The following is a 228,429-nucleotide window of genomic DNA, read 5'->3' on the forward strand; positions in this document are numbered from 1 at the left end:
GCGCGGCGCCGTGCGCGGTCCGGCGGCGATGTCCTCGGCCTCCTCCAGCTCGGTGAGCACGCGGCGGCAGATCGCGACATAGCGCTCGCCCTCCTCGCTCAGCTTGATCGAACGGGTGGTCCGGTGCAGCAGCTCGACGCCGACCCGCTCTTCCAGGAAGGCGATGGCACGGCTCACCGCCGCGGGCGAGCGGCCCAGCTTGCGTCCTGCCGCGGCGAGGCTGCCCTCGTCCACCGCAAGCACGAACACATTCATCGCATCCAGACGATCCATGCGAGCCCCGTCGCCCCCGAGATTTCAGCTGCAGGCTAGGCGCTCGCCGCCGCCGCGACAACCGCCGATCCGGCATTCGTTCGCGCCGCGAAAGAGTGTCTGCCGGACGGCGGATATTCGCAGCCGGGCCGCGGGGGCGTACCTCACACGGCAAGCCAGCCGCTGCTGGCGCAGGTTCTCAAGCCAACCACAGGAGCCCGTCATGGGTATCGAGCAGAAGGTCGCCATCATCACCGGTGCATCGCAGGGTATCGGCGCCACCCTGGTCCAGGGTTTTCGCGATCGCAACTATCGCGTCGTCGCTACGGCGCGCTCCATCAAGCCTTCGGGCGACGACGACGTCCTCGCCGTCCCCGGCGACATCGCCGACCGGTCCACCGCAGAGCGTGTGGTGTCGCAGGCGATCGCCCGCTTCGGCCGGGTCGACACGCTGGTCAACAATGCCGGCATCTTCGTCGCGAAGCCGTTCACGCAGTACACGGCCGAGGATTACGCCGCGGTGATGGGGACCAACGTCGCGGGCTTCTTCAACATCACCCAGCTCGCGATCGCCGAGATGGAGAAGCAGGGATCCGGTCACGTCGTGCAGATCACGACCACGCTGGTCGACCACGCCAATTCCAACGTGCCGTCAGTGCTGGCCTCGGTGAGCAAGGGCGGGCTGAACGCCGCGACGAGATCGCTCGCGATCGAATACGCCAGGCGCGGCATACGCGTGAATGCGGTGTCGCCCGGAATCATCAAGTCGCCGATGCACGCCGTGGCAACGCATGCCCAGTACGGCGCGATGCACCCGCTTGGCCGCATGGGCGAGATGTCCGACATCGTCGATGCCGTGCTCTATCTCGAGGGTGCTTCCTTCGTCACCGGCGAGATCCTGCATGTCGACGGCGGCCAGAGCGCCGGGCACTGATCCGAGGAGATCCACGATGCCCATCGTCACCATTCAAGTGACCCGCGAAGGAACGACGCCGGGAACGGCGTCGCTCACGGCGGATGAGAAGGCCGCACTGATCAAGGGCTCGAGCGAGCTGCTGCGCGACGTGCTCGGCAAGCCGCTGGATTCCACCTTCGTCGTGATCGAGGAAGTCGACACCGACAATTGGGGCTGGGGCGGTCTGCCCGTTCAGGAATTCCGGCGCCGCCGCGTCGCCCAAACGGGATGATCCGCGCGCTCCGGTGCGCGCAGGAGGATGACATGACCAACGCAGATACAAAGCGACAGATCGAGACCCGGCCGCATCAGCGGCCGGGCTCAAACGCGCGATCAACTTCGCAAGCCACTTCACAACAAACCTGGCGATACGCGGTGGCCGGCCTGTCCGCATCGCTGGTCGGGCTCGGCCTCGCCCGCTTTTCCTACACGCCGCTGATCCCAGCCCTGATCGCGGCAAAGTGGTTCAGCCCGTCCGACGTCGTCTATCTCGGCGCGGCGAACCTTGCCGGCTATCTCGCCGGCGCACTCGCGGCACGCGCCCTGGCAAGCCGCATCGGCGCAGTCCGCGCGCTGCGGGCGATGATGCTGCTCGCCACACTCTCCTTCTTCGCAAGCTCGACGCCGGTGTCGTTCACCTGGTTCTTCGCCTGGCGCTTTCTTTCCGGCCTCACCGGCGGCATCATCATGGTGCTGGCGGCCTCCGTCATTCTGCCGCACACCGCTGCGGCGAGGCGGGGCATCGTCGGCGGCGTGATCTTCGCCGGCGTCGGGCTCGGCGTCGCCGCATCGGGCACGCTGGTTCCGCTGCTGCTGCAGCAAGGCTTGCAGCAGAGCTGGTATGGCCTCGGCGTCCTCTCCGCCCTGCTGACGCTCGCCAGTTGGTGGAACTGGCCCGCGGACGCCAGCAATGATGCCGCACCTTCGCACCAGGCCAAACCGCATCGCGCATCTCCCGCGGAGCGCGCGCTGCTGCTCCAGTACGGCCTCAACGCCGTGGCGCTGGTGCCTCACATGGTCTTCATCGTCGATTTCGTGGCACGTGGCCTCGGCCAGGGCATTGCGGCGGGATCGCGCTACTGGGTGCTGTACGGCCTCGGCGCCATCGTCGGCCCGCTCCTCACCGGCCATCTCGGGGACCGCTCAGGTTTCGGCCCGGCCTTGCGCGCGGCGTTCCTGATCGAGGCGGCGGCCGTGCTGCTCCCGACCGTGAGCACCGCACCGCTCTCGCTGATCGTGTCGAGCGTCGTGGTCGGCGGCTTTACGCCCGGCATCGTGCCGCTGGTGCTCGGACGCATCCATGAGCTCGTGCCTCATTCGACCGAACGGCAGCGCTCGACCTGGAGCCACGCCACCACCAGCTTTGCACTGTTCCAGGCGGCGGCCGCTTACGGCTTCTCATGGATCTACGCGCAGACCGGCGGCGACTATCTGGTCCTGTTCGGTCTTGGCGGCGCCGCCGTGGTGCTGGCCCTGGCAATCGATCTGGCGCTCGCGCTCACCACGCGCGAGGCATAGGGGCAGGCGACGGCGCGATCAGGAATATCGCATCACGCCGTCGTCGATCCGGCCGAAGCGCAGCGAGACGATGTCGAACGCATAGTTCTGGTACAGCCGCCACGGCCGCTTCGAACCCTGCTTCGGCATCTTGGCGATCGAGCGCTGCACATAGCCCGAGGTGAAGTCGAGCGAGGGCTGCGCGGTGATTTCAGGATCGTCATTGTGCGGCATGCATTGCCGGAAATTGTGCCGGTCCATGTAGTTGATGAGGCGGCAGACATATTCGCAGGTGAGATCGCATTTCAGCGTCCAGGACGCATTGGTATAGCCGAAGGCCGAGGCCATATTCGGCACATCCGCATACATCATGCCCTTGTAGGTCAGCGTGCTGGCGAAATCGACGGGGCGGCCGTCGACGCTGACCTCGAGGCCGCCGACGACCTGCAGCACCAGGCCGGTTGCCGTCACGATGATGTCGGCGGCAAGCTCGCGTCCATCCTTGAGACGGATGCCGTCGCGGGTGAACGTGTCGATCTCATTGGTGACGACGGAGGCGCGCTGCTCGCGGATCGCCTGGAAGAGGTCGCCATCGGGCACGAGGCACAGCCGCTGGTCCCAGGGATTGTAGCGCGGCGTGAAATGGGTGGCGATGTCGTAGTCGGGCCCGAGCGCCATGCGGACGCCACCGAGGATCAGGTTCTTCACCTTGTCCGGCCGGCGCCGGCTGAGCTGGAAGAAGAACATCCCCCACATCACGTTGCGCCAGCGGATCAGATGATAGGCAAGCTGCGCCGGGAGATTGCGGCGCAATTTGTTGGCGAGCGGATCCTGCGCCGGGCGCGACACCACATAGGTCGGCGAACGCTGCAGCATGGTGACTTCAGCGGCCTTCTTGGCGAGCTCCGGCACCAGCGTCACGGCGGTCGCGCCCGAGCCGATCACGACGACGCGTTTTCCCGCGTAGTCGATATCCTCAGTCCATTTCTGTGGATGCACGATACGGCCCGCGAAATCCGCAACGCCCTTGAACTCGGGCGTGTAGCCGGCCTCGTATTTGTAGTAGCCCGAGCACATGAAGAGGAAATTGCAGGTGAAACGCACGATCTCGGTCGCGCCCTCGCCTGTCGTGCGCTCGGCCTCGACGGTCCAGCGCGCCTCCGGCGTCGACCATTCCGCACGCTTGACGCGGTGGTGGAAGCGGATGTGCCTGTCGATGCCGTTGTCGGCCGCCGTGTCGCGCACATAGTCGAGAATCTGCGGCCCGTCGGCGATCGCCTTCGGATCGGTCCACGGCTTGAAGGAATAGCCGAGCGTGAACATGTCGCTGTCGGACCGGATGCCGGGATAGCGAAACAGGTCCCAGGTGCCGCCGATGCAGTCGCGCCCCTCGAGGATGACGTAGCTCTTCCCCGGACACTTGGTCTGGAGATGATAGCCCGCGCCGATGCCTGATAGCCCGGCACCGACGATGAGGACGTCGAAATGTTCGTTGTCACGCGCTCCCATAGGTTGATTAGCGCGCGATTGCCGAAAAAATCAACCACCAAACGATGCGCGGGACCCGCAACACACGTGTCGGACCGCCCTCAGGCCACGGTTCGCAGGTGCGGCACGCTCGGCTGGATGCTCGGCTGCGTGCTCATATTGTCCGCCAGACGGGCACGGAACGTCGGGTAGCGCAGCGCCTCGAGCGGCGAGAGCTTCGCCAGGTCGTAAAGCGGGGTACGCAGCCAGGTCTCCCTTTCCTGCCGATCCTCCGGCACAAAGTCCGGCAGCTTCCTGGGTGACAACCCATCCCACAGCTCCCGCCGCCGATACAGCAGTGCAGAGACGGCAAAGACGCCGGCCATCACGGCCCACATCAGGCTTGCCAGCAACGCGTTCGGCCATTGCAGATCAACGGCGTTCGAAAGCTTCCGGTAGTTCTGCAGAGCCGCGAATGCGGGTTTCATGCTCGCTATCTGCATTTGCAGGACATACAGATTGGACATGACCTCGCCCTTCGATAAGGTCGACAAGAATCCGCCAAGCTCGCAACCAGGCTTGAAGAGCTGCCGCCCACCGCCCAGGTCGCCCATGGTATCGCATTCCGTCACGATCGCAGACAGGGCTTCGGGCTCATAAACACTCTTGTCGCCCTTGAGGATATTCGCTCTCACATTCTGCAGCGCGGTTTCCAGGTTTCGCACGGACGCCTGCGATACAGAGGTGCGGAACCAGCTGTCTTCGTCCCTCTTGTCCTGATTGACCTTGTCGATGTTGCCGAGGGTGATGAGCGCCGATTCCACGTATTGCAGCGGCGTGCTGCTGACGATCGTATAATCCGACGGCCAGTACAGCACGAATGCGAATACGAAGGCGATGATCGAATAGCTGCCGCCTGCATAGAATGTCATCTTGAGCAGCTCGACGCGATTTGTGCGATAGCCCACGGTGGCGGCGACCGCCTCCTCCGTCGGTGGCGAACTCGCAGCCCAGCGCATCAACATCTGAAAAAGCAGGGTGGACGGAAGTGCTATCCCGAACGCCATCAGGAGCATCGCATAGAACCGCCCGCTTCCGCCCTGGTGAACGGCAAATGTCACCAACGCCGAGATGATCGTGATGGCGATCGTGTTGAGGATCGCGCAGCGAATGATGACATCCGAGCTGTACTTCCAGTCGCCGCTCGCCAGCCGTTTCTCCCGCCAGCGCGTGACGAAGAATGCGGTGAGCAGAAACACGAGAAAGGCCAGCGTGAGGTGCCACTTCTGCTGGACCGATTCATCCTGAAACTGCATCGCCCTGACTTTCATCAGGATCAGGAAGACCGACGCCACGCCACCGAGATAAAACGCCAGGTGAAAAATGAATGTCGCGGGCGAACGTGGCGCGGGCGTGCTCACGTTGAGCCTGATCGACCTCAGCTTGGCGTTGACGGCGGTCTCGTTCTCGCAGGCGCGCCACAGGATCGACGCCAGGAACACCGCGAGCGCATTCTTGAATGCGTCGATCTTCCGCGAAACATCTTCGCCGAGGTCACCGCGATCGAGCTCCTTGGTCAGGGCCTCGCGCTGCTCGCGAACGAACCCGAACGCACGCTCGTTCTCCGGCTGTCGCATCACCGGCTTGAACTGATCGTCCCGATCCCGCAACAGCTCGAGCCGCGAATAGAGAAACTTGGCCCGAATCCAGTTTTGCCGGGAGCCTTCCTGACTTTCCTCGATCAGGGCCTGCGTCGGCGGGGAGAGCTCTCCTGCGGCGCGCAGCTCTTCGTCTGTCAGCGGAAAGCTGCCGTCGAGCGCGACCGCAAGGTTGGTCACCGCGTAGGGGATGTAGGCCGCTTCATGGGCGATGGATCGGAGCCACCCCTCCATTCGGCCGAGATACTTGTCGTCGTCGCGGCTTCCGATCAATGTGATGATCGATGTCGCCGCGAGCGGCCACACCGAATTGTCGATCTTGCCGTCCGAGCCGCCGGGAATGTAGGACAGAACGGGCGCAATCGCGGTCGGGCCGATCGCCAGCAGGATGAAATAGAAGCCCAACATCAAGCCGACGTAGATCGCCAGACCCTTCATGTATCGCGAATGCGACGTGAGCGATTCCGGAGCCAGCTCGATGAATTCGCCGACCGTCGTCTTGGCGTAGGTGGGAACCTTGTAGTGATCGGTCGCAAAGACAACGACCACAAGGACGCCGAACAGGAATGAGGCAATCTGCGAGCCCGTAATCTGCTGAATGACAGGAGGAAGATACTGCGTCCATGCGCAGAAGGTGGAGAAAACGGAATATGGGCACTCCATCATCGTGGCCTCCTACCGAAATAACTTCCGATTAAATCCGCGGCTCTGCAAAATGTCTTGGACTGGAAATGAAACGATCCCTGGGTGTTTGCCGCGCCCAATGGATCATGCTGCGGAATGCCTCTGCAGCGGGCTGCACGGAGAATCTGCAGAACTGCGTCTCGGCAGACTCCAGCGACCCGTTTTCCTGCATCTTGTTGGAGGGCGCGCCGCCGCCGCACACCGCGAAGTATCGGCACCGCGCGCGGCACAGGTCCACGCCCCGCCGGATCTCCGCCTCGGTCCGGGCAACGAGCGCACTGCTGAAGATCCGGTCGAAATCGTCGGTCAGGACGTTACCGAAATTGAAATTGCGATGCGCCTGTGAGCGCACCTCCATGAACTCCGGCGAGAACGTCGTCACGTCGCCGTTCGCAGCGACCACGAGGACGTCCCAGGCGCCGATCTGCTCGTTGTGCAATTCTCCGCCCGCCAGGATCGAGGCGATCCGCTCGACTTCCTTGATGTGCAGCGGGAAGCCCTCGCGATAGGCGCGCTTCATCAGGCCGAACAGGAATCCGGTGATGGCTTCGGTGTAGTCCCCGGCACCGAACGAGCTCGTAGCGTGGCGTCCCTCGGACTCGTCGATCGAAAACGAGACGTGGGAGATGTCGTTGTCGCGGTAGAACTGGAAATAGGCGTCGACCGCCCCAAGCGAGCGCGGATGCAGGACCGTGACGACGTTGGGATGGATCCGCGCCTGCTGCAGCTCGCGCAGCGTCTGCATGGCGAGAGACCAGGTCCCCTTGCCGTTCCGCGTCTTCCTGCGTGCGTCGTGAAACTCGCGCGGACCGTCAATCGAGAGGCCGATCTGCGTACCGGTCTGCTGGGCAAACTGGATCCACTCCCGCCCGAGCCCGATCCCGTTCGATTGCAGCGAGAAGTTGGTCGCCTCCGGCGCCGTGTTCCGCAGCTCGTTGTAGGCGTTTCGATACCAGGGAATGGGCACCGTCGTCGGCTCGCCGGCATGCCAAATGACCGTCGGCGTGGCGTCACGGGCGATCCTTGGGAAAATCCTGTCGCGGATCGCAGAGACGACCTCTTCACCCATCACGGTGCGGTCGTCGCGGTGGCGCAGATAGCAATAGTCGCAGGCGATGTTACAGAACGGCGTAGGCTGAAGGACTATGAGAGCCGGGCGCCACATCGTTCAACACCTTCGCCAGACCCCGCTGAAACAATTGGCGAAATTGAACCACTGCGACAACCGGATCCGCCGTGGTCCCGCGCCCGGTCCCGCCCCGCTCTCGTCCTGCTTGACGTCGGCAGACGCTGTTTCAAGCGCATCCGCAAGGCTGCCGGATTGGAAGAACGCCGCAGGATCGGTGTCGATCGGAGTTGCAGCATTGGTGGGGTTGGCCGCCGCGAGCACAAAAGCCAACGGCCATGCGTCCTTGAAATACGCCACAGCACCCTCCAGCAATAAACCAAATCGCAATTGCCAGTATTCACTCCCAGAGGTTGCAGTAACACCCACCTGTCGACCGGCATGTGAGCCAGTTCACTAGTCGTAAAAAAAGCCGCGCCGGACAGATCGTCCGACGCGGCCAAACCAGGACAAACGTCCTGACGTAATCAGTAGCGATAGTGATCCGACTTGTACGGGCCTTCCTGCTTCACGCCGATGTAGTCGGCCTGGTCCTTGCGCAGCTCGGTGAGCTTGACGCCGATCTTGGCGAGGTGCAGGCGCGCGACCTTCTCGTCGAGCGACTTCGGCAGCACGTAGACTTCCTTCTTGTACTTGCCGTCCTTGTTGTTGGCGAACAGCTCGATCTGCGCCAGCGTCTGGTTGGTGAACGACGCCGACATCACGAAGGACGGATGGCCCATCGCGTTGCCGAGGTTCACGAGGCGGCCCTCCGACAGCATGATGATGCGGTGCTTGTCGGGGAACTCGATCTCGTCGACCTGCGGCTTGATGTTGGTCCACTTCAGATTGCGCAGACCCGCGATCTGGATCTCGTTGTCGAAGTGGCCGATGTTGCAGACGATGGCGCGATCCTTCATCGCGCGCATGTGCTCGATGGTGATGATGTCCTTGTTGCCGGTGGCGGTGACGAAGATGTCGGCGCGGGGCGCGGCGTCTTCCATGGTCACGACCTCGTAGCCTTCCATCGCGGCCTGCAGCGCGCAGATCGGATCGACTTCCGACACCATCACGCGGCAGCCGGCCTGGCGCAGCGAGGCGGCCGAGCCCTTGCCGACGTCGCCGAAGCCGGCGACCATCGCGACCTTGCCCGACATCATCACGTCGGTGCCGCGGCGGATGCCGTCGACCAGCGATTCACGGCAACCATAGAGGTTGTCGAACTTCGACTTGGTGACGCTGTCGTTGACGTTGATCGCTGGCCACAGCAGCGTGCCGGCCTTCTGCATGTCATAGAGACGATGCACGCCCGTGGTGGTTTCTTCGGAAACGCCCCTGATGCTCTCGGCGATCGCGGCGAAGTAGCCCTTCGGCTTTTCCTTGAGCTGCTTCTTCAGGAGCGCGAAGAAGACTTCCTCTTCCTCGGAGCCGGGCTTGTCGAGGAACGCGGTGTCGCCTTTCTCGGCGCGCAGGCCGAGATGGACGTACATGGTGGCGTCGCCGCCGTCATCGAGGATCATGTTCGGGTGGCCGCCACCGTGCCAGTCGAACAGCTTTGCGGTGTAGTCCCAGTAATCCTTCAGCGTCTCGCCCTTGACGGCGAACACGGGAATGCCGGCCGCCGCGATCGCGGCGGCAGCGTGATCCTGCGTCGAATAGATGTTGCAGGAGACCCAGCGGATGTCGGCGCCGAGGGCTGCCAGCGTCTCGATCAGCACGCCGGTCTGGATCGTCATATGCAGGGAGCCGGCGATGCGCGCGCCCTTCAGCGGCTGCTTCGGGCCGTACTCCTCGCGGGTGGCCATCAGGCCGGGCATCTCGGTTTCGGCCAGCGAGAGTTCCTTGCGGCCGAAATCGGCGAGCGAAATGTCCTTGACGATGTAATCGGTGAAGCCGGGCTTCGCGTTCATAGGGGGTTCCTGTTTGTTTGGCTCGTCATTCCGGAGCGCTCGCGAGGCGAGCGAACCCGGAATTCGAAAGGTTCGAGATTCCGGGGAGCCGCTGTCGCGGCGCCCCGGAATGACGCAAGAGAATCAGAGCGCGCGCTTGAGCTGCTCGACGAGGTCGGTCTTCTCCCAGGAGAAGCCGCCCTCGTTGTCGGGCGTGCGGCCGAAATGGCCGTAGGCCGAGGTGCGCGCGTAGATCGGGCGGTTGAGATCGAGATGGGTGCGGATGCCGCGCGGGGTGAGGTCCATCGCCTTGGCGGCGGCCTTCTCGAGCTGGTCCTCCGACACCTTACCGGTGCCGTGGGTGTCGATGTAGATCGACAGCGGACGGGCAACGCCGATGGCGTAGGCGAGCTGCAGGGTGCAGCGATCGGCAAGACCGGCCGCGACGATGTTCTTGGCGACATAGCGCGCCGCGTAAGCCGCCGAACGGTCGACCTTGGTCGGATCCTTGCCGGAGAACGCGCCGCCGCCGTGCGGGGCCGCGCCGCCGTAGGTGTCGACGATGATCTTGCGGCCGGTCAGGCCGGAATCGCCGTCGGGACCACCGATGTAGAACTTGCCGGTCGGGTTGATGTGCCAGATGGTTTTCGGGGTGATCCAGTCCTTCGGCAGCGCCTCGCGCACATAGGGCTCGACGATGTCGCGGACCTGGTTCGAGGTGAGGTCCGGAACCAGGTGCTGGTGCGAGACCACGATCTCGCGCACGGCGACCGGCTTGCCGTTCTCGTACTGCACGGTGACCTGGCTCTTGGAGTCCGGTCCGAGCACCTTCTCCTTGCCGGAGTGGCGGGCTTCGGAGATCAGGCGCAGGATCTTGTGGGCGTAGAAGATCGGGGCCGGCATCAGATCCGGCGTCTCGTTGGTGGCGTAACCGAACATGATGCCCTGGTCGCCGGCGCCCTCTTCCTTGACTTCGCCCGGCTGCAGCGCATCGACGCCCTGGGCGATGTCGGCCGACTGCGGATGCAGCAGGATCTCGATGTCGGCGGTCTTCCAGTGGAAGCCTTCCTGCTCGTAGCCGATGTCCTTGATGGCGCCGCGCACGACGGCCTCGATCTGCTCGTTGGTCACCGACTTCGGACCACGGGTCTCGCCCGCGATCACGACCTTGTTGGTGGTCGCGAGCGTCTCGCAGGCGGCGCGGATCTGCCACGGGTCGATGCCGGCTTTCGGCCCCTCGCGGTAGAACAGGTCGACGATTTCATCGGAGATCCGGTCGCAGACCTTGTCGGGATGGCCCTCGGACACGGACTCGCTGGTGAAGAGATAGGACGCGCGCATCAAGTAACCCCTTGTTCCGCCACTCGATGGCGGTTCGTTTGCGATATTTACCGTTGGATGATGTCAATCACGCCGGCGCGAGATGACGTAGGATTCGTCGAGAAACCAGAGGCCGTTGTACTTTCTCAGCACGTCCCTGGCGGCATCCAGAGTGCGGCCGTTTTGAGTCATTTCTGTCAACCGGTCGTCCTCAATCTGAGCGACATACACCGCCGCATTCCAAGCTGCAAAGGCCGTCGAGGTGCCGATGGAGCCCGTTACCTCGTTGGGCAGCGCTTCCATATCATACCTGAAGATCGAGCGGTTATCAGCATATGCATTAAAATTTAAGTCGCGGCCCAACGACCCGAGCTCGTACTTCACGGCGCGCAATAGCTCATGACGGCTCACCGAGAAAGGATTTTCTCCGGGCCAGATCGCCTGGATCATTTCCATGCCCGGATCCTGGCCGTGGGAGTGGATTCCGATCAGCCTCCCCCCAGGCCTCAGGGCCCGCGCCAGGGGCGCAATGATCCGTTTTGCCCGGAAATTGACCGAGGACAGCGCGCGGTAGGGCTGGGAGGCAATGACGAGGTCGAAATTGGCCTCGGTCTGGCCCGGCCGCGGAATGGTCGAATCGAGCAGGAACCTGTGGTCCTCACGATAGAGCACGAGGACGACGGGCCGCTCGTAGAGCGGCATGGCCGTGCGGGGGCTGATCGCCGCGCGCCAGTTCTGCTCCAGGAATGGCCGGAGCTCCGCGATCTGCGCCTCGAACTCGCCCGATGACGCTCCGCGCAGCGGCACCTCGTGCCAGACCGTGGCGGCTGCGGCCGCGGGCGAGGCCGGCGTCAGCCAGGGCGCCTCCGAATAGAACATGTTGGTGAAGACGAACACCGATGCCGGATGCTCGAAAATGCGGTCCGGCACCTTTTCCAGCGTCAGGCGCAGATCCTCGAGGCTGAGCTCCTTGCCGGCGACATAGAACGGCATGTGCGGATAGCGCTGATGCGTGGCGCGCAGCACCCGTGCCAGCACCGTGCCGTCGCCGACGCCCGCGTCGAAAATGCGCAGCGCCGGCGGGCGGGGGTGGATGGCGGCGAGCTCCAGCGCGACCCTGTCGGCGACCACCCGCTTCTCGCTGCAGGTGTGGACGAACAGCAAATATTTCTGCCGGTTCTCGAAGAACCGGAAATTGCCGCGGGGATCGCGCTTCTCCGGGGGCACCTGGAGCCCGCGCGGCGGCGGCAGGCCGCCCGTCGTCGATGCCGCGATATAGGCCTGGATCCGCTCCAGCGTATCGATGGTGATGCGTTTGCCCTCGCGCAGGCGATGCACGAGCTTCCCATCGTTCACCGAGCGGCGGCCGAAGGTCGATTCCGCCATGCCCGCCGTGCGGCAGAACTCGGTGATCTCTCTCAGGATTTCGTCGTTTTTCATGAGTGGGAAGGCGGTGGGCAGAGGAGTGGGATAGAGGACTTCTAACATCATCTGCCCACCGGGGAAAGGTTAGCCCCCCAATTTGCACAGGTCACACTTCCCGATATAGAGAGCGCCGATTGCGATACTCTGGGGTGTATATGTTCCGGCGAAAATGCCTGACGGTCATTTGGCTGATTGCGTTCTCAAGCTTCGCCCGCGCCGGCGACCCCGCCACCGACAATCCCGACCAGGTCTTTGAATCCGTCTACGCCCGCATAGGGGCACTGCCGGCCGCGGTGGCACGCGAGCGTCTGGTCTGGCTGAAGCTGGAAGAGCTCAAGCGCGAACCGTGCGACCAGCGGAGCATCGACGATCTGGCAGGAATGCTCGACAGGCGAGGCTACCGGCGGCAGGCCGCGGACGGGCTCTACAAGTTCGTCGTGACCTGCGGCGCCCCGCTGACGGCGCTGAACAAGGCCGCCGTCATCTATATGAGCATCACCGACTATCAGAAGGCCGTCGAAGTCTCCGAGGAGTATGTCAAACGTGCGCCGTCCGACCAGAGCGCACGTTATGTCCGCGCCATGGCCCTCGACGGCGCCGGCGACTACCGCCGCGCGCTCGCCGACTACTCCGACACGATCGAGCTGTTCAACGGCGACAAGAAGATGATCTCGGGCGGGATCTTCGTCCGCATGGCGAATGCTTACGCGGCCCTGAAGCAGTTCTGCGAGGCAACAGTGCCGATCAACCGCTGGGTCGCATTCGATCCGGCGACACGCGACACCAGCAGGACCCAGAAGATGATTGCCGACTACGAGCGGCAGGGCAATTGCGTCTCGTCGACCGACGCACACAAGGAAAGCTTCCCGCTGCACGGACCGAAGGGCATCGTCACCGTGAAAGCCGAGATCAACGGCGTGCGCGGATTGTTCGTCCTCGATACCGGCGCGAGCTACGTGTCGGTGAAATCCGCCTTTGCGAGCAAGGCCAAGATACCGGACGACGGCGCCGGCGACATCACGCTGATCACCGCCAATGGGGAGGCCAAGGCGAAACTCTCCAAGGCCGACAAGGTCGCGCTCGGCAAGCTCGAGGCGGTCAACGTGCCGGTCGCGGTGCAGAGCGGTGACGGCAAGGGTTTCGGTGCCGGCGTCGACGGCCTGCTCGGCATGAGCTTCCTGTCCCGGTTCGAGATCCAGATGGCGGGCGGGTCCATCGAGGTCCGCACCCGCCAGCCCAGGAAGTAGCGCCGCCTCACGATCGCAGGGTGAACCCGAAAAGCGGCGCGCGCGACCAAGAGCAGACAATCCCATCGCAAAACGCCTGCAGCCGAGGTCTCCTTGCGCCGCCTGCTCCTGGTCCCCGCTTTTCTCGCTGCCCTCGCCTGGTGCGCGCCGGCTTACGCGCAGGCGCGCAACCAGCTCGGGCCGCTCTGCACGACCGAGACCACGCCGGCGGACAAGATGGTCGATGCGTGCAGCAAGATCATCGCGCTGAAGGTGTTCAAGGGCGAGCAGCTCGCGACCGTCTATTTCTGGCGCGCCGTTGGCTGGAACAAGAAGGGCGACTACGCCAAGGTCATCGCGGACGCCACGGAAGCGATCCGGCTGCAGCCGAGCCAGGCCGTCTACAATCTCAGGGGATCGGCCTATTACGACAAGGGCGACTACGACATCGCGATCGCCGATTTCGACGATGCGCTGAAGCTCGGCCCGCCCAGCGGCACCATCTTCCACAATCGCGGCAATGCCTGGCGCGGCAAGCGCGACTACGCCAAGGCGATTGCCGACTACGACATGGCGATCAAGTCGGATCCGAGATCGGCGTTCTCGTTCCAGAACCGCGGCATCTCGAAGGAAGCGCTCGGCGATCTCGACGGCGCGCTCGCCGACATCAACCAGGCGATCCGGCTCGATCCGACGCTGCCGCAGCCGCTGATCAACCGCACCGCGATCTGGCGCGCCAGGGGCGATTTCGACCGCGCCATCGCCGACGGCAGCGAAGCGATCCGGCTCGCCAAGGAGAAGCCGCCGGTCAACATCATGACGCCGCCGAACAGCGTGCTGATCTCGGGCTACACACATCGCGCGCTCGCCTATGAGGCCAAGGGCGACTATGCCCACGCGCGCGAGGACTACCAGGCTACGCTGGCGATCGTGGCCTCGGACGCCGGCAGCAAGGCCAACCAGGCTACCGCAAAGGTGCGGCTATCGCTGGTGACCGACGCCACCGCGCCGGTCCCGCGCGATGCGCCTTCCCCCGCGACGCAAGCAGCCGCATCCCCTGCCCCGCAACAGACCGGCACGGCACCGTCCCCCTCGCCCGCCCCCGCCATTCGCGGCACGCGCATGGCGCTGATCATCGGCAACGGCGCCTATGCGCATGTGAAGGCGCTGCCCAATCCGGCCAACGATGCGCGCGCGGTCGCGAAAAGCCTGCGCGACATCGGCTTCACCGTATCGGAGGGCATCGACCTCGATCGCGCCGCGATGCAGAAGATGACGCGCGACTTCCTGCGCGCGGCGGCGCGAGCACAGGTCGCGATGGTGTATTATGCCGGGCACGGCGTGCAGGTGGACGGACGCAACTATCTCATTCCCGTCGACGTCGAGCTCAAGCCGGGGACCGGCATGACGGAGGCGATGATCGACATGGACACGATCATGGCCGGGCTCGACGACCAGGTCCGCACCAACATCCTGATCTTCGATGCCTGCCGCAACAATCCGATGGCGCAGCAGGTGGCGAGCACCGGCACCAATCGCGCCATCGAGGGTGCCTCGGGCCTTGCAGCGCCAACCAGCCTCGGCGCCGGCGCGACGCTCGGCGCCGGCACGCTGATCGCTTTCGCAACCGCCCCCGGTCAGGTCGCGCTCGACGGCGAAGGAGCCAACTCGCCATTCTCGGCCGCGCTGTCCCGCCATATCGGCACGCCGGGCCTGGAAGTGCAGCAGATGCTCACGCGCGTCCGGGCCGAGGTGGTCTCCTCCACGAAGAACAAGCAGGTGCCGTGGTCGAACTCGTCGCTGCTGGGCGAGGTCTATCTGGCGGAGAAGTGACGGCGGGAGTGCGGCCACTGCCGTGAGACGCAAACAACTCGCCTCAACGATAGTGTCGTCCCCGGCCTAGTGTGCAATTGCGCACTAGGCCGGGACGACACCGAGGAAGCGGCGCCCTACTGGCCCCACGTTTCCTTGGCGATCTCCACCGCGAGGCCGAGCTTGTTCCACTGCTCGTCCTCGGAGAGGATGTTGCCTTCCTCGGTCGAGGCGAAGCCGCATTGCGGGGACAGCGCGAGCTGCTCCAGCGGCGCGAACTTGGCGGCTTCTTCGAGGCGGCGCTTGATGTCTTCCTTCTTCTCGAGCTCGCCGAACTTCGAGGTGATGACGCCGACCACGACGACCTTGTTGCCCTTGGGCAGGAAACGCAGCGGCTCGAAGCCGCCGGCGCGGTCGCTGTCGTATTCAAGGAAATAGCCGTCGTAATTGGTGCCGGCGAGCAGGGTCTCGGCCACCGGCTCGTAGCCGCCGGAGGAGATCCAGGTCGAGCGGAAATTGCCGCGGCACACGTGCGTCGTCACCACCATGTCGGCGGGCTTCTCGGCCAGCGCGTAGTTGATGATGCGGGCATAGATCTGCTGCAGGCCGTCCGGATTGTCGCCGCGCTCGCGCGCCTTCTGCAATTCGTCCGGCGAGCAGAGATAGGCCCAGACCGTGTCGTCGAATTGGAGATAGCGGCAGCCGGCGTCGTAGAACGCCTTCACCGCCTTGCGGTAGGTCTTGCCGAGGTCCTCGTAGAAGGGCTCGAGATCGGGATAGACATCCTTGGAGATCGCCTTGCGGCCGCCGCGGAAGTGCAGCACGGCCGGCGACGGGATCGTCATCTTGGCGGTGACGTGGGCCTGGTCGGCGACCTTCTTCAGAAAGCGGAAGTGGTCCAGCATCGGATGGTCGTCGGGGAAGTCGAGCTTGCCGATCACGCGCACCGCGTCGTGACGGGTCTGCACGCCCGTGAACTGGATGCCGGTGTCGGGGTGAAAGAGCTCGCAGCCGGTCAGCTTGGCCAGGAAGTCGAAATGCCACCAGGAGCGGCGGAATTCGCCATCGGTGGCAAGCTTGAGCCCGATCGCGGCCTGCTTGTGCACGACCTTCTCGATCTCCATGTCCTCGATCTTGCGCAGATCGTCGGCGGAAATCTCGCCCTTCTCCAGCTTTGCGCGGGCTTCCTTGATCTTGGCGGGGCGCAGGAGGCTGCCGACCTCGTCTGCGCGGAAGGGGGCTTTGGTTCGCTGCATTCTCAACTCCCGAAAGTTTTTTAGTGGCCGGCCGCCCCTGCGACCCCGAGGTGGCGCTCCAGGACCGACGGGTCGGCCTTCAGCGCGGCGCTCGGGGCGTCGTGGACGATCGTTCCGCGCTCCAATATCACAACGCGGTCGGCAAGCCCCAGAATCTTTTGGGCATTCTGCTCGACGATGATGGAGCAGATGCCGCCTGCCCGGGTAATCGTCCCGATCGCCTTGAGCAGCTCCTCGACGATGATGGGAGCCAGGCCCTCGGTCGGCTCGTCCAGCAGCAGGACCTTCGGATTGAGGGTCAGCGCGCGGCCGATTGCCAGCATCTGCTGCTCGCCGCCGGAGAGCTGGTTGCCGAAATTGGTCCGCCGCTCCTTCAGCCGCGGGAACATCTCGTAGACCTTCTCCACCGTCCAGGGGCCGGGCTGGGCCACCGCGGTCATGTTCTCCTCGACCGTGAGCGAGCGGAAGATGTTGCGCTCCTGCGGCACCCAGCCGATGCCGGCGCGTGCCCGCTGGTCGGGCCGAAGCGCCGTGACATCGGTGCCGGCGAGCGCGACGGTACCGGAAAAGCGGCGGGTCACGCCGACGATGGAGTTGATCAGCGTGGTCTTGCCGGTGCCGTTGCGGCCGAGCAGCGCCAATACCTGGCCCTCGGCGAGGCGCAGGCTCATCTTCGGCAGCACCACCGCCTCGCCATAGCCGGCACGAAGGGCATCGATCGCGAGCAGGTCAGACATTGACCGCCTCCTCGCCGAGATAGACCGCCTTCACTTGCGGATCGCGCGCGACCTGCTCGGGCGGGCCCTCGGTCAGCAGCGCGCCGGAGACCAGCACCGAGATGCGGTCGGCAAAGGAGAAGACGAGATCCATGTCGTGCTCGATCAAGAGCACCGTGACGTCGCGCGGCAGGCTGCCGACGACGGCGAGAATGTCATGGCGCTCGCTCTCCGGCACGCCGGCGGCGGGCTCATCGAGCAGCAGCACGCGCGGCTTGGCAGCGATCGCGACCGCGATCTCCAGCAGGCGCTGCTTGCCGTAAGGCAGCGTCACGGTCTCTTCGTTCATGACGTCGAGCAGGTGGAAGCGGGTGAGAAGATCGGCGATCTCGTCGTTGACGTCGCTGCGCGTGCCCATCCGCCGCCACCAGTCGCCACCGTGGCCGAGGCGCTCCGACACGGCAAGGCCGATGGTCTCGAGCGGCGTGAGATCAGGATAGAGCTGGTTGATCTGGAAGGTCCGCGACAGGCCGCGCAGCACGCGCTTGTGCACGGGCAGGTCGGTGATGTCCTGCCCCTCGAGCAGGATGCGGCCCGAGTTCGGCTTGAGCACGCCGGTGAGCTGGTTGATGACGGTGGTCTTGCCGGCGCCATTGGGGCCGATCAACGCATGGCGGGCGCCCTGCTCGATCTTCAGGGACAGGTCGCGGGTGACGCGCAGACCGCCAAAGGTCTTTTCGAGATTCTGGGTTTCGAGCGCGATGGTCATGAATCGCTCTCCGGCACGGCGACGACGGCCTTGCGTCCCATCACCTGCTTGATGACCAGGTTGGGCACATACAGCACCCAGCGATGCAGGCGCTGGCGGCCGACGAGCACGATCACGACCAGCACGAGGCCGATCCAGAACTGCCAGTATTGCGGGGTGATCGTGGAGAAGAATTCCTGCAGCATGCGGAAAATCACCGCGCCGATCAGCCCACCATAGAGATAACCGGTGCCACCGATCACGAGCACCAGCATCAGGTCGGCGGAGCGCTCGAAGGCGAAGACGTCGAGCGAGGCGATCGCCGTGGTCTGGGTGAACAGCGCACCGGCGATGCCGGCATAGAACGCCGCAAGCGTGTAGATCGCGATCAGGCGGCGATTGACGGGGATACCGATCGCGGCGGCGCGCAGCGGATTGTTCTTGATCGCGCGCAGCGACAGCCCGAACGGCGAGTGCACGACGCGGCGGGCGAACAGGAACAGGAGGAACAGCACGGCCAGCGAATAGAAGAAGCCGGTCTTGCCGAACATGTCGAACGGGATCTCGCCGAAGATCGGCTGCATCTCGATGCCCTGCAGGCCATCGGTGCCGCCGGTGATGTTGGAGAAGCGTTCGGCGAGCGCTTCCAGCAGCAGCGCGATGCCGAGCGTGACCATCAGGCGGGTGAGATCGACGCCGCGGATCACCAGGAAGCTGGTGGCAAAGCCCAGCACCATCGCGGCGAGGCCCGCCACGACCAGCGCCAGCACCGGCTCCGTGATGATGCCGTGCAGCGCAAGCAACCCCGCGGCATAGGCGCCGACGCCGAAGAAGGCGGCATGGCCGAGCGAGACGATACCGGCATAGCCGAGGATGAGATCGAGCGACATCGTGAACAGCGCCAGGCGCAGGATGTCGGTCATGATCAGATAGCGCGAGGGAAACAGGAAGCCGCAGCCCAGCACGATGAGCCAGAAGGCGACTTCGCCGTAGTGCCAGCGCGCCTGGCGCTGGGCGTGATACCCGACGTCGGAAGAAGCGGTCATCGGCGAACTCAACGCGCGGCCGTGCGGCCGAACAGGCCGTTCGGGCGCCAGATCAGGATCACGATCATCATGGTGTAGATCACGAAGGGTCCCATCTTCGGCACGTAATATTTGCCGGCGACGTCGCCGATGCCGAGCAGGAGCGAGGCCAGGAACGGGCCCGTTATCGAGGAGGAGCCGCCGACGGTCACCACGATCAGGAAGTAGATCATGAACTTCAGCGGGAAATACGGATCGAGGCCGAGGATCTCGGCGCTGAGCGCACCGCCGAGACCGGCGAGCCCGCAGCCGAATGCGAATGTGAAGGCGAACACCTGCGGCACGTTGATGCCGAGGCCGCTCGCGGCGCGGGGATCATCGACCGCGGCGCGCAGGCGGCTGCCGAAGCGGGTCTTGGCCAGCACCATCTGCAGGCCGATGGTGAGCAGGCCGCAGATTACGATGATCATCAGCCGGTAGCGGCCGATGCCGACGCCGAACACGTCGAACTGGCCCTGCAGCGCGGCCGGCAAATTGATGAAGACGCGCGAGGAGCCCTGGATGTAGTCGACGGCCGCGACCGACATGAAGGTCAGGCCGATGGTGAACAGCACCTGGTCAAGATGGCTGCGCGCGTAGAGGTGGCGGTAGAGCGTGCGCTCGAGCAGGATGCCGATCGCGGCCGAGGAGACGAAAGCGAGCGGCAGCGCGGCAAAGAACGGCCAGCCCATCCGGTTGACCAGCACCATGCAGACATAGCCGCCGGCCATGGCGAAGGCGCCGTGCGCGAGGTTGACGAAGTTCATCAGGCCGAGCGTGACCGCGAGCCCGCAGGCGAGCACGAACAGCAGCATGCCGTAGGCAACGCCATCGAACAGGTTGGTGAGGATTGCGGTCATCGATCCTGCTTAGAGTTGATCGTCATGGCCCGGGCTTGTCCCGGCCATCCACGTTCTTGTCTGGTCGTTCGTTTCTTGGCCTTGCGTGGATGCCCGGGACAAGCCCGGGCATGACGCAGAGAGTGGCTCACGAGCTCCCCGCGCGCCAAGCGCGCTCGGGGATGACGCGCTTTTCGCGCGTCACTTCTTGGTCTTGCCGAGATCCTTGACGGCCTCGAAGGTCGCGAACTCGACATTGTAGAGCTCGCCGTCGACCTTCTCGACCTTGCGGATGTAGATGTTCTGCACGATGTCGCGGGTCTCGGGGTCGATCGAGATCGGGCCGCGCGGGCTCTCCCACTTCTGGCCCTTCATCGCCTCGATCAGCTTGTCGCCGTTGGTGTCGCCGTTGGTCTTCTTCAGCGCCTCGTAGATCAGGTGGATGCCGTCATAGCCGCTCACGGCCATGAAGCCCGGACGGTTGCCGTAGGCCTTCTTGTAGGCCGCGACGAAGTCCTTGTTCATCTGCGAGGGGTGCGCCGCCGAGTAGAGGTGCGCGGTGACCGTGCCGAGCACGGCGTCACCCATGTTGTTGAGCAGGTCGTCGTCGGTGACGTCGCCGGGTCCAATGACCTTGATGCCGGCCTTGTCGAGGCCGCGCTCGGCATATTGCTTCATGAAATTGCCGCCCTGGCCGGCCGGCACGAACACGAAGATGGCGTCGGGCTTGGCGTCCTTCATGCGCTGCAGGAACGGCGCGAAGTCGGGGTTGGCAAGCGGGGTCTTGACCTCTTCGACCACCTCGCCGCCACCGGCGGTGAAGTTCTGCTTGAAGAAGTTGAGCGCGTCATTGCCCGGCGCGTAGTCCGAGGTCAGCGTCGCCACCTTCTTGATGCCGTTCTTCACGGCCCAGTCCGCGATGATGGTCGAGGACTGCGCCAGCGTGAAGCTGGTGCGCACGATGTAGGGCGAACGCTCGGTGATGATGGAGGTGCCGGCCGCCATCACGACTTCCGGGATCTTGGCCTGCGTCGCCAGCGGCGCGGCTGCGAGCGCGGCGGGCGTCACGCCGAAGCCGGCGATGAAGTTGACCTTGTCGTTGACGATCAGCTCCTGCGCGGCGGTCTTGGTCTTGTCGGGGATCGCAGCGTCATCCTTGAGAATGATCTCGACCTTCTTGCCGGCGACGGTGTCGCCCTTCTGCTGCATGTAGAGCTTGATCGCGTTCTCGATCTGCTTGCCGGTCGAGGCCTGGCCGCCGGTCATCGGCAGGATCAGACCGATCTTGACGCTATCCTCGGCCTTGGCGGGCGCGACGGCTGCAAGGCCCGCGATGGCGGCGGCCGCAGCGATCGTCGAAAATTGTTTGCGTTCGAACATCAGATGTCCCTCCCCTTTATTCCTGAACTCTTGTGCCTTGGACCGAGTGCCCGATCCTTGCCTCACCTATGCTCACGCGCGAGTGATATCGCGCGCCACATGGCGTCCTTCGCGCCCTCCTTGTCAATCGGACGTTTGGCGACCCTTCGGCGCAAGCCGAGCCGTTCCGATTGCCGACAGCGGAGAGCGATGCTGAGGTTACGCCAGGGTAACCAAAGTCCCCCGACAGCAACCGCATCTATTTGTACGATTGTACAAATAAAATGGACCTGTCAACGAAAAATGCCCCCGCCGGCGTTGGCCAGATTGTCGCGAGCGACTTCAGCACAGTCTAGGAAAGCGTCCGGTCGGGTGGATGGAGGATTTCGCCATTCATTTGCAGAATCTGAACATCGGCGGGTGAGGCGCTCCACCATTTTGGGTATTTTCATACCTATCTCGAATAAGCCAATTTTACCTTGTTGAAGGCTACCCTTCCGGCGCCGGTCATCCGGCGTCCGATCTCCTTCCGACACAGCGTGCCTATCCCATGATCATGCGATTCCGTTCCTTGCTCCTCCTGCTCGCGCTCGCCGCGGGTCTGCCGGGCTGCGGCACGGTCAACGAGAAGCTCTCGGCCGGCATGGGCGACTACGTTCCGCAATGGGCCGGCGGCCTTCCGGCAGACGCACCGCCGCGGCCGGGAACGCCGCAATACGACGCCTACATGAAGGAGCGCGAGCGCAAGCGGTTGATGCCGGCGGCCGATCGCGAGAAGGAAGAGCAGGCGCAGAAGGGCGCGACGGGGACGACCGGCGCGACGTCGGGCAGCGCGGTGCGCTGAGGCTTTGCGCCCTGCAAGCGGCAGGACAAACATTCACGAGAAGCCGTCATGCCCGGGCTTGTCCCGGCCATGACGCTGTGGAGGCTCTCCGCCCCCACTCTCAAAACATCAATCCACGAACACCACGGTCTTGCGGCCGTTGAGGATGACGCGATCGTCCAGATGGTAGCGGATCGCGCGGGCGAGCACGCGGCGTTCGATGTCGCGGCCCTTGCGCACGAGATCTTCCGGCGTGTCGCGGTGGCTGATGCGCTCGACGTCCTGGTCGATGATCGGACCTTCGTCGAGATCGCGCGTGACGTAATGCGCGGTGGCGCCGATCAGCTTGACCCCGCGCTCATGGGCCTGGTGATAGGGTTTTGCGCCCTTGAAGCCCGGCAGGAACGAGTGATGGATGTTGATACAGCGTCCCGAGAGCTTTGCCGAGAGATCGTCGGACAGGATCTGCATGTAGCGGGCGAGCACCACCAGATCGGTCTTCGTCTTGCCAACGAGGTCCATGATCTGCGCCTCTTGCTCGCGCTTGGTCTCCTTGGTCACGGGCAAATAGTGGAACGGGATCTCGCCGAAATCGAGCCCCGAATAGACCTCGCGCGGATGGTTGGAGACGATCGCGGCCAGCGTCATCGGCAATTCGCCGGTGCGCCAGCGGTAGAGAATGTCGACCAGGCAGTGGTCGGACTTCGAGACCAGCAGCATCACCTTGCGATGCGCGGCGCGGTCGCGCATCTGCCATTCCATGCCGAAACGCTCCGCGATCGCGGTAAACCCGGTCTGCAGCGCGGACAGTTCCACGGCAAGGTCGGCCGCGGTGAACACCACGCGCATGAAGAACTTCTTGGTCTCGACGTCGTCGAACTGCTGGGCGTCGAGAATGTTCTGTCCGGAATTCGCCAGAAAGGTCGACACCGCCGAGACGATGCCGGGACGATCCGGACAGGACAGGGTCAGGACATATTGATGGTCGGGCATGGCTGTTGAAGAAATGGCTCTTGATGAAGGTTTGGGCACGGGCGCGGAACACCCCGCGATTTGCGCCCTGCTCTAGCACCGACCCCGGCCTTGCGCCAATCCCGACCGCGGAGTCAGGATGAATGGTCCATTGCGATTTGACTGACCGGAGCTCGCCCATGGCCGACCGCTTGAACGGCACCCGCATCCTGATCCTGGAAACACGCGAGGAGGCGCAGTTTTCGAAGCTCCTGGCCGAGCAAGGTGCCGAGGTGGTGCAATGCCCGATGTTCACCATCGAAGATGCACCGGACCCCGCCCCGGTCGAGGCCTGGATCCGCCGCGCCATCGACAAGCCGTTCGACGATCTCGTGCTGATGACCGGCGAAGGCCTGCGGCGGATCATGAAGCTCGCGCGCGCCCGCGGGCTCGACCAAGCCCTCGTCGCCTCGCTCGCCCAATCGCGAAAATTCACCCGCGGGCCGAAACCCGGCAGGGCCCTGCGTGAGGTCTCTCTGGACGCGCAGCAGACCACGGAGAAGCCGACCACCGAGGGCGTGATCGAGATGCTGGGCAAGCTCGACCTGAAAGGGCGGCGGCTCGGTCTTCAGCTCTATCCGGACAAGGACCACGGCGCATTGACCGGCGCGCTTTCGGCGCAAGGCGCCGAAGTCGATACCGTGCTGCCCTATATCTACGATTCCAAGGCCGCGGATGCCAATATCGTCGCCGCTATCGACGACATGGCGGAGGGGCGGATCGATTCCATCGCACTAACCAATCTCGGTCAGGTCCGCCGCCTGGTCGAGACCGCGCGGGCGCATGGCCTCGAAGCGCGCCTGCGCGCCGGATTCGAGCGGACGCTGATCGCCTCAGTGGGACCCGCGGTCTCCGGCGAGCTCGCCGCGCACGGCTTGCGCACTGATATCGCGCCGGTGGAGGACCACTATTTCATGCGCCCGCTGATCTCGGCGATGGCGCTGGCCCTCGCGGAGAAACGGCCGCACGCGGCGGATTAGTCGCCGGACGGCGACATCTAGCTCGCCACCTGCGAGGCGGCCGACATCAGCTCCTGTGGGCTCGGCGCTCCGAACATGCGCTGGCCGCCGTCAGGGACCTCGGTAAACGTCCAGCGCACGATCCCTTCCCGATCGAGCAGGAACTGGCCGAACAGCTGGCCCGTGCCGGCCGCCGCCATGCGCTGATCGGCTTCGGTCATCTCGTAACCGTCCTTGTTGTTGAGGTACTCGGCGGCCGCCGGCCGGTTCATCGGGCGAGGCAGTTCGCCGGGCATGTCGACGTTCATGCTCATGACCACGTCCATACCCACCTTGCGCGGCCACTCGGTCTCGTTCTCCGTGAACTCGATATTGGGCAGGCCGAACGCGCGATGCGAGATCCGGTCGGGGTCGGACGCGGCAAGCAAATTGGGCAAAGGATGATAGCGGAAGTAGAGCCGCGCCCGGTCGATCGGCGTATTGACGACCGTGAGGCTTTCGATGCCCTTGCCGCGCAACGCCCCGTCGAGCTGTGCCTGCGCGGCGATATGGCGCCGGCAAAACGGACAGTGCAGTCCGCGAAACAGGCCGACCAGTAACGGACTATGCCCGCGATAATCCTCGAGCGCGACCTTTCCTTCGCGCGTGATGGCGTCCAGCACGATGTTCGGTGCGCGATCGCCTGGCTGAAGTGGTGCATCGACGTGATGGTCTGACATGGTTGAACTCCCTCACATTGGCTAGTCAAGAAATGGCAGTACGATCAGCCCTGCGGGATCGAGGTCGTGCCGGGCGCAGACATCATGGGCCAGCGCGAAATACCGCTCGGCCTCGGGCATGTCGCCTCGATCAAGGTTCAGTGTCGCAAGACCATCATAACACGGAAACAGCTGCTGCGGCTCACCGGTCTCGGTCGCGACCTCGATGGCCTCGTCGTAGCAGCGCGCTGCGAGGTCAGGACGGAAGTGGCATTGATGGATCTGCCCGAGCACGATCAGGGGCACCGGAAGATGCTCGCGCTGATCGAGCGCGCGATCGATCTCGATCGCCTTCTCGGCGGCCGGCACCCCCTCGTCGGTACATCTGTCCGTGAAGGTGCAGCAGGCGACGGCAAAATTGGCCAGCAGGCGAGCCTGGAAGCCGAGGTCGCCGATACGATGCGCGACATCGAGCCCGCGTCTGCAAACCTCCATCGCTTTCGCCGGGTCGACGATCGTGTAGAGCACGCCAAGATTCGTGTAGCCGCGACATGCCACGTTGAGGAGGCCGGCGGCTTCGGCTGCCGCGACACTTTGCTCCACCTCGCGCACCGCCTCCTGGTGTCGCCCAAGCCGCGCCAGCGCAACACCCTTGGTGTTGAGCGCCTCCGCAATGGCGCGCGCCGCTTCGCTCCCGGCCTGCTCGTCCGCGTTCGCCGGCGCGGACCGCGCGAAGCCGAGCGCCTCGTCTGCCCACCTCGCGGCGGCGACGTGATCCCCCACACGAAACGCGAGACGGCCGCGCTCCTGCAGGAGGTGCGCCCACTCGATCGGCGCGTCGGTCCCGCCAAGCCGCTCGGCCGCCTCGGCATGATACGTCTCCGCGCTGGTGCGCTTGCCGGCGTCCCACAACAAGTGGCCGAGCTTGCGAAGAATTCGTGCTTCGCCGATCCGATCCCCGTCCGTGCGATGCTCCTCGAGGGCGCGTCGGTAGTGCTCCTCGGCCGTGCTTCGGCGGCCGGCCACGCGACAGAGGTCCGCGATCCGCTCATAGAGGACCAGGCGTTCCCCGTCCCGTTCGCCGCCGGCGAGCAGCACGGCGAGAGACTGCTGATAGAAGCGGATGGCATCGTCGTTGGCATAGCTCGCGCGTGCGCGATCACCGGCCGCGCGCAGATAGCGCGCGCCTTTCGGCTTGCTTGCGCTGAGACTGAAATGGTGTCCAAGCAGGACGAGATCTTCGAGCCGCTCGGGCTCGTTGCCATAGAGCCGCTCCAGCGCGGCGCCGATCCGACCGTGGAGTTCGATCCGGCGCTGCAGAAGCAGGTTCTGATAGATCACGTCCTGCAGCATGGTCTGCGTGAAGCGGTAGGTCCGCAGCGAAATCGAGTTCGAGCCGGCGACCTCCTCGACGATCTCGGCGTCGCACAGAAGTTCGAGCCCCGGCTCGACCCTTGCCGGCTCAGTTGCCGCCGCGCCGAGAATGGCCGCATCGAAGCGCGGGCCAATCACCGCGGCTTCCTGGGCCAGGCGCCTCACCTGATGCGGCAACCGATCCAGACGCGCCAGCAACAACGCCTGAATGCTTGCCGGAATATCGGCGGCGGCTTCGTCCGACGTCATGCGCCACTGCGCGCCGTCGCGCACGAGGGCGCCGGCTTCGATGAGGCCGCGGATGATCTCCTCGAGGAAAAGCGGATTGCCGCCGGCGCGATCGAGGATACGGCTGAACAATTGTCCCGGCGGTTCACGCAGGCCGTGACTGAAATACGCCGCGAGCAGCCTTTGTCCGTCAGCGTCGCCAAGCGGAGGCAGCCGAAGAGTGGTGTGACTGATCCGGCTCGAACCAAACTGGTCCAGCTCCAGCATCGGCCGATGTGTGAACAGCAGCATCAGCCGCGACCGCTCCAGCCGGTCCGTCAGGAACCGCAAGGCTTCGAGCGACACCGCATCGGCCCAATGCAGATCCTCGACGATGATCAGCAGCGGCGACAACGCGAGCCGGCGTTCGAAGACGGTGCGGATCGCGAAGAAAATCTGCCGACGAAGCTGTTCGGGCTCGACGTGCCTGAGCACGGCGTCGCGGTCGCCGTGGCCAAGAACATGCAGATAGAGAGGCATCAGGCGATCGGCCTCGTCAGTCGCAAGGCCAAGTTCCGACAGCGCTTCGGCAACCTTCGCCTCCGCCTCTGCGGCGCCGGCCTTCTGTGCGATGCCATAGGCGCTGCGCAGCACCGCGGCGAGTGTGCCGTAGGATTGCTCGCCGAGCGGCGAGCAGACCGCCTGCCGGATCGCCACCCCCGCGAAGCGATCCTCCTCGCCGATGCGGGCAACGAATTCGCTCACCAGGCGCGTCTTCCCGATGCCGGCCTCGCCGACCAGCCGCACCAGTTGAGCCGCGCCGCCGCAAGCGCGATCAAGGCTGCCGACCACGCGCGCAAGCTCGGCGTCACGTCCGATCAGCGGCGCATCGAGGCCCAGCGTGTCGAGGCCTCGTGCCGCACGGGGCGTCTCGAGCGGTCCCGTCAGTCGGTGGACCAGAACGCTGCCCATCTTGCCCTTGAGCGAGACTTCGCCAAGCGAATCATAGGCGAACGCATGCCGCGTCAGACGGTAGGTCATCGGTCCGACCAGCACCTCGCCCGGAGACGCCATCGACTGCAGCCGCTGGGCGGTATTCACTGTGTCGCCGGTCACCGAATAGGATTTGGCAACGCCGACGCCCAGCCCGCCTGCAACGACGTGTCCGGTGTTGATGCCGACATGGAGCAGCAGCGGCGAACCGGCATAGGCCTTCGCGCGCTCGCTAAGTCGCGCCGTCCGCACCATCATGTCGAGGGCAGCGCGGACCGCCCGCTCCGGGTCGTCCTCGTGCGCGGCTGGCGCACCAAACAGTGCGAGCAGCGCATCGCCGATGAATTTGTCCACAAAGCCGCCAAAGCCCTGCACCGCGGCCGTCAGCTCCGCGAACAATTCGTTCTGAAGCGTCTGCATGACCTCGGGGTCGAGCCGCTCGCTCATCGCAGTGAAGCCGCTGAGGTCGGCAAACAGCACGGTGATGGTGCGGCGGTTCGCTTCGCTATCGATTTTGTCCGACGGCGGTCGAAATACGTGTTGAGCCTCGGGCGTGGGCACGAGCGGTGGCGAAGAGATGGCCGATGGGACTGTCGTCGCCGTCCGCACCGCTGCCTGCCCGCCGCCCTTGGGGGCCGCAGCGACGAGAGTGCCGCATTTCGGGCAATACGCGAAGTCAGGCGCGCATGGAAAGCCGCAGCCAGGGCACGCGCTCGGCTGCTTCGTGCCGCACTGCGGGCAGAAGGCAAAGCCGCTCTGAACCTCGAAACCGCAACCCGAGCAGTTCATGGCCCAAAACCTCGCGGAAGCCGCGATGGCGCTATCGGCTGGGCCCGACCTCGGGGGCCCACGATGCGGACCAGAATGGGCTCGACGCACCGGAAGAGCAAGCGGCCGCGACTGCTCTACCCCTTCGAGCGGATATGCTGCGGGTGCGCTGGCGGATCGAAAGCCGGCCGCAGCGCGAAGTGATTCGTCGGCAAGCATGGCGGCATGCCGTAGCGTCAATTGACTCGCGCGTCGCCGGTACTACGCTCGCGAACAGAAGAACGAAGAATAAGGGCAGGGAATCGCCGTGAAACCCGTCATCGCATCTTGAGCACAACCGTACGGCCATCCGCACTCGCGCCATTCCGCATCCGCAACTATCGCTTCCAGTGGCCCTCCGACCTGCTCACCTCCTGGGCCTTCGAGGTCGAGACGCTGGTGCTCGGCTGGTACATCCTGGTCGAGACCGGCTCGGTGCTGCTGCTGACCGTTCTCGCCTCGCTGCAATATCTGGGAACGCTGATTGCACCCGTGCTCGGGATGGTGGGCGACCGCATGGGTCACCGCGATCTCCTCGTCGTGCTGCGCCTCACCTATACGGTGCTGGCCGCGACCATCATGGTGCTGGCGCTGACGGGGCACCTGGCCCCGCTCAACGTCATGATCATCGTGACGATCATGGGCCTGATCCGCTCCTCCGATCTCGGCCTTCGCAGCGCGTTGCTCGCCGACATCATGCCGGCCGCGCAGCTCGTCGGCGCGATCAGCCTGTCACGCACGACTCAGGATAGCGCCCGCATTGCCGGAGCGCTGACGGGAGCCGGCCTCTTCGCCGTGCTCGGCATTGGATTCGTCTATGCGGCGGTCGCCAGCCTCTATTTGGTGGCAGCAATTCTCATGTCCTGCCTGACCCGGCCGGAAAGATCCGTTGTCACGACCGATCTGCCGGCGAACAGCCGCGCCGTTTCAAAACTGCTCGACGAGCTGAAGGAAGGCATCGTCTACGCCTGGAATGGCCCTGGAATGGGTGCTGCACTGTGCGTGGCTTTCCTCGCCAACCTGACCGCATTTCCCTTCACTGGCGGACTGTTGCCTTACATCGCGCGGGAGATCTTTCACACCGACCAGACCGGTCTCGGCTATCTCTCGGCGAGCTTCGCCGTCGGTTCGCTGATCGGCTCCATCACGCTCAGCCTAGTCGGCGGATTGCGGATTGCCCGGCTGCTGATCGGCGCGACGCTGGCCTGGTACACCATGCTGCTGGTGTTCGTGGAGATCAGGACCATGCCGGTGGCGATGGCCTGCCTCGTTCTCGCCGGCATCGCGCAGAGCATGTCGATGATCTCGGCGGCCGTGATCCTAATGCGCACGGCGAGCGCGCATCTGCGCGGCCGCGTGATGGGCGTGCGCATGATGGTGATCTACGGCCTGCCGCTCGGATTGCTCGCGGCCGGCAGCCTGATCGACATCATCGGCTATTCCGCGACCGGCTCGCTCTACGCTGCCGCCGGCTTCATCGCGATGCTGGCAATCGCGATCCGCTGGCGCGCCGACCTCTGGCCGCTGCACGCCCCCGCCAACGCGCGCTAGAGCTCTGTTCCGATCAATCGGAACAGAGCTCTGGGTTCTTGTTTGACGCGTTTTCTCGACGCGAACCGGTATCCACTTCGCGTGAAAACGCTCTAGTCACCGTAGCCGCGCAGCCGCTCGACATCGAGGATGGTGACGCCGCCATATTCGAGCCGCAGCAGCCCCTCCTTCTCCAGCCGGTTCAGCGCGCGGTTGGCATTCTGGCGCGACATGCCGGACAGCGCGCCGATCTCCTCCTGGGTGATCTCCAGATGCGCGGTCGATTCCGGATAGAGGATCGGGTTGAACAGCGAGGCGATGCTGCGGGCGAGGCGCGAGGTGGCATCGAGCGTGCGGTTGACCTCGAGCATGCCGATGAACTGGCCGAGCCGCTCGTTGAGCTGGCGCACCAGGAAGCGGTTGAAGCCGACGCTGTTCTCGAACAGCCACATGAAGGCGCTGCGCTCCATCAGCGCGACGCGGCTGTTGCGCAGGGCGACCACGTCGTAGCGGCGCGGCTCGTTCTTGAGCACGCTGCCCTCGCCGAACCAGGCGCCGGCCGTCAGGCCGGCCAGGCTCGTCTCCTTGCCGTCGCGCGACACCCCGCCCATCCGGGCAAGGCCGAAGACCATTCCCGCCCAATAGTCGAAGGTATCGCCGCGCATGAACACGGTCTCGCCGGTGCCGTAGGACCGCTCCGTGATCCCGGCGCGCGCGACCTCGATCTCCGCTTGCGTGAGCTCGCGTGACCAGGCGGCAATGCGCTTCAGTTGATCCTCTGAAATCATGATCCCGAAGTCAGCCGCACCGTATCGTCACTCCGCTCCATGCTGCATCGCAGCATCATTATTCCCGCCGCCATCCGACGAAAGATGAAGACCGCCTCGGTCCGAAAAACTTTGTCGCAGAATTGTCAGGCCGGAGACATTTCAAAATAGCGCTTTCCCTTATTGAGAGCCACCTCGGGTGATGCGGCTTTTGATCCCAAACGGGAACGAAAGTGGCGCGGGTCCGGTCGGGACCATCTGCTGCATGGTCTGTCCGGCACGGCCGTACTAGGATCGCCCGCGAGCAACGGACGAAGAGCGCCGCAGAATGCGCCATCACCGGGAGGGATTTGTTTGGTGGCTACCAGTCTCGAAGTGCGCGGCGTGTCCCTGCGATTCGGCGGCGTCCGTGCGCTGACCGATGTCAGCTTCGCCATCAAGGAGGGCGAGCTGTTCTCGATCATCGGCCCCAACGGTGCCGGCAAGACCTCGATCGTGAACTGTATTTCCGGTCGCTACAAACCGACCGAAGGCCAGCTGTTCTACGGCGACCGCGACATCACCGGCCTGACGCCGAACGCCCGCGCCTCGCTCGGCATCGGCCGCACCTTCCAGAATCTGGCGCTGTTCCACCACATGAGCGTGCTCGACAACATCATGGTCGGCCGCCATCACCTCCTGAAGAACAACTTCCTCACGGGATCGCTGTACTGGCTCACCGGCGCGCGCAAGGAAGAGCTCGCGCACCGCCGCAAGGTCGAGGAGATCATCGACTTCCTCGACCTGCAGTCGGTGCGCAAGGCGACCGCCGGCACCCTCTCCTACGGCCTGCGCAAGCGCGTCGAGCTCGCCCGCGCCATGGCGCTGGAGCCCCGCCTCATCCTCCTCGATGAGCCGATGGCCGGCATGAACTTCGAGGAGAAGGAGGACATGGCCCGCTACATCGTCGATCTCAACGAGGAGTTCGGGATGACCGTCGTGATGATCGAGCACGACATGGGCGTGGTGATGGACATCTCCCACCGCGTCATGGTGCTGGATTTCGGCCGCAAGATCGCCGAGGGCGATCCGGGCGCGGTGCTCGCCGATCCCCACGTCAGGCGCGCCTATCTTGGCGAGGAAGACGAGGTGCTGGTCGATCCCGACGATGCTCCGCCGGCGCAGGAGAGCGCGGCATGATGGATTATGCGGGCCGCGTCGCGCAGGCCGACACCTATCCCAAGATGCTCCGCCTGAACGCGAAAGAGCACGGCAACGAGATCGCGCTGCGCGAGAAGGATCTCGGCCTCTGGCGCATCTTCACCTGGAACGACTACCAGACCCGCGTGCGCGACTTCGCGCTCGGCCTGATCGAGCTCGGCCTCGGACGCAACGATGTCATCGGCATCATCGGCGACAACCGGCCGGACTGGGTTGCGGCGGAAGTGGCGACGCATGCGATCGGTGGCCTCAGCCTCGGGCTCTATCGCGACGTGCTCGATGAAGAAGCCGCCTACCTTCTTACCTATGGCGAGGCACAGCTCGTCTTTGCCGAGGACGAGGAGCAGGTCGACAAGCTGCTGGCGCTGGCCGAACGCGTGCCGAAGCTAAAGCACATCATCTATTCCGACCCGCGCGGCATGCGGAAATATGACGACCCGCGCCTGATGTCGGCGGAGAAATTTGCCGAACTCGGCCGCGCCCGCGCGACGCGCGAGCCGCAGCTTTACGACAAGCTGGTCGACGCGACCAAGGGCGAGGACGTCGCGATCCTCTGCACCACGTCGGGCACCACCTCGCACCCGAAACTGGCGATGCTTGCCGCCGGCCGCGTGCTGGGCCATTGCGCGACCTATCTCGCCTTCGATCCCAAGGGACCCGATGACGAATACGTCTCGGTGCTGCCGCTGCCGTGGATCATGGAACAGGTCTATGTGCTGGGCAAAGGTCTGCTCTGCCGGATGAAGATCAACTTCGTCGAAGAGCCCGACACGATGATGAACGATCTGCGCGAGATCGCGCCGACCTTCGTGCTCTTTGCCCCGCGGGTCTGGGAGTCGATCGCCGCCGACGTCCGCGCCAAGGTGATGGACGCAACGCCCTTCAAGCAGCGCCTGTTCGACATCGGCATGAAATCGGGCCTCGCCGCGCTCGACCAGGGCGAGCGCTCCGGCTTTGCCGACGCCATCCTGTTCCGCGCGCTGCGCGATCGCCTCGGCTTCACCCGCCTGCGCTCGGCCGCCACCGGCGGCGCCGCTCTCGGCCCCGACACCTTCAAGTTCTTCCAGGCCATGGGCGTGCCGCTGCGCACGCTCTACGGCCAGACCGAGTTGCTGGGGGCCTACACGCTGCATCCCGAAGGCAAGGTCGACCCTGACACGACCGGCGTGCCGATGGCCGACAGCGTCGAGATCCGCATCGACAACGCCGACGTCCACGGCGTCGGCGAGATCGTGGTCCGGCATCCCAACATGTTCCTGGGGTACTACAAGAACCCGGAGGCGAGCGTTGCCGACATCAAGGACGGCTGGATGCTCTCGGGCGATGCCGGCTATTTCAACGCCAACCAGCAGCTCGTCGTCATCGACCGCATCAAGGACCTCGCCGAGACCTCGCGCGGCGAACGCTTCTCGCCGCAATTCATCGAGAACAAGCTGAAATTCTCGCCCTATATCGCGGAGGCCGTGGTGCTCGGCGCCGGCCGCGATGCGCTCGCGGCGATGATCTGCATCCGCTACTCCATCATCTCGAAATGGGCGGAGAAGAACCGCCTCTCCTTCACCACCTACAGCGATCTCGCCTCACGGCCCGAGGTCTACAAGCTGCTGCAGAAGGAGGTCGAGACCGTCAACGCCACGCTGCCGCCGGCCCAGCGCATCTCGCGCTTCCTCCTGCTCTACAAGGAGCTCGATGCCGACGACGGCGAGCTCACCCGCACGCGAAAGGTGCGACGCGGCGTCATCAACGAGAAGTACGAAGGGATCATCGACGCCATCTACCGCGGCGATGCCGACATCCCCGTCGACACCGTGATCCGCTTCCAAGACGGCACCACGCAGCGCGTGCGAACGACGCTGCGCGTGGTCGATCTCGGCGGACATGGGCACATGGCGGAGGCCGCGGAGTGAGGCACTCCATCGCCGCGCGCGCTGCTGCCCTTCGCCTCTCCCCGCTTGCGGGGAGAGGCCGGAGCGCGTCAGCGATCCGGGTGAGGGGGAGTCTCCGCGAGGGCGGTGAAAATCGTTTCGAGAACGCCGACCAGATTGCTCGAAACGTCGTTGTTCCAGAACCGCAGGATCCGATAGTTCCGATCGGTCAACCATTTGTCGCGCACGACATCACGCAAACTGTTCGCATGTTGACCGCCGTCTACTTCAATGATCAGCCGAGCCTCGCGGCAGATAAAGTCGACGGTGTACGGGCCGATCGGCTCCTGCCGAACGAATTTGTAGCCACTCAGCCTGCGGGCACGCAGGCGATACCAGAGTTTTCCTTCAGCATCGGTCAACGCCGCTCGCAAATGCCTAGCGCGCTCGGTCTTGGATTCATCAGCACCTCGCATGCGGAGACTCCCCCTCACCCGCCGCGCGTTCCGCGCGTCGGCCTCTCCCCGCAAGCGGCGAGAGGCGAAGATAACACGGAACCGACATGAACACCGCCTTCCTCATCCAGCTCCTGGTCAACGGCCTCGTGGTCGGCACGCTCTATGGCGTGGTCGCGATGTCGTTCGTGCTGATCTACAAGGCGACGCAGGTCGTCAACTTCGCGCAAGGTGAGCTGCTGCTGGTCGGCGCCTGGGTGTGCTGGGCACTGCTCGCCAAATACCAGGTGCCATTCTGGATCGGCATGCCGATGACCCTGGTGTTCATGTTCGTGTTCGGCATCGCGGTGCAGGTGCTGATCCTGCGGCCGATGATCGGCGAGCCCATTATTTCGGTCATCATGGTGACGATCGGCCTGTCGACCGTGCTCCAGGCCACGCTGAAATGGATGTTCGGCGTCAATCCGCAGCCGTTCCCCCGCGTGTTCGAGAGCCAGTCGGTGGGCCTGTTCGGCCTTCAGATCCAGACTGTCTACGTGATGAGCCTCGTCGTCTCGGTCGCGATGATGGTCGGCATGGCCTGGTTCTTCCGCGCCTCCAAATACGGCCTTGCGATGCGCGCCACCGCGTTCAACCAGCAGGTGGCGCAGTCGCTCGGCATTTCCGTCAAGAGCGTGTTCGCGATGGCCTGGGCGATCTCGGCGACGGTGTCGGCGGTCGCGGGCGTCGTCGTCGCCGTCGTCAACGGCGTCTCCTCGGGCCTTGCCGCCTACGGCATCAAGGTGTTCCCGGCCGCGATCCTCGGCGGGCTCGATTCCGTCGGCGGCGCCGTGCTCGGCGGCATCATCATCGGGCTGCTCGAGAACGTCGCCCAATATGTCGACAGCGAATATCTGCACTGGGGCAATCTCTACGAGATCGCGCCGTTCTACGTCCTCATCATCGTGCTGATGATCAAGCCCTACGGCTTGTTCGGCACCCACGACATCGAGCGGATCTGACCCATGGCCGGCCCTGCCCTCATCCCTGCTGGTGATTTCCGCACCTCCTACGCGGCCGACACCACGATCTTCCCGACCACCACCAGCCGCAACTTCGCGATCGCAGGCGTGCTGCTCCTCTGCCTCGCGCCGCAATTCTTCAGTGGCTACTGGCTCAGCATCCTGATCCAGATCGGCATCTTCTCGATCGCCGCGCTCGGGCTGAACATCCTGGTCGGCTTCACCGGCCAGATCTCGATCGGGCACGCCGCCTTCTTCCTGCTCGGCGCCTTCACCTCGGCCTACATCTCCAACAACGCGCCGATCCCCGTGTTCTTCGCGATCCCGCTCGCAGGGCTCGTGACCGCGCTGGTCGGGCTGATCTTCGGCATCCCGGCCGCGCGGCTGAAGGGCCTCTATCTCGTCATCGCGACGCTGGCCGCGCAGTACATCCTGCTCGACTTCTTCTCCCGCGCCGAATGGTTCTCCGGCGGCTCGGTGCCGGCGAGCGCAAACCCGTTCTCGATCTTCGGCTACACGCTGCGCGGCGACAAACAATATTTCTACGTCGTGCTGGCCTATGTGCTGGCGAGCTTCATCCTGGTCACCAATCTGATGCGCACGCGCGACGGCCGTGCGCTGGTGGCGATCCGCGACCATTATCTCTCCGCGGAGATCATGGGCATCAACCTCACCAAATACCGCACGCTGTCGTTCGGCCTCGCCGCCTTCTTCGCCGGCATCGCCGGTGCGCTCTATGCGCACTACCAGCTCGTGGTCTCCCAGGAAGGTTTCGGGATCGAGCGATCGATCCTGTTCCTGGCCATGATCATCATCGGCGGCACCGGCTCGATCATGGGCACGCTGATGGGCACCGCCTTCGTGGTGCTGCTGCCCGAGGGCATGGAGTTCATCAGCCACTATCTCAAGGGCGGCGCGGTCGACAAGGCTTTGTCGCTCAACACCAACATCACCTTCCTGCGCGAGATCGCGATCGGGGTGATCATCATCGCGTTCCTGATGTTCGAGCCCGACGGGCTCGCGCATCGCTGGCGGCAGATCAAGGCATACTGGAAACTCTATCCGTTCTCGCACTGAGCGCGGCAATCTCACTTAAACAATAAACAGGAGGAACCGACCCATGACGATAAAGTCCCTTTTGAGCACCGCATCGCTCGCTTTCGTGATCGCCGCATTCTCGGCCGGCGCACAGGCGCAGATCGCGATCGGTCATCTCGCCGATTATTCCGGCGGCACCTCCGACGTCGGCACCCCCTACGGCCAGGCCGTCGCCGACACCTTTGCGTGGGTCAACAAGAACGGCGGCGTCGGCGGCAAGCAGCTCAACGTCGACACCAACGACTACGGCTACCAGGTGCCGCGCGCGATCGCGCTGTACAAGAAGTGGTCGGCGCCGGACGGCAAGGTCGCGGCGATCATGGGCTGGGGCACGGCCGATACGGAAGCACTGACCGGCTTCCTCGCCCAGGACAAGATCCCCGATCTCTCCGGCTCCTACGCCGCCGCGCTGACCGATCCCGAAGGCGTCAGCGGCAAGGCCAAGCCCGCGCCTTACAATTTCTTCTATGGCCCGAGCTATTCGGACTCGCTGCGCGCGATGCTGATCTGGGCGGCCGAGGACTGGAAGGCCAAGGGCAAGTCCGGCAAGCCGAAATTCGTCCACATGGGCGCGAACCACCCCTATCCGAACGCGCCGAAGGCCGCCGGCGAGGCCATGGCGCAGGAGCTCGGCTTCGAGGTGTTGCCGCCGCTGGTGTTCGCACTCACGCCGGGTGACTACAGCGCGCAGTGCCTCAGCCTGAAGTCCTCGGGCGCCAACTACGCCTATCTCGGCAACACCGCGGCCTCCAACATCTCGGTGATGAAGGCCTGCAAGACCGCCGGCGTCGAGATCCAGTTCCTCGGCAACGTCTGGGGCATGGACGAGAACGCCGCCAAGACCGCAGGCGATGCCGCCAACGGCGTGATCTTCCCGCTGCGCACCGCGGTGAGCTGGGGCGGCGATGCGCCCGGCATAAAGACCGTGATGGAGATCTCCAAGATCTCCGACCCGAGCGGCAAGGTCTATCGCCCCGTGCACTACATCGCGGCAGTCTGCTCGGCGCTGTACATGAAGGAGGCGCTCGACTGGGCCGCCAAGAACGGCGGCGCCACCGGCGAGAACGTCGCCAAGGGCTTCTACCAGAAGAAGGACTGGGTGCCGGCCGGCATGGAGGGCGTCTGCAATCCCTCGACCTGGACCGACAAGGACCACCGCGGCACGCTGAAGGTCGATCTCTACCGCACCAAGGTGTCGGGCGCGACCGACGGCGACCTCAACGACCTCATGGCCAAGGGCACGATCAAGCTCGAGAAGGTCAAGACCGTCGAGCTGCCGCGCAAGGCGGAACTGCTGGGCTGGTAACCGCAACTTCAGGCGTGATGGCCGGGCAAAAGAGTGAAGCGCGTCTTCGCACAGATGTCCCGGCCATCCACGCCTGACCGCTCGGCACGAAGAACGTGGATGCCCGGGACGAGCCCGGGCATGACGAAAGCAGTAGATTGGCGGCATACCCAATGACCGAAATCATCGAAGCATCCCGCTCCGCGCCAAGCGCCGTGCCCGCGCCGCCCCTGCTCGCCGTGCGCAACATCGAGGTCGTCTATGACGACGTCATCCTTGTGCTGCGCGGCCTCAGCCTCGACGTGCCCAAGGGTGCGATCGTGGCGCTGCTGGGCGCGAACGGCGCCGGCAAGTCGACGACGCTGAAGGCGATCTCGGGACTTCTGAAGACCGAGGACGGCGAGGTCACGCGCGGCGAGATCCTGTTCGAGGGCGAGCGCATCAACGGCATCGATCCCGACAAGATCGTCCGCCGCGGCATCTTCCAGGTCATGGAGGGCCGCCGCATCGTCGCCGACATGACGTCGCTGGAGAACCTCAAGCTCGGCGCCTTCACCCGCAGGGACCGCGAGGTCGATGCCGACCTCGACATGGTCTTCAATTATTTCCCGCGCCTGAAGGAGCGCACCGGGCTCGCCGGCTATCTCTCCGGCGGCGAGCAGCAGATGCTCGCGATCGGCCGCGCGCTGATGGCGCGCCCGAAGATGATCCTGATGGACGAGCCGTCGATGGGCCTGTCGCCGCTGCTGGTGAAGGAGGTGTTCTCCATCATCCAGAAGATCAACCGCGATCTCGGCGTCACCATCCTGCTGGTCGAGCAGAACGCCCGCGCCGCGTTGTCGGTGGCAAGCCACGGCTACATCATGGAGCAGGGCAAGGTCGTGCTCGACGGCACCGCCGACGACTTGCGCGACAATGAGGACGTCAAGGAGTTCTACCTCGGCGGCGCCGGCGACCAGCGCAAGAGTTTCAAGAACCTCAAGAGCTTCAAGCGGCGCAAGCGGTGGCTCTGACAAAGCGTTTTCGAGCGAAGTGGGAACCGGTTCGCGTGAAGAAAACGCGTCAAAACAAAAGAGCCTTACTCGAGCACCTGCTCCGCTTCCGTGACTGCGCAGAGAACATGATAGAACGACGACGCAGGAATGGTGTCGACCAGCGATTTGCCGTCGCGATCGAACTGGTCGTACCAGCCGCCCTTGACGGGATGGCTGAGATAATTCCGTTCGAGGCGCACCAGCGCCGCACGCGCCTTGTCCGCCGCGCCCGCCTCGCCGGATTCGGCCTGCGCGATCCACGCCTTTGCGATCTCCGTCTGCGGCCACAGCCGGCGCGTGCTGCGCCGAATGTTGCCGCTCGCATCGCCCTCGTCGATCAGGCAGCCGGTCGCCTCGTCGCAATAGCGCAGCGCGGTCGCCAGCAGTTCGCTGCGCCGCTGCCCGGTCGGGCAGCCCGTGATGCGCTCAAAACCCTTCAGCAGCCAGACCCATTCCGCCTGATGGCCCGGCTCGACGCTGACCGGCTCGATCTTCGACCAGTCCTCCTCGAAATACTCGGACAGGACGTGCTTCTGCTTGTCGTAGAGATTGGCCAGGAACAGCGCGAAGAACTCGCCGGCGCGGTTCTGGAACGACAGATCGTGGGTCGCGTCGAAGCACGCGATCATCGCCTCGAACAGATGCATGTGCGGGTTCTGCCGGCGCGGCAGCGAGACCGGCAGGCCCTCGTGGACGCCGCCATGCGGCGAGCGGAGATGGCCGTCGAGGAAGCCGAGCAGCGCGTCGATCTCGGCGCGCACCTGCGCGTCCTTGTCGAGCCCGTAGACGGTCGCGAGCGCAAACAGGATGAAGGCGTGGTCGTAGGCATCGCGCCTTCCGTCCAGCACCGCGCCCTCCGGCGTCAGGCGGTGCACATAGCCGGGCTTGCCGTCCGGCGATTTGGCCTTCGCCAAGAGATGCTCCAGCCCCTTCAGCGCGATGGCGCGGCCCTCGGGGTACCAGCCCATCTGCGCCGCCTTGGCGTAGCACCAGATCTGGCGCGCCTGCACGAACACGCGCCGCGGCGCGGCGGCATCCGCCGTGCCGTCGCGGTGCAGCCGGTCGATGAAGCCGCCCGCGGCATCGTCCCAGCCGACGGTCGACCACAGCGGCATCGCGTCGTCGATCATGCGGCGTTTCAGGCGCGCGACGACGTCGGCCGTCTCCTCCGCCGCCATGACCGGTTCCTCCGCCATCTCGCTCTCTCCACGTCCCGACAATGGCCGTCTGATACCCATGCCGGCGGCGGCGTGCAACGGATGCCAACCCGGAAAGATCAGCCATGACCGCCCATTACGATGCCCTCGAGACGCGCGAGCAAGCTGCGCGCGAGGCCGAGCTGTTTTCGCGCCTTCCGGGCGTGCTGCGCAGCGCGATGACGGCGCCGGCCTACGCCGAACGGCTCAAAGGCGTGGATCCGGCCGCCGTGACGACGCGCGCGGCGCTGGCGCAGCTCCCGGTGCTGCGCAAGTCGGAACTGCCGGCCCTGCACAAGGCTTCCGCGCCGTTCGGCGGCTTCGTGACGGCGGCCCCGGGCTCGTTCGCGCGCCTTTTCACCTCCCCCGGGCCGATCTTCGAGCCGGAGGGACGCCAGGCTGATCCGTGGCGTGGCGCGCGGGCGCTGTTCGCGGCCGGGTTCCGCGAGCGCGACATCGTGCTCAACACCTTCAGCTACCATCTCACGCCCGGCGGTTTCATCTTCGACTCCTCGGCGCGCGCGCTCGGCTGCGCGGTGATCCCCGCAGGTCCCGGGAATGCCGAGCAGCAATTCGAGCTGATCGAAGCCTACCGCCCGGTCGGCTACAGCGGCACGCCGGACTTTTTGAAGATCCTGCTCGATGGCGCCGCGACCACAGGCCGCGACGTCTCCTCGATCAAGCGCGCGCTGGTCTCGGGCGCAGCCTTCCCGCCCTCGCTCCAGGCCGAGATCAAGGCGCACGGAATCGACGCCTACCAGGCCTTCGGCACCGCCGATCTCGGCATCATCGCCTTCGAGACCGAGGCCCGTGACGGCATGGTCGTGAACGAGGACCTGATCATGGAGATCGTCAGGCCCGGCACCGGCGATCCCGTGGCGCCGGGCGATGTCGGCGAGATCGTCGTCACCTCGCTCGATCCGCATCATCCCTGGATCCGGCTCGCGCTCGGCGATCTCACCGCCGCCCTGCCCGGCACCAGCCCCTGCGGCCGCACCAACATGCGGATCAAGGGCTGGATGGGCCGCGCCGACCAGACCACCAAGGTCAAGGGCATGTTCGTCCGTCCCGAGCAGGTCGCCGAGATCGGCAAGCGCCATCCCGCGCTCGGGCGCCTGCGTCTGGTCGTCACGCGTCAGGGCGAGGCCGACACAATGACGCTGAGGGCGGAAACCGCCACTGCCAGCGAGACGCTGCGCGAGGAGATCGCGGGCACATTGCGGGCGGTGACGAAGCTCGGCGGCGCGGTCGAGCTGCTCTGCCCCGGCGCACTGCCGAACGACGGCAAGGTGATCGCGGACGAGCGCTAGAACTTCCGGACAAGGTCGATCACCTCGTCCAGCTGCGGACGCGTGATCTCGGCAAACATCGGCAGCGACAAGATCTGCGTCTGGTCGCGATATGCGTTCGGAAACTGCTCCATGCGGTAGCCGAGCCGCTGGTAGGCGGCCAGAAACGGCAGCGCAACGGGATAGTTGATCGCGGTCTGCACACCATTGGCCTTGAGATGGGCGGCCAACGCGTCACGGCGCGGATGGCGGATCGTATAGAGATGGTAGACGTGACTGCGCCGGGGCGCGACCGCGGGCACGATGACGTCCTCGATCTGGCCGAGCCCTGCGTCGTAGACCTTCGCGGCGGCCTGTCGTGCCTCTGTCCAGGCCGCCAGATGCGGCAGCTTCGCCGACAGGATGGCCGCCTGCAGGCCATCGAGCCGGCTGTTGATGCCTTCGATCTGGTGCTGGTGCTTCACGAGCCCGCCATGGCGTGCCAGCATCGTCATGTGCTCGGCGAGTGCGCCGTCATTGGTGACCACCGCGCCGGCATCGCCCATCGCACCGAGATTCTTGCCCGGATAGAACGAATAGGTCGCGGCCGCGCCGAACGTACCCACCATCTGCCCGTTGTAGCGCGCCAGATGCGCCTGGGCGCAATCCTCGATCACCCACAATCCATGCTTGGCCGCGATCGCCATGATCGCGTCCATGTCGGCCGGCTGGCCGTAGAGATGAACCGGAATGATGCCAACCGTGCGCGGGGTGATCGCGGCCTCGATCGCCGCCGGGTCGATCGTGAAGGTCGCGGCCTCGGTGTCGCAAAACACGACCGAAGCCCCGGCATGGGTGATCATCGCCGCCGTCGAAATCCACGAATGCGCCGTCGTGATCACCTCGTCGCCCGGCTTCACCTTCAGCGCCTTCATGGCCAGATAGAGCGCGTCCGTCCCGTTGGCACAGGACACGCAATGCTTCACCTCGGCAGCCTCGGCGAATTCCCGTTCGAAGGCATCGACATAGCTGCCGCGAATGAAGGCGCTGTCCGCGATCACGCCCGCGATTGCGGCATCGATCTCGCGCTTGATGGTCTGATGCTGCAGATGCAGGTCGGCAAAAGGCACGGCCATCGATCGAATTCCCTCAACTACCCGTCTACAGCCGGCGCGCCGGATTGCCGGCATAGGTGCCTGCCGTCGTGATGTCCTTGGTCACCACGGAGCCCGCGCCGATCACGACGTCGTCGGCGATCTTCACCGGCAGGATGGTGGCGTTCGAGCCGATCGACACCCGATTGCCGATCACCGTCTCGCGCCACAGTTCCTTGCGGCCCCGCGCCGGGCCGCCCGTCGAAAACGTATCGTTGATGAACATCACGCCGTGGCCGATGAAGCAGTCGTCACCGATCGTCACGAGTTCGCAGACGAACGCATGCGACTGCACGCGGGTGCGCGCGCCGATCACCACGCCCTTCTGGATCTCGGTGAACGGACCGACGAAACAATCGTCGCCGATCGTGCAGCCGTAGAGATTGCAGGGCTCGACGACCTTGACGCCGGCACCGAACACGACATCGCGAATGGCGGCCTGATGAATCTCCGGCTTGTTCACGTGGTGACACCCAGGCGGCTCAGCCGCGGTGTAAAGCGCAGCGGCACCTCCGCGCCGGTCTCGATCGATTCATAGAGGGCGGAGATCAGCTCCAGGCTCTTGCGGCCCTCGAGGCCGTCGACCAGCGCGGCGCGCTGGTTCTCCAGGCAGTCGACCACATGGTGATAATAGGCCTGGTGGCCGAAGCCATAGACGTTGGGCGGATTGACCGAGAATTTCTCGATCACGTCCTTGTCGGACGGCAACTCGTCGACGAAGCGCCAATGCCGGATCTGATTGACCGCGAAGCCGGAGATTTCCACTGTGCCCTTTTCGCCGAGCACCGAGAGCGATCCCTCGAGATCGGTCGGCCGCGCCGCCGTGGTGGCCTCGACGATTCCAAGCGCGCCGTTGCGAAACTTCAACGTCGCGACCGCAGTGTCCTCGGTCTCGATCTTCGCCAGCGCCGTCATCCCTCGCGCATGCACGCTGACGACATCGCCGAAGAACCATTCCAGCATGTCGATGTGATGGCTCGCCTGGTTGGTGAGCACGCCGCCGTCATAGGCCCAGGTGCCGCGCCAGGAATCCTGGTCGTAATAGGCCTGGTCGCGGCACCAGCGCACACGCACGGTGCCCAGGATCAGCTTGCCGAAACGGCCGGCGTCGAGCGCCTCGCGCGCCTTGACGACAGGAACATTGAAGCGGTTCTGCTTGACGATGAACATCTTCACGCCCGCCTCGTCGCAGGCACGGATCATCTCGTCGGCATCCTGCAGCCGGAGCGCCATCGGCTTCTCGACGACGACATGCTTGCCGGCCTTGGCGCAGGCAATGACGTGCGCCGGATGCAGGCCGCTCGGCGTCAGCACCGCGACCGCATCGATGTCCTTGCGGGCCAGGAAGTCGTCCATGTCGTAGTGCGCCGGCACGCCGAATTTTCCGGCAATGGCATCGGCGCGCGCGCGGATGGGATCGCAGACCGCAACGAGGCTCGCACCTTCGATGTGGTTGCCGCCCAACAGGTCGGAGTGGCGTTTGGCAATCCGCCCGCAGCCGAGCAGCCCAAATCTAATCATACAGAGCCTTCATCATACCGGTAAACGCCGGTGGTCGCAGACGGGACCGGCCGAGGCAAGGCCGACCGTCCGAAGTGGCAGGCTCGTCAAATACAGGCAAAGCCGACGGCAAGGCAAGGCGAGCGGCCAACCGGGTCGATCGGCCCCCGCAGCGCCCGTGGCGCAGCCATCCGGGGCAGGATTGCGCGAGCGGACTGCCATGTCCGAGCCGCCCTTGATGAGGCCGGTTCCGGCGCCGACGAGCCGGTTTGCGGCGCCGGGACGCTTGATGCGGGAAACTTGCATGATCCGCCCCCCTGCCGTATCTAACGACTCGAAAAGGCGGCTCGCGCGGGGTTAAGGGCCTGAAATTCCTTCCCCTTTTTGGATCCATAGCATTGGCAGAAACGAGCCATCTCACCATCGCCGAAACGGAGACGATTGAGGAAGCCTTCCGGCGCCTCAACGCCAACATGCTCGGCATCCTGTTCGCACAGGATGGGGATGGACGAATCGTCGGCGCGGTGACCGATGGCGACATCCGCCGGCGGATGCTGACGGGCCTCACCATCCACGATCAGGTGGCAGCCTGCATCAACCGCAACTTCGTCAGGGCGCAGGCCGGGGGACCGCGGGAGCAGATCCTCAAGCTGCTCGACCAGCGCGTGCATGTGGTGCCCATCCTCGATACCGACGGCCGGCTGGTCGACGTGTTCAGCCGCGAGCTGTTCAACCTGTCGGAGGAGAGTGAGGTCTTCGCGCGCGCCCGCTCGCCGGTCCGCATCTCCTTCTCCGGCGGCGGCACCGATCTGACGCACTATTTCGTGGCCAATGACGGCGGCGCGGTGATCAGCGCCACGATCAAGATGTACGCGCATGCGACGCTGCGGCGCCGGAGCGATCCCCGCATCCGGATCTATTCGCACGATTTTCGCCGCACGGTCGAAGCCGACAATCTCGCCGAGCTCGGCACCGGCGGCGATCTCGCTTTGATCAAGTCGGTGGTGCGCCTGATCAAGCCGGCCTACGGCTTCGAGCTCGAGGTCTCCGCCGACTTCCCGGTCGGCTCCGGCCTCGGCGGCTCGGCGGTGGTTTCCTCCGCCATCATCGGCTGCTTCAACGAATTCCGCAGCGACCAGTGGGATCGCCACGAGATCGCGGAAATGGCGTTCCAGGCGGAACGGTTGATGCTGAACATCCCGGGCGGATGGCAGGATCAGTACGCCACCGTGTTCGGCGGCTTCAACCATATGGAATTCTTCTCCGACCAGAACACCATCGTACCGCTGCGTCTCGACCCCAACATCATCGCCGAGCTCGAGGAGAGCCTGGTGCTCTGCTACACCGGCGCGGGCCGCGACTCCGGGGCGATCCATCGCGACCAGAAGGCGCAGCACGAGACGATCGACGCCGTGAGCGCCGCCGCCAAGCAGAAGGAGGTGACGCGCGAGATCCGCAAGCATCTCCTGCGCGGCCGGCTGCAGGATTGCGGCCGCCTCATCGACGAAGCCTGGCACGCCAAGCGCAAGCTCAGCTCCAAGATTTCCTCCAGCGAGCTCGACGCGCTCTACGATTTCGCCAAATCGCACGGCGCCGTCGGCGGCAAGCTGCTGGGCGCCGGCGGCGGCGGCTACTTCATGTTCTTCGTACGTCCGTTCGAGCGCTACCAGCTCATCGCGGCGCTGGAACAGCAGGGGCACAGCTGCTCCCGCATCATGTTCGAAGAGAACGGATTGCGGACGTGGAAATCGCGCCTTCCGGCGCGATCCACCTGACGCATGTGAGACGAGAATGTTGATGACACCGCCCAAACAGCCAGCTCCGGTCCGTATCGGCAACCGCCTCCTGGGCGAGGGCGAGCCCTGCTACGTCATCGCCGAGATCGGCAACAACCATAACGGCGATTTCGACCGCGCCATCGCGCTCGTCGACGCGGCGGTTGCGGCCGGCGCGGATTGCGCCAAATTCCAGATGCGCAAGCTGGACGAGGTCTATCGCGCCTCCTCGCTCTCCGGAAAGGACGACGACCTCGCCGTCGAATACACGCTCGACCTGCTCCGCCGCTTCGAGCTGACCACGGAGCAGCAGAAGAAGATCGCCGACTATTGCGCCTCGAAGGGCATTCAGTATCTCTGCACGCCCTGGGACGCGAAGAGCGTCGCGGTGCTCGAAGGTTTCGGCGTGCAGGCCTACAAGGTCGCTTCCGCCGACCTCACCAACCTTCCCCTGCTCGCGAAGCTGGCCGCGACCGGCAAGACGCTGATCGTCTCGACCGGCATGAGCACGACGGACGAGATCAAGACCGCGGCAAAATTCCTCGACGACCGCAAGGCCGGCTACGTGCTGCTGCATTGCCAGAGCACCTATCCCGCGGCGCTGCACAACATCCATCTGCGCTTCATGGAGACGCTGCACGAGATCCATCCGCTGGTCGGCTATTCCGGCCATGAGCGCGGCACCGCGGTGTCGACGGCGGCGGTCGCTCTCGGTGCCGTCGTGATCGAGCGCCACATCACGCTCGACCGCGAGATGGAAGGTCCGGACCATGCCGCAAGCCTGGAGCCGGGGGAATTCAAGACCCTCGTCGCCGGCATCCGCGAGGTGGAAGCAGCGCGCGGCGAAAAACTCGCCGAGCGCGCGCTCAGCCAGGGCGAGCTGATCAACCGCGAAAATCTCGCCAAAAGCCTGGTCGCAGCGCGCGACCTGGAGGCTGGCACCGTCATCTCCGACGACGACATCGCCGTGAAGAGCCCGGGCCAGGGCCTGTCGCCGCTGAAGATGCCGGCGCTGATCGGCAGGACGATCAAGCGCAGGATGGCGGCGGACGATTATTTCTTCCAGAGCGACCTCGACGAGGGCGCGGCGAAGGCGCGGCGCTACCGCTTCGACCGGCCGTGGGGCGTGCCGGTGCGCTATCACGACACCGAGCGCTTCCTCGAGATCTGCGAACCCGACATCATCGAATTCCATCTCAGCTACAGCGACATGGAGCGCGATCCGGCGGCCTATCTATCCGGCACCTACGATCTCGGCTTCGTCGTGCACGCGCCGGAACTGTTCGCCGGCTCGAAGCTGATGGATCTCGCAACGCCGGACGAGGCGCTGCGCCGCTATTCGCTCGAGCAGACGCAGGCGGTGATCGACATCACCCGCGGCCTGAAGAAGTTCTTCCCCAAGACCAAGCGTCCGCCGATCGTCGCCAATATCGGCGGCTTCACCATGGACGAGCCGCTGCCTCCGGAGGAGAAGGCCGAGCGCTACCGCATTTTCGCGCAGAGCCTGAAGGAGCTCGACATGGACGGCGTCGAGCTGACGCCGCAGACCATGGCGCCCTTCCCCTGGCATTTCGGCGGCCAGCGCCACCAGAACATCTTCATCTTCCCGGACGAGTCGGCCGCGTTCTGCGCCAAGCATGATCTGCGCATGTGCGTCGATATCTCCCACACCAAGCTCGCCGCCAATCATTTCGGCTTCGACTTCGCGCAAGGCCTGGCCCAGCTCGGACCGCACACCGCGCATTTGCATTTCGGTGACGCCAAGGGACTGGACGGCGAAGGTCTCCAGGTCGGCGAAGGCGAGATCGACTTCGACGAGATCGGGAAGGTGCTGCGCAAGCATGCGCCGACCGCATCCTTCATTCCCGAGATCTGGCAGGGCCACAAGAACATGGGCGAAGGCTTCTGGACCGCGCTCGAACGTCTCGAGGGACACATCTGATGGCGCGCAAGACGCTGGCCGTGATCGCCGCGCGCGGCGGCTCCAAGGGCATCCCGCACAAGAACCTGCTCGATCTCTGCGGTAAGCCGCTGATCGCCTGGACGGTCGAGCAGGCGCGCGCCGCACGCGGCGTCGACGTGGTGGCGGTCTCGTCCGACAGCGACAGGATTCTGGAAGCGGCGGAAGCCGCCGGCGCGGTCGGCGTGCAGCGTCCCGACGACATTTCGGGCGACCTCGCCTCCTCCGAATCCGCCTGGCTTCATGCGCTCGAGGCCATCGACGAACGGATGGGCCGCTTCGAGCGCATCGTCGCGCTGCAGGCCACCTCGCCGATCCGCGAGCCCGCCGACATCGAGGCGGCGCTGGCGACCTTCGATCGCGAGCATCTCGACAGCCTGCTGTCGGTTTGCGAGGTCGAGGATTATTTCAATTGGCGCATCGGGCAAAACGGACCCGAGCCGATCAATTACGACTATCACAACCGCCGCATGCGGCAGCAGATCGAGAAGCGTTACCTCGAGAACGGCTCGTTCTACGTGCTCATTCCTTCGCTTCTGCGCGAACAGAGCAACCGCCTCGGCGGCAAGATCGGCTTCCATGTGATGGAGCGCCACAAGATGTTCCAGATCGACCGCACCGAAGACGTCAAGCTCTGTGGGGCCATCATGCGCAGTTACGGCTATGCCTGATCTCAGCGCCTTCTCCCTTGCCGGCAAGATCGCCGTCGTCACCGGCGCCTCGCGCGGCATTGGTGCTGCGATTGCAGCCGGCCTCAAGGAGGCCGGCGCCACGGTGTTCGGTCTCAGCCGTTCCGGGACCGCGCCGCAAGGTGTCACCGCGATAGAATGCGATCTCTCCGATGATGCCGCGATCGGGCGTGCGTTCGACGCCATCGCGGCCCAGGGCGGACGTATCGACGCCCTGGTCAACGCGGCCGGCATCAGCCTTCCCCCGCAGGCTGCCGAAAGCGAGCTCGCGCGCTTCCGCGCCACGGTCGCGACCGACCTCACCGGCGTCTACGCCACGATCCTTGCCGCCTATCCGCTTCTGAAGACGACGCGCTCGGCCGCGATCATCAACGTCACCAGCATCAATTCGATCCGCGGCTTCCCCGGCAATCCCGGTTACGTCGCGGCGAAAGCGGGTCTCTCCGGCCTGACGCGCGCGCTCGCCGCCGACTACGCGAGCGACGGCATCCGCGTCAACGCGCTTGCGCCGGGTTACGTCGCGACCGAGATGACCGCGAAGAGTTTTGCCGATCCCGCCATGCACGAAGACAGGCGGCGTCACACCATGCTCGGCCGCTGGGGGCAGCCCGGCGACATGGTCGGCGCCGCCATCTTCCTGGCGTCGGATGCCTCTGCCTATGTGACGGGCCAGGAAATCTTCGTCGACGGCGGCTGGACCGCCAAGGGCCTTGCCATCAGCTCGGATAACAAGTCGTGACCGCAACATCGCAACGCATCGGCTTCATGCAAGGACGCCTGTCGGCACTGGTCGACGGCAAGATCCAGGCGTTCCCATGGGATGAATGGCGCGAGGAATTTCCGCGCGCCAAGGCGCTCGGCCTGACGCGGATGGAATGGACCATCGATCAGGAACGGCTGCGGGAAAACCCGCTCACGACCGAGGACGGACAGGCCGAGATCGCCGCGCTGGCGCGCGAGAACGGCCTGCGTATTCCGAGCCTGACCGGCGACTGCTTCATGCAGGCGCCGTTCTGGAAGGTCGACGCCGTGGTGCGCGACGCGCTCGTCGGCGATCTCGATCTCCTGATCGCCGCCTGCAGCCGGATCGGCATCGAATTCGTCGTGATCCCGCTGGTGGACAACGGCAAGATCGATCGCGAGAGCGAGGGCGACACGCTCAAGCGGGTGCTGATCGCCCGCCGCGAGCAGCTTGTCCGACAGAACGTCAAGATCGTCTTCGAATCCGACCTGCCGCCGCGCGATCTCGCCCGGTTCATGGAGGCGTTTCCGGCAGACGTCTTCGGCATCAACTACGACAGCGGCAACAGTGCCTCGCTCGGCTATGACAGCAGCGAGGAGATCGAGGCCTACGCGCCCCGCATTCTCAACGTGCATGTGAAGGACCGCATTCGCGGCGGCACCACCGTGCCGCTCGGCACCGGCAACGCCGATCTCGCCAAGACGATCCGGCTGATCGAGCGGTCCGGCTACAAGGGACAGTACATCCTGCAGACCGCGCGCGCGGCCGACGGCGACCATGCCGGCGCGCTCGCCCGGTATCGCGACATGACGATCGGCTGGATCGAGGACGCGGCGCGATGAAGCTCGAGCTGGAAGACCGCGTCGCGCTCGTCACCGGGGCCAGCCGCGGCATCGGTCTTGCCATTGCCGCAGCGCTTGTCGCGGAGGGCGCGAAGGTCGCGCTGGCGGCTCGCGGTACCGAGGCGCTGAACGCGGCGCGCGCGACTATCAGCGGACAGAGCTCGATCCATATCGCCGATGTCACCGATCCCGCGGCCGCTGCGGCCCTGGTGCAAGACGTCGAACGGCAATGGGGCCGCCTCGATGTCCTCGTCTGCAATGTCGGCAGCGGCGCCTCCGTCCCGCCCGGCAAGGAGACCGCGGCGGAATGGTCGCGGCTGATGGATCTCAACTTCTTCGCCAGCACCAACACGATCGAGGCCGCGCGCCCCCTGATGGCACGCGGCAGCGGCGACCGCTCCATCATCTGCATCTCCTCGATTGCCGGCATGGCGGCGCTCGGCGCCCCCGTGACCTACTATGCCGCGAAGGCGGCGCTGAACGCGACCGTGCGCGGGCTGGCGCGGCCGCTGGCGCTCGACGGCATCCGCATCAATGCGGTCGCCCCCGGCAACATTCTCGCCGCCGACGGGACCTGGGCGCGCAAGCTGGCCGAGAACAGGCCAGCGGTCGAGGACATGCTCGCGCGCGAGGTGGCGCTGCGCCGGCTCGGCAAGCCGGAAGAGATCGCCGACCTCGTCGCGTTCCTGGCCTCGCCCCGCGCGGCCTTCATCACCGGCAGTGTCATGGTCGCCGACGGCGGCCAGTTGCGCAGTTGAACAGGAGCCCTTCCATGGCAAGCCCGTCCTCCCGCTATGACCTCACTGGGCGCACCGCGCTCGTGACCGGTGCCGGTGGCCTGCTCGGGCGACAGCATGTCGCAGCGCTCTGCGAAGCGGGCGCGCGCGTCGTCATCACCGAGATCAACCTTGCGCAGGCCGAGGCGGCGATCGCCGCATTGAAGGAGGCCGCGCCCGCCGCCGATCTGATCGCGCTCGCGCTCGACGTCACCACGCAGAATTCGGTGCGCGCCGCGAGCGAGCAGCTCGCAGGCCGCGGTGTCACCGTCGATATCCTCGTCAACAACGCCGCCATCGATCCGAAGGTGACGTCGAGCCCGGGCGTCATGCACTCCTCGCGCTTCGAGGCGTTCCCGGTGCCGCAATGGCAGACCGAGATCGCCGTGGGCCTGACCGGGGCGATGCTGTGTGCGCAGGAATTCGGCGGCCAGATGGCGCGGCGCGGCCGCGGCGTGATCCTCAACATCGCCTCCGATCTCGGCGTGATCGCGCCGGACCAGCGGCTCTACCGCCAGCCGAATGTGGCGCGGGAGGAGGAGCAGCCGGTCAAGCCCGTGACCTACTCGGTGATCAAGCACGGGCTGATCGGCCTGACGAAATACCTGGCGACCTACTGGGCCGACCACGGCGTGCGCGTCAACGCGATCTCGCCGGGCGGCGTCTTCAACAACCAGGATCCCGCCTTCGTGGAACGCCTCACCCGCCTGATCCCGATGGGGCGCATGGCCGAGGTCGACGAATATCGCGCCGCGGTCCAGTTCCTCTGTTCCGATGCGTCGAGCTACATGACCGGGCAGAACCTCGTGATGGACGGTGGCCGGAGCGTATGGTAGCGGCGCCGGCGCTACGCACGGCGCTGACACCGCGAAACTGCGGAACCTGGCTTTAGGCGGGACTGCGACAATTCAGCCGTGTTTCGCCGGCAAATGAGCGAGATTGCCCCCGGATGGTCTCGCCCGTAAGCTGAAATCCCGCACAACGCGACGAGTGTTTGCGCGTCGCCGTGGAATCAACTTTCAATGGAACCGCGTTGCGCCACCGCAAGAACCGGCATGACGCGGCGTTCCCGAAATGACCGGCAGCACTTCGTCGCGCCGGGGCCAGCCTGCCTCTTGCAACCGCCTTTCTCAGCCGGACGAGTTCCAGAGATGCTGCGATGTGGATGAATACATTGCTTCTGACGTTCGTGTTCTTCCTGATCCAGCTCGGCACTGGCCTGTCCATTGTGGCGCTGGCGCCACGCGAACTGATCTCGGCGAGCCGGCTGACAAAGGTCCAGTTCGTCGTACTGGGATATGCGATCGGCGCATCCGCCGTTGGCATTCTTCTCGGGCTGTTCTCCGCCCTGGTCGGCGACCTCCGGCTTCACCTCGCCATCATGATTTCGCTGTCCGCCTTCGGACTGGTATGGACCTGGCCGGTCTGGCGCCCGCGCACCGGCGACACCAGGCAGATCATGCTTTGGCTTCTGCTGGCGCTACCGTTGGCGCTGATGACGTGGTGGTGGACGTTCGGCGCCTTCTCCAGCTTCCCCTACTCGGATATCGGCGCCGACGTTCACTGGATGAAGACGGCGCAGGAATATGCCGATAGCGGCGTCGTCAATCCCTACGCCTCGCAGTCCTATGTCGATCTCCGCTCTGCTCTGGCAGGCGCATTGGCCGGCACCTGCAACCTCGATCTCCTGCATTTCGGGTGGACCTACCGCTACGTCTCGATCCTGTTCTTCCTTCTCGCTTTCTACGCCTTCGCGCAGGGCATCTATTCGGACCCGTCGCGGAAATGGATCGCATTTTTCTTCGCCGGGGCCGGCAACGGCATCGGACTGCTGACCAATGGCAGCCTGGCGGTTGCCGGCAGCGTGGTCTTTCTCGGTGTCCTTCTCGGCAAGTCCAGACAAGACGAGAAGGAGGATCTCCGGGCGGGCTCGATCGCGCTATTGATCCTCAGCGCGGTGACCTCGCTTTTCCTCGCCTTCATGCTCAACAACAATGCCCTGCTGCTTGCGCTCCTTGCGGTCGGGCTGTTGCTGCTCAGGCTTCAAGGCAAGGCCCACCGCCGCGGAAGCCTCCTTTTCATCGGTTGCGTGTGGCCCGCGACGCTGCTGCTGGCGCACCGGGGGTCTTACCTGCACATCCCAGCCGTCCTTGGCGCCTGGCTTGGCTACCTGCTCATCCTGCACGAGATGTCGCGGCGGCCTGCACGAACCCTCAGCCTTCTCCGCGCCCTCTCCATCGTGCTGCCGTTGGCCCTCGGCGCAATCGTCGCCTCCGTCGTGGCGATGCGCCTCGGCTATCTGCCGACGGCCAACGCCAACGCGATATTTTCCCACATCACCGGGCTGGTGCTTGGGCGAACGATTCAAAGCGGCGACGAGCTGTTCCTGGGCGCCGGCCCGGAGGTCGCCGTGATCGAGCTCGGCCGGGCCGTGGGCCCGCTGTTCGCCATCTGCATCGCGCTGGCCATGGCCTGGTGGTGGATCAATCGCGCGACCGCTTCCCCGGGCACGGCTTCCGATCCCACTCAAACCGCCCGCGTGTCGAAGCTGCTGTGGTCATGGACCATCGGCTGCGGCCTCGCCCTCGCCGCGCTTTCCGGCTTCCCGTTCCTGTACCGCACCACCATGATCGTCCTGTCCCTGCTGGCGATCACGGCGACCGAAGCCGTCTCTCAACTGCTCATCGACCCCTCTCCCGCGTCCTTGCGCCGGCGCGCGTCTGCGGCATTTACATTCACCCTGCTCGCCGCCGGCCTCGTGCTGGCGGTCTATACTTTCACCTGGCGGCCTGACCTGCCCTCCTCGCGGTACCAGGATTTCCTCCGGCCGGCCGAACTCGCGGGACTGGTTCTCCTCGCGGCGCTGGTACCGCTGACGCTCATCCGGTCCAGGCGGGTTCATGTCTGCGCGCTTGCGGCCGTCTTCGGATTGGGCGTCATCCTCGACCGCGCCGGCCTCGCCAGCATGTCGAAGAGCTACAGCTATGGCGCTCTTCCCGCCGGGGCCACGGCCGTCACCCACTACAATGCCAGCGATCTCGACGCCGCGCGCTGGCTGCACGACCACCTGAAAAAGGGCATCCTGCTGTCCGATCCTTACACGCTCGGCATGATTCAAGCTCTGACCGGCGCGCCGGCGGCCTACATGTTCTCGAATCTGGATACGGTGAACGAAGCTCTTGCCAAGCGGATGCGCACCGTCGTCTCCACGATTGTCGAGCCGGGCGACGGTGCCCTGCGGCTCGCCGAAGCCTGCACGACGATCCGGCCGCTGCTGCAGGACATCAATCAGGAAACGTATTTCCAGATGGGGAGGAGCGACGCGCTGAGTGGAATATTGCGGCCCGTCCGCACCACGAAAGCGCCCGAGACGGCCGCACCGCAGGCGACAGCCCCCGAGGTTTCGGATGCGACGGAGGACGCGGATCGAGACGTGGTGCAGAACTTCCTGGGCGCCGGCCAGGACACATGGCAGCTGGTTGCCGTGATCAATCCCCGCACGATCGAATGGATCAATCTCGGCGCGGGCGAGCGGCTTCCCTATTTTCCACCGACAACGCAGCTGGAGTCCGAATTCATCAAGTCGCTTCGCGCAGGGCCGTTCCAGGCGCTATATGCCAACAAGCAAACTGCGATCGTTCGCATTCCGTGCGAGCGATGATTTTTGGCTTCGCCGCGACGGCGAATGCGCATCTGGCGCGGACACCGGCGGCGCGGTATGGACATTGAGAATGACGTCCAATTTTCACCCACAGCTCGATCGATGCCGCAAAACACCTCTTCCATGCTGAGACAGGCCGTCATCCTCGTCGGCGGGCTTGGCACAAGGCTCGGCGAGCGCACCAGGCTGGTTCCGAAGCCGATGCTCGAGGTCGGCGGGCGGCCGTTTCTCGACACGCTGATCGATGAGCTCGCGCGCTACGGCGTGTTCGACGAAATCGTCCTGCTTGCGGGCCACAAGGCGGAGATCGTCGAGACGCATTACGCCACGGCCGCCAGGGGACAGACGCGCATCATCGTGTCGCGCGAGACCGAGCCGCTCGGCACCGGCGGTGCGCTCGTGCATGCGCGCGAGCTGCTGCACGACCGCTTCCTGCTGCTCAACGGCGACTCGCTGTTCGATTTCAACCTGCTCGACCTGATCGCGCGCGCGCAGGGCGGGCGCGTCCACATGGCGCTGCGCGACGGTGTCGTCGGCGACCGCTACGGGCGTGTCGCGCTGGACGGCGAATTCGTGCGGGATTTCATCGCGCCGGGCGCGGGCGCCACGGGACCGGTCAATGCCGGCATCTATGTCGTCGAAAAATCCGTTCTCGGAGACATCGCGAAGCTTCCCGCCTCGCTCGAGCAGGACGTGTTTCCCGGCCTTGCCTCACGCGGCGAGCTGCGCGGCACGGCCTATCGTGGCTATTTCATCGACATCGGCATCCCCGACGACTTCGCGCGCGCCGATCGCGAGCTGCGCGAGCAGCTGCGGCGTCCCGCCGTGTTCTTCGACCGCGACGGCGTGCTCAACCACGATTCCGGCTACACGTTCGAGACCCACAAGCTGGAATGGATCGAGGGCGCGCGCGAGGCGGTGAAGGCGGTCAACGACGCCGGCTATTTCGCCTTCGTTATCACCAACCAATCCGGCGTCGCGCGCGGCTATTACGAGGAGCATCACGTCGTCACCCTGCACCGCTGGATGGCGGACCAGATGGCAGAGGTCGGCGCGCATATCGACGCCTTCGAATATTGCCCCGATCATCCCGACGGAACCGTCGCGCGCTACTCCCGCGTCAGCGACCGCCGCAAGCCGGCGCCGGGCATGATCACCGACCTCGCGCGGCGCTTTCCGGTCGACATGACGCGCAGCATGGTGATCGGCGACAAGGACAGCGATATCGCGGCCGCGCGGGCGGCCGGCCTGCCCGGCCATTTGTTCGAGGGCGGCAATCTCGAGGCATTCGTGCGAGGGCGCCTGAACCCGGCCGGCAAGGCTTAGGCGGCCTTGCAAAAAACTGCTGCATCCCCGGGCATTTGGCGGCTATCGGGCGCTGCTCTGTTGCGCGCAACCGCCAGTGTGCTATAGCGCCATCTTGTTGCGAATACTGGCTTAATCGCCTTCTGAGGTCCGGCATGGCAGATCTGAGGGACGCCCGCGTCCTCGTTACCGGCAGCGACGGCTTCATCGGTTCGCATGTCGTCGAGGAGCTGGTGAAAGCCGGGGCCCGCGTCAAGGCGGTCGTCTACTACAACTCCTTCAATTCCTGGGGCTGGCTGGACACGGTTCCCGCCGACATCATGAAGAGCGTCGAGGTGGTCGCCGGCGACATCCGCGATCCGCATTTCATGATCGCGGCCGCCAACGGTTGCACCGACGTGCTGCACCTGGCCGCGCTGATCGCGATCCCCTTCTCCTATGTCGCGCCCGATTCCTATGTCGAGACCAATGTGCGCGGCACCGTCAACGTGCTGCAGGCGGCGCGCATGGCCGGCGTGCGGCGCTTCGTGCAGACCTCGACCAGCGAGGTCTACGGCACGGCGCAGACCGTGCCGATCAAGGAGAACCATCCGCTGGTCGGCCAGTCGCCCTACTCGGCCTCGAAAATCGCCTCCGACCAGATGGCGCTGTCGTTCCAGGCCTCGTTCGACATGCCGGTCGTCGTCATCCGGCCGTTCAACACCTATGGTCCCAGGCAATCGGCGCGCGCAGTGATCCCGACCATCATCAGCCAGATCGCGACCGGCAAGCGCCGCATCCGTCTCGGCGCGATCAGCCCGACGCGCGACTTCTCCTTCGTCACCGACACCGCGCGCGGCCTGATCGCAGGCCTCACCGCGCCGGCCGAGCAGTGCGTCGGCCAGACCATCAATCTCGGCAGCGGCTTCGAGATCTCGGTCGGTGCGACCGTCGAGATGATCGCCGACGTGATGGGCGTGAAGATCGAGATCGAGACCGACGAAGCGCGCCTGCGTCCGGCCAACAGCGAGGTCGAGCGGCTCTGGGCCGACAATTCCAAGGCGCGCCAGCAACTCGGCTGGAGCCCGGAATTCGGCGGGATCGACGGCATGCGCCAGGGCATCGTGAAGACGGTGAACTGGTTCACCAATCCCGCCAATCTCAGCCGCTACAAGGCGGATGTCTACAATGTCTGAGGCAAGCGTGGGAACGGCCGCAACCAGATCCGACAGCTCCGCACGCCCGTTCGATCCGAAGGCCGTGGTCGATGCGGTCCGGCGCGCCGCGGGCACGCCCAACGGCATCCTCGGCCTGCACGAGCCGGTGTTTGCGGGCAACGAGGTCTCCTATCTCGAAGAGTGCATCAAGAGCACCTTTGTCTCCTCGGTCGGCCCGTTCGTCGACCGCTTCGAGCGCATGCTGGAAGAGGTGACGGGCGCGAGGCGCGCGGTCGCCGTGGTCAACGGCACCGCGGCGCTGCATGCCTGCTTCCGCCTCGCCGGCGTCGAGCCGGGCGACGAGGTGATGTCTCCGGCTCTGACCTTCATCGCGACCACCAACGCGATCGCCTATTGCGGGGCGGTGCCGCATTTCATCGACAGCTCGCTCACGACGCTCGGCATGGACCCGCGCGCGCTCGCCACGCGGCTCGAGGCGATTGCCGAGCGGACGCCCAGGGGCGCCATCAATCGCGAGACCGGACGCCGCATCGCCGCGATCTCGCCGATGCACACGTTCGGCCATCCCGTCGCGCTCGACGAGATCGCCGCGATCGCAAGCCACTGGAACATCGCGCTGGTGGAGGATGCCGCGGAATCGCTGGGCTCGACCTACAAGGGCCACGCCGTCGGATCGCAGGCGCGGCTCGCGGCGCTGAGCTTCAACGGCAACAAGATCGTCACCACCGGCGGCGGCGGCGCCATCCTCACCAACGACGAGGAGCTGGGACGGCGCGCCAAGCATCTCACCACCACCGCGAAGCTGCCGCACAAATGGGCCTTCGTCCATGACGAGATCGGCTTCAACTATCGCCTGCCCAACCTGAACGCCGCGCTCGGCTGCGCCCAGCTCGAACAGCTCGACGGCTTCCTGGCGAGCAAGCGCCGGCTCGCTGCGGCCTATGAGCGCGTCTTTGCGGATGTGCCCGGCGTGCGCTTCTCGCGCGAGCCCGAGGGCACCACGAGCAATTACTGGCTGAACGCGATCCTGATCGACGAGGCCTATGCCGACCGGCGCGACGACGTGCTCACGGTGCTGAACGAAGCCGGCTTCGGCGCGCGCCCGGCCTGGACCCTGATGCACCGCCTGCCGATGTTCGCGCAGAGCCCGCGCGGCGATCTCGCCGCCGCCGAATCCATCGAGCGCCGCCTGATCAACCTGCCGAGCAGCGCGAGCATCAGGGCCCGCGATGAATAGCGGCACGCGAAAGATCTGCTTCGTCACCGGCAGCCGGGCCGACTTCGGACTGCTGATCTGGCCGATGCGCGCGATCCGCGAGACCTCAGGCCTGACACTGCAGCTCATCGCCACCGGCATGCATCTCGCGCCGGAGTTCGGCTACACCTTCAATGCGATCCGCGACGAGGGCTTCGAGGTTGACGAGCGCGTCGAGACGCTGCTCGCCAGCGACACCGGCGCGGGCGTCGCGAAATCGGTCGGCCTCGGCGTGATCGGATTTGCCGACGCCTTCGCACGGCTGCAACCCGATCTCGTTGTGCTGCTCGGTGACCGCTTCGAGATGTTCGCGGCCGCGCAGGCCGCGATGTTCATGCGGCTGCCGATGGCACATCTGTTCGGCGGCGACGTCACCGAAGGCGCGGTCGACGAGTCCATCCGCCACGCCATTACCAAGATGTCGCACCTGCATTTTGCCAGCAACGCGGGATCGGCGCGGCGGCTGAGCCAGCTCGGCGAGGACCCATCCCGCATCCACACCATCGGTTCGGTCGGCATCGACGCGATCAAGCATCTCGACCTGCTGGACCGCGACAGTATCGGCCGCGCGGTCGGCCTGCCGCTGGGCGAGCACAATGCGCTCGTGACGTTCCATCCGGTGACGGTCGAGGCCGGCCGCTCGATCGCCGAGCTGGACGAGCTGTTCGCGGCGCTGTCGGCGCTCGATCCCGAATTCCGCCTCGTCTTCACGCTCGCCAATGCCGATGCCGAGGGGCGCGCGCTGAACGAGCGCACCAAGGCCTTCGCGGCGGGCCGGCCGAACACGATCGCGGTCGCCTCGCTCGGTCAGCTCCGTTATCTCAGCCTGATGAGCCAGGTGGACCTCGTGATCGGCAATTCGTCGAGCGGCATCCTTGAAGCGCCTTCATTCGGCGTTCCCACGGTCGACGTTGGCGACCGCCAGAAGGGGCGCGAGCGCGCGGCTTCGGTGTTTCACGCTGCCTCCGAGCGCGGCGCGATCGGCGCCGCGATCGCACAGGCGCTCCGGCGCGGCCGCCAGGCCACCGTCAATCCGTATGGCGACGGCGAATCCAGCCGGCGATTTGCCGACATCGTTGCCGGCATCCCGGATTTCAGGCAGCTCCTGACGAAGGGCTTCTACGAACCTCCCGCAAGCGGAGCGCGGCCATGACGCACACGCTGATCATCGCGGAGGCCGGCGTCAATCACGACGGCAGCCTGGAGAAGGCGCTGGCGCTGCTCGATGCGGCCGCCGATGCCGGCGCCGACATCGTCAAGTTCCAGACGTTTGACGCCAAGGCGGTCGCGGGTAGCGCGGCGAAGAAGGCCGCCTATCAGCAGCGGACGACGGACGTCGCCGAGACCCAGCTTGCCATGCTGCAACGGCTGGAACTGCCGCAGGCTGCGCATCACACGCTGATCGCGCGCGCGGCCGAACGCGGCATTGAATTCCTCTCGACGCCGTTCGACGACGCCTCGCTCGGCTTCCTGCTGTCGCTGAAGCTGCCGCGCATCAAGATCGGATCGGGCGATCTCACCAATGCACCATTGCTGCACGCGGCGGCAAAGGCCGGAGCGACACTGATCCTGTCGACGGGCATGGCGACCCTCAGCGAGGTCGAGGAATCGCTCGGCGTGTTGGCCCATGGCTATGCCCAGCGCAACGATCCTGCCGGTGTAGCCTCGTTCCGCGCGGCATGGCGCGAACCGGCGGCGCGCGCCGCACTGACGCGGCACGTCAGCCTGCTGCATTGCACGACCGAATATCCCTGCCCCATCGCGGACGTGAACCTCGCCGCGATGGCGACGATGCGATCGGCGTTCCAGCTTCCGGTCGGCTATTCCGATCATACCGACGGGTTCGAGGTTTCGGTCGCCGCGGTCGCGCTCGGCGCAACCATCATCGAGAAGCACCTGACGCTCGATCGCAAGGCGCAGGGTCCCGACCATGCCGCCTCGCTGGAGCCGGATGATTTCAAACGGATGGTGAGCGCCATTCGCAATGTCGAGTCCGCGCTCGGCGACGGCGTCAAGACGCCGCGAGGGTCCGAGGTCAGGAACGTGCCGGTGGCGCGCAAGAGCATCGTGGCGGCACGCGCGCTGAAGGCCGGCGAGATCATCGGCCCAGCCGACATCACCACAAAGCGGCCGGGTACGGGGCGGTCGCCGATCGACTATTGGTCCCTGATCGGAACCGCGGCACCGCGGGCGCTCGAGCCTGACGACCCGGTTTGACCGGCCCATCGCCATCGGGCAAACCGACGACGATTCTCCTGCGCACGCACTGATTTTGGCGACCGGGCCACGGCCCTTCAAAGCGCCGGACGGGGCGCGAAAACGCGAGAATTAACAAGGACAACGCGGGGCCCCCTGGCGGGGTTGACGCCGCCTCTCGCAGCCGCGATATAGCAGGCTCAGCGGTGGGCAGCTCCCCGATATCTGGCGTATACGAGGCAGATTGCCATGAAATCCTGGCGTAAGGCCGTCGTTGGAACGCAGGCGACCGTAGGCGAGGCCATTGCCGCGATCGAGAGCGGGAGCATCCAGATTGCGCTCGTGCTCGACGGCCAGAACCGCCTGCTTGGCGTGGTCACCGACGGCGACGTGAGGCGCGGCCTGCTGCGCGGCATCCCGCTCACCGGCCTTGCCACCGACATCATGAACCGCACGCCGGTATCGGCTCCGGCGACGCTCTCCCGCGACGACCGCCTGCATGTGATGCGGCACAAGTCGATCAAGCAGCTGCCGCTGGTCGACGAAGGCGGCCATCTGGTCGTGGTCGAGACGCTCGATGAGCTGCTCGAGCCGCGCCACTATGCCAATCCGGTTCTGATCATGGCGGGCGGGCTCGGCGAGCGCCTCGGCGCGCTGACGCGCGACGTCCCCAAGCCCATGCTCAATGTCGGCGGCAGGCCGCTGCTCGAGACGATCGTCCGCAACGTCGTGCAGCAGGGGTTCCACAACATCTACATCTCGGTCAATTACAAGGCCGAGACGATCAAGGGCCATTTCGGCGACGGCGCCGCCTACGGTGCCAATATCCAGTACGTTCACGAGACCGAACGCCTGGGCACCGCCGGTGCGCTCGGGATGTTTGCCACGCCGCCCGATCTGCCGATGATCGTCACCAACGGCGACATCCTCACCACGATCAATTACGGCGCGCTGCTCGACTTCCATAACGGAACGCCGGCGGAAGCGACGATGGCCGTCCGAGAGCACAAGGTGCACGTCCCCTACGGCGTGGTTTCCACGTCCGAAGGCTTTCTCCAGACCATTCGCGAGAAGCCGACCGAAAGCTGGTTCGTCAGCGCCGGCATCTATGTGATCGGGAGCTCGGTGTTCCGCCATGTCGCCCCCGGCGTCAGGATCGACATGCCGGCCGTGCTGGAGCGTGTGATCGCCGGCGAGGGACGCGTTGCGGTCTATCCGATCCGCGAATACTGGCTCGACATCGGCCGCCTGGAGGATTTCGAGCAGGCGCATGCAGAGTTTCATGAGGTCTTTCCGTGACCTCGAAAACCGCTGTCGTGATCGGTCTCGGCTCGATCGGCACAAGGCACGCGCGGATCCTGCGTGAGCTTGGCCTCGCCGTCGCGACCGTGAGCCGCCGGGAGGGCGGCGACTATGGCTCGATCGCGCAGGCCGTCGCAGCCGCGAATCCGGATTACGCGGTCATTGCCAGCGAAACCGCGCGCCATGCCGGCGACCTGCAGGAACTCGCGCAGACCGGCTTCCGCGGCGCCGTCCTTGTCGAGAAACCGCTGTTCGCGACGCCGGCGGCGCCAGCGAAGTATCCGTTCGCCCATGTCAGCGTCGGATACAATCTGCGCTTCCATCCGGTGATGAAGGCGCTGATCGATACGTTGGGCGGGCGCGAGGTGATCACAGTCGCCGCCTATGTCGGGCAGGACATCAGGGACTGGCGGCCCGGCCGCGACCATCGCACCACCGCATCCGCGACGACAAACGCCGGCGGCGGCGTGCTGAGGGATCTCAGCCACGAGCTCGATTATCTCCTGTGGCTGTTCGGGCCGTGGCACCGCGTCGCGGCGCTCGGCGGCGCGTCCGGCGCGCGCGACATCGACGTCGATGACCATCTCGACCTGCTGATCGACATGCAGCGGGCGCCGTCGGTCCACGTCCACATGGATTATCTCGACCGCCTGGGCATCCGCCGCATCCGCGTCAATGTCGACGAGGACACCATCGAGGCCGACCTCGTCGGCAGCCGCCTGATCGTCAACGGCAAGGCCACGGACTTTGCCAGCGAGCGCGACCAGAGCTATCGCGACATGCACCTCGCGGCGATGCGGGGCGCGAGCCCGGTCTGCTCCCTGCCCGAGGCGCTCGGCGTCATGCATCTGATCGACGCCAGCGAACGCGCGCTGCGCAGCAAGACCTGGGTGTCGCCATGAGCCTGGTCTGCACCATCTGCGCGCGGGGCGGCTCGAAGGGGGTCGTCGGCAAGAATGCGCGCGATCTCCTCGGCAAGCCGGTGCTCGCGTGGAGCATCGCGCAGGCGCGCGAGACCGGCCTGTTTGATGCGATCGCCTTCAGCAGCGATTCCGACGCGCTGCTCGAGGCGGCGCTGAAGGCCGGCGCCGATATCGCGGTCAAGCGTCCCGACGAGATGGCGACCGATACTGCGCCGAAGCTGCCGGCGATCCGCCATTGTCTCGAGCAGGCCATCGCACGGACCGGCAAGACGCCGGAGATCTTCGTCGACCTCGACGTCACCTCGCCGCTCAGGCTCGCCTCCGACATCACCGGCGCGGTGACCCTGCTGCGCGACAGCGGTGCCCGCAACGTCATCACCGGAGCGCCGGCGCGCCGCTCGCCCTATTTCAACCTGGTCGAGCAGCGCAGCGACGGCAGCGTCGGCCTGTCCAAATCCGCCAATCCTCCGATCACGCGCCGGCAGGATGCACCCCGCTGCTTCGACATGAACGCCTCGATCTATGTCTGGCGCGTCGCGCCGTTCCTCGAGCAGCCCGCGGTCTTCTATCCAGACACGCGCCTGTTCGAGATGCCGGAAGAGCGCTCGATCGACATCGATTCCGATCTCGATTTCGCATTGGTGGAACTGCTGCTGCGCCAGCGACTGGGCTGAGGGGGCTTAAGCCATGACCACGAGCTTCAAGGCTCTGTTCGATCTGACCGGCCGCACCGCCGTGGTAACCGGTGGATGCGGCATTCTCGGGCGTCACTTTGCCAATGGTCTTGCCGAGTTCGGCGCCAATGTCGCGATCGTCGATCTCGACCAGGCCGCGACCGATGAGGCGGCCGCCGACCTCGCCTCGCGCCACTCCGTCCGCGCCAAGGGCTATGGTTGCGACATCACGCAGCCCGACTCCGTGCGCGCCGCGGCCGATGCGATCGAAGCCGATCTCGGGCCGGTGTCGATCCTGCTCAACAACGCCGCCAGCAAGACCCGCGACCTCGACGCCTTCTTCGCCCCGGTCGAGCAATTCTCGCAGGACACCTGGCGGGAGATCATGGCGGTCAATCTCGACGGCATGTTCACCGTCGCGCAGGTGTTCGGCGGCAGGATGGCCGAGCGCAGCTATGGCGCCATCGTGCAGACCGCCTCGATCTACGGGTTGATGGCGCCCGACCAGCGCATCTACGAGGGCTCCGAATATATGGGACGCCCCATCAACACGCCCGCGGTCTACACGGCCTCGAAGGCCGGTGTCATCGGCCTCACCAAGCACCTCGCGACCTACTGGGCGGCGAAGGGCGTTCGCGTCAACACGCTGACCCCTGGCGGCGTCGAGAGCGGACAGAACGAAACCTTCAAGCAGCGTTACGGTGCCCGCATTCCGCTCGGCCGCATGGCCCGTGCCGATGAAATGGTGGGGACCATGCTGTTCCTGGTGTCGGACGCAGCCTCCTACGTCACCGGCCAGAACATCGCCGTCGATGGCGGCCTGAGCGCCTGGTAGCGACACGGCAATGATCAAGCGCCTGATCCAGAATACGGTGATTTCGGCGCTTGCCTTCGGCGTGGCCGCGTTGCTTGGCCTTCTGGTCATCCCGCTGATCATCCGGACCTGGGGCGTCACCGAGTTCGGCCTGATCGTCATCTCGCGATTGCTGCTGCCCAGCGGCATGATGGCGGTGCTGGACCTCGGTCTGTCCGAGGTCGCCACACAAGTCGTCGCGCGCGCGCGCGAACACCGCAATTGGACAATGGTCAGCCGCCAGATCGCCTTTCTCGGAGCGGTCTCCGTCGTGCTCACCCTGGGCCTGAGCGCGGCGATCTGGCTGACGACGCCCTTGCTCGTCATCGTCATGAAAGTCGATGCGGAGCATCTGGAGACCTTCACCCGGATCATGCACTACACGGCGTTGGCGAATTTGATCTTCGTTCCTGCTCTGGTCTGGGAAGGCATCGTCAAGGGCTTCGAGCGCTACAATCTGCTCCGCGCCGCGGAGGTCACGTCAACCGCGGGCTATGTCGGACTGACATTCGCCGCAGCCTCGGCGGCGGCGGGCTTTGAAGTGGTCGCCTACATCTATCTCGCCACGCTGGTGGCCCGCGCCGTCGTCATCGGAATCGCAGCGTTCGTTGCCTTGCGACACAAGCACGTGCGGTTGCTGCCGTGGACGCGGGATATCCGCCAGGACATCCTCCATCGCTGCGTGCTGCTTCTGCAAGGCAAGCTGATGGGCGGCATCTCCGGCCCCCTGCAGCCGTTCCTGATCGGCTTGCTGTTCGGTCCGAAAGCTGTCGGCACCTACGATGCGCTGGTGCGATTGTCGCGGGTCTCCAAGATCGTCGTCAGCCTCCTGACATCCGCCCTGCTTCCCGTTGCCAGCCGCCTCGATGAGCGCGGCAGCGAGACATCGTTCCAGCGTCTCGGCGACCTCGGCCTCGTCATGATGCCGATGTTCGTGGTGCCGCCGCTTGCTGCAACAGCAATCCTCTCACCCGACATCATGAGCCTCTGGATTGGCTCACTTCTGGCTCCTTACGCGTTCTGGATGGGCTTGAGCTTCCTGGTCCCGATCTGCGCGCAATACGTTGCGATGGGTAGCCTGATCTTCCTGACGCGCCCCGAGGTGCAGGCTCGGCTCAACAGGCTGATGGCTATTCAGCTCCTGATCTGGGCGGCCGTCTCCGTCGCGACGTTGCACCTGTTCGCCGAACGCGCCCTGATTCTCGGCCAGGTGGTCGGCAGCATCGCCGTCCTGCCCTGGCAGCTTGGGGAATTGCGCAGCGCACTCGCGCTTGACCGCAATCGCTTCGTCAGAGCGATTGGAACCCAGCTCGTGATCCTGGCGCTGGCCAGCATTTTACTGGGGACAATTGCAGGTTACATTCGCTTCGACAGCGTGCTAAAGCTCGCGCTCGGTTCCATGGTTTTCTGCCTGATCACCTGGGTGCTCCAGTACTTCCTGGTGCTCGAGAAGAGGCACCGGACTGTATTTCCGGCGGTCGGACAATTGATGGGACTGACATCCAAAAGCAGCTGAATGAACATCCACGCGACAGACACGAAAGCCGTCCCCACAGGTTTCGCTCCGGCCTCGTTGCCGGACAGGGCGGCGACTTATGCGGTCGACGCGGCAAGGAGCATCGGCCGCCTCGCAATGCGCCGCGTGAAGCGCACGGCCGACGTCGTCGATTCCGAATACAACCTGTTGCACTGGCAGCGAACCCTTTCGGAAAAGAGCTGGACCACCGCGGCGAGCATCGCCGACTTCCTCGCGACGAAGAATTCCGCGCAGGATCTGCGCAAGGTCGACAACCAGATCTGCAGGGTCGCCGCCGACGACTACTATCGCTATCGCGCGGGAGCGCTTGGCGACCTGCTCGCCCGGCACATGGGCGGCGCCACGGAGATCGTCGAGCTCGGCGCCGGCTGCGGCATCAACCTGTTGTCGCTTCACCTCAACCATCCCGATTGGCGGCTGCACGGCTTCGACATTGCGCCGAACGGCATCGCCGCCGGCCGCGAGATCGCCACGCATTATGGCGTGTCCGACCGGATGACGTTCGACAGGATCGACCTCACCGACGGCAGCGACCCGAACTACCCCGCGATCGCAGGCCAGGTCGTCTTCACCTATTTCTGCATCGAGCAGATTCCCTATGACGTCCGAAAGGTCGTGGACAACATCATCGCGGCGAGGCCGAAGCGCGTCATCAACATCGAGCCGACGACCGAGCTGCTGAACCTCGCAAGCCCCCGGGATATCATCAGCTACCTCTACATCCGCTCGGTCGACTACCAGACGCAGCTGTTCTCGATCCTCGACGACTACGAGCGGCAGGGTCGCGTCCGCATTCTGGCGCGGGAGCGGATGCCGTTCGCGCCGACGATCCACAATGATGGTTTTTTGTATTGCTGGGAGCCCACATGACAGCCATCAACACGACGGCCGATCGGCCCGCCCCGAAGAAGCAGAAGATCAACCAGTTTCGCCGCCTGTTGTGGCACATCAACCGGACCGATCTCGGCTGGGTCACCAAGGCAGCCCTGACGACCCTGCAACCGGGCGCGCGTGCGCGGCGGGTCGCGCTGCTCGATCAGCTTCCCGCGAAGGCGGAATGGAGCGAGGCAAGCCGCAAGCTCGACCGCGACGGCTACGTCGACGTCTCCACGCTGATGGACCGCGGCCTCGCGGAGGCCGTCGCGACGGTCGCGGACAACAAGATGAGCCGGCTGAACGAGGTCTCGGACAAGCAGCAGCTCGGCCACAAATCCTTCTGGGTCAGCCTCCTCGACGAGGATCTCGTCAACGGCGCATTCGCGACCGACCATCCCTTCGTCCGCTATGCGCTGCAGCCCGCCGCGCTGCGCATCATCGGCGACTACATGCATGATCTGCCGCAGCTCTCCGACGTGCTGCTGACCCTGTCGCAGCCGACGCCGAACCAGGCGCTGAGCTATTCCCAGCTCTGGCATCTCGATCACGACGACAAGCGCGTCTGCAAGCTCTTCATCTACCTGACCGACGTCCGTGACACCGCCGACGGTCCGTTCACGTTCATTCCGGCAGGCCCGTCGAGGCCGTTCCGCAACACGCTGAAGAGCCACATGAACGATGCGACGGTGTTCGCCAAGACCGGTCCCGATGCGGTCAAGGAGATGATCGCGCCCCGTCTGTCGTGCTTCATCGTCAACACCGCCCGTTGCCTGCATATGGGAAGCCGGATCCAGTCCGATCACAGCCGCCTGCTCTACACTGCGACCTACATCCAGCAGCCTCGCATCTATCCCGAACCGCGCCCGCGTTTCCGGGCCGCCGGCGCCCTGACGGACCTCGAGCGCGCCGTGATGCGGCTCTGACACGGACCTGCCGGGAGCTGAGATCTTGCGCATAGGCCTGGTGGTCGATCACCCCAAGCGTGACCTGCCGGGGGCCGTCATGCTGGGCTATCAGCTCGCGCGGCGCGGCGTCTCCGTCGTGCTGGTGCCGATGTACGAGCAGGCCGTCGACGTGCCGCGACTCGGGCTCGATGCGCTGGTCGTCAACTATGCGCGCCCCGTCAATCTCGATCTGATGCGCAGCTTCGCCAAGGCCGGCCTTGCGCTCTACGTGCTCGACACCGAAGGCGGCGTGCTCGCCGAGAAGGGCGGCAATTCGCCGCCCGCGATGGCCGCACACGTCAAGGGCAGCGGCTACGCCGAGATCCTCTCGGGCTATTTCTTCTGGGGCAGCCGGCTGCACGACGCCTTCGTCGCGGCGGGAACCATGAAGCCGGAGCAGCTTCACCTCACCGGATGCCCGCGCTTCGATTTCGCGGCGCCGCGCTGGCGCGCACTGCTCGACGGCGAGCCGCGCGGCTATGTGCTCGTCAACGCCAACTTCCCGCTGGTCAATTCACGCTTCACCGGCAAGCCGGGCGGCGAGCGCGAGGCGATGGTGCGGGCGGGGTGGGACGGCGCCTATGTCGATCGCTTCATCACGGACCTGAAGCAGGTCTTCGCGAACTATCTTGCCGAAATCGACCGGCTCGCCGCCGCAAGGCCCGACCGCACCATACTGGTGCGGCCGCATCCGTTCGAGAGCGAGGACGTCTATCGCAACGCACTCGCGCAACACGGCAACGTCCTGATCGACGGGACCGGCAGCGTGCTCGACCGCATCCGCAATGCGGCGGCGGTCGTGCATCTCAACTGCGGCACCGCCGTCGAATCCGTGCTGCTTGGAAAGCTGCCGCTGCAGCTCGAATATCTGAACACGCCGGTCACCGCCGGCCATGCCACGCTGCCTGCGCGTGTGAGCCGGCCCGTCAGTTCGTTCGACGAGCTGCTCGGCGCGCTCGACCATACCGAACGCGAGACCGAAGCCTTTGATTTCGCGCGTGTTCATGCCGCCGACATCGAGGCATTCTTCCATCTCAACGACGGACAGGCCGCCGAACGCGTCGCCGATGTCCTGACCCGCAGCGCACCTTCGCGCCGGCCCTATCTGTCGTTGTTGGCGACCGTGAAGGGCACGCGCGACAAGCCGAGCATCGGCCAGATCGTGAAGGGTGCCGCAAGCGCCGTGCTCGGATCGGCCGTCACCGAGCGGTTGCGCAGCCGGTTCAATCCGGCCCGGCGCGACAAGCGGATCGAGCCAGCCTTCGTCGAGTCCCTGCTGCAGCGGATCGCAACGCATGACGGCGCCAAACCGGCGCAATTCACCGCAACGCGCGCGCATTGCGCGACGACCGGCTTGCCGCTCGCGAGCATCGCCATCGAACCCGCCCGATAGACCATGGCCACATCCGCAAGAACCATCCTCATCACCACGCTCGCCGAATACCAGACCCGGTTCTGGATTCCGGTCGCGCAACGGCTGCGCGCCGCGGGCGACGACGTCGAGCTGCTCGCCTTCGACGACCGCAGCGCCGAGATGTCGGCCGCCGAAGGCGTGCCTGTCACGAACATGTACCGCGAGGGCCTCAAGACCGGCCCCTCGCCCGACGACCGCGGCGCCTTCGACGCGCGCGTCGCCGCCTACGGCCTCGACGGGACCAATTTCCTGTTCAGCCATGAGCGCTTCACCTTCGGCATCCGCGACACCGCGGCGCTGCGCCGGCGTTTCATGATCTATGCCAATGCGATGGAAGCGGTGCTCGACCGGCTGGAGCAGCAGGGCAAGCGTGTCGAGCTGGTGCAGGAGCTCGGCGGCTTTCTCTCCGTCCTCGCGAGCTTTTACGCGGCGAGGCGCCGCAACATCCGCAACTGGTTCATCGAGCCCTCGTTCTTCCGCGGCCGCATGTACTTCACGCCGGACACGCTCGGCGCGCCCGACGTGATGCCGGCGCCGGCCGACGCCGTGTCGCCTGAGGTGCGGGCCTATCTCGACGACACGCTGGCGCAGCAGGCCATCGTCATTCCCAAGAAGGACCAGCACCATTATTCGGCGGCCTTCAAGAAGGTCGTGAACCTGCGCAACGCCCGTCGTCTCACCGAAAAGCTGTGGGACCAGTTCGCGCTCGGCAAGCACCAGGAGTTCGGGCACAATCTGCGCCACGCCCGCGTGCACGCGGCGATGGCGCTCAATGCGACCCGGCTGCGCAGGCTGTACAAGCCGATCCCCGAGGCGCCCTTCGTCTATTATCCGTTCCACGTTCCCGCCGACATGGCGCTGACGCTGCGCTCGCCCGACTATCTCGACCAGGTCGCGACCGTCGACTTCCTGGCGCGGACGATCCCGGACTCGCATGTGCTGGTGGTGAAGGAGCATCCCGCGCAGATCGGCGCGATCTCGGCCGACCGCCTGTTCGAGCTGGCGCGCCGGTTCGACAATGTCGTGCTGCTGCCGCCGCAGACCAACAATTACACCGTGCTCAACCGCGCCGACGCGGTCATCTCCGTCAACAGCAAGTCGGGCGCCGAAGCCTTGCTGCTCGGCAAGCCGGTCGTGGTGATGGGCGATGCGTTCTACCGCTCTTGCCCGCTGGTCTACGCGGTCGACCGTCTCGCCGACGTGCCCGCGCGGCTGCGCGAGGCGCTGTCCGCCGGGGCGTTCGATCCGGCCAGCGGCGCGCCGTATTTCGAGGCAGCCTGGCGCAAATCGCTTCCGGGCGAGCTCTATATCGGCGATGCCAAGCTGCTCGACACGTTTGCGGCCTCCTTGCGCACCGCGATCGGCGCGCCGGCCAGTGCGAATTGAACGGAGCCGTCATGCCGCTCGTCTCCATCATCACCCCATCCTGGAACGTCGAAGGCCTGATCGAGGAAACCATCCGCTCGGTGCAGAGCCAGAGCTTTGCCGATTGGGAGCTCCTGATCGCCGACGACTGCTCGACCGACAGGACGCCTCAAATCATTGCTGCGATCGGCGAGCGCGATCCGCGCGTCAAGCTGATCCGCCAGGCGAAGAACGGCGGACCCGCGCTGGCACGCCAGGCCGCGATCGACCGGGCGCAGGGCCGCTACCTCGCCTTCCTCGACAGCGACGATCTGTGGCTGCCCGCAAAGCTGGAGCGGCAGCTCGCCTTCGCGCAGGAGAGAAAGGCCGCCCTCAGCTACACCGCGTTCCGCCGCATCAACGAGGACAACACCGTCACCGGACGGCTGATCGAGGTGCCGGCCTCGCTCAGCTATGGGCAGCTCCTGAAAAACACCGCGATCGCGACGCTGACCGCAATGGTCGATCGCGAGATATCAGGCCCCATCGCGATGCAGAACGAGGGCTATGATGATTTCTGCCTGTGGCTCTCGATCCTCAAGCGCGGCCATGTCGCGCATGGCCTCAACGAGGACCTCGCGCGCTACCGTGTCAGGGGTTCCTCGGTCTCCAGCCGCCCGATGCGCTCGGCCAAATGGGTCTGGCAGATCTACCGCAACGTCGAGCACCTCTCCCTGCCGCGATCGGCCTGGTGCTTCGGCCATTGGGGCGCGCGGGCCTGGCTGAAGCGGCGGGAGTTCTAGACGCATCGCCGGGCGCCGGGCCGAAAAGTGCGAAAACAACCCCATGCACAGTAGGGGTACTTAAATACCTTAGTTCAAAACCCACTTGGCTATTGGCGAGTCCGGCCGTTGCCGATACCACTCAGCCCGCTCCTGCCGCGGACAATCTGGAACCGATCATGCCGTTTGAAACCTACAAGAACAGTCGCATCCTCGTGACCGGAGGCGCCGGCTTCATCGGATCGCACATCTGCGAGCGGCTGCTCGACGCCGGCGCCGAGGTGGTCTCCGCGGACAATTATTTCACCGGCAGCCGGCGCAACATCGCCCACCTGATCGCGAACCCGCTGTTCGAGGCGGTCAGGCACGACGTCACCTTTCCGCTCTACATCGAGGTCGACGCGATCTTCAACCTGGCCTGCCCGGCCTCTCCGATCCACTACCAGCGCGACCCCGTGCAGACCACCAAGACCTCGGTACACGGCGCCATCAACATGCTGGGCCTTGCCAAGCGGCTGAAGGCGCGGATCTTCCAGGCCTCCACCAGCGAGGTCTATGGCGACCCGCTGATCCATCCCCAGACCGAGGACTATTGGGGCAACGTCAACCCGATCGGCATCCGCTCCTGCTACGACGAGGGCAAGCGCTGCGCCGAAACGCTGTTCTTCGACTATTGGCGCCAGCACGGCCTGCCGATCAAGGTCGCCCGCATCTTCAACACCTACGGCCCGCGCATGCAGCCCAATGACGGCCGCGTGGTATCGTCCTTCATCGTCCAGGCGCTGAAAGGCGAGCCGATCACCGTGTTCGGCGATGGCGGCCAGACCCGCTCATTTTGCTATGTCGACGATCTCGTCGAGGCCATCCTGCGCCTGATGGTGACGAACGAGGACATCACCGGCCCGATCAACATCGGCAATAATTCCGAGTTCACGATCCGCGAGCTCGCCGAGAAGGTCATCGCGCTCACGGGCTCGCGCTCCAAGCTGGAGTTCAAGCCGCTGCCGCAGGACGACCCGCGCCAGCGTCAGCCCGACCTCACCAAGGCCAAGGCCGCGCTGAACTGGGAGCCGAAGGTCGCGCTCGAGGACGGCTTGAAGGAGACCATCGCCTACTTCAAGCACTCGCTCGAGATCGCCTGAGCCCGCTCGCAACTCCCCTCGTCCGCAGCGAGCCTGTCCGCTATGAGCGCACCGTCCGGCATGATCAACGACCTCCGGTCACGGCTGGATTCGAAAACTGCGCTGACGGTTCTGGTGCTGCTGCACAGCGCCCTCACCTGCCTGTCGCTGATCAAGGTCGCGACGTTCCAGTACTATATCAGCTTCAGCGTGGACCGCCTCTGGGTCGCGGTCATCGTTGCGGCCGGCTTCTCCGTGGTTTCGTTGCTGTTCGTCGTCGCCCGCTTCAGCTTCGGCTACTTCGTCGGGTTCTATTTCTACACGATGATCCTGGGCTTCCTCTGGATCGAGGTGTTCTCGCACTACAGCTACGAGCAAGTGCCTGCAGGCATCTCGGCGGCGCTTGCGCTGGTGCTGTTCCTGCTGCCGTTGCTGTTCGTCAGGGGGCCGTTGCGACAGCGAATTGCGTTGTCGAACGCTCTTTTCCAGCATCTGCTGACATCGATCCTGGCCGTCTCGGCAATCACCATCGCCGTGGCGGCCACCTACAATTTCCGCCTGGTCTCGGTCGCCCACATCTACGACTATCGCGACTCCATCGAATTTCCGGCAGCGGTGCGATACCTCACGGGCTGGGTTTCGAGCACGTTGTTGCCGTTCGCCTTCGCCTGCTACTGGCTGCTCGGCCATCGCTGGCGCGCCGGCCTGGTCCTGATCCTGCTCCTGTTGTTCTACCCCATCACGCTGACGAAGTTCGCCTTCTTCACGCCCGCCTGGCTGATCGCCGTCGCCGTGCTTTCGCGCCTTCTGGAGGCGAGAACGGCAGTCATCGCTTCGATCTTCGTCCCGATGCTGGTTGGCCTCATCTTGATCGTCGTGACCGGCGCCCCCCTCAACAGCGTCCCCGGCAGGTACTTCGACATCGTCAACATCCGGATGATCGCGACCGCATCCAGCGCACTCGACATCTACAACAATTTCTTTTCCAGCCACCCGCTGACCTGGTTCTGCCAGATCTCCGTGCTCAAGCCGCTGATGCATTGCCCCTATGAGGCACAGCTGTCCATCGTGATGCAGGACGCTTACGACCTCGGCAAATTGAATGCGTCGCTGTTTGCGACCGAAGGGATCGCGTCCGTCGGAATTTATCTCGCGCCTCTGACCGCGCTCGCATCGGGCTTCGTGCTGGCGCTCGGCAACCGTGCGTCTGCGGGCCTGCCGCCCCGTTTCATCCTGATTTCGGCCGGCGTGCTGCCGCACGCCCTGCTCAACGTGCCGCTCTCGGTCGCCATGATCACTCACGGCGCCGCCCTGCTCTTTGTGCTCTGGTATGTGGTGCCTCGAAGTCTCTTCGCGGAGAAGCGCCCGTCGGACGGGGAGCGCTCCCGATCCGGTACGGCTGGCTAGCGGTCCGCCGACCCGATCGCATCCCGTGTCAGCCGGATGAAGTCCGCAACGAACGCCTCGACGCGCGGCTCGAGATTTGGCGACAAATGACGGACCGTCGCGGGTGCCGCCGTTTGCGCAACCTCCGACATCTGATCGGCCAGCGCCTCGGCGTCGTGGATGCCGAAATAGCGCGCGCGTCCCTCGGTCTGCTCGCGATGCACGTCGATATCGGACAGGATCATCGGAACGCCGAACGACTTGGCTTCCTCGACCGTCGTGCTCCATCCCTCGCATTCCGAAGGATTGATGAGGGCGACCGACGCGCGCAGCAGCGCATAGACGTGATCCAGCGGAATCATCCCGAGGTGCCTGAAATTCGCGTCGAGACCGCGCGACCCGACCTCCTTCATGGTCCTTTCGAACAGATCTGGCTCGCGTGCGTCCTGCGTGTTTCCGGACGCCGCGACGACGACATCCAGCCCGCGGCGTTTCAAGAGATCAAGCGCCGCGACGACGACCCGGTGATTCTTGTGGCGCCAGAACTGGTTCGGCAGATAGAAATAGCGCGACGGCAGCTTGTAGCTTGCGATCACGTCGGACGGATTCGTGGCTAACAGGCTGGCTGGCGGCTCGGTCGCGAACCGGACCACGGAGACGCCGTTCTTCAGGCCCGGATAGAACCGCTTGAGATCGGCGAGCGCGGTGGCGCTGCTCACCATGATGTGCCGGCCGGACGCGATCTGGACCCGAAAGCCGAGATCGCGTCGCCAATAGGCGCCCCTGGAGAAAAGGTGCGGAAGCAGGCGGTGCTGGAAATCCGGAAACCAGGCGATCGCAGGGAACGGCAGGCGCCAGCCGAAGAAGCGCGCGGATTCGAACACCATGTTGATCCCGCGAATCCTGAATTCGGCGACGGCGGGGCCATCCAGACCAAAGGTCATCGCACGGGCGAGACCGGTCGCACGGGCAAGACCGGCTCCGGCGTGATCGAACACCGGCGAGCGCACGATTTCGACCGCGGGAATGCTGGCGAGAGTAGCGATCTCATCGGCGTCATCAGCCGTTCCCGCGAACAGCACCGGCGTCACCGCTCCGGGCGCGTATCTGTTAAGCGCCTCGAACAGATTGCGTTGATAGTTGTAGCCTCCCGCCCATAGGCGGCGCGGAATGTTGGTGAACGCGATCCGCAGCGGCGCACGCTCAGGCACGAGCTTCGCCCTTGAACCATGCGACGTAGTCGGCGAGACCTCGCTCCAGCGGAATGCGCCAATCGAAACTCATGTCGCGCACGCGCCCGTTGTCGGCCAGCAGGCTGGTCGGATCGCCCGGCCGCGCGATGCCCGAAAACTGCAGGGCCGTCTTGCCGCCCCAATGCCCGATCAGGCCTTCGGCAATGCCGGCGACGCTGACACCGCGCCCCGAGCCGCCATTGATCACGCAAAAATCGTCTTGCCACGCCCCTTCCGCGACGCGCGCCAGCAGGCGAACGACGTCGCGAACGTCGGTCCAATCCCTGATCTCGGATCCAGTTCCTCCGAGAGTCAGCGTGCGCTGCTCGCTGCGCAGCCGCGAGCAGATGTCCCAGAGAAGCTGTTTGCGAAGGTTCGGACCGTAGACCGAGAACAAGCGCACGACGGCGCAGCGAATGCCGAAGCTCTGGACGTAGCTCTGGCACAGTTGCTCCATCATCAGCTTGTGATGGCCGTAGGGCGACATCGGCGCCAGCGTCGCGCTTTCGCGGATCGGCCCGGCGTGCTTGGCGCCGTAGACGGCGGCGCTCGACACGACGATCAAGCGGCTCTCTGGCGCAAAGCTGCGAAGCCACTCCAGCAGGCGCGCCGTGCTGGCCACGGTCCGCGAAAAGTCTTCGAACGGACGCTCCATCGACAGCCCGACCGACGATCCGCCCGCGAGGTGGAAGACATGCGACGGCACTCCGTGCGCGACGGTGAGCGCGTTCAGGTTGGCGGCGTCGACCTCGCCATTGATCCAGGTCTGCAGGCCGAGCGCGCGCGCATCGGCTGGATCGAGGGCACCATGGCCAACGCCATGCACTGCATGCCCGCTGCTCGCCAGCTCGCGGACGAGATGGCGCCCGATGAACCCGTTCGCGCCGGTGATCCAGATCGACATGGCTACCTGATGTGCAGACGGTTGGTTTGTGGACACATTGCAATCCCAATTGTCATGGGCGTCCCTTATCGCTCGTCCGGCGACAACTCCCTGATCACAGTGGCAGGATTACCGGCCACGATTGAATACGCCGGAACGTCCTTGGTGACCACGGCGCCGGCAGCGACGATCCCGCCCTCACCGATCGTCACGCCGCGCATGACCATCGCGCAAGCGCCGATCCACGCATCGTCGCAAATCTTGATCGGACGATCGTCGAGCGAGAGCTTGCGCGGGTGGCCCAAGGTGAAGATCTGCTTCGCCTGCTCGTGCCGCTCGGAAGCACGGATCGGATGAGAGAGATTGTCGAATATGTTCACCGAATGCGAGATCAGGACGCGATTTCCGATGTCGATCGAGGCACCCGACCATATGCGCGTGCCGACGCCGACATAGCACCACTCTCCGATCGTGATGCGGCCGCCGTGACCGAGGATCATCAATTCTCCCCGGACGTGAGAATGACTGCCGATGGCGATCTTCTCGCTATCGCCCAGCGCATTCCGGATCCGTGCGCTGTGAGCCAGGAACGCGTCAGGATGCAGTCGGCAGGTCGCCCGCCCGATCAGGCGCTGGACGATAAAGTGCCAATTGATGCCGTCGATAGCATGCGCGCAGCGGCGCACCAGCGTGGAAAGGCCGGTCATCAGCGCACCCTCTCACGTCGCAGGATCGAACGTGTCCGGATTCTCAAATGACACCTCCAACGGAGTCAGCCTCCGTCCTCCACCGAATGAGCAAGTTGGAAGTCATGCAGTCAATCGGGAGGACGCGCGACAAATGCTCTAGCATGGCTACAGGCGCCCTACGAGATCGACAAACGCTTTCCACTGCACGTCCTTGCCATAGATGTCGCGCATGCGCGCCCGCCCCAGCGCGGCGATCTCGGCCGATCTGGACCAAGCCTGGAGACTGCGCGAGATGACTTCGGCGGCCTGGTCGGGGGTACCATAGGTCTCGATCGTGACGCCGTCCTGCATGCCCTCCGGATATCGTCCGGCGTCGGACACAAGCAGCGCACCGCACCCCATGGCCTCGAAGCAGCGCATATTGCCGCGATCCTCGCCCGCCATGTCGATCGCGCCATTGAGCACGATCTTGGATGAGCCGATCAGTTCATAGAGATCCCTTCCGAATACCGGAGGTCTTGCGATGGCCGCGATGGCGTCGGGGCGCCTGTGACGGCCCAGCGGCAGCAATCGTCCGATCGGGCTCTCGGCGAGCCTCGTCAGGCGCGATGCGTCGAGACACAGCACGATATTGTGGCTGTCGGCGAGGTGCGCGACCCGCTCGAGCGTTCTGGCCCGTGCGCGATGATGCCGCGAATAGCCGCCGACGAAGACGACGTCGATCGGACGTTCGCCGTGACCATATTCGTCCATCACCGGATCATGCGCCGGACGGAACAATTCGCCCCGGCATCCCTTGCCGCGCCAGAAGTCGAGGATCGAAGGAAAGTTGCCAAGCACGGCGCCATAGGCCGTGAAATCGGCATTTCCCGACGGCGCCGCACGCCAGCACAACGTCGTCTTCACGCAGCCCGGCAGCTTGGCAACGAATGTACTGGGGTAGCGTACCGGATCGAGATTGTAGAACACCTCGGTGGCATGATGCTCGATCTGCGCGAGCAGAATGGCCTCGAGCGTCGGCTCGCCCGACATACCCTGCTCGCGCGCCCAGCGGCGCTGCAGGACCTCGTCGTCGCCATTGGTGAAGAAGGCTTCCGGCGATCCATCGAGTACGGGTTGCAGGAAATGCGCCGCACCGAAACGGTCGTTGAGAAACACCTCGCGCCGCGCGTCGAAGCTGAGCGCCTTTGCCGCAAGTTGGTTGAACCGCGGCAGATAGGACGGATAGAAGCAGCTATTCTGGAACAGACGCATCGCTTACGCGTACCTCGCCAACATCCATTTCATGTTCAGGTACGGCCAGATCCGCCCGACCTTCTCCCAATCCCACGACTTCGACGCCGTCAAGCGGCTGACCGCTCCGCGCAAGGCCGCTTCATCCACCAGTTCGGCAAACGCCGGCACCTTGCGGTCGAGCAGGTCGGCGGTCCAGCCTGCCAGCGGCCCGTTCAACCACTCCGGCATCGGCGAATTGAAACCGACCTTGCGGCGCGCGGTGCGGATCGACTCCGGCATAAGGCCCTCCATCGCCCGCCGGGCAACAGCCTTGGTATAGCCGTCCGCCGACTTGCTGCTTTCCGGAAGCGCCATGGTGTAGGTGACGAGACGCCAATCCATGAAGGGCATGCGGACCTCGACGCCGTGGGCCATCGAGAGACGATCGAAATTGCGCAGGATGGTGGGCAGCACGGTGCTGTGAAACATGCGGTAGAGCCGCCGGTTCAGGCCACCCCATTCACGCGGCAGCACATCGTCCTCGCCGACCAGCGGAAGCGGGCTCGGAAGATCGCGCAGGCCCGACCGCAGGAAATAGACGCCCTGGCGTTTCAAGGCCAGCACGCGCAGGAGGTCCACGCCGCGACGCGCCAGCGGCGAGCGCGAAGCCAGATCTTCCGCGGCGTTGCGAATTCGAAACGCCGCGGCCCGGCCTTCCTGCAGATAGGCGCCCATCAACTCGTCCGCGCCGTGGCCGTCGAGTGAGACCGTCACGTTGTTCTGCCGCAATTGCCGGTAGATCAGCCATGCCGCGCTGGGCAACCCGATATAGACGTCGTCGAGATCGTCGAGAATCCGGTCGAGATCCGTCAACGCATCGCCCTGTCCGATTGCGAGGAAAGTGGGTTCGACCTTGGCCCAGGCGGCGGCCTCCTCGGCCATCGGCCGCTCGTCGTTCGATGCGCCCGGGAAGGTCGCGACGAAGGCGTGGCGCCACGCGGCGCTGTCGCGCGGTCCCATCCCGGCCTGCTCGTGCGCCGCCATGGTGCAGATCACCGCCGAGGAGTCGAAGCCTCCGGACAGGCACGTCCCGATCGGCACGTCGCTGCGCATCCGCAGGGCTACGGCGTCCTGGAACAGTTCGCGGAAGCCGGCCACGCGCTCGGCTTCCGTGGCCGGCACCGCAGGCAGATGATCGATCGTTCGCCACCAGCGCCTGACGCCGACCTTGCCCTGGCGCAGCCACATGCAATGACCGGCCTGCAGGCGGCGAACCTGCCGAAACAAGGTTCGGTCGCTGCCCTCGATGCCGAAGGCGTCGAACATCAGGCGCCGTGCCACTTCCGTCTCGACGGACGGATCGATCAGTCCGCTCCGCACCAGCGCCCGCTGCTCGGAGGCAAAGACAAACCGCTCCGGCGACACGGCATAGAGCAGCGGCTTGATACCGAAGCGATCGCGCGCAAGAAACAATTCGCGCGTGCCGGTGTCAAAGATCGCAAGGGCCCACATGCCGTTGAAGCGCGGCAGCATGTCTTCCCGCCAGGCCTCCCAGGCGGCCAGGATCACTTCGGTATCGGATTGGCTGCGGAACACTGTGCCGCGCGCCTCAAGCTCGCGGCGCAGCTCGAGGAAATTGTAGATCTCGCCGTTGTAGACAATGACGTAACGGCCGTCCGCGGACAGCATCGGCTGATAGCCGCCCTCGCCGGGATCGATGATCGCAAGGCGGCGATGGCCGAATGCGAGAGCCCGGTCCGCGCTGAACCACGTTCCTTCGCCGAACGGACCGCGATGCGCGATCAGGCCGGTCAGTCGCGAGATTTCGGCCGGCTCGACCGCATTGCCGCGCAGATTGACGATTCCGGCGATTCCGCACATGTCCTAGATCGCCTTCAGGGGCACGAAGCGGCTGAAAATGGCGCGCAAGTCCTGCAAGCAGGCCCTTCGATACGGTCCCAGCTGCGATGCGGCAACTTCGACGACAAAGATGGTCGCAGCCGTCACCGCCGCGACGGCTCCCACCGACCACCAGGACGGCGCAAGGTGGAACGGCGCGCGGTCGAGACCGATGCGCAGCGCCAGCGCGGTCGCGATCCCGATGCCAAGCGGCATCAGGACGCAATGGATGACGCGCGGCCAAATGCCGGAAATGTCAAAACTGCGGCGCAGCAGCACGACGATGGTCGCCATCTGCGCGATCATGCCGGCACAGGCGCTCCAGCCGGCGGCCTGCCAGCCGAAGCTTGGCAGCACGATCGCACTGGTGCCGAGCGTGACGATCCCCGTGATCAGCGCGATGAGCGCGTTGGAGCGCGAGCGCGCCTGCGCCAGCAGATAAAAGCCGAACACATTCGCACTCGATCCAAGGATACCGGCAATCGACAAGACGACGAGCACCCGTGCCGCCTCGGCCGCGACCTCGGCACCGGTCCAGACATGAAGCAGCGGACCGGCGACGGGGATCAACGCACCCAAGGCACTCGCGGCAAGGACGTTCAAAATCCAGGAGGACCGGAACAGCAGATCGACCTTGCGATCCTCGCTCTCCTTTTGCAGCGTGCTGAAGAACGGAAACAGGATCTCGCCGACCTTGAGGATGCCGATATAGGTGGCCTCCTGGAGGCGCTGCGCCACGCCATAGAAGCCGACGAATTGGGGTTGCAGCAGCGCGCCGAGCAGATAGCGATCGGCCTGCCCGGCAAGCAGCGCACCACCCTGTGCGGCAACCTGCCAGCCGCCGAGCCGAACCAACTTTCCGAGCGACCCGCGATGCAGCGCCGGCGGCGCCAGCCATTGACCGATACCGCGGGACCAGACCAGAGCCATCAGCAGACCGCTTGCAAACCCAAGCGCCTGGCAGCCGAGGAAGGTCGAGGCACGAGGCGCGGCGGGGATCAGCAACAGCATCGAAAGGGTCGAGACCAACGTACTGACAATGCCGATCGAAGAGATCCGGCGATAGTCCTGGCGCGCGGTGAACAACGACACGAAGACAGCCGATACGCATTGGCACAACCAGCCCGCACTGGCCAATGTGAAGGCCAATCCAAGATCGTCGGCGGCCGAACCCGCCAGATGAAAGCCGAGACGCGCGAGCGGAGCTCCGGCAAGCCAGAAGAAGACGGTGATCGGGCCGCCCAATGCGATCGCAATCATGATCGCCGTCGCGAACAGGCGCCGCGCATCCTCGCGGTCGGACGGCTCCAGCCGCTGGGCAAGCTCGCGCGCCGTCGACAGTCCGAGCGCATTGCTGAACACCAGTGCAGGCGCAATGCATGCCGTCACCAGACCCGCAACACCGAATGCCGCCAGACCGAGGCGAGCGATCACGAACGGCAGGATGGCCAGGTTCAGCACCACGGCCACCAGGAAGGCCATCGCGTTCCAGGCGGAGTTTCCCAGCAGGTCGGGCGGTCTTTTTGTCGAAGTCATGCCAGCCACCCGGCCGTACCCTCACCAAGCCTGTGCCACCTCGTCAATCGGGGTTCCCCCAAGCAGCGCAAATTCGGGCTAGCAGTCAGGGCATGGATTGTCGATAGCCTGGGGAGGCGACTGCCGTTCACCTGGGCCCGGCCCATTCCGTACGGCATGCCGTCCGGCGCTCAGAGCCCATCCGACTCGCCGTTCTTCGGCGTCGAACGCGGCACGAAGGGAGCGAACGCCGTATCGTTCATCGCCGGCATCATCGGCCTGCCGCCGGCATCCATGGGGGGAGCCGCGGGGGCCGCCACCGGATCGGCCGGGCGCTGGAGCACCAGGACCTCGCTGCGATCGCCCTGCTTGAACGTCACCTCGCGCGGCTGAACCTCGGTCAGCGACCAGCCGCCGAGCGATTCGCCCTGCCGCATGCGCACCACCTTCTGGTCGAAGCGATTGACGAGGATCGCGATCGCATCGCCCTCGCCGATCACGGCCCCCACCAGCAGCAGCGGGGGCGGCGGGGCCTCGACCTGCTTGGGCGGCGGCGCCTGCACCTCCTCGACCGGGGACGCAGCGACCGCGCGTGGCGGCGGCCGGCGCGAGGCCGAGAAGATCGGACGCTCCTGGGTTGCCGTCAGCGCCGAGAGCGGCACGGACCACAGCGGATTGCCGCGGGGGACCGGTTTGCTCACGGCCTGGGCCGGCCGCGCGATCGGCCGCATCGCACCGACATCGACGCTGTCGGCGGGCGTGCCTGCGGCATCGTCCGGCAGGATATCGATGCGCGAGGAGGTGGCGGCCGGAGCCGCGGCGCTGCCCAGCACCACCCACAGCACAGCCCATCCCACCGCTTGGAGCCACCCGGACATCATCGCCTTGCAGGTTCCTTTCCCCAGCAAACTAGGCCCGATGGGCCCGCCCATCAACCGCCTCGTCCGCCCAATTCAGGCCGACCGGCAGCGCCTGTATTGCGACACGTAAAAATGTTGCCCAAGAGCCACGATTGCGGAAATTGCGCCCGGAATGGGCAGGAACCCTGCTCTATCCAACCCCCGTTCATTGCGAGCCCGTGCGAGGTCATGAGATCATCGCGGACGGGGCTGCGCTTGCGCGCCCGGGTTGCAATGCCTGCGATTGTTTTTTTGATTTGAGAGCACCAATGGCCGGACCGAAAATGGCGCCCGAGAGGATCGGAGACCGGCTGCGGTCGGTCAGGCGCCATGCTCTGGCGACCCTGCTCGCCACGACCGCGCTCGGCGTCGTCGCCGCGCATGCCGTGGACGGCACCTGGAGCGGCGCTAGCTCCGACTGGACCGATCCGGCCAACTGGTCATCGAACCCGAGCGTACCGGACGGAACCGCGACCTTCACCAACACCGGAAACACGAGCGTCGACAATTTCAACGGCGTCGTCGTCATCGGCACGGTCCAGTTCACGAACACCGCGCAGGCCTACACGGTCACGATCGGCGACGCGTTCATCCTCAACGGCACCGGCATCATCAACAATTCCGGCAACACCCAGAACTTCGTGTCGGCGTCCAACGGCATCAACATGGTGTTCCAGAACAGCAGCACCGCGAGCGGCGGAACTGGCGCCGTGACCATCACCAACAGTTCCGGCGGCACGGTCTCGTTCCTGCAGAACAGCACGGCCGGGACGGCCAGCATCATCAACAGCAGCTTCCTCACCTTCGAGGATTCCGCCAATGCCGGCAGCGCCCTGATCAGCAACAATGCCGGCGGCCAGATCGATTTCTACACCAGCGCCTCGGCCGGCAGCGCCACGATCAACAACGCGGCGAGCGCCACGCTGAGCTTCCACAACAACACCACTGCCGCCACATCGAGCATCATCAACGACGGCATCGTGAATTTCGACGGCTCCGCCACCGCCGGCAGCGCCACCATCACCACCAACAACGGCGCGACGACGAATTTCAGCGCGTCGGCGACCGGCGGCAGCGCACGCTTCATCACCAATGCCGGCGGCACGGTCGACATTTCCGGCCTCACCAGCGGCGGGATGACCAGCGGCTCGATCGAAGGCGCAGGCAATTACGTGCTCGGCGCCAACACCCTCACCACCGGCAGCCTCAACACTTCGACCCAGGTCGACGGCATCATCTCCGGCACCGGCGGCGGCCTCACCAAGGTCGGCACCGGCACGCTGACGCTGACCAACGTCAACACCTATACCGGCGCGACGACGGTCTCGGCCGGAACGCTCGCACTGTCGGGCTTCGGCAGCATTGCGGACTCCAGCGTCGTCACGGTGAACGGCACGCTCGACATTTCCGCGATCACCCCATCGGCAGCGGCCCTCACCACGCTGGCCGGAAGCGGGACGGTCCAGATGGGCACCAAGGGAGTGTTCATCACCAACGGTTCGACCGAATTCTCTGGCGTGATCAATGGAACGGGCGGGGTCGAGATTTTCAACGGCACCCAAACGTTCTCCGGCGTCAACACCTATACCAACGCAACCCAGATCGACGTCGGTGCGACGCTCGCGCTGAAGGGCAGCGGCTCGATCGCGAGTTCCGTCCTTGTGACCTTCTCGCCGGGTGCGACCGGGACATTGGATATTTCGCAGACCACCTCCGGCGCCTCGATACAGTCGCTTTTCTCGATGGCTGGTGCCGGCTTCATCGCGCTCGGCTCGAAGACGCTCACGATCACGAACGGAAGCGTGTTCTCGGGCGTCATCCTGGACGGCGGTATCGGCGGCGGCACGGGGGGTAATCTGGTGATTGCCAACGCCGCCACGCAGCAGCTCTCGGGCAACAACCTGTATACCGGCACGACCACGATAGCCGCGGGCGGCGAGCTGGACCTTGTTTTTTTCGGCGGCCTGAATGGCAGCATCGCTTCATCCCGGAGCGTCATCGCCGATGGTATCTTCGACATCTCGAACCTGACCAACGGCGGCACCTCGATCAGTTCGTTGTCGGGGTCGGGTAATGTCAATCTCGGCGCCAACACGCTGACGATCACCAACGCCAACGGCACGTTCTCGGGCGTCATTGACGATGCCGGCGCCGGCGGCGGCCTCACGCTGGCCGGCGGCACGCAGACGCTGACGGGCGTCAACACCTATACCGGCGCCACCGCCGTGAACGGCGGCACGCTGGTGGTGGACGGCACGATCCTCAACAGCCCGATCACCGTCAACACCGGCGGCACGCTCGCCGGCAGCGGCAACGTCGCCGGCGTCCAGGTCAGCGGCGGCACATTGGCGCCGGGCAGCGCAGCCACCCCGTTCGGCCCGCTGACGGTGACCGGCAGCCTGATCTTCACCGCCGCCTCGACCTATCTGGTGCAGGTCTCTTCCACCAATGCCAGCCTCACCCAGGTCACGGGCTCGACCGACCTCGGCGGTGCGACGGTGCGAGCCAATTTCAGCTCGGGCACGGTCAAGAAGCAGTACACGATCCTGACCGCGGCGGGCAGCCTCGTCGGCACCACCTTCAATCCGACCGTTCTCTCCAACATGCCGACGCTGAACGCGACGCTGAGCTACGACCCCAACAACGTGTTCCTCAATGTCAACGTCAACTTCACGCCGGCGAGCGGCCTGAACACCAACCAGCAGAACGTCGCGAACACGCTGACCAATTTCTTCAATGCGACCGGCGGCATTCCCGCGGCGTTCGCAGCGCTGGGCCCGTCGGGGCTGACCACCGCCTCGGGCGAGCTCGGCACCGGCATCATCCAGTCCGCGATCAACGCCGACGGCCAGTTCCTCAACCTGATGCTCGACCCGACCGTCATCGGCCGCTCGGGCGGCTTCGCCAAGGCGGGCAGCGTCGCGCAATTCGCCGACAGCGAGGATGCCAGGGCCTATGCCAGGATGCGTCCGGCCAATGCGCGTGAGCGCGAGGCCTATGCGATGGCGACCAAGGCGCCTTCGCTGCTGTCGTCGCAGCCGAGCAGCCGCTGGAGCGTCTGGGCCGCCGGCTATGGCGGCTCGGCCGAGGTCGGCGGCAATGCGACGGTCGGCTCGCAGGACTTGACCGCACGGGTCTGGGGCGCCGCGGCCGGCGCCGACTACAGGCTCTCGGTCGACACGCTGGTGGGCTTCGCGCTCGGCGGCGGCGGACTGAACTACTCGGTTGCGAACGCGATGGGCTCGGGCTCGGCCGACCTGTTCCAGGCCGGCGTCTATGGCCGGCACAATTTCGGCCCGGCCTATATCTCGGCCGCCCTCGCCTATGGCTGGCACGACGTCACCACCAACCGCACCGTGGCGCTGGCCGGGGCCGACCAGCTCCAGGCCCGCTACAAGGCCGACACGTTCTCGGCCCGCTTCGAGGGCGGCTACCGTTTTGCGATGCCGATGATCGGCATCACTCCCTATGCGGCGGCGCAGGTGACGAACGTCAACCTGCCGAACTATTCCGAGGCCAGCCTCAACGGCGGCGGCCTGTTCGCGCTGAACTACGCCGCGCAATCCGTCACCGACACCCGCTCCGAGCTCGGCCTGCGCACCGACAAGTCGTACGCCATGCAGAACGGCGTGCTGACGCTGCGCGGCCGCGCCGCCTGGGCGCACGACTACAATCCGAGCCGCGCCATCACCGCGCTGTTCCAGACCCTGCCGGGCACCAGCTTCGTCGTGAACGGCGCCAGGGTCGATGCCGACTCCGCGCTTGTCAGCGCCAGCGCCGAGATGAAATGGCTGAACGGCTTCTCGCTCGCCGGCACCTTCGACGGCGAGTTCTCCGGCAACGTCACCAGCTATTCCGGCAAGGGCGTCTTCAAATACAGCTGGTGAGCCGGCGGGCCCGCCTGACGACGCGCCCTACTTCCCCGCCTGCCACTGGCCGGACACGCCCAGGATCACCCTGACGCGGCCGGTGGGGGCATCGCCGAGCGAAGTGGCCTGCGGCACCTGGACGTCGAGCTGCTCGACGAACAGGAACGGCATTCCGGCCTCGAGATCGTAGAGCAGCTTTTGCAGCGCCGGCTGTTCCAGCTCGCAGCTCACGACGAGACCGACGAAGCCGTCCTTCGCCTGCGCCCCTGTCACGTCGACCTGCGAGGACTGCACCGAGCCGCCGACACTGCCGACGGCGGCGGCGACCCGCTGCAACAGATTGGCGCCCGCCACCGTCACCGTCGGCCCTTCCAGGAACGGCGTGCCGGGATGCTCGGCCATTGCTGCCGCGGCGTTCTTGGCGCCACCCTTGCGGCCGCGCAGCTGGTCGAGCAGGTCGGAGGTCTCCGCCAGGGCCTGACGATGGGCGATGACATCGGCGATCGAAAGGCCCGCCATCAGCAACAGCCCGCCGGCGATGGCGAGATAGAGCGAGACCGCAATCAGCGGCGAGCCGGCGAGCGCCCGCGCCACACTGTTTCCGCTCGCGACCTTGCTGCCCACCGCGCTGATCTTGGCATTGCTCTTGGCGCTGCTCATGGCGCGTTCCTCGGCTCGACCTGCGCCTCGATATGGAAGCGCTCGCCGGGATCGGTGGGGCTGCGCGTCGTCGGGGCATAGAAGGTCGCGCGGGTGAAATGCTGGGACTGCTCGATCAGCGGGATCAGCGAGGGCGCATCGCGGGTGATGCCGCCGATCTGGATCTTGTTGCCGGCAAGATGCAGCTCGGTGACATAGGTGTGGTCGGGCAGCACCCGGCTCAGCGATTCCAGCACGATCACGCTCGCGGCGGTCTCGTATTTGCGCCGCTCGAGCAGCGCGAGCGGCGAGCGCTCGCCGCCGTCGCTGCCGCGGAGCGCGGCACGGCGCTGGGTGATCTGCCGTTCGAGCTCGCTCTGCTGCGTGCTGAGGCTGTCGGCGAGGTAACCCGCCGCGACAGACGCGGTCACCGCGGTGACCGCAGCAAGGGCCAGCACCGCCTGCAGCGTCCGGCTCAACCGCACCGGGTCGATCGCGCCGCGCGATCTCTGCTCGAACACCCTGATGCGGCGGCCCTCGGCCGCCTCCGTCACGATCGCGATCGCCGAGGGATGGAAGGCGGACACCGCCTCGACATAACCGAGTGCCAGCTTGCGCGGTGCCGCGGCGATCTCCGTGGTGATGCTCTCGCTGCCATGCGCCACGGGCGGACTGCACCCGAACACCGCGTCCGCGGCGCTCCACGGCGTCAGCCGGTCGATCTGCGCCCGCACGATGCCCTCGAGGAAATCGGCCGCACGGGCCGGCAGCTCCAGGGGGCGGAACAGGAAGCGCGTCGGCTGCAGCACGATCTCGACGCGGCTGCCCCGGACGATCTGGGCGAGATTGGCGCCGACGAACTTGCCGTCCTCGAAGCCGAGCTCCTTCGGCAAATTGTCGGTCTTGGCGGCCTCCAGCGCGAACGCGCCGCTCGTGGTCTCGACCAGCCGCACCACGCGCGGCGCCACCACCCGTTCCAGGGCGGTAACGATCGTGCCGGCGACGGTGCCGGTCCAGGCGTCGAGAATGCCGCGAAGGGAATCGAGCGAACTCATCTCACAAAGGCTTTCCGGCGGAGCCGTCATAGGCGTTGTGCCACGACAATACACGATACGGCTCATCGCCGCTGTCGAGAAGCAGGATCACGATCTCGGCCGAGCTGCGCCGATGCGAGGGCGCCTCGACGGCGACCGTCATCCGGTACGCGCGCGAGCCCTCGACCGTCGCATTGGCGCCTCCGGCGAGCCCCACCAGCGAACGCGGGTCGATCCTGGGATCGGCGCGATCGCGCAGCACCTGCTGCAGCGTTTCCGGGGTCATGCCCGGCAGCGCCGCCACCACCTGCGGCGCGGCGTCGAGCACGTTCACCGTTCGCATATTGCTGAACACCGTGACGAAGGGCAGCACGCGCTCGACCACGGCGGCCGGGATGCCGCGCACCAGCCACAGCTCGTCGCTGTGCGGAAACGGCGCGTGACGCGGCAGATACGACGCCCCGAGCGTGCGGTAGAAAGCATCTTCGGGATTGTCCTGTCCGGCTTCCGTAGAGGTGCGCCAGGCGAGGATCCTGTCGGCATAGACGGGCGCATCCGTCGCGGAGACGCCGAGCGCCGTCATCAGCCCTGCGAGCAACGGCTTCGGCGCCATGTTCAGATCGATGCGCGCCGCCTCCGAGCGGAACGTCACGCTGACCCGGCCGGCCCCGACGCGGGCATTGAAGGTGCCGCTGGTCGGGCGCACGGCTTCGTTCTGTACCGTCAGCCGGTAGGCGGCGAGCTCGAGCCCGGCGTTCACCAGCGCATCGGCCTGCAACCGGTCCGCGTTGACGGCGACCGTGACCGCTGTGTTGGTGACATAGGTCAGGTAGATCAGCGCGAGCGCAGCCAGCGACGCCAGCATCCAGAGCACCGCGACGACGATGAAGCCGCGGCTGTCGCCAAGCCTTGCCCGCTCCTGCCCTGCGCCCTTCACAGCTGCTGCTCCTGCTTCTCGGGCTGCTGCGACCGCGTGCCTGCGGTCACGCAGGTCGCCGGGTTCTTGGCCCGCGCGCATTCGGCCGGAGCCGTGATGTGCGGGATCACCGCGCCCGAGACCGCCAGCACCTGGCCGGTGGTGCTGTTGCGCACGGTGACGCGGATGCGCTCCGGCAATTGCGTCTGGCCGCGCCAGGTCGGCTGCCACTGACCGTCAGGCCCGGCATAGGTGAAACTGACGCGGAACGGCGCGCGGACCAGCACGACCTGGTCGAGGAAGCGGACCTGCCCGTCCGCCGGCATCGGCTGGAAGGTGGCGCGCTCGCGCACCAGCGCCAGCCCCTGCGCATCGGCCTTCTCGATGAAGCGGATGATTTCGAGCCCGGGACGCGCGCTGGGACCGAGCGCGGTGCGCAGGAACGTCACCGACAATTCGGCACCGTCGAACAGCGGCCCCTTGGCGTCGCCGTTGACGGTGATCTGCTCGGCGACCGAGAGATCGGCGACGATACGGTCGAGCCCGGTTGCGAGCCGCTCGGCCCGCTGCACCCGCGCGATGCCGCGATTCCAGTTCGGCAGCCATTGCGCCGTCACCGTCGCCAGCGCCGCCAGGATGACCGTCATCAGCAGCGTCGCCAGCAACACTTCGAGCAGGGTGAAGCCCGCCTCGTCGGCCAGTGCGCGGCGCAGGCGTTTCATCGCGAGGTTCTTCACTGCGAAGCCCTCGGCACCAGCTTCACCGTCGTGATCTGGATCGCAGCGCCGTCGGCGCGCTGCAGCCGCAGATTGACGGCCATCGGCACGAAGCGATCGGTTGCGGGATCTCCGCCCGCCACGTTCATCGGCGCGACGTCGAGGCGCCAGCGGCTGCCGGCGAGTTCGCCGCTGCGCCGGCCGGGCTTCAGCAGACCCCGTGCCGGCAGGTCCGCGAGCAGGGTCTCGGCGGTGCCGGCGAGCGCCATATGCTGGTCGATCGCGCGCGTACCCCGGGTCGTGGTGGCGATGACAGAGCCGATCGTCCCGAGCACGACAGCGATGATCGCGAGCGCGACCAGCGCCTCGATCAGCGTGAAGCCGGCGGCATCAGAGCAGCTTCTGCGGGACAATCTCGACGCCTCCGGTCAGCCAGTTGACGCGCACTTCATAGCCCATGCCGGGCCGCGCCAGCGCGATGGTTCCACCGCACGACATGCCCGACGGAAAGAAGTCGATGGACCGTCCCGCCGCGCGATCGGCGCAGCGCGAGGCCAGCATCGCCTGCACCACCACGTCGCGCGGCAGGCGGATGGTCTGCCCCGTGACGCCGGAACGGATCGATCGCCCCTCCGCATCCACCTGCGTCGTCACCCGCACCTGGCGGCGCAGCGCCGCATTGCGGTCCGCCTTCAGCAGCGCGGCGGTCTCAACCGCGTAGCTTTCCAGCTTCGCCCGCGTCGTCGTGCGCGGGATCGCGGGCAGGATGATCGCCGCAAGCATGCCGATGATCGCGAGCACGCACAGGATCTCGATCAGCGCGAAGCCGCGCGTATCGCGGATGCCCTCAGCGCGCGCCGCTGACAATGTCGGCTGCCGTTCCACTGCCGCCTTCCTGACCGTCCGATCCGAGCGAAATGATCTCGTAGGGCGCGCTCGCGCCCGGCGAACGATAGACGTAGATGTGGCCCCACGGATCGTTCGGCACCACGCCGCCGCGCAGATAGGGCCCGTTCCAGCCGGATTGATTGGTGTTGCGGGTGAGCGCGTTGAGGCCTTCGTTCGAGGTCGGGTAGCGCCCGAGATCGAGATAATACAGATCGAGCGCGCTGGAGAAGCTCTCGATCTGGATCTTCGCCGCCTTGGCCTTGGACTCGCTGAGATAGTTCAGCACCCGCGGACCGACCAGCGCCATGATCATCCCGATGATGGTGATGACGACCAGCATCTCGACAAGGGTGAAGCCCGCCTCCCCGCGGCCGTCTCGCCGGCGGCTGCGCCGTGCGGATCGATGTTTGGTCACTTCAAGCTTCTCCCGTTCCCTGCCTATCCGACAATCTGGCTCACCGACATCAGCGCCGTCATCACCGACGTGATCAGGCCGCCGACGACCAGCGAGATCGCGATGATCGCCGCCGGTCCCGCAATGCCGACGGCGCGGTCCAGCATGCGCTGCAACTTGGCTTCGTAGAATTCGGCGACGCGCCCCGACAGCATCGGCAATTGCCCGGTCTCGTCGCCGAGGCGGAGCATGCGCACGGCCATGGCCGGCAGCGCTTCCGTCTCGGCCAGCGCGTCGGAAAGTTTCGAGCCGTGGCGGACGCGGTCGGCAGCTTCGCTCCAGACCGTGGACGGACCGGTCGTCGCCATCATGTCGGTCAGGATGCGCAGCGTGGTGGTGAGATTGACGCCGCTGCCGAGCAGCAGGCCGAGATTGCGGCAGAACAGCGCCGTCCGGTACGCGTTCATCAGGTTGCGGATCGCCGGCAGGCGCGTGATCGCATTGGTGAGGCCGTGACGGACACGCTCGCGCCGCAGCAGGAGCCAGGCGGCTGCGATGGTACCGGCGAGTCCGGCCAGCACCGCGTCCGAATTGCTGCGCAGGACGGTGGAGATATTGAGGAAGACTCCGACGACCGGATCGACCTTGGCGCCGAAATCCTGCAGCACGGATGCGAACTGCGGAAGCACGAAGGTGAGGAAGAACAGCAGCACGCAGCCGGCTGCGCCGAGCACGAAGATGGGGTAGCGGATCGCGTCCGACAGCCGGCGCCTCAGCGCCTCGCTGCGCGCGCGTTCGCCGGCCAGAACCTCCAGCACCTGATCGAGCGAGCCCGAGGCCTCGCCGACACGCACCAGCGCGATATACATCGGCGGAAACAGCCCCTCGTGCCGCGCCAACGCCTCGGCGAAGCTTTCGCCCGAGACGACGCGCGAACGGATGTCGGCAACGATCGGACGCAACCGGCCGAAATCGGGATCGGCCGCGAGCAGCTCCAATCCGTCGTTGATGCGGGCGCCGGCGCGGAGCAGCAGGGCGAGGTCGCGGGTGAAGATGGTGACGTCTTCCGGCTTCGGCCGGTTGAAGAGGCCGCTCACACGGCCGGCCGCGCCGCCCTCTTCCGGTGTGACGTTGTCGACGAGGACGAGGCCGAGCCGCTCGATCCGCTGCGCGACATCGCCGGGCGCAGGCGCGGCGATGGCGCCGGAGACCAGTTCACCGTTGGCGTTGAGCGCGCGGTAACGATAGTTCGGCATGGGCGTCAGCGCACCGTCGTGACGCGGAAGACCTCGGGCACGGTGGTGAGCCCGGCCCGGCATTTGGCGACCGCGTCCTCCAGCATCGTCGTCATGCCGCCGCGCATCGCGGCGGCGTCGATCGAATGGGAATCGGTTTGCGGTCCGACCAGCGAGCGCACCTCGTCGGACATTTCGAGGATCTCGAACACGCCGTTGCGGCCGCGATAACCGGTGCCGCCGCAGCGTTCGCAGCCGCCGGCTTCGTGGATGACCTCGCCGGCCTTGAAGCCGATGACGGCGAAGCGCGGGTCCTTGGCGATGTCGGCCTCGGTCAGCGCATGCGGCACCTTGCAGCGATCGCAGAGCACGCGCACCAGGCGCTGCGCCACTACGGCACGCAGCGTGGACTTAAGAAGGAAGCCCTCGATGCCGAGATCGATCAGGCGCGGCACGGCCGCCGCCGCCGTTTCGGTGTGCAGCGTCGTCAGCACGAGATGGCCGGTCAGCGCGGCGTGAATCGCAATATGGGCGGTCTCGGCGTCGCGGACTTCGCCGACCATGATCACGTCGGGGTCCTGACGCACGAAGGCGCGCATGGCCGTGGCGAAGGTCAACCCGATCGACGGCTTGACCTGGGACTGGTTGATGCCGGGAATTTCGTATTCGACGGGATCCTCGATGGTGAGGATCTTTCGCGTCGGCTCGTTCAGGATCGACAGCATGGTCGCGAGCGTCGTGGTCTTGCCGCTGCCGGTCGGACCCGTCACGACGATCATGCCGTGCGGCATGGCGAGCAGCCGCGTCATCACGCTCTCGTCACGCGCGGCGAGGCCCAGCCTGCTCATCTCCAGGAGGCCGCGGTCGCGCGGCAGAAGACGGATGACGGCGCTCTCGCCGTGCTGCGTCGGCATGGTGGCGACGCGGACGTCGATCTCGCTGCGGCCGACGCGCACGCGCGCGGCACCGTCCTGTGGCAGGCGGCGTTCGGCAATGTTGAGGCTGGCGAGAATCTTAATGCGCGAGATCAGCGCCTGCGGCGGGATGCCGTGCGGCGACGGCAACGCACGTAGCAGGCCGTCGACACGCATGCGCACCGCAAGTCCGGCGCGGAACGGTTCGACATGGATGTCACTCGCGCGCAAGTCCACCGCGCGCTCCAGGAGATCGTTGAGCGCACGCACCACCGGCGCACCGCTGGCGAGATCGCGCAGGCTTTCGATATCGTCGTCGGACTGCTGCGCGACGCTCCTGCCGCTTCGATCGGCATGTGCGTCGTCGGCCTCAGCCCGTTGATCGAGCACCGTCGTAATGTCCTCATATGACGCTACGACGACATCGACCGACGTTCCGAACACGATTTCGGCGGCGCGGATGGCAGCGGTGTCGGAGGGGTCGGCGACCGCCAACCGAAACACGTCATTGGTCGAACTGAAGGGAAAGATGGTGGATTCACGCAGAAAACGGCGCGAAAAGCCGTCCAGACGGGGCGTGGCCGCGAGCAGTTGCGGAAGGCTCAGCCGTGGCAGCGCAAAATAATCGGAGACTTCATCGGCGAATTCGGCCGCGGAGAGATCGGTCGCCTCCCACAATTCGCGCAAGGGACGCGTGAGCGCGGGATTGGCCGACTTGTCGACATGGGCGTGTGCCCGCGGCGGCAGTGAATATTTGTCCAGGAGGTGCTGCCGGAAGCTATCTGCGGAACGGTCGCGCATCGCATTCACAGCGTTGACCTTGTTACCTGAATGCAACAACTTCGGCGGGTCATGGGCGACCCTTTGCCCTTGACTTATTTCTTAGCAAAAACATAATCGTGGCGCAAACAATTGCGCGTCCGAACCGAGGGGGATCGGATGCAATTTCCCATCACTCCTAGCGTTGGCAGGCGTATTTTGTTCGAGGTGGTCCAGCCGCTTTTGCGACTCCGCTCAGCGTTGCCTGGAACGCTCGTCCTGTTGTCATCCGCCTTCCTGCTCGGTGCCTGCATCGTCACCGCCGACCAGTCGATCGAGGCCGATCCAAAGGATCCTCGCGCCCAGGACATCGCTGACAAGATCCGCTCGCTCGACCTGCAGCCGCGGCAACCTGCGGATGCGGGCGCTGGCGGCATAGCCCAGTCGAAGTCGTCCAAGCCCGCGATCTATCTCAGCGATGGTGCATCGCCGCAAGGCGGCGCACTGGCCGAGCGCGACGATGGCGGCGGCAGCGGCTACGACCTCAACTTCGAGAATGCGCCTGTCGCGTCCGTCGCAAAGGTCATCCTTGGTGACGTATTGAATGTCGGCTACACGATCGACCCGCGCGTGCAGGGCACCGTGACGCTGGCCTCGGTGCGGCCCGTGCCCAAGGCCGACGCGCTTTACGTGCTGGAGAACGCGCTGCGCATGTCCGGTGTCGCGCTGGTCCGTGACCGCAGCGGCTATCGCCTGCTGCCGGCGCCGGAAGCCGGCCCCGGCGGGGTCGATCGTTCTGTGAATGCGGCGGCCGGGCAGGGCATCACGGTGGTGCCGCTGCGCTATGTCTCGTCGCAGAACATCTTCAAGCTGCTCGACGCCTTCGGCGTGAAGGCCTCGACCATGCGTGTCGACAACGCCCGCAACACTCTGATCGTCAGCGGCAGTGGTAGCGACCGTGCGACCGCGGTCGACACCATCCTCTCCTTCGACGCGGACTGGATGCGCGGACAATCGGTCGGCATCTTCCCGGTGCGCAATTCCTCGCCGGAGCCCGTCATCACCGAGATCGAGAAGATCATGGATTCCGGTGAAGGCGGCATGAGCCAGAACGTGATCAAGTTCCAGCCGATCGCGCGGATGAACTCGATCCTGGTGGTGAGCCAGAAGCCGGAATATCTCAAGCGTGCGCAGACCTGGATCGCGCGGCTCGATCGCTCCGACACCGAAGGGGTGAACCTGAAGGCCTATCCGCTGCGCTACGGCAATTCCAAGCTGATCGTCGCGCTGCTGAACGACATGCTGCTCAACCAGGGCTCGGCGAGCAGCTCGACGCTCGACAGCGCGTCGACCCAGATCTCGCCCGGCGCCGGCATGTCGACGACGACCTCCACCAATCCCGTGGCATCGCTGAGCGCACTGCCGACCGCCGCCGCGGGCGCGGCAACGCCCATCACCGCACCTGCGGGATCATCGCTCAGCGCCCGTCCCGCTCCGGCCGCCTCGGCGACCCCGGCGCAGGACAATGCGCTCGGTGGTCCCTCGGGCGGCGCGAAGCCCGGTCTCAACAGCATTCTCCAGAACGTGCGGATCACCGCCGACGTCACCAACAACGCCGTGCTCGTCTACGCCAACCAGGAGGCGCAGCGCATCGTCGAGCAGACCATACGCCAGATCGACCGGCCGCAGCGCCAGATCGCGATCGAGGCGACGATCGCCGAGGTGACGCTGAACGACCAGCTGAATTACGGCGTGCAGTTCTTCCTCGCGAGCAAGAAGGGCTCGATCTCCAACACCGTTTCGGGCATCAGCAACAGCGCCACGATCGGCAGCAACACCGAGGCAGCCAGCAACGCGGTCAATGCCGCCGCCGGCGCCCTGCTCGGCCGCGCGCTGCCGGGCTTCAACTTCCTGATCGGCGCCGAGAACTCGCCGCGCGTCGTGCTCGACGCCCTGCACGGCATCACCAACGTCAAGGTGCTGTCGAACCCGTCGCTGGTGGTGCTGGATAACCAGCCCGCGACCTTGCAGGTCGGCGACCAGGTGCCGTTCTCGACGGGCACTGCGACCGTGCTGACCGCCAACAACACCGTGGTCAACACCATCGACTACAAGAACACCGGCATCATCCTGCGCGTGCTGCCGCGCGCCAACGCCAACGGCAACGTCGTGCTCGACATCGAGCAGGAGATCTCGAGCGTCGCCGCCGGCAGCGCCAACTCGCTGACGCCGACGATCTCGCAGCGCCGGGTCAAGAGCTCGATCGCCGTGACGAGCGGACAGACCGTGCTGCTCGCCGGCCTGATCAGCGAGACCGAGAACAGGCAGCGCCAGGGCCTGCCGATCCTGGATTCCATCCCCGGCGTGGGCGATGCCTTCTCGCATCAGACCAATGCGCGCAGCCGCACCGAGCTGATCCTGTTCATCCGTCCGACCGTGATCAAGGACGGCGTCGATGCGCACGTCATCGCCGAGGAGATGCGCAGCAAGATGAACGGCCGCCTGGTCGGGACCAGCAATCCCGTGGTCACCGTGTCCCCGCCCGGGGCGGTACGCTGACCGCGTGATCAGACAGGTGGCGAACGACGGCACGGGCCCCTCGCTCGCGCTCGGCATCGCCCTGCTGCTGAGCGTGTTCGCAAGCCTCGTCACCGCGCCGGGCGCCGAAGGCCTGTATGGCGCGTTCCTGGCGGCCCTGATGCTGGCGATCGCGGCCCACGATGCCCGCCACTACCTCATTCCGAACGAGCTGACGGGCGCGGCCTTCGCGCTCGCCCTGCTGCGCGCCGCGGCGTTCGTGCCCGATATCGGCCTGGAGGCGCTGCTCTGGCCGCTCGTCCGCACCGTCGTGGTGGCGGTGCCGCTGCTGCTGCTGATGGTGCTCTACCGGCACTGGCGCGGCCGCGACGGGCTCGGGCTCGGCGACATCAAGCTCGCCGGGGTCTGCGGCGCCTGGCTCGACCTTGCGACCGTGCTCGCGGTGATCGAGCTTGCCGCCCTGCTCGCGATCGCCGCCTACGCCGCCAATGCTGCGTTGCAAAAGAGGCCGCTGCGCGCGACAGCCTTCCTCCCGTTCGGACTGTTCCTCGCACCGGCGATCTGGATCGGCTGGCTGGGCGAGACCTGGTACGCCAACTGGCTCGGCGGCTGGCCCGGCTAAGGCGCGATGCTGTCGGGATAAATCGCGATCACGGCGCAGGCGCGCCCCGCTCGCCCCCTACTGTGCATGGGGTTGTTTTCGCACTTTTGTCTTGGAGGGACGCGAACGGCCGAGGGGAGTTAGGCGCCCGCGGTCAATGCTCGCGGCTCGGCGCCCATTCCAGCGCCCGCAGGCGGGCCTGGGCGATCTCTCCGCGCGTCATCTTGGTGGTGACGGCGTCGCGGATCCGGGCCCGCGCCTCGCGCGCCGGAGGCGGCGCTGCGGCCGTCGAGAGGTTCAGCCATTTGGAGGCCTCGACGATGTTCTGCGGCACGCCGAAGCCGCGGTCGTAGAGCAGGCCCAGGGAATATTGGGCACGGCTGTCGCCCTGCTCCGCCGCGCGGCGGTACCACATCGCGGCCTCCGTATAGTTCTGCGGCACGCCGCGCCCGGTCTCGAACAGGAAGCCGAGATAGGTCTGCGCCGCCGCATTGCCGCGCTCGGCCAGCGGAATGAAGATGCGGGAGGCCCTCGCATAGTCCTGGCGCTGGAACGCGGAGACACCCTGGCGGAGCGATTGGGCAGAGGCCGGCGCGGCGAGCGCGAGCATCGGTGCTGCGATCGCAAAAGCAAGGACCGCAAGCCGCAGCGACCGCACCAGGCGACCGTCATCCAGACCGGGACGTGACTCACTCATCATCCGACTTCCCATCGACTGCACTTGCGCGAGGTTAGTCCGGTCCCGTGACGGAATCCACATCAGGATTGCTGGCCTCCGGCATACGCTTTCGCGGCCGGCCCGCTGCGCCACTGCCGCGACGGCCGGCCGAGAGCCGACTTTATCCAGTCCGACACGCGATGATAGTGCCGCTCGAAAACAAGCGCGAAGACGAATGCGAGGGCGTTCGCCACGACGATGGCGAACAACATCCTCCAGATCGTCGCATCCGGCCAGAGTGCGAAGATCAGCCGCAATATCGTGAGATGGATCAGGAAGAGCGAGAAGGAATAGTCGGCAGCGACATTGATCAGCGCAGCCAGGCGCTTCGGTATGATGCGGACGCGCTGCGTGACAAGGACCAGGCTGAAGAACGCCATGACCAGCATGGGATACTGCCGCAGGGTGGCATCATCGCCCGGCGTCAGCTCGATCAGCCACGTGGTCAGCGTCACGACGAAGGCCAGGCACCAGAAGGCGACATTCACCCGGTATTCGACCACGGTTTTCGCGATGTAGTAGGAGGCGAAGGCCAGAAGCCACAGCACGAACAGCGCCCGATCGGTCCCCGGGATGTTGGAGAAGTAGGCGAGCGGCATGAACGAGAATGGCGCGGCAATGAGGCAGCACAGCAGAACGTTCTTGCCCCGCAGCAGGAAGTACAACGCGCCCACGAAGAAGTAGATGTGAAATTCGACCGCAACCGACGTCAGCTGCCCTGCCGTTCCGAACGTGCTCACGCTGAGGCAGCAAGGCACGTTCTGCTGCATCAGCAAGCTGCCGATGAATGTCTTCAAGTCGACCCGGTCGGCCTTGATGTCGAGGCCGTACCATTGGATGGCAAGGGCCACCAATCCGATAGCCAGGATTGCGGGCAGATAGGCCGTGTAGATTCGCGCGAACCGTTCGATGCCGAAATCGACAATGCCGTAGGACGGCGACTTCGACTTGGTGTCGAGGGTATAGGCGATAAGAAAGCCGGAGAGAACGAAGAACAACAACACCCCGTCGGTGGGCGCGCTCGTCGATCCCATTCCTCCGAAATTCCAGGCATGACCAATGCAAACCACTTGGGCCGCGGCGGCTCTCAGGAGATTCAGGGTGACGGAGGTGTCATTCTTCGCCGGGTCCAAGGTAAACATAAAGCCGAGAGTTCCCTACCGTAGCGGCGCCGCTTTCAAGTCCAGCCTTGCCTCGCAAGTTCCGGCCCCGGGCTGCGCGGCGGCAGGCCGTTGGCTTCAGCTCAATGCCTTAGCCCCGGACCAAGCTCCGAACAATCCGTTTGGGGCTCAGCCTTGGGCCTCGGATAAGACTTTGACATCCTGACGGAACTTAATCAACGCAGCGCCCTTCTGGACTGCTGCGGTCGAGCGTCCGTTCGCCACCAAACCGCCCGCCCCCTCCCGGCAAGAAAAAGGCCCCGGGCGATTGTCGCCCGGAGCCTCGTGGATCAGATCAGTCGATGATCAGGGGGTTACTTGTAGCCGCCCGCCGACGCCGGGGTGGTGTCGGTGCCGTTGCCGTTGATCTGATTGTCGCCATAGGACAGCACGCTGCCCACCGTCGCCGATCCGAAATTGTTGACGATCATGGACCGGCCGATGCGAATGGTCGCCGCACCGCCCTGACCAACGCCACTGCCGGCGCTCTCGGAGATGTCGCTGTTGTTGACCTGAACATTGGACGAACCCTGAGCGTTCAGGCCGAGGAAGTTCCTATTGATGGACGTGTTGTTGATCAAAACCTTGGCGCTGCCGGCGCCGCTGGGTTGGATCAGAACGCCGTTCCCGTCCGCAGCCGAACCATTGTGCGAGACGAGGCTGTCCCGGATCAGCAGCAGCGCATTCGCGTTCGAAGGCGTGAACGAGACGCCAGCCCCGCCGGCAGAATTGAAGTTCCTGATGAAGCTATGCTCGATGACTACGGAGGCCGCCTGCAGGATGTTGACGCCCTTGATCCCGGTGCCGGCGCCATCGATGTCGAGGCCGCGCAGCACGATATGGTCAGTCGCGGCTGCGTTGACGTTGATGCCGTTGACGCCAGATGCCAGGACGCCGCCGATGACGCCTTCGCAATAGACCGAGATCGCCTTGACGATTGTGAGGGTACCGAACCCGCCCGGGTCGAGACAGTTGATCTCGCCGCCCGCCGCCGTCTTCGAGATCGCGCCAGCGAAGGTCTTGCAAGGCGCGGTGCGGCTGCACGGATTGGCGTCGTCGCCAACGCCGGACACCCAGGTTCTGGTGGCCTGGGCGTGAGCCGGCTGCGACGCCAGGACCGGTAAGAGCATTCCCGCAAGTAAGGCAAAGAGTGCAATTCGACGCATTTCATCCTCCCGAAATAGAGCTGAGGCCCAGCTCATTGCCATGCACAATTCATCGTCTGCCGCAGCTTCGCTTCCGCGGACCTACGGCATCACATTCCAAATGTCAGTGGAACTTCCCCCGCCGTTGTCGGCGCTCGCAATCGGACCTTCGTGTTCAAAATTATTAGGTACGCAAGGCTACTGGGAAAAATGGAAACAGTCTTGTCTTTTCTCATCGCGCAACTGTTGCGTGATGGATCGCGAGGCTTCTAGTGGTCGGCGCTGGATCGGGCAAGGTTCAATTTGACGTAGTTTTTTTATCGTCCTTATCGTGATCCGACACAAGAGGTCCTCGGCGACAACGCGGGTCTCTCGACGACAACGAGGGCCTTTGCGTTGCTCACTTGTCGCGCACAACCCCCGGGCGCAAGGCTAGACGCTGGTTGTGACAGACAGACCGCGCCGGGCTGCGTCGATTCGACGCGACGAGCCGCTGGCCGGCAGAGCAGTTCGTGCAGAGAGTCGGAGAAGTCGTCGATAGCCGTAACGGTTATCGCCTGAAGCGATTCCGTTGCGAGAGCGCTCAGGTCAACAGATGCCAGGCGACGCCCGCGGGGGCAGTCCCGACGATGGCATCGACGTTGAGATCCTGATGAAAGCTCGTCTCAAGTGCCTGAAGTGCAGTGCTCGTGCCCGAAACGATCCCACCCACCGCATTGCCGGTGACGTTGCCGTTCGTGTCCGTGTTCCAGACCGTGTACTGGTCGGCACCCGACAGGTGCAGCGCGACTTCGAAGCCGGTGGCCGTCTGTTCCGCGCCGATGAAGGCCCAATTGCCGAACTGACCGATCGTGACCGGCGAGCCGGAATATTTGAGCACGGGACCAGTCCCGCCCGAGCTGGGGTTCAGATAGTAGTTCCCGCCCGATTGCACGAGACTGGTCGCACCGAACGATTCAATCACCGTGGCAGCGGCGCCAGGCAGGCCAATCGTTCCGTCGCCATTGAGATCCTGGTGGAAGCTCGTCTCGAGCGCTTCGAAAGCCTGGCTGGTTCCCGAGACGACGCCGCCCACCGCGTTGCCATTGACGTTGCCGTTCGTGTCCGTGTTCCAGACCGTGTACTGGTCGGCACCCGTCAGATGCAGCGCAACCTGGAAGCCGCTGGCGGTCTGTTCGGCGCCGATGAAGGTCCAATTGTCGAACTGACCGATCGTGACCGGCGAACCCGAATATTTCAGCACGGGACCGGTCCCGCCCGAACTGGGATTCAAATAGTAGTTGCCGCTCGATTGCACCAAGCTGGTCGAACCGAAGGATTCGATGACCGAGGCCGGGGCGCTCGGCAAGCCAATCGTGCTGTCACCGTTGAGATCCTGGTGGAAGCTCGGCTCGAGCGCTTGCAAGACCTGGCTGGTCCCCGAGACGACCCCTCCCGCCGCGTTGCCGGTGACGTTGCCGTTCGTATCGGTGTTCCAGACAATGTACTGATCGGCACCGGTCAGATGCAGTGCGACTTCGTACCCGCTGGCAGTCTGTTCGGCGCCGATGAACGCCCAACCGCCGAACTGACCGATCGTGATCGGCGAACCCGAATATTTCAGCACGGGACCGGTCCCGCCCGCACTGGGGTTCAGGTAGTAGTTTCCGCTCGATTGCACGAGGCTGGTCGCCCCGAAGGATTCGATCACAGTGGCGGCGGCGCTGGGCAATCCAATCGTGCCGTCGCCATTGAGATCCTGATGGAAGCTCGTCTCGAGCGCCTCCAAGCCCTGGCTGGTCCCGGAAACAATCCCACTCAGCGCGTTGCCAGTGACGTTGCCGTTCGTATCGGTGTTCCAGACGATGTATTGATCGGCACCGGTCAGATGCAGTGCGACTTCATAACCGCTGGCGGTCTGTTCTGCCGCGATGAACGCCCAGTTGCCGAACTGGCCGACCGTCACCGGCGAACCGGAATATTTCAGCACGGGACCCGTGCCGCCTGAGGTTGGATTGAAAGAGTAGTTGTTGTTCGTCTGCACCAGGCTGGTTGCACCGATCGCTTCGATCACAACATTGCTGAGAAGGCTTGCAAGCGTCGCACTCGAGACCGTCTGATCCGCAAACTGGAAACTCTCGACACCAGTGACGGTATCGATGCCGTCAGGCGCGCCGGAGCGGTGGTCGGTGATCGTGAAGGTCTGCGTGGTGGAATTGTAGGCCAGGCCATAATTCGCGTAATTGCCCGAATACACCGCCGTGTCGGTGCCCGCCCCGCCGATGATGCTGTCGTTGCCGCCGCCGCCGGTGATCGTGTCGTTGCCGGAACCGCCGTTCAGGGTGTTGGCGATGGCGTTGCCGAGGATGGTGTCGTTGCCGGTGCCGCCGATGGCGTTGTCGATGTAGGAGCGCGCATCGCCGTTGTAGAGATAGGCGTTGTAGACGTTGCCGGACGCGTAATGGCCGTTGCCGAGATTGGCCAGTTGCGTCGTGGAGAACAGTGACGAGGCGCCGGGATTGAGGTTGATGCTGAGATTGGTCGTGTAGTTCGACAGGTCGTAGGTATCGACACCGCCGCCGTCCCAGACCGTCTCATAGATGCGGTTGGCCGAACCGCCTGTGCCGCCGCCCGGCGCGAGCTGCCCGACGCCGTTGATGAACTCCTGGCCCGTCGTCGCATTCCAGCTGTAGACCGTGTTGCCGCTCTGGGTCGAATAGTTCGCGCCGTACATCGACTGCAGCGCGAGGATATCGTTGGCCATATAGGTCTGCGGATATCCGTACGACTCGTTGGTGTAGCCGCTGGTCGTCGATCCACCGACATAGCTGCGATAGCTCATGACGGTGTATTCGCTGTCGTCATGCGCGCTCGGCACCGCGACGTTGGCGGGGCCACCGGCCTCCTGGCCGTGCTTGAGACCGAGAGCGTGGCCGAGCTCATGCAGCGCGGTCGTGAAATAGTAGTTGCCGAGCTTGGCCAGCGAGTAATTGTACTGGGTGCCGAACCATACATCGCCCCCCGCCGAATAATTGCCGGGGTAGTAGGCGTAGGAGGTTGGATTGGCCGACGGGGACTGCGCGACCATAATGTCGGCGCTACCGGTCCCGTTGAACTGGATCGTGGCGTTGGTGTAGCCGAGGATCAGACCGATCGCGTAGGTAATCGCCGCCTGCATCTGGGTCGGCGCCGATGCGAAACCCGACGCGGTCGGTTCGCTGCTGCCGCCGGAATAGGGATTGGAATAGTCGCTCGGCGAATCCGGAAAGCTGTAGCTGATCGTGCCGGTCCATTTGTAGCCCGACAGCAGGCCGTCGATCTCGGCATTGTTGGTGGCACTGACGGAAACAGCGGTAGCCAAGGAACTCTCCGGAGCAACGTAGGACGGATTGATTCGCGACGCAGGCGCTTGATTCTAGTTTGAGAGTGCTACGTTTGGTTTAAATTGGGCGTCGGGCGGGCGGCGCTGCGGTAACCTCGCATTAGCCATTAATTTCCGTAGTGATACGGATCGGCGCCGGGCATCCCCGCTCCGCGTGTAGCCTGTTCCGTAAAGGAAACTATGAAACTGGGTCCACTTGCGGCCGGTCTGATCGGAGCCGTGGCGATGCTCGCCGGGCCGGACCATCTACCCATCGGAGAACTGCCTGCCATGGCCTCGAAAGCCAATGCGGACGACAGTGGCAAGCCAAGCGCCAAGGCGGGGCGCGCGCCCTCCATGCCAATGGCGCGCGATCCTTCCGCCGCGGTGGCGGAAGAATTCGAAGCCGCCCGCCGGGCGGGCACGCGGGAAGCGTTCGAGCTCTTCATCGCGCGCCACGGCGATGATCCGCTGGCCGAGCAGGCGCGCGCCGAGCTCAAGCGCCTGCCGCGCTGACCCCGTGCGCAAGCAGGGCAGGCAGCGTCGGGCCAGCTTCGATCAGGCCTGCATTTTGACAGGCGGCATCCGCGTCGAGGCCGTCTTGCCCCCTGACGTTTCGGCCTTATGGTGGCTTCACAATCTGTCCCGGAGCCGCTCAAGATGCCCTTTCCGCATGCCTCGGAAGCCCTGTCGCGCTTCACCGTGCTCGATCTGACCCGCGTCCGGTCCGGGCCCACCTGTGTGCGTCAGCTCGCGGACTGGGGCGCGAACGTGATCAAGATCGACGCGCTGACGGAGGATGCCGGCGGCGAGCAGCCGGGCGGGCCGCGGCGGGGCTCCGACTTCCAGAATCTGCATCGCAACAAGCGGGCGATGACGCTGAACCTGAAGGACGAGCGCGGGCTCGCGGTGTTCAAGCGCCTCGCCGCCAAGGCCGACGTCGTGGTCGAGAATTTCCGCCCCGACGTGAAGAAGAAGCTCGGCATCGACTATGAGAGCCTTGCCGCGATCAACCCGCGCATCGTCTATGGCAGCATCTCCGGCTTCGGCCAGGACGGGCCTTATCACAAGCGGCCGGGCTTCGATCAGATCGCCCAGGGCATGGGCGGGCTGATGTCGATCACGGGCGCCCCGGGCGAAGGTCCGATGCGGGTCGGCATTCCCGTCGCCGACCTCACCGCCGGCCTGTTCTGTGCCATGGGCATCCTCACCGCATTGCTCGAGCGCGAGGTCTCGGGCAAGGGCCAGTGGGTGCAGACCTCGCTGCTGCAGGCCCAGATCTTCATGCTCGACTTCCAGGCCGCGCGCTGGCTGATGGAGAAGGAGGTCGCCAAGCAGGCCGGCAACAACCACCCGACCAGCATCCCGACCGGCGTGTTCAAGACCTCGGACGGCTACATCAACATCGCCACGACCGGCGGGCGAATCTGGGAGCGCTGCGCGCAGGCGATCGGCGCGCCGGAGCTCTACAGCCATCCGGATTACGCGACGGCGCCTTCACGCTCCAAGAACCGCGACACGCTCAACGCCGAGATCGAGAAGCGCACGGTGACGAAGTCGACCGAGACCTGGGTGCGCGAGCTCAACGATGCCGGCGTGCCGTGCGGGCCAATCTACGCCATCGACCAGATGTTCGAGGACGCCCAGGTCAGGCATCTCGGCATCGCCCAGGACGTGCCGAACGACGAGGGCCGGCATATCCAGCTGGTCGGCCAGCCCGTGACGCTGTCGCGCACGCCGAGCAGGATGGTGGCACGGCCGCCGGAATTCGGCGAGCAGACCGACGAGGTGCTGAAGGAATTCGGCTTCGGTGCGGACGAGATCGGCAAGCTCAGGGACGCAAAGGTCGTGTGAGCGCCTCGCCCGGCGTCGCCAAGGAAAAGCCCGGCGTTCACGCCGGGCTTTTTGCATCGTGCCTCACTAAGGCGCTCAGGTGCCGCTGAAGCGGTAGTTCACGCCGAGGCGCAGGATGTTGTCGGTGACATGCGAGCGATAGCCCACGACCAGCGGCGCGCCGCTGAGCGCGATCACGGGCGTCGTAAGCGAACCCGACACCGTTCCGAGATCGACATAGAGATATTCGAGCCGCGCGCTCCAATTGTCGGCAAAGGCGCCTTCGACGCCGGCGCCCGCGGTCCAACCGACCTTCGTCGTGCTACTGCCAAAGCTTGCCGCAACCGGCGTGAACGTGCCGCCATCGGCGCCCGCAAAGCCGCCGACATTGATCGCGCTCACGCTGCCCGAGGTGGAGATGCGGCCATAGGCGAGACCGCCGGTGCCGTAGAGCAGCACGCGCGGCGTCACGGCAATACCAAGCCGGCCTCGGACGGTGCCGAACCAGTCGAGCTTCTGGGTGAGATTGAACGCAACAGGCAGCGCGGGGTCGAACGTGTTGTCGCCGCGATGGCCCGGGGTGCAGACGCCATCCTGCAAGCCGTCCGGCGCACCGGCGCACAATGCCGCAAGACTGCCTTTCTGGCCGCTGGCCTGGAAATCGGCTTCAACGCCGAACACGACCATCTCGCGCTGCCAGTTGTAGCCGATCTGTCCGCCGCCGGTGACGCCGTCGAGATCGAACCTGCCGGGGCTCGAGCTGAGCAGCGCACCGCTCCTGCTGTCGGCGAAGTCCGCCGTGGCCGCCGAGCGGCCCCAGCCATAGCCGACGTTGAGGCCGGCATAGAAGCCGCTCCAATTGTATCCGGGATCGACCGCCACCGGCGGCGCCTTGGTGTAAATGTGCGGCACCGCCAGATCGGCAGCGAAGGCCCGCGGCGCGAGCATCATGGCGATCGCCGCCGCAGCCAGCAAAGTTCGTGTCATCAATCTTCCCTCGAGAATTGGCATTGCCTGTTCGCCTGCTTGACAGATGCGCGGGCGATTCAGTGCCGCGACACTAGGGAAGCGCCGCCGCCGCCGCGTCGTGCGTTCGAAGGTCACTCGTTTGAAGGAGACAAGGCAGCCGAGGGCGGGTGCAAGGCATGCATGGGCGATCGAGGGGATCTCGAAAGCACCAGTATTTCAGAGCAGTTTGATAATCTCGATGAGCTTTGCGGGCCGGCGCGATGTCGCCGGAGCAAGCTCAATGCGATCGCTCCGACAATGCGATCAGTGCAAATCAGGCTGGGGATGTGGCACGGCTGCAACTCGCACGCGGCACGCTTGCGACCATCCGCGCGGCACCGCCGTCAGGACATCCGGACAGAAACGACAAAGCCCGGCGCGGGGCCGGGCTTTGCTTCTTGTTGACGCCTTTGTTGATCTCAGTACTTGGCGACCACCGGGCCGCCGAACTGGTAGTTGATGCCGGCGCGCAGGATGTGATCGGTGAAGCGCGACGAGGTATTGGCAGCGATCGCAGAAGCCGGCGCGAGCGTGAACGGACCGGCGGAGAAGCGGCCCAGATCCATGTAGAGATACTCGAGCTTCGCGCTCCAGTTCTGGGTGATCTTGCCTTCGACACCGGCGCCGACGGTCCAGCCGACGCGCGTATCCGAACTCGTGCCGACGGACGCGATCGCGACACCAGCGGGGGTGAAGCCGGTCATGGTGCCCGTGGTCTTGATTTCGCCGAACGCCACACCGCCGGTGCCGTAGAACAGCACCTTGGGAGTCGCGAGGATGCCGACGCGGCCGCGAACCGTGCCGAACCACTGGAGATGCTGATCGATCGTCAGTGTCGTGCCGGCCAGGCCGCCGGCGGGAAGGAAGGTCAACCCAGGAAGACAGGGACCACCGGCAGGCGCGACGCCGCCGCAGTTGAAGAACGCGCTGCCCTTCTCACCCGACCACTGCAGGTCACCCTCAATGCCGAACACCCAGTTGGCGCGCTGCCAGTTGTAGCCGGCCTGACCGCCCGCGACACCACCGTTCATGTCGAACGATGCGCTGGTGATGGAGCCAGCCGGAGGCACGATCACCGCACCAGTCGCTGTGTTGTTGTAGGTGACGTCGGTGCGCGAACGGCCCCAGCTGTAACCGCCGTTGGCGCCGATGTAGAAGCCGGTCCAGCTCCAGACCGGATCGACCATGATCGGAGCCTTGACGTAGGGCTTTGCCGCGAGATCAGCAGCCAGTGCGCCCGTCGCGAACAGCGACATCGCCGCTGCCATTCCAATCACAATCCGCTTCATGGCAATTCCTCTTCCCCGCACAATTTTGTGATCAAAATATACCCGGCTCCCTGCCCTGGGGCTGTGCCGCGCCAGCAACATCGGGAAATAATCGAGCCTAAAGTAGTACCGGTATCAGAACGCCACCACCTTCCCTAAGCCATTGATTTGGAACAACGTTGTCCTAGGGCGCTACGGCGATGTCGTCCTGGTCCGCTGCGTCAGTCCGACGCGGCCCAGTACACTGTCGATGACTGGCCAGAACAGCAGCACGATCGCCAGAGTCGTGATTGAGCCGACCAGGCCGTTCGACCAGAACACCCCAAGCTTTCCACCAGAGCCGATCATCGAGAGGCGGAAGGCATCCTCGGCACGGTTGCCGAGCACGAGCGCGAGGGTGAACGGCGCCAGGGGAATGCCGATCTTCTTGAACACATAGCCGACGACGCCGAAGCCGAGCATCAGCCAGATATCGAACATCGCGTTCTGGATGGCATAGGCGCCGATGGCGCAGGACACCACGATCATCGGCGCCACCGCCGCGAACGGCACGCGCAGGATCGAGGCAAAGATCGGCACCGTCGTCAGCACCAGCACGAGGCCAACGACATTGCCGAGATACATCGAGGCGATCAGGCCCCAGACGAAGTCCTTGTGCTCGACGAACAGCAGCGGACCCGGATTGAGCCCCCATACCATCAGGCCGCCGAGCAGGATCGCCGCGGTGCCCGAGCCGGGAATGCCGAGCGCCAGCATCGGCAGCAGCGCCGAGGTGCCGGAGGCATGCGCCGCCGTCTCCGGCGCGAACACGCCCTCGATGCGGCCCTTGCCGAAGCTCTCGGAGTCCTTGGAGAAGCGCTTGGCGAGGTTGTAGCCCATGAACGACGCCGCGATCGCGCCGCCCGGGGTGATGCCGAGCCAGCAGCCGATGAAGGAGGAGCGCAGCAGCGTCACCCAGTACTTCGGCAGGTCCTTCCAGACCCCGAGCACGACGCGCAGCGAGATGCTCGCCGCGTGTCCGCGCAGCGCCAGGCGCTCCTCCATCGTCAGCAGGATCTCGCTGATCCCGAACAGGCCGATGACGGCGACCAGGAAGTTGATGCCACGGAGCAGCTCGGCCGAGCCGAAGGTCATGCGCAGATTGCCCGACACGGTGTCCATGCCGACGCCGGCGAGCAGAAGGCCGAGCGACATCGAGATGACCGTCTTGTGCTTGGCTTCGCGCCCGAGGCCGACAAAGGAGCAGAAGGTCAGCAGATAGACCGCGAAGAACTCGGGCGGCCCGAACTTAAGCGCGAAGGACGAGATCATCGGCGCAAGGAAGGTGATCAGCAGCACCGCAACCAGCGAGCCGATGAAGGACGACGTGAACGCCGCGGTCAGCGCCTCCGCCGCCCGGCCTTGCTGCGCCATCGGATAGCCGTCGAACGTGGTCGCGACCGACCAGGCTTCGCCGGGGATGTTGAACAGGATCGAGGTGATCGCGCCGCCGAACAGCGCGCCCCAGTAGATGCAGGACAGCATCACGATGGCCGAGGTCGGATCCATCGTGAAGGTCAGCGGCAGCAGGATGGCGACGCCGTTGGGGCCGCCGAGACCCGGCAGCACGCCGACAAAGATGCCGAGCACCAGCCCGACCATCATCAGGACGAGCGTCTTCCACGTGAGCAGGACGGCGAAGCCGTGAAGCAGGAGACCGAGAGCTTCCATCGTTCGCCTGCCCTAGTGACCGAAGGCCGCTTCGAGCGGCCCCTTCGGCATGATGACGTCGAAGGCGATGTCGAAGGTAACGAACATGATCGCCGTGAACACGAGCGCGGTGAGCAGCGACTTCCACAGCGCGATCTTGCCGACGAGGCGCATGAAGCCGGCGATCAGCAGGAAACTCGCGACATAGAGGCCAAGGAACTGCGTCACCAGGCAGAACAGCAGGGTCGGCACGAACACCGCCATCACGCGGCGGGCCTGCGCACGCGTGACGAAGGTCCCTGATGCCGCGCGCCGGGCCAGCAGGGCCACGATCAGGCCGTAGAGGCTGCCGCCGCCGAGGATGATCGAGAGATAGAACGGAAAATAGCCGGGCTCGGGCCCGGTCGCGTCCCAGGACGCGCCGGTGCGCCAATTGTCGTAGCCGAGGGTGACGGCGAGCGCGAGCAACAGGAGGCAGACGACGATCTCGACCGAGCCGGAGGAGACGACGGCGGGAGAGTCGTCTTCAGGCGCGGTCGGATCGTCGACGACGATTTCAAGATCGGTTTGGGACATGCTCAGTTAGGGACGGAGTACGATCAATTCCCCTCTCCCCGCTTGCGGGGAAAGGGTCGGGTAACGGAGAGTTTCTCCATGGAGACGGTGAGGGCTGGACTCGCGGCGGGTCCCCCYCACCCGGATCGCGCTGGACGATGCTTCGCATCGCCAGGTGCGATCCGACCTCTCCCCGCAAGCGGGGCGAGGTGAAGAAGAAAGCTACTTCGCGACGAATCCGGCTTCGGTCATCAGCGATTTGTTGATGGCATCGTCCTCCTCGAGGAATTGCACCATGTCCTTGCCGGTGAGGAAGATCGGCTTCAGCGCCTGCTTTTCCATGTAGTCCTTGTACTCGGTGGTCTGGGTCACCTTGTGGAACAGCTCGACATAGAACGCCTGCTGCTCGGCCGTGACCTTGCCTGGCAGGAACATCGCGCGCAGCATCAGATACTGCACGTCGACGCCCTGCTCCTTGCAGGTCGGGATGTCCGCCCAGGACTGGGTATCCGTCACCTTGCTGGTGTAGGAAATGCGCTCCTTGTCGAACACGCACAGCGGACGCACCTGGCCGGCGCGCCAGACCTCGAGATTCTCACTGGGATTGTTGACGTTGGCTTCGGTGTGGTTGCCGACGAGCTGGGTCGCGGCCTCGCCGCCGGACTTGTAGGGCAGATAGGAGAACTTCGCGCCGGTCTTCTGCTCCAGGAAGACGGTGAGCACGTGATCCTCGCGCTTGGAACCGGTGCCGCCCATCTTGAACGGCGAACTCGCCGCCTTCGCCGCGTCGATGAATTCCTTCACCGTCTTGGGGCCGGCGCTGTTGTCCCACAGCACGAACTGGTCGAGCGCGATCACCGAGACCGGGGTCAGTTCGCGCCAATTGAACGGGATCTTTGCCGAGAGCGGCAGCATGTAGATCAGCGAATAGGCGATCAGCACCTTGTTCGGGTCGCCCTCGCTGGACTTCATGTACATCAGCGCTTCAGCACCCGAGGCGCCGCCCTTGAGCGAGACGACCATGGGCTGCTTCATCAAATTGTTCTTCTGGATCGCGGCCTGCATCATCCGGGCCATCTGATCCGAGGCACCGCCCGCCCCCGCCGCCACGACGATCTCGACGGGCTTGGTCGGCTCCCAGCCGGCAAAGGCAGGCGTGCCGCAAAGCGCGGCCGCCAGCGCAATCGCGGCCTTCATTCCATGTCCCACGTGCGTCTTCCCTATTTTCTTGTTCGGATTGGAAATTCAGAGGTGAATTCAGCGCCATTGTGCTGGCGAATCCGACCGAGTTCAAGCCGCCCGGCGGCATCCCCCTTATGACTTTGGAATGAGAGGCCGAGCCGCAAAACGGCATGGGCCCCTTTCGGAGCCCATGCCTCTGGCGTCGAATGCGGTGGCTGCGGCCTACACGACCAGTATGTCGTGCTGGTTGAGCAGCACGCCGCTCTGGACGGTGACTACTGCGACCGCTGCGCCCTGCGTGCCGTCGGCGCTGTAGTAGAGCGTCTGGTTACCGGTGTCGAAATGGAATTGGGAGAAGCCCGAGAACGCATCGTCGCCGGAGGTTTCGAAGGTGACGCCCATCCCCGCCGTCAACCCGCCGCCGAAACCGCTCGCGGAGACGGCGATGCGGTCGTGCTCGGTGGTGTTGTTGAAGTCGCCGATCGTGCCCGGCGCCGACGGCGGCTGCAGGAAGGCGAAGACGTCGTTGCCACTGCCACCGGTCATGGCATTGCCGCTGGCCGCCGCGATCAGGACATCGTTGCCGCCACCTCCGCTCATCGTCTCGGTCCCGTTGGTGGCGATCAGGATATCGTCGCCGCCGGTACCGGTCAGCGACGTCGCCGATGACGCGTTGTTGATGACGGTCGCGGTTGCGGCATTGGACGAGTTCGTCGTCCCGTCGGAGACCGTGTAGTCGAACGAGCCGCCGAGCGTGGAATCGTCGACGAACGCCGCGTCCCCGAAGAAGGTGAACCCGCTGCCGCCCGAGCTTGTCGTGACACTGCCGAGCGAGAGGTGGTCGGTGGTGTCGGGATCGGTGTCGTTCAGCGCCAGCGCCCAGCTGGGAACAACGACCCCTCCGCCGGCACCGACATCCGTGATCACGGTCTCGCCGACCGCCGTCGGCGCGTCGTTGGTGCCGATGATGGTGACGGTGACGTCCTGCGTGGTCGACCCGCCATTGTTGTCGGCAATCGTCACCAGATAGTCCTGGGACAGCGTCTGCCCCTGCGCCAGGAACTGGATGTCGGCGTTGTCGACCGTGAAGTGCCAGGCGACGGATCCGCTGCCGCCGGCCTCGCTGACCGGATCGAGCGAGAACGTGCCGACATAGCCGCTGCCGTTTGGCAGGAAGCTCGCGCTGTGCGTATCTCCGGTCTCGGCGTCGGAGAAGGACAACGAGCCCGCCGTGGATTCGGTGGCCGGCCCCGTCGCCGGACTGACGTTGACGGAGTCGAGGATCATGCCGGTGGCATCGTCCTCATAGGTGAACTGCAGCAGCGTCGACGCGAGCGAGGCATCGCCGACAAGGTCGAAGGCATAGTGGTTGACGCCGGCCGGCACGTTGGCGAGCGACAGGATCGTCGTGCCATCCCACGAGACCGAGAGCGGCGTGTTGACGCCCTCGGAATCGCCGATGACGTCGAAGCTGACGAAATAGTGCTGGCCGGGCGTGGTCGAGATGCTCTGCCACAGCGATTCCGGTCCGCTCGTCGGCAGAAGCTCGACCGAATAGTGGCCGAAGCTGCCGCCGAACTCGAGTTGCGCGACGTGGATATGGCCGCCGGCGCTCACCGACCAGCCGGCGAGGTTGCCGGTCTCGAAATCGCCGTTGACGATCGCCGGCGGACCGGCATCCTCGGTGACCGATCCGCTGACATTGAGGGCAGTAACCTGCGGATTATCGTTGACGCCGGCGATATTGAAGGTGAGCGTCGTCGAGGCCTGGTGGCCCTGGCCGTCATCGACGGTGAAGGTGAACTGGTCGGTGACGTTGTCGCCGGCCAGCAGCGCGTCGACCGCCGCATTGGCCGCGTAGCCGTAGGAGCCGTCCGCGTTCAGCACCAGCGTACCATAAGTGCCGGCCACCGAGTGGCCAACATTGGCGGCGCTGCCGTTGACCTCGGTGACCGTCCGAGGCGTGCTCAGGTCGACCGGCTGGATGACGTCGAAGATGGCGCCGCTCGCGATCGACGAGCCGGCGTCAGGGCTCGACGTATCGGACGCGGCAATCGTCAACGGTGTCACGACCAGCGGATCGGCCGCACCGTCGATGGTAACGGTGACGGTCTGCGTCGAATTGGTGAAACCGTCCCAGACATTGACGTCATACTGCACCGTCAGCGTCTCGCCGGAGCTGAGGAAGTCGAGATCGGCATCGGCAATGCTGAAGGTCCAGTCGACGCTGCCGGTGCCGCTTCCCGTGGAGTCATGCAAGACCGTGGCGAGCGCCGACTGGAGGTCTACCAGCGTCTGACCGGGGACCGGAAGGCTGCCGTTCGACCACACCGCCGAGCTCAACGCCACGCTGACCGAATGCGTGTCCGACAGATCGACATCGTCGAAGCTCAAGCTTCCCGTCGGCACAGGGCTCGTGGTGTCCGGCGATTGCGATCCGGTGACGCCCGGCTGCTCCGCGAGCGAAGCCGATCCCGGTCCGCTGGTGATCACCGGCGCGTCATTGGCGCCGGTGATCACGACGGAGACGGTCTGGGTCGAATTGGACGAGCCGTCGGCGACCTTGACGATATAGTTGACCGTCAGCGTCTCGTTGAACGCGAGATAGTCGAGATCCTTGTCGGCAATCGCGAAATTCCAGTCGATGCTTCCCGATCCCGTTCCCGTGGAATCGTGCAGCACCGTCGTCACCGCATTGGCGAGATCGGCCTGCGTCGCGGCGGGCGGCGTCGGCCCGGACGTCGAATCCAGCGTCACCGTCACGGTGTGGGTGTCGCTGGTGTCCTGATCGGTGAAGGCGAGCGTGCCCGCCGGGATTGTCGGCGTCGTATCAAGTGCGGATGAGCCCGTGGTGGCGTCCTGCTCGGCGACGGTGGAGGATTCCGCGCCGCTCGTGATCACGACCGGATGGTTGACGCCGAGGATGGTGATGGTGACGTCCTGGGTGGCGGTGCCGCCGTGACCGTCGTCCACCGCGACGTGATAGACGAGCTTGAGCGTCTCGCCGCCATTGAGGAAATTGGTCGAGGAATTGGCCAGCGCGAAATTCCAGTCGACCTCGCCGAGCAGGTGACCGGTCGAATCCTGCAGCGAGGTGCCGAACGCCGCCAGCAGCTGCGCATTCGTCAGGGGAATCGCACCGCCGCCCGAACGGGTCGCCGTGACCGTGGTCGCGACCGTATGCGCGTCGGCGAGATCGATGTCGGTGAAGAGCAGGCTGTCATGGGCGGTGAGATTGCCGCTCGGGTCGACATTCTGGTCCTCGACGAGCGCGGCCGATTCCGGACACGACAGGAACAGCGGCTTGTCGTTGGTGCCGACCACGGTCACCGTGACCGTCTGGGTCGAGATGCCGCCGGCATGGTCGTCGAGCTGCACCGTGTACATAATGTCGAGATGCTGGCCGGCCGAAAGGTAGTCGAAGGCGAGATCGGGCGCCGAGAAGGTGGTGTTGATGGTGCCGGTCGAGGAGCCCGATGCCTTGATGACGTTGTCGACGTGGAAGAACGCCATCAACTCGGCGTCGCCGAACGGACCCGGCAGCAGGCCTGCCGTGGCGCCGGAGGCGGACACGCCCGTCACGGCCGCGGTGTGACCGGTGTTGGCGAGATCGTCGTCGGTGAAATTGAGCGCGACGTGCACCGTATCCGGCGACAGCGACAGCGTCTGGTTCGCCTGTTCGGTGACGGTCGCCGCCGAGGTCATGTTGAAGACCGGCTTGTCGTCAGTGCCGGTGATGGTGACCTTGACGGTCTGGATGGCATAACTGCCGTGGTTGTCGGAGACCTTGATATCGTAGGTCAGCACCAGCGTCTGGTTCTTGGCGAGGAAGTCGAAGTCCTGGTCCTGGTCGCTGAAATTCCATTTGAGCTGGCCCGAGCCGTTTGCATCGCTCAGTATCTGCGATTGCATCGCGGTCTGGAAATGCGCAAGCGAGGCTGCAGGGATGACCGTTCCGCCCGAGACCGTCGCGGAATGCAACGTCGCGGTCGTCGCATGGGTGTCGGTCTTGTCGCTGTCCTTGAAGCTCATCGTACCCGACAACGTGTGCAGCGTGGTCGAATCGTTGAGGTTGGCGAATTCGGTGAAGCTGCCCGTCGCGGATGACGAGGTGAAAACCGGCGTGTGGTTGGTCATGGAAAAATCCCTGCCTGCGTTGCCATGAAGGCGCCGCCGCATGAGGACGCGGCGACGTGACTAATCGGTCTGAGAAATCAGACGTGACTCAACGTTCGGGAATCAAAGGCCTTGGCTAAAGGTCTTGGCTTAGAGGTCTCGGTTGAAGAGCTTGGCTTGTTCGCGAGGTCGTGCCTGGCGTCGGGATGGTCAGCAGCAATGAATTCTGGCGCGGCTCGCGTCGTCGAAAACTACGTCGCTACTTCTACAGTTCAATTTCAATTCAATGACGTCCGGTTGCACCACGGTCGGTCAGAACGCTTCACGTTACCCAATTCAATAGACTTGAAATCACCTGCTGGCCGGCCTGCCGGCTCGAAAAATGCGAGACGGCATCATGCAACCTCCGCGATCTTATGCCCGAGCTTGTCGTGCCGTCAACGTGAACGCGTGGATGTGCCCGCACGCAATCGCGGTTCCGGGAGGCGGAACCGTTTGAAACATTTGTGACAATTGCAGATGGAGCGAAGCGGCTGAAGATCGATGCCGGCTTCGCTTTGACCTCGTGCCGCGTATCGAAGCGCCGCTACTTGCCCTTCCAGACCGGCGTACGCTTGTTGAGGAAGGCGTCCATGCCCTCGCGGAAATCCTCGCTCATATAGGCCTTGAGGATCAGATCCTCGCCCTCCTCGCGCGACAGCGTGCGGCGGATGCGGCGCACCGCTTCCTTGGTCGCTTCCAGCGTGAGCGGGGCGTGGCTGGCGACGAGCTTCGCAGTCTCGTCAGCGCGGCGCTGCAACGTCTCGACGTCCGGCACGATCTCGTTGAGCAGGCCGAGGGCGAGCGCTTCCGGGGCCTCGACCAGGCGCGCCTTGAAGATCAGATCCTTGGTGCGCGCGGGACCGACCAGCGCGACCACGCGACTGATGTTCGACATCGACAGGCAGTTGCCGAGCGTGCGCGCGATCGGGAAGCCCATCCGCGTCGTCTCGGTGCCGATGCGGATGTCGCAGCAGGCAGCGATCCCGGCGCCGCCGCCGGTGCAGGCGCCGGCGATCGCCGCGATCACGGGCACGCGGCACTGCTCGAGCGTGCCGAGCACGCGGTCGATCCGGGCCTCGTAGTCGAGCGCGTCCTGCGCGGTCTTGAAGGCACGGAACTGGGAGATATCGGTGCCGGAGGCAAAGGCCTTGTCGCCGGCTCCGGTCATGATCAGCGCCTTGATCGAACGGTCGGCGTTGATCTCCTGGCAGATCTCCGCCATGCGGTCGTACATGGCGAAGGTCATGGCGTTGCGCGCCTGCGGGCGGTTGAAGGTGATCCGCGCGATGCCGTCCGTGACGGAGTAGAGCAGGTCTTCGTTGGCAGTCGTCGGTGCGTTCATCGCGCGCTCACTTTCTTCACTTCAGTCAGCTCAGGCCGCCTGAGCCTTCAAGCCACTTGGGCCTTGGTCATCGGCACCACGTCGCGTCCCTTGAGGACGTCCATGGCCGCCAACACGCCGCCGCTCCGGTGCGGGATCTTTGCAAGATCCAGGCCCATCTCGACGCCGGCGAGCGTGCCCATCAGCATCAGATCGTTGAAATGGCCGATATGGCCGATACGGAACACCTTGCCCTTGACCTTGTTCAGGCCGGTGCCGAGCGACATGTCGAAGTTTTCCAGCACCACCTTGCGGAAGGCGTCGGCGTCGTGGCCGTCAGGCACGCGTACGCCGGTCAGCGCCGGCGAATGCGCGGCGGGATCGATGCACTGCGTCTCCAGGCCCCAGACCTTGGCCGCGGCGCGCGTCGCCGCGCTGTGGCGCTTGTGGCGAGACCAGACATTCTCCAGCCCCTCCTCTTCCAGCATCTTCACTGCTTCGCGCAGGCCGTAGAGCAGGTTGGTCGCGGGCGTATAGGGGAAGGTGCCGAGCTTGTTGAAGGAGATGACTTCCTGCCAATCCCAATAGGAGCGCATACCGGGGTTGGCCTTCGCGACCGCGAGCGCCTTCTCCGAGACGGCGTTGAAGCTGAGGCCGGGCGGCAGCATCAGGCCCTTCTGAGAACCTGCGACCGAGACGTCGATGCCCCAGGCATCATGCTCATATTCCATCGAGCCGAGGCCGGAGATGGTGTCGACCATCAGCAGCGCCGGATGCTTGACGCGATCAAGCAGCTTGCGGACTTCAAGCGGCGGCGTGAGGCAGCCGGTCGAGGTCTCGTTGTGCACGACGCAGACCGCCTTGATGGCGTGCTGCTTGTCGGCGGTAAGGCGCTTCTCCATCTCGGCGAGGTCGGCACCATGGCGCCAGTCGCTCGGGATGAAATCGACGTCGATCTTGAACTTGTCGGCGATGCCGCGCCACAGCACGGCGAACTGGCCGGTCTCGCACATCAAGACCTTGTCGCCGGGGGCGAACACGTTGACCATCGCCGCTTCCCAGGCGCCGGTGCCGGACGAGGGGAAGATGATCACGGGCTGCTTGGTGCGGAACACCCGCTGCATCGCGGCAAGCACGGCGAAGCCGAGCTCGGCGAACTCCGGTCCGCGATGGTCCAGCGTCGGCATGTCCATCGCCCGCAGCACGCGGTCGGGCACGTTGGTCGGTCCTGGAATCTGTAGGAAATGCCTTCCAGTATGCACGGTCATCGGCGTCCTTCCCGGTCTAGCCTTGGTTTTGATGGCCGCCGAATAGCACCATTTGACCGGCTTGTCCCCTCTCCTAAAGACGCCTCCCATGCATAAGCGGCGGGCCTCCGCCGGCCCCGCGGCCGGGGTGTACGGCATCACGGATTTGGGGCGCCGAAGCTTCCCACTTCGTCATGGCCGGGCTTGTCCCGACCATGACCGTGAACGCCCCCTACTCCGCGGCCACCATCTTTCCGACCGCTCCCCTGTCCTCGGCCTCCGTGAACGGGCGTTCCGGGTGCATCAGGAAGGCCGAAAAGCCGCCCAGCAGCAGCAGGCCCATCGACATCAGGAACGGGAGGTACCAGTTGCCGGTCGCGTCGATCACGAAGCCCGCGACCAGCGGCGAGACGATGGCGGCGAAGGCCGAGCCGGTATTCATGAGTCCCGACGCGGTCCCGGAATATTTCGGGGCGATGTCCATTGGGATCGACCACATCGGGCCGATCACGAGTTCGGCACAGAAGAAGCCCGCCGACAGGCACAGCGCGACGATCGTGATGTCGTGCACGAACAGGATCGGCAGCAGCGAGAGAAGCGCGCCCGTAAACCCCGTAACGGTGACGCTCAGCCGCGCCAGGCGGACATTGCCGGTGCGATCGAGGATCTTGTCCGAGAGCACGCCGCCCACGCTGTCGCCGACCACGCCCGCGAAGAACACGCCGGAGGCGAACAGCGCCGAGTTCTTGATGTCGAGATTGTAGTTGTTCTTGAAGAACAGCGGCAGCCAGTTGAGGTACAACCACAGGCACCAGCCGTAGCAGAAATAGGTCAGCGTCACCGGCCACATCCGCCCGAGCAGCGGGCCCCACGGCACGCGCGGCCGCTCGCCGGTCGGGCGCGGCGGCAACGCTGCGAGCTCGGCCTCGGTGATGGAGGCGTGGTCCTTCGGTTCGTTGCGGAAGTACCAGACCCAGACGACGCCCCAGACGAGGCTGACGAAACCGAGCACGACGAACGCGCCGCGCCAGGTCAGCCACAGGATCAGCAGCGCGACCACCGGCGGCGTCACGGCATTGCCGAGCCGGGCGAAGGAATGGGTCAGGCCTTGCGCGAAGCCGCGGCGGTTGGCCGGCGTCCAGTACTGCATCGCGCGCGTCGCGGTCGGGAACGTCGCGCCTTCGCCGAAGCCAAGCGCGAAGCGGGCGATGAACAGCGCGGCAAGGCCGTTGACGAAGCCGGTCGAGATGGTCGCGACGGCCCAGACCATGCCGCACCAGAACAGCGTCTTGCGCGGCCCGAAGCGATCGCCGACCCAGCCGCCGATCACCTGAAACAAGAGATAGGGATAGGCGAAGGCGGAGAAGACGAGGCCGAGCTGGGTGTTGGAGAGACCCAGCTCCTTCTGGATCTCGCTCGCGGCAGTACCGATGTTCACCCGGTCGACATAGGTGACGAAATACATCGCGCAGAGCATCGCCAGCACGACATGCGTCGCCTTGAACCTCACTCCCATCTCCACCCTCCCTGAACGCTTTTTATGATTTCCGGCCGCGTGTCCCGCGCGGCTTACGTGCCGACGACTTTCAGATGCGGCGATGCATTGCCCTGCGGGCGTTGCTCCAGCAGCTTCATCGCGACATCGACGCCGCCTGAGCGATGCGGCACGCCGGCGACCGACAGGCCCATCTCGACGCCGGTGAGCGCGCCGAGCAGCGTCAGCGCATTGCATTCGCCGAGATGGCCGATGCGGAAGACTTTTCCGGCGACCTTCGACAGGCCCGAGCCGAGCGACATGTTGTAGTTCTCGAGCACGACCTTGCGGAACTGATCTGCATCATGGCCGGGCGGCATCAGCACCGCGGTCAGCACCGGCGAGAATTCCGAAGGCTCCTGGCAGAGCACTTCGAGCCCCCAATGATTGACGGCCGCGCGCGTCGCGGCGGCAAGCCGCTGATGCCTTGCGAAGACGTTGCCAAGCCCCTCCTCGAGCAGCATCGCGATCGCCTCGCGCAGGCCGTAGAGCAGGTTGGTCGCCGGCGTATACGGGAAGAAGCCCTTGGCATTGGGCTTGAGCATCTCCTCCCAGTCGAAATAGGAGCGCGGCATCTTGTTGGTCTTGGACGCGGCCAGCGCCTTCTCCGAGATCGCGTTGAAGCCGAGGCCGGGCGGCAGCATGAAACCCTTCTGCGAACAGCTGACGCTGACGTCGACCTTCCACTCGTCGTGGCGATAGTCGACCGAGCCGAGCGAGGAGATGGTGTCCACCATCAGCAGCGCCGGATGGCCCGTGCGGTCGATCGCGGCGCGGATCTCGGCGATACGGCTGGTCGCCCCCGTCGAGGTCTCGTTGTGCACGACCATCACAGCCTTGATTGCGCGCGCCTTGTCCTCGGCGAGCTTTGCTTCGATCACGGCAGGATCGGCGCCGCGGCGCCAGTCGCCGGGGACAAAGTCGACCTCGATGCCGAAGCGGCCCGCCATCTGCCGCCACAGCGTTGCGAAATGGCCGGTCTCGACCATCAGCACACGGTCGCCCGGCGACAGCGTGTTGACGATCGCAGCCTCCCAGGCCCCGGTCCCCGACGACGGGAAGATGATGACCGGGCCCTTGGTCTGGAAAATCTTCTGGCTGCCTTCGAGCACAATGCGGCCGAGCTCGCCGAACTCGACGCTCCGATGGTCGATGACCGGCATGTCCATGGCGCGCAGGACGCGCTCGGGGACCGGGCTCGGGCCCGGAATCTGAAGGAAATGGCGTCCCTGATGCATGAAAACCTCCCTGTCGGCGGATCTTGGCCGGCTCCGGAGATTATTTTGCATTCATTTTTTGTCCTTTCAATCAAAATTTGGTATTCGATTGTGAACATCGACGCGACCCAACGGGCAAACTATTGTGCTGCAAATGAAATCCACGATTCCCGATACTGGGGTTCCGATCACCCCGCCGGCCGCAAATGGCGGCGACCGCCAGGAGGCCTCACTCCACGGCGAGATCCTGCTGCGGCTGCGCGACTACGTGGTCGAAGGCAATATCCCGGAGGGAGCACGCGTTCCCGAGCGGCAGCTCTGCGAGATGCTCGGCATCTCCCGCACACCGCTGCGCGAAGCCCTCAAGGTGCTCGCCGCCGAGGGCCTGATCGAGCTACTGCCCAATCGCGGCGCCCGGGTGCGCCAGCTCAGCCAGCGCGACCTCGAAGAGCTATTTGACGTCATGGCGGGACTGGAGAGCCTCGCCGGGCGCCTGGCCTGCGAGGCCATAACGGATGCGGAAATCACCGCGATCGAGCAGCTGCATTACGAGATGTACGGCCACTATTTGCACCGCGACATGCACGGCTATTTCCAGACCAACCAGCGCATCCATGAGAGCATCGTCGCGGCCGCGCGGAACGAGACGCTGAAGACCGCCTACACCAACTTTGCAGGGAGAATCCGCCGGGTCCGCTACTCCGCCAATTTTGCCCGCAAGCGGCAGCGCTGGGCGGAGGCGATGCGCGAGCACGAGGCCATCCTCGATGCGCTGCGCCGCCGCGCCGCCAGCGAGCTCAGCGACATCCTGTTCCAGCACCTGCGCAACAAGCGGACGGCCGCAATTGAGCACCTGACCGAGCCCCAAGAGGACACGCCAGCCTCACCCTGAGGGCGGCCGGCTTGCTCATTTTGAATTCATAATATAATCGGTCGGGAACCAGAATGAATGACTCAGCAAGGCAAGCCCTCGCTGAGGCAGTCCGGGATCAGGGATGACAAACGCCTCCTCGCTCGAACGGCGCCTGCGCGCGGAAATGACCGGCGACGTCCTGTTCGACGGTTTCAGCCGCGGCCGCTACGCCACCGACGCCTCGTTCTACCAGATCGTGCCCTCGGGCGTGGTCGTTCCCAAGACCATGGACGAAGCGCTGCGGGCCCTGGCGATCGCCCGCGACGAGGGCGTGAAGGTTACCCCGCGCGGCGGCGGCACCTCGCAATGCGGCCAGACGGTCAATGACGGCCTCGTGGTCGACCTCTCGAAACACCTTAACCGCATCCTGTCGCTCGACGTCGAGGGCCGCACTTGCGCGGTCGAGCCCGGGATCGTGCTCGACGACCTCAACCGCCAGCTTAGAAGGCACGGCCTCTGGTTTCCGGTCGACGTCTCCACGGCTTCCCGCGCCACCATCGGCGGCATGGCCGGCAACAATTCCTGCGGCGGCCGCTCGCTCCGCTACGGCACCATGCGCGACAACACGCTGTCGATGGAGGCATCGCTCGCCGACGGCACGCTGAGCCGTTTCGGCGAGGTATCGCGCGATCTCTCCGGCGTCGATGCGCCCGACAGCACCCGCGCCCTGTTCCGCGACATGCTCGATCTCGGCACGCGCGAGGCCGACGAGATCGCCGCGTGCTTCCCGAAGGTGCAGCGCCGCGTCGGTGGCTACAATCTCGATGCTCTGGTACCGCGTAATGCGCCGAATAACATGGCGCATCTGCTGGTCGGCTCGGAAGGCACCCTCGCCTTCACCACCAAGGTCGAGCTGAAGCTCTGGCCCGTGATCCGCAACAAGGCGCTCGGCGTCTGCCATTTCGGCAGCTTCTACGAGGCGATGGATGCGGCCCAGCATCTGGTCAAGCTGAAGCCGATCGCGGTCGAGCTGGTCGACCGCACCATGATCGCGCTCGGCCGCGACATCGCGATGTTCAAGCCGATCATCAATGCGGCGATCAAGGGCGACCCGGACGCCGTGCTGGTGGTCGAATTTGCCGAAGAGGACCAGGCGGACAATCTGCTGCGCCTGAAGCAGCTCGGCGAGTTGATGGGCGATCTCGGCTTCGGCTGGAACAACGAGACGCGCAAATGGGGCGGCGTGGTGGAGATCACCGAGCCCGCGCTCCAGAGCGGTATCGCCGATTTTCGCGCCGCCGGCCTCAACGTCATGATGTCGATGAAGCAGGAGGGCAAGCCGGTCTCCTTCGTCGAGGACTGCGCCGTGCCGCTGCCGCATCTGGCCGACTACACAGCGCGGCTGGGCGAGGTGTTCGCCAAGCACGGCACCAGCGGCACGATGTACGCGCACGCCTCCGAGGGCTGCCTGCATGTGCGCCCGGTGCTGAATTTGAAGCTGGAGAAGGACGTCAAGGCGATGCGCGCCATCGCCGAAGAGGCCTTCGCGCTGGTGCGCGAGTACAAGGGCTCGCATTCCGGCGAGCACGGCGACGGCCTGGTGCGCTCCGAATTCCACGAGACCATGTTCGGCGAACGTCTCGTCGCCAACTTCCGGGAGGTGAAACACCGCTTCGATCCCGACGGCGTGCTCAATCCCGGCAAGATCGTCGATGCACCCAAAATGGACGACCGCTCGCTGTTCCGCTTCAAGCCGGATTATCGCGTCGGCGAGCTGAAGACGAAGCTCGACTGGTCCGCCTATCCCGGTGCCGGCGGCGGTTTCCAGGGCGCGGTCGAGATGTGCAACAACAACGGCGCCTGCCGCAAGCTCGAGGGCGGCGTGATGTGCCCGTCCTATCGCGCGACGCGCGACGAGAAGGACGTCACGCGGGGCCGCGCCAACACCTTGCGCCTCGCGATTTCCGGTCAGCTTGGTCCCGATGCGCTCGCCTCCGACGAGATGATGGAGACTCTCAAGCTCTGCGTCTCCTGCAAGGCCTGCCGCCACGAATGCCCGACCGGCGTCGACATGGCCAAGATGAAGATCGAGGTGCTCGCGGCGCGCGCCGCGAGCCACGGCCTGACGCTGCGCGACCGCCTCGTCGGCTATCTTCCGCGCTATGCCGGCCTTGCGTCGCGCCTCGCTCCGCTGGCGAACTTGCGCAACCGCAGCCCGCTGCTGCGAAAGCTGTTGGAGCGCTTTGCCGGCATCAGCGCGCGCCGGGAGCTCCCCGCCTTCCGTAGCGATGTGTTCGTACCGCCTGCAGAAGCAGTCGGACCCGAGGCCGGCCGCGAGGTCGTGCTGTTCGCCGACACGTTCAATCGCATCTATGAGCGCGAGAACCTCGAGGCCGCGCTACGCGTGCTCGCGGCCGGCGGCTATCGCGTGCATCTGCCGAAGCCTGTGAGCGGCAACCGGCCGCTGTGCTGCGGCCGCACGTTCCTCTCGGCCGGCCTCGTGGATGAAGCAAGGTCCGAGCTCGACCGTCTCGTGGCCGCCTTCGCGCCCTTTGCGGCGCGCGGCGTGCCGATCGTCGGCCTCGAGCCGAGCTGCCTCCTGACGCTGCGCGACGAGCTCGCCTCGCTGCGCAAGGACAACGACGCCAAGGCGGTGGGCGCCCACGCCCTCACCTTCGAGGAATTTCTGGTGCGCGAAGCAGAGGCCGGCCGTCTGCAATTGCCGCTCGGCACCGTCGCTGAGAAGGCCGTCGTCCACGGCCACTGCCACCAGAAATCCTTCGGCGCCTTCAAGCCGGTCGAGCAGGTGCTGCGCCTCGTCCCCGGCCTGAAGGTCGAGACCATCGAGTCGAGCTGCTGCGGCATGGCCGGCGCCTTTGGCTATGGCGCGGACACGTACGAAGCCTCGATCCAGATGGCCGAACTCTCGCTGCTGCCTGCCGTGCGGCACGCGGACCCGAACACGCTGGTCGTTGCTGACGGTACGTCCTGCCGGCACCAGATCCATGATGGCGCCCAGCGCGAGGCACTTCACGTCGCGCGCGTGCTGGCGATGAGCCTCGATCGCGCCGACACCAATTCCACTTCAACCGCTGCAAAGGAAACAAGCCATGGCTGACCTCACCCTCGACACCGCTCGAAAAATCCTCGACGCCGCCTTCGCAAAGTCCACCGAGCTGAAGCTGAAGCCACTGGTCGTCACCATCCTGGACGCGCGCGGCGTGCTGAAGATCGCCGCCGCCCAGGACGGCACCAGCCTGATGCGCGCCGAGATCGCGCACGGCAAAGCTTACGGCGCGCTGGCCATGGGCATGGGCTCGCGCGCGCTGTTCCAGCGGGCGCAGGAGCAGGCCTATTTCATCGACGCCGTGAACACGATCGCCAAGGGCGCGCTGGTGCCGGTTCCCGGCGGCGTGCTGATCATGGACGGCGCGACGCTGCTCGGCGCGGTCGGCGTGTCGGGTGACACATCGGACAATGACGAGGCCTGCGCGGTGGCGGGCATCCAGGCGGCTGGGCTGAAGGCCAACGCGGGCTGAGGTGCCTCACGCTCTCGTGCCCCGGACGCTGCGCAGCGCGCTTCTCGGTGCGCCGCAGAGCCGGGGCCCATGTCGCCGCATCTGTCATGCCGCCTTCCGGGTCCCGGCTCTGCGCAGCAACGCTAACGCATTGCAGCGCGTCCGGGACACGAGAGCGATGCTCCCCCCTACTTCCCCGTCCAGACCGGCTTTCGCTTCTCGCTAAACGCCTTCAGTCCTTCCTTGGCGTCCTCGGTCATCGCGAGCAGCGCGATCTGGCTTTCGGTGTAGGCGATGCTCTCGTCGAACGACATCGCGGCGATGGCGCGCATGGCGTATTTGCCGCGGCGGATCGCGGTCGGGGACTTATCGACGATGCGGCCGATCAGCCAGTCGACCTTGGGGTCCAGCTCGGCCGTGGGCACGACATAGTTGAGCAGGCCCGCGCCCAGAGCTGCTTTCGCGTCGAACGGTTCGCCCGTGAGCGCCCATTCGTTGACGAGCCGCGGCGGCGCGATGTTCTGCAGCAGGCTCAAGACCTGCATCGGGAATACGCCGACCTTCACCTCCGGCAGGCCGAAGATGACGTGATCGGCGGCTACCGCCATGTCGGTCATGCACAAGAGACCCATGCCGCCGGCCATGCAGACGCCGCCGACCCGCGCAATCGCGGGTTTCGTGGAGTTCTGTGACAAACGTAACAGATCGGCATAGTCGACATTTGGTTTGGAATGATCCATCGCGAAAGCGGCGCCGGAGTTCTGCAGGTCGGCGCCCGCGCAGAACGCCTTGTCGCCCGCGCCAGTCAGCACGATGACGCGGACGTCCTTGTCGTCATGCGCGTCGCGATAGCCCTTGGTGATGCCGGCGATCACGTCGCCGTTCAGCGCGTTGCGTTTCTCCGGCCGGTTGATGGTGATCCAGAACGCCTGCCCGCGCTTTTCGGTGATGACAGCTGTGGTGTCGGTCATGGCACACTTCCCTGCTTTCCGCTTGCAGCCATTTGCGGCAGGTCGGGCGGCGCGCGCAAGGGCAATCTGCAACGCTGTGTCCCCATAGCGTGTGGGCGCAACTTCGCTGGGCGATTGAATTATGAGTTACGGCCACTACCCGACTGGAGATCTTGATCACCGATGAGCCATTTCATGCGCGCCGCCACTGTGCTGATGCTCGCCGGCTTGATCGGGCTCGGCATCAGCCCCGCAAGCCATGCGGCCGACGCCGCGAAAATTGCGCTCGTGATCGGCAACGCAAAGTACCCCGACAATGAATTCGTGCTCAACGACGTCGCCAACGACGCGCAGGACGTCGCCGAGGAATTGAAGCGCGACGGCTTCGTCGTCGATCGGCAGAGCAACCTCACGGGCGACGCCATGCGGCAGGTGCTGGACCGCTTCTATACCCGCATCGATCGCGGCGCGGTCGCGCTGATCTTCTTCGACGGTTTCGGTATCCAGTCCAGCCGGCAGACCTACCTGCTTCCGGTCGACGCGCAGATCTGGACCGAGCCCGACGTCTCGCGCGACGGTTTCAGCCTCGACGCCATTCTGGCCGAGATGAACACGCGCGGCGCCGCGATCAAGATCGCGCTGATCGACGCCTCCCGCCGCAACCCGTTCGAGCGGCGTTTCCGCCGTTACTCGGCGGGTCTCGCGCCGGCCATCGCCCCGAGCAATACGCTGGTGCTTTATTCCGCAGCGCTCGGCGCGGTGACGGCGGGCGGCAGGACTGATCACGGCCTGTTCGTCACCGAGCTGCTGCGCGAGATGCGCGCGCCGAACATCGGCGCCGAGCAGGCGCTCGCCAGTACCAGGAATGGCGTGGTTGCCGCCACCAGGCAGGAGCAGGTGCCATGGCTGTCGTCGTCACTGACGACGGAGTTCTCGTTTGCGGGTCCCGTGGCGCGTCCCCCGGACAGCAACGGCGCAGGCCAGACGCCCACCAAGCCCGAACCGCAGAAGCCGGCCTGCGTAGTGCCGCAAGCGGAGGCTGGCCCGAGTGCGGACGAACTCGCAAGAGATCCCGTCATCGCCGATCTCGGCCGCAAGATCGCGGCCAACGGCAACGACATGGTTTCGCGCTACAAGCGCGGCCAGGTCTACGCCATCAAACGCGCCTACACGCTCGCCATGCAGGATTTCGACGCGGTGATCCGCCGCGCGCCCAGGGACGCCGAGGCGCTGAATAACCGCTGCTGGACGCGAGCCGCGACCGGCGACCTGCAAGGCGGCCTCGCCGACTGCAACCTCGCGCTCCAGATCAATCCCGGCTTGAGCGATGCGTTCGACAGCCGCGGGCTGGTCAACCTCAAGCTCGGCCGGACCGCGGACGCGATCAAGGATTACACCGACGCGATCCAGCGCAACCCGCGCTCCTCGTCCTCCCTGTTCGGCCGCGGCGTCGCCACCCGCAAGGGAGGCGGCGACGGCACCACGGACATCGAGCAGGCGAAGTCGATGAACCCGAATATCGCGAAGGAATTTGCCGGCTACGGCGTCACGGAGTGCGTGCCTTAGACCACAGCCTTCTTGATCCAGACCTTGTTGTCGTGGAACGCGGCTCCGCCGATCGGTGCGATCGTGTCGGCACCCGTCAACATGTTGATGCCGCGGCCGCCGACATGATTCTTGTTCGGGTGAACCGACTCCGCGATCAGCACGCCGCGTCGCACGCCCTCGAACCACACCGCGACCAGCGTGGTCTCGCCGCGGGTGTTGCCGAGCGTCACCGTATCGCCGTCGGCGATATCGAGTGCCGCCGCATCCAGCGGATGGATCATGACGCTCGCGCGGCCCTCGCGCGCCTGCGAGGACGGCGTCTCGTTGAACGTCGTGTTCAGGAAGCTGCGCGACGGGCTGGTGGCAAGCCGGAACGGATGGACCTGGTCGGCATGCTCGATCACCGCCCAGTGGTCCGGCAGAGCTGGCATCTTGTCGAAATCACCCATCGTCACGCCGAACGGCGGATGCGCCCAGTCAGCCCTGAAGTGGAACTTCCCGTCGGCATGCGCAAAACCGTCGAGAAAATGCGAGGTGCGGAAATCCGGCTGCAGATCGCGCCATAGGTCGGCTTCGAGGCCGGCGATGTCGCCATGGTTGCTGAGCTTCAAGGTCGCGTCGATCAATTCGCGCGGCGTCATCTCGAAGCCCCGGTGCCTGGCGCCGAGCCGCGGCGCCAGCGCCTGCAGGACCTGGTGATTGGAGCGGCATTCGCCGGGCGGGTCGATCAGCTTGGGACCGACGGAAATGTGCTGGTGGCCACCACCGTAATAGAGATCGTCGTGCTCCATGAACATGGTCGCCGGCAGCACGATGTCGGCCATTTGCGCCGTCTCGGTCATGAACTGCTCGTGCACCGCCACGAACAGATCCTCGCGCGCAAAGCCCTGGGCGACCAGCGCCTGCTCCGGCGCCACCGTCACCGGGTTGGTGTTCTGGATCAGCATCGCCTTGACCGGTCCCTTGCCGCGCAGGGCCTCGGCGTCGCCGGTGAGGATGCGGCCGATCTTGGACTGATCGAGCGCGCGGACGCTGTGGTCGATCGCGTCGTGGCCCTCGATCATGGATTCGTTGAAGTGCCACAGCGCGTAATTGTTGAAGAAGGCACCGCCGCCTTCATATTGCCAGGCACCGGTCACCGCGGGAATGCAGTTCGCGGCATGCATCTGCATCGCGCCGTTGCGCGAGCGGGTGAAGCCGTAGCCGAACCGGAAGAAGGTCCGCTTGGTCTCGCCGACGGCCTTGGCAAAGGCCTCGATCTCCGCCACCGGCACGCCTGTGATCGCCGATGCCCATTCGGGCGTGCGCGTCCTCAGATGCTCTTCGAGCTCGGCCGGGCAGTCCGTGTATTTGTCCATGTAGGCGCGGTCGGCATAGCCGTCGCGGAACAGGACGTGCATGACACCGCAGGCAAACGCGCCGTCGGTGCCCGGACGCAGGATGATCTTGATGTCAGCCTGCTTCATGGTGTCGTTGTCGTAGATGTCGACCGCCGCGATCTTCGCGCCGCGCTCCTTGCGGGCCCGCGAGGCGTGCGTCATCACGTTGACCTGGGTGTTGACGGGATTGGTGCCCCAGATCACCACGAGATCGGACAGCGCCATCTCGCGCGGATCGACGCCCGCGATCTTGCCGGTGCCGATGGCGTAGCCGATGCGGGCGACATTGGCGCAGATGGTCTGATAGAATCGCGAATACTTCTTCACGTGCGTCAGGCGGTTGAGCCCGTCGCGCATCACGAGGCCCATCGTGCCGGCGTAGTAATAGGGCCAGATCGATTCCGCGCCGAACTCGCGCTCCGCCTGATTGAACCGCTCCGCGATCTCGTCGAGCGCCTCGTCCCACGAGATGCGCGCGAACTGGCCCGAGCCCTTCGGCCCAATGCGCCGCATCGGAAACGTCACCCGCTCGGGGTGATGGATGCGCTCGGCATAACGGGCGACCTTGGCGCAGACGACGCCGGCCGTGTAAGTCTGCTTTTTCGAACCGCGGACGCGGCCGATGCTCCGGCCCTCGATCACCTCGACATCGAGGGCGCAGGCCGACGGGCAATCATGCGGACAGGTCGAATGGCGGATTTCAATCTTGGCGTGCTGGTTCATGGCCAAGTTCGTAACATCAAAATACCGGCCCGCCGAGGGCATTTATCCGGCAATGCCCATGCGATTTGCTCAAATCGCGCGCGCGGCAGGTTCCTGCCGCAACCGCGAAAGCGGCCCAAACCACACCGGAAGCCCTCCGATATTCCTAGCCCAACCGGGTTTGCGGGGCGTCGACAGTCCGCCTGCCGTACCGCTACAGTGCCGGCCAACAAAAACGATATCAGAGAGGTGGGCATGACAGCCCGAAGATTGATGCTGGTGCTGGCGGCCGGCCTGCTCGCCGGATTCTCGGCGCTCCCCTCCCTCGCGCAAGACTATCCCAACCACGCCGTGCGGATCGTCGTGCCCTTCGGCGCCGGCGGCCCGGCCGACGTCGCGGCCCGGCTGATCGGCAACGTGCTCCAGGAGAGCTTTGGTCAGCCCTTCGTGATCGAGAACCGCACCGGCGCAGGCGGCGTCATCGGAACGGTCGAGGCGGCGAAGTCGCCCGCCGACGGCTACACGCTGCTGATGATGTCCAACACCCAGACCGCGAACGAATCGCTGCTGACGGCGGACAAGCGCAAATACGAGCTGATGCGCGACCTCGCGCCGATCGCGCCGGTCAACTATTCCGATCTCGTCGTCGTGGTGAACCCCCAGGTTCCGGCAAAGACGCTTGCCGAGTTCATCGCGCTCGCGAAAGCGCAGCCGGGCAAGCTGAACTATGCCTCTTCCGGCCAGGGCACGCCGTATCACATGGCCGGCGAGCTGTTCAAAGCGATGGCCGGCATCGACGTCCTCCACGTGCCCTACCGCAACAGCGGCGAGGCGCGCAGCGGCGTGATCGGCGGACAGGTCCAGATGATGATCGACGCGGTGCCGGCGATGGCACCGAACATTGCCGAAAACCAGGTCCGCGCGCTCGCGACCACCGGCGCGAAGCGCTCGACTGTGCTGCCGAACGTGCCGACCGCCGGGGAAGCCGGCGTGGCCGGCTACGAGGCGACGATCTGGCTCGGGCTGATGGCGCCTGCCGGGACGCCGAAACCGGTCATTGACAAACTCAACGCCGCTGTCAACGCAATGGTGAAGCGGCCGGACATCATAAAACTATGGTCCGAGCAGGGCGCCGTACCCATGTCAATGACACCGCAGGAATTTGAAAAATTCCTGCGCGGCGACATCGAGAAATGGGCCGACGTCGTCAAGAAATTCGACAAGTCCTGAGGCGTACTGCTCATGTCCATTCTTCAATTCCGGCTCAACGGCGATGCGATCGCCGTGGACGCTGATCCGGACCAGATGCTGCTCGACGTGCTGCGCGGCCGGCTCAGCATCACCGGTGCACATTTCGGCTGCGGGGCCGGCGAGTGCGGCGCCTGTCACGTCATGGTCGGTGACCGCGCGATGACCTCCTGCGACATGCCGATGTGGTCGGTCGCGGGCAAGGACGTCGTCACGGTCGAAGGCCTCGGCACCGCCGAGCGGCCACATCCGCTGCAGCGCGCCTTCATCTCGGAGCAGGCGATGCAATGCGGCTATTGCGCCTCGGGAATCCTGATCACCGCGGCCGCCCTGCTGAGGCGCAATCCGTCGCCGACGGAGGCCGAGGTGAGAGAAGCGCTCGACCGCAATTTTTGCCGCTGCGGATCGCATAACCGCATGGTGCGCGCGGTGCTTCGCGCCGCCTCGGAGATGGCTGCGTCATGACCTCCCCTGCCCCGACACTGCCGGTAAGCCTTGCAGCCAATCCAAGGCTGTCATCCTGGGTAAAGCTCAGCGGCGACGGCCGCGTGGCGATCTCGCCCGGCAAGGTCGAAATCGGCCAGGGCATCGTCACGGCGCTGGCGCAGATCGCCGCGGACGAGCTCGACATCGATATCGGCAGAATCGAGATGATCCGCGCCTCGACGGCGGCAAGCCCGAACGAGGGCGTCACGTCGGGCAGCCTGTCGATCCAGCAATCCGGCCGGGCGCTGCGCCATGCCTGCGCCGAGGTACGCCAGCGCTTTCTGGTCGCGGCGTCGGAGCGTCTCGGCGTTGACGCCGCACTGCTCAATGTCGATGACGGCACGATCTCGGGCCCCGGCAATGTCAGGACCAGCTATTGGGAGCTCGCCGGCGATGTTTCGCTCGAGCACGACGCCACCCCGGGCGCGACAGCGAAGATCGCCGCCAGGCGCGCCATCGCCGGACATTCCGTCCAGCGCGTGGACATTCCCGACAAAGTGTTCGCGCAGCCGCGCTTCATCCATGACCTTGCATTGCCTGGATTGCTGCACGGACGCGTGCTGCGGCCGGACGTGTCGGGCGCCAGGCTGATCGGGCTCGATGAAACTGCAGCGCGGACCGTTCCCGGCCTCGTCGCGATCGCCCGCGACGGCGGTTTTGCCGGCGTGGTCGCCGATAGCGAGACAGCGGCGGACGCCGCGCTGAAGGCCCTGCGCAAGGGCGCGACATGGTCGGCCGGCGAGCCGCTGCCCGATGAAGATGATCTCGCAGGCTTCCTGAAAAGCCAGCCGGTCGAAACGACCATCATCGACGCCAGGCCGGCGTCGGCGCAGCGCAAGCCCGCGCAAACCCTCCGCCGGCAATACACCCGCCCCTACATCGCCCATGCCTCGATCGCGCCATCCTGCGCCATGGCACAGTGGGACGGCGATCGCGTCCGTGTCTGGACACACAGCCAGGGCGTCTATTTGCTGCGCGCCGATCTCGCGATTGTGCTCAAGCTGCCCGCTGAACACATCGTCGTCGAGCATATGGAGGGCGCCGGCTGCTACGGCCACAATGCCGCCGACGACGTCGCGCTCGACGCCGTGCTGCTGGCGAAAGCAGCCGGCGGCCATCCGGTCCGGGTGCAGTGGTCGCGCCATGACGAGATGAGCCACGCGCCGTTCGGTGCGGCGATGGCCATCGAGGTCGAGGCCGATCTCGATGCAGACAACGAGATCGTCGGCTGGCGCCATTCGATCTGGAGCAACGGCCACGCGGCGCGTCCGGGGCGCGCGGCCCAGCCGGCGTTGCTCGCCGCGTCCGAGATCGCCAAACCCTACCCGCGCATGGTCTCGACCAATCCGCCGGCGGCCAATGGCGGCGGCGGCGACCGCAACTCGATTCCGCTCTACGACTTCCCGGCCTGGACGATCACGAGCCACCGGCTACTGACGATGCCGGTGCGAACCTCGGCGCTGCGGACGCTGGGCGGGCAAGGCAATGTATTCGCCATCGAGTCCCTGCTCGACGAGATCGCCGCCTTGCGCGGCGAAGACCCCGTCGCGTTCCGCCTGCGCCATCTGCGTGACGAACGGGCGCGCGACGTCATCCGCGCGGCGGCCCGACGTGCGCAATGGAAGCCGCAGAAGAGGGCCGGAATCGGCCACGGCATCGGCTTTGGCCGCTACAAGAACACGGGTGCCTATTGCGCCGCGATTGCCGAGATCGAAGGTGCCGAGGACATTCGCGTCAAACGGCTGACGCTTGCAGTCGATGTCGGCGAGGCCATCAATCCGGACGGCGTCATCAACCAGATCGAGGGCGGCGCGATCCAGGCGACGAGCTGGGTTCTGAAAGAGCGCGTTCGCTTCGATCGGACCCGCATCACCTCGGCCTCGTGGACGGACTATCCGATCCTGACCTTCAGCGAGGTGCCGGCGGTCGATGTCGAGATCATCCAGCGGCCGGAGATCGAGCCCGTCGGTGCAGGCGAAGCCGCGCACGGTCCGGTGACGGCGGCGATCGCGAACGCCGTGTTCGACTGCCTCGGCGTGCGCGTACGCGACCTGCCGATCACCCGCGACAGGATCATTGCAGCCATGGAGCTCGCATCGTGACGACAGTGAACATTTTGAGCGGCGGTGCCGCGCAAGGCCTGGTGCGCGGCCTCGCCGATGCGTTCAAGGCGCAGACCGGCGCCGGCATCGACGGCGAATTCGGCGCGGTCGGCATCATGGCCGACAAGCTGCGCGCGGGAACACCCGCCGATCTCGTCATCCTGACCCAGGCGCTGCTCGCAAGGCTTGCCGAAGAGAAGCTCGTTGTCCCCTCCGCGATTGCGGATGTGGGCCGGGTCGAGACCTCACTGGCGGTTCGCAGCCGCGATCCCAGGGTGACGGCAACGACCGAATCCGATTTGCGCGAGGTGCTGCGTTCGGCGGACGCGATCTACGTCCCCGATATCAAGGCGTCCACGGCGGGACAGCACGTCGCGAAAGTGCTGAACCAGCTCGGCATCGCCTACGAGGTCGCCTCGCGTCTCAAGATATTTCCAAACGGTGCAACCGCGATGCGGGAGCTCGCGATGTCCACCGCAACGCGGCCGATCGGCTGCACGCAGGCGACCGAGATCATCGCGACCGACGGCATCGCACTTTCGGGGGCGCTGCCGCCGGGATGCGAGCTCGTGACGATGTACACGGCCGGCGTGACCGCCCGAGCCGCGCATCCGAAAGAGGCCGCTGCGCTGATTGCGTTGCTGACCGGCGCAGACAACAAGGAACTGCGCCAGCGCGTAGGCTTTGCCGGCTAGGAGCCGATAACGGCGTTATTTGTGCAGCTGGGTGAGACCCGTCGGCGGGCCGTCCACAGCGGTCCAGCCGCCGTCGACGAACAGCGTGCTGCCGCTGACATAGCTCGCGGCATCCGAGGCGAGATAGGCCACCGCGGTGGCGACCTCGTCGGCGCTGCTCCAGCGGTTGAACACCGTGTGGCCGGCGTAGAGATTGTAGATGTCGGGGCGCTGCTTGAACGGGCCGGTCAGCGCGGTCTCGGCGATGCTCGGCGCGATCGCGTTGACGCGCACGCCGGCATGGCCGACCTCGGAGGCGAAGCCCTTCACCAGCAGGCCGATGGCTGCCTTGGTGGAGCCGTAGACGCCGAGGCCCGGCTCGATGGTCACCGCGCGCACCGAAGAGCAGGCGATGATGCTGCCGCCCTTCTGCGCGACCATGATGCGGCCGAAGGCCTGGAAGAACCAGACCGTACCCTTGACATTGAGGTTGAGAACGCGATCGAGATCCTCCTCGGTGTAGTCGAGGATGGTCTTGCGGATGTTGAGACCGGGCGTCGTCACCGCGATGTCGAGTCGCGAGAACTTCTGCATGACCGTCTTGGCAAGCGCATTGACGTCCGCGGCGCTCGCGGCGTCGCAAGCCGCTGCTTCCGCCCAGCCGCCCTTGTCGCGAATGCCGGCGGCGGTCGCTTCCGCGGCATCAAGCGCGCGATCGGCGCAGACCACGCGAGCCCCCAATCCGGCCAGCGCCTCAGCGGACGATTTGCCGATGCCTGAGGCGGCGCCGAGCACCACGGCCGTCTTGCCGGTAAGATCGAAGAGCTTGCGATAGTCGGTCACGGACGAAATCTCCCTGTTGCTGCTATCCCTTGTAACCCATCAGCAGGCGGGGCAGCCACAGCGAGAATGCGGGGACGTAGGTCACGAACATCAGAGCTGCGATCAGCGCGGCATAAAACGGCAGGATGGTGCGCATCACCGCGCCCACCGAGATGCCGCCGATGGCGCAGCCGACGAATTGCGTCGTTCCGACCGGCGGCGTGTTCAGCCCCAGCGCGCAGTTGATCAGCATGAGCATGCCGAACTGCACCGGATCCATGCCCGCCTTCATCGCGATGGGCAGGAAGATGGGCGTGCAGATCAGGATGGTCGCGGCCATGTCCATGAACGTGCCGAGCACGAACAGGATGACGTTGATGAGCAGGAAGATCACCCAGGGCTGGCTGGACACCTTGCTCATCAGGTCGCCGGCGAAGTCAGCGACTTCATAGAGCCCCATCAGATACTGGAACATGGTGGAGACGCCGATCAGCAGCAGCACCACGCCCGTCGTCTTCACCGCCTTGGCCGCGGCCCGCAGGAAGTTCGACAAGGTCATGGTGCGGTAGATGAAGAAGGTCAGCAGGATGGTGTAGGTGACCGCGACGGCGGCGGACTCGGTGGCCGTGAAGACGCCAGAGAGGATGCCGGCCAGGATGATGCCGACGATCAACAGGCCGGGCAGCGCTGCGGCGAGCGAACGGAACACCTCGGCCCAGCCCGGGAACTTGCCGGCGGGATAGCCGCGCTTCACCGCGACCGCGTAGGCTGCGACCAGCATGCACACCATCAGCACCAGCGCCGGCAGGAGGCCGGCTGCGATCAGCGCGCCGATCGAGACCTTGCCGCCGGCGGCGAGCGCATAGATGATCATGTTGTGGCTGGTCGGCATCAAGGCTCCGACCAGCGAGGCATGGGTGGTGACGTTGACGGCGTAGTCGGTGTCGAACCCTTCCTTCTTCATCATCGGGATCATCACCGCACCCATCGCCGACACGTCGGCTACGGGCGAGCCCGAGACGCCGCCGAACAGCGTGCAGGCGACCACGTTCGACATGCCGAGCCCGCCTCGGATGTGCCCGACGAGATTCTTGGCAAGCTTCACGATCTTGTCGGCGACGCCGCCATGCAGCATCAACTCGCCGCTGAAGACGAAGAACGGGATGGCGAGGAAGGAGAAGATGTTCATCCCCGACATCATCTGCTGGAAGATGACGGCGACCGGCAGGCCTTCATAGAGGATGGTGCAGATCGCCGAGAGGCCGATCGCAAAGGCGACGGGGACACCGAGGATCAGGAAGCCGAAGAACGTGGCGCCGAGGATGATCAGTTCCATGAGGGGACGACCTCTTCGCCACGCAGGAGAGCAATGATGTGCTCGATTGAGAAGGAGACGATCATGATGCCGGAGGCGATCAGCGGCACGTAGCGGATGACCTCAGGCAGGCCGAGATTGGGGATATGCACGGTCCCGACCGATGCACCCAGGATCCAGCCGTTGTAGACCATCGCGACGCCGAAAATCGCCACCAGGATGTGGATCACGATCTCGATCTTCTCGCGCAGATGATCCGGAAGCATGACCAGCAGACTGTCCATGCCGATATGGCCGGCATCGCGCACGCCGACGGCGGCACCGATCAGCGTGACGTAGAGGATGAGGACCAACGCAAGGTTTTCGGTCCAGGTCGGGCTGGAATTGAGCACGTAGCGCCCGAACACCTGGTAGAACACGATGGTGACGATAACGAGCAGTCCTGTCACCGACAGATACATGCCCAGGCGCGCGATGGGCGCATTGATCCGCGAGAGCAAGCCGGTGGACGGCCGTCCGGTGACCGCCTCCTGCTCGTGATCTGCGACGTGTGGGTCCGTCATCCCGCGCCTCCCTCGCGCGGGTCCGGCGTCACCTCGCGGGCGACACCGGACCCGTTCCGCCGTGGTTTACTTCGTGTCCTGGATACGCTTGACGAGGCTCTGCAGCTTCTCGTCACCGGCGAACTTCTGGTACACCGGCTTCATCGCGTCGACGAACTCCTGCTTGTTGGCGACGGTCACGACCTGGACGCCGGCCGCTTCGACGGTCTTGCGGGAGGCCTGCTCGCGCTCGTCCCAGAGCTTGCGCATGACAGGCACCGATTCCTTGGCCGCCTTGCGGATCATCGCCTGATCTTCCTTGCTCAGCGTGTCCCAGACCGTCTTGGACATCACGAGGACTTCGGGCGCCAGGGAGTGCTCGGTGACGTTGTAGAACTTGGCGGCCTCGAAATGGCGCGAGGACTCATAGGAGGGCCAGTTGTTCTCGGCGGCGTCTACGAGGCCGGTCTTGAGCGCGGTGTAGACCTCGCCATACGGCATCGGGGTTGGGTTGGCGCCGAGGCTCTGGATCATGCCGACCCACAGGTCGGACTGCTGGACGCGGATCTTGAGGCCCTTGAGGTCGGCGAGCGACTTGACCGGTGCCTTGACGGTGTAGATCGAGCGGGCGCCGCTGTCGTAATAGGCAAGGCCGATCAGGCCTGCGGGCGCCATGGCCGCCAGGATCTCGTCGCCGATCGGACCGTCAAGGACGGTGCGCATGTGCTGCGTGTCGCGGAACACGAAGGGCAGGCACAGGGCGATGGTCTCGGGCACGAAGTTGTTGAGCGGCGATGCGTTGATCCGCATCATGTCGAGCGCGCCGATCTTGAGCTGCTCGATGGTGTCCTTCTCGGAGCCGAGGGCGCCGTTCGGAAACACCTTCACGCCGAGCTTGCCGCCGCTCGCGGCCGCGAGCTGCTTGCCCATGAACTTGACGGCCTCGACGGTCGGGTAGTCGGCCGGGTGGATGTCGGCAGAGCGGAAATCGCGTGCGGCCGCCAGCGGCGCTGAGACCGCCAGCACGGCGGCTGCGATGATACCGGTGAGTGTCTTCATCTGGGCTCCTCCTGAGGTGATTATGTCGTTGTCGGGCAGGCTGCAGGCCGTCTTGGGTCGCTCTACTTCCGGTGGGAAGTCAAGCGCCAATGTCGTCCCTAGGGCCGGCGGCATTCTCTGTCCAAGCCAAATCCGGCATCGATCAATGCAAGAGTTGCATTGATCAATTTCCCGGCGCAATTCTCACAATGGCGGGTATGGCCGGCGGGCTCGATGTCGCCCGCACGTGACTTGACGCCCCCAACGGCGAGCCTTCAGGATGACCTGAGCATCGGACCGTTTCGAGGAATGCCTATGCCGCGGAAGCTGATCGATATTTCCGTCCCCCTGCGAAACGACGTGACGTCCGATCCGCCCGGCAATCATCCGACCATCCACTATATCGACCACCAGCAGGGCCTGCCGCGCATGCTGCAGTTCTTCGACGGCCTTCGGGCGGAAGACCTGCCGGACGGCCAGGGCTGGGCCGTCGAACAGGTCTCGCTGTCGACGCACAACGGCACGCATCTCGACGCGCCCTGGCACTTTCATCCGACCATGAACCACGGCGAGCGGTCATGGACCATCGACGAGGTGCCGCTGGAGTGGTGCTTTCAGCCCGGCGTGAAGCTCGACTTCCGGCATCTGCCCGACGGCTATGTCGTGACTGCCGGCGACGTCGAAGCGGAACTCAAGCGCATCGGGCACAGGCTATCGCCGCTCGAGATCGTCGTCGTCAACACCAGCGCCGCCGCCAAATTCGGCGAGGCCGATTACGTCAACTCCGGCTGCGGCATGGGCTATGAGGCTACCATGTATCTGCTCGAGCGCGGCGTGCGGTTGACCGGCACCGATGGCTGGAGCTGGGACGCGCCGTTCGTCTACACCGCGAAGAAATATGCCGAAACAAAAGATGCCGGCCTGATCTGGGAAGGCCACAAGGCGGGCCGGCACATTGGCTATTGCCATCTCGAGAAGCTGCACAATCTCGATCAGCTACCCTCGACCGGATTCACTGTCTCGTGCTTCCCTGTGAAGATCGAACGCGCCTCCGCGGGCTGGACCCGCGCGGTCGCCATCATCGACGGTTAGGTCGAAGCCGTCACTCGCCGTCGAGGCCGCTCTCGGCGAGCTCGCGCAGGGCATCGGTATCGAGCACCACGATGGCGCCGTGCTCCAGGCGAACCCAGTTGCGACCGGCCCAGGCGCGCAATTGCTTGTTGATGCTCTCGCGCGTCATTCCCACCATCTCGCTGATCTCCTGCTGCGTGATGGCGAGCGTGCCGCTGCCGGAATCGAGCTTGCGCTCCTCGGTGAGACCGAGCAGCGCGCTTGCGAGCCGGCCCGGAAGATTTTGCAGGATCACCTGCTCGACCTGCTGGCTGGTCCAGCGCAGACGCGCGCAGAGCAGCTCGATGAACTTCATCGCGAGCGCCGGTTGACTCTTCACGAACGGCAGGAAGTCGCGCCGATCGATGATGTAGAGCTCGCAATTGGTGTTGGCGGTCGCATCCGCCGAACGCGGCGCACCGTCGAGAACCGCGATCTCGCCGAAGATCTCCCCAGGGCCGATGAGATTGAGAATGGCATTCCGCCCGTCGGGCGACGAGGAGGATATCTTCACCGTCCCCGTGATCACCGCGAACAGATTGTTTCCGGGATCGCCCTTGGCGGCAATCGTCGCCCCGCGCTTCACGGTCGTGTGCTTGGCGTAGCGGCAGAGCTGGTCGAGCGCCTCCGGCTCCAGATCCGCGAAGATCGGGTGCTTGCGCAGGACCGATAATTTGTTGCCCGCCGCTTGTCGGGGGTCGCCGGTCTTGTCCTGAGGCACGCCGCTGGGCTCCTAAGACTGCGAGGCACTGGAGTTCCTGCGTAGTCAGTGTTGCCCGGCTTTTCAACCGGAAAGCATGCGCGCGGTTTGAGGCAAATGCGGCGAAAATGCCTCCTCCCGGTTCGGGGGTCGGCACCCGAAGGATGCGCCAATGCGTCCCCGTCGATGCAGAGTTGCAGGCCCCGCAGGCCCCTGTTGCGTTGAGGCGCTGCGAAACGGCCAACAAACGGCTTCGCTCAAATCGGCGGCCGGGGCTCTGCGATCGAGCTTCAACGCTTGGAATCGAGGTCTATCCGGGCGGCGCTGGATTGCCGGTCGGCCCATGCCAGAGCTACGCCAAAGGCGACGAAGACCGCCACCACGACTATGGTCACCAGCAACGCATCAGCAGGCATCATGCTCCTCCCCAATGTTTGGGGGCATTATTTGCGACGGGTGCCGAGCGTCATTGATCCGGATCAAGAATCCGGGAGCTGCTGCGGAAAAGCCGCCTCAGGCCGCGGCGAGGGCCTCAACACGGGCCTGGTCGAGCAGGCTGACACCGCCCTGAATGATCTCGATCGCGCCGTGGCGTTCGAGCTTGGTGAAGGTGCGGCTGACGGTTTCGATGGTGAGGCCCAGATAGTCGGCGATGTCCTGGCGGCTCATCGGAAGGGAAACCGTGTCGGAAGGCGCGTTGAGCATGAACAGCCGCTCGCGCCAGCCAAGCAGAAAGCTTGCGACCTTCTCGTCCGCCGAGCGGCGGCCAAGCAGAACCATGTGGTCGCGGGCCTGGCTCAGCTCACGAATGGCCAGCTCGTTGATCCGCCTGAGCAGTTGCGGACGATCCTCGATGAATCGGCCGAAGGGCCCTTTCGCAAACTGGCACACGGTCACCGCGCCGATCGCATCGGCCGAGAAATTGTGACGACCGGAAAGATTCATGCCCAGGAAATCGCCGGGCAAGGCAAAGCCGACGATCTGCCGCCGGCCGTCGGGCAGCAGCTTGTACAGCCGCATGACACCTTCGAGGACATTGTAGAACGAGGTCGTGATGTCCTCCTCGGAGAACACGGTCTCGCCCGAGGCGAAATGGACCCGACGTCCGAGATGCTCGAACTGCCTCAGCTCCGCCGCATCCAGCGAGGCGCAAACGGCCGATCCACGTACGGCACAATCGCTGCAAAAATGCCCAGTCGACTCAATTGTAACCACGGAAGGCTTCATCCACCGCTCCAAGCACAGGTCCCGCTCCGCCCCCAGGGCTGAGTCCACCACGCGCGGATGCATTTTACTGCGCTGCCACAAATGCGATTGACCCAGATCAATTTTGGTCTCCCTGCCCGCTCTATTCTGCGCCGAGCGTTCGACGGGATCCCGCCCTCCATGTTTCAGCATGCCCTGCGCCAGACCCTGATTGGTCTCGTTCTCATCACGCCTGCGCTGGCGGCCACGACCGCGGAACAACGCGGCAAGGCGTTTGCACGGGCCAATTGCGCGCGCTGTCATGCCATCGATCGGGTCTCAAAGAGCCCGCTCAGGATCGCGCCGCCGCTGCGGACCCTGCACCAGCGTTATCCGATCGAGGCTCTCGAGGAGGCTCTGGCCGAAGGCATCTCGACGGGCCATCCCGACATGCCGGCCTTCGAGCTCAATCCGGACCAGATCCACGATCTCCTGTCCTACCTGAAGACGCTGGAATAGACGGCCCTAGACCGCCTGCACCGTCCAGCCGATCAGCTCCTTGGCGATTCGGGCAAAAGCCACATCAAACGCTGCGACCGCGGCCGCAGGCTCGACCTTGTCGAGCTTCTCGCTGGCCTCGATGATGCGGGATGCGATCACCTTGCCGTTCTTGTCGACGATCCGCGCCGACAGCGCGATCTCGACCCGCGTGTCGCCCTCCATGGCAATGCGGAAGCGCCTGATGTCGATCAGAAGCTGGTAGTCGGCCTGGCCAAGGTCGGAGGTGCGCAAGGGCGCGTGGGCAATGTCGTAATTTTCAAAGCTGTCGATCAGCCGCGCCTGCACCAGTTTTGGAATGCTGTCGGCCCAGAGGAATTCGGCAAAGCCCGGATTGTCGCCCGCGGGCGAGAACAGCATGCGCTGGGTCTGGAGCATCGCGACCGCGGTCGGCTCGGGAATGGCCAGCGACGCAGACAGGGTCTTGCCGGCCGGGCCAAGATTTTGCGGCGTGCGCAGGTCGTAGGTGACCTTCTGGGCGGGCGCCCCTCCACCGGTCATCTTCTCCAGGCCCGCCAGGATGCCGTCGATCTTGCCGGTGTTGCGGGCGAGCCCGTCGGAGAAGGTCTTGAGATTGGCGATGGTGTCCTTCAGCGGGCCGGAATTGTCCTCCAGCACGGTATCGACCCGCCGCAGCGCATCACGCGCGGCCTGCGTCATGCTCTGGCCTGCGCCGGCCTCGGCGATCAAGGTCAGGGGCTCACCGGATTTGGCAACGATCACGCCGCCCTCCAGTGTCACCACCGGCACGCCGGTCAGCCCCTGGAAATCGAGACCGACCTTGGTGTCGGCGCGCACGGGCGTTGCCGACGCAACCGAGATCGTGGCGTTGACGAAGCGTGGATTATCCGGAGCAAGCCCGAGCTGGGTCACCTCGCCGACGCGGATGCCGTTGAACAGCACGCCGGCGCCGACCAGCAGACCCGGCACCGGTCCCTGGAATTGCACCTGATAGTTCGTGCGCGGCCCGATGCCGCCGGTGTTGTTCAGCCAATAGACGAAGCCGAACACCGCGACGATCGCGGCCAGCACGAAGCTGCCGATCAGCACGTAGGGAGCGCGGGTTTCCATGTCTCATCTCATCTCGTGTTGCAGCATCTGCGAGCGCTTGCCGTGGAAATAGGCGCGCACCCAGGGATGCTCGGATTGCAGCAATTCGCGCATCGGGCCGATCGCCACGATCTTGCCGTCGGCGAGCGCGGCGACGCGGTCGCAGACCGTGGTGAGGCTCGCCAGATCGTGGGTGACCATGAACACGGTCAGCCCTAGGGTCTTCTGCAGGGTCTTGATCAGCGCGTCGAAATCACCGGCGGCGATCGGATCGAGGCCGGAGGTCGGCTCGTCCAGGAACAGGATCGGCGGGTCGAGCGCGAGCGCGCGCGCCAGCGCCACGCGCTTGGTCATGCCGCCGGACAGCTCCGCCGGATATTTGTCGGCATCCTGCGCGCGTAGCCCGACCATCTCAAGCTTGGCGATCGCGATCTCGTCCATCAGCTCCTGCGACAGCACGAGGTTCTCGCGCAATGGAAACTGGACGTTCTGACGCACCGTCAGCGAGGAGAACAGCGCGCCTTGCTGGAACAGGATGCCCCACGTCGTGGCCGCACCGTCCTTGCGACCTCCGGTCGGCTGTCCCATGACCTCGATGATCCCGCCCCGGCGCGGGATGAGGCCGATGATGGTCCGCATCAGCACCGACTTGCCGCCGCCAGACGCCCCCACCAGCCCGAGGATCTCGCCCCGTCGCACATCGAGCGACAGATGATCGAGCACGGTCTGGCGGCCGAATCCGACCACGAGGTCGCGGACCCTTATCGCGAACTCTTCCTGCTGTTCGCCCATCGTCACATTCCGATCGATGCGAAGAAGATCGCGAACAGGCCGTCGAGCACGATCACCAGGAAGATCGACTTCACCACCGACGTGGTCGTCTGCCGCCCGAGCGACTCGGCGCTGCCCTTGACGCGCAGGCCCTCGCTGCAGGCAACGATCCCAATCACCAGCGCCATGAACGGCGCTTTCAGGATGCCCACCTCGAAATGGGTGACGGAAATGGCCTCATGCAGACGCGCGATGTAGATCGCCGGTCCCATGTCGCCATAGAACTGCGCGACCAGGCCGCCGCCATAGAGTGCCGCAATCGATCCGATGAAGGCCAGGATCGGCAGCGCGATAACCAGAGCCGCAACGCGCGGCAGGATCAGGACGTCAACGGGATCGAGCCCCATGGTCGAGAGAGCATCGATCTCCTCGCGCATCTTCATCGAACCGAGCTCGGCGGTATAGGCGCTTCCCGAACGTCCCGCGACCATGATGGCGACGATCAGCACCCCGAGTTCGCGCAGCACCAGGATGCCGACCATGTCGACAGTATAGGACTCTGCGCCGAACCTGCGGAAATGGAAGAAGCCCTGCTGGGCGATGATGGCACCGATCAGGAAGGTGATCAGCACGACGATGGGAATGGCCTGCCAGCCGATGCGGTAGAGCTGGTAGACCAGCGACGTCAGCCGCAGCGTTCGCGGCCGGCGCAGCACGCCGATGACGGCCATGAACAAAGCACCGAGCATTTGAAGAAAGATCGTGACGTCTTCACGCGCATCGACCGTGGTCTTGCCGAGGTCACCGAGCCTGAGCAGCACCGGATTTGGCGCAGCCGCAGGCGGCGGCGTGTGGCGGTTGACTTGGCGGACCTCGTCCAGGAGACCGCTGAAATGGTCGGCGACACCGACGAATTCGGCCGATCTGCCCGACGATGCGGCCCGGCGCGACAACTTCTCCAGGACCCAGGCGCCCAGCGTGTCCAGCGCGCTGATGCCCGACATGTCCAGGGTCACAATTCTCGACCGCTCGACCTCGGCGCCGACCGAGCGGGACAGCGTTTCGAGCCTTGTCACATTCGCTGCAGTCCAGGGCCCTTCAGGGCGCAGTTTCAGCGCATCGCCAGACGGCGTTGCCAGCAACAGCGGTTCGGAGTTCACGCTTCACCTCATCGGGACGATTGGTCCCCATTCAGCCGCCACTTCTAGGCCAGCATGTGGCGGCCGGTTTGACCTGTCTCAACACCGGGGCCGCCTCCCCGCTTGACGCAAATCAAGCCCGCGCGCGTCAGCGGCCCTAGGTTCGTTTCATTCAATGGAGGCATCAGATCCATGTTCGACAGCGACAGGATGAGCGAAGAACTGCGGACGTTGAAGGTGGACGTCACGCGTCTCTTGAGCACGGCCGGCGAGGAGATGCTCGAGAGCTCGAAGGAGCGCACCGAGGCCCTGGCCGATCAGATCAAGGCCGCGCTGGCCGAACTCGGCGAGACCGTCGGCGAGGAGCAGGAACAGCTTCAGGGCCTCATTGCGGATCGCCCGATTACGTCGCTCGCTTCGGCCTTCGCGCTCGGCGTGGTCGTGGGCTTCATGCTGAGGAGACACTAGGTGAATAGCGAGAATGTCGTCAAACATCTGCGCGTGCTGTGGCGCACGGACAGGATCATCGCAGAGATCAGGATGCGCCATCTCCTGATGGGACTCGGCCTGCGCGCGTTTGCAGCATTGATTGCGGCATTCGGGCTCCTGATGCTGGAGCTGTCGGCCTATTTCGCGCTGGTCCAGATCTGGAGCGCCATTGCGGCGGCCGCCATTCTGGGTGCCCTCAATTTCGTCATCGCCGCTGTTCTGTTCATCGTCGCGGGCCGCGCTCCGTCCGGCCGCGACATCGAGCTCGCCAATGAGATTCACGGCGCATCCATCGAGGCGCTTCAGCTCGAGGCCCGCGCGCTGCAAGCGCAGGTCTCAGGCGCAGTGCATCATCCGCTCAGCACGATCGTGCCGGTGCTGGTGCCCCTGATCGCGATCATCGTCAAGTCGTTGCGAACCAGCGCCAGAACGTCTGCGAGGGCACCTGCAGCCGCAAATTCGGAAGCGCCCTCCTAGGGGCGTGCTCAGAGCTTGAGCCTGACGTCGCAGATGTCGGGCTCGGTCGGATCCGGTTTGACCTCGAACCCGAGCTGCCGGCACATCTCGAGCATCACGGTGTTCTCCTGGAGCACATCGCCCGAGATGGCCTTCAGGCCTTCCGACTTCGCATATTCGATGATCAGTTGCATCAGGGCCCATCCGAGCCCCCTGCCCTTGAGATCGGACCGCAGCAGGATTGCGTATTCGCCGCTCTCGTAGATCGAGTCCGAATGGAGCCGGACCACGCCGACCATCTCGCCGGTCGCCTCGTCGAACGCAATGAAGGCCATCGCGCGGGCATAATCGAGCTGGGTCAGGCGCGCGATGAATTCGTGGGTGAACTCCTTCATCGGCGCGAAGAAGCGCAGGCGAAGATCGTGAGGCGTCACGTGACGCAGGAACGCGTGGATGGTCGGCTCATCCTCGGGGCGCAGCGGCCGCACGAAGATCGGCCAATCGTCCTTGAGCTTGAGCCGGCGCTCCCATTGCGACGGATAGGCCCGGACCGCGAAATTGGCGGGGCCGGAACCCGCGAATTTCCGCTGCGGCGGCCCGACCGCGACGCGGGCGTCCACCGCGGTCACACCGGTCTCGTCGGCCAGCAAGGGATTGATGTCGAATTCGCGGATCTCGGGAATATCGGCGGCCATCTGCGCCAGCTTGACCAGCACCATCGCGACGGCGTCCGGCTTCACTGCCGGTACGTCCCGATAGGCGCGGAGCAGCCGTGACACCCGCGTGCGGTCGATCAGATCGCGGGCTAGCTGCAGATCGAGCGGCGGCAACGCAAGGGCCTTGTCATTGATGATCTCCACCGCCGTGCCGCCCCGGCCGAAGACGACAACGATGCCAAAGGTGGGATCGTCGGCAAGGCCGAGGATCAGCTCGCGCGCCTTCGCCTTGACGACCATCGCCTGGACGATGACCCCGCCGATGCGCGCCTCGGGCCGCAGCTTCCTGGCCCGGGCGAGAATGTCGGAGGCCGCCGCACGCACCGCCTCCGGCGTCGTCAGATTGAGCACCACACCGCCGACATCGGATTTGTGAACGATGTCGCGCGACAGGATCTTCAGCACGACGGTCCCGCCTTGCGCAAATATCTCGTCCGCGCAGGCCACAGCCTGCTCGACGTCATCGGCGGCGTAAGTCGGCACCATGGCGATGTCATAGGCTTCGAGCAGGTGCTTGATCTCGACAGGCTCGAGCCATTCGCGGCCATCCGCAATGGCCGCGGCGACGATCTGCCTGGCTGCCCGGGCGTCAGGCACGAACGTGTCGGGCATCGCGGGAGGAACCTGGCTGAGCTCCTCGACCACTTCGCGATGCCGGACCAGATGCATGAAACCACGCACCGCGTCGTCCTCGGTCGGGTAGTTCGGAATCCCCGCGCCGGAGAGCGCCTGAGCGATGTTCTGATCGGCCCCGACCCAGGCGGCCAATACGGGCTTTGCCCACCGCCCGTGCTGCTTGCGATATTTGCCGACGAGCTCCGTTACGGTCGCCGCGATATCGGCCGCCGAGGCGATCGCAGTCTGCACATTGAGGACGAGAACCGCGTCATTGTCGGGGTCGGCGAGCAGCACCTCGAGCGCAGCCGCGTAGCGCGATGCATCGGCATCGCCCACGATGTCGACGGGATTTGCACCGGACCAGGTCGGCGGCAGCACCTCATTGAGCTTCTTGCGGGCGTCCGCCGAGATCGACGCCGGAACCCCGCCGAGCTCGACCAATCGATCGACGGCAAGCACCCCGATGCCGCCGCCATTGGTGAGGATCGCCAATCGCTTTCCGGATGGCGATTCGACGCGGCCGAGCGTCTCGGCGCAGTCGAACAGTTCGCGCAGATCGGAAACCCGCAAGGCGCCCGCACGGCGGAACGCCGCGTCATAGACGGCATCGGCGCCGGCGAGCGCGCCCGTATGGGTCGCAGCCGCCTTCGCCCCCTGCGCCATGCGGCCGGATTTCACCACGACAACCGGCTTGACGCGTGACGCAGCGCGCGCCGCAGACATGAATTTACGCGCGTCCTTGATGGCCTCGATATAGAGCAGGATCGCGCGGGTCTTGTGATCCATCGCGAAATAGTCGAGCAGGTCGGCGATATCGACATCGATCTGGTCGCCGATCGAGACGATGCCGGAGAAGCCGACGCCGCGCTGCGCGGCCCAATCCACCATGCCGGCGGCGATCGCGCCGGATTGCGAAATCAGCGCGAGATTTCCTGCTCCCGGCATATGTGCGGCAAAGCTGGCATTGAGGCTCACGCCGGGCATCATGATGCCGAGACAGTTCGGCCCGATCAGCCGCATGCCGTATTTGCGGGCTGCGGCGATCGTGGCCTCGTGCAGCGACCCCGGTCCATGGCCCAATCCTGCCGAGACAATGAGCGCGCCCGCCGAGCCGCGCCGCCCGGCCTGGTCGATGATACCGGGAACCTCGCGCGCCGGCGCGGTGATGACCACCAGCTCGGGCACGAAGTCCAGCCGGTCCAGGCTCTTCACGGAGGGAACGCCGGCGATCTCCGCATGGCGCGGATTCACCAGGCCAAACCGTCCCGCGAATTCGGCCTTGCGAATGTTCTCCAGAACGGCTCGTCCGACGGAGACCGGACGGGCGCTCGCTCCGACGAGCGCAACCGAATGCGGCGACAGCAGATTCTTCAGGCGATAGGTTGACATGACAGCAAATGCGCCCGGTCGGTGGCGGTTCCGATGGTCGAAAGATCGGGCTGGAAAGCAGCGGCCAGCCTAGTGGGAGATCATAACCCAGCACGGCGGCTGGCCAATGACAGTCTTTGTCACACCGCCCCAAACGATCTCATTCAGGCGCGAATGATGGTAGGCCCCCATCACGATCGCATCCATCGCATTGGAATTCGCCCAGCCTCCAAGCACCTTGCCGATCGAGCTACCGCCCCCACCTACCGTTTCGAACGAGGCGTAGACGCCGTGTTCCCTCAGATGGTCGACGAGGGAGGCCCCGGACTGCACGAGGGCGTCAGTCCTGTCGTCCGTCACGGTCACCACACGGACCGAGGCCGCGGCCTGCAGGACCGGCAGCGCGTCGCCAATCGCCCGTGCGGCGCGCGCGGAGTGATCCCAGGCGATCATGACATTCTCGAATTCCGGTCGCAGCGCCTCTACGCGCTGCTCCGGACACAGCAGCAGCGGTCGCCCGGATTCGAACAGGAGCGTCTCGATGATGTGCTCCGTGCGGCTGTCATGCGGCTTCACGGGGACCAGCGTGAGATCGCTGAAACGCGCATGTTCGGCAAGGATCGACGCGATCTGGTCCGGCGGCACCTTGCCCGACCGGCTCTCGGCGCGAATGCCGGCGCGGGACGCCGCATCGGTGAAGGCATTCAGAAGACTCTGCAGATCAGCCGCCCCGGCAGGTCCGTCCGCCCCGGCGGCTCCGGGATCTTCGGGAAGCAGCACTTTCGGCCGCGCGAACACCTCTTCCTCGAGCGCAAGCGCGTTGATCCTGGCACCGAGGGCGGCGGCGACGGACACGCATTTCTCGATCGCGGCGAGAGTCGGTCCGGCCGGCTGGCCGATGAGCGGCAGAAAAACGTCCTTGATGGGCATCGGGATTCTCCTCGATCGCCAAACTAGTCCGGCTTTCGTCAGGACGCTTGATCCTCGTCAAGCTCATGGGGAACTCCGGCAGGTCTGATCGGGCCTTGACGGAAGTCAAGGACTGGCCGCGCGCTGCCATTCTATGGATAGTTCGCTTGGAGCGGCGCAGCCGCGCTCCGGCCCTGACCGTATCCCGGGATAACAGCTTCGATGACGTACGAAACGGCTGCCCAGCAACGGATCCTCACCGCACTCGGCAGCCGTCCCGGCGTGACGCGGATCGATACTCACGCGGCATCGGTCTTCCTCGACGGGCCGCGCGCGCTGAAGGTCAAGCGAGCCGTGCGGTTTCCCTTCCTCGACTATTCGACGCTCGAGAAACGCAAGGCGGCCTGCGAGGAAGAGATCAGGATCAACCGGCCTCTGGCGCCTCAGATCTATGATCGTGTCGTGGCGATCACCGAGGAGACGGACGGATCGCTGCAGGTCGACGGCCGCGGGCGGCCGGTCGAGTATGCGGTCGACATGTCCCGCTTCGACGAAAGCCGGACACTGGACCATCTGGCGAAGGCCGGGCCGCTGGACGCGAGCCTTGCGTCCGCAACCGCTGACGCCATCGCCGCGTCGCATGCGGCGGCGAAGCAAGCCGACGGCAAGGCATGGGTCGCTTCCATCCCCGGGCTCATCGAGGCAAACAGCAATGGCTTGCGGCAGGGCCATCACCTCGAAGCGGAGGCGATCGAGCGGCTCGGCAAGGCCTCGCACGCGATGTTCCGGCGTGTGCAGCCGCTGCTTGAAGCGCGCGGCCGTCAGGGCTTCGTGCGCCGCTGCCACGGCGACCTGCATCTTGCGAACATCGTCCTGATCGGCGAACAGCCCGTCTTGTTCGATGCCATCGAGTTCGATGCGCAGCTGGCGACCGTCGACGTGCTCTACGATCTCGCATTCACCCTGATGGACCTGTTGTGCCATGATCAGGCCGCGGCAGCCAACATCGTCCTGAACCAATATCTGACCGCATCGCCGGTCGAAACTCTGGATGCGCTGGCCGCACTGCCCCTGTTCCTGTCCATTCGCGCGGCGATCCGTGCGCAGGTCGCACTGGCACGGCTGGCACGCCCCGATGCCGACCGGAGCGGAATTCTCGGCGAGGCACGTCGCTATTTCGACCTCGCCCGCGTTCTGATCGAGCCTCCCGCCCCGCGCCTGATTGCGGTAGGCGGGCTATCCGGCACCGGCAAGTCCGTCCTCGCCCGCGCACTGGCGCCTCACGTCGCACCGCTGCCGGGAGCCGTCGTGCTGCGTAGCGACGTCATTCGCAAGCAGCTGTTTCAGGTGGGACACACCGACCGTCTGCCACCGTCCACGTACCGGCCCGACGTCACGGCGCGCGTCTACGAGATGCTGATGCAGCGGGCGCGGCAGGCGCTGGTACAAGGCCATTCCGTCATCGTCGACGCCGTTTTTGCGCGGGAATCCGAACGGGACGAGCTGGCCGTCCTGGCCAGCGAATGCAACATCCCGTTGAGCGGATTATTCCTCGTCGCCGACCTTGCGACCCGGCAGGCCCGCATTGGCGGCCGCCATGGCGACGCCTCCGACGCCACGCAGGAGGTTGCTGCGCAGCAAGAGCACTATAATATCGGTCACATCGGGTGGGCGACCATCGACGCATCCGGCACACAGGAGCAAACGCTCCAGAACTGCCGGGACGCGATCGCAAGGCAAGCAAGGCAATCTGATTGACGCGGGCAAGGATGTCGCGACCTACCACGAGTTCGACGGCAACCGCGGGCGCTAATCCGGCGGCACGGCGCAATGTCCTGCCAGGCCGCCTCAGCCCCGGCATGGCCTGCGATACCGCATTCCGGATCATCGCGCGCCGCCATTTCGATGCCGTTCTCGCCCAGCATGACGGTACCTGCGGCGGTGACCCGGAGGCGCTGCATCAGATCCGGATTGCACTGATGCATCTGCGCACCGCGATTCGATTCTTCTCGCCGATGGTCGACGACGGACAGCGGCCAAACGTCTGGGCCGAGCTGAAATGGCTGAACAGCCAGCTCGGCATGGTCAGGGACCTCGACGTCGCGATCGAGCGGGTCATCGCCGAAAGCGGCGGCGAACTTGACGTAATCGCCGAGCTCCAGCACTGGGACGAAAAGCGCGCCGAGAGCCACCGCCTGCTGGCGCGCGCGCTGCAATCGGCGCGCTATCGCCGCCTGGTCGAGCAAACCTCGGCCTGGATCGAGAGCGGTCCCTGGTCGACCCGCCGCAGCAAGGAGGCGGTCAGGCTGCGGCGCTGCCCGCTGGCCGATCACGCGACGGCGCGACTGACCGAGTGGGAAGAGACGCTGCTCAGAAAGGCGCGGAAGCTGCACAAGCTCGATGTCGAGAAACGTCACAAGCTGCGGCTTCTCAATAAGCGGATGACCTATTCGGTCGGATCGCTCGCGGACCTGTTCGCCGACGAATCCCTGACGAAGCAGAAATCGATCCTCAAGCAATTGAAGAAGGCGCAGAAATCCCTCGGACAGCTGAACGACGATGCGCGTGGGCAAACGCTGGCGGCGTCATTGAACGAAGCCGTTCCCGAGGCAGGCATTCGCTTCCTCGACCACAAACGGGAAAAGAAGCTGCTGCGAGCCGCCTCGAAGGCCTACCGGAAACTGGACAAGGCCAAACCGTTCCGCTCGTCAGACCTTGCACCGAACGCGCAGCTCGAAGATTAGGTGTGAACGTAGTCGCCAGGCGCGTCTGGCAGGCCGTCAATGCCTCCAGCTCCCATCGACGGCGGATCGCAGGGCGCCCCGGAGCGCGCCGCCAGCCATTGCACCCATTCCGGCCACCACGATCCCTCGACCTGCGGCGCCAGCTTCAGCCACTCTTCCGGGCCGACATAAGGCGCATCCGCAGCCTTGGTCTTGATCTGGTAGCTGTGCCAGGATTCGGCGGGGGGCGCGACGATGCCGGCGTTATGACCGCCGCTGGTCAACAGGAACGTCACGTCGGCATCGACCTGATAGTGGATCTTGTGGACGGATCGCCACGGCGCGACATGATCGGCGAGCGTGCCGACCACGAACATCGGTGTGTGGATGTCGGAGAGCGACACACCCCTGCCCTCGACGCGGTAGCGGCCCGCGGCCAGATCGTTGTCGAGGAACAGCTTTCGCAGATATTCCGAATGCATCCGGTAAGGCAGCCGCGTGGCGTCGGCATTCCAGGCCATCAGGTCGTTCGGCGCCGCCGCTTCTCCCATCAAATAGTCGCGTGACAGCCGCGACCAGATCAGGTCGTTGGAGCGCAGCAGCGCGAACGCGCCGGCCATCTGTGCGGTATCGAGATAGCCGCGCTGCCACATCATGTCTTCGAGGAAGGCGACCTGGCTCTCGTTGATGAAGAGCGTCAATTCGCCGGCTTCGGTGAAGTCGGTCTGGGCGGCAAGGAGCGTGATGGTGCCGAGACGATTGTCTCCGTCGCGCGCCATGGCGGCGGCCGCGATCGACAGCAACGTGCCACCCAGGCAATAGCCGAGCGCATGAATCCTCTCGCCCGGCACGATCCGGCCGATCATGTCCAGCGCGGCCATGACACCCAGCTTGCGATAGTCGTCGAAGGCGAGATCGCGGTCCTCCGCGTTCGGATTGCGCCAGGAGATCGCGAACACGGTGAAGCCCTGACCGGTCAGATACTCGACGAGTGAGTTCTGCGGCGACAGATCGAGGATGTAGTACTTCATGATCCAGGCCGGCACGATCAGGATCGGCTCGGGGCGCACCTGCGCGGTCGTCGGATGATACTGGATCAGCTCGATCAGATCGTTGCGGTAGACCACCTTGCCGGGCGTGGCCGCCAACGTCTTGCCGACGACAAACTGATCTTCGCCTGCCGGCTTCGACAGCGAAAGCAGACGCATCAGATCGCTGCACCAGTTCTGCCAACCGAACACGAAATTCTCCCCACCGCTCTGGAACGCTTTTTCCAGAACCTGCGGGTTGGTCGCCGCGAAATTGGAGGGCGCCAGCATGTCGAGCATCTGGCGCATCGAGAATTCGACGATCGCTTCATTCGCGTGGGATACGCCGCGGACACCAGTTGCGGCATCGTGCCACCAGCGCTCGGTGAGCAGAAACGCCTGGGCGAGCAGATTGAACGGGGCCGCTTCCCATTGCCGGTCGGTGAAGCGGCGATCTCGTTCCTGCGGCTCGATGACGGACCACGGCTTTCGCGTCATCGCGTGGGCGGCAGCCTCGAGGAACCGGCCGGCATCGCGAACAACATTGCGGGAAATCTCCATCTGCCGCTGCGGGGCCGCCGCGAGATGCGCGCTCCAATCGAGCCAGGCGAGCGACAAGGCCACAGGCGAAATCCCGCCCGTAAAACGCGCCAGCATGGCATGAAACGCGCGATCCAGGACGTATGGCTCCGATGCAGGCGGAGAGCCGGCCGCGGCCTGCGTCCCCACGCTTCTACCAGCGGTCGACGCAGGGACCTCGGCCGCCGGATCGGCGGAGAGAACCTGCGGAGGCTCTTCGGCCCGTGGAAATATCTTCACGACGCTCATGGCTGAATGTCCCTGCGGGCTTTCTGTTCCGCGCAGGATATGGCGACGCTTCCGCCGGGCGTTGAGCTGCATCAAAGCCCGGCCCGCAACTGCTCGACCGGGACAAAACAGCTAGGTGCGTTTGACCTGAGTCAAACCGCCGCGGGACAGTCGGGCTAGGCTTTGCACATCGAAATTCGACAAGCAGCGGAGCTTTGCATGCGCGCCCACCAGATCATGACCCGGTCGGTCATCTCGGTCACCCCGGACACCAGCATCGTCGAGGCCGCGAACATCATGCTGAAGCGGCACGTCAGCGGCCTCACTGTCGTCGATGACACCGGCAAGCTGGTCGGCGTCGTCTCGGAGGGAGATTTCATCCGCCGCAGTGAAATCGGCACCGGACGCAAGCGCGGCCGCTGGCTGCGCTTCATCCTGGGTCCCGGCACATCGGCCAGCGACTTTGTCCAGGAGCACGGCCGCAAGGTCTCGGAGGTGATGACCGCCTCGCCCGTGACCATCACCGAGGATACCGCACTCGCGGAGATCGTCGATCTCATGGAGCGAAACAACGTGAAACGCCTACCGGTGGTGCGCGGCGACCTGGTGGTCGGCATCGTATCCCGCGCCAATCTGCTGCAGGCGGTTGCCGGGCTTGCCCGCGACGTACCGGATCCGACGGCCGACGACGATCACATTCGCAGCCGCATCATCGACACCATGGAGAAGAACGACTGGTGCCCGTTCGGACTCAATGTCATCGTTCGCGACGGCATCGTTCACCTCAGCGGCGTCATCACCGAAGAACGCGCGCGGCAAGCCGCCGTTGTCGCGGCAGAGAATGTCGAGGGCGTGAAGAAGGTGCACGACCATCTGTGCTGGGTCGACACGATGTCCGGCGTTTATCTGAACTCACCCGAGGACGATGAGCTCGCCAAGGCGAGCTGAACAGGCAAGCCGAACGTCTTCAGCGCGGGATCACGGCAGTTGCCTCGATCTCGACGCGCGCTGCTTTCTCTACGAGACGGACCACCTGAACCAGTGCCATTGCCGGATAATGTGCGCCGAAGATGGCACGGTAGATCTTGCCGAGCTCCTTCAGGTTGGTGAGGTACTCCTCCATGTCCACGACGTACCAGGTCAGGCGCACTAGGTGCTCGGGCCCGGCGCCGGCCTCGGCCAGGATCGCGGCGATATTGCTCAGGGTCTGGGCGACCTGCGCGACGAAGCCGGCCGCGAGACGCTCCTTGGCATCCCAGCCGATAACGCCGCCGGTGACGACGATTCGTCCTTCGGCGGCCATGCCATTGGCATAGCCCTTCGGCATCGGCCAGCCGGAGGGCTGCAGCACTTGCGCGCCCCGGCTTGTGTCGTCTTCGGCTGCGGTCGGCAGCACCGTGAGCTGCGGACCTTTCGGCGTCGTCACGGACAATTCTCTATCCTTCTCTCATTCTGCCGCGACGCCCGAAGACGTCGCTGCGGCCTGCGCCAGTTGCCGCAGGGCAAAGCGCTTCAACTTGCCGGTCTCGGTCTTCGGAAGTTGCATTACGAACTCGATTGCGCGCGGATATTTGTAAGGCGCGATCTCGCGTTTGACATGTTCCTGCAACGCGGCGACGAGCTGAGCGTCCGGCGTCACGCCGGGTGCGGCGATGACATAGGCCTTCACGATCATGCCTCGCGCCTCATCAGGCGCTCCGACCACGCCGCACTCGACGACAGCGGGATGCGTCAGCAGCGCTGCCTCCACATCCGTACCGGCGATATTATAGCCCGCCGAAACGATCATGTCGTCGGAGCGCGACTGGTACCAGAAATAGCCGTCGCTATCCATCAGATAGGTGTCGCCGGTGATGTTCCAGCCGTTCTGCACATATTTGCGCTGACGCTCGTCGGAGAGATAGCGGCAGCCGGTCGGCCCGCGTACGGCGAGTAGCCCCATGGTCCCGGGCGGCACGTCGTTGCCTGCCTCGTCGACGATCTTCGCTTCATAGCCCGGCACCGGCTTGCCCGTGGCGCCCGGGCGGATCTCGTCCTCGGTTGCGCTGATGAAGATGTGCAGCAGCTCCGTCGAGCCGATGCCGTCCATCAGTTTGATTCCGGTGGCCTTGAGCCAGGCATCGAATGTCGGCTTTGGCAATGTCTCACCAGCGGAGACGCACTTCCGTAGCGAGGAGATGTCGCGGCCGACGAGCTTGCCGATCATCGCCCGATACGCGGTCGGCGCAGTGAAGCAGACCGTGGTCTTGTACTGCTCGATGGCGCCCAGGATGTCGTCCGGCGTCGTCTTCTCCAGCACCACGAACGAAGCGCCGATATGCATGGGAAACAGCACGCCGCCGAAGCCGAAGGTGAAGGCGAGCGGCGCAGAGCCGATGAAGCGATCGTTCTGCCCGGCCCGCAGGATGTTGCGCGCATAGCCGTCGCAGACCGCCAGCATATCCCGATGGAAATGCATCGTACCCTTGGGATCACCCGTCGTGCCCGACGTGAATGCGATGAGGCAGATATCGTCCGAGGCGGTATCGACGGCCGTGAACTCGGGGCTGGCATCCGCGACCAGCGCCTCGAGCGAATCCGGCGCGCCGCTCCCCCAATAAACGACGTGCTTGAGGCCGGGCGCGGCCTGCTTCGCCTTCTCCATCTCGTCGGCGAGCTTTCCGTCGCAGAGCGCCAGCGATATCTCCGCCTTCTGGATCGGGTAGGACAGCTCCTTTGCGCGCAGCAGCGGCATCGTCGCCACGCAGATGCCACCGGCCTTGATCACCGCCAGATAGGTCGCAACCATCATCGGATTGTTGGCGGAGCGCAGCAGCACGCGCCCGCCAGTCACCAGGCCCAACTTGCCGACCAGCACATTGGCGATGCGATTCACCAGCGTCTGCAGCTCGCGATAGGTGAAGCTCACGGCGGGACTGATGACGCAAGGCGCATCGCCGTGGCCCTGCTCGACCCAGCGGTCGAGGAAATAGCTGACGCAGTTCAATCGAGGGGGATAGTGCAGCTCCGGCCGCGTAAAGATGAATTCAGGCCAGAGCTCGCGCGGAGGCAGATGCTGCCGCGCGAATGGGTCGACATGGGCCGTCGCGGCGTTGCCGTCATGCGAGCCCGTCAGTTGCACCTTGGCGGCGTTGGCCATCGCACGCTCCTTTCAGCATGGAAAGCACCCGGCAGCACTATCTGGAAAACATTTTAGGCTTAAAACAATTTGGCGCAATAGGGGATTTTGGGCATCCCGTGCTTTTTCCTGCGGCAAAAGGGAATTGGCGGCCGGCGTGGGGCGGGCCTAGGGCCGCCTGCGCGCGGCCGACTTTTGTGCGGACGCCTTGGTCTTCGCGAGGAGGCGCATCAGCTCGCGCACGTCCTTCGGCGTCAGGTCGGCGAAGAGGTCGGCGATCCAGGTCTCGTGCTCGGCAGCCATCCTGCGGAACTCGGCACGCCCAAGCTTGGTAAGGCGGATCACCTGGACGCGGCGGTCGGTCTCCGAAGTGCGGCGGTCGAGATGGCCCGATTCCACCAAGCGTTCGACGAGACCGGTGACGTTGCCATTGGAGACCATCATGCGCTTGGAGACATCGGACAGCGTCATGCCATCCGGCGCCTTGTCGAGCTGCGCCATCAGATCGAAACGGGGCAGCGTGACGTCGAACCGCTGGCGCAGCCGGCCGCGAACCTCACCCTCGATCAGCGTCGTGCAGGTGAGGAGCCGCAACCACAGCCGGAGCTCTTCGGCATGGTCCTCCGGCGTCTCGACGGCCTTGGTCTCGGAATCAAGCATCTGATGCAGTCACTGACGGCAGGCATTGGCGCCGGCGCGGACTCCCCAACGTTTTGAGCTTCAAATAAATCGGAGCCGGCCGCAAGTCCAAAGCTGCAGCAATCGACCGCATGCCGATTTCTTTAGGCTTCAAATAATTGGCGCGCCGCTTGCATGCTCACCGTGCCGCGGGATGGCGACGTCTTGAGCTTGCTTGCCGCGAGCGCCATCATCGGCATAAGCTTCGATTGGAGTACGCGGCTTGCAGCGCAAGCCCTGATGTCACGAGGGACAGATCATGAAAATGCAGTCGACCTTGGCCGCAGCGACCTTGCTGCTCGGCACCGCCGCTATGAGCCCCGCCCTCGGCCAGGAGAAGATCAAGCTCGGGGTGATCGTGACCCTGTCGGGGCCGGCCGCAGCGCTCGGCCAGCAGGTTCGCGACGGCTTCGCACTTGCGGTGAAAGACCTCGGCAGCAAGATGGGCGGCCGCGATGTCGAGGTCGTGGTGGTCGACGACGAGCTCAAGCCGGACGCGGCAGTGACCAAGGTCAAGGGCCTTCTGGAGCGTGAGAAGGTCGACTTCGTGGTCGGCCCGATCTTCTCCAATATCCTCCAGGCGATCCACCGGCCCGTGACGGAATCGAAAGTGTTCCTGATTAGCCCCAATGCCGGGCCGTCGACCTTTGCCGGCAAGGACTGCAATCCGTTCTTCTATGTGACGTCGTACCAGAACGACCAAGTCCACGAGATCCTCGGCAAGGTCGCACAGGATCGCGGCTACAAGCGCATGTACCTGATGGTGCCGAACTATCAGGCCGGCAAGGATTCGGTCGCGGGCTTCAAGCTCGACTACAAGGGCGAGATCGTCGAAGAATCCTACATGCCGCTGAACACGCTGGACTTCCAACCGGAGCTGTCCAAGATCTCCTCGCAAAAGCCCGATGCGCTGTTCACGTTCATGCCGGGCGGCCTCGGCGTCAATCTGGTCAAGCAGTACCGCCAGGCGGGCCTTGCCGACACCATTCCGGTGCTCTCGGCATTCACGGTCGACGAGTCGACACTGCCGGCACAGCAGGACGCCGCGGTCGGCATGTTCGGCGGCGCCAACTGGGCGCCCAATCTCGACAATCCCCAGAACAAGAAATTCGTCGCGGCCTATGAGGCCGCCTACAATGGCGTACCCGGCACCTATGCCTTCCAGGCCTATGACGCTGCGATGCTGATCGACAGCGCCATCAAGGGCGTGAAAGGCGACCTTTCGAACAAGGATGCCGTCGGAGCCGCACTGAAGAAGGCGGACTTCACCTCGCTGCGCGGCGCCTTCAAGTTCAACACCAACGGCTATCCGATCCAGGACTTCTACCTGACCAAGGTCGCCAAGCGTCCGGACGGCAAGTTCCAGACGGAGATTGTCCAGAAGGTCTTTGAGAATTACGGCGATCGCTATGCCAAGGATTGCAAGGCGGCGAACTAAGCCGAGCGTCGCGTCAAGGGAGGACTTCAATGAGCAGCGAAATCACCGGCATCACGCGGGCTAACGAGGGGATCCAGGGTATTTCCTGGAACATTCTCGGCCAGACCTATGTGCCGAAAAGCAAAACCGAGCACAGCTTCTCGTGGCACGCGACTTTGCCGCCCGGCACGTTCGTGCCGCCGCACATCCATCCCGACCAGGACGAATATCTCTACATGCTGGAGGGCAAGCTCGATTTCGTGCTCGGGAATTCGGAATCGCAGGCAACTGCAGGCGACCTGATCCGGCTCGGCATGGGTGTACCACACGGCATCTTCAACAAGTCGGAGCAGACCGCCAAAGTGCTGTTCTGGGTGTCGCCGACCAAGAAGCTGTTCGACCTGTTCTGGGGCCTGCACAACATGAAGGAGCAGAAGCCCGAGGACGTGGTGGCGATGGCCGCCGAGTTCAACATCCACTTCCTGCCGCCGCCCCCCGGCGCCGGCTAACGCCAAGCCCTAGGCGCGCACCGCCGCAAGTCCCGGGACAGCGGCGAAGCCAGCCTTGGTAGCATAGCCCCGCACGATCGCTTCGCGCTGGGAATAGCTGAGGACGTTGTCGACATTGTCGAAGCCGTCGGGCGCAAGCTGCTCGACGGCATCGATGACGCCTTCAGGACCGCCGCGCCTGTTGGAGCGGACGATGTCCGCGGTCATCGGCAGACGCTTCTTCTCGTACTCGAGCAACGCCTGGCGCGGATGTTCGGCGCGCACCAGCGCGTCCGCAAGGCAGCGTGCGTCGAGGATCGCCTGCGATGCGCCGTTGGAGCCGACCGGATACATGGGATGCGCGGCGTCGCCGAGCAGCGTGACGCGCCCGGATGACCAATAGGGCAAGGGATCGCGGTCGCAGGTCGGATATTCGTAGAATTCCGGCGTTGCCGAGATCAGGCTCTTCACGTCGATATAGGGCACGGAGAAGCGCGCCACGTGCGGCATCAGCTCCTCGCGGCGACCCGGGCGCGACCAGTCCTCCTTGCGCGGCGGCGGGGCATTGCCCTCGCCGACCTTGACCAGCACCGCCCAATTGGTCAGCCGGCTCGCGGGGCTCGAACCCTCCGCGATCGGATAGATCACCACCTTGGCATTGAGGCCGCCGGCCACGATCATCGATTTGCCGGTCAGGAACAACGGCCAATCGCGCGCACCACGCCACAGCATCAGGCCATTCCAGCACGGCGGCCCCTCGTTCGGGAACAACGTGTCGCGGACCCGCGAATGGATGCCGTCGGCGCCGATCAGGATATCGCCCCGCGCGGTATGGATGTGCGCGCCGGTGCGATCGAAGAAATAGGCGGTGACGCCGCCCTCGTCCTGCGTGAAAGCGCCGAGCCGGCAACCGGTGTGGATGAGGTCCTCGCCGAGCCGCTCCTCGACGGCACGATGGATGACACCCTGAAGGCGGCCACGGTGGATCGAGAATTGCGGCACGTCGTGGCCGGCGTCGATGCCGCGGGCTTCACGCCAGACCTCCTGGCCATGGCGATTGAGATAGTAGAGCTGGTCGGTGCGGATCGCGACGTCGTCGAGCTTCTGGAGCAGGCCGAGACCCGCGAGCTCACGCATCGCATGAGGCAGCGTGTTGATGCCGACACCGAGCTCGCGGATGGTCTCGGCCTGTTCGAAAATCTCGCATCCGATGCCGCGCGAGCGCAGCATCAAAGCCGTGGTGAGACCTCCGATACCGCCACCGACGATAATCGCCTTCATCGCCCTTACTCCACTCGAAATACGCCAGGCAATGGGGTTAACGTCGCACGGGCGGTCACTCCGCCGCAAGCGGCTTTGTCGCCTCCGCCTTGAGCTCGGCCCGGGTCTTGGGCTTAGCCTTAATTCTCAGCTCCTCGAGATCCTGCCGGTCGCGCACGCTGTTGCGGAAAATCTGATCCTTTCCGGGAAGGTATTGCGGCGGGCAAAACGCCTCGTCCGCGCCGTACCAGGCCGCCGCCCTCATGGTGAAGGAGGGATCGACCAGATGCGGCCGCCCGAGCGCGACGAGATCGGCCCGCCCGGCCGCCAGGATGGTGTTGGCCTGATCCGCGGTCGTGATGTTGCCGACGCACATGGTGGCGACGCGCGCCTCGTTGCGGACCTGGTCGGAGAACGGCGTCTGGAACATGCGGCCATAGACCGGCTGCGAATCGCGCACGGTCTGCCCGGTCGAGACGTCGACAAGATCGACGCCCGCCTCGGCGAAGGCACGCGCGACTGCAACCGCATCGTCCCCGGTGATGCCGCCGTCCGCCCAATCGGTGGCCGAGATACGTACCGACATCGGCTTGTGCGACGGCCAGACCGCGCGCAAAGCCTCGAAGATCTCGAGCGGGAAACGCAGACGATTCTCTAGAGAGCCGCCATACGCGTCCGTCCTGGTGTTCGTCAGCGGCGAAATGAAGCTTGCGAGCAGATAGCCGTGGGCGCAGTGCAGCTCGAGCATATCGAAACCGCAGCGCGCGCCGCGCTCGGCCGCCGCGACGAAAGCGTCTCTCACCGCGTTCATGCCGGCACGATCGAGCTCGCGCGGCACCTGACTGTCAGGGAAATAGGGCAGCGGCGATGCCGAGACCACGTCCCAGCCGCCCTCGTCCAGCGGCCGGTCCATGCCGTCCCACATCAGCTTGGTCGCGCCCTTGCGGCCGGCATGGCCGAGCTGCAGGCAGATCTTTGCAGCCGAATTGCCGTGGACGAAATCGACGATGCGCCGCCAGGCCGTCTCCTGCTCGTCGTTCCACAGGCCCGCGCAGCCGGGCGTAATCCGTGCGTCGCGGCTGACGCAGGTCATTTCCGTGAAGATGAGGCCGGCGCCGCCGATCGCGCGGGATCCGTAGTGCACGAGATGGAAATCACCCGGCACGCCCTCCTTCGCCGAATACATGCACATCGGCGACACCACCGCGCGGTTGGCAACTGCCATCTCGCGCAGGCGGAACGGCTGGAACAGCGGCACCATCGGCCTTTTTGTGTCGACGTCAAAACCGCTGTCGCGAACCTGCCTTGCGAAAGATTGCTCGACCTCGGCCACAAAATCGGGCGCGCGAAGTTTCAGATTGTCGTAGGTGATCGCCTTCGAGCGCGTCATCACGCCAAAAGCGAACTGCACGGGGTCGAAATCCCAGAAACGATCGACGTGTTCGAACCAAACCAGCGAAACGTCGGCGGCGTGCTGGGTCTTTTCAACCTCCTCGCGGCGGCCGTGCTCATAGACGTCCAGCGCCGCCTTGATGCTGGGCGCCTTCTCCATGGCCTCAGCCAGCGCGATCGCATCTTCCATCGCAAGCTTGGTGCCGGAGCCGATCGAGAAATGCGCGCTCGCCTTGGCGTCGCCAAGCAGCACCATGTTGTCCTTGACCCAGCGCTTGCTGCGGATCATCGGGAAATTGCGCCACATCGAGCGGTTGGTCAGCAGCTTGTGGCCATCGAGGAACCAGCCGAAGATCTCGGCCATCCGCGCGGCGGACTGCGTCTCGTTCAGTCCGGTCAATCCTGCCCGCTCGAAGGTCTGCGGATCGGTCTCGAAAATCCAGGTCGAGTGCCCGGCCTCATACTGATAGGCGTGGGCGATGAACGGCCCCCACTCGGTTTCCTGGAAGATGAAGGTGAAGGCATCAAGCGGCTTGGTCGATCCCATCCAGGCGAACTTGTTGGCACGGAGATCGACTTCCGGCTGGAAGTGTTCAGCATATTTCTCGCGAAATCGGCTGTTGACGCCATCGGCGACCAGGATGAGATCGGCGTCGGCGAAACGGGACTCGTCGTCGATATCCACTTCGAAATGCAGGCTGACGCCGAGTTCGCGGGCCCGCTCCTGCAGAATCAGAAGCAGCTTCTGCCGCGAGCAGCCGCAAAAGCCATTGCCGCCCACCCGGTGCACCGTGCCGCGGAAATGCACGGCAATATCGTCCCAATAGGCGAATTCCTGGGTGATGCGGCGGTAGCTCGGCAGATCGTGCTTCTCGAAATTATCGAGCGTCGCATCCGAGAACACCACGCCGAAGCCGAACGTGTCATCGGCCCGGTTGCGCTCGTACACGGTGATGTCGGCGCCAGGTCGCTGCTTCTTCAGCAGGATCGCCGCATAAAGACCCGCAGGTCCGCCACCGATGATCGCGACTTTCATGGGAGCCTCGCCAATTCAACCGGCCACGAAACTATTTTAAGCCTAAAATAATTTCGCGCAAGTCCCCGTCGACGGCGTGGCCGCATGAAAAGCCGACCTAATCGCCCCTGAAGACCGGCTTGACTTTGTTGGCGAAAGCCTCGAACGCGCGCTCGAAATCCGCCGTGGTCATGCACAATGCCTGGGCAACGGCCTCCGCCTCGATCGCTTCCTCCACCGACATCGCCCATTCCATGGCCAGCATCCGCTTGGTCATGGTGTTGGCAAAGGTAGGTCCCTCCGCGATCTGTTTGGCCAGGACATGCGCCTGCGGCAGCACCTGCTCGGGCGTGACGATGCGGCTGAAGAAGCCCCAGCGCTCCCCCTCCTCCGCGGTCATGAACCGGCCGGTGTAGAGCAGCTCGGACGCGCGGGACTGCCCGATGATCCGCGGCAGGATGGCGCAAGCCCCCATGTCGCAGCCGGCCAGCCCCACCTTGTTGAACAGGAAGGCCACCTTGGCTCCGCTCGCCGCGAGGCGCATGTCCGAGGCCATGGCGATGATCGCGCCGGCGCCGGCGCAGATGCCCTCGACCGCGGCAACGATCGGCTGCGGGCAGGCTCGCATCGCCTTGACGAGATCGCCGGTCATCCGCGTGAAGGCGGTCAGTCCCTTGGTGCCCATCTTGACGAGCGGGCCGATGATTTCGAACACGTCGCCGCCGGACGAGAAATTGCCGCCGGCACCGGTGACGACGATGGATTTGACCGCATCGTCAAACGCACAGGCGCGGAAGAAATCCGTCAGCTCCCGGTAGCTCTCGAAGGTCAGCGGATTCTTTCGCTCGGGACGATTGAGCGTCACCGTGGCGACACCGTCGACCACGGCCAGCAGGAAGTGCTGCGGCGAATAATCCGCGAGCGGTATGGTCACGGGATTGGCTGGTCTGCTCATGTGATCTCCTTGGCCTTCCTGTTCTGAACCCGCGCCGCGCTAGATCTCGCCGCCGGCAACTGCGATCGCCTGCCCGGTGATGGCGCCGGCGCCCTCGCCGCACAACCAGAGCACGGCATCCGCCACCTCCTGCGGCGTGATCAGCCGTCCTTGCGGATTGTGCCTGGCGAGGTCCGCGATCGCCTGCTCTCGGCTCCGGCCCGTCTTCTTCATGATGTTGTCGATGCTGCCGGCGACCAGATCGGTGTCGGTGAAGCCTGGACACACGGCGTTCACGGTGACATTGCTGCCGGCCATTTCGAGGGCGAGCGACCGCACGAGACCCACCACTGCGTGCTTGGCCGCAGTGTACGCGCTGACATAGGCATAACCCTTGAGGCCGGCTGTCGAGGCAACCGCCACGATGCGCCCGTAGGGACGATCCTTCATGCCCGGCAAGACCGCTCGGACGGCATGGACCACGCCCATGAAATTGACGTCCATCATGCGCGCAAAAAGAGCGCTGTCCGATTTCACGAAGGGTGCGGATTCGGCACTGCCGGCGTTGGCGATCAGGATATCGATCGGCTGCCGCGCACTCGCTTTCTTGATGGCGGCGTTCAGAGACGCTTCGTCCGAGACGTCAGCGACGGCGGCAAAATGCGCGGCTCCCGCTTTGATCGCCTCTTCAAGAGTTGCGCCGTTCCGGCCAAGCACCGTCACGGTAGTGCCGGCATCGACGAGAGCGGCCGCGATCGCGCGGCCGATGCCCCGGCCGCCACCGGTGACCAGCGCGTGCGGCGATTGCGGCAATGCGGACATGCGCTGGCTCCTTCCGGATCTGCTGATCGCTCCGTCGGATATATTTTAAACTTCAAATGATTGCAACGAAAGCGCCGCGCGGTGCCGTGGACGAGCCGCAGCGGAGACCGGCCCGGAAATTGCTTTAAGTATAAAATTATCTCTTCCCATCCCTCACAGGCCTGTTAGCATCGCCGGGCCAAAGCCAAAGGATGCCGCGTGTCGCAGCCTGCGCCAATGATAACAAGGGACGGCCGCTTCGCCTATGAAGCTGCTGGGGCTCCTGATGCGACACCTCTGATCTTTCTGCATGGCATCGGCGGCGCAGCGCGCGCCTGGCGACGGCAGCTTGTCACGTTCGGCAGCCGCTTTCGTGCAATCGCGTGGGATATGCCGGGCTATGGCGGGTCCGCACCGCTTCCCAGCGTCAGCATCGCTGCCTTGGCGGATGCGCTCCAACGTTTCATCGAACAGCTCGGTGCGACCAGCCCTGTTCTGGTCGGCCATTCCATCGGCGGCATGATTGTCCAGAAATGGCTGGTGCAATCGCCAAAACTGGCGCGCGCAGTCGTCCTGGCGCAGACCAGTCCGGCATTCGGCAAGGCCGATGGCGACTGGCAGAAATCGTTCATCACGGCACGGCTCGGGCCGCTCGACCGCGGCGAGACGATGAAATCGCTGGCGCCCTCGCTGGTGAAAGAGCTCGTCGGCGAAAATCCTGATCCGAGCGGAATGGAGCTTGCGCGCGAATGCATGGCAAGCGTGCCGGAGGCGAGCTATCGCGCCATGATGCTTGCCCTGATCGGTTTCGATCAACGCAGCACGCTCAAGGATATCTCCGTTCCGACGCTGCTGCTGTCAGGCTCCAAGGACAACAATGCGCCGGCGCCGATGATGGCGAAGACGGCGACCTACATCCCCTCCGCTGAATATACCGAGCTCGCCGGCGTCGGCCATCTCGCCAACCTTGAGCGGCCTGACGCCTTTGACGAGGCCCTCGGCCGGTTCCTGAATTCCGTCGCGACCAAAGCCTGAGGTGACTGCGCAATGACCATGCAAGTCAGCAAAACCATCGGCGCAACCGGCAAGATCGCGCTGGATGCGCCGATCTTCGACCCCGTTGCGTTCCGTCTCAGCGAAGAACAGGCCGGCATCATTGCGCGTGCACGGGAGATCGGTCAGAGCGTGTTCGCCGGCCGCGCCGCGACCTACGATCGCGAGGCGATCTTTCCGACGGAGAATTATCGCGACCTGCACCGGGTCGGCCTGCTTGGCATCGCCGTCCCCAAGAAGCACGGCGGGCTTGGCGCGAACTATCAGACCTATGCCCTCGCGGCCGCCGAAATCGGCCGCTATTGCGGCGCGACGGCGCTGACCTGGAACATGCATGTCTGCTCGACGCTATGGTCGGGCCCCCTCGCCGACGATCTCGACATGGATACGGAAACCCGCGCAGAGCACGAGCGACGGCGCGCAGTCCATTACAAGCGCATCGTCGAGGACGGCGCGATCTACTCGCAGCCCTTCTCCGAGGGCGGCGCGGCGGCCGCGGGCGGCGTTGCCTTCGGTACAGAGGCAAAGCCCGTCGAGGGCGGCTGGATCGTCAACGGCAAGAAGATCTTTGCATCCCTGTCCGGCCACGCCGACTATTACGGCGTGCTGTGCACCGAGATCGAGGAAGGCGAGAAAGCTTCGCGCCGCAATACGCTTTATCTCGCAATCCCCGCGAAATCGCACGGGGTCTCGGTCGTCGGCGACTGGGATCCGCTCGGCATGCGCGGCACTGTGTCGCGGACGCTGCTGTTCAAGGACGTCTTTGTGCCGGACGATTCTGCGCTGATGCCTCGTGGCGTCTATTTCCAGGCCGCGATGCGCTGGCCGCACATGTTCCTGACGCTGTCCCCGACCTATATGGGCCTCGCGCAAGCGGCCTATGACTTCACGGTGCGCTATCTGCGTGGCGAGGTTCCGGGTATGCCGCCGGTCAAGCGGCGGATGTATCCGACCAAGCAGATCGCGGTCGCGCAGATGCAGATCAAGCTCGAGCAGATCAAGGGAATCTGGTTCCAGGCGGTTACGGAAGCGCGCGCCAATCCGAGCAAGGAACAGGTTCTGCGCGCTTACGCCGCGCAGTATTCCGTCATGGAAGGCGCCAATGAGCTCGCTGCGCTGGCGATCCGCACCTGCGGCGGGCAGGCCATGCTGAGGTCGCTGCCGCTGGAGCGTATCTATCGTGACAGCCGTTGCGGCTCGCTGATGCTCCCCTGGACGGCCGAGCTTTGCCTCGACCGTATCGGACGCGAGGCACTGTACGAGGCCGGCGAAGCGGACGACTGACAGTGGACCTCTGTAGTCTGATCGACCGCAACGCGGCGTTCGCGCCAGACAAGACAGCCATTGCCTTCGAAGGGGAACGGCTGAGCTATGCGGCGTTCGCCGCGCGCATCGAGCAGACAGCCACAGCCATGAAGCAGGAGCTCGGCGTCGGACGCGGCGATCGCGTGGCCATCCTCAGCCTGAACCGGCCAGACTACCTGGTTCTGCTCTACGCATGCGCGCGGCTCGGCGCGATTCTGGTGCCGCTGAATTGGCGGCTGGCGGTCGCCGAGCAACTGTTCATTCTTACCGATGCGAGCGCCAAGGTGCTGGTGCTCGAACAGGCCTTTGCCGGAGTTCTGGCCGAACTTGCACAAACAGCGCCAGGCACGTCCGTTGTCGGCCTCGACTTCGCGCCGCCCGGTGGCACGACACTCGAAGGCCTGTTGACTGGCCGCGAAGGCAGCGGCCGCAACCCGCACACTGATCTCTCCTGCCCGCTCCTGATCGTCTACACGTCAGGAACGACCGGGCGACCGAAGGGCGCGGTGCTGCGGCAGGAGGCGCTATTCTGGAACGGCGTCATGAGCCAGCACATGCACAACATGACGTCCGACGATCATGTGCTGACCGTGCTGCCGTTCTTCCACGTCGGCGGCCTCAACATCCAGACCACGCCCGCGCTTCAACTCGGCGCGACGGTCACGATCCTCGCTCGTTTCACGCCGGACACTGCGCTCGTGACCATTGAGCGGGAACGGCCGACCCTGACAGTCATGGTACCCGCGATCATTCAGGCCGTGAGCGAGCATCCCGCATGGGCCTCAGCCGACCTCTCGTCACTCAAAGCCGTCGCCACCGGCTCGACCATCGTGCCACCGCATTTGATCGACCGCTTCGTTGCGCGCAGCGTGCCAGTCCTTCAGGTCTACGGCTCGACCGAAACCTGCCCCATCGCCGTCTACACGCGGCTTGGCGGCGATCTTTCGCGCGCGGGATCGACCGGGCTTGCAGGCCTGTGCTGCGAAGCCAAGGTGATCGATCAGGCCGGCAGGGAAGTTCCGGCGGGCACGCCGGGTGAGATCGCGGTGCGCGGTCCCAACGTATTCTTCGAGTATTGGGGCAATGCGGATGCGACACGCGAGGCGTTGCACGACGGCTGGTATCGCACCGGCGATATCGGCCTGTGCGACGCCGACGGCTATTTCTGGGTTCGCGACCGCAAGAAGAACATGATCATTTCCGGCGGCGAGAATGTCTATCCGGCCGAGGTCGAGCGTGTCCTCCTCGAACATCCCGATGTCAGCGAATGCGCTGTAATCGGCCGTCCGGATCCGCGCTGGGACGAGGTACCTGTTGCGTACGTCATCCGACGATCCGGATGCGGGATCGAAGCGGACGAGCTGAGAGCTCATGTTCAGGCGCAGCTCGCGCGCTACAAAATCCCCCGTGACATCGTCTTCGTTACCGATCTGCCGCGTACGGCACTGGGCAAGGTCCAGCATTTCCTGCTGAAGCAGCTTGATGCGCGCTCGCGCGCGCAAGGAGAAGCATCTTGAAGATTGCAGTCCTGGGTGGGGGAAACGGCTCCTTCGCGGCCGCGGGCGATTTCGCGCTGTCGGGGCACGTGGTCCGGCTCTGGCGCCGTGACGCGGATCAGGTCGCAGCACATGTTGCCGCCGGTTCGCGCATTGTGGTGAAGGATCACAACGGTCGTCATGACGTCAAGCTCGGGCTGGTGACGACCGACATCGCCGAAGCCGTCAACGAGGTCGAGCTGATCGTCTGCCCTGCCCCCGCTTTCGCCCAGCCGGACATTGCCCGGCTGCTCGCACCGCACCTGCGGGACGGACAGGTCGTGTTCCTGCCGCCAGCGACATTCGGCTCGATGATTTTCGCACAGGCCGCGCGGGAGGCCGGCAACCCGGCCTCAGCGAGCTTTGCCGAGACCGGCACATTGCCCTGGCTCACCCGCAAGCACGGGCCGTTCGAAGTCGCAATCACCATTCGCGCCAAGCGATTGCCCGTCGGTGTCTTTCCGCTGGATCAGGCGCCGCACGCGCTCGACGTGATCGGACGCGCCTTCCCCGACGCGATCGAACCATGCGGCGATGCACTGTCCGGCGCCCTGATGAACGCGGGGCCTATCATCCACCCGCCGCTGATCGTGATGAACGCCGGCCCGATCGAGCACTTCGAAAAGTGGGACATTCACAAGGAGGGGACGCAGGGTGCGATCCGCCGGGTTACCGACGCGCTCGACGCGGAGCGGATCGCCGTGCGCGAGGCACTGGGCTACGGCGCCCCCCATTTCCCGCTGGCGCACCACTATGCCAGGGAAGGCGAGATCTGGATGTACGGCCGCGGCTCGCACGACCGCCTGACCGATTCCGGCGACTGGCGTGAGCGGATCGTGCTGACCGAGCACCGCTATATGCGCGAGGATTTGCGGCTGGGCTTGTCGCTGCTGGTCTCCATCGCCTCCCTGGCGGGCGTGGCAACGCCACTGGCCAAGGCCTTCCTGGCCATCGGCGGAGCAATCTGCGGCGAGGATTTTGCTCAAGGCGGCCGGACGCTCGATACGCTCGGTCTTGGCAACCTCGGCAAGGCCGAATTGCAGACGCTGCTTCGCAATGGATTTTGACCAATGACCGGTCGCGCTGACATCGCCTGTCTCGGAGCCGGCCGCATGGGGCGCGGCATCGCAGTCGCGTTCGCCTACGCGGGGCATACTGTCACGATGATCGACATCAAGGGCCGCTCAACCGAGGAATTTGCGAAGCTGGAGGTCGACGCACTCGGCGAAGTCAGGAAGACCTTTGCAAGCCTCGCGAAGCTGGGGCTGCTGACCGAGGCGGATGTTGATCCGCTCATCGCGCGCGTGTCGGTGGTGCCGGCCGGTCAGGGTGACGCAGCACTCACTGAAGCCGGAATGGTCTTCGAGGGCGTTCCTGAGGTCGTCGAGCTCAAGCGGGACGTGCTCGGCGCGGCTTCAAGGCGGGTCGGTCCTGAGACGATCATTGCATCGACCACGTCGACCATCCTGGTCGACGATCTCTCCGGTGCGATCGTGAACCCGCGTCGCTTTCTCAACGTGCACTGGCTCAACCCGGCCTATCTTATTCCGCTGGTCGAGGTCTCGCCAGGTAAAGCCACCGATCCCGCTGTCGTAGCGGAGGTCAAGGCGCTGCTTGAAGGAATCGGAAAGGTCCCGGTGGTCTGCGCCGCGACGCCCGGCTTCATCGTCCCGCGCATCCAGGCGCTGGCGATGAACGAGGCCGCGCGCATGGTCGAGGAAGGCGTCGCGAGCGCCGAGGACATCGACAAGGCGATCCGATACGGCTTCGGCTTCCGCTATGCCGTGCTCGGGCTGCTGGAATTCATCGACTGGGGCGGCGGCGACATTTTGTACTACGCCAGCCGTTATCTCGAGGGCGCGCTCGGCAGCGACCGTTATCGGGCGCCCGAGGTGATTTCGAAGAACATGCACGAGGGCCGGATCGGTCTGCGCACGGGCGCCGGCTTTCTCGATTATTCAGGCATGGACGTTGACGCCTATCGGGTCAAGCGTCTGCAGGCCATGGTGGACCTGCTCCGTCACTTCAACCTGGCTCGCCCGCCTGTGCTCGACCGAAACTAGCCGAAGACGTCCTGGAGCACCCCGTCCCGGACCACCGCGACACCATCGAGCTCGATGGTCGTTCCCATCATCGGCAGATCGAAATGACCTGCCGTGTAGCGGCCGGCGAATTCGTTTGCTCCGGTCGAGAACAGGAAATTGCCGGACACGGCACGGATTTCCGTGCCGTTGGTGTCGCGCTGATCGTACATGGATAGCGCTTCGTAGCGCGCGCCCGGATTCATGCCGAAGCCGACATGGGACACAGCGTAGGCCTCGCGGTCGCCCCAGGCGGCAAGATAGGCGCGCATCATCGCGGCATCCGTGCCCTCGCCTTCCAGTTCGACGACATAATCGTCCTTCAGCGTCATCTTGACCGGCGAGGTCAGGTAGCGCTTGAAGGTCAGGTTGATGTCGCCGGGCGCCATCACCAGCGTGCCGTTGATCGTCCCGCTCTTGGGGAAGCTGACGACGATGCCGCCGGGCCAATGTGCCAGCGTGCCGGGCTTGTCGGTCCAGCCCCACACACCGACCGTTGAAGCCCCCACCATGTCGACGTCGAGCGCCGTGCCGGCCTTCGACGTCACCTGCATGCGCTTGGTTCCGCGCAGCATTTTGGCCGCGGCGCGGACGCGTTTCTCCAGCGCCGGATCCGGCACCATCCGTTCCAGCGCCTCTGGATGCTCGTTCGAGATCACCAGGATTCGCGCGCCTGCTTTGAGGATCTCAGGCGTCTCCACCGCATGCATCAAGCCCTCGATGGTGCAATCCACGACAAAGCCGGCCTGCTGAAGTGCAGTGATGACCGGACCAAGCTTTTGGATCGCCTCGCTCGCCCCGGTCGAGCGGACCGGAACGATATTCCGATTGCGCGGCGTCGGCATCACGACGTGGAACGGCCGCGCGCCCATGCGCAGCAGTGCGAGCTCTGCCAGATGAACATTCAACGCGCGCGACTGGGTTTCCGAGAGAATTGCCGCGGTATCGCCGGCCTTGACGGCGCATCGCTCAAAGATCTCACAAAATGCGTCGATCCATTTTGCTTCGATGCGATCGGCCAGCATGCTTCTCTCCCGGTATCCTAGTTTATTGTTCAGTCAAATCACGCTTCGGGAAAGCCCCGCAAGAGGTACGATCGCACGGCGCCCAACAAGGCGTTCAGAATCAACCCCAGCAGCGAGATCGTGATCAATGGCACGAACATGTCGACGGCCTGGAACGTCCGCGCCGCCGTAACGAGGGCATGACCGAGCCCGTCCGTCGACGTGATCATCTCAGCCAGAAACACCACGATGCAGGAAATGACAAGGCCGATCCGGCACCCAGTCAGGATCGACGGCATCGCCGCGGGCAAGATCACCCTGAACAGGATTTCGTATCGGGATGTGCCCGCCGCCATCGCCGACCAGATCAGTTTTTGCTCGACGGTCGATGCGCCATAATAGGTCGACAAGAGAATAGGAAAAAGTGCGTCCGCCGTCACCAGCGCGATCTTCGATCCGTGGCCGAAACCGAGCAGCAGGAGCAGTGCAGGATAGAGCGCGACCTTGGGCAACGGTGCCAACACCCGCACGATCGGCCGAACCACCGCGTTGATTGCCGGATTTGCGGCGGCGGCGATGCCGATACTGACTCCGAGCACGACCGCGATCGCAAAACCTGCAAACAGCCGGACCAGGGTCGCCGCGATCTCCTGCTGAAATGTCCACGACACGAGCTGTTGAAGAAGGCGGCTGAAGACATAGCCCGGGGGCGGCAGCAAGGTCGCCGGCGCAAAGCCGAACGAGACGAGGCCCTGCCACGCCGCTATGACTAGAGCGATCGGCGCGAGCCCGAGGAGGAGGTTTGCCGAGATGAGGCGCGATGTCATGAGAAGCTCAGGGGCATGTCGAACTGAGGCTCGGACCAGCGCACCAGCCTGGCGCGGATCCGCTCGAAGATCGCATCGAGGCAGATGCCCATTGCTCCCACGATGATGATCATCGCGAAGACAGTGTCGTATTGCCCCATGTCGAGCGCATTGAACAGGATGTTACCTGCGCCCGACTGACGGGCGATCATCTCACTGGTGATCATCGTGATCAGCGCCAGCACCAATCCCGTGCGGCACCCGGTCAGGATCTCCGGCAGCGCGGCAGGCAGCACGATCCGGACCAGGCGCTGCAGGGGCGAGAGACCCATCGCTGCGCCTGACCACAACATCTTCTCTTCCACCGCTTTCGCACCCTCGAAGCTGTGATAGATCACGGGCAGGCTGACGCCGAGGAAGATCACCAGCGTCTTTGTGACGTCGCCGACGCCCAGCCACAGCATGATGATGGGCATCAAGGCTGCCTTCGGGACCGGATAGATCACCATCAGGAGCGGATTGAAGAAGGCTGCGACGGCCCGGCTGCGCCCCATCAAGAGGCCAAGCGGAATCGAGAAAAGCACGGCTACACCGAACCCCATCGCCATACGGCGAAGCGAGGCCAGGATGTTGATCAGGGCTTCCTTGTCGCCAAGGATGTCAGGAACCGCACGAATCGCCTCGATCGCCGTTGGAAAGCTGTCGTTCTTCAATACCAGCGAGGCAACCTGCCACACTGCCAGCAATCCGATGCAGGCCAGCACCGGAGCGGCACGTCTGGTCAGGGCGGTTGGCGATATCACGTGGCAGACCCGGCTTCATCGCTCTCGTCGAACATGCGCTCGATGTCGACGACGTATTTCTGATAGCGCGGATCGAGCAGCAGTTCGCTGCGGCGGCGCGGCCGCGGAAGATCGATGTCGATCACTTGCCGGATGCGGCCGGGCGATTTCGACATCATCACGACCTTGTCCGACAGGAAGACAGCCTCGTCGACCGAATGGGTCACGAACAATACCGTCTTGCGGTCGCGCTCCCAGATATTCAGCAGGTCGTTCTGCAGGCGCGTCCGGGTGTGGGCGTCCAGTGCCCCGAACGGCTCGTCCATCAACAGGACCTCAGGATGGTAGGCAAGCGTCCGCGCGAGCGCCACGCGCTGCTTCATGCCGCCCGACAGCTCCTTGGGATAGAAATTCTCGTAGCCCTTGAGGCCAACCATCTCGATCAGCGAACGGCTCAGCGCATCAGCCTCGCTCGCCCGCACACCTTGCTGGCGCGGCCCGTACATCACATTGCCAAGGACCGTCTTCCAGGGAAACAGTGCAAACTCCTGGAACACCGGTCCGCGATCCGGACCGGGTCCTGTGATCGCCTGCCCCTTGATCCTCGCCGCACCACTGGTTGGGCTGACGAAACCGCCGACGATGTAAAGCAGTGTCGACTTGCCGCAGCCGGATGGCCCAAGAATTGAAACGAAGGCCCCTTCCTCGATCGTCAGCGAGATGTCCGAGAGCGCCAAATGATCCTTGCGCGCCGAGGTCTGAAAAACCTGCGAGACGCGGTCGATCTCGATGATCGCAGAAGCCGGCTTTTGTGACGCCACCGGTTTCACCCATTCGCTCGATCTCGAAGGCACTACCTTCATCCCGTTCTCACTTCACGCGTGCCATGTCGCACAACAAGTCTGCCGAATGCCCTCCGTCAGCTGAACGAGCTTAGCAAGAAACTTGCCAGATCGACTGCTGTTTCCGCCACCCACGCGGCTCATTGTTCGAACCAGGGCCATTCTGCCGGGCCCTCATGCGTCACGGCTCCGCCCGGCGCCTGCCCGACGAGACGCGCATATTTCGCGAGCGCACCTGCGCGGTGACGTGGCGGCCGCGGTTTCCAATCGCGCTGTCGCGCCGCGAGCTCTTGCTCGTCGAGCAGCACATCCATCCGGCGGCTGGCCGCGTCAATGCGGATCCTGTCACCGTCGCGAACGAGCGCCAGCGGACCGCCAACGAACGCTTCGGGGGAGACATAGCCGATGCACATGCCGCGGGTGGCGCCCGAGAACCGGCCGTCCGTGATCAGGGCCACCTTCTCGCCCATACCCTGGCCATAGATCAACGCGGTGACGCCGAGCATCTCGCGCATGCCGGGGCCGCCGACGGGTCCTTCGTTGCGAATAACGAGAACTTCGCCCGGCCTGTAGCTTCGGTCACGAACCGCCTTGACACAGGCCTCCTCGTCTTCGAAGACGCGGGCAATCCCCTCGAAGTATTGGCTCTTCAGGCCAGCGACCTTGATCACCGCCCCGTCTGGACAGAGATTGCCCTTCAGCACCGCCACACCGCCATCCGGCATGATCGGGGCACGCGAGGTGTAGACGATCTCTCCATCAGGCGCGTTGGCAGCGCCGTATTCCTCCGCGAGTGTACGGCCTGTGATGGTCAGGCAGCTGCCATCGATATGCCCACTCTGAATCAACTCCCGGATCACGACCGCAGCGCCGCCGATATCGTAGACGTCCTTCGCCGTGTATTTGCCCCCAGGCCGCAAGTTTCCGATCAGTGGTGTCCTGGCAAAGACCTCACCGACGTCATCGATCGTGAATGCGATGCCGGCCTCGTTCGCGATGGCGGGCAGATGCAGCGCAGCGTTGGTCGAGCCGCCCGTCGCAGCAACGATCGCCGCACCGTTCTCGAGGGATTTTCGCGTCACGATGTCGCGTGGCAACGGCCCGCCTCGCTCCAGCATCTCCATGATCAGTCGCCCCGCGCGCCGCGAGATCTGCGCGCGTTCAGCATAGACGCCGGGCACCATCGAAACGTTTGGAATGGTCAGGCCCATTGCCTCCGACACCATCCCCATGGTGTTCGCGGTGAACTGGCCAGCACATGCGCCGATGGTCGGAAGACATGCACGCTCAATCCGCTCTAGCGTGGCGCCGTCGATCTCACCCGTCATGAAACTGCCGACAGCCTCGTAGGAATCGAGCACAGTCAGCGTCCGCCCGTCCACGCGCCCGGGCAGCGAGCTGCCGCCATAGATGAAAATGGACGGCACGTTGCAACGGACCATGCCCATCATCACGCCGGGAAGGGTCTTGTCGCATCCGCCGTACCCGATCAGCGCGTCGTAAGCCAGGCCATGGACGACGGCTTCGATCGAATCGGCAATCAGCTCGCGCGAAAAGAGGGAAAACTTCATTCCCTCATGATTCATGCTGATGCCGTCGGAGACCGACACGGTCGAGAATTCGCGGGGCGTGCCGCCCGCCTCCTCAATTCCGGTCTTCGCTGCGGCCACCTGGAAGTCGTGAGTCATGTTGCAGGGCGTCTGCTCGCCCTTCATGCTGACGACGCCAACCATAGGCCTGGCAATCGCGGCGTCGTCGAGCCCCATCGCACGCATGAAAGCGCGGTGCGGGGCGCGGTCGAGCCCCTCTGTCGTCACCCGTGATCGCAACTTCTTCATGCGTGCATCTTCTTCATGCAACGCCCGGACGACCGGGCAGTTGCGATCTGACTGTTCGGATAGCTCGTTCTACCGCCTATTCCAGCGGAGCGACGATCGTCGGGTGCTTGAACTGAGCAACATCCAGCTTCGGCAGCATTCCCGTCTCTGCATAGATATCGAGCATCTTCTGAATCGCAGGGAAATTCGGCGCCGCCCCGGGATCACGGCCAAAGTCGTTGTCCTTGAGCAGATAAGTTTCCAGTACCGGAACCGGTGCCTTCAGCACTTCGGACACAACCTTCAAGGTCTCTTCGCGGTTCGCCAAGGCCTTCTTCATGCCTGACGTGATGTCGCGGACATAGGCCTTGACCAGTTCCGGATTCTTGTCGACGAAATCGGCACGGCAGGCTTCCAGAATGTGCACGATGTTCGGCATGGCCTGCGACAGCGAGAACAGTTTGCGGGTGCCGCCCTTCGCCTCAGCGCGCGCGGCAAACGGCTGGTTCATGTTGACGGCGTCAACGCGGCCCTGGCGTAACGCGTCCTCTGAGACGGCAAACCCGACCTCGACCAGCTTGATATCCTTGGCGGGATCGACACCGTTCTGCTTCAGGAGCAGATTGAACGGCCCCTGCGTGCCGCCCCCGATCACGGAAATGCCGACAGTCTTGCCCTTGAGGTCGGCAATGGTCTTGATCGGCGAGTCGTCCATCACGGCCCAATAGACCGAAAAGCCGCCCGGCTTCTCGAACACATGTTGCGCCACGATGTAGGCCTTGAGATTGCCGCCAACCACACCATTGGAGAGCGACAGCGGCGCCTGCGTCGCGCAATCCAGAGCGCCCGCGGCCAATGCCTGCGTCATCGGTGCGGTACCCTGAAATTGGGTCCATTCAATGTTGTAGGTCTTACCGATATTGGGGAATTCAGCCGGCCTGCGCATCATCCAGTATTTGGATTCCTCGGCCGGAATGGTCCAGCCGACGCGGATCGTCTGCTGCGCCCGTGACGGACCTGCGCCCGCAATCACGGCCACCACCACAGCGGTTGCCAGCATCAACCTCGAAACCGTTCGCATCGCGCCCACTCCGTTGCTCCGGCGCCGACCGGCGCCACCCACCCCGACCGGTCCAAATGTTTCATGGTTCAAACAATCAAGCAAGCCATGCAAGCCCACCCGGTTTCGCCGTTGCACGTCCCATGTATGGTAGGTCGGCAGTTGCGCTGCGACAGGAGGAAGCAACTTATGGCTGATACCAGCAAGACAAACTCGCAAGGCGTCGAGCGGCTCGGCTACCTCGGCCTCGGGCTGATGGGGACCCCCATGACCCATCGCCTGCTCAAGGCTGGCTATCAGGTCACGGTCTGGAACCGCTCAGAGAGCAAAATCGCGCCGCTCACCGACGCCGGCGCCATGCGCGGACCGATGCCCTGCGACGTCATGACTGGGTCGGACATCATCTTCATGTGCGTCACTGACGCCGCGGCGGTGGAAGAAGTGATATTTGGAGCTGGAGGTCTTGCGGCCGCTCCCGGTGCGGGCAAGCTTGTCGTCGACTTCTCCTCGATCCATCCTGACGCAGCGCGCGACCTTGCGAGGCGGCTGAAGGAGGCCAATGGCGCGGGCTGGATCGATGCACCCGTATCCGGCGGCACCAAGGGCGCCGAGGAAGGCACCCTCGCAATCATGGCCGGCGGAGATGCCGCCGACATCGAAAGGGTACGCCCCTACGTCCTCGCGATGGCGCGCAGGTTCACCCACATGGGCCCCACCGGCGCGGGCCAGACGACCAAGCTGTGCAATCAAGTGATCGTCGGATGCGCGATGGCCGTTCTTGCGGAAGCAACGCGCCTTGCCGTGAACTCGGGAATTGACGCCAATCGCTTGCCCGAAGCGCTTGCCGGTGGCTTTGCGGATTCCATTCCGCTTCAGCTCTTCGTGCCACGAATGGCCCAGGGCATTCACGCTCCGCCGCTTGGTCACATCGCAACAATGCTCAAGGACCTCGATACCGTTGCCGATGTCGCGCAGTCGACATCGACGCCTGTGCCGATGACATCGCTTGCCGGGCAACTCTTCAGACTGGCGAAGGCCGCGCGTGGCGCGGATGCTGACGCGCTGGAGATCTACAAATTATCATCGGCGGAACATTGATCCGTCGAATACGAGCAAGCTCTAGGGCGAATTCTTGCGGTCATCGTCGGCAAGAAACCGGCCATATGCCCCTCGCGCAAACAGCAGAGATTCCTTGGCATTGTAGGCATAGGCCTCGACTGCTCCGAGAAAGATCACGTGATCGCCGCCGTAGTAGCGGTTGACGGAGCGGCATTGAAAACTGGCGACGCTTTCGGCCAGCACCGGCGCGTTGCCGAGGCCGGGTGCCCAGGCGACGCCGGCGAACTTGTCCTCGGAGGATTTGGCGAACTTGTTCGCAAGTGCCTGCTGGGACGTGCTGAGGACATGGACGGTGAAGTGACTGGCATTCTGAAACACCGGCAGGCTCGAGGAGTAGACCCCAAGGCTCCAGAGGACCAGAGGAGGGTTCAAGGAGACCGACGCGAAGGAATTGCAGGTGATACCATAGGGCTTCCCGTCATCCGCCGTGGCCGTGATGATCGTTACCCCGGTCCCGTAAGTACCGAGCGCATTCCGAAAATCACGGGGATCGATCGGCGAGCTGTCGCTCGCGAGTTCGTTGGCTGGATCGGGAACGGCCGACTGCTTCGGCAGATCATTCATCGGCCGGCCTCACAGCGTAAGATTCTCGGACGGCAGGCCCAGCGCCACACGTCCATAGTTGGTTCCGGCCGCGTCGAAGTTGAACGCGAGATGCGAGTTGATCGCATGCGCATCGCGGAACTGCCGCTGCAACACCCCCGTCGTGAACAGGCCACGAGCCCCGCTCGCCGCAAACAACATCGAGACCGCATCCGTACACAGGTTCACCGAAAATGACCCGTCACGCCGATACCTGGTCTTGGCTGCCATATCGGGAATATGGCCGCGTCTTGCATCCTCCATTGCGTCGATACAAACCGAGCGCATGATCAGGCGCGCCGCGTCGATCTTGGCGGAGGCCTCCGCGATCTTGATCTGCGTGCTTTGAAAGTCGCTCAGCTTGGCCCGGTTGTAGGTGGAGATCCGGTGACGCGCGACCTCGATATAGTCGTTCAGGCAGGCTTGCGCATTGCCGAGCGCAACGCCGGACAACACGTAAGGAAACAACGAAAATACAGGCAAGGCGTACAATGGATTGGGATTGACCTTGCTTCCCGGTGTCCGGCCGCCGGTAAGCGCGCCAACGGCGACCGTCATATCGTCGGCCACAAAGGCGCCGCGGACTTCCACATCGCAAGATCCCGTGCCACGCAGTCCTGCGACGTTCCACGTGTCGAGTACCTTATAATCGTCCTTCGGAAGCAGAAAGATCCGATACTCGATGCCGTCGGCCTCGTCCTCTGAGGAAACCACGCTCGCAAGCATATTCCATTCGCAAGACGCGACGCCGGACGAGAACGGCCAGCTTCCATGCAACTGGTATCCACCCTTGACCTTCGTGGCGCGTCCGGCAGGAAAGATAAACGAGGAAGCGATCAGCGCATTGGGATCACGGCCCCAGACCAGATCCTGCGCCCTTTGCTCGAACATGCCGAGCATCCAGTGATGGCTCGCCAGATTGGCGAGATTCCACGCAACCGAAGCGTCGGCCTGGCCAAGCAGATCGGCGCAGTCGATGAGGGCGACGTAGTCAAGCTCGGCACCGCCGACGCGCTTGGGTTGAAGCATCCGGAACAGGCCGGCCTCGTGCAGATCCCGTTCGGTCTCGGGCGGCAGGCATCGCAGCTCCTCCGTTCGTGCAGCCCGCTCTCGCAGCCGCGGCAAGAGCGCCCGCGCCCTGGCGATCATTGCCGCATAGGCACGCTCACCGGATCCAAGCCCCTCGGACTCGCCCACGCTCGGCTCTTGACCAGGCGCCATTCCGCATCCCTCGCTTTCCCACATTTATGCGGCGGGAGCATCGCCAAATCAAGCCAATCGCTCTGGACCCGGCTACCCGAAAGGAAGCGATATCGCGAACACCGATATCGTGAAGCAGTGCCCAGAAGCCGCGGAGCCTGCCCACGAGGTCGACCGCTCTGACTTAAACCGAGCCCTTGCCCGATCCAAAGACTCCCTTTTGGCTGAACTCAGCGATCCGATGCTGGTCGTAGCCAAGTGTGTTCCGCAAGATGTCCGAGGTATGCTCGCCCAGCAGAGGCGCCGCCACCGGATCGATCGCACCGGTCAGACTCATATTGATCGGCGTCTCGATGTTGGGGACCCAGTCCGCAGTCGGGTGCGGAATCCGGCTCAAGCGATGGCGGTCGCGGGCCTCGGGCGCGTTAAATCCTTCTTCGACGGTACGGAGATAACCGACTGGGATATTGGCCAACTTCATCTTTGCCATCCAGTTCTCCAGGGTATCACTAGCAAAGACTTCCGCGATGGCTGCCCGCAGAAGCTCCTTGTTCTCGGAACGCGCTTTGCGACTTGCGAATTTCGGATCGGTGATGAGATCAGGCCGGTTCAGCACCTCGACGACCAGTCGGCGATAGAGCCGGTCGTTGGCGCACGCCATATAGAGCGGCCCATCGGAGGCCTCGTACACGCCGACGGTGGGAGACCCGCTCGGCGAATTCCCGAACCGGCCGGGGTTTTGACCGTTGATCAGATAGGCCATGCCATAAAAGCCGGTCATCGCCATCGCAATGTCGAACAGGGCCACCTCGACGTGCTGGCCGCGGCCAAGCCGATCCCGCGCCAGCAGGGCGAGAAGAATGGCGTTACAAGCCGTCATTCCTGTCGCAATGTCCACGATAGGCGGGCCAGTGCGAACCGGGGGACCGTCGGCAAATCCGTTGAGCGACATGAAGCCGCTTTCCGCCTGGGTGATGGGATCGAAGCCGGGGCGCGAGGCGAACGGGCCGGAGCGTCCATAGGCGGAGATCGAGCAATAGACCAGCCGGGGATTGAGCGATGCGACCACATTGTAGTCGAGGCCGAATTTCTTCATGACCCCGCTCGAGAAATTCTCGACAACCACGTCGGCCTTACGGATCAGATCCAGTGCGATCTCGCGGGCCTCGGGCACGGCGAGGTCGAGCGCGATGCCTCGCTTGTTGCGGTTGAGACTAAGATAAGCAGCGGTCTCGCCGCCGATTTCGGCGTGCTCATATGCGCGCGTATCATCACCGCCGTCCGGGTTCTCGATCTTGATGACGCGTGCCCCGAAATCAGCCAGCGTCTGTGTGCAGGCCGGACCAGCAACGACGCGCGTGAAGTCGACGACCAGCAGACCATCGAGCGCCGCAGGCCCTTCCGTAACCCGCGACGAACGTTCCGGCAGTTGAGGCTTGGTGGACATCGGTGGCGCTCCCTTACATCGGCTTATGGTCGCCGAATTGCCCGCAGGAGCAAACTTAAAGCGCGGCGCAGCCGACTTCGCAAGTGCTTCAGCCACATACCTGAAAACGCAAAAAAGGCCCGGCAGCCATCAAGCTGCCGGGCCTTTCGAATATTCTGGGCGTACGAGCCAGAAGCGCGCACCGCTCAACATGGACAGTACGTTCCGCGCCGCGGGAAACTGCTCAGCGAAGCCGCTTTCGCCAGTAAAGCGTCCGCGGCCACGCCCAGGGCGCCTCTGGTTCGAAGAGCCGATACCCCGCCTGGATGAAGTTGTTTGCAGAAACCGTGTTGTCCGTTGTGTCGGACACGATGCTGTCCCAACCGATACGCCGCCCCCTCGCTTCGATTACACGCATCATCCTGCGCTGAAGACCTCGCCCCCAATGACGCTGCAGCACGCCAACCCTGCAGAAATAGCCGCCATTCTTCACGTGCGTCGATGGAAGCGCCCCGGCAAAAGCGACTGCATCGTCTCCATGAAAGGCAAGCCACCACGTTCCCAGGCCGAATTGCGGAATGGCAGCCGTATCGAAGAACGTCAAATGATGCAGATCGGACAATATCTCCGCAGTATCTTCATCGTATGCATCGACCATGCGGATGATGTACATGAGACGTCTCGTCAGCAAGGAATACCGTGAAAGGAAATGCGGCGACGCCGCCTTGGCGAAGGCTCACTTGCTCAGCACGACCTTGACGCCAAGCCAGACGGCGCCCATCAGGCCGGTCGCAAGTACTGTGATCACAGCTTTGAAAGTATAACTCTGCGCCTGCTCCACGCTCTTTCGCCACCGGCGAAGGTGCTGGAAGTCAGCCCTGATTTCTTTCCGGTCATCATCCTCGATTCCAAACGAGGCCATTACTGACGCGACCGCCTTCGCTACGATCGCGTCTATGCTGTCCTGCTGGAGCCTATGCTGCTCGGCCAGCGTTTCGACGACAATGGCTCTGATCTCGTCCTCTTGCATCTTCACCGCTTGATGATCCTTGCGACATTCTCGAACCCGCGCTTGGCGAAGTAGAAGGAGACGACAATATTGGCGGTGATCGCCGCAAAGCCCGCCAAGGCGTCAGTTGTGCCAAGGCCGAGAACCTTGTCCCAGACAAGGAGCTTCGCGAAATAAACCGTCACGCAGTATCCGATCAGCTTGTCGGGTTCATACCAATAACCGAGCTCGGCGGTTCTATACTGCATGACGGCGTTGGTTTCGGCCGTCTGCGATGCAATCTCGCCGGCCGCGAGATCCGCAGCGATCTTGGCGTCGACATTCTCGGCCTTCAGTTTCGCGCTGTAGGCATCGATCAGCGCCTTGACGACGGGGCCGCCGAGAAACGAGATGAGTGTCATCCACATTGATCTTTCCTTCGAAGGGTTCGCAGGCGCGCGATGATCGTCACGACGGAGATCACCAGCAGGATACGGCCTGTCGCCTTGGCGTCGCCGATAGCAGCGCTGATTTGATCTTTGACACCCGGATCGCCCAACGCATCGGCGAGGTCGTCGATGACCGAAGCCAGTACGCCGGTGACTGCGATGCAATAGCTCCAGGCCATGGTCACGGAATGCAAGCAGACCGCCTTGATCCTTGCGAGCATCACGATTTGCCTCGCAGCGTCGCAAGTCTTGCCTCAAGGGACTTGATCAGGGCGTCGGTCCCGGTCACAAGCCGAACGACCGGGTCCTTGCAGAACCAGCTGGTGGCAAAGCCGGCTGCGAAGAGCATAATGTCGAGCACTGTCCACATGTTCACTTCCTTCTAAAGATTGCTCTGACCAGATTGACAATGAATGCGCCGATCGAGCCCTTCGACGGGTTCGTCAATGAAGGCTTGGCTGGGACGGCTGCCGCCGGGCCCTTTGCGATCGCTCCCGCGAAACCAATTTCGGAATCGAGCTCCATCAGAGCGATGATGAGCGCCGCGCATCCCAATTGCGGATCGATCTTGCCCGGATCGTAGACGCCGTCCCGAACATACTTTCCGGCACGGTATTGGTTGGTGCCGGCCCAGAGATAGGGCGATGGCACGCTGCGGGCTGCGTAGCCGATGCCGTTATAGGTCTCGAGGGCCGTCAACGCCGCGGCGATCGACCAGTCCTTGTGGCGCGCAAGGAACGGCGGGCACCTGACCAGAGCGTCGATCGCGGCCGCCTCCCACGAGGTAAACGGACCGCGCCCGGCCGGAATATGGACCGAGACGCGATTCCAGGGGTCGCCCTGCGCCAGGGACGCCTTCCAGTTCTGTGAGGATTCCCGCTCGTGAATGACGGCAATCGCCGGCCAAGGGACACCTGTCTCTCGCTCGACGGCCTGGTATCGGCGCTTGGCTTGGTAAAGACGGGAGGAGACTTTGGCGGCTTCGGCTTTACGGGTCGGCTTGGCATTCGCCCAGCGAACGCCGTTCGCCCGAGTGAGGGCGTTTAGGTCTACCATGGGTTGATCTGCCAGGGGTTGCAATGGTAAATCTCGCAATCTGCAGCGTTGCGGCGCAGATCAGCGAACGAGCTAGATTTCTTTGGCGTGCTTATAGATCGCGTTGCCGCGATCTGCAGTTGCAGACACGATGCCCGAACGATTGATGGCGTCCAAGTTGGGAAGCTGGCGACACGTTGCTTGTGAGGCCAACCAAGTCCTATCCGACGCAGCAGTCGTCAAAGGATTGTCAGGAGAATATTTACGATGATGATTGGCTGCGCGTCGAACCGGGGGCTCGTTGATCAAACCAACCATTTCCTAGAATGGTTTCGAGTTCGCTCAGGGTCACAATTCGGGGTTGGATTTTTTGAATAGACGTTTATGTACGTTGCTATGGGAATGAGGGAAGTTATTCCATGGATAGTTGCTGCTGCCTGCACGATTGCGGCTGGCGCCTCTCTTTCAGAGATCCATCGGCTTAAAGGACGCATCGGCGACTTGACGCGCCACGAATTCCACGATCACAAAGACGTACGGGAATACATGATTGACGCGGCGCTGACCGACGCCCCCGAGCCCATCTTTGTACTCGGCGACAGCGTCACAGAGATGGCCCCTCTCCCGCGTCAGATGTGTGGGCATCCAGTCGTTAATGCGGGCGTCGGCGGCCAAACAATCTACGAAGCAGGCCAACTGGCCTCGCGGGTGCTCGGTGAGCGTGGCGCGTTTTTGATTGCCCTTGCGGTCGGAGCGAACGACGTCGGATCGCCATCGGCTCAGAGCGATTTCACCACATTAATTGATGTAGTTAAACCGCTCTCTAAGCGCCCGCTCGTGGCATTGGCCGTGACCTCCGACGTAGCGACGAACCGAGCAATTGCCGCTGCGGCTGCCGGGCGTGGCGTCGGCTTCGTGGCACCGCAGCTTCCAGCGACCGCCGACTCGATGATGCCGGATGGGGTTCACTATCGAGCCGCAGCGTACAACTCTTGGATTCCGGCCCTAGAGGATGCCATCACCAAGATGTGCCCGGCGCCCTAGATGACGCGAAGCAACTTGTTCGCGATGATGGTAGGCGGGACGATGGAATGAGCACTGCCGCCGGTGTTCGTTGACGTAGAGCTGATCGAATTCGACCCGGTCGAAGTGATCACGCTCAGTGGAACGACGCCGAGCGTGCCAAGCCGTCCGGGAGCGTAGTAGCCATAGCTTGTACCATTGTACGCAAGGAAACCGCCGTTATCCATTCCTGACGGGATTCCGCTGACAGTCGACGTGACCGTGATGGAGTTGATCCCGCTCGAATTTATACCAGGCGGTAATTCTCCTAGTGAAAGGCTGTGTGCCTGCGCGCCTCCTACAGCTCCCAACGCTGACGCATTCGCGCCGAAGTACGAAGCCGTCAGTCGGGTAGCCGCACTACCGCCCATGTCATCTTTGCCAGCGGTAACTCGCCCTCGTAGGTCAGGGATGTTGAACGTGGTCGATCCGTCTCCTGTGCCGTAGGTCGTCCCGAATAGAGAAAATAGCGTCGAGTATGCGGTCCGTGAAATCGCCTGGCCATAGCCAAGCACAAAGGAGCTATTCGGTGCTATCGCACCGAAAAAGTCGATACAAGATCCGATCGGCACGTTGTAAGGATTGTTGAAGAAGCCAACCAGATAGAATGCGGCATCACTGCTGTTGTAGAGCGCGGCATACGGCGTTCCCTCGACAACGGTCCCTGCCGGCAACTCAGCGGACGGTGCAGAACGAAGTGGCCTTGCGCCAAGACCATCCACGTTGATCGTCACGATCGCCCCGTTCGTCGCATGCGGCGTGAACGCGATCACTTGGCCATTTAGTTGAGAAAGCGTCTGGAACGCCTGGTAAGTGTTGACTGCATAGGCGGTGCTGGTCCCGCTGGTCACAATCGCACCAGCGACATCATCGCGATATTTTGCAATCGCTGCCATCATCGCACGCGCCGAATCGTTGACGCTGGAGGGCGACTGGCCTTCCGTCCAGTTGATCGTCGTATCCGCCGTCGCGTCGGCGGAAGCAGTTTGAGACCATTTGTAGAGAGTCATTTATGTATCCTAGATCTAAATCAGTTTGCTCACAGGTCGTCGTAAGGTTGAAGCCGTCAGTCCGCAGTCTTTACGCCCAGTGTCTCTACCTCTGCGCCGCACAGCTCGATGTATTGCGCACAGCGACACGACGGGGCCCGGGCCGTGAGGAGGTTTCGGATCACGCCGTCCGGGACGCCAGGATTCTCGCTTGCGATCCTGACCACACGGGTGTCGATGATGCCGTCGATTTCGGCCCGCAATTCCTCGATGCGCTCCTTAATCGTTGTCAGGCGCTGATGCTTCGCTGCCATTTGGCTTTTGGTCCTTCGTTTGAGCCTCGAGTGCCGCCAGCTTCTGGCGGGCACTTGCAGCATCGTTCTGCGCGCGCCGGAGCGCGCGCTCCCGTTGCGCTTCGCGCGAGGTGAGATGAATCTGGATGTCATACGGTAACGCCGCAAACCGGCGCCTCAACGGCGCCGGCCAAGACCGTGGCGGAGGAATGGCCGCGATCGTGCTCATCGCGCTTGCCGCCGTGCCACCGAGGGTTGGATCCGCGAGACCGAGTGCCAGATGCATCCGCGATATGTCCTGCACGGCCGGCCAAAGCCGGTCCATGCCGAGCGACGCACAGTCGGTCACAAAGCGCGCCACCGAGGCAGGTGCGGCGGGACAAGCGCTCACACCATTCAGCTCGCACCATCTGGCAAACATCGGCGCATCGCGCAATCGCGCCTGAGCAAGCGCCGAGAGTAATGGATGAGTCATCGCTTCGCTTTGCGCAGCGCCTCGTGAAGATTGCCCATGTGCCGGCGCAGCTCGACGAGCTGCGCACGTTTGCGCAAGTTGTGAGGGCTCGAATCGATCTCGGTCAGGGTACGCGCCCTCGGTGTCTTACCTCGCGTGGGCACACGCTCCGGCGGATGCTCGATTTCACATTCGATATCTTCGCTCACGAAAACATCTCCCACAGCACGATTGCAACGAGGCCCACGATCGCGAGCGATATCAGGTAAGCGGTCATCATCTCTCCATAGCGATAAAAATGCGCGGCAGATCGCGCGACGTGGCGCGATCGTTTCGGGCGCGAACCCTATCTCCGTATCCCCGGAGACCGCAGCGGCGCGGGCAACAGGCCCGGCGCCGCAAGGCCGGCACGTTCGCGCGTGCACGGCCAGCAATGGTTCGGACGGCGGGCGCGCCGATCGGCGCTCCCTGACGCGTATCAAGCAAGTGCGTGGCCGCAATGCGCCGCCGCCGTCCGATCTCGACATCGAAACGAAAAAGCCCGCGGCGGATATTGCGCGCGGGCGAACCAAACTCGTCTCGATGATGTCAGTATGCCGGTGTTTTGCCCGACGTGTCAAACCTCGTGCAACGTGTTCGCGTCATCGCGATTGCAGTGTGCGGGCGGTCACGCCGGCGGCGGACGAACCGCGCTAGCTTCGCATCCGATCACGGCTTCGATCGTACGCAGGCGCCGCCGCGACGTCGAAGCCGCCTTCCGGAGATGGCCGATGAAATCCCTTGCTATCCTGCTCTCGTTCCTCGTCGCGATCGTTCCCGCGGCCGCCGAAGAGCCGGCGGCGCCGGATTTTTCCGGTGCCTGGAAGCGCGACTGCGAGAAGACTTACGGCCTGAAGATCCAGCGTATCAATGACAAGGCGTATTCAATCGCGTTCTGCTTTCCCACCGGCTGCAACGGCCATGCCTGGATTGCCGGGACGCCGATCGCGGGTGACCCGAAATTCAAGATCGTCTCGGAGACCGAGATCGGCCTGCGGCGCGTCGACGTTCCTGACGGCTGGCTGACCTATCACCGCTGCTCGCCCGATCCGGAATCCTGGACCGGGACAAACCCGGCCGAACGCCTCCGCCAAACCGGCTCGGCATCGCAATGAAAAAGCCCGCCGCGGATTGCTCCGTGCGGGCCGAACCATACTCGTTTCGATGATGCCACTCTGCCAGTGTTTTGCCCGACGTGTCAAACGAACGAATTCGTGCAAGCCGCGTTAGGCGATCGGGAGGACCGGCCATGATACCTCAGACGACCTCGTCCGCGACGTCGCGAAAGATTCCTGGGCCGACGCCGCGTACCGACAAGGAACGCGCCAGGCAGGAGGCGATCATCGAAGACGCCGGCGAGACGGAAGACGGGACTCGCGACCTCGTGCGTGGCGATGGTGGAACCATCGACATTCCGACGAAGCCCGGCGATTTATCGAAGGACGATTAGGCCGCGCGGCGACCGGCGCGCATCTCGATGATGCCACTCTGCCGATGTTTTGCCCGACGTGTCAACGAAGCGCGGAAGGGAGTCCCCTCCTCCCAGCTTGATATGTGGTGCGCAAGGGGCTTGCTTCAAGCCCCCGGTGATCGCGTAGAAGCCTCGACCCGAACAACTGGTCGAGGGGGTCACGACATGCCTGTATTGCTTCCGACATCCCGGTCGCGCAGCCGGACAAGCGCAACACGCACGGCCGCCAAGAATCGCGCCAAGGGCCATGCGGTGGTCATCGCCGGCGGCGGCCCGACCGGGCTGATGCTGGCCGCGGAACTCGCGCTGGCGCAGGTCGACGTCGCCGTCGTCGAGCGGCGTGCGAGCCAGGAGCTGACGGGCACGCGCGCCGGCGGTTTGCACGCGCGCAGCATCGAGATCCTCGACCAGCGCGGTGTCGCCGGCCGCTTCCTGCGCGAAGGACAGATCGTCCAGCTCGCCGGCTTCGCTTGGACCAGGCTCGACATCAGCGATCTCCCCACCCGCCACGCTTACGGCCTCGCACTGCGGCAGAGCCACATCGAGCGCATTTTGGCCGGCTGGGTCGAGGAGCTCGCGGTGCCGGTCTATCGCGGCGCCGAGGTCACGGCCCTTTCGCAGGACGACACCGGCATTGACGTCGTGCTGTCCGGCGGCGCGACGCTGCGCGCGGGTTATCTCGTCGGCTGCGACGGCGGCCGCAGCCTGGTGCGCAAGGCGGCCGGGATCGATTTTCCCGGGACCGAGCCGACGCTGAGCAATCTCATGGCCGAGGTCGAGATGCGCGAGGAGCCGGTGTTCGGCCTGCGGCACGACGCGCTCGGCTTCCACGGCCTCAGCAAGGCGGACAGCGGGCGCGTGCTCGTGGTCGCGACGGAAGCGTCGCTCGCGCGCAGCGGCGAGCCGACCTTGCGCGATCTCAGCGAGGCGCTCATCGCGGTGTACGGCACCGATTTCGGCGTGCACAACCCTGCCTGGATCTCCCGCTTCACCGACGCGGCGCGGCAAGCCGCCTCCTATCGCCGGGGGCGCGTGCTGCTCGCCGGCGATGCCGCACACATCCATCACTCCGTGGGTGGGCAAGGCCTCAACACCGGCCTGCAGGACGCGGTCAATCTCGGCTGGAAGCTGGCGCAGGTCGTCAAAGGCACCGCGTCCGAAGACCTGCTCGACAGCTACCATGCCGAGCGCCACCCCGTCGCCGCGCGCGTGCTGCGCAACACCAGGGCGCAGATCGCCCTGCTCCGCCGCGCCGACGACGGCCTCATCGCCGCGCGCGAAACCATCGCCGAGCTGCTCGCCCTGGACGAGCCGCGCAAGCGTCTTGGCGCCATGATGAGCGGGCTCGACATCCACTATGATCTCGGCGAAGGCCATCCGCTGCTCGGACGCCGCATGCCCGATCTCGACCTGACGATCGAAGGCCGGCCGCGACGATTGTTCACGCTGCTGCATGGTGGGCGCGGCCTGCTGCTCAGTTTCGGCAAGCCCGACGTCACCGACATCACGCCATGGACGGATCGCGTCGATGTCGTCTTTGCCGATCACGCCGGCGGATGGGCGCTTCCGGTCATCGGACATGTCACCGCGCCAAAAGCCGTGCTGGTGCGGCCTGACGGACACGTGGCCTGGGTCGGAGACGAGAGCCGAGGTGGACTTGCGGAGGCGCTGACGAGGTGGTTCGGACGGGCTGCGGCTTAGGGCACGAACACCTCACACATCGTCGAAACGAAGAAGCCCGCGAGATGCCGCGGGCTTGTTCCGAATTCTTTCGATGATGTCATCATGCCGGTGTTTTGCCCGACGTGTCAAACATCGACCCAGAGTGGTGTATGAAGAGCTCCGTGACTATCGTTCAATCCTGCCGAAGCAGCGGCCGTATCCAGCGGGAGAACCACTCCTCAGCCTCATTGTGCGAATTGCCTGAGCTATCTACGCCGAAGATCGGTGGTGGAATAAGGTAGCCCGGCTCATCCGCGAAGACACCCATCGGCCTGCTCTCTTGCGCTGGCCAGCCGTCCGCAGTCGGCACGGTCCAGATCCCATATCGATCGTTGAATTCAGTCGATGGGAGGTAGGGGATCGGCGCACTCCCGGACGAGAATACGCTACCTGCGTTCGCCTCATTCACACGAGTAAGACGCCGAACTTCGTCGGGCGCGACAGCATCGGCAGCCGCTGTGGACGGTACTCCTAGCGCATTCGACGTCTGCGCAGGCGCGGCGCCTGCCGGTGTTTCGATCCAGCTTCCGAAGCGGTCTGCAAAGGTGGTGGGCCGAGCAGCACTTGGCTCGTCTGCAGGACGGACAGAGTCGAACGGATTGTAAGGAGCCGCCCCCTTCGCGAAAACACTTCCACCGGCGGCTTTGGTCGCACTCGAGGTATTCGCAGAAAAAGCAGGTTGGCTGAGAGCGGCAGCGACTCCACCTGTGAGTATCCGAGCACCAAGCCCCTGCAGCCCAGGTGTCATCAGGGCGCCTGCACCCAGCACACCAGCTCCCATCAGCAACGCGGAGCCTCGATCAGGAGGTGCCGGCGGCCCTAGAACCTGCGATCCATCAGAAAGAAGCGTGAGCGGTTGGCCTGTCTCAGTGTGGAATTGCAAGACTTGCGGCTCGGGCGGCAATGCCGTGCTGGGAGGCAATTGCATGGCGCGTTGCCATTCAGGCGATGGCACCGGGAATCCGGGCAAACCGTAAGTCAGAAGTGGGCTGCTTGGTGCAAAACCTTCCGGCTTGTCAACGCCCTCAAGAGGAGGCGGGATTAAGCTTGGCAGTCGCGCATCAATCACCGGGTGAATGAAGCCAGGTAGATGGGGAACAGGTCCAACAGCTTCGAAGTGCTGCGAAATCGGTGATCCTCGCGTGTACCGTCCTATGATTGCCAACTTGTCCGCAAGACTGAGCGTGCTGTCCGGAAGGAGGACAGGAGCACGCAATGCGCCCTCCCACTGGCTAGCGGTATGAAGTTGATCGACAGTATCCTGCATCTGCTTGATGCTGTCTCGATTTTCTTCAGCATACGTTTTCCAGTTTACGTACCAGTCTTCAATACGCTTGTTCGCATCCTCCTTGGTCATTCCCAAAGGTGTATTGGCGAGCAAATGCCCCTTCGACAGCGCATGCTTGGCAGCGGCGAGAAAGCTGCTGAGTTCGGCGTCGAGCTGATCAACAGCAGCGGAATCGCCTTCCTGAGCAGCGGCGAAAGATGGATGCGACTGGAGTACACCGAGAAACTTGCAAAATATTCTGCTGTAGCTACCGAGATGACCTCCCGTGTGCGGACTTGATCCAAGCTCGCGGGCTGCTTGCTCATTTGATGGAAGATCCATCAGATTTCTGATGCCGTTGAGGTTGAAACGATCGCCCAAGACCTTGAGCGTGAAGTGGCCGGCAAGGGCCTGCGGCAAGATATGATGGATCTGGAACATGCTAACCCCTTGCATTGCGCCAAGGCGTCAATCAGCGCGGCCCCAAGACGTTTGGTGCCCGCATGCGGATGAAGGAAAATGAACTGGGAGTTTTGATTGCTTGTCTTTGCCATCGCGCGAAGCGAGAGCTAGCGACCAGCATGGCTCGAGATTCACAGCGGTTCGCGCGATGAAATTGCTCGAAGCGGGGTTCTCGCATGCCGCCGAGAAGCGACCGCGAGCTACGAAGAACAGATAACAAAAAGCCCGCGACATCGTCGCGAGCTCGCCTTTCTCTAGATCATGCCACTCTGCCGGTTTTTTGCCGGACGCGTCAACGAGCAGCACCAACAGCAGACGCCAAACACCCCACGTTCGTTCGGCCCGATGAGCCGGGTCCGAAGAGCGAGGCCTTCTCGTTCAATTGACAGGCTCCCATGCAACAGCATGTTCAAGCTCGACAGCGGCCGCGCGCATCTTCAATACCTGGTTGCATCGGTGAAGCCGATGCCCCTTATGCCTGCTTCCTTGCACGCATCCTTGAAGACCTGATCGCAGACGATCATGGGATAGAACAGCAGCCTGAAGATATGGGCCGCTCCGACAACGTCCTCCTTAAAGAGAAGGGTGCTTGTTCTGTTCAGATTGTAGACCTTACGCCCCGGCGTTGGGTACTCGATCTCGAGAACGGAGTTCGCTTCGTCGACGGCATCGAGAACTCTGACGACGTCGCAAAGCCAGTAGGTTGGCGCCGCGCGGCCGTCTGGGTACCTCGTCTCGCATCTGATAAAACGAATTCCCTCCAAATCCAGCTTCTCAAGGAGGATTTTCATCCGCTCGGAAACAAGCCGATAATCGTGAAAGAGCTCCCAGTCCGTGGGAGCGCGGCCGAGCGATTCGTCGATAATGAGCCGCGGTGGCTCGGAGAAAGCCACGAAGCCGCGCTCCCGCGGAGGAATGAGGACTTTGCGCTCGCCGGCGAGGGCTACGAGATTCTCCATCTCCCATCCCGGTGCTCTTTGAAACCTGAAATCCAGGCCCACGACATAGAACTTTCGAACCTTGGCTTTGCCTCGGCGACGCTCTGGAAGGGAGTGAGCCATCCGTCCTCTCTCGCGTACAATCAGGTCCATCTACCCAATAATAAAGCCCGCGGCATGCCGCGGGCTTCAACCAAACTCGTATCGATGATGCCATCATGCCAGTGTTTTGCCCGACGTGTCAAACCGAGACCATCCTCTTGGATGGCGCCAATGACCGCTTCGACAAGACTGGACACAGCCAACATTCTGGCTGGCGCCAAGCGCGGCCACGCTAACGACTTGTCGAAGCCGCTAATTGGCGTAGTGCCAATACCGCAGCGCGGCTGGGCGGCTCAAGAACTTGGTCGAACTTTGGATAATCGGCATGCCTCCGGACGAACTGACTTAATTCTCGAAAGAGCAAGGCCGTATCAGCCTTTTCAGAAGGCCTGAAACCAAATTCTCTTGAGACCCGCCGACTTGCATGCGTCCTTGAGCTCCTGGTCGCATACGATCGTCGCTTCGTTGAAAGCCATACGGAAAATGCGCTCGCTGCCGATCGCGGCTTCCCTGAAGACCAGTTTGCCGCCATAAATAAACTCATAGTACTTCTGCCCGTGGTCCAGATAGCGGATGTCGTCCCGGATTCCGATGATCAAGCGCGATTGCGATTCATCCAGCGCGTCGAGGACGCGGACTACATCGCAGAGCCAATAGTTTGGCCCATCATAGCGACCACGGGGTAGTCGCATGTCGCATGGCACAAATACAAAGGCTTCCGGGTCAAGTCTCTCGAACACTTCCTTTGTGCGGTCGGAAATGAGCCACCAGTTGTAGCAGAGCTCCAGGTCATATGGCCGACTGCCGACCGATTTATCGAACACATAAGGCACACGCGGGGTAGAAGMCGGCAKACGAGATTCTTCGTAAGGAGGAAGAACGCTCTCGTTCTCAACCCAGAAGCCCGGCCCGCCTCTTATTCTGAAATCGGGGCCTATTTGGTAGAAGCGGCGTTTTCGTGCTCTGGGGCGCCTTGCAGCAGGGATCGCTTCCTCATCACTCATGACTGAGCCTCGTTGAACATCATCCCCATGATGACTCCAAATGGAGAACCAAGATCACCGCACAACAAGAAACGCCCGCGGCATACCGCGGGCGTCAACTCTTTCGATCATACTAGTTTGCCAGTGTTTTGCCCGACGTGTCAAACGAACGCTCTCAACACGGCGCGAGCAATTTCGTGCGCACATCAACACACTCCGCCGATTACTGTGCCGAACCGTCGCTACAGAACAACACAGGCAGGCCGAACTGATCGGAGTTCTTGTATCTGACCGCGAAGCGCTCGCGATCATCGCGGCCAAACGTATCGCCGTCTTTGACTACAGGCCCGTGCTCAATCAGATAGGCGGCAAGCCCGTCCACCTTGGACATCAAGGTTGCAAGTGTCAGCTTGCGGGTCTCGAACTGGATTTCGCGCTCGGCAAATGCCGATAGCCCCATCGTCGCTGCGCCGATGCCGGCCTCCGACCGGAACGGCAGCATGTCGAACCACAACGAAGACGGATAATCGGGGAAAGGCGCGAACGATTGCATGGACATGTCCAACCACAGATCGGCAGAGCGTGCGACCTTGCCATTCCAGACCACGCCGCAGCATTGCGGCATGGTCGCAATCAACCCGCCGATGACGGCAGTGGTCAGACGCGCAGCGGACAATGGCTGCTGGTTTTGGCCAAGCACCGAAACGATCAGATGGCCGCGGTGCCGTGCCGCAACGGCCCTGCCCTCCGGCCATGTCGACGCTGCGCGCGACCACAGGCCTGAATCCTCCGGAATGGGCGCCGGCATCGACATCACCGCGACGAATTCGTTGCCGCAGCGTAGCAGCGGCGAGCCCTTGCGCACGCCACCCTCCCCGCCTCTCTCCACCTCCATCGGCAGCTCGGGATGTCGCGCGCGAAGAGCACCAGCAAGTGCAACCATGTCCGGCGTCGCAGGCTGCTCCAGCAAGACCAGCGCAAGAAAAGACTTACTCATCGGCGACCCCACCAACACTGCCAGCCGTCACGAACTCACGTCACGGCTCGCCCATAGGTTGAAATTAGAACAAAAAGGGAACATTGTCAACATGTGCCTCTCCCCGCCGGAGTCTCCTGACGATCGCTTCGAGATGCACGGGATTCGGGCGCGGGCTCGGCCATGGTCTTTCCCGGGATCGTCGCGAAATTGCACCGGGCTCTGACGTTTTTGGCCACAATCGGAACCGACCTTCCGCCCATGAAATTTCTGGGCATGATTTCGCTTCTGGCGCTGCTCACGATCAGCGGGGCCGCCATTTCCGATCTGTTTCTGACAGCCGATCAGCACGTCGCGCGCGGGGTGGAGTAGCGCGGCGGGCACGGGTGCTTTTGTCTCTGGGGGAGACAACGATGCTTTCGGTAGACCAGTTCTTGCGCTTCATCAGCGTGCCGGCCGTGTTCGCGGCCTTCATCATCGCATCTCAGATCTCGGCAGCGCTGTCGCAGGGCTAGTCAGCCGACCAGCGACGAGCCGAGCAAGGCGACAACGGCCAGCGCCATGATGGCGGTGCCGAGCCAGCCCAGCACGACCAGCCACGACCGGGCCCTGAAGCGGCCCATGATGGCGGCGCTCGCGACGATCAGCATCATCATCGCCATGATCGGAACGGCGACGATGCCGTTGAGCACCGCGCTCCACACCAGCATGTGAATCGAGTCGATCCCGGTAAAGCCGAGGCCGAAGCCGATGATGGTGGCGGCCGCGATGATCGTGTAGAAGCCGACCGCCTTCTCGGGCCTTGCCTCCAGCGTGGCGCGCCAGCCGAAGATCTCCGCAACGCCGTAAGCCGCCGAGCCCGCCAGCACCGGGATCGCCAAAAGCCCCGTGCCGATGATGCCGAGCGCGAACAGCGCGAAGGTGAAGTTACCGGCAAGCGGCCGCAACGCTTCGGCCGCCTGCGTCGCAGAATTGATGTTGGTGACGCCATTGGCGTGCAGCACCGAGGCCGTGGTCAGGATGATGAAGAAGGCGATGGTATTGGACAGCAGCATGCCGACGATGGTGTCGGCCCTGATGCGCGCAATCTCGGGATCGCCGCCGCTCGGAAGGTCGCGCAGCGGCTTGTCGCGCTTGCCCTGGTTCATCTCCTCGACTTCCTGGGAAGCCTGCCAGAAGAACAGATATGGGCTGATGGTGGTGCCGAGCACGGCGACGACCATCAGGAAATAGTCGCCGCTGACATCCGCCTTCGGCCACACCGCGGCGAGCAGCGCCGTGCTCCACGGGATCTCCACGGTGAAGGCGGTGGCGACATAGGCGAACAGCGCCAGTGTCAGGAATTTCAGCACCGGCGAGTAGCGGCGATAAGGCACGAACACCTGGAGAATGGTCGAGCCCGCCGCGAAGATCAGCGCGTGCTCGTGATTGAGACCGCCGATGACCAGCGACAGCGCCTCGGCCATTGCAGCGATGTCGGCGGCGATGTTGAAGGTGTTGGCGATGACGAGCAGCGAGACCAGCCCCAGCACGATCCAGCGCGGCGCGATCTGCATCACGTTGGCCGCCAGCCCCTTGCCGGTGACCCGGCCGATCTGCGCGCTGACGAGCTGGATCGCGATCATGAACGGCAGCGTCAGAAACACCGTCCAGAGCAGGCCGTAGCCGAATTGCGCGCCGGCCTGCGAATAGGTGGCAATGCCCGAGGGATCGTCGTCGGCCGCCCCCGTGATGAGGCCGGGGCCGAGACGTTTCAGCAGCGACGGTGCGGATTTCTCCGGCGCGTCTGTGGCGCTGTGGTTGCTGGGGCGGTGCTGCTGCCGGTTCGACAAGGCTAACCTTCCGGAATTTTCGAATCCACGTCTCAAGTGCGATCCTAGCCGCAAAGTTCCTGCGCCGTATCGCTTTGAATGCCCGCGCGCCGTCATCGCTTCGGCACGTCGGACAAGGACACCTGTAGTTCGGCACCCTGCAAAAATCTTTCGCACCCGCACTGTCGTCGGTCGCGGCTCTTGCTTTGCTTGTATCGCCTGTGGTGGCGCGACGCCCTTGCGAACGACACGTTTAGATTGTAGTCAACGTCATGAGCCGACATCCGCTGCCAACCAGGGTTGCGCCGCTGCAAGCAGAGCAGGCTGCCGCGCTCGACCATGACGGCTACCTGCTGCTGCGCGGCGCCGTCCCTGCGGCGTGGCGCGATGCGTTGCGCGCTGCCTTCGACGCGGGCGTGGGGAGCGGCGAGCAATGGACCGCTCCGCGGGGCGCCGGCTGGCGCCACGCCCTCGTCGATCTCGATCCCTCGGTGCAGCGAACCTGCCGCCTGCCGCCGCTGCTGGCCGCCGCCGCGCAGATGTTGGGCGCACCGTTTTTTCTCGCGCAGGTCGAGGGCCGCGAGCCGCTGAAGGACGGCGGCCACCAGCCGCTGCATCGCGACGGCGCGGGCATGACGGCCGTGGCCGCGCTCGTCTTCCTCGACGCTTACGGCCCGGACAATGGCGCAACGCGCCTCGTCCCGCGCGCCCTCGACCGCGGCGAGCCGGACGAGAGACTGGCCCTGGTCACGGCCGGCGAGGCGGGAGACATTCTGGTGTTCGATGCCGATCTGCCGCACGGCGCGGGCCGCAACCGCTCCGGCGCGCGGCGGCGTTCGCTGCTGCTCAGCTTCATGCCGCTCGCCCATCGCGCGGCGATGGAGGCGAGCCGCGCCATCCGCAACGTGCGCATGGACACCGGCGAGGTGTTTGCGCCCTGAACGGGCCGGATGCGCAGCTCAGGACAACGGCGACAGATGCAGATAGCGCCCGTCAAACTGGGCCAGCTCCTGCAGCTTGTGCTCGTTGAGGATCCTCACCGTGCCGCGCTGAAGCTCCAGCACGCCGTCGACGCGCAGATCGCGCAGGATGCGGTTGGTGTGCACGCTGGTCACGCCCATGGCCTCGCCGAGCTGCTCCTGCGTCAAGGGTATGGCGAAGGTGTTGTCGATGACGCGGCCGACCAGGCGAAGCCGCTCGCGCAGCTCGACGATCAGATGCGTCAGCCGGTTGTAGGTCGAGCGCTGGCCGACATTGACGATCCATTCCCGGGAGATGGCGGCATCGACCAGCGTGTCGCGCCAGAACAGGTCGGCCACGCCCGGCCGCTCCCGGATCAGATCCTTCAGCGCCCTGTGGCCGACGAACCCGAGCGTGCAATCGGACAGCGCGACGAGGTCGTGGTCCACCGTTCCGTAGTGCAGGTTCTGCAGGTTCGGAAGATCGCCGGGAATGTGGATCGACAGGATCTGCCGCCGTCCATCCGCGATCGTCTTGGAGCGCACGCAGAAGCCGTCGGCGATCAGGCAGCATTCGCTCGGCTGCTCGCCGTCGCGCAGCACGGTCTGGTTTTCGCGGTAATTGCGTAAGGCAATGGGCAACGCCGCCAGCGCCTGCAGGTCCTGGTCGGCGGCGCCCGTCGTGGTTTTCAGGCGCTGAAACAGCGGTGCCCAAATGCTGTCGCTTGTCACGTCACTCGATCCCCCACGCCCCAGGCGCGTCGGGGGTCAAAAAGCATAAAGGCGGCCTTGCTGTTGATAACAAAGGTTAAATTGAGCCGCGGCGACTTCGCAACATTGTGGACGATGCGTTTCCAAAAGCGCCCAACACAACAAATGTTAAGTCGCCGATCGAGCCGCCGGCGGCGTGGCCGAACATTCTTCGCCTTGTGCGCCTGAAATTAGGAACGAAACAGCGATGGGCCCGTTGCGCTGCCGTTTCGTGGTCTTGGCCAAGGCATGTCACACGCTCGCCGGCCTCTCAGGGGCCAGAGACAGGGATCGCGACCATCCGCGCTTCGGCGCGGATGCCGGACGTGAAAAGGGGGCTCGCTTGGCAGCCGATCTGATTTTCAAAGTCGCCATCATCGCCCTGTTTACGTTCTCAGCCGTGCTCGCCTCGATGCTTTGGCTGAGGGTGTGAGCTGCACACTTCCAGCATGAAAGTCCGTGCGACCGGTTGCCTCGGAACGGCAGATGCATTGCCGCGTTTTCCCGTTCGAGAATGCGGATCACCCACACGGACAGTGGAAAGACATGGACAGTTTGACGAAGCGCGAGCAGCCCGACCGCAGCAAGATCAACATGCACGAGCCCTTCGAGGTGAAGTACTGGACGCACGCGCTCGGCGTGTCGAAGGAGGAGCTGAAGAAGGCCGTGGACAAGGTCGGCAATGCCGCCGCGGCCGTCCGCAAGGAGCTGGCGGCGATCAAGGCGCGCGAGGCCGAGACGCGATCCTCTACTTGATGCTGACGAACATGCCCCAGGCGGCAGCCAGCGCCGCGCCGGTGAAGACGACCGCGGGATTGTCGCAGAACGTGCCGCCATAGCTGCACACGTTGGCGCCGAACTGACCGAGCTCGTGATGACCCGCGGAGTAGAACAGTCCCGACAACACCAGCAATGCGGCGGCGGCGTAATACATCGACGATCTCTCCGAAGCTTTCGACTTCGCCCTCGCGGGCGACATGTCCCAGCCTGACGCGAACAGATTTCATTCGGCCGAATCCGCTCCATTGCATTTGAGATAAAGTTGGCCTCATGCGGAAAGGCGCGGCCCGGCGAGAACGGCGATCGAGAAGGTCGGGAGCAGCCGGAAGAAGATGGAGCGCAAGCTGAAGACGCCCTGAGTGGCGTTAGGAACCTTCAGGTTCCAGCGAGACTTGGTTTCGCGCCGGCATCCCGCCGATTGCCGGCTGGAATGGCGGCTCCGGCGCCACCTGCCCCCGTCGCGCGCCGGGGCCGCTTCCTTGCTCCGGTCATTCTCGAAAGTTGCGAAGGAGCTTCGTAAACCCACTCACCGCCCGTCCCACGCTGCCGCTTCCGACGAAACACGGCTGAAACAATCCTGAAACCCGATTGTCCTGAACGCCTTTTCCGCTCGCCTCGACCAACGAAGCGAAAAGGAGAAAATCATGATCCAGATCGGTTCGAAGGAAGAAGTCGCGCTGCTGTTGGCGCTGTTCGGCACCCACACCCAGCCGGTCAAGCGGCCGAAGCCGAAATCGCAGGGCTGAGGGGTGAAGCCATGCCCGGCTTGGCCGAATGCCAGAGCCTCCTGCGTCTGTTGATCGCAAGGGGCGATCCTAAGGCGATCCCGCAAGCCAAGGGCGCCATCGATCAATTTCTCAACACGGCACCAGTGTGCGCCCGCGGGCGCGGCCTGCGCGTGCTGCAGCGCGACGCGCTCGACCTGCATATTGCGGCGGTCGGCGTTCAGCGCTCCTTCGCCGAAACGGTCGACGCCTATATCGAGCGGAAGCTCTCTGAGGAGTAAGCGGCCTAATGCCGTCGCTCACGCCCGTTTCGATGCCGGCCAGCCCCCGTCACATGGCGTGCCGCCTAGTCCAGCTTTTCGGCCCGCACCTCGATCCGGTAGATGAGCTTTTGCCCGCGAGCAACCACGAGGGACCACCGGCCTCCGCCGGGGCGAAGGCTCGTCTCGATGTCGCGCACGGTCTGAAGCGCCTGGCGCCAGGCCGCTTCGTCGTCGGGAAGGTCCTCGGTGTCCGAGAAATCCTCCCCGTTCGAGATCGTGAAGGAGTATTCCACCATGAAAGCGGAAACGGGTGGCGGGCGCGGTCGTTCCTAGGCCGTGTCGGCCGGCGGCGGCTGCTTCAGCAGGCCGATCTTGCGATCGAGCTGCCAGACCTCGACATTGCCCTGCCGGGTGAATTGCCGGGCAAAGACCAGCGCCGATGCGTCGGACGGTGCCTCGAAAGCCTCGGCGGAACGGAATACGCCGTCTTCGCCGACCAGATAGGCGCGGTATTGCAGGGTCATGTCGGCGCCCTCAGGCCGGGCGAATGAAGCCAGGCGTCGATCTGCATCGCCATCTCGTCCTGCCGCGCCTTGCGCAGCAGCATTTCGCGGCGCCGCCCGGGCGGCAGCCCGCGCGCCTCGTCGCGAAGACGCTTCACCTCGTCCTCGAGCCGCTCGTTGAGTGTTCTGATCTGCTTGAATCTACGCCGCCTCAGCATGGCGCTGCTCCCTCGCTTGCGTGGGGCGGGAGCGCAACTGGCGTTCTCATCACCGATTGATGCCACGGGCCTTGCGGTGATGGCTCAACCATACGCCGCCGCCGCAGGAGAGTCCCCATCATTTGTTGGGCCCGCCCGAAAGTTCGAGCGGAGGTGGGCGTTGGCACCAGATGAGGCCGAAGCGCCGTCCGGCCACGAGCGGGCTTCACGCCGGTCGGCAGCTTCCTTACAGTTGCGGCCAGGGCCGGGCTTGCGGCCCGCCACAAGAAGAACAAGGCCCACCGGGCGACAGGGAGCGACATGACCAAATCATCGAAAGCAACAAGCCTCGAAATCCTCGCCTGCGATGCCGGCTGGAGAAACTACCATTTCGTCAAGCTGACGACCGAGGACGGCGTGGTCGGTTGGAGCGAATTCGACGAGGGCTTTGGCTCGCCCGGCGTCGGCGCCGCGATCCAGCGTCTGTCCGCCCGCGTCATCGGCCAGAACGTCTTCCAGCATGAGCGCATCTATGCCGAGCTGTTCGCCGCCACCCGCCCGGCCGCCGGCGGCGTCGTGGCGCAGGCCCTCGGAGCCATCGAGAACGCGCTGCTCGACGCCAAGGCAAAGTGCCTCGGCGTGCCCTGCTACGAGCTCTTCGGCGGCAAGATCCGCGATCGTGTCCGGGTGTACTGGTCGCATTGCGCGACGTGGCGGATCAATCATCCCTCCTGGTACAAGCCGCCGATCGAAAGCCTCGACGGCGTCAAGGCGATGGGCCGCGAGGTGCGGGAGAAGAAATTCACTGCCCTCAAGACCAACATCTTCTCCTACGATGACGGCAAGCCGACCGGCTGGCGGCCCGGCTTCGGCTCACCCTTTGCGCCGGAGATCAACGTCGACCGCAAGATCCTGCGCGACCTGCGCATGCATCTGGAAGCGATCCGCGACGGCGCCGGCCCCGATGTCGACATCCTGCTCGACTGCAACTTCAACGCCAAGACCGAAGGCTATCTGAAGATCCTTCGCACCATCGCCGACCTCGACATGTTCTGGATCGAGATCGACAGCTTTAATCCGGAAGCGCTCGGCTATATCCGCAGGCAAAGCCCGCATCCGATCTCGTCCTGCGAGACGCTGCTGGGCTTGCGCGAATTCCTGCCCTATTTCCATCAACAGGCGATGGATGTCGCGATCATCGACACACCCTGGAACGGCGTCTGGCAATCGATGAAGATCGCGGCCGCCGCCGAGGCGTTCGAGGTCAACGTCGCCCCGCATAATTTCTACGGCCATCTCTGCTCGATGATGAACGCGCACTTCTGCGCCGCCGTACCGAACCTGCGCATCATGGAGATCGACATCGACCGGCTGTCCTGGGACCGCGAGCTCTTCACCCATGAGCCCGAGATCCAGAATGGCCATCTCGTCATTCCGGACCGGCCAGGCTGGGGCACCGAGCCGAACGAGGACGCATTGCGCGCGCACCCGCCGAGGACGAGCGGCGGGCTGCTCAACTACGGCCGCAAGGGCTGACGGGGATTACGGGGTCACGGGATTGACGGCCGGGGATGTCTTCGGCCCCGGTCGTGCCGGCTCGATCGGCGACCTCGCATCGGTCGGAAGCACTGCAGCGCCGGCGGCGCGTGCGGCTTCTCCCGTCGTCGCATACATCGCGATATGGGCCGGCTGTGTCTTGGCGCGGCTCCACGGGCCGTGGTCGACGATCAGCATGGCTGCAATCGTCAAGCCGGCCACGATGAGCGCAATCACGCCGGGATGTCGGAGCGCCGTGGAGATGGAGTTCGCGAAACGATCGGTCGTCATGAGGGGTCCGCTATTTTCCTATCGCAGGTTAAGTCAAATGCGCCCCTCAGAGTTCCCCGCTCAGTTCAAGCAAGTTCCGCGCCACCGCGCGGAACCTGCTCCGTTCATCTCTTCACATCCGGGCGAGCATCGCCGACGAATCTGTCGCGGTTCGGCATCTTCACGGCCGCCAGCGACTTCGCGTCGAGAATCGCATCCGCTCCCACCAGTCCGTTCAGGTTCAGGATGAAGGCGGATACTGCATAGACATCCTCATTGCTCAGCGACTGTGGCGCGTTCTGCGGCATGGCGCGACGGATGTAGTCGAACAATGTCGGTGCATAGGGCCAATAGCTGCCAACAGTTCGGATCGGCTTTGGCGTTCCGATCGTGCCCTGCCCGCCGGCAAGCCGATCGCCCAGACCGCCCTCGCCTTTCTCGCCGTGGCACGAGGCACATTGTTGAGCGTACACCTCGCGTCCATGGCTGACCGAACCGCTTCCTTCAGGCAGATTGCTGCCGTCGCGGCCGATATCGATATTCCACCCCGCAATCTCGGCGGCTGTCGCCGCTCGCCCGATGCCGTACGGACTCTGCGCCTGCGCTTCATTCGAGAAGGCCAACAGCGCGATTGCGACGGTGATCCCGCAGGTCTCAAGCCAGCGCATTGGTCACCTCGCCAGTGTCAGCGACGCGCCAGGGCCAGATCGCGTTGTTGTGGTAGAAATAGTTCTCTCCGCGCACGGCGAGCAACTCGGCCAGCGTCGGCTGCACGTAGCCGGTCTCGTCAATGGCGCGGCTCTGGATCACGGCGGGCTTGCCGTCCCATTGCCACGGCAGGCGGAAGCGCGTCAGGGCACGCGTCAGAACCGGCTCCTGCAAGCGGGCGTCCTGCCAGCTCTTCCCATCGTCAACGGACACCTCGACGCGCGCGATCTTGCCGTGCCCGCTCCAGGCGATCCCCGTGATCTCGTGAAAGCCCGGCGCGCTCAGGCGCTGACCGCCGGACGGACGGGTGATGATCGATTTCGCCTCCATGTAGAAGGAGAACTCGCGCGCCGTGCCGTCGGGCAGGAGGTCGGTGTATTTCGAAGTTTCCTCGCGCGAGTAAACCGGCTCCGTGGTCACGTGCAGGCGACGCAGCCATTTCACGCTCATATTGCCTTCGAAACCCGGTAGGAACAGCCGCAGCGGATAACCTTGCTGCGGACGGAGCCGTTCGCCGTTCTGGCTGTAGACCAGCATCGCATCCTCGAGACATTTTTCGATCGGGATGCTTCGCGTCAGCGCGGCAGCGTCGGCCCCTTCCGCGACCACCCATTTGGCTTCGGGCTTCAGCCCGGCCTCCTGAAGCACCAGCTTCAGGCTGACGCCGGTCCACTCGGCGCAACTCACGAGGCCGACGAGATCTGATGCCGTCTTGCCATAGGGCTTGCTGTAACCGGGATTGCCGGAGCATTCGAGGAAGTGGATACGCGACTCCGATGGGAAGCGCCGGAGATCGTCCACCGTGAAGGTCAGGGGGCGTTCGACCAGCCCGTGCAGCATCAGTCGGTGCTGCGCGGGGTCGATGGCTGGGACACCGCCATGATGCCGTTCGTAGAACAGCCCGTTCGGCGTGATGATGCCGTCGAGCTCCTGCAAGGGCGTCCTGCTGGCCGCGGAGATGTATTGCTTGAGAGTCTTCGAGATGTTCCTGACGACGCCCTTCTCGAACGGTGACGGCGTGCCATAGGGCTGGCCTCCCGTCGGCTCACCCGGCACCTTCATCCATTCGGGAACGTTGGGCGGAAGATTGTCCGCCTCTGCGGCAACGGAAGCGCCCGCGCCGAGAACGACACCTCCCGCCGCTGCGGTGCCCGCTGTCAGGAAGCGGCGGCGTGTGGTCGACACGGAATCATTGTCTGGATCTGTCGTGCTGCTCATGGCGGCCCCTCGGCTGGCGCTGAGCCTTCATGAAACAGTCCGGCGGCGGCATTTGCAATTCGCCTCCGTTTCAAAAGCAGGCGATTTGGATCAGGGCTGATCTAAATCGGACGGCCGCGAGAGCAGTTCCTTTCCTTGCATCGCACAAACATCGGCCGCACCGATTCATTCGCCCGGAGCGATCGCGTTGCTCGGCGTCGGGCGATCGGTGATCTGCTGGCCGAACAGGCTGCCGATCAACTCGACCGCGGTGCGCGCGGTCCGGCCGCGTTCGTCCAGGAAGGGATTGAGCTCGACGATGTCAACCGATCCCACCACGCCGGAATCGTGCAGCAGCTCCATGATCAGATGCGCCTCACGATAGGTCGCCCCGCCCGGCACGGTCGTGCCGACGCCCGGCGCAACGCAGGGATCGAGGAAGTCGACGTCGAAACTGACATGAAGCACGCCGTTGCATGCCTTGACGCGCTCGATGACACGCCGGATCAGCACCGCGACACCGAATTCGTCGATCTGCCGCATGTCGACGACCCTGATCCGGCGCGAGCGCATCAGCTCCTTTTCGAGCTTGTCGATCGAACGCGCGCCGAACAGGTCGAGCCTGTCAGGGTGAATCGACGCGCGCGGGTCATCGCCGAGCAGACCGTCGAGGCCCGGCTCGCCGCACAGAAAGGCCGCCGACATGCCGTGCATGTTCGCCGTGATCGTCGTCTCCGGCGTATTGTAATCGGCATGCGCGTCCAGCCAGAGCACGAACAGCTCACGTCCGCGCTCCTGCCAGTGGCGCGCCATGGCATTGACCGAGCCCATCGACAGGGTGTGATCACCACCGAGGAAGATCGGCAGCGCACCGGTGCTCGCGATCTCATAGCCTCGCCGGCTCAGCACGCGCGTCCAGCGCTGGATTTCGCGGTAGTGATTGGCTTTTTCCGGCGGCCTGTCGGCGAGGTCGCCGACCTCGGCCACGGAGAGATCGCCGTAATCGACGACTTCGAGATCCAGGCTCTCGAGCAGTGTCGCAAGGCCCGCGGTACGCAGCGCCGCGGGCCCCATCAGTGTGCCGCGCTGCGAGGCGCCCATGTCGATGGGAGCACCGAGCAAGGCGATACGCCGGGCTCGATCCGTCATGGTCCGATCGGTCACGGCCGTCTCCTGAGATCAGCAATGCTGCGCCAGCCTAACAGAGATTCGCATCCGTCGTTTCACGGGGATCGCTGCCCCCCGTCCGGAACAAAATCCCGCCCGCCGAATTGCCCATTCATGGCCGGCACCCGCCGTCAAATCACGGCGCCTGTCGCGGATAGCCAAAGGTCGTCAGACCCGCTGTTCAAAACGAGCGCTCGCGCGGATAGCCAAAGGTGCCGGCCTCCATCCATCGTCGGTTTCGGAGGTCGCAAGCTTGAGCACGGAAATACCGCAGCCCAATCCCCAGCCCGGCGTCGCCGAGCGCGCCATCGATGCAGCGACCGACGTATCCCGCACGATCGGCGAGGTCGCCGGAGGCCTGCACGCCGCCGTCGACCGCCTCACCTTGGCGATCGAGGAAGCGCGCAAGCCCGGCCGACCGCTGTCGACCGTCGCCGCGATCACGCGCGAAGCGCCTCTGGCGAGCCTCTTTGTGGCCTTTCTGTTCGGCGTTGCGGTGGCGCGCCGGCGCTAGCGAGCTTGCCGGACAGCCGGCGAACTAGGCGGCGCTGACCGCGACCTGCCCGGCCGCCAGGAACTGCCGGTCGAATGCGTCCGCCGGCATTGGACGCCCAAAGAAATATCCCTGCCCTTCCTCGCACCCCATGCTGACGAGGAAGTCGGCCGTGGCCCGGTTCTCGATGCCTTCGGCCACGACCGAGAGCCCGAGCTGTTTGCTGAGGCCGATGGTCGAGCCGACGATCGCGGCGTCGTCGGAATCGGCGAGCAGATCGAGCACGAAGGACCGATCGATCTTGAGGCCGTCGAGCGGAAACTTCTTCAGATAGCTGAGGCTGGCATAGCCGGTGCCGAAGTCGTCGAACAGGACACGCACGCCGAGCTGCTGGATCCGCTTGAACATATCCAGCACGCGGCCTTCGTCGTGCAGCAGGATGTCTTCGGTGACCTCGAGCTCGAGCAGCGACGGTGTCAATCCCGTCGCTTCGAGCAGCGCCGCAACCGAATGCGCGAGATCGCCGTCATCGAGCTGCGACGGCGAAAGGTTGATGGCGACGCGCACGCTGTTGCCGGACAATTCCCAGGCACGCGCCTGCCGGCAGGCGGTCTCCATCACCCAGCTCGCGATCCGCTCTGACAGTGCCGAGGTGTTGACCACCGGCATGAACTCACCCGGCGAGACATAGCCGCGCACGGGATGGCGCCAACGGATCAGCGCTTCGGCGCCGACCAGGCTGCCGTCGACCAGGCGGACCTGGGGCTGGTAGAACAGCTCGAACTCGCCGCGATCCGCAGCGATCGCCAATTCGCTCTCCAGCCTCAGGCGGTTTTCCAGCTCCTGCCGGATCGCACTCTCGAAGATCACGTGGCTGCCCCGCCGAGTCGCTTTCGTGCGGCTCAGCGCCAGATGGGCGTTGCTCAGGAGATCGTCGGCATTCTGTCCGCCGTCGGGATAGAGCGCAACGCCGATGCTGATCCGGACCCGATGCTGACGTGTGCCGGTCACGAGCGGCGCTTCGAACGCGCGCGCGATGCGCTCGGCGAATTCCGCGATCGGCTCGCCTGCTTCCGTGCCGTCGAGCGCGAGGGCGAATTCGTCGCCGCTGAGACGGGCGACGATCGCCTTGCCATCGACTTCGTTGCGGAGACGCTCGGCGACGGCCCGCAGCACGAGATCGCCGGCCGAATGTCCAAGCATGTCGTTGATCTGCTGGAATCCATCGAGCCCCAGCACGAGCAGTGCGACGTCGGAAGACCGGCGCTCCGCCGCAGCAATCAGACTGGCGAGGCCGGCATGCAGCATGTTGCGGTTGGCAAGGCCCGTCAGTGCGTCGTGTTCGGCCAGATACCTGACGCGTTCGGCTTCGCGCTTGCGGACCGAGATGTCGCGCAGGATTGCGCCGTATTGGAAGCCATCCGTTCCCTGCCAGCCTGAGAAGCTCGCCTCGACGGGAAAGGTCTCGCCATTCTTGCGCCGGCCTTCGAACTCGACGACGACGGCCCCGCCCGGGACCAAAAGCGCCTGGCGGGCGGCGTCGCCCATGGACGGCCGCGCCTCGCCGTTCGCCGGCACGGCACAGAGCGTTTCGAAGGGGCGGCCGATGATCTCGGCCGGCATATAGCCGAAGATCGCGCTCGCGCCGGGATTCCAGACCGTGATGCGGTGGTCCGCGTCGGTGCAGACGAGACCATCGCCGAGCGACATCGCGATGCGATGAAAGCGGCTCTCGGCGATGCGTCCCAACAGGCTGCGGAAATCGATCTCGTCGAGCGCAATCGCGGTCAGATAGGCGATGATCGCAATGTGGAACAGCGAGGTGTCGATGACCAGGGGCCATCTTGCCTGGACGAAAGCCGCGGTCAGTTCGACGGCCGCGCCGGCCGCGACAAGGATTGCAACGCGAAGTCCCGGCGCGAGGCGGCGCCACGAATACATCATCATCAGACAGATTGCGGCGAGGCCCAGCACCATGCCGATGTCGGAGGTCCAGCGCAGCGTCCGATTTTGCAGGATCGATTCCGCCGCCAGCGCCTGGAGAACCGGCCCCGAGATGATGCCGCCATTGGGAACGCTGAAGCGGTCGCCGAGTTCGAGCGCCGTGGCACCGATGATGATCTTCTTGTCCCGGAGCTTGTCGAGGGTCGCGGTATCGCCGCGCAGCACGTCGACATAGGAGACGCGCGGTATGGACGCCGCGCGGATGCCGAAATCGATCAGGAACGGCGGCCGCCGGCCGGCGTCCTGTCCGGCGAGCACGACGGCCATCGACGGGACCAAGGCATCGCCGAATTTCTCACCGAACGGATAACGACGGACAAGCCCGTCGGATTCGACCGCGACATTGACCAGGGCGGGCCACGACTGGTTGCTGAACGGCTTCAGCGGGCGATTGACGTGAACCGCACCGCCGTTCGGCGTCGCCTGCTTGAAGGACGGCAGGATCGTCGAGCCGCCGACATCGCGAAGCGCCTTGACGAAGGCCTCGTCTGAGGCCGGATCCGACGGCGTGCTGAAATCGACGTCGAAGGCGACGTCCTGCGCACCCGCCGCCTCGAGCCTGTGCAACAGTTCGGCGTGGAACCGGCGCGGCCAGGGCCACACCCCGATCTGTTCGATCGAGGGCGCGTCGATGGCGACGACGACGACATTGCCGCTTGCCGCCCGCGACTGCCAGGCGAACCGCAGATCGGTGAGCGCATTGCGAAGCGAGGCGTGCCATCCGGTGGACAGCACGACGGCAAGCGCGATCGCGACGAGAATATGCGGCCGATAGCGTTTCACTTTTGCTCCCCTGCACCGGCGATGCTTGCCGCCGAGTGCGCCCCTATGCCGAGTGCACGGTCCTAATGATGGCCCCTGCCCCAGTACCAACCGTAATGGTGGCCGTTGTTGCCGTTTCCGTTGTGGCCGTTGTTACCGCCGTTGCCATTGTTGCCAGTGCCGCCGCTTCCGTTGCCGGTCGCACCCGTTCCGCTGCTCCCGGTCCCGGACGTTCCGGTTGACACAGTGCTGCTCGACCCGGTGGTGGTCGCAACGGTCGTCGTCGCACTCGACGACGCCGATGCGGCGCTGGCCGTCGATGCGCTGCTGCTCGCGGCGACCGCCGTCATGGTGGAGCTGTTGGAGGCTGTGGTGGTGGTGTTCGTCGAGCCGTCGCTCCACACCGTGGCCGTGCCGATACCGGTGCCGGCATTGGCGTTCGCGTTGCGCACGCGCGCCGCTGCGACGCCGCCATGGGCGAGCCCGTGCGTGACCTTGTGGACATTCAGCTTGACCTCGCCGAGCGAGCTCGAGATGCGCACGACGCCGGCCTTGGGCGCATGCGCTCCGCCTGCCTGCTGCGCTTGCTTGAGCGCACCGGCGACCTTGTTGCCCTTGTCGATCGGACCGAGCGCATGGATCGCATGGCCGTTGGCCGCGTTGCGCGGCGCGGACAGGCCGGACTTCGGCACCGGAATGCGCTCGATCGTCGAGGCGCGCGGCTTGCCGTGCTCGATCGGATTGAAGGTGCCGGTGCCGCCGAGGCTGAGGCCGGGCTTGCCGTGCTCGAAAGCGGTGGCCGATTGTCCCGGCATGATCTGTGCGACCTGTCCGGTCTTGAAATCGGAGACCTCGACCTGGCCGCGGATCACGCCGACCTTGGTGTTGCCGGCCCCCACCGTGACGCTGAACTGCGTACCCTTGACCACGGCGGCGAGATAGGGCGTCTCGACCTCGAAATGCTTGACGTTGCGCTTCTCGACCTCGAGCAGGATCGACCCCGCCTGCTGGATGATCGTGGTCGAGAGTCCATCCTTCTTCTCGGCCGGCAGGGCGACCACCGAATTGGGGGAGATCAGGATGGTCTCCTCGCCGCGGACGAGCAGCACCCGGCCGTTGCGTCCGGTGCGAATGGTGTTGCCGGGCTTGAGCGTCTCGTCCTGATTCAGCGCGACCTGTTGCGCGCCGTCGGCCGCGATCCAGACCTCACCGGTGGCCTTGCTGACCGACCAGACGCCGTCGTCCGCGGCCCACGCAGCGGAGGCCATCCCCAGCGTCAGCGCTGCCACGAAGGCGCACCGTAGTCCATGTCTGCCGAGCATGCCGATCCTCAGTCCGCGTTACGTCAGGACCTGAGGCGTATCCGAAATCACTCAAGAGAGGATTAGCGGGAACCGCGCGATGGAACCGCCGCATTAACCAATCATTGACCATAAAAAACTATGAAAAATCATGTGGCTAACGACCCCTTACCGTTTTCTGAGAGGCTCTCCGTCAAACTACGGAGACGGGTTCGTTGCGCGCATTGAGAAGCGGCATCCGCTTACCACGCTGCTGCTGTTGGCATCGACTTTTGCGGGAGTCCCGCAAGCATTCGCACAACAGGCGAACCAGCCAGGTTTCGATCCTCGCCAGCCCGAAAAATACTTTGAAAACCAAACCGAGCGGGAAACGTTAAACCGCCCTCCGGTCAGGCTCCCGACAGTCGGACAGCCCAACACCGGCGGTGATACCAAGCCCCAATTCGTGCTGCGCGGCATCAATGTCGCCGGTGCTCACGCCATCCCGCGCGATCGGATCGCCGCGGTCTATCAACCCTATCTCGGCAAGAAGGTCTCGCAGGCGGACCTTGCCACGATCGCCGGTGCGATCAGCGATCTCTACCGCGCCGACGGCTTCCATCTGAGCCGGGCCATTGTGCCGCCGCAAGACATCGCCGACGGCCGCGTCCGCATCCAGGTGATCGAAGGCGCCATCGTCCAGACAGAGCTGAAAGGCGACGGCGCCGAGCAGTTCGGCGTGAGGCCGATGCTCGCGCCGATCCTGGCCGAGCAGCCGTCGCGGCTGGCAACGCTCGAACGGCAGCTGTTCCTCATCAACGCCCGGCCGGGCGTTCGCATCACCGACACCGCGCTGGAGGAGATCGGCGGCACGACCGGCCGTTTCCGCCTCGTCGTTTATCTGAAGACCTGGCACGTCTTCTCGTCGTTTGGCCTCGACAATCTCGGCTCGTCCTCGGTCGGCCCCTGGCAAACCTACGCGACCGGCGCATTCAACTCCTATCTCACACCCGGCGATACACTGGCGGTCAACCTGTCGACCATTGCCAACGATCCGCGCGAGCTCGGCTTTGCCCGGCTGTCCTATGACGCACCTGTCGGCGTCGACGGCGTGCGGCTCGGCGCGTCGGTCCTGTACAGTGCGGTCCGGCCCGGCGACGCCCGCCGCCTCGACAGCGACATCACCACGACCGAAGCTTTCGAGCTGCGCGCAAGCGCCGTGCCCTTCATGTCGCAATCCTCGGCACTGACGCTCACCGTGGCCGGGACCTTCAGCAACGTGTCGGAGCACGATCTGTACGGCCCCTGGTACAACGACCACATCAGGACCGCGAGCCTGACCGCCGACTACCGGCTGCAGGATCGCTTCGGCGGCACCAACTTCGCGACGGTGACCTTCCGCCAGGGCCTCGACGTCTTCGGCGCCTCGCATTTCGACGACGATCTGCTGTCGCGGGACGGCGCCTCGTCGAACTTCTCGGTGCTGAACCTCTGGTTCACGCGCTACCAGACGATCAGCGACGCCTTGTCGCTCAAGCTCTCTGCGGCGAGCCAGACGGCATCTCGGCCGCTGTTCACCTCGCAGCAATTCTATCTCGGCGGCGCGGCGTTCGGACGGGGCTATGGCGCTGCCGAGATCAGCGGCGACAACGGTCTTGCCGGCTCGCTGGAGCTGCGCTTCGACCAGAAGCTCAATTTTCGCTACTGGAGCGGCTATCAGCTCTACGCCTTCGGCGACGCCGGCGCGGTCTGGAACGACGGTTACCGGCTGAGCGATGGCCTGGCGCTGACGTCCGCCGGAGCCGGCGTGCGCTTCTTCCTGTGGGACGACCTCCAGGCCGATCTCGGCGTGGCCGTCCCCTTGAGCTACCCGGCGCCGGACAATGAGCGCCGCAGCCCCCGCTTCCTGTTCACGCTCTCGAGCGCGTTCCGGCTTTGCCCCGAACGCGGCAGGGGCGGTTGTCTCTAGCCCATTGCTCTCCGCAACAGGGCATGTCGTTTGCGGCCTTGCTCACAGACTTGCCTAAATTTAATCCCGTAACCTGCTCACGATCGGTCGATTTGGGGGCTTCCTATGACCATTTTCAGTCAAAAGTGATCGGGACGGAATCATGAAGAGGGTGTTTGCATTTCTGGCGTTCTTTTGCGTCCTCGCGGTCGGCGAATATTTCATCGTCAGCCGGTTCGCGATCCGCCACGAGACTTTGACCCTGTTCGACGCCTCGCGCCAGCGGCCGATCTCGGTCGAGATCGCGGTGCGGCGCGATTACGAGACCAAGGCCAATCTCGGTCTCTGGAAGCTCCCGCTCGCCATCATCAGCAACGGCAACACCGTCAAGGCCACGGAATATTCCTTCCTTGCCAACGTGCTCGCCGCGCGCGGCTATCTCGTTGCCAGCCTCCAGCAGGACCTGCCGAGCGATCCGCCGCTGATGACCGATGTCGGCCAGCAATATGTCGGCCGGCGCGAGGTCTATATTCGCTGCGAGGCCAACATCCTGTTTACGCTGGGCGAGCTGAAGCGGCGGCAGGAGAACGCGGACTACGACCACATCACCCTCGTTGGGCATTCCAACGGCGGCGACGTCTCGATGTATGTCGCCCATCAGCACCCGGAGCTGGTGTCGAAAGTCATCACGCTCGACAATCTGCGGGTACCTTTCGTCCTCAGCGACAACATGAAGATCCTGTCGTTCCGATCGAAGGATCCGCATTTCCAGACCGACTCGGGCGTGCTGCCGACCCCGGAAGAGGCAAAGGCACTCGGCATCGACATTGTACATACCGGTGCGCAGCATAACGAGATGAGCGATCGCGGCCCCGATGCGGTCAAGGAGAAGATCCAGGCGACGCTCGATCGCTTCCTGCGCGACAGCGCCAGCAGCGCGCTCGCGCCGGTCGACACGAAAACCCCGATGATCATGAACCCCGGCGACTACTAGCCGGGTCCGCCCTTTGCGGCAGATCAAGGCAACTCCGGACCGATCGCGATAGACAGGGCCTCACCATCCCGGAGAGGCACGTGTCGCACATCACCGAAACCCTCGATACGAAGCGCCTTGATACGAGACATCTTCGCCTGCCCGCGACGAGAATGCCGGGTTTCGCGCGGCATCTCTATCGGTCCGCCCGAAGGATGCTCCGGTCGATCATCGCCCGCATCGATCTCTCCCAATTCCCGGGATCGTGCTGCGGATGAGCCGAGCGGCCGCAAGCGAGCGCATGAGGGCTACCCGATGTACCTCCATTTGAGACGGATCTGCCTGCTGCTGGCCGTGACCTCGAGTTCGTCGCCTGCTCTCGCAGCCGACGCCGGTCACGGTGCCGATCTCGCAAAGCGCTGGTGCGCAAGCTGCCATGTGGTGGCCAACGGCCAGACGCAGGCGAGCGCCGACGTCCCCTCCTTCGCGGCCGTTGCACGCCGGCCGGACTTCAATCCGGAGAAGCTCGCCTTCTTCCTGCTCGACCCGCACCCGAAAATGCCGAACTTTCCGTTGAGCCGTACCGAGGCCGGCGACATCGCGGCCTACATCGGATCGCTGCGTCCGTAGGGCACGATGATGTCTCGCGGTCTCATCGCGCTTCAGAGCGCCCGCGGAACGTGACACCCGCCTCAAAATGCAAATCCCTGCCGGAGGACCGACAGGGATCAGCAGAAAGGATGGTGGACGGCGAATGAGACATCATTCGGTGGCCCACCATGGACCTGCGTTAACATCGAAATGCGGATCGAGAAGCCGCGCAAGACCAATTTGTAGGCACGCAGGAACCGCACAGACCAGCAATCAGGACTTGCCCTTGCCCGGTTGCATGAGGCTACCGGTCATCTGCCGCATGTGGTCCCCTGCGCTGGTGAACTGGCTGCGCAGGAAGTCGGACTGGATTCGCATCGCTTCCTGAAGATCGGTGGCATGAACGAGCTTGCGTGCATGCTCGAAGGCCGACTTCATGTTCTGCTCGGTGAAAGCGAGGGCCTGCTTCGACACGTCCGTCCCTGCGCCCGGAACGGATGACATCGATTTCGTGGCTGCGTCGAAAAACATGCCGAATGCCTTTTCGGCCTGGTCGATCGTCTTCTCGGCCAGGTCACGCAGTTCGGCCGGAACTTCGAGCTTCGGTTCGATCATGGTCTCCTCCCTTTTTCCTGACTGGATACCACACTTGCCGGACCGCCTTCCAGCAGCGAACGCCGGGGCAAACGTCCCCGGGGCGCCGGCTTGGGCGGGAAAATGGCGAAAATGGCGCGAGAGGCGGCGCCAGGCTCAGGACAGGGGATGTTCCGGGAGGGCTTCCTCCGTGGCGAGGTCTTCGACGAGCTTGATCACCTCGAAACGCTGTCGGGGCGCGAGCTTCAGGAAAGCACGGAGCAGGCGGAGGCTTTCGACGGTACCACTCGCAGGCGCGCCGAGCTTGAGGTGCAGCTCAGTCGCGAAATTGAGGTTCTTCATCTCGCACCTATGACAAGCATCGGCCTTAACATCACCGGACGCCATGCCGAGAACGAACGCTCGACCCGGGTCCTGCACATTAGCACGCTCAACACACGCTCGAACGGACGGGCTCACCGAGCAGGTTGCAATTATGCCAAGGAACAACCGATCCGGCAAGCCCAACCAACAGCTTAGCGATGCTTCATCTGCATCGCACCACCGCAATTCCGGATAACAGGAATATGAGCCGCCGTCACCCATCTGCGTCAAGAAGCGGCATCAATCACGCACAGAGCCCTGATCGTTGTCAATCAGCTCTGCATTTCGCCTTGTTTCCAGTGTGAACGGGCATCGACGGAAGCGGGCTAGCGCTTTTTCAGCGTATACACGTAATTGTTGAGTCCCACCTCGGCGGTTGTATCGTCGACAAAGTGAACGTCGATCTCGCATCCGGTCTCCAGGGTCTTGATCGGGACGCCGGCAAAGCCGAGCGAGGCGGCAAGCGCCTTCGGATCGGCCTTCTTGTCGACACGCTGCATCTCGTCGAAGGCCCCCTGGAAGATCATGTCGGGACCGTAGTCGGTCACCTTGTATTGCGGCCTGGCGCAGGCAAAGGGGCGCGGCCCTGCGATCTCTCGCCCCTTGAAGACCACCGCCTTGCCCATCAGCCGCAACCGCTCGGAATCGTCAGGCTTGCGCTGCCGATCGCCCCACGGCGCGACCACGGCGGACGTGAAGATCCAGCTGCCGATATAGAAGGGATCCGCGGCCGCGGCGCTGCCGGCGGCTGCAACCGACACGAGCAGGCAAACCATTCCGGCGAATTTCATCTGACATATTCCCCACGAGACTTTGGCTTGGACTCGCCTCTCCGCATCGAGGTTCACCGGCCCCGGGATATTTCCGCCCGTGAACCGTTGTTCAAGATCGAACGACCAAGCGGTTGCGAAACGGCCACGCAGATCACGGGCGCCATGGCTGATGACGGATTGATTCGGGCGCGCGTCAGCACCAAAGGACGACGGCATGCTTTCTCGCTGCGATCTCATCAAGGGCGCCGCGGTCGCGCTTCTCACCCTCTCGATACAAGGCGCATGGGCGCAGGAGACCAAGATGAACCTGTTCAAGATCGTCACCATCAAGGACGAAATCGTCGTCGGACTGTCGTCGGAAGAGCTTCAGGCGCTCGGCGGCAACGATGCGAGCGCGGTCGCTCACGCGCTGGCGCAGAAGGGCGACCTCACCGTCTGGCAATACAACGTGCATCGCGGCCCGAATGGCGAATTGCAGCAGGCGCCGACCGCCAAGATCGGGCTTTTGGCCAACGCCTCGCTGCGCGTCGAGCCCTACACCACGCCCTACCAGATCGTCCCTCATCCGTAAGGACGAGAACGGCGCGCCGGCGGTCGGCCCGCCGGCGCGCCCGGTCATCTGCGTCGGTCCGCACGCCGTGCCCCCGCCTCGGTCGCAAAGCCGTAGATCAGTGCCAGCCGATCGAGGCATTCGCGAAACCGGCGCCCGAAATAATCGTTCCAGCGCTGCGTCCGAACGGCACGGCGCTGCCCGATCTGGTCCATGGTCAGACCCAGCACCAGCACGTCGTGAACCAGCGCGGCGCCGTCGGTGCCAAGCTCGCGCTCGATCCGGTTCAGCCGCAGCACCGCCTGTCGCTGGCTCTCGGTGACGGGTTCGCGCGTGCCCGTCCCATCGACATATTCGCGGGTCGTATCCACGGCCTGAGGTCCCCGCTCCGCCCGCTCCCAATCGTTCTGGAAGGCGCGCCCGCCGCGGTATTGCGCTTCGTCGATCTGGTGGTGCGCGTGCAGCCGCCCGAGCGGGTCGCTGCGGATCGACCGGATCGCCAGGACCTTCTCGCCCTGCTCGAGTGCGAGCGGATTGTCGATCTCCACCTCCGCCACTTCGGCATTGAACGGCACCTCCCGCGACCGCCGGTCGTGGATCTGCATCAATTTGTAGGACTTGTTACGTCGGGCACGTGCCACTCGGATGCTCCTTGCAAGACTGACGATTGAACGGATTGCGGGCGCTCTCAGGAGGCGCTGACCAGCCTCAGCACGACGGGAGCACGGGCGGACGCCGCTCCGGAGCGGCGCGTCAGACGCGCATGCGGCGCGCAATAGCTCGAGCCCGGCTGACGCGGATGGCCGCAAAAGGCGATCGCCTCCCCGTCCTTGTCGCCGCCATAGGGATAGCGGCAGTCGACCTTCTCGAGCGCGACCAGTTCGACGAGGCGCGGCTGGACGCCGACACAGCGCAACGTCACTTGCGCCGCAGGCTTCATTGCGGACTTCGGCGGCAGGTTCAGGTTCGGCAGCGCGGCCCGGCGCGGCGAGATCAGATAGGGCTCACCGGGAAGAAACGGCGCGACCGACGGGCTCGTGATCCATTCCGGCACGACAAGCCCGAGCCGCTTGGCGCGGCCGATCACCGCACTGCGCGTGTAAGCTGTTCCGAATCCTGCGTTAATCTGTCGCGCGATCTCCGCATAAGACATCCCCTTGCGAAAATAGTCGCGAAGCGCGTCGGAGTGTTCCGACGGCCAGTGGCCCGGTTCCATGATGCTGTCCTGTGATGTGTGCCCCGCCGATCGTGCGTGCGACCGGAAGCGGGAGACACATTCCGTTATTCCGAAGCGCGTGTCAAGCCGTAATTCTGATATTCATAATTGCATCAATTCCGAATTTCGGATTACAAGAGGCGACACGATGGGCAATCGAGGGAATCACCATGTTGGACGTTGCTATGATCGAGCGGGGCCTGGAGAAAACGGGCAAGAGCAAGGGCGGCCTGGCGGCAGCCATGGGTGTGCGGCCCGGCGCGGTATCGGAGATCCTCGGCGGCGAGCGTCTGGTGAAGGCCTCGGAAATCATCCCGATCATGGAATATCTCGAGCTCAATCTCGCACCGATCATGGGCCGCGTCGGCGCCGGCGCGGTGATCGAACCGGATTACGAGCAGGTTCCGCCGGAAGGTCTCGGTGACATCGCGCTGCCCTTCCCGATCATGGAAGAAACCGTCGCCTTCGAGATCGTCGGCGATTCGATGCTGCCCAAATACGAGAGCGGCGACGTGATCGTTGTCTACAAGGACCAGCGCCATCCGCTGTCGAGCTTCTACGGCGAAGAGGCGGTGGTCCGCCTCAAGACCGGCGAGCGCTATCTGAAGACCATCGAGCGGGGCAAATCCCCGTCCGTCGTCAATCTCACCAGCTTCAACGCCAAGCCGATCGTCGGCGTCAAGCTCGAGTGGGTCGGCGAAATCTGCCTGTCCATGCCCAAGGGGCAGCTCGAACGGCTGCGGGCCAAGTCGGCGCGCCCCCGAAAGAAGGGCAAGTAGACACAGGACGATTTCCGATTTTTGGAAATCGACCTTGACTTTATTCTGATTTTCGGAAATACTCTGCCGCGCCGCCAGGTCATGGGGCGCGGCAGGGCCGTTTTGATGCAGTATTTCGTCGTGATGATCGACTACGGGCGGCGCGGCCGCGAGGCAGTCGTCGATCCTGAAATCACGAGGCGCGAGGTCGTCTCCCGCGTCGCATCCGGTGAATATCGGAACGTCTCGTTCATCCACGAGATCGCGGAGAACGCAGTCGAGGACGTGACCGAGGCCATCCTGGCGGAGGCGGCCCTCCCACAGATCGAGCCCGAAGATATCGACCTTCAGGCCATCCGCCTCGATCACGCCCGCGACCTGCGCAAGCACGAACGGACGTGATGCAGGCCGCGGCGGCCTGCACCGGCATCCGGCCGAATATTACACCAGGAGAACGGTCGATCCCGTCGTCTTGCGCGCAGCGAGATCGGCATGCGCCTTGGCCGCGTCCTTCAGCGGATAGGTCTGGTGGACCTCGATCTTCACCGCACCGGACTTGACGACGTCGAACAGCTCGCCCGCCATCGCCACCAGGCTCTCTCGCTTGGCGGCGTAGGTGAACAGCGTCGGCCGGGTGACGTAGAGCGAGCCCTTCTGCGCCAGCAGGCCGAGATTGAGCGGCTCGACCGCGCCCGAGGACTGGCCGAACAACGCTGCGACGCCGAGCGGCGCGAGACAATCCAGCGATTTCAGGAACGTGTCCTTGCCGACGGAATCGTACACCACCGGCACCTTCTTGCCGCCGGTGATCTCGTCGACCCGCTTCACGAAATCTTCCCTCGTGTAGATGATCACATGGTCGCAGCCATGCGCCTTGGCGAGCTTCGCCTTCTCGTCGTTGCTGACGGTGCCGATCACGGTCGCGCCGAGATGCTTGGCCCACTGGCTCAGGATCAGGCCGACGCCGCCGGCCGCGGCGTGAAGCAGGATGGTGTCACCGGCCTTCACCCGGTAGGTCTGCCGGATCAGATATTGCGTGGTCAGTCCCTTCAGCATCATTGCCGCCGCGGTCTTGTCGTCGACACCATCGGGCAGCTTCAGCAAACGGTCGGCAGGGATCAGCCGCGCCTCCGAGTAAGCTCCCAGCGGCGAGGCGCCGTAGGCGACACGATCGCCCGGCTTCAAATCGGTGACGCCTGCGCCGACTTCCTCGACGACGCCGGCAGCCTCGCTGCCGAGCCCGCTCGGCAGCGGCGCCGGATAGAGGCCCGACCGGTTGTAGATGTCGACGAAGTTGAGGCCGACCGCGGTGTGCCGGATGCGCGCCTCACCCGGCCCGGGTTTGCCGACGCTGACCTCTTCCCAGACCAGGACTTCAGGGCCACCGGGTTTGTGAAAACGAATGGCATGCGTCATTGGGTTGCTCCCTTATCGTTGCAGTGAAGGTCCGAGAACCGGATCGGCCTGTGAAATAGGCATTTGGTCCGCCCGTTACAGTACAGAGACGTATCAAGAATGTCACAGGGAACGACAAACGACCGCCGTTCCGCCTCTGTTCGAAAGAGTTGATGACGGCTCCGAAGCAACCGGTAGTAGCTTTTGCGCGGGGTTTGGTGGTCGCCTGCGAAGGAGAGCCGTGATGCCAGCTTATGTACAGCATCATCAGGACATCGAAATCGCGCCTGTGATTTGCCCGACGTGCATGGGGTTCCTGCCAATGTATGTGCGCGAGGTCGAGCCGCATTGGAGCCTTGCCAAGATCGACTTCATCTATGAATGCGCCGATTGCGGCGCCGAGGTCCGGCAGACGATCCGCAAGCCGGAGCTGCTGCGGCACTGAACGCGACCGGCGAGCCGCTCAACTATTTGCGCTGAACGGAAAAAATGCCGCTCACGCGGATCTGATGTCTCCCAAACGAGGCTTGTTCTTTGCCGGGAACGCAGGCAGAACAAGCCTTAAAGCAAGACCTTTGGGAGCGCCATTTCGTGGCTGATCAGAAGGCCTCGACGTCGATCGAGGCAGTGGAGAGCGGCCTCGCCGCGCAGGGCTACATCGCGAGCCGGCAGATCGCGACCGCCGTCTATTTGTCGCAGCAGATCGAGAAGCCGATCCTGGTCGAAGGTCCCGCGGGTGTCGGCAAGACCGAGCTTGCCAAGGCGATCGCCGCCTGGCGCGGCAAGAAGATGATCCGCCTGCAGTGCTACGAGGGTCTCGACGAGGCCAAGGCGCTGTACGAGTGGAAATACGCCAAGCAGCTGCTCTACACCCAGATCCTCAAGGACAAGCTCGGCGAGGTGCTCGGCGGCGCGCAGACGCTGCACGCCGCGCTCGACCAGCTCCATGATTTCGGCGACGTGTTCTTCTCCAAGGAATTCGTCGAGCCGCGCCCCCTGCTCCAGGCGCTGGAGCAGCCGGGCGGCTGCGTGCTGTTGATCGACGAGATCGACAAGTCGGACGCGGAATTCGAATCGCTGCTGCTCGAAATTCTCTCCGACTTCCAGGTCACCATCCCCGAGCTCGGCACAGTTTCCGCGATCACGCCGCCGACGGTGATTCTCACCTCCAACAGCGAGCGCGACCTGGGCGATGCCTTGAAGCGGCGCTGCCTGCATCTGCACATCGGCTTCCCCGAGCAGCGGCTCGAAGAGCGCATCGTCGAAAGCCGCGTGCCCGGCATCTCGCAGACGCTGCGCCGGCAGATGGTCGGCTTCATCCACGAAATCCGCTCGCTGGACCTGAAGAAGCTTCCCTCCGTCAGCGAGACCATCGACTGGGCGCGCGTCCTGGTGCTGCTCCAGGCTTCCGAGCTCGACACCGACATCGTCAAGGACACCCTCAACGTGCTCCTGAAATACGAGGCCGACATCGAGGCGGCAACGCCGCAGGTGACGACCTTCATTGCCAAGGCAGCCCGGTCCAACGTCTTCGGTTGACGCCGATGCGCGAGAACCTTCATCGTTTCTTTCGGGCGGCGCGCGGCGTGGGCGTCCACGTCTCGCCTGCCGAAAGCATCGATGCGATGCGTGCAGTGTCGCAGGTCGGCTTTTCCGACCGGGCCGTCCTGCGCGACGCCCTGCTGCTGACGCTCGCCAAATCGCAGGACGAGAAGCTCGCGCTCGGCGACTGCTTCGATCTGTTCTTCAGCCAGCCGGAGCCGCGGCAGGAGCAGCCCGAGAGCGCGGACCAGGATGCTTCGCAGGATCCGGATCAAGCGCCCTCTTCCGGCGCGGCCAGTGACGCCGGCGGCGGTCCGCAGCAACAGGAACTCGGACCGCTCGCGCAGATGCTGCTGTCGCAGGATCGCAATGCCATCGCGGCCGCGATCGCGAGCGCGGCCGGTGCGGCGTCCCTGTCCGACATCCGCTACTCGACCCAGCGCGGCATCTTCTCCAGCCGGATCCTCGATGCGATGGGCCTCCAGCGCCTGCGCGACGAGCTCGACGAGCTGACCGCAAGCAACCCGGCGCTGGCCGAGCGTCTCCGCGGCGCGCTCGATGCCTTACGCGAGGCGGTGCGCGACACGGTCTCGCAGGGGCTTGCGCTCTATGCCCGCGAGGAGGCCGAGAACCTCCGCAACGACATCCTGCGCAACGCACCGCTGGCGCGCATCGAGCGGCGCCAGGTCGCCGAGATGCGCGCCCTCATCCGCCAGATCGCGCGCCGGCTGCGCGAGCGCTACTCCAAGCCGCGCAAGCGCCAGCGCCGCGGCCATCTCGACGTCCGCCGCACGCTGCGCCGGAACGCGGCCTGGGGCGGCGTGCCCTTCCTCACCGCGTGGAAGCGCAAGCATCGTGACCGGCCGAAAATCGTCGCCCTGTGCGATGTCTCGGGCTCGGTCGCGCAAGTGTCCGACTTCTTCCTGCTGCTGATCCACTCCCTGCACGAGGTGGTCGACGACGTCCACTCCTTCGCCTTCTCCTCGCATCTGATCGAGGTCAGCGAGATCCTGGAAGCGAAGTCGCCGGAAGAGGCGATGGCCGAGATCATGTCCAAGGTGGGTTTCGGCTCGTCCGACTACGGCTCGTCGCTGGTCGATTTCGAGAAGGAATTCATGAGCACGCTGACGCCGCAGACCACGGTGATCGTGCTCGGCGATGCCCGCAGCAACAATCTCGATCCGCGCGCCGACATCCTGCGCCGCATCTCCGAGCGCTCGAAGCGGCTGGTCTGGCTCAATCCGGAAGGGCGGCTCGCCTGGGGCTTTGGCGATTCCGAGATGCCGCGCTACGCGACCTTCTGCAGCGTCGTGCGCCAATGTGCCACCGCGCAACAGCTCGAGCGCGCGGTGTCCGACATCGTGGCGACGTACCAATAGGCGGTAACGACGCCTTCTTCGGCGTCAGGCGGCAGTCAACTCGGCCTGGACGAGGTTGCACTCCCGAAAGTGGTAGGCGATTTCGTCGAGCGCACGCTGCTCCCACTCCTGGGCCTGCGCGAGCCAGAATACCCGGCGTTCTGAATCGAGCGCAGCGCGCTCGCGACACAGGGATTCCTGACTGCGAATTTCCACCAGCCTGTTCATGCACTCCACTCCTGCCTTGTGAAGCCATTCCCCGCGAATCAGCGTAACTGAGTCCTGCGTCCCTCGCCTCATGATTTCTGTGCATATCGCGACGCAGAATGGGACAGCGATGCTTCCCGTGCACCGCGGCAGTCGCAGCGCAACATCAAGTGCGGATCATCAATTAGTGATCGCACATCGGGACGATATTTGTGCGCAAACTATCTTAACTCTTGTGGCGCAACGAAGTGCGGCAATTTGTGAAGAGGCGTTCTAAACAGCCGACCGGATTCCCGACTCATTGTCGTCGCACGGTCTTCATGCGGCGCCGCTAACAGAGGCACGCGAACCGGACTATCGGCTGAGGCAACATGAGCAACGATTTCGACTTCGATCTTTCACATGACCAGTGGGAAGCGCTGAAGGCGCTTCGCAATCCGGTGTCGAACGGTCGCCTCTCGAAGGCCTATCTCAGCGAAAGCCTGGTCAAGCTCGGACTCGTCGTCATGAATGACGGCGTGCCTGCGATCACCCCCGCGGGACGCAAGGTGCTGGTGCGTGGATCGTGCCGTCTACTCGATCTCGTCGCGTGACGAGCTTGCCTGCTGCCGCGAAACTGCGCCGTCGCCTGAAAAATAATCTTTAGCTCTGCACCGAAATCGGATTTGCTTCCTGCGACAAGATCCGGCGCGCAACGACGCAGTGCCGGACAGGCAAGGGAGCTGATCATGAACGGACTCGGTGGGCTGAACAAATCTCCCAACGGCGTGGTCGTCGGACTTGTCCAGCTTCAGCTGCCCAATGTCGTGACCCCGACCGATCTGGCCAAGCAGACCGAGCGCATCGTCTGGATGGTCGGCAAGGCGCGCCGCAATCTTTCCACCATGGATCTGGTGGTCTTCCCCGAATACTCCCTGCATGGCCTCTCGATGGACACCAATCCGGAGATCATGTGCCGGCTTGATGGCCCGGAGGTCGCGGCCTTCAAGAAGGCCTGCGTCGACAACAAGATCTGGGGCTGCTTCTCCATCATGGAGTTCAACCCGCACGGCAATCCCTACAATTCAGGGCTGATCATCGACGACCACGGCGAGATCAAGCTCTATTACCGAAAACTCCATCCCTGGATTCCGGTCGAGCCATGGGAGCCCGGCGATGTCGGCATTCCCGTGATCGAGGGGCCGAAGGGTGCCAAGATCGCGCTGATCATCTGCCATGACGGCATGTTCCCGGAGATGGCGCGGGAATGCGCCTACAAGGGCGCCGAGATCATGATCCGCACCGCCGGCTACACCGCGCCGATCCGCGACGCCTGGCGCTTCACCAACCAGGCCAATTCGTTCCAGAACCTGATGGTCACGGCGAATGTCTGCATGTGCGGATCGGATGGGTCGTTCGATTCCATGGGCGAAGGCATGATCGTCAATTTCGACGGCACCGTGCTGGCGCACGGCAGCACCGGCCGCGCCGACGAGATCATCACCGCCGAGGTTCGCCCGGACCTCGTGCGCGAGGCCCGCATCAACTGGGGCGTCGAGAACAACATCTACCAGCTCTGGCACCGCGGCTATGTCGCGGTGAAGGGCGGCGCGATGGATTGCCCCTACACCTTCATGCAGGACATGGTCGCCGGCACCTTCCGCCTGCCCTGGGAAGATCAGGTCAAGGTCACCGACGGCACCTCTTGCGGCTTCCCGGCTCCGACCCGGATGTTCGGCCGGATCGCCAAAGCTGCGGAATGACGGCAGAGTGACGCCAGCCTTCAGAAGAAGCTCGTTCCTAGGCGGACGGCCTGATGAGGATGCAGACGGGACTTCCGACCTTCACGGTCTGCTCCGTTCTGGCGATGCGGCCGTTGTCTGGATTGCGGCTGAAGAGCACGGCCGTATCGCTGTCTTCGTTCGCCGCGAACAGGAATCTGCCTGAAGGATTGAGCGCGAAGAAGCGCGGGGTCTTGCCGCCACTCGCGGTCCAATCAACGGCACTCAATCGTCCGCTGGACGCATCGACGGCAAAGGTCGCGATGCTGTCGTCGCCACGGTTCGAGGCATAGACGAAACGGCCATCCGCAGACACGGCGATCTCGGCAGCACGGCTGTTGCCCGTGAAGGCATCCGGAACCGCAGAGACGATCTGGAACGGAGCAAGCGCGCCCGTTGCGGGATCGAAATGGTAAGCCGTGACGGTCGAGTCCAATTCGTTGACGACATAAGCAAGGCGCCCGCCCGGATGAAACGCGACGTGGCGCGGGCCGGCGCCCTCGCGCGCCGGGACCGGTTTGGCCGCCTGCACGAGCTTTCCGCTCGCGGCATCGATCCGATAGGTGAAAACCAGATCGAGCCCCTTGTCCGGCACGACGATGAATGCCCCCGACGGATCGAACTCGACCTGATGCGGCTTGGCGAACGGCTGCTCCACCCGGTGCGGCCCGATCTTTCCTTCCAGCTTGACGAGATCGATCACAGCGCCGAGCGAGCCGTCGTCCCGGCGCGGCAACAGCGCAAGTGTGGAGGTAATGTGATTGGCCACCACCACGAACCGGTTTCCCGGATCAATTGCGAGATGGACGGGGTTCTTCCCCTCGGTGCTCTGGCGATTGATCACGCTGAGCTTGCCGTTCGCGGGGTCGATTGCCATCGCGGTGATGTCACTGAGATCGCCGTGCACCGTGTAGAGAAACCGATGCGTCCTGTCGAAGGCGAGGAACGAAGGATTGACGAGGTCGCCAAGCAGCTGGACGTGACTCCAGGCCCCGGTCGCATTGTCCATCGCATAGACGTTGAGCCCGTCGCCGCGGGCATTGCGCTCTTTTGTGGTACGCGCGCCGACATAGACGAATGAGCGAGAGCCTTCGAGCATGGTGTTCTCCTTGTGGGCTCCCGGCGGTTGCGCAGATGCGGCAGGCAATGCGGAGGTCACGGCGCCGGCGGCGATGAGCTGCGCGAAGACGCGTCGCGTGAGACCCGCCCGATCGGTGCCGACAGACGAGGCGTCGCGCACAACAGAATATCCAGGCGTCATGCCTCTCCCCATATTGCTTTTTATTTTTTAAAACACAATTCCGCGGAAGGCGCAAGGAAGAGTTCTGCGACCGCTTGTGCCGCGCCCGCCGTTGGGCGACATCTCGCCAGTCAGGATCAGCCCGAGTCGCCAATGCCACGCCCCAATCTCGCGACCCAGATGACAGCCCGGATTCTCGACTACATCCGCGCCAACGGCTTGCAGGCCGAACAGCACCTGCCGAGCCAGACGCTCGCGGATGCGTTGCGGGTGTCGCGCGCACCGATCAACGCAGCGCTCCAGATCCTCGAAGACATGAACGTGGTGCGCTCCGAACCCAATCGCGGCTTCTTCCTGGTCAAGGGCGCCGGCGAGCTTCCCGATCTGCCCGATGCCGAGGACACCGAGCCCGAACGCGAGGATGAATGGTATTTCGCGATCGCCGAGGATCGCCTTGCGGGCAAGCTTCCGGACAAGGTCAGCGAGAACGAGCTGATGCGCCGCTACGGCCTCTCGCGCACGCGCCTTCTGAAGATTCTCACGAAAATCGCCGATGAAGGCTGGATCGAACGCCTGCCGGGCAACGGCTGGGCGTTCGGCCCGCTGCTCACCTCGCGCGAGAGCTATCAGCAGGGCTATCAACTGCGCGTCGCGCTTGAGCCGCAAGCCTTGCTGCTGCCGAGCTTCGAGATCGATCTTGCGGCCTTCGCCGCCGCACGGGAACAGCAGCAATGGCTGCTCGATGGCGCCTACAAGCGCGCATCGCGCTCGGAGGTTTTTGCCGCCAATGCCGAGTTCCACGAGATGCTGGTCGGCTGCGCGCGCAATCCGTTCTTTCTCGACGCGGTCAAGCGCGTGAACCGGCTGCGCCGGCTGGTGGAGTATCGCATCACGGTGGACCGCAGCCGCCTGCCGATCCAGTGCCGCGAGCACATCAACATCCTGACTTTGCTGGAAAAAGGCCTGCGGCAGGAGGCATCCGACTTCCTCCGCGTTCACATCGAGGGCGCCGGCCTGATCAAGGTCCCCAAGGTCTGATTCTGACGGTATTGTATTTTATATTATAAAATGCATAATTGCCTGCAAGGCGCCCGCCTGCAGGGGAAGGTCGGCGTTGTCAGACAAGCCCCCAACGGGAGCGCGCCAATGTCCGCCAGCACAGCGACCATCGAGCAATCCACCATGCGCAAAGTGCTTTGGCGCATCGTGCCCTATTGCTTCGGCCTCTACGTCATTTCCTATCTCGACCGCGCCAATATCGGCTATGCGGCGCTGCAGATGAACAAGGAGCTCGCGTTGACGAGCGAAGCCTTCGGCTTCGCCGCCGGCATCTTCTTCATCGGCTATTTCCTGTTTGAGGTGCCGAGCAACGTTGCGCTCAACAAATACGGCGCCCGCATCTGGATCTCCCGCATCCTGATCAGCTGGGGCATCGTCGCGACCGCAACCGCTTTCGTGCAGAGCGCGACACAGCTCTACATCCTGCGCTTCCTGCTCGGCGTCGCGGAAGCCGGCTTCTTCCCCGGCATCATCATCTATCTGACCTACTGGTTCCGCGCCAAGGAGCAGGCCACGACCGTGGCCCTGTTCACCGCCGCCATTCCGGTCTCCTACCTGATCGGCGCCCCCCTGAGCACCTGGATCATGGACCACGTCGGAGGCTTCGGTCTCAGCGGCTGGCGCTGGATGCTGCTGCTCGAGGGCGGTCCCGCCATCATCGCCGGCATCCTCAACTACTTCATCATGACGGATCGCCCCGAGCAGGCGAAATGGCTCACGCCGCAGGAGCGCGACTGGCTGACGGACGAGCTGCGCAAGGACCAGGCCGGCCGGCGCAACGTACAGCATCTCGGAATCATCGCCGCCATCACCAATCCGAAAGTGCTGTTCCTGTCGGTGATCTATTTCATCTACCAGGTCGGCAATCTCGGCATCGGATTGTGGATGCCGCAGATCATCAAGGGCTTGTCGTCGTCGCTGACGAATTTCGAGGTCGGGCTGATCGCCATGCTGCCCTACGCCTTCGCCACCGTGGTCATGGTGCTGTGGTCGCGCAACTCCGATCGCACCGGCGAGCGGCAGAAGCATTCGGCGATCCCGCTGCTCTGGGGCGCGGTCGCGCTCGGGCTCACCGGCCTCGTGGTCCAGCCTGCCATCGCCATGACCCTGATCTCGCTATCGCTCGCGGGCATCTACGCCTTCAAGTCGCCGTTCTGGTCCTTGCCCGGCCTGTTCCTGACGCGCTCGACGGCGGCGGTGTCGATCGCGGCGATCAACTCGATCGGCAATCTCGGCGGCTTCGTCGGTCCCTATGCCATCGGCGCCATCAAGGACTGGACCGGCAGCACCTATGGCGGGCTACTGTTCCTCAGCGGACTGCTGTTCGTGTCGTTCCTGATGACCTGGTTTGCCAGGATGGAGAATGCGGACGAGGCAAAGACGCAGCCAGCCGAGCAACATGCTTGACGTCGCAGCCAGGATGAAACGATGACCGCCTTCGCAACCCTCGTCAGCAGATCGCAGACCTACCGCATCGCCGACATCACGTCCGTGGCGGGCGAGAGCCTTTCCCGCCTGCCCATGATCCTGCGCATCCTGCTCGAAAACGTGCTGCGCAACGGCGGCGACGAGCAGGATCAATCGGCCGCCGCCATCCTCGGTTGGCTCGCCGAAGGTCGCAGTGACCGCGAGATCGCGTTCCAGCCCTCGCGCGTTCTCATGCACGACACCACCTGCGGCCCCGCGCTGGTCGACATCGCGGGACTGCGCGCCTCGCTTGCCGAGGCTGGCGGCGACCCCAACCGCCTCAATCCGGTCCTTCCCGTCGACGTCTCGACCGACCACTCCCTCGGCGTCGACGTGTTCGCGCGTCCGGATGCGATGCGGCTGAACATGGCGCACGAGCTCAAGCGCAATGGCGAGCGCTATCGCTTCATGAAATGGGCAAGCCAGGCGCTCGACGGCGTGCGCGTGCATCCGCCGGGCACCGGCATCATGCACACCCTCAACCTCGAGCGTCTCGCCAGCGTCGTGGCGACCACGACACGCGACGGCCAGCTGTGGGCCATACCCGACACGCTGATCGGCACCGACAGCCACACGCCCATGATCAACGGCATCGGTGTGCTCGCCTGGGGCGTCGGTGGGCTCGAGGCCGAAAGCGTGATGTTCGGCATGCCCGTGACGATGCGGGTCCCCGAGATCGTCGGCGTCCGCCTGACGGGACGCTTACGCGAGGGCGTGCTGGCCACCGATCTCGCATTGACCGTCACCGAGCGCCTGCGCCGGATCGATCTTGCCGATCGCTTCGTCGAGTTCTTCGGACCTGGTGTCGCCGCGCTCTCGGCCGGAGATCGTTCCGTCGTCGCCAACATGACACCGGAGTTCGGCGGCAATTCCGGCTACTTCCCGATCGACGGCCGGACGCTCGACTATCTCGGGCAAACCGGCCGGTCGCGCGAGCAGCTCGCGCTGGTCGAGGCCTATGCACGCCGCCAACAGCTCTGGTTCGATCCGGCCGCCGAGCCCCGCTACACCGAGACGATCACCATCAACCTCGACGAGGTCGAGGTGAGCCTTGCCGGCCCATGCCGCCCGCAGGACCGTATCGCCGCCGGCAGGACAGCCGAGACGCTCGGCCTGGAGCGCGCGGCTCCAGCCGCGGACACAGGTCGCGGGAGCCCGCCGGCCGACGGCGCGGTTGCGATCGCCGCGATCACGAGTTGCACCAACACGTCCGACGCGCGTCTTCTGATCGCCTCGGGCCTCCTCGCCCGCAAGGCGCGCCGGCGCGGGCTCAAGCCGCCTGCCTGGGTCAAGACCTCGCTCGCGCCGGGCTCGCCGACGGCCGAGCGCTATTTGCAGCGCGCCGGTCTGCTGGAAGATCTCGAAGCGCTGGGCTTCGGCATCGTGGGCTATGGCTGCACGACCTGCATCGGCAATTCGGGACCGCTGGCGCCGGCCATGGCAAGCGCGGTCGCTGCCAAGCAGGCGACGCCCGTGGCCGTGCTGTCGGGCAACCGCAACTTTCCCGGCCGCGTGCATTCGCAGATCGAACTTGCCTTTCTCGCTTCGCCTCCGCTCGTCATCGCCTTCGCACTGGCCGGCGACGTCAACCGCAACATCCTGCAAGATCCGATCGCGCGCGACGGCGCCGGAGCGGAGGTGCGCCTTGCCGATCTCTGGCCAACCGGTCCCGAGATCGATGCGGCGCTGGCCCGCGCCCATGAAGCAAGCGATGTCGGCAGCGCCTATGACGCCGCCGAAGCGAGCGCCGACTGGGCCGCCTTCGAGGCGCCCGGCACCGCGCTGTTTCCCTGGGACGACGCCTCCACCTACATTCGCCGTCCGCCCTTTGCGGATTTCGGCCATGGCACGCGTCTCGGCCACTTTGCGGCAACGCCACTGCTCGTGCTTGGCGACGACATCACAACGGACCACATCTCCCCGGCGGGCGCGATCGGAGCGAACAGCGAGGCGGCCCGCTATCTCGTCGCACGCGGCGAGGATCCGCAAGACCTCAATGTCTTCGCCTCGCGCCGCGGCAATTGGGAGGTGATGCTGCGCGGGCTCTTCACCAACAAGAGCGTGCGCAACCTGCTCGATCCCGACCTGCCGCCCGGGCACACGATCCTTGCGAGCTCGGGCGAGCGCCTGCCGCTTCGTCTGGCGGCGGACCGCTATGCGCAGGACGGACGGTCCGTGGTCATCGTGGCCGGCGAACGCTACGGCATGGGCTCCTCGCGCGATTGGGCCGCGAAGGGCGTCGCCCTGCTCGGGGCGCGCG

209 protein-coding genes (2 of these 209 running past the window's edge) are annotated in these 228,429 nt (G+C 64.6%); 92 read left to right on the forward strand and 117 right to left on the reverse strand.

Annotated elements, in window-relative coordinates; genetic code table 11:
- Positions 1–273 carry the start of a LysR family transcriptional regulator gene (locus A7X65_RS20345; protein WP_063688018.1) on the reverse strand. It extends 651 nt beyond the left edge of the window, so only the first 273 of its 924 coding nucleotides appear in the window; the start codon lies at positions 271–273; its stop codon lies off the left edge, out of view.
- 202 nt (positions 274–475) lie between these two features.
- Here A7X65_RS20345 and A7X65_RS20350 point away from each other — a divergent pair, with 202 nt between their 5' ends.
- The 3 genes from A7X65_RS20350 to A7X65_RS20360 are packed head-to-tail and all read left to right on the forward strand — an operon-like array spanning position 476 to position 2,725.
- On the forward strand, positions 476–1,186 hold the full coding sequence (locus A7X65_RS20350; RefSeq protein WP_063688020.1) for an SDR family NAD(P)-dependent oxidoreductase: 711 nt from the start codon (positions 476–478) through the stop codon (positions 1,184–1,186).
- Positions 1,187–1,202: 16 nt separating this feature from the next.
- Positions 1,203–1,439: a tautomerase family protein gene (locus A7X65_RS20355; RefSeq protein ID WP_208608619.1), complete on the forward strand. Its 237-nt coding sequence runs from the start codon at positions 1,203–1,205 to the stop codon at positions 1,437–1,439.
- Positions 1,440–1,471: 32 nt separating this feature from the next.
- Positions 1,472–2,725 (forward strand): MFS transporter, encoded by a 1,254-nt coding sequence (locus A7X65_RS20360; protein WP_063690631.1) that lies wholly within the window; start codon positions 1,472–1,474, stop codon positions 2,723–2,725.
- 18 nt (positions 2,726–2,743) lie between these two features.
- On the opposite strand, the gene A7X65_RS20365 is transcribed toward A7X65_RS20360, so the two are convergent.
- From A7X65_RS20365 to A7X65_RS20395, 7 genes are all read right to left on the reverse strand, one after another.
- Positions 2,744–4,213 carry a flavin-containing monooxygenase gene (locus tag A7X65_RS20365; RefSeq protein WP_063688028.1) on the reverse strand — a complete coding sequence of 490 codons (1,470 nt, stop codon included), beginning with the start codon at positions 4,211–4,213 and terminating at the stop codon, positions 2,744–2,746.
- Positions 4,214–4,293: 80 nt separating this feature from the next.
- Entirely contained in the window at positions 4,294–6,495 is a 2,202-nt protein-coding gene (locus A7X65_RS20370) for a hypothetical protein (RefSeq protein WP_063688030.1), read from the reverse strand.
- A 28-nt stretch (positions 6,496–6,523) separates the two neighbouring features.
- A complete protein-coding gene (gene grrM / locus A7X65_RS20375) occupies positions 6,524–7,678 on the reverse strand; it encodes a cyclophane-forming radical SAM/SPASM peptide maturase GrrM/OscB (RefSeq protein WP_063688032.1) in 1,155 nt (384 codons plus the stop codon).
- Positions 7,679–7,681: 3 nt separating this feature from the next.
- Positions 7,682–7,939 carry a hypothetical protein gene (locus A7X65_RS20380; RefSeq protein ID WP_145661432.1) on the reverse strand — a complete coding sequence of 86 codons (258 nt, stop codon included), beginning with the start codon at positions 7,937–7,939 and terminating at the stop codon, positions 7,682–7,684.
- A 167-nt stretch (positions 7,940–8,106) separates the two neighbouring features.
- A complete protein-coding gene (ahcY, locus tag A7X65_RS20385) occupies positions 8,107–9,528 on the reverse strand; it encodes an adenosylhomocysteinase (protein ID WP_063688036.1) in 1,422 nt (473 codons plus the stop codon).
- A 123-nt stretch (positions 9,529–9,651) separates the two neighbouring features.
- The gene (metK, locus tag A7X65_RS20390; RefSeq protein ID WP_063688038.1) at positions 9,652–10,848 is read right to left on the reverse strand and encodes a methionine adenosyltransferase; all 1,197 of its coding nucleotides are present in this window, start codon (positions 10,846–10,848) and stop codon (positions 9,652–9,654) included.
- A gap of 63 nt (positions 10,849–10,911) precedes the next feature.
- Entirely contained in the window at positions 10,912–12,267 is a 1,356-nt protein-coding gene (locus tag A7X65_RS20395) for a hypothetical protein (protein WP_063688040.1), read from the reverse strand.
- 140 nt (positions 12,268–12,407) lie between these two features.
- Here A7X65_RS20395 and A7X65_RS20400 point away from each other — a divergent pair, with 140 nt between their 5' ends.
- Both A7X65_RS20400 and A7X65_RS20405 read left to right on the forward strand, forming a co-directional pair.
- Positions 12,408–13,499, forward strand: a complete 1,092-nt coding sequence (locus A7X65_RS20400; RefSeq protein ID WP_063688042.1) for an aspartyl protease family protein — start codon at positions 12,408–12,410, stop codon at positions 13,497–13,499.
- A 93-nt stretch (positions 13,500–13,592) separates the two neighbouring features.
- On the forward strand, positions 13,593–15,311 hold the full coding sequence (locus tag A7X65_RS20405; protein WP_063688044.1) for a caspase family protein: 1,719 nt from the start codon (positions 13,593–13,595) through the stop codon (positions 15,309–15,311).
- 116 nt (positions 15,312–15,427) lie between these two features.
- Here A7X65_RS20405 and A7X65_RS20410 read toward each other — a convergent pair whose 3' ends face one another.
- From A7X65_RS20410 to A7X65_RS20435, 6 genes are all read right to left on the reverse strand, one after another.
- Complete coding sequence (locus A7X65_RS20410) at positions 15,428–16,546, reverse strand: cobalamin-independent methionine synthase II family protein (RefSeq protein ID WP_063688046.1); 1,119 nt, start codon at positions 16,544–16,546, stop codon at positions 15,428–15,430.
- A gap of 20 nt (positions 16,547–16,566) precedes the next feature.
- The gene (locus A7X65_RS20415) at positions 16,567–17,283 is read right to left on the reverse strand and encodes an ABC transporter ATP-binding protein (protein ID WP_063688048.1); all 717 of its coding nucleotides are present in this window, start codon (positions 17,281–17,283) and stop codon (positions 16,567–16,569) included.
- On the reverse strand, positions 17,276–18,031 hold the full coding sequence (locus tag A7X65_RS20420) for an ABC transporter ATP-binding protein (RefSeq protein ID WP_063688050.1): 756 nt from the start codon (positions 18,029–18,031) through the stop codon (positions 17,276–17,278). Before A7X65_RS20420 ends, A7X65_RS20415 begins: the two co-directional genes overlap by 8 nt.
- A complete protein-coding gene (locus A7X65_RS20425; protein WP_063688052.1) occupies positions 18,028–19,056 on the reverse strand; it encodes a branched-chain amino acid ABC transporter permease in 1,029 nt (342 codons plus the stop codon). The genes A7X65_RS20420 and A7X65_RS20425 overlap by 4 nt, the downstream gene beginning before the upstream one ends.
- Before the next feature lie 8 nt (positions 19,057–19,064).
- Entirely contained in the window at positions 19,065–19,934 is an 870-nt protein-coding gene (locus A7X65_RS20430; RefSeq protein ID WP_063688054.1) for a branched-chain amino acid ABC transporter permease, read from the reverse strand.
- A gap of 180 nt (positions 19,935–20,114) precedes the next feature.
- Positions 20,115–21,293: an ABC transporter substrate-binding protein gene (locus A7X65_RS20435; RefSeq protein WP_063688056.1), complete on the reverse strand. Its 1,179-nt coding sequence runs from the start codon at positions 21,291–21,293 to the stop codon at positions 20,115–20,117.
- 529 nt (positions 21,294–21,822) lie between these two features.
- Here A7X65_RS20435 and A7X65_RS20440 point away from each other — a divergent pair.
- A complete protein-coding gene (locus A7X65_RS20440; protein ID WP_063688058.1) occupies positions 21,823–22,116 on the forward strand; it encodes a hypothetical protein in 294 nt (97 codons plus the stop codon).
- 108 nt (positions 22,117–22,224) lie between these two features.
- Here A7X65_RS20440 and purU read toward each other — a convergent pair whose 3' ends face one another.
- Positions 22,225–23,088, reverse strand: coding sequence for a formyltetrahydrofolate deformylase (gene purU / locus A7X65_RS20445; RefSeq protein WP_063688060.1), 864 nt, complete (start codon positions 23,086–23,088; stop codon positions 22,225–22,227).
- A 158-nt stretch (positions 23,089–23,246) separates the two neighbouring features.
- Between purU and A7X65_RS20450 the strand changes: the two genes are divergently transcribed.
- Positions 23,247–24,086, forward strand: a complete 840-nt coding sequence (locus A7X65_RS20450; RefSeq protein WP_063688061.1) for a uroporphyrinogen-III synthase — start codon at positions 23,247–23,249, stop codon at positions 24,084–24,086.
- Positions 24,087–24,103: 17 nt separating this feature from the next.
- Here A7X65_RS20450 and A7X65_RS20455 read toward each other — a convergent pair whose 3' ends face one another.
- Both A7X65_RS20455 and A7X65_RS20460 read right to left on the reverse strand, forming a co-directional pair.
- Complete coding sequence (locus A7X65_RS20455; RefSeq protein WP_063688062.1) at positions 24,104–24,784, reverse strand: redoxin domain-containing protein; 681 nt, start codon at positions 24,782–24,784, stop codon at positions 24,104–24,106.
- A gap of 21 nt (positions 24,785–24,805) precedes the next feature.
- A complete protein-coding gene (locus A7X65_RS20460) occupies positions 24,806–28,126 on the reverse strand; it encodes an adenylate/guanylate cyclase domain-containing protein (protein ID WP_063688063.1) in 3,321 nt (1,106 codons plus the stop codon).
- A 306-nt stretch (positions 28,127–28,432) separates the two neighbouring features.
- Between A7X65_RS20460 and A7X65_RS20465 the strand changes: the two genes are divergently transcribed.
- Positions 28,433–29,695, forward strand: coding sequence for an MFS transporter (locus A7X65_RS20465; RefSeq protein ID WP_063688064.1), 1,263 nt, complete (start codon positions 28,433–28,435; stop codon positions 29,693–29,695).
- A gap of 92 nt (positions 29,696–29,787) precedes the next feature.
- Here the strand turns inward: A7X65_RS20465 and A7X65_RS20470 are convergent, their stop codons facing one another.
- Entirely contained in the window at positions 29,788–30,462 is a 675-nt protein-coding gene (locus A7X65_RS20470; RefSeq protein ID WP_063688065.1) for a Crp/Fnr family transcriptional regulator, read from the reverse strand.
- Between the two features lie 336 nt (positions 30,463–30,798).
- On the opposite strand from A7X65_RS20470, the gene A7X65_RS20475 reads away from it, so the two are divergent.
- Complete coding sequence (locus A7X65_RS20475; protein WP_063690633.1) at positions 30,799–31,620, forward strand: ABC transporter ATP-binding protein; 822 nt, start codon at positions 30,799–30,801, stop codon at positions 31,618–31,620.
- Positions 31,617–33,548, forward strand: coding sequence for a long-chain fatty acid--CoA ligase (locus A7X65_RS20480; RefSeq protein ID WP_063688066.1), 1,932 nt, complete (start codon positions 31,617–31,619; stop codon positions 33,546–33,548). The genes A7X65_RS20475 and A7X65_RS20480 overlap by 4 nt, the downstream gene beginning before the upstream one ends.
- Positions 33,549–33,616: 68 nt before the next feature.
- Here the strand turns inward: A7X65_RS20480 and A7X65_RS20485 are convergent, their stop codons facing one another.
- Positions 33,617–33,982 (reverse strand): endonuclease domain-containing protein, encoded by a 366-nt coding sequence (locus A7X65_RS20485; protein ID WP_063688068.1) that lies wholly within the window; start codon positions 33,980–33,982, stop codon positions 33,617–33,619.
- Positions 33,983–34,068: 86 nt separating this feature from the next.
- Between A7X65_RS20485 and A7X65_RS20490 the strand changes: the two genes are divergently transcribed.
- The 4 genes from A7X65_RS20490 (at position 34,069) to A7X65_RS20505 (ending at position 38,358) form a co-directional block, all read left to right on the forward strand.
- Entirely contained in the window at positions 34,069–34,962 is an 894-nt protein-coding gene (locus A7X65_RS20490) for a branched-chain amino acid ABC transporter permease (protein ID WP_063688070.1), read from the forward strand.
- A 3-nt stretch (positions 34,963–34,965) separates the two neighbouring features.
- Positions 34,966–36,039 carry a branched-chain amino acid ABC transporter permease gene (locus A7X65_RS20495; protein ID WP_063688072.1) on the forward strand — a complete coding sequence of 358 codons (1,074 nt, stop codon included), beginning with the start codon at positions 34,966–34,968 and terminating at the stop codon, positions 36,037–36,039.
- A 43-nt stretch (positions 36,040–36,082) separates the two neighbouring features.
- Entirely contained in the window at positions 36,083–37,366 is a 1,284-nt protein-coding gene (locus tag A7X65_RS20500) for an ABC transporter substrate-binding protein (RefSeq protein ID WP_063688074.1), read from the forward strand.
- 152 nt (positions 37,367–37,518) lie between these two features.
- On the forward strand, positions 37,519–38,358 hold the full coding sequence (locus A7X65_RS20505) for an ABC transporter ATP-binding protein (RefSeq protein ID WP_063688076.1): 840 nt from the start codon (positions 37,519–37,521) through the stop codon (positions 38,356–38,358).
- A 65-nt stretch (positions 38,359–38,423) separates the two neighbouring features.
- Here A7X65_RS20505 and A7X65_RS20510 read toward each other — a convergent pair whose 3' ends face one another.
- Positions 38,424–39,575: an AGE family epimerase/isomerase gene (locus A7X65_RS20510; RefSeq protein ID WP_063688079.1), complete on the reverse strand. Its 1,152-nt coding sequence runs from the start codon at positions 39,573–39,575 to the stop codon at positions 38,424–38,426.
- An 86-nt stretch (positions 39,576–39,661) separates the two neighbouring features.
- Here A7X65_RS20510 and A7X65_RS20515 point away from each other — a divergent pair, with 86 nt between their 5' ends.
- Positions 39,662–40,885, forward strand: a complete 1,224-nt coding sequence (locus A7X65_RS20515; RefSeq protein WP_063688081.1) for a phenylacetate--CoA ligase family protein — start codon at positions 39,662–39,664, stop codon at positions 40,883–40,885.
- Here A7X65_RS20515 and A7X65_RS20520 read toward each other — a convergent pair.
- The 3 genes from A7X65_RS20520 to A7X65_RS20530 are packed head-to-tail and all read right to left on the reverse strand — an operon-like array spanning position 40,882 to position 43,518.
- On the reverse strand, positions 40,882–41,979 hold the full coding sequence (locus A7X65_RS20520; RefSeq protein WP_063688083.1) for a DegT/DnrJ/EryC1/StrS family aminotransferase: 1,098 nt from the start codon (positions 41,977–41,979) through the stop codon (positions 40,882–40,884). The genes A7X65_RS20515 and A7X65_RS20520 overlap by 4 nt on opposite strands.
- A 25-nt stretch (positions 41,980–42,004) precedes the next feature.
- Positions 42,005–42,460, reverse strand: a complete 456-nt coding sequence (locus tag A7X65_RS20525) for an acyltransferase (protein ID WP_063688085.1) — start codon at positions 42,458–42,460, stop codon at positions 42,005–42,007.
- On the reverse strand, positions 42,457–43,518 hold the full coding sequence (locus A7X65_RS20530; protein ID WP_063688087.1) for a Gfo/Idh/MocA family protein: 1,062 nt from the start codon (positions 43,516–43,518) through the stop codon (positions 42,457–42,459). The genes A7X65_RS20525 and A7X65_RS20530 overlap by 4 nt, the downstream gene beginning before the upstream one ends.
- Before the next feature lie 377 nt (positions 43,519–43,895).
- On the opposite strand from A7X65_RS20530, the gene A7X65_RS20535 reads away from it, so the two are divergent.
- The 25 genes from A7X65_RS20535 to A7X65_RS20655 all read left to right on the forward strand — a co-directional run bounded on the left by A7X65_RS20535 (position 43,896) and on the right by A7X65_RS20655 (position 73,032).
- Complete coding sequence (locus A7X65_RS20535; RefSeq protein WP_145661469.1) at positions 43,896–45,272, forward strand: GHMP family kinase ATP-binding protein; 1,377 nt, start codon at positions 43,896–43,898, stop codon at positions 45,270–45,272.
- A 22-nt stretch (positions 45,273–45,294) separates the two neighbouring features.
- Complete coding sequence (locus A7X65_RS20540) at positions 45,295–47,214, forward strand: N-acetylneuraminate synthase family protein (protein ID WP_245323688.1); 1,920 nt, start codon at positions 45,295–45,297, stop codon at positions 47,212–47,214.
- Positions 47,214–47,903 (forward strand): acylneuraminate cytidylyltransferase family protein, encoded by a 690-nt coding sequence (locus tag A7X65_RS20545; RefSeq protein WP_063688094.1) that lies wholly within the window; start codon positions 47,214–47,216, stop codon positions 47,901–47,903. The genes A7X65_RS20540 and A7X65_RS20545 overlap by 1 nt, the downstream gene beginning before the upstream one ends.
- Positions 47,896–48,660, forward strand: coding sequence for an SDR family oxidoreductase (locus A7X65_RS20550; RefSeq protein WP_063688096.1), 765 nt, complete (start codon positions 47,896–47,898; stop codon positions 48,658–48,660). The genes A7X65_RS20545 and A7X65_RS20550 overlap by 8 nt, the downstream gene beginning before the upstream one ends.
- The gene (locus A7X65_RS20555) at positions 48,657–49,505 is read left to right on the forward strand and encodes a sugar phosphate isomerase/epimerase family protein (RefSeq protein WP_063688098.1); all 849 of its coding nucleotides are present in this window, start codon (positions 48,657–48,659) and stop codon (positions 49,503–49,505) included. The genes A7X65_RS20550 and A7X65_RS20555 overlap by 4 nt, the downstream gene beginning before the upstream one ends.
- A complete protein-coding gene (locus A7X65_RS20560; RefSeq protein WP_063688100.1) occupies positions 49,502–50,263 on the forward strand; it encodes an SDR family NAD(P)-dependent oxidoreductase in 762 nt (253 codons plus the stop codon). Before A7X65_RS20555 ends, A7X65_RS20560 begins: the two co-directional genes overlap by 4 nt.
- A gap of 14 nt (positions 50,264–50,277) precedes the next feature.
- Positions 50,278–51,117 (forward strand): SDR family oxidoreductase, encoded by an 840-nt coding sequence (locus tag A7X65_RS20565; protein WP_063688102.1) that lies wholly within the window; start codon positions 50,278–50,280, stop codon positions 51,115–51,117.
- 329 nt (positions 51,118–51,446) lie between these two features.
- The gene (locus A7X65_RS20570; RefSeq protein ID WP_245323689.1) at positions 51,447–53,942 is read left to right on the forward strand and encodes a hypothetical protein; all 2,496 of its coding nucleotides are present in this window, start codon (positions 51,447–51,449) and stop codon (positions 53,940–53,942) included.
- Positions 53,943–54,065: 123 nt separating this feature from the next.
- On the forward strand, positions 54,066–55,268 hold the full coding sequence (locus A7X65_RS20575; RefSeq protein ID WP_063690635.1) for an HAD-IIIA family hydrolase: 1,203 nt from the start codon (positions 54,066–54,068) through the stop codon (positions 55,266–55,268).
- Between the two features lie 134 nt (positions 55,269–55,402).
- Complete coding sequence (locus tag A7X65_RS20580; protein WP_063688106.1) at positions 55,403–56,422, forward strand: NAD-dependent 4,6-dehydratase LegB; 1,020 nt, start codon at positions 55,403–55,405, stop codon at positions 56,420–56,422.
- The gene (locus A7X65_RS20585; protein WP_063688108.1) at positions 56,415–57,641 is read left to right on the forward strand and encodes a LegC family aminotransferase; all 1,227 of its coding nucleotides are present in this window, start codon (positions 56,415–56,417) and stop codon (positions 57,639–57,641) included. Before A7X65_RS20580 ends, A7X65_RS20585 begins: the two co-directional genes overlap by 8 nt.
- Positions 57,634–58,812, forward strand: a complete 1,179-nt coding sequence (gene neuC, locus A7X65_RS20590; RefSeq protein WP_063688110.1) for a UDP-N-acetylglucosamine 2-epimerase — start codon at positions 57,634–57,636, stop codon at positions 58,810–58,812. Before A7X65_RS20585 ends, neuC begins: the two co-directional genes overlap by 8 nt.
- The gene (neuB, locus tag A7X65_RS20595; RefSeq protein WP_063688112.1) at positions 58,809–59,876 is read left to right on the forward strand and encodes an N-acetylneuraminate synthase; all 1,068 of its coding nucleotides are present in this window, start codon (positions 58,809–58,811) and stop codon (positions 59,874–59,876) included. Before neuC ends, neuB begins: the two co-directional genes overlap by 4 nt.
- A gap of 228 nt (positions 59,877–60,104) precedes the next feature.
- Positions 60,105–61,154 (forward strand): nucleotidyltransferase family protein, encoded by a 1,050-nt coding sequence (locus A7X65_RS20600; RefSeq protein ID WP_063688114.1) that lies wholly within the window; start codon positions 60,105–60,107, stop codon positions 61,152–61,154.
- Positions 61,151–62,059, forward strand: a complete 909-nt coding sequence (locus A7X65_RS20605; RefSeq protein WP_063688116.1) for a Gfo/Idh/MocA family protein — start codon at positions 61,151–61,153, stop codon at positions 62,057–62,059. The genes A7X65_RS20600 and A7X65_RS20605 overlap by 4 nt, the downstream gene beginning before the upstream one ends.
- Positions 62,056–62,754 (forward strand): acylneuraminate cytidylyltransferase family protein, encoded by a 699-nt coding sequence (locus A7X65_RS20610; protein ID WP_063688118.1) that lies wholly within the window; start codon positions 62,056–62,058, stop codon positions 62,752–62,754. Before A7X65_RS20605 ends, A7X65_RS20610 begins: the two co-directional genes overlap by 4 nt.
- Before the next feature lie 13 nt (positions 62,755–62,767).
- On the forward strand, positions 62,768–63,589 hold the full coding sequence (locus tag A7X65_RS20615; RefSeq protein ID WP_063688120.1) for an SDR family oxidoreductase: 822 nt from the start codon (positions 62,768–62,770) through the stop codon (positions 63,587–63,589).
- Between the two features lie 10 nt (positions 63,590–63,599).
- The gene (locus A7X65_RS20620; RefSeq protein ID WP_063688122.1) at positions 63,600–65,123 is read left to right on the forward strand and encodes an oligosaccharide flippase family protein; all 1,524 of its coding nucleotides are present in this window, start codon (positions 63,600–63,602) and stop codon (positions 65,121–65,123) included.
- A gap of 117 nt (positions 65,124–65,240) precedes the next feature.
- The gene (locus A7X65_RS20625) at positions 65,241–66,014 is read left to right on the forward strand and encodes a class I SAM-dependent methyltransferase (RefSeq protein WP_245323865.1); all 774 of its coding nucleotides are present in this window, start codon (positions 65,241–65,243) and stop codon (positions 66,012–66,014) included.
- Complete coding sequence (locus tag A7X65_RS20630; protein ID WP_082885011.1) at positions 66,011–66,943, forward strand: hypothetical protein; 933 nt, start codon at positions 66,011–66,013, stop codon at positions 66,941–66,943. Before A7X65_RS20625 ends, A7X65_RS20630 begins: the two co-directional genes overlap by 4 nt.
- Positions 66,944–66,968: 25 nt before the next feature.
- Positions 66,969–68,357 carry a surface carbohydrate biosynthesis protein gene (locus A7X65_RS20635; RefSeq protein WP_063688126.1) on the forward strand — a complete coding sequence of 463 codons (1,389 nt, stop codon included), beginning with the start codon at positions 66,969–66,971 and terminating at the stop codon, positions 68,355–68,357.
- A 3-nt stretch (positions 68,358–68,360) separates the two neighbouring features.
- The gene (locus A7X65_RS20640; protein ID WP_063688128.1) at positions 68,361–69,764 is read left to right on the forward strand and encodes a capsular polysaccharide export protein, LipB/KpsS family; all 1,404 of its coding nucleotides are present in this window, start codon (positions 68,361–68,363) and stop codon (positions 69,762–69,764) included.
- Positions 69,765–69,775: 11 nt separating this feature from the next.
- Positions 69,776–70,525: a glycosyltransferase family 2 protein gene (locus A7X65_RS20645; RefSeq protein WP_063688130.1), complete on the forward strand. Its 750-nt coding sequence runs from the start codon at positions 69,776–69,778 to the stop codon at positions 70,523–70,525.
- 158 nt (positions 70,526–70,683) lie between these two features.
- A complete protein-coding gene (locus tag A7X65_RS20650; protein WP_063688132.1) occupies positions 70,684–71,646 on the forward strand; it encodes a UDP-glucuronic acid decarboxylase family protein in 963 nt (320 codons plus the stop codon).
- Positions 71,647–71,688: 42 nt separating this feature from the next.
- Positions 71,689–73,032, forward strand: coding sequence for a hypothetical protein (locus A7X65_RS20655; RefSeq protein ID WP_063688134.1), 1,344 nt, complete (start codon positions 71,689–71,691; stop codon positions 73,030–73,032).
- Here A7X65_RS20655 and A7X65_RS20660 read toward each other — a convergent pair.
- From A7X65_RS20660 to A7X65_RS20690, 7 genes are all read right to left on the reverse strand, one after another.
- A complete protein-coding gene (locus A7X65_RS20660) occupies positions 73,029–74,222 on the reverse strand; it encodes a glycosyltransferase family 4 protein (RefSeq protein WP_063688135.1) in 1,194 nt (397 codons plus the stop codon). The genes A7X65_RS20655 and A7X65_RS20660 overlap by 4 nt on opposite strands.
- Complete coding sequence (locus A7X65_RS20665; protein ID WP_063688137.1) at positions 74,215–75,147, reverse strand: NAD-dependent epimerase/dehydratase family protein; 933 nt, start codon at positions 75,145–75,147, stop codon at positions 74,215–74,217. Before A7X65_RS20665 ends, A7X65_RS20660 begins: the two co-directional genes overlap by 8 nt.
- Positions 75,148–75,212: 65 nt before the next feature.
- Positions 75,213–75,833, reverse strand: coding sequence for an acyltransferase (locus tag A7X65_RS20670; protein WP_063688139.1), 621 nt, complete (start codon positions 75,831–75,833; stop codon positions 75,213–75,215).
- 147 nt (positions 75,834–75,980) lie between these two features.
- Entirely contained in the window at positions 75,981–77,069 is a 1,089-nt protein-coding gene (locus A7X65_RS20675) for a glycosyltransferase family protein (RefSeq protein ID WP_063688141.1), read from the reverse strand.
- A 3-nt stretch (positions 77,070–77,072) separates the two neighbouring features.
- The gene (gene asnB / locus A7X65_RS20680; RefSeq protein WP_063688143.1) at positions 77,073–78,911 is read right to left on the reverse strand and encodes an asparagine synthase (glutamine-hydrolyzing); all 1,839 of its coding nucleotides are present in this window, start codon (positions 78,909–78,911) and stop codon (positions 77,073–77,075) included.
- A 3-nt stretch (positions 78,912–78,914) separates the two neighbouring features.
- Entirely contained in the window at positions 78,915–80,465 is a 1,551-nt protein-coding gene (locus A7X65_RS20685; protein WP_245323690.1) for a lipopolysaccharide biosynthesis protein, read from the reverse strand.
- 170 nt (positions 80,466–80,635) lie between these two features.
- A complete protein-coding gene (locus A7X65_RS20690; protein WP_063690639.1) occupies positions 80,636–81,322 on the reverse strand; it encodes a hypothetical protein in 687 nt (228 codons plus the stop codon).
- 290 nt (positions 81,323–81,612) lie between these two features.
- Here A7X65_RS20690 and A7X65_RS20695 point away from each other — a divergent pair, with 290 nt between their 5' ends.
- On the forward strand, positions 81,613–85,230 hold the full coding sequence (locus A7X65_RS20695) for an autotransporter domain-containing protein (RefSeq protein WP_156527931.1): 3,618 nt from the start codon (positions 81,613–81,615) through the stop codon (positions 85,228–85,230).
- Between the two features lie 27 nt (positions 85,231–85,257).
- Here A7X65_RS20695 and gspM read toward each other — a convergent pair whose 3' ends face one another.
- From gspM to A7X65_RS20740, 9 genes are read right to left on the reverse strand one after another with little or no spacing between them, the layout of a single operon-like run.
- Entirely contained in the window at positions 85,258–85,872 is a 615-nt protein-coding gene (gspM, locus tag A7X65_RS20700) for a type II secretion system protein GspM (RefSeq protein ID WP_245323692.1), read from the reverse strand.
- Positions 85,869–86,906, reverse strand: coding sequence for a PilN domain-containing protein (locus tag A7X65_RS20705; protein WP_063688147.1), 1,038 nt, complete (start codon positions 86,904–86,906; stop codon positions 85,869–85,871). The genes gspM and A7X65_RS20705 overlap by 4 nt, the downstream gene beginning before the upstream one ends.
- A gap of 1 nt (position 86,907) precedes the next feature.
- Positions 86,908–87,822 carry a type II secretion system minor pseudopilin gene (locus A7X65_RS20710; RefSeq protein ID WP_063688149.1) on the reverse strand — a complete coding sequence of 305 codons (915 nt, stop codon included), beginning with the start codon at positions 87,820–87,822 and terminating at the stop codon, positions 86,908–86,910.
- Positions 87,819–88,523, reverse strand: coding sequence for a hypothetical protein (locus A7X65_RS20715; protein WP_063690645.1), 705 nt, complete (start codon positions 88,521–88,523; stop codon positions 87,819–87,821). Before A7X65_RS20715 ends, A7X65_RS20710 begins: the two co-directional genes overlap by 4 nt.
- 11 nt (positions 88,524–88,534) lie before the next feature.
- Positions 88,535–88,930 (reverse strand): PulJ/GspJ family protein, encoded by a 396-nt coding sequence (locus A7X65_RS20720; RefSeq protein WP_063688151.1) that lies wholly within the window; start codon positions 88,928–88,930, stop codon positions 88,535–88,537.
- Positions 88,908–89,402 carry a prepilin-type N-terminal cleavage/methylation domain-containing protein gene (locus A7X65_RS20725; protein WP_063688153.1) on the reverse strand — a complete coding sequence of 165 codons (495 nt, stop codon included), beginning with the start codon at positions 89,400–89,402 and terminating at the stop codon, positions 88,908–88,910. Before A7X65_RS20725 ends, A7X65_RS20720 begins: the two co-directional genes overlap by 23 nt.
- Entirely contained in the window at positions 89,365–89,820 is a 456-nt protein-coding gene (gspG, locus tag A7X65_RS20730; protein WP_063688155.1) for a type II secretion system major pseudopilin GspG, read from the reverse strand. Before gspG ends, A7X65_RS20725 begins: the two co-directional genes overlap by 38 nt.
- 23 nt (positions 89,821–89,843) lie before the next feature.
- Positions 89,844–91,055 carry a type II secretion system F family protein gene (locus A7X65_RS20735; RefSeq protein ID WP_063688157.1) on the reverse strand — a complete coding sequence of 404 codons (1,212 nt, stop codon included), beginning with the start codon at positions 91,053–91,055 and terminating at the stop codon, positions 89,844–89,846.
- A 5-nt stretch (positions 91,056–91,060) separates the two neighbouring features.
- A complete protein-coding gene (locus tag A7X65_RS20740) occupies positions 91,061–92,749 on the reverse strand; it encodes a GspE/PulE family protein (RefSeq protein ID WP_245323696.1) in 1,689 nt (562 codons plus the stop codon).
- Between the two features lie 138 nt (positions 92,750–92,887).
- On the opposite strand from A7X65_RS20740, the gene gspD reads away from it, so the two are divergent.
- Entirely contained in the window at positions 92,888–95,266 is a 2,379-nt protein-coding gene (gspD, locus tag A7X65_RS20745; protein WP_063688161.1) for a type II secretion system secretin GspD, read from the forward strand.
- Between the two features lie 4 nt (positions 95,267–95,270).
- Complete coding sequence (locus tag A7X65_RS20750; RefSeq protein WP_063688163.1) at positions 95,271–95,867, forward strand: prepilin peptidase; 597 nt, start codon at positions 95,271–95,273, stop codon at positions 95,865–95,867.
- Positions 95,868–96,000: 133 nt separating this feature from the next.
- Here A7X65_RS20750 and A7X65_RS20755 read toward each other — a convergent pair whose 3' ends face one another.
- The 4 genes from A7X65_RS20755 to A7X65_RS20770 all read right to left on the reverse strand — a co-directional run bounded on the left by A7X65_RS20755 (position 96,001) and on the right by A7X65_RS20770 (position 102,209).
- On the reverse strand, positions 96,001–96,543 hold the full coding sequence (locus tag A7X65_RS20755; RefSeq protein WP_430643236.1) for a tetratricopeptide repeat protein: 543 nt from the start codon (positions 96,541–96,543) through the stop codon (positions 96,001–96,003).
- Between the two features lie 62 nt (positions 96,544–96,605).
- The gene (locus A7X65_RS20760) at positions 96,606–97,706 is read right to left on the reverse strand and encodes an acyltransferase family protein (protein WP_082885012.1); all 1,101 of its coding nucleotides are present in this window, start codon (positions 97,704–97,706) and stop codon (positions 96,606–96,608) included.
- A gap of 332 nt (positions 97,707–98,038) precedes the next feature.
- Complete coding sequence (locus A7X65_RS20765) at positions 98,039–98,797, reverse strand: hypothetical protein (protein WP_245323724.1); 759 nt, start codon at positions 98,795–98,797, stop codon at positions 98,039–98,041.
- Positions 98,798–99,452: 655 nt separating this feature from the next.
- The gene (locus A7X65_RS20770; RefSeq protein ID WP_063688169.1) at positions 99,453–102,209 is read right to left on the reverse strand and encodes a M10 family metallopeptidase C-terminal domain-containing protein; all 2,757 of its coding nucleotides are present in this window, start codon (positions 102,207–102,209) and stop codon (positions 99,453–99,455) included.
- A 291-nt stretch (positions 102,210–102,500) separates the two neighbouring features.
- On the opposite strand from A7X65_RS20770, the gene A7X65_RS20775 reads away from it, so the two are divergent.
- Positions 102,501–102,725, forward strand: coding sequence for a hypothetical protein (locus tag A7X65_RS20775; protein WP_430643237.1), 225 nt, complete (start codon positions 102,501–102,503; stop codon positions 102,723–102,725).
- 144 nt (positions 102,726–102,869) lie between these two features.
- Positions 102,870–104,063, forward strand: coding sequence for a CaiB/BaiF CoA transferase family protein (locus A7X65_RS20780; RefSeq protein ID WP_063688173.1), 1,194 nt, complete (start codon positions 102,870–102,872; stop codon positions 104,061–104,063).
- Between the two features lie 75 nt (positions 104,064–104,138).
- Here the strand turns inward: A7X65_RS20780 and A7X65_RS20785 are convergent, their stop codons facing one another.
- The 10 genes from A7X65_RS20785 to A7X65_RS20830 form a co-directional block, all read right to left on the reverse strand.
- The gene (locus A7X65_RS20785) at positions 104,139–105,029 is read right to left on the reverse strand and encodes an outer membrane protein (protein ID WP_063688174.1); all 891 of its coding nucleotides are present in this window, start codon (positions 105,027–105,029) and stop codon (positions 104,139–104,141) included.
- A 440-nt stretch (positions 105,030–105,469) separates the two neighbouring features.
- Positions 105,470–106,339, reverse strand: a complete 870-nt coding sequence (locus A7X65_RS20790; RefSeq protein WP_063688176.1) for an outer membrane protein — start codon at positions 106,337–106,339, stop codon at positions 105,470–105,472.
- Positions 106,340–106,510: 171 nt separating this feature from the next.
- Positions 106,511–108,028, reverse strand: a complete 1,518-nt coding sequence (locus A7X65_RS20795) for a tripartite tricarboxylate transporter permease (protein WP_063688178.1) — start codon at positions 108,026–108,028, stop codon at positions 106,511–106,513.
- A gap of 12 nt (positions 108,029–108,040) precedes the next feature.
- Entirely contained in the window at positions 108,041–108,583 is a 543-nt protein-coding gene (locus A7X65_RS20800) for a tripartite tricarboxylate transporter TctB family protein (RefSeq protein WP_063688180.1), read from the reverse strand.
- Between the two features lie 201 nt (positions 108,584–108,784).
- Positions 108,785–109,759, reverse strand: coding sequence for a Bug family tripartite tricarboxylate transporter substrate binding protein (locus A7X65_RS20805; RefSeq protein ID WP_063688182.1), 975 nt, complete (start codon positions 109,757–109,759; stop codon positions 108,785–108,787).
- Positions 109,760–109,966: 207 nt separating this feature from the next.
- Entirely contained in the window at positions 109,967–113,881 is a 3,915-nt protein-coding gene (locus A7X65_RS20810) for a beta strand repeat-containing protein (protein ID WP_245323727.1), read from the reverse strand.
- A 565-nt stretch (positions 113,882–114,446) separates the two neighbouring features.
- Positions 114,447–115,244: an enoyl-CoA hydratase/isomerase family protein gene (locus tag A7X65_RS20815; protein ID WP_063688186.1), complete on the reverse strand. Its 798-nt coding sequence runs from the start codon at positions 115,242–115,244 to the stop codon at positions 114,447–114,449.
- A gap of 47 nt (positions 115,245–115,291) precedes the next feature.
- Entirely contained in the window at positions 115,292–116,491 is a 1,200-nt protein-coding gene (locus tag A7X65_RS20820; RefSeq protein ID WP_063688187.1) for a pyridoxal-phosphate-dependent aminotransferase family protein, read from the reverse strand.
- Between the two features lie 211 nt (positions 116,492–116,702).
- Positions 116,703–117,986: an MFS transporter gene (locus A7X65_RS20825; RefSeq protein WP_063688189.1), complete on the reverse strand. Its 1,284-nt coding sequence runs from the start codon at positions 117,984–117,986 to the stop codon at positions 116,703–116,705.
- A gap of 53 nt (positions 117,987–118,039) precedes the next feature.
- A complete protein-coding gene (locus A7X65_RS20830; protein ID WP_063688191.1) occupies positions 118,040–119,242 on the reverse strand; it encodes a pyridoxal-phosphate-dependent aminotransferase family protein in 1,203 nt (400 codons plus the stop codon).
- A gap of 133 nt (positions 119,243–119,375) precedes the next feature.
- On the opposite strand from A7X65_RS20830, the gene A7X65_RS20835 reads away from it, so the two are divergent.
- The 3 genes from A7X65_RS20835 (at position 119,376) to A7X65_RS20845 (ending at position 123,613) form a co-directional block, all read left to right on the forward strand.
- Positions 119,376–120,113 (forward strand): GntR family transcriptional regulator, encoded by a 738-nt coding sequence (locus A7X65_RS20835; protein WP_063688193.1) that lies wholly within the window; start codon positions 119,376–119,378, stop codon positions 120,111–120,113.
- A 103-nt stretch (positions 120,114–120,216) separates the two neighbouring features.
- Positions 120,217–123,192, forward strand: a complete 2,976-nt coding sequence (locus A7X65_RS20840; RefSeq protein ID WP_063688195.1) for an FAD-binding and (Fe-S)-binding domain-containing protein — start codon at positions 120,217–120,219, stop codon at positions 123,190–123,192.
- Positions 123,185–123,613 (forward strand): GlcG/HbpS family heme-binding protein, encoded by a 429-nt coding sequence (locus A7X65_RS20845; RefSeq protein ID WP_063688197.1) that lies wholly within the window; start codon positions 123,185–123,187, stop codon positions 123,611–123,613. Before A7X65_RS20840 ends, A7X65_RS20845 begins: the two co-directional genes overlap by 8 nt.
- Before the next feature lie 167 nt (positions 123,614–123,780).
- Here the strand turns inward: A7X65_RS20845 and A7X65_RS20850 are convergent, their stop codons facing one another.
- On the reverse strand, positions 123,781–124,563 hold the full coding sequence (locus A7X65_RS20850) for an enoyl-CoA hydratase/isomerase family protein (RefSeq protein WP_063688199.1): 783 nt from the start codon (positions 124,561–124,563) through the stop codon (positions 123,781–123,783).
- A 174-nt stretch (positions 124,564–124,737) separates the two neighbouring features.
- Between A7X65_RS20850 and A7X65_RS20855 the strand changes: the two genes are divergently transcribed.
- Positions 124,738–126,108, forward strand: coding sequence for a caspase family protein (locus tag A7X65_RS20855; RefSeq protein WP_063690649.1), 1,371 nt, complete (start codon positions 124,738–124,740; stop codon positions 126,106–126,108).
- On the opposite strand, the gene A7X65_RS20860 is transcribed toward A7X65_RS20855, so the two are convergent.
- A complete protein-coding gene (locus tag A7X65_RS20860; protein WP_063688201.1) occupies positions 126,105–128,192 on the reverse strand; it encodes a molybdopterin oxidoreductase family protein in 2,088 nt (695 codons plus the stop codon). The genes A7X65_RS20855 and A7X65_RS20860 overlap by 4 nt on opposite strands.
- A gap of 234 nt (positions 128,193–128,426) precedes the next feature.
- Between A7X65_RS20860 and A7X65_RS20865 the strand changes: the two genes are divergently transcribed.
- The 4 genes from A7X65_RS20865 to A7X65_RS20880 are packed head-to-tail and all read left to right on the forward strand — an operon-like array spanning position 128,427 to position 132,702.
- Positions 128,427–129,401 (forward strand): Bug family tripartite tricarboxylate transporter substrate binding protein, encoded by a 975-nt coding sequence (locus A7X65_RS20865; RefSeq protein ID WP_063688202.1) that lies wholly within the window; start codon positions 128,427–128,429, stop codon positions 129,399–129,401.
- Between the two features lie 12 nt (positions 129,402–129,413).
- The gene (locus A7X65_RS20870) at positions 129,414–129,884 is read left to right on the forward strand and encodes a (2Fe-2S)-binding protein (RefSeq protein ID WP_063688204.1); all 471 of its coding nucleotides are present in this window, start codon (positions 129,414–129,416) and stop codon (positions 129,882–129,884) included.
- Entirely contained in the window at positions 129,881–132,007 is a 2,127-nt protein-coding gene (locus tag A7X65_RS20875) for a xanthine dehydrogenase family protein molybdopterin-binding subunit (protein ID WP_063688206.1), read from the forward strand. Before A7X65_RS20870 ends, A7X65_RS20875 begins: the two co-directional genes overlap by 4 nt.
- Positions 132,004–132,702 carry a molybdate ABC transporter substrate-binding protein gene (locus A7X65_RS20880; protein ID WP_063688208.1) on the forward strand — a complete coding sequence of 233 codons (699 nt, stop codon included), beginning with the start codon at positions 132,004–132,006 and terminating at the stop codon, positions 132,700–132,702. The genes A7X65_RS20875 and A7X65_RS20880 overlap by 4 nt, the downstream gene beginning before the upstream one ends.
- A 15-nt stretch (positions 132,703–132,717) precedes the next feature.
- Here A7X65_RS20880 and A7X65_RS20885 read toward each other — a convergent pair whose 3' ends face one another.
- The 4 genes from A7X65_RS20885 to A7X65_RS20900 all read right to left on the reverse strand — a co-directional run bounded on the left by A7X65_RS20885 (position 132,718) and on the right by A7X65_RS20900 (position 136,419).
- Entirely contained in the window at positions 132,718–133,524 is an 807-nt protein-coding gene (locus tag A7X65_RS20885) for an SDR family NAD(P)-dependent oxidoreductase (RefSeq protein ID WP_063688210.1), read from the reverse strand.
- Positions 133,525–133,546: 22 nt separating this feature from the next.
- Complete coding sequence (locus A7X65_RS20890) at positions 133,547–134,839, reverse strand: TRAP transporter large permease (protein WP_063688212.1); 1,293 nt, start codon at positions 134,837–134,839, stop codon at positions 133,547–133,549.
- Positions 134,830–135,381: a TRAP transporter small permease gene (locus A7X65_RS20895; RefSeq protein WP_063688214.1), complete on the reverse strand. Its 552-nt coding sequence runs from the start codon at positions 135,379–135,381 to the stop codon at positions 134,830–134,832. Before A7X65_RS20895 ends, A7X65_RS20890 begins: the two co-directional genes overlap by 10 nt.
- A 66-nt stretch (positions 135,382–135,447) precedes the next feature.
- Positions 135,448–136,419 (reverse strand): TRAP transporter substrate-binding protein, encoded by a 972-nt coding sequence (locus tag A7X65_RS20900; RefSeq protein WP_063688216.1) that lies wholly within the window; start codon positions 136,417–136,419, stop codon positions 135,448–135,450.
- A 294-nt stretch (positions 136,420–136,713) separates the two neighbouring features.
- Here A7X65_RS20900 and A7X65_RS20905 point away from each other — a divergent pair, with 294 nt between their 5' ends.
- Positions 136,714–137,490 (forward strand): cyclase family protein, encoded by a 777-nt coding sequence (locus A7X65_RS20905; RefSeq protein WP_063688218.1) that lies wholly within the window; start codon positions 136,714–136,716, stop codon positions 137,488–137,490.
- Positions 137,491–137,500: 10 nt separating this feature from the next.
- On the opposite strand, the gene A7X65_RS20910 is transcribed toward A7X65_RS20905, so the two are convergent.
- The 3 genes from A7X65_RS20910 to A7X65_RS20915 all read right to left on the reverse strand — a co-directional run bounded on the left by A7X65_RS20910 (position 137,501) and on the right by A7X65_RS20915 (position 139,435).
- Positions 137,501–138,229 carry a Crp/Fnr family transcriptional regulator gene (locus tag A7X65_RS20910; RefSeq protein ID WP_063688220.1) on the reverse strand — a complete coding sequence of 243 codons (729 nt, stop codon included), beginning with the start codon at positions 138,227–138,229 and terminating at the stop codon, positions 137,501–137,503.
- A 269-nt stretch (positions 138,230–138,498) separates the two neighbouring features.
- On the reverse strand, positions 138,499–138,627 hold the full coding sequence (locus A7X65_RS43585) for a hypothetical protein (RefSeq protein ID WP_283806166.1): 129 nt from the start codon (positions 138,625–138,627) through the stop codon (positions 138,499–138,501).
- A gap of 94 nt (positions 138,628–138,721) precedes the next feature.
- Complete coding sequence (locus A7X65_RS20915; protein WP_063688222.1) at positions 138,722–139,435, reverse strand: helix-turn-helix domain-containing protein; 714 nt, start codon at positions 139,433–139,435, stop codon at positions 138,722–138,724.
- A gap of 159 nt (positions 139,436–139,594) precedes the next feature.
- Between A7X65_RS20915 and A7X65_RS20920 the strand changes: the two genes are divergently transcribed.
- Positions 139,595–139,912: a c-type cytochrome gene (locus tag A7X65_RS20920; protein WP_145661606.1), complete on the forward strand. Its 318-nt coding sequence runs from the start codon at positions 139,595–139,597 to the stop codon at positions 139,910–139,912.
- 6 nt (positions 139,913–139,918) lie between these two features.
- Here the strand turns inward: A7X65_RS20920 and A7X65_RS20925 are convergent, their stop codons facing one another.
- From A7X65_RS20925 to A7X65_RS20935, 3 genes are read right to left on the reverse strand one after another with little or no spacing between them, the layout of a single operon-like run.
- Positions 139,919–141,022, reverse strand: coding sequence for an ABC-type transport auxiliary lipoprotein family protein (locus A7X65_RS20925; RefSeq protein ID WP_063688224.1), 1,104 nt, complete (start codon positions 141,020–141,022; stop codon positions 139,919–139,921).
- A 3-nt stretch (positions 141,023–141,025) separates the two neighbouring features.
- Positions 141,026–141,793 carry an ABC transporter ATP-binding protein gene (locus A7X65_RS20930; protein WP_063688226.1) on the reverse strand — a complete coding sequence of 256 codons (768 nt, stop codon included), beginning with the start codon at positions 141,791–141,793 and terminating at the stop codon, positions 141,026–141,028.
- 2 nt (positions 141,794–141,795) lie between these two features.
- Complete coding sequence (locus A7X65_RS20935; RefSeq protein WP_063688228.1) at positions 141,796–142,932, reverse strand: ABC transporter permease; 1,137 nt, start codon at positions 142,930–142,932, stop codon at positions 141,796–141,798.
- Between the two features lie 171 nt (positions 142,933–143,103).
- Here A7X65_RS20935 and A7X65_RS20940 point away from each other — a divergent pair, with 171 nt between their 5' ends.
- Positions 143,104–143,379 (forward strand): hypothetical protein, encoded by a 276-nt coding sequence (locus tag A7X65_RS20940; RefSeq protein ID WP_063688230.1) that lies wholly within the window; start codon positions 143,104–143,106, stop codon positions 143,377–143,379.
- The gene (locus A7X65_RS20945; RefSeq protein WP_063688232.1) at positions 143,380–143,877 is read left to right on the forward strand and encodes a hypothetical protein; all 498 of its coding nucleotides are present in this window, start codon (positions 143,380–143,382) and stop codon (positions 143,875–143,877) included.
- Between the two features lie 8 nt (positions 143,878–143,885).
- Here A7X65_RS20945 and A7X65_RS20950 read toward each other — a convergent pair whose 3' ends face one another.
- Together A7X65_RS20950 and A7X65_RS20955 are read right to left on the reverse strand one after the other, a co-directional pair.
- Positions 143,886–146,579, reverse strand: coding sequence for a bifunctional acetate--CoA ligase family protein/GNAT family N-acetyltransferase (locus A7X65_RS20950; protein ID WP_063688234.1), 2,694 nt, complete (start codon positions 146,577–146,579; stop codon positions 143,886–143,888).
- 69 nt (positions 146,580–146,648) lie between these two features.
- Positions 146,649–147,488: a universal stress protein gene (locus tag A7X65_RS20955; RefSeq protein WP_063688236.1), complete on the reverse strand. Its 840-nt coding sequence runs from the start codon at positions 147,486–147,488 to the stop codon at positions 146,649–146,651.
- Positions 147,489–147,689: 201 nt separating this feature from the next.
- On the opposite strand from A7X65_RS20955, the gene A7X65_RS20960 reads away from it, so the two are divergent.
- Entirely contained in the window at positions 147,690–149,225 is a 1,536-nt protein-coding gene (locus tag A7X65_RS20960; RefSeq protein WP_063688238.1) for a bifunctional aminoglycoside phosphotransferase/ATP-binding protein, read from the forward strand.
- An 11-nt stretch (positions 149,226–149,236) separates the two neighbouring features.
- A complete protein-coding gene (locus A7X65_RS20965; RefSeq protein WP_063688240.1) occupies positions 149,237–150,211 on the forward strand; it encodes a CHAD domain-containing protein in 975 nt (324 codons plus the stop codon).
- Here A7X65_RS20965 and A7X65_RS20970 read toward each other — a convergent pair.
- A complete protein-coding gene (locus A7X65_RS20970; protein WP_063688242.1) occupies positions 150,208–152,046 on the reverse strand; it encodes a PHA/PHB synthase family protein in 1,839 nt (612 codons plus the stop codon). The genes A7X65_RS20965 and A7X65_RS20970 overlap by 4 nt on opposite strands.
- Positions 152,047–152,244: 198 nt before the next feature.
- Between A7X65_RS20970 and A7X65_RS20975 the strand changes: the two genes are divergently transcribed.
- Complete coding sequence (locus tag A7X65_RS20975) at positions 152,245–152,973, forward strand: CBS domain-containing protein (protein WP_063688244.1); 729 nt, start codon at positions 152,245–152,247, stop codon at positions 152,971–152,973.
- A 19-nt stretch (positions 152,974–152,992) separates the two neighbouring features.
- Here A7X65_RS20975 and A7X65_RS20980 read toward each other — a convergent pair whose 3' ends face one another.
- The 3 genes from A7X65_RS20980 to A7X65_RS20990 form a co-directional block, all read right to left on the reverse strand.
- Positions 152,993–153,451: a RidA family protein gene (locus A7X65_RS20980; protein WP_063690654.1), complete on the reverse strand. Its 459-nt coding sequence runs from the start codon at positions 153,449–153,451 to the stop codon at positions 152,993–152,995.
- Positions 153,452–153,472: 21 nt separating this feature from the next.
- Entirely contained in the window at positions 153,473–155,164 is a 1,692-nt protein-coding gene (locus A7X65_RS20985; protein ID WP_063688246.1) for a benzoate-CoA ligase family protein, read from the reverse strand.
- A gap of 147 nt (positions 155,165–155,311) precedes the next feature.
- Positions 155,312–155,803 (reverse strand): MarR family winged helix-turn-helix transcriptional regulator, encoded by a 492-nt coding sequence (locus A7X65_RS20990; RefSeq protein WP_035971233.1) that lies wholly within the window; start codon positions 155,801–155,803, stop codon positions 155,312–155,314.
- A gap of 277 nt (positions 155,804–156,080) precedes the next feature.
- On the opposite strand from A7X65_RS20990, the gene A7X65_RS20995 reads away from it, so the two are divergent.
- Complete coding sequence (locus A7X65_RS20995) at positions 156,081–157,259, forward strand: ABC transporter substrate-binding protein (protein ID WP_063688248.1); 1,179 nt, start codon at positions 156,081–156,083, stop codon at positions 157,257–157,259.
- Positions 157,260–157,288: 29 nt separating this feature from the next.
- Positions 157,289–157,747, forward strand: coding sequence for a cupin domain-containing protein (locus tag A7X65_RS21000; RefSeq protein WP_063688250.1), 459 nt, complete (start codon positions 157,289–157,291; stop codon positions 157,745–157,747).
- Positions 157,748–157,756: 9 nt separating this feature from the next.
- Here the strand turns inward: A7X65_RS21000 and A7X65_RS21005 are convergent, their stop codons facing one another.
- The 4 genes from A7X65_RS21005 to A7X65_RS21020 all read right to left on the reverse strand — a co-directional run bounded on the left by A7X65_RS21005 (position 157,757) and on the right by A7X65_RS21020 (position 163,149).
- A complete protein-coding gene (locus tag A7X65_RS21005) occupies positions 157,757–159,007 on the reverse strand; it encodes a flavin-dependent oxidoreductase (RefSeq protein WP_063688252.1) in 1,251 nt (416 codons plus the stop codon).
- A gap of 55 nt (positions 159,008–159,062) precedes the next feature.
- Positions 159,063–161,414 carry a bifunctional salicylyl-CoA 5-hydroxylase/oxidoreductase gene (locus A7X65_RS21010; RefSeq protein WP_063688254.1) on the reverse strand — a complete coding sequence of 784 codons (2,352 nt, stop codon included), beginning with the start codon at positions 161,412–161,414 and terminating at the stop codon, positions 159,063–159,065.
- A gap of 97 nt (positions 161,415–161,511) precedes the next feature.
- Positions 161,512–162,348: an enoyl-CoA hydratase family protein gene (locus tag A7X65_RS21015; protein WP_063688256.1), complete on the reverse strand. Its 837-nt coding sequence runs from the start codon at positions 162,346–162,348 to the stop codon at positions 161,512–161,514.
- 39 nt (positions 162,349–162,387) lie between these two features.
- Positions 162,388–163,149, reverse strand: a complete 762-nt coding sequence (locus A7X65_RS21020; RefSeq protein WP_063688258.1) for an SDR family NAD(P)-dependent oxidoreductase — start codon at positions 163,147–163,149, stop codon at positions 162,388–162,390.
- Positions 163,150–163,347: 198 nt separating this feature from the next.
- Here A7X65_RS21020 and A7X65_RS21025 point away from each other — a divergent pair, with 198 nt between their 5' ends.
- From A7X65_RS21025 to A7X65_RS21045, 5 genes are read left to right on the forward strand one after another with little or no spacing between them, the layout of a single operon-like run.
- Positions 163,348–164,163 (forward strand): alpha/beta fold hydrolase, encoded by an 816-nt coding sequence (locus A7X65_RS21025; protein ID WP_082885014.1) that lies wholly within the window; start codon positions 163,348–163,350, stop codon positions 164,161–164,163.
- A gap of 12 nt (positions 164,164–164,175) precedes the next feature.
- Positions 164,176–165,465 carry an acyl-CoA dehydrogenase family protein gene (locus A7X65_RS21030; protein WP_063688262.1) on the forward strand — a complete coding sequence of 430 codons (1,290 nt, stop codon included), beginning with the start codon at positions 164,176–164,178 and terminating at the stop codon, positions 165,463–165,465.
- A gap of 2 nt (positions 165,466–165,467) precedes the next feature.
- The gene (locus A7X65_RS21035; RefSeq protein ID WP_063688264.1) at positions 165,468–167,003 is read left to right on the forward strand and encodes a class I adenylate-forming enzyme family protein; all 1,536 of its coding nucleotides are present in this window, start codon (positions 165,468–165,470) and stop codon (positions 167,001–167,003) included.
- Positions 167,000–168,088 (forward strand): NAD/NADP-dependent octopine/nopaline dehydrogenase family protein, encoded by a 1,089-nt coding sequence (locus tag A7X65_RS21040; protein ID WP_063688266.1) that lies wholly within the window; start codon positions 167,000–167,002, stop codon positions 168,086–168,088. Before A7X65_RS21035 ends, A7X65_RS21040 begins: the two co-directional genes overlap by 4 nt.
- Positions 168,089–168,091: 3 nt before the next feature.
- Positions 168,092–169,084, forward strand: coding sequence for a 3-hydroxybutyryl-CoA dehydrogenase (locus A7X65_RS21045; protein ID WP_063688268.1), 993 nt, complete (start codon positions 168,092–168,094; stop codon positions 169,082–169,084).
- Here the strand turns inward: A7X65_RS21045 and A7X65_RS21050 are convergent.
- The 6 genes from A7X65_RS21050 to A7X65_RS21075 form a co-directional block, all read right to left on the reverse strand.
- Entirely contained in the window at positions 169,081–170,127 is a 1,047-nt protein-coding gene (locus tag A7X65_RS21050) for a 2,5-dihydroxypyridine 5,6-dioxygenase NicX family protein (RefSeq protein ID WP_063688270.1), read from the reverse strand. The two genes, A7X65_RS21045 and A7X65_RS21050, sit on opposite strands and share 4 nt — an antisense overlap.
- Positions 170,128–170,165: 38 nt before the next feature.
- Complete coding sequence (locus A7X65_RS21055) at positions 170,166–170,933, reverse strand: ABC transporter permease (protein ID WP_063688272.1); 768 nt, start codon at positions 170,931–170,933, stop codon at positions 170,166–170,168.
- The gene (locus A7X65_RS21060) at positions 170,930–171,715 is read right to left on the reverse strand and encodes an ABC transporter permease (RefSeq protein WP_063688274.1); all 786 of its coding nucleotides are present in this window, start codon (positions 171,713–171,715) and stop codon (positions 170,930–170,932) included. Before A7X65_RS21060 ends, A7X65_RS21055 begins: the two co-directional genes overlap by 4 nt.
- Complete coding sequence (locus tag A7X65_RS21065) at positions 171,712–172,557, reverse strand: ABC transporter ATP-binding protein (protein ID WP_063688276.1); 846 nt, start codon at positions 172,555–172,557, stop codon at positions 171,712–171,714. The genes A7X65_RS21060 and A7X65_RS21065 overlap by 4 nt, the downstream gene beginning before the upstream one ends.
- A gap of 119 nt (positions 172,558–172,676) precedes the next feature.
- Positions 172,677–174,374 carry a dihydroxy-acid dehydratase gene (gene ilvD / locus A7X65_RS21070; RefSeq protein WP_063688278.1) on the reverse strand — a complete coding sequence of 566 codons (1,698 nt, stop codon included), beginning with the start codon at positions 174,372–174,374 and terminating at the stop codon, positions 172,677–172,679.
- A 76-nt stretch (positions 174,375–174,450) separates the two neighbouring features.
- Positions 174,451–175,434, reverse strand: coding sequence for an ABC transporter substrate-binding protein (locus A7X65_RS21075; RefSeq protein ID WP_063690656.1), 984 nt, complete (start codon positions 175,432–175,434; stop codon positions 174,451–174,453).
- A gap of 168 nt (positions 175,435–175,602) precedes the next feature.
- On the opposite strand from A7X65_RS21075, the gene A7X65_RS21080 reads away from it, so the two are divergent.
- On the forward strand, positions 175,603–176,511 hold the full coding sequence (locus tag A7X65_RS21080) for an NAD(P)-dependent oxidoreductase (RefSeq protein WP_063688280.1): 909 nt from the start codon (positions 175,603–175,605) through the stop codon (positions 176,509–176,511).
- Between the two features lie 21 nt (positions 176,512–176,532).
- On the opposite strand, the gene A7X65_RS21085 is transcribed toward A7X65_RS21080, so the two are convergent.
- From A7X65_RS21085 to A7X65_RS21120, 9 genes are all read right to left on the reverse strand, one after another.
- Positions 176,533–177,096 carry a flavin reductase family protein gene (locus tag A7X65_RS21085; protein ID WP_063688282.1) on the reverse strand — a complete coding sequence of 188 codons (564 nt, stop codon included), beginning with the start codon at positions 177,094–177,096 and terminating at the stop codon, positions 176,533–176,535.
- Between the two features lie 9 nt (positions 177,097–177,105).
- Positions 177,106–178,335 (reverse strand): acyl-CoA dehydrogenase family protein, encoded by a 1,230-nt coding sequence (locus A7X65_RS21090; protein WP_063688284.1) that lies wholly within the window; start codon positions 178,333–178,335, stop codon positions 177,106–177,108.
- Positions 178,336–178,498: 163 nt separating this feature from the next.
- On the reverse strand, positions 178,499–179,761 hold the full coding sequence (locus A7X65_RS21095) for a CaiB/BaiF CoA transferase family protein (RefSeq protein ID WP_063688286.1): 1,263 nt from the start codon (positions 179,759–179,761) through the stop codon (positions 178,499–178,501).
- 223 nt (positions 179,762–179,984) lie between these two features.
- Positions 179,985–180,413 (reverse strand): GNAT family N-acetyltransferase, encoded by a 429-nt coding sequence (locus A7X65_RS21100; RefSeq protein ID WP_063690658.1) that lies wholly within the window; start codon positions 180,411–180,413, stop codon positions 179,985–179,987.
- A gap of 63 nt (positions 180,414–180,476) precedes the next feature.
- Entirely contained in the window at positions 180,477–180,770 is a 294-nt protein-coding gene (locus tag A7X65_RS21105) for a hypothetical protein (protein ID WP_430643463.1), read from the reverse strand.
- A 2-nt stretch (positions 180,771–180,772) separates the two neighbouring features.
- Positions 180,773–181,156: a hypothetical protein gene (locus tag A7X65_RS21110; RefSeq protein ID WP_156527937.1), complete on the reverse strand. Its 384-nt coding sequence runs from the start codon at positions 181,154–181,156 to the stop codon at positions 180,773–180,775.
- Positions 181,147–181,398 carry a hypothetical protein gene (locus A7X65_RS21115; RefSeq protein ID WP_063688292.1) on the reverse strand — a complete coding sequence of 84 codons (252 nt, stop codon included), beginning with the start codon at positions 181,396–181,398 and terminating at the stop codon, positions 181,147–181,149. Before A7X65_RS21115 ends, A7X65_RS21110 begins: the two co-directional genes overlap by 10 nt.
- Positions 181,398–181,547, reverse strand: coding sequence for a hypothetical protein (locus tag A7X65_RS42710; protein WP_167358279.1), 150 nt, complete (start codon positions 181,545–181,547; stop codon positions 181,398–181,400). Before A7X65_RS42710 ends, A7X65_RS21115 begins: the two co-directional genes overlap by 1 nt.
- Before the next feature lie 2 nt (positions 181,548–181,549).
- Positions 181,550–182,233 (reverse strand): hypothetical protein, encoded by a 684-nt coding sequence (locus A7X65_RS21120; protein ID WP_063688294.1) that lies wholly within the window; start codon positions 182,231–182,233, stop codon positions 181,550–181,552.
- Between the two features lie 363 nt (positions 182,234–182,596).
- Here A7X65_RS21120 and A7X65_RS21125 point away from each other — a divergent pair, with 363 nt between their 5' ends.
- On the forward strand, positions 182,597–183,256 hold the full coding sequence (locus A7X65_RS21125; RefSeq protein ID WP_063688296.1) for an SGNH/GDSL hydrolase family protein: 660 nt from the start codon (positions 182,597–182,599) through the stop codon (positions 183,254–183,256).
- Here A7X65_RS21125 and A7X65_RS21130 read toward each other — a convergent pair.
- The 3 genes from A7X65_RS21130 to A7X65_RS42715 form a co-directional block, all read right to left on the reverse strand.
- Positions 183,253–184,284 (reverse strand): tail fiber protein, encoded by a 1,032-nt coding sequence (locus A7X65_RS21130; protein WP_063688298.1) that lies wholly within the window; start codon positions 184,282–184,284, stop codon positions 183,253–183,255. The two genes, A7X65_RS21125 and A7X65_RS21130, sit on opposite strands and share 4 nt — an antisense overlap.
- A 56-nt stretch (positions 184,285–184,340) precedes the next feature.
- Positions 184,341–184,577: a hypothetical protein gene (locus A7X65_RS21135; protein WP_063688300.1), complete on the reverse strand. Its 237-nt coding sequence runs from the start codon at positions 184,575–184,577 to the stop codon at positions 184,341–184,343.
- 450 nt (positions 184,578–185,027) lie between these two features.
- Positions 185,028–185,219, reverse strand: a complete 192-nt coding sequence (locus A7X65_RS42715) for a hypothetical protein (RefSeq protein WP_082885016.1) — start codon at positions 185,217–185,219, stop codon at positions 185,028–185,030.
- Between the two features lie 561 nt (positions 185,220–185,780).
- Between A7X65_RS42715 and A7X65_RS21145 the strand changes: the two genes are divergently transcribed.
- The 3 genes from A7X65_RS21145 (at position 185,781) to A7X65_RS21155 (ending at position 188,221) form a co-directional block, all read left to right on the forward strand.
- Positions 185,781–186,164 carry a hypothetical protein gene (locus A7X65_RS21145; RefSeq protein WP_063688304.1) on the forward strand — a complete coding sequence of 128 codons (384 nt, stop codon included), beginning with the start codon at positions 185,781–185,783 and terminating at the stop codon, positions 186,162–186,164.
- Positions 186,165–186,298: 134 nt separating this feature from the next.
- Positions 186,299–186,499 carry a hypothetical protein gene (locus tag A7X65_RS21150; protein WP_063688306.1) on the forward strand — a complete coding sequence of 67 codons (201 nt, stop codon included), beginning with the start codon at positions 186,299–186,301 and terminating at the stop codon, positions 186,497–186,499.
- Positions 186,500–186,685: 186 nt separating this feature from the next.
- The gene (locus A7X65_RS21155; RefSeq protein ID WP_063688308.1) at positions 186,686–188,221 is read left to right on the forward strand and encodes an FAD-dependent monooxygenase; all 1,536 of its coding nucleotides are present in this window, start codon (positions 186,686–186,688) and stop codon (positions 188,219–188,221) included.
- 154 nt (positions 188,222–188,375) lie between these two features.
- Here A7X65_RS21155 and A7X65_RS41895 read toward each other — a convergent pair whose 3' ends face one another.
- From A7X65_RS41895 to A7X65_RS21185, 5 genes are all read right to left on the reverse strand, one after another.
- Entirely contained in the window at positions 188,376–189,950 is a 1,575-nt protein-coding gene (locus A7X65_RS41895; protein ID WP_167358280.1) for a hypothetical protein, read from the reverse strand.
- A gap of 458 nt (positions 189,951–190,408) precedes the next feature.
- Positions 190,409–191,032, reverse strand: coding sequence for an imm11 family protein (locus A7X65_RS21165; RefSeq protein ID WP_063690660.1), 624 nt, complete (start codon positions 191,030–191,032; stop codon positions 190,409–190,411).
- Between the two features lie 359 nt (positions 191,033–191,391).
- A complete protein-coding gene (locus tag A7X65_RS21170; protein ID WP_063688313.1) occupies positions 191,392–192,015 on the reverse strand; it encodes an imm11 family protein in 624 nt (207 codons plus the stop codon).
- A 202-nt stretch (positions 192,016–192,217) separates the two neighbouring features.
- Complete coding sequence (locus tag A7X65_RS21175) at positions 192,218–192,991, reverse strand: DUF4261 domain-containing protein (protein ID WP_063688314.1); 774 nt, start codon at positions 192,989–192,991, stop codon at positions 192,218–192,220.
- Between the two features lie 494 nt (positions 192,992–193,485).
- Complete coding sequence (locus A7X65_RS21185; RefSeq protein WP_063688318.1) at positions 193,486–194,802, reverse strand: NRAMP family divalent metal transporter; 1,317 nt, start codon at positions 194,800–194,802, stop codon at positions 193,486–193,488.
- A gap of 251 nt (positions 194,803–195,053) precedes the next feature.
- On the opposite strand from A7X65_RS21185, the gene A7X65_RS21190 reads away from it, so the two are divergent.
- Positions 195,054–195,722, forward strand: coding sequence for a phytanoyl-CoA dioxygenase family protein (locus A7X65_RS21190; protein ID WP_082885017.1), 669 nt, complete (start codon positions 195,054–195,056; stop codon positions 195,720–195,722).
- An 18-nt stretch (positions 195,723–195,740) separates the two neighbouring features.
- Here the strand turns inward: A7X65_RS21190 and A7X65_RS21195 are convergent, their stop codons facing one another.
- Entirely contained in the window at positions 195,741–196,472 is a 732-nt protein-coding gene (locus tag A7X65_RS21195; protein ID WP_063688320.1) for a Crp/Fnr family transcriptional regulator, read from the reverse strand.
- Between the two features lie 226 nt (positions 196,473–196,698).
- Here A7X65_RS21195 and A7X65_RS21200 point away from each other — a divergent pair, with 226 nt between their 5' ends.
- Positions 196,699–196,923 (forward strand): hypothetical protein, encoded by a 225-nt coding sequence (locus A7X65_RS21200; protein WP_063688322.1) that lies wholly within the window; start codon positions 196,699–196,701, stop codon positions 196,921–196,923.
- 113 nt (positions 196,924–197,036) lie between these two features.
- Positions 197,037–197,246, forward strand: coding sequence for a DUF3606 domain-containing protein (locus A7X65_RS21205; RefSeq protein ID WP_063688324.1), 210 nt, complete (start codon positions 197,037–197,039; stop codon positions 197,244–197,246).
- Here A7X65_RS21205 and A7X65_RS21210 read toward each other — a convergent pair.
- Positions 197,239–197,424 carry a hypothetical protein gene (locus tag A7X65_RS21210; RefSeq protein ID WP_063688326.1) on the reverse strand — a complete coding sequence of 62 codons (186 nt, stop codon included), beginning with the start codon at positions 197,422–197,424 and terminating at the stop codon, positions 197,239–197,241. The two genes, A7X65_RS21205 and A7X65_RS21210, sit on opposite strands and share 8 nt — an antisense overlap.
- A gap of 603 nt (positions 197,425–198,027) precedes the next feature.
- Here A7X65_RS21210 and A7X65_RS21215 point away from each other — a divergent pair.
- Positions 198,028–198,276 (forward strand): hypothetical protein, encoded by a 249-nt coding sequence (locus A7X65_RS21215; RefSeq protein WP_063688328.1) that lies wholly within the window; start codon positions 198,028–198,030, stop codon positions 198,274–198,276.
- A 65-nt stretch (positions 198,277–198,341) separates the two neighbouring features.
- Here the strand turns inward: A7X65_RS21215 and A7X65_RS21220 are convergent, their stop codons facing one another.
- From A7X65_RS21220 to A7X65_RS21230, 3 genes are read right to left on the reverse strand one after another with little or no spacing between them, the layout of a single operon-like run.
- Positions 198,342–198,554, reverse strand: a complete 213-nt coding sequence (locus tag A7X65_RS21220) for a DUF6894 family protein (protein ID WP_063688330.1) — start codon at positions 198,552–198,554, stop codon at positions 198,342–198,344.
- Between the two features lie 33 nt (positions 198,555–198,587).
- Positions 198,588–198,782 (reverse strand): hypothetical protein, encoded by a 195-nt coding sequence (locus A7X65_RS21225; RefSeq protein ID WP_063688332.1) that lies wholly within the window; start codon positions 198,780–198,782, stop codon positions 198,588–198,590.
- Positions 198,779–198,979 (reverse strand): hypothetical protein, encoded by a 201-nt coding sequence (locus A7X65_RS21230; protein ID WP_063688334.1) that lies wholly within the window; start codon positions 198,977–198,979, stop codon positions 198,779–198,781. The genes A7X65_RS21225 and A7X65_RS21230 overlap by 4 nt, the downstream gene beginning before the upstream one ends.
- Positions 198,980–199,279: 300 nt before the next feature.
- On the opposite strand from A7X65_RS21230, the gene A7X65_RS21235 reads away from it, so the two are divergent.
- Positions 199,280–200,494, forward strand: a complete 1,215-nt coding sequence (locus A7X65_RS21235) for a mandelate racemase/muconate lactonizing enzyme family protein (protein ID WP_063688336.1) — start codon at positions 199,280–199,282, stop codon at positions 200,492–200,494.
- Positions 200,495–200,500: 6 nt separating this feature from the next.
- Here A7X65_RS21235 and A7X65_RS21240 read toward each other — a convergent pair whose 3' ends face one another.
- The 4 genes from A7X65_RS21240 to rocF form a co-directional block, all read right to left on the reverse strand.
- Positions 200,501–200,785: a hypothetical protein gene (locus A7X65_RS21240; protein WP_063688338.1), complete on the reverse strand. Its 285-nt coding sequence runs from the start codon at positions 200,783–200,785 to the stop codon at positions 200,501–200,503.
- A gap of 104 nt (positions 200,786–200,889) precedes the next feature.
- Positions 200,890–201,432: a c-type cytochrome gene (locus A7X65_RS21245; RefSeq protein ID WP_063688345.1), complete on the reverse strand. Its 543-nt coding sequence runs from the start codon at positions 201,430–201,432 to the stop codon at positions 200,890–200,892.
- A complete protein-coding gene (gene soxC, locus A7X65_RS21250; protein ID WP_063688346.1) occupies positions 201,419–202,690 on the reverse strand; it encodes a sulfite dehydrogenase in 1,272 nt (423 codons plus the stop codon). The genes A7X65_RS21245 and soxC overlap by 14 nt, the downstream gene beginning before the upstream one ends.
- Before the next feature lie 165 nt (positions 202,691–202,855).
- Positions 202,856–203,833: an arginase gene (gene rocF, locus A7X65_RS21255; protein WP_063688347.1), complete on the reverse strand. Its 978-nt coding sequence runs from the start codon at positions 203,831–203,833 to the stop codon at positions 202,856–202,858.
- 256 nt (positions 203,834–204,089) lie between these two features.
- Between rocF and A7X65_RS21260 the strand changes: the two genes are divergently transcribed.
- Positions 204,090–204,350, forward strand: a complete 261-nt coding sequence (locus A7X65_RS21260; RefSeq protein ID WP_063688348.1) for a hypothetical protein — start codon at positions 204,090–204,092, stop codon at positions 204,348–204,350.
- 24 nt (positions 204,351–204,374) lie between these two features.
- On the opposite strand, the gene A7X65_RS21265 is transcribed toward A7X65_RS21260, so the two are convergent.
- Together A7X65_RS21265 and A7X65_RS21270 are read right to left on the reverse strand one after the other, a co-directional pair.
- A complete protein-coding gene (locus tag A7X65_RS21265) occupies positions 204,375–207,116 on the reverse strand; it encodes an EAL domain-containing protein (RefSeq protein WP_063688350.1) in 2,742 nt (913 codons plus the stop codon).
- Between the two features lie 62 nt (positions 207,117–207,178).
- Positions 207,179–208,417: a FecR family protein gene (locus A7X65_RS21270; RefSeq protein ID WP_063688352.1), complete on the reverse strand. Its 1,239-nt coding sequence runs from the start codon at positions 208,415–208,417 to the stop codon at positions 207,179–207,181.
- 130 nt (positions 208,418–208,547) lie between these two features.
- Between A7X65_RS21270 and A7X65_RS21275 the strand changes: the two genes are divergently transcribed.
- The 3 genes from A7X65_RS21275 to A7X65_RS21285 all read left to right on the forward strand — a co-directional run bounded on the left by A7X65_RS21275 (position 208,548) and on the right by A7X65_RS21285 (position 211,926).
- Positions 208,548–210,344 (forward strand): ShlB/FhaC/HecB family hemolysin secretion/activation protein, encoded by a 1,797-nt coding sequence (locus A7X65_RS21275; protein WP_063688354.1) that lies wholly within the window; start codon positions 208,548–208,550, stop codon positions 210,342–210,344.
- A gap of 142 nt (positions 210,345–210,486) precedes the next feature.
- Positions 210,487–211,317: an alpha/beta hydrolase gene (locus A7X65_RS21280; RefSeq protein WP_063688356.1), complete on the forward strand. Its 831-nt coding sequence runs from the start codon at positions 210,487–210,489 to the stop codon at positions 211,315–211,317.
- Between the two features lie 294 nt (positions 211,318–211,611).
- Positions 211,612–211,926, forward strand: coding sequence for a c-type cytochrome (locus A7X65_RS21285; RefSeq protein ID WP_063688358.1), 315 nt, complete (start codon positions 211,612–211,614; stop codon positions 211,924–211,926).
- 234 nt (positions 211,927–212,160) lie between these two features.
- On the opposite strand, the gene A7X65_RS21290 is transcribed toward A7X65_RS21285, so the two are convergent.
- The 3 genes from A7X65_RS21290 to A7X65_RS21300 all read right to left on the reverse strand — a co-directional run bounded on the left by A7X65_RS21290 (position 212,161) and on the right by A7X65_RS21300 (position 213,833).
- The gene (locus A7X65_RS21290) at positions 212,161–212,502 is read right to left on the reverse strand and encodes a phasin (protein ID WP_063688362.1); all 342 of its coding nucleotides are present in this window, start codon (positions 212,500–212,502) and stop codon (positions 212,161–212,163) included.
- 135 nt (positions 212,503–212,637) lie between these two features.
- Positions 212,638–212,823 (reverse strand): hypothetical protein, encoded by a 186-nt coding sequence (locus A7X65_RS43185; RefSeq protein ID WP_063688364.1) that lies wholly within the window; start codon positions 212,821–212,823, stop codon positions 212,638–212,640.
- Positions 212,824–213,170: 347 nt separating this feature from the next.
- The gene (locus tag A7X65_RS21300; protein WP_245323732.1) at positions 213,171–213,833 is read right to left on the reverse strand and encodes a hypothetical protein; all 663 of its coding nucleotides are present in this window, start codon (positions 213,831–213,833) and stop codon (positions 213,171–213,173) included.
- Here A7X65_RS21300 and A7X65_RS21305 point away from each other — a divergent pair.
- The gene (locus A7X65_RS21305; protein ID WP_063688368.1) at positions 213,832–214,188 is read left to right on the forward strand and encodes a hypothetical protein; all 357 of its coding nucleotides are present in this window, start codon (positions 213,832–213,834) and stop codon (positions 214,186–214,188) included. The two genes, A7X65_RS21300 and A7X65_RS21305, sit on opposite strands and share 2 nt — an antisense overlap.
- Positions 214,189–214,232: 44 nt before the next feature.
- On the opposite strand, the gene A7X65_RS21310 is transcribed toward A7X65_RS21305, so the two are convergent.
- The gene (locus tag A7X65_RS21310) at positions 214,233–214,808 is read right to left on the reverse strand and encodes a hypothetical protein (protein ID WP_063688370.1); all 576 of its coding nucleotides are present in this window, start codon (positions 214,806–214,808) and stop codon (positions 214,233–214,235) included.
- A gap of 47 nt (positions 214,809–214,855) precedes the next feature.
- Complete coding sequence (locus A7X65_RS21315; RefSeq protein ID WP_063688372.1) at positions 214,856–215,383, reverse strand: GcrA family cell cycle regulator; 528 nt, start codon at positions 215,381–215,383, stop codon at positions 214,856–214,858.
- 170 nt (positions 215,384–215,553) lie between these two features.
- On the opposite strand from A7X65_RS21315, the gene A7X65_RS21320 reads away from it, so the two are divergent.
- Together A7X65_RS21320 and A7X65_RS21325 are read left to right on the forward strand one after the other, a co-directional pair.
- Positions 215,554–216,162, forward strand: a complete 609-nt coding sequence (locus tag A7X65_RS21320; protein ID WP_041748162.1) for a S24 family peptidase — start codon at positions 215,554–215,556, stop codon at positions 216,160–216,162.
- 105 nt (positions 216,163–216,267) lie between these two features.
- Complete coding sequence (locus tag A7X65_RS21325; protein WP_063690664.1) at positions 216,268–216,543, forward strand: hypothetical protein; 276 nt, start codon at positions 216,268–216,270, stop codon at positions 216,541–216,543.
- A 39-nt stretch (positions 216,544–216,582) separates the two neighbouring features.
- Here A7X65_RS21325 and A7X65_RS21330 read toward each other — a convergent pair whose 3' ends face one another.
- Positions 216,583–217,557 (reverse strand): quinone oxidoreductase family protein, encoded by a 975-nt coding sequence (locus A7X65_RS21330; RefSeq protein ID WP_063688374.1) that lies wholly within the window; start codon positions 217,555–217,557, stop codon positions 216,583–216,585.
- A 223-nt stretch (positions 217,558–217,780) separates the two neighbouring features.
- Between A7X65_RS21330 and A7X65_RS21335 the strand changes: the two genes are divergently transcribed.
- The 3 genes from A7X65_RS21335 (at position 217,781) to A7X65_RS21345 (ending at position 220,457) form a co-directional block, all read left to right on the forward strand.
- The gene (locus tag A7X65_RS21335; RefSeq protein WP_063688375.1) at positions 217,781–217,981 is read left to right on the forward strand and encodes a hypothetical protein; all 201 of its coding nucleotides are present in this window, start codon (positions 217,781–217,783) and stop codon (positions 217,979–217,981) included.
- 146 nt (positions 217,982–218,127) lie between these two features.
- Entirely contained in the window at positions 218,128–219,075 is a 948-nt protein-coding gene (locus A7X65_RS21340; RefSeq protein WP_063688377.1) for an AAA family ATPase, read from the forward strand.
- A gap of 5 nt (positions 219,076–219,080) precedes the next feature.
- Positions 219,081–220,457 carry a vWA domain-containing protein gene (locus A7X65_RS21345; protein WP_063690666.1) on the forward strand — a complete coding sequence of 459 codons (1,377 nt, stop codon included), beginning with the start codon at positions 219,081–219,083 and terminating at the stop codon, positions 220,455–220,457.
- Between the two features lie 24 nt (positions 220,458–220,481).
- Here A7X65_RS21345 and A7X65_RS21350 read toward each other — a convergent pair whose 3' ends face one another.
- The gene (locus tag A7X65_RS21350; protein ID WP_063690668.1) at positions 220,482–220,664 is read right to left on the reverse strand and encodes a hypothetical protein; all 183 of its coding nucleotides are present in this window, start codon (positions 220,662–220,664) and stop codon (positions 220,482–220,484) included.
- 350 nt (positions 220,665–221,014) lie between these two features.
- On the opposite strand from A7X65_RS21350, the gene A7X65_RS21355 reads away from it, so the two are divergent.
- The gene (locus A7X65_RS21355) at positions 221,015–221,236 is read left to right on the forward strand and encodes a hypothetical protein (protein WP_063688379.1); all 222 of its coding nucleotides are present in this window, start codon (positions 221,015–221,017) and stop codon (positions 221,234–221,236) included.
- Between the two features lie 135 nt (positions 221,237–221,371).
- The gene (locus tag A7X65_RS21360) at positions 221,372–222,385 is read left to right on the forward strand and encodes a formamidase (RefSeq protein WP_063688380.1); all 1,014 of its coding nucleotides are present in this window, start codon (positions 221,372–221,374) and stop codon (positions 222,383–222,385) included.
- 37 nt (positions 222,386–222,422) lie between these two features.
- Here A7X65_RS21360 and A7X65_RS21365 read toward each other — a convergent pair whose 3' ends face one another.
- Positions 222,423–223,664 carry a lactonase family protein gene (locus tag A7X65_RS21365; protein ID WP_245323737.1) on the reverse strand — a complete coding sequence of 414 codons (1,242 nt, stop codon included), beginning with the start codon at positions 223,662–223,664 and terminating at the stop codon, positions 222,423–222,425.
- Positions 223,665–223,796: 132 nt separating this feature from the next.
- On the opposite strand from A7X65_RS21365, the gene A7X65_RS21370 reads away from it, so the two are divergent.
- The 3 genes from A7X65_RS21370 to acnA form a co-directional block, all read left to right on the forward strand.
- Positions 223,797–224,681 (forward strand): GntR family transcriptional regulator, encoded by an 885-nt coding sequence (locus A7X65_RS21370; RefSeq protein WP_063688381.1) that lies wholly within the window; start codon positions 223,797–223,799, stop codon positions 224,679–224,681.
- 108 nt (positions 224,682–224,789) lie between these two features.
- Positions 224,790–226,109, forward strand: coding sequence for an MFS transporter (locus A7X65_RS21375; protein ID WP_063688382.1), 1,320 nt, complete (start codon positions 224,790–224,792; stop codon positions 226,107–226,109).
- A 21-nt stretch (positions 226,110–226,130) separates the two neighbouring features.
- Positions 226,131–228,429, forward strand: the 5' portion of a protein-coding gene (acnA, locus tag A7X65_RS21380; RefSeq protein ID WP_063688383.1) for an aconitate hydratase AcnA. 362 nt of this gene lie beyond the right edge of the window; the window shows 2,299 of its 2,661 coding nt (coding positions 1–2,299); the start codon lies at positions 226,131–226,133; the stop codon falls past the right edge of the window.

Origin of the sequence: Bradyrhizobium stylosanthis, from assembly GCF_001641335.1 — a bacterium.
Classification (GTDB): domain Bacteria; phylum Pseudomonadota; class Alphaproteobacteria; order Rhizobiales; family Xanthobacteraceae; genus Bradyrhizobium; species Bradyrhizobium stylosanthis.

What these genes read in the sequence shown, in the direction of transcription:
- A7X65_RS20350 (WP_063688020.1), top strand. Translation starts at nt 476, where the DNA reads ATGGGTATCGAGCAGAAGGTCGCCATCATCACCGGTGCATCGCAGGGT.
- A7X65_RS20355 (WP_208608619.1), top strand. Translation starts at nt 1,203, where the DNA reads ATGCCCATCGTCACCATTCAAGTGACCCGCGAAGGAACGACGCCGGGA.
- A7X65_RS20360 (WP_063690631.1), top strand. Translation starts at nt 1,472, where the DNA reads ATGACCAACGCAGATACAAAGCGACAGATCGAGACCCGGCCGCATCAG.
- A7X65_RS20365 (WP_063688028.1), bottom strand. Translation starts at nt 4,213, where the DNA reads ATGGGAGCGCGTGACAACGAACATTTCGACGTCCTCATCGTCGGTGCC.
- A7X65_RS20370 (WP_063688030.1), bottom strand. Translation starts at nt 6,495, where the DNA reads ATGATGGAGTGCCCATATTCCGTTTTCTCCACCTTCTGCGCATGGACG.
- grrM (WP_063688032.1), bottom strand. Translation starts at nt 7,678, where the DNA reads ATGTGGCGCCCGGCTCTCATAGTCCTTCAGCCTACGCCGTTCTGTAAC.
- ahcY (WP_063688036.1), bottom strand. Translation starts at nt 9,528, where the DNA reads ATGAACGCGAAGCCCGGCTTCACCGATTACATCGTCAAGGACATTTCG.
- metK (WP_063688038.1), bottom strand. Translation starts at nt 10,848, where the DNA reads ATGCGCGCGTCCTATCTCTTCACCAGCGAGTCCGTGTCCGAGGGCCAT.
- A7X65_RS20395 (WP_063688040.1), bottom strand. Translation starts at nt 12,267, where the DNA reads ATGAAAAACGACGAAATCCTGAGAGAGATCACCGAGTTCTGCCGCACG.
- A7X65_RS20400 (WP_063688042.1), top strand. Translation starts at nt 12,408, where the DNA reads ATGTTCCGGCGAAAATGCCTGACGGTCATTTGGCTGATTGCGTTCTCA.
- A7X65_RS20410 (WP_063688046.1), bottom strand. Translation starts at nt 16,546, where the DNA reads ATGCAGCGAACCAAAGCCCCCTTCCGCGCAGACGAGGTCGGCAGCCTC.
- A7X65_RS20415 (WP_063688048.1), bottom strand. Translation starts at nt 17,283, where the DNA reads ATGTCTGACCTGCTCGCGATCGATGCCCTTCGTGCCGGCTATGGCGAG.
- A7X65_RS20420 (WP_063688050.1), bottom strand. Translation starts at nt 18,031, where the DNA reads ATGACCATCGCGCTCGAAACCCAGAATCTCGAAAAGACCTTTGGCGGT.
- A7X65_RS20425 (WP_063688052.1), bottom strand. Translation starts at nt 19,056, where the DNA reads ATGACCGCTTCTTCCGACGTCGGGTATCACGCCCAGCGCCAGGCGCGC.
- A7X65_RS20430 (WP_063688054.1), bottom strand. Translation starts at nt 19,934, where the DNA reads ATGACCGCAATCCTCACCAACCTGTTCGATGGCGTTGCCTACGGCATG.
- A7X65_RS20435 (WP_063688056.1), bottom strand. Translation starts at nt 21,293, where the DNA reads ATGTTCGAACGCAAACAATTTTCGACGATCGCTGCGGCCGCCGCCATC.
- A7X65_RS20440 (WP_063688058.1), top strand. Translation starts at nt 21,823, where the DNA reads ATGATCATGCGATTCCGTTCCTTGCTCCTCCTGCTCGCGCTCGCCGCG.
- purU (WP_063688060.1), bottom strand. Translation starts at nt 23,088, where the DNA reads ATGCCCGACCATCAATATGTCCTGACCCTGTCCTGTCCGGATCGTCCC.
- A7X65_RS20450 (WP_063688061.1), top strand. Translation starts at nt 23,247, where the DNA reads ATGGCCGACCGCTTGAACGGCACCCGCATCCTGATCCTGGAAACACGC.
- A7X65_RS20455 (WP_063688062.1), bottom strand. Translation starts at nt 24,784, where the DNA reads ATGTCAGACCATCACGTCGATGCACCACTTCAGCCAGGCGATCGCGCA.
- A7X65_RS20460 (WP_063688063.1), bottom strand. Translation starts at nt 28,126, where the DNA reads ATGAACTGCTCGGGTTGCGGTTTCGAGGTTCAGAGCGGCTTTGCCTTC.
- A7X65_RS20470 (WP_063688065.1), bottom strand. Translation starts at nt 30,462, where the DNA reads ATGATTTCAGAGGATCAACTGAAGCGCATTGCCGCCTGGTCACGCGAG.
- A7X65_RS20480 (WP_063688066.1), top strand. Translation starts at nt 31,617, where the DNA reads ATGATGGATTATGCGGGCCGCGTCGCGCAGGCCGACACCTATCCCAAG.
- A7X65_RS20485 (WP_063688068.1), bottom strand. Translation starts at nt 33,982, where the DNA reads ATGCGAGGTGCTGATGAATCCAAGACCGAGCGCGCTAGGCATTTGCGA.
- A7X65_RS20490 (WP_063688070.1), top strand. Translation starts at nt 34,069, where the DNA reads ATGAACACCGCCTTCCTCATCCAGCTCCTGGTCAACGGCCTCGTGGTC.
- A7X65_RS20495 (WP_063688072.1), top strand. Translation starts at nt 34,966, where the DNA reads ATGGCCGGCCCTGCCCTCATCCCTGCTGGTGATTTCCGCACCTCCTAC.
- A7X65_RS20500 (WP_063688074.1), top strand. Translation starts at nt 36,083, where the DNA reads ATGACGATAAAGTCCCTTTTGAGCACCGCATCGCTCGCTTTCGTGATC.
- A7X65_RS20505 (WP_063688076.1), top strand. Translation starts at nt 37,519, where the DNA reads ATGACCGAAATCATCGAAGCATCCCGCTCCGCGCCAAGCGCCGTGCCC.
- A7X65_RS20510 (WP_063688079.1), bottom strand. Translation starts at nt 39,575, where the DNA reads ATGGCGGAGGAACCGGTCATGGCGGCGGAGGAGACGGCCGACGTCGTC.
- A7X65_RS20515 (WP_063688081.1), top strand. Translation starts at nt 39,662, where the DNA reads ATGACCGCCCATTACGATGCCCTCGAGACGCGCGAGCAAGCTGCGCGC.
- A7X65_RS20520 (WP_063688083.1), bottom strand. Translation starts at nt 41,979, where the DNA reads ATGGCCGTGCCTTTTGCCGACCTGCATCTGCAGCATCAGACCATCAAG.
- A7X65_RS20530 (WP_063688087.1), bottom strand. Translation starts at nt 43,518, where the DNA reads ATGATTAGATTTGGGCTGCTCGGCTGCGGGCGGATTGCCAAACGCCAC.
- A7X65_RS20540 (WP_245323688.1), top strand. Translation starts at nt 45,295, where the DNA reads ATGACACCGCCCAAACAGCCAGCTCCGGTCCGTATCGGCAACCGCCTC.
- A7X65_RS20545 (WP_063688094.1), top strand. Translation starts at nt 47,214, where the DNA reads ATGGCGCGCAAGACGCTGGCCGTGATCGCCGCGCGCGGCGGCTCCAAG.
- A7X65_RS20550 (WP_063688096.1), top strand. Translation starts at nt 47,896, where the DNA reads ATGCCTGATCTCAGCGCCTTCTCCCTTGCCGGCAAGATCGCCGTCGTC.
- A7X65_RS20560 (WP_063688100.1), top strand. Translation starts at nt 49,502, where the DNA reads ATGAAGCTCGAGCTGGAAGACCGCGTCGCGCTCGTCACCGGGGCCAGC.
- A7X65_RS20565 (WP_063688102.1), top strand. Translation starts at nt 50,278, where the DNA reads ATGGCAAGCCCGTCCTCCCGCTATGACCTCACTGGGCGCACCGCGCTC.
- A7X65_RS20570 (WP_245323689.1), top strand. Translation starts at nt 51,447, where the DNA reads ATGAATACATTGCTTCTGACGTTCGTGTTCTTCCTGATCCAGCTCGGC.
- A7X65_RS20575 (WP_063690635.1), top strand. Translation starts at nt 54,066, where the DNA reads ATGCTGAGACAGGCCGTCATCCTCGTCGGCGGGCTTGGCACAAGGCTC.
- A7X65_RS20580 (WP_063688106.1), top strand. Translation starts at nt 55,403, where the DNA reads ATGGCAGATCTGAGGGACGCCCGCGTCCTCGTTACCGGCAGCGACGGC.
- A7X65_RS20585 (WP_063688108.1), top strand. Translation starts at nt 56,415, where the DNA reads ATGTCTGAGGCAAGCGTGGGAACGGCCGCAACCAGATCCGACAGCTCC.
- neuC (WP_063688110.1), top strand. Translation starts at nt 57,634, where the DNA reads ATGAATAGCGGCACGCGAAAGATCTGCTTCGTCACCGGCAGCCGGGCC.
- neuB (WP_063688112.1), top strand. Translation starts at nt 58,809, where the DNA reads ATGACGCACACGCTGATCATCGCGGAGGCCGGCGTCAATCACGACGGC.
- A7X65_RS20600 (WP_063688114.1), top strand. Translation starts at nt 60,105, where the DNA reads ATGAAATCCTGGCGTAAGGCCGTCGTTGGAACGCAGGCGACCGTAGGC.
- A7X65_RS20610 (WP_063688118.1), top strand. Translation starts at nt 62,056, where the DNA reads ATGAGCCTGGTCTGCACCATCTGCGCGCGGGGCGGCTCGAAGGGGGTC.
- A7X65_RS20615 (WP_063688120.1), top strand. Translation starts at nt 62,768, where the DNA reads ATGACCACGAGCTTCAAGGCTCTGTTCGATCTGACCGGCCGCACCGCC.
- A7X65_RS20620 (WP_063688122.1), top strand. Translation starts at nt 63,600, where the DNA reads ATGATCAAGCGCCTGATCCAGAATACGGTGATTTCGGCGCTTGCCTTC.
- A7X65_RS20625 (WP_245323865.1), top strand. Translation starts at nt 65,241, where the DNA reads ATGCGCCGCGTGAAGCGCACGGCCGACGTCGTCGATTCCGAATACAAC.
- A7X65_RS20630 (WP_082885011.1), top strand. Translation starts at nt 66,011, where the DNA reads ATGACAGCCATCAACACGACGGCCGATCGGCCCGCCCCGAAGAAGCAG.
- A7X65_RS20640 (WP_063688128.1), top strand. Translation starts at nt 68,361, where the DNA reads ATGGCCACATCCGCAAGAACCATCCTCATCACCACGCTCGCCGAATAC.
- A7X65_RS20645 (WP_063688130.1), top strand. Translation starts at nt 69,776, where the DNA reads ATGCCGCTCGTCTCCATCATCACCCCATCCTGGAACGTCGAAGGCCTG.
- A7X65_RS20650 (WP_063688132.1), top strand. Translation starts at nt 70,684, where the DNA reads ATGCCGTTTGAAACCTACAAGAACAGTCGCATCCTCGTGACCGGAGGC.
- A7X65_RS20655 (WP_063688134.1), top strand. Translation starts at nt 71,689, where the DNA reads ATGAGCGCACCGTCCGGCATGATCAACGACCTCCGGTCACGGCTGGAT.
- A7X65_RS20665 (WP_063688137.1), bottom strand. Translation starts at nt 75,147, where the DNA reads ATGTCGATCTGGATCACCGGCGCGAACGGGTTCATCGGGCGCCATCTC.
- A7X65_RS20670 (WP_063688139.1), bottom strand. Translation starts at nt 75,833, where the DNA reads ATGACCGGCCTTTCCACGCTGGTGCGCCGCTGCGCGCATGCTATCGAC.
- A7X65_RS20675 (WP_063688141.1), bottom strand. Translation starts at nt 77,069, where the DNA reads ATGCGTCTGTTCCAGAATAGCTGCTTCTATCCGTCCTATCTGCCGCGG.
- asnB (WP_063688143.1), bottom strand. Translation starts at nt 78,911, where the DNA reads ATGTGCGGAATCGCCGGAATCGTCAATCTGCGCGGCAATGCGGTCGAG.
- A7X65_RS20685 (WP_245323690.1), bottom strand. Translation starts at nt 80,465, where the DNA reads ATGACTTCGACAAAAAGACCGCCCGACCTGCTGGGAAACTCCGCCTGG.
- A7X65_RS20690 (WP_063690639.1), bottom strand. Translation starts at nt 81,322, where the DNA reads ATGTCCGGGTGGCTCCAAGCGGTGGGATGGGCTGTGCTGTGGGTGGTG.
- A7X65_RS20695 (WP_156527931.1), top strand. Translation starts at nt 81,613, where the DNA reads ATGGCCGGACCGAAAATGGCGCCCGAGAGGATCGGAGACCGGCTGCGG.
- gspM (WP_245323692.1), bottom strand. Translation starts at nt 85,872, where the DNA reads ATGAGCAGCGCCAAGAGCAATGCCAAGATCAGCGCGGTGGGCAGCAAG.
- A7X65_RS20705 (WP_063688147.1), bottom strand. Translation starts at nt 86,906, where the DNA reads ATGAGTTCGCTCGATTCCCTTCGCGGCATTCTCGACGCCTGGACCGGC.
- A7X65_RS20715 (WP_063690645.1), bottom strand. Translation starts at nt 88,523, where the DNA reads ATGAAACGCCTGCGCCGCGCACTGGCCGACGAGGCGGGCTTCACCCTG.
- A7X65_RS20735 (WP_063688157.1), bottom strand. Translation starts at nt 91,055, where the DNA reads ATGCCGAACTATCGTTACCGCGCGCTCAACGCCAACGGTGAACTGGTC.
- A7X65_RS20740 (WP_245323696.1), bottom strand. Translation starts at nt 92,749, where the DNA reads ATGCGCGACCGTTCCGCAGATAGCTTCCGGCAGCACCTCCTGGACAAA.
- gspD (WP_063688161.1), top strand. Translation starts at nt 92,888, where the DNA reads ATGCAATTTCCCATCACTCCTAGCGTTGGCAGGCGTATTTTGTTCGAG.
- A7X65_RS20755 (WP_430643236.1), bottom strand. Translation starts at nt 96,543, where the DNA reads ATGAGTGAGTCACGTCCCGGTCTGGATGACGGTCGCCTGGTGCGGTCG.
- A7X65_RS20760 (WP_082885012.1), bottom strand. Translation starts at nt 97,706, where the DNA reads ATGTTTACCTTGGACCCGGCGAAGAATGACACCTCCGTCACCCTGAAT.
- A7X65_RS20775 (WP_430643237.1), top strand. Translation starts at nt 102,501, where the DNA reads ATGGCCTCGAAAGCCAATGCGGACGACAGTGGCAAGCCAAGCGCCAAG.
- A7X65_RS20780 (WP_063688173.1), top strand. Translation starts at nt 102,870, where the DNA reads ATGCCCTTTCCGCATGCCTCGGAAGCCCTGTCGCGCTTCACCGTGCTC.
- A7X65_RS20785 (WP_063688174.1), bottom strand. Translation starts at nt 105,029, where the DNA reads ATGACACGAACTTTGCTGGCTGCGGCGGCGATCGCCATGATGCTCGCG.
- A7X65_RS20790 (WP_063688176.1), bottom strand. Translation starts at nt 106,339, where the DNA reads ATGAAGCGGATTGTGATTGGAATGGCAGCGGCGATGTCGCTGTTCGCG.
- A7X65_RS20795 (WP_063688178.1), bottom strand. Translation starts at nt 108,028, where the DNA reads ATGGAAGCTCTCGGTCTCCTGCTTCACGGCTTCGCCGTCCTGCTCACG.
- A7X65_RS20800 (WP_063688180.1), bottom strand. Translation starts at nt 108,583, where the DNA reads ATGTCCCAAACCGATCTTGAAATCGTCGTCGACGATCCGACCGCGCCT.
- A7X65_RS20805 (WP_063688182.1), bottom strand. Translation starts at nt 109,759, where the DNA reads ATGAAGGCCGCGATTGCGCTGGCGGCCGCGCTTTGCGGCACGCCTGCC.
- A7X65_RS20810 (WP_245323727.1), bottom strand. Translation starts at nt 113,881, where the DNA reads ATGACCAACCACACGCCGGTTTTCACCTCGTCATCCGCGACGGGCAGC.
- A7X65_RS20815 (WP_063688186.1), bottom strand. Translation starts at nt 115,244, where the DNA reads ATGAACGCACCGACGACTGCCAACGAAGACCTGCTCTACTCCGTCACG.
- A7X65_RS20820 (WP_063688187.1), bottom strand. Translation starts at nt 116,491, where the DNA reads ATGACCGTGCATACTGGAAGGCATTTCCTACAGATTCCAGGACCGACC.
- A7X65_RS20825 (WP_063688189.1), bottom strand. Translation starts at nt 117,986, where the DNA reads ATGGGAGTGAGGTTCAAGGCGACGCATGTCGTGCTGGCGATGCTCTGC.
- A7X65_RS20830 (WP_063688191.1), bottom strand. Translation starts at nt 119,242, where the DNA reads ATGCATCAGGGACGCCATTTCCTTCAGATTCCGGGCCCGAGCCCGGTC.
- A7X65_RS20835 (WP_063688193.1), top strand. Translation starts at nt 119,376, where the DNA reads ATGAAATCCACGATTCCCGATACTGGGGTTCCGATCACCCCGCCGGCC.
- A7X65_RS20840 (WP_063688195.1), top strand. Translation starts at nt 120,217, where the DNA reads ATGACAAACGCCTCCTCGCTCGAACGGCGCCTGCGCGCGGAAATGACC.
- A7X65_RS20845 (WP_063688197.1), top strand. Translation starts at nt 123,185, where the DNA reads ATGGCTGACCTCACCCTCGACACCGCTCGAAAAATCCTCGACGCCGCC.
- A7X65_RS20850 (WP_063688199.1), bottom strand. Translation starts at nt 124,563, where the DNA reads ATGACCGACACCACAGCTGTCATCACCGAAAAGCGCGGGCAGGCGTTC.
- A7X65_RS20855 (WP_063690649.1), top strand. Translation starts at nt 124,738, where the DNA reads ATGCGCGCCGCCACTGTGCTGATGCTCGCCGGCTTGATCGGGCTCGGC.
- A7X65_RS20860 (WP_063688201.1), bottom strand. Translation starts at nt 128,192, where the DNA reads ATGAACCAGCACGCCAAGATTGAAATCCGCCATTCGACCTGTCCGCAT.
- A7X65_RS20865 (WP_063688202.1), top strand. Translation starts at nt 128,427, where the DNA reads ATGACAGCCCGAAGATTGATGCTGGTGCTGGCGGCCGGCCTGCTCGCC.
- A7X65_RS20870 (WP_063688204.1), top strand. Translation starts at nt 129,414, where the DNA reads ATGTCCATTCTTCAATTCCGGCTCAACGGCGATGCGATCGCCGTGGAC.
- A7X65_RS20875 (WP_063688206.1), top strand. Translation starts at nt 129,881, where the DNA reads ATGACCTCCCCTGCCCCGACACTGCCGGTAAGCCTTGCAGCCAATCCA.
- A7X65_RS20890 (WP_063688212.1), bottom strand. Translation starts at nt 134,839, where the DNA reads ATGGAACTGATCATCCTCGGCGCCACGTTCTTCGGCTTCCTGATCCTC.
- A7X65_RS20895 (WP_063688214.1), bottom strand. Translation starts at nt 135,381, where the DNA reads ATGACGGACCCACACGTCGCAGATCACGAGCAGGAGGCGGTCACCGGA.
- A7X65_RS20900 (WP_063688216.1), bottom strand. Translation starts at nt 136,419, where the DNA reads ATGAAGACACTCACCGGTATCATCGCAGCCGCCGTGCTGGCGGTCTCA.
- A7X65_RS20905 (WP_063688218.1), top strand. Translation starts at nt 136,714, where the DNA reads ATGCCGCGGAAGCTGATCGATATTTCCGTCCCCCTGCGAAACGACGTG.
- A7X65_RS43585 (WP_283806166.1), bottom strand. Translation starts at nt 138,627, where the DNA reads ATGATGCCTGCTGATGCGTTGCTGGTGACCATAGTCGTGGTGGCGGTC.
- A7X65_RS20915 (WP_063688222.1), bottom strand. Translation starts at nt 139,435, where the DNA reads ATGAAGCCTTCCGTGGTTACAATTGAGTCGACTGGGCATTTTTGCAGC.
- A7X65_RS20920 (WP_145661606.1), top strand. Translation starts at nt 139,595, where the DNA reads ATGTTTCAGCATGCCCTGCGCCAGACCCTGATTGGTCTCGTTCTCATC.
- A7X65_RS20925 (WP_063688224.1), bottom strand. Translation starts at nt 141,022, where the DNA reads ATGGAAACCCGCGCTCCCTACGTGCTGATCGGCAGCTTCGTGCTGGCC.
- A7X65_RS20930 (WP_063688226.1), bottom strand. Translation starts at nt 141,793, where the DNA reads ATGGGCGAACAGCAGGAAGAGTTCGCGATAAGGGTCCGCGACCTCGTG.
- A7X65_RS20940 (WP_063688230.1), top strand. Translation starts at nt 143,104, where the DNA reads ATGTTCGACAGCGACAGGATGAGCGAAGAACTGCGGACGTTGAAGGTG.
- A7X65_RS20950 (WP_063688234.1), bottom strand. Translation starts at nt 146,579, where the DNA reads ATGTCAACCTATCGCCTGAAGAATCTGCTGTCGCCGCATTCGGTTGCG.
- A7X65_RS20955 (WP_063688236.1), bottom strand. Translation starts at nt 147,488, where the DNA reads ATGCCCATCAAGGACGTTTTTCTGCCGCTCATCGGCCAGCCGGCCGGA.
- A7X65_RS20960 (WP_063688238.1), top strand. Translation starts at nt 147,690, where the DNA reads ATGACGTACGAAACGGCTGCCCAGCAACGGATCCTCACCGCACTCGGC.
- A7X65_RS20965 (WP_063688240.1), top strand. Translation starts at nt 149,237, where the DNA reads ATGTCGCGACCTACCACGAGTTCGACGGCAACCGCGGGCGCTAATCCG.
- A7X65_RS20970 (WP_063688242.1), bottom strand. Translation starts at nt 152,046, where the DNA reads ATGAGCGTCGTGAAGATATTTCCACGGGCCGAAGAGCCTCCGCAGGTT.
- A7X65_RS20975 (WP_063688244.1), top strand. Translation starts at nt 152,245, where the DNA reads ATGCGCGCCCACCAGATCATGACCCGGTCGGTCATCTCGGTCACCCCG.
- A7X65_RS20985 (WP_063688246.1), bottom strand. Translation starts at nt 155,164, where the DNA reads ATGGCCAACGCCGCCAAGGTGCAACTGACGGGCTCGCATGACGGCAAC.
- A7X65_RS20990 (WP_035971233.1), bottom strand. Translation starts at nt 155,803, where the DNA reads ATGCTTGATTCCGAGACCAAGGCCGTCGAGACGCCGGAGGACCATGCC.
- A7X65_RS20995 (WP_063688248.1), top strand. Translation starts at nt 156,081, where the DNA reads ATGAAAATGCAGTCGACCTTGGCCGCAGCGACCTTGCTGCTCGGCACC.
- A7X65_RS21000 (WP_063688250.1), top strand. Translation starts at nt 157,289, where the DNA reads ATGAGCAGCGAAATCACCGGCATCACGCGGGCTAACGAGGGGATCCAG.
- A7X65_RS21005 (WP_063688252.1), bottom strand. Translation starts at nt 159,007, where the DNA reads ATGAAGGCGATTATCGTCGGTGGCGGTATCGGAGGTCTCACCACGGCT.
- A7X65_RS21010 (WP_063688254.1), bottom strand. Translation starts at nt 161,414, where the DNA reads ATGAAAGTCGCGATCATCGGTGGCGGACCTGCGGGTCTTTATGCGGCG.
- A7X65_RS21015 (WP_063688256.1), bottom strand. Translation starts at nt 162,348, where the DNA reads ATGAGCAGACCAGCCAATCCCGTGACCATACCGCTCGCGGATTATTCG.
- A7X65_RS21020 (WP_063688258.1), bottom strand. Translation starts at nt 163,149, where the DNA reads ATGTCCGCATTGCCGCAATCGCCGCACGCGCTGGTCACCGGTGGCGGC.
- A7X65_RS21030 (WP_063688262.1), top strand. Translation starts at nt 164,176, where the DNA reads ATGACCATGCAAGTCAGCAAAACCATCGGCGCAACCGGCAAGATCGCG.
- A7X65_RS21045 (WP_063688268.1), top strand. Translation starts at nt 168,092, where the DNA reads ATGACCGGTCGCGCTGACATCGCCTGTCTCGGAGCCGGCCGCATGGGG.
- A7X65_RS21050 (WP_063688270.1), bottom strand. Translation starts at nt 170,127, where the DNA reads ATGCTGGCCGATCGCATCGAAGCAAAATGGATCGACGCATTTTGTGAG.
- A7X65_RS21055 (WP_063688272.1), bottom strand. Translation starts at nt 170,933, where the DNA reads ATGACATCGCGCCTCATCTCGGCAAACCTCCTCCTCGGGCTCGCGCCG.
- A7X65_RS21065 (WP_063688276.1), bottom strand. Translation starts at nt 172,557, where the DNA reads ATGAAGGTAGTGCCTTCGAGATCGAGCGAATGGGTGAAACCGGTGGCG.
- ilvD (WP_063688278.1), bottom strand. Translation starts at nt 174,374, where the DNA reads ATGAAGAAGTTGCGATCACGGGTGACGACAGAGGGGCTCGACCGCGCC.
- A7X65_RS21075 (WP_063690656.1), bottom strand. Translation starts at nt 175,434, where the DNA reads ATGCGAACGGTTTCGAGGTTGATGCTGGCAACCGCTGTGGTGGTGGCC.
- A7X65_RS21080 (WP_063688280.1), top strand. Translation starts at nt 175,603, where the DNA reads ATGGCTGATACCAGCAAGACAAACTCGCAAGGCGTCGAGCGGCTCGGC.
- A7X65_RS21085 (WP_063688282.1), bottom strand. Translation starts at nt 177,096, where the DNA reads ATGAATGATCTGCCGAAGCAGTCGGCCGTTCCCGATCCAGCCAACGAA.
- A7X65_RS21090 (WP_063688284.1), bottom strand. Translation starts at nt 178,335, where the DNA reads ATGGCGCCTGGTCAAGAGCCGAGCGTGGGCGAGTCCGAGGGGCTTGGA.
- A7X65_RS21095 (WP_063688286.1), bottom strand. Translation starts at nt 179,761, where the DNA reads ATGTCCACCAAGCCTCAACTGCCGGAACGTTCGTCGCGGGTTACGGAA.
- A7X65_RS21100 (WP_063690658.1), bottom strand. Translation starts at nt 180,413, where the DNA reads ATGTACATCATCCGCATGGTCGATGCATACGATGAAGATACTGCGGAG.
- A7X65_RS21105 (WP_430643463.1), bottom strand. Translation starts at nt 180,770, where the DNA reads ATGCAAGAGGACGAGATCAGAGCCATTGTCGTCGAAACGCTGGCCGAG.
- A7X65_RS21110 (WP_156527937.1), bottom strand. Translation starts at nt 181,156, where the DNA reads ATGTGGATGACACTCATCTCGTTTCTCGGCGGCCCCGTCGTCAAGGCG.
- A7X65_RS21115 (WP_063688292.1), bottom strand. Translation starts at nt 181,398, where the DNA reads ATGCTCGCAAGGATCAAGGCGGTCTGCTTGCATTCCGTGACCATGGCC.
- A7X65_RS42710 (WP_167358279.1), bottom strand. Translation starts at nt 181,547, where the DNA reads ATGTGGACAGTGCTCGACATTATGCTCTTCGCAGCCGGCTTTGCCACC.
- A7X65_RS21120 (WP_063688294.1), bottom strand. Translation starts at nt 182,233, where the DNA reads ATGGTAGACCTAAACGCCCTCACTCGGGCGAACGGCGTTCGCTGGGCG.
- A7X65_RS21125 (WP_063688296.1), top strand. Translation starts at nt 182,597, where the DNA reads ATGTACGTTGCTATGGGAATGAGGGAAGTTATTCCATGGATAGTTGCT.
- A7X65_RS21130 (WP_063688298.1), bottom strand. Translation starts at nt 184,284, where the DNA reads ATGACTCTCTACAAATGGTCTCAAACTGCTTCCGCCGACGCGACGGCG.
- A7X65_RS21135 (WP_063688300.1), bottom strand. Translation starts at nt 184,577, where the DNA reads ATGGCAGCGAAGCATCAGCGCCTGACAACGATTAAGGAGCGCATCGAG.
- A7X65_RS21145 (WP_063688304.1), top strand. Translation starts at nt 185,781, where the DNA reads ATGAAATCCCTTGCTATCCTGCTCTCGTTCCTCGTCGCGATCGTTCCC.
- A7X65_RS21150 (WP_063688306.1), top strand. Translation starts at nt 186,299, where the DNA reads ATGATACCTCAGACGACCTCGTCCGCGACGTCGCGAAAGATTCCTGGG.
- A7X65_RS21155 (WP_063688308.1), top strand. Translation starts at nt 186,686, where the DNA reads ATGCCTGTATTGCTTCCGACATCCCGGTCGCGCAGCCGGACAAGCGCA.
- A7X65_RS41895 (WP_167358280.1), bottom strand. Translation starts at nt 189,950, where the DNA reads ATGTTCCAGATCCATCATATCTTGCCGCAGGCCCTTGCCGGCCACTTC.
- A7X65_RS21165 (WP_063690660.1), bottom strand. Translation starts at nt 191,032, where the DNA reads ATGGCTCACTCCCTTCCAGAGCGTCGCCGAGGCAAAGCCAAGGTTCGA.
- A7X65_RS21175 (WP_063688314.1), bottom strand. Translation starts at nt 192,991, where the DNA reads ATGAGTAAGTCTTTTCTTGCGCTGGTCTTGCTGGAGCAGCCTGCGACG.
- A7X65_RS21190 (WP_082885017.1), top strand. Translation starts at nt 195,054, where the DNA reads ATGAGCCGACATCCGCTGCCAACCAGGGTTGCGCCGCTGCAAGCAGAG.
- A7X65_RS21200 (WP_063688322.1), top strand. Translation starts at nt 196,699, where the DNA reads ATGGGCCCGTTGCGCTGCCGTTTCGTGGTCTTGGCCAAGGCATGTCAC.
- A7X65_RS21205 (WP_063688324.1), top strand. Translation starts at nt 197,037, where the DNA reads ATGGACAGTTTGACGAAGCGCGAGCAGCCCGACCGCAGCAAGATCAAC.
- A7X65_RS21210 (WP_063688326.1), bottom strand. Translation starts at nt 197,424, where the DNA reads ATGTATTACGCCGCCGCCGCATTGCTGGTGTTGTCGGGACTGTTCTAC.
- A7X65_RS21215 (WP_063688328.1), top strand. Translation starts at nt 198,028, where the DNA reads ATGCCCGGCTTGGCCGAATGCCAGAGCCTCCTGCGTCTGTTGATCGCA.
- A7X65_RS21220 (WP_063688330.1), bottom strand. Translation starts at nt 198,554, where the DNA reads ATGGTGGAATACTCCTTCACGATCTCGAACGGGGAGGATTTCTCGGAC.
- A7X65_RS21225 (WP_063688332.1), bottom strand. Translation starts at nt 198,782, where the DNA reads ATGACCCTGCAATACCGCGCCTATCTGGTCGGCGAAGACGGCGTATTC.
- A7X65_RS21230 (WP_063688334.1), bottom strand. Translation starts at nt 198,979, where the DNA reads ATGCTGAGGCGGCGTAGATTCAAGCAGATCAGAACACTCAACGAGCGG.
- A7X65_RS21235 (WP_063688336.1), top strand. Translation starts at nt 199,280, where the DNA reads ATGACCAAATCATCGAAAGCAACAAGCCTCGAAATCCTCGCCTGCGAT.
- A7X65_RS21240 (WP_063688338.1), bottom strand. Translation starts at nt 200,785, where the DNA reads ATGACGACCGATCGTTTCGCGAACTCCATCTCCACGGCGCTCCGACAT.
- A7X65_RS21245 (WP_063688345.1), bottom strand. Translation starts at nt 201,432, where the DNA reads ATGCGCTGGCTTGAGACCTGCGGGATCACCGTCGCAATCGCGCTGTTG.
- soxC (WP_063688346.1), bottom strand. Translation starts at nt 202,690, where the DNA reads ATGAGCAGCACGACAGATCCAGACAATGATTCCGTGTCGACCACACGC.
- A7X65_RS21270 (WP_063688352.1), bottom strand. Translation starts at nt 208,417, where the DNA reads ATGCTCGGCAGACATGGACTACGGTGCGCCTTCGTGGCAGCGCTGACG.
- A7X65_RS21275 (WP_063688354.1), top strand. Translation starts at nt 208,548, where the DNA reads ATGTGGCTAACGACCCCTTACCGTTTTCTGAGAGGCTCTCCGTCAAAC.
- A7X65_RS21280 (WP_063688356.1), top strand. Translation starts at nt 210,487, where the DNA reads ATGAAGAGGGTGTTTGCATTTCTGGCGTTCTTTTGCGTCCTCGCGGTC.
- A7X65_RS21285 (WP_063688358.1), top strand. Translation starts at nt 211,612, where the DNA reads ATGTACCTCCATTTGAGACGGATCTGCCTGCTGCTGGCCGTGACCTCG.
- A7X65_RS21290 (WP_063688362.1), bottom strand. Translation starts at nt 212,502, where the DNA reads ATGATCGAACCGAAGCTCGAAGTTCCGGCCGAACTGCGTGACCTGGCC.
- A7X65_RS43185 (WP_063688364.1), bottom strand. Translation starts at nt 212,823, where the DNA reads ATGAAGAACCTCAATTTCGCGACTGAGCTGCACCTCAAGCTCGGCGCG.
- A7X65_RS21305 (WP_063688368.1), top strand. Translation starts at nt 213,832, where the DNA reads ATGCTTTCTCGCTGCGATCTCATCAAGGGCGCCGCGGTCGCGCTTCTC.
- A7X65_RS21300 (WP_245323732.1), bottom strand. Translation starts at nt 213,833, where the DNA reads ATGCCGTCGTCCTTTGGTGCTGACGCGCGCCCGAATCAATCCGTCATC.
- A7X65_RS21315 (WP_063688372.1), bottom strand. Translation starts at nt 215,383, where the DNA reads ATGGAACCGGGCCACTGGCCGTCGGAACACTCCGACGCGCTTCGCGAC.
- A7X65_RS21320 (WP_041748162.1), top strand. Translation starts at nt 215,554, where the DNA reads ATGTTGGACGTTGCTATGATCGAGCGGGGCCTGGAGAAAACGGGCAAG.
- A7X65_RS21325 (WP_063690664.1), top strand. Translation starts at nt 216,268, where the DNA reads ATGCAGTATTTCGTCGTGATGATCGACTACGGGCGGCGCGGCCGCGAG.
- A7X65_RS21330 (WP_063688374.1), bottom strand. Translation starts at nt 217,557, where the DNA reads ATGACGCATGCCATTCGTTTTCACAAACCCGGTGGCCCTGAAGTCCTG.
- A7X65_RS21335 (WP_063688375.1), top strand. Translation starts at nt 217,781, where the DNA reads ATGCCAGCTTATGTACAGCATCATCAGGACATCGAAATCGCGCCTGTG.
- A7X65_RS21345 (WP_063690666.1), top strand. Translation starts at nt 219,081, where the DNA reads ATGCGCGAGAACCTTCATCGTTTCTTTCGGGCGGCGCGCGGCGTGGGC.
- A7X65_RS21350 (WP_063690668.1), bottom strand. Translation starts at nt 220,664, where the DNA reads ATGAACAGGCTGGTGGAAATTCGCAGTCAGGAATCCCTGTGTCGCGAG.
- A7X65_RS21355 (WP_063688379.1), top strand. Translation starts at nt 221,015, where the DNA reads ATGAGCAACGATTTCGACTTCGATCTTTCACATGACCAGTGGGAAGCG.
- A7X65_RS21360 (WP_063688380.1), top strand. Translation starts at nt 221,372, where the DNA reads ATGAACGGACTCGGTGGGCTGAACAAATCTCCCAACGGCGTGGTCGTC.
- A7X65_RS21365 (WP_245323737.1), bottom strand. Translation starts at nt 223,664, where the DNA reads ATGACGCCTGGATATTCTGTTGTGCGCGACGCCTCGTCTGTCGGCACC.
- A7X65_RS21370 (WP_063688381.1), top strand. Translation starts at nt 223,797, where the DNA reads ATGCCACGCCCCAATCTCGCGACCCAGATGACAGCCCGGATTCTCGAC.
- A7X65_RS21375 (WP_063688382.1), top strand. Translation starts at nt 224,790, where the DNA reads ATGTCCGCCAGCACAGCGACCATCGAGCAATCCACCATGCGCAAAGTG.